The 230686-nt window shown below is 27.0% G+C and carries 228 protein-coding genes, 2 tRNA genes, 3 rRNA genes and 1 pseudogene (2 of these 234 cut by a window edge); 110 read left to right on the top strand and 124 right to left on the bottom strand.

Annotated elements, in window-relative coordinates:
• The 3 genes in view from CKV87_RS05160 to CKV87_RS05150 are tightly spaced (at most 16 nt apart) and all read right to left on the bottom strand, a layout consistent with a single transcriptional unit that may run on beyond the window.
• Positions 1-6435, bottom strand: the 5' portion of a protein-coding gene (locus CKV87_RS05160) for a DUF4347 domain-containing protein (protein WP_012012735.1). The gene continues 1119 nt to the left of window position 1, outside the view; the window shows 6435 of its 7554 coding nt (coding positions 1-6435); the start codon lies at positions 6433-6435; its stop codon lies off the left edge, out of view.
• 16 nt (positions 6436-6451) lie between these two features.
• On the bottom strand, positions 6452-7165 hold the full coding sequence (locus CKV87_RS05155) for an efflux RND transporter periplasmic adaptor subunit (protein WP_012012734.1): 714 nt from the start codon (positions 7163-7165) through the stop codon (positions 6452-6454).
• 9 nt (positions 7166-7174) lie between these two features.
• Positions 7175-8974: a TolC family protein gene (locus tag CKV87_RS05150; RefSeq protein ID WP_012012733.1), complete on the bottom strand. Its 1800-nt coding sequence runs from the start codon at positions 8972-8974 to the stop codon at positions 7175-7177.
• A gap of 178 nt (positions 8975-9152) precedes the next feature.
• Here CKV87_RS05150 and CKV87_RS05145 point away from each other — a divergent pair, with 178 nt between their 5' ends.
• From CKV87_RS05145 to CKV87_RS05135, 3 genes are read left to right on the top strand one after another with little or no spacing between them, the layout of a single operon-like run.
• Complete coding sequence (locus CKV87_RS05145; RefSeq protein ID WP_012012732.1) at positions 9153-9827, top strand: response regulator transcription factor; 675 nt, start codon at positions 9153-9155, stop codon at positions 9825-9827.
• 10 nt (positions 9828-9837) lie between these two features.
• Positions 9838-11412: a transporter substrate-binding domain-containing protein gene (locus CKV87_RS05140; protein ID WP_012012731.1), complete on the top strand. Its 1575-nt coding sequence runs from the start codon at positions 9838-9840 to the stop codon at positions 11410-11412.
• Positions 11413-11465: 53 nt separating this feature from the next.
• Positions 11466-11963: a type II toxin-antitoxin system antitoxin SocA domain-containing protein gene (locus CKV87_RS05135; RefSeq protein ID WP_012012730.1), complete on the top strand. Its 498-nt coding sequence runs from the start codon at positions 11466-11468 to the stop codon at positions 11961-11963.
• A 23-nt stretch (positions 11964-11986) separates the two neighbouring features.
• Here CKV87_RS05135 and CKV87_RS05130 read toward each other — a convergent pair whose 3' ends face one another.
• From CKV87_RS05130 to rpmJ, 9 genes are all read right to left on the bottom strand, one after another.
• Positions 11987-12439, bottom strand: a complete 453-nt coding sequence (locus CKV87_RS05130; protein WP_004509213.1) for a cupin domain-containing protein — start codon at positions 12437-12439, stop codon at positions 11987-11989.
• Positions 12440-12588: 149 nt separating this feature from the next.
• On the bottom strand, positions 12589-14034 hold the full coding sequence (gene guaB, locus CKV87_RS05125) for an IMP dehydrogenase (RefSeq protein ID WP_004509212.1): 1446 nt from the start codon (positions 14032-14034) through the stop codon (positions 12589-12591).
• Positions 14035-14053: 19 nt separating this feature from the next.
• Positions 14054-15415: an Asp-tRNA(Asn)/Glu-tRNA(Gln) amidotransferase subunit GatA gene (gene gatA / locus CKV87_RS05120; protein ID WP_012012729.1), complete on the bottom strand. Its 1362-nt coding sequence runs from the start codon at positions 15413-15415 to the stop codon at positions 14054-14056.
• 153 nt (positions 15416-15568) lie between these two features.
• Positions 15569-15919, bottom strand: coding sequence for a 50S ribosomal protein L17 (gene rplQ, locus CKV87_RS05115; RefSeq protein ID WP_004509210.1), 351 nt, complete (start codon positions 15917-15919; stop codon positions 15569-15571).
• Positions 15920-15933: 14 nt separating this feature from the next.
• On the bottom strand, positions 15934-16932 hold the full coding sequence (locus CKV87_RS05110; RefSeq protein ID WP_004509209.1) for a DNA-directed RNA polymerase subunit alpha: 999 nt from the start codon (positions 16930-16932) through the stop codon (positions 15934-15936).
• A 17-nt stretch (positions 16933-16949) separates the two neighbouring features.
• On the bottom strand, positions 16950-17576 hold the full coding sequence (gene rpsD, locus CKV87_RS05105; protein WP_004509208.1) for a 30S ribosomal protein S4: 627 nt from the start codon (positions 17574-17576) through the stop codon (positions 16950-16952).
• 10 nt (positions 17577-17586) lie between these two features.
• The gene (gene rpsK / locus CKV87_RS05100; protein ID WP_004509207.1) at positions 17587-17979 is read right to left on the bottom strand and encodes a 30S ribosomal protein S11; all 393 of its coding nucleotides are present in this window, start codon (positions 17977-17979) and stop codon (positions 17587-17589) included.
• 10 nt (positions 17980-17989) lie between these two features.
• Positions 17990-18358 (bottom strand): 30S ribosomal protein S13, encoded by a 369-nt coding sequence (gene rpsM / locus CKV87_RS05095; RefSeq protein WP_004509206.1) that lies wholly within the window; start codon positions 18356-18358, stop codon positions 17990-17992.
• A 5-nt stretch (positions 18359-18363) separates the two neighbouring features.
• A complete protein-coding gene (gene rpmJ / locus CKV87_RS05090) occupies positions 18364-18477 on the bottom strand; it encodes a 50S ribosomal protein L36 (RefSeq protein WP_004509205.1) in 114 nt (37 codons plus the stop codon).
• A 224-nt stretch (positions 18478-18701) separates the two neighbouring features.
• On the opposite strand from rpmJ, the gene CKV87_RS05085 reads away from it, so the two are divergent.
• Complete coding sequence (locus CKV87_RS05085; RefSeq protein ID WP_012012728.1) at positions 18702-19061, top strand: HIT family protein; 360 nt, start codon at positions 18702-18704, stop codon at positions 19059-19061.
• A 10-nt stretch (positions 19062-19071) separates the two neighbouring features.
• On the opposite strand, the gene CKV87_RS05080 is transcribed toward CKV87_RS05085, so the two are convergent.
• Genes CKV87_RS05080 through CKV87_RS05070 form a run of 3 tightly spaced genes read right to left on the bottom strand, consistent with a single transcriptional unit; the run spans position 19072 to position 21591 of the window.
• Complete coding sequence (locus CKV87_RS05080; protein ID WP_012012727.1) at positions 19072-20001, bottom strand: exopolyphosphatase; 930 nt, start codon at positions 19999-20001, stop codon at positions 19072-19074.
• 21 nt (positions 20002-20022) lie between these two features.
• On the bottom strand, positions 20023-21090 hold the full coding sequence (leuB, locus tag CKV87_RS05075) for a 3-isopropylmalate dehydrogenase (RefSeq protein WP_012012726.1): 1068 nt from the start codon (positions 21088-21090) through the stop codon (positions 20023-20025).
• Positions 21091-21591 (bottom strand): 3-isopropylmalate dehydratase small subunit, encoded by a 501-nt coding sequence (locus tag CKV87_RS05070; RefSeq protein WP_004509201.1) that lies wholly within the window; start codon positions 21589-21591, stop codon positions 21091-21093.
• A gap of 167 nt (positions 21592-21758) precedes the next feature.
• Between CKV87_RS05070 and rpoD the strand changes: the two genes are divergently transcribed.
• Positions 21759-23639, top strand: a complete 1881-nt coding sequence (gene rpoD / locus CKV87_RS05065) for an RNA polymerase sigma factor RpoD (protein WP_012012725.1) — start codon at positions 21759-21761, stop codon at positions 23637-23639.
• Between the two features lie 2 nt (positions 23640-23641).
• On the top strand, positions 23642-24328 hold the full coding sequence (locus CKV87_RS05060) for a hypothetical protein (protein ID WP_012012724.1): 687 nt from the start codon (positions 23642-23644) through the stop codon (positions 24326-24328).
• A gap of 8 nt (positions 24329-24336) precedes the next feature.
• Here CKV87_RS05060 and CKV87_RS05055 read toward each other — a convergent pair whose 3' ends face one another.
• Genes CKV87_RS05055 through hemL form a run of 4 tightly spaced genes read right to left on the bottom strand, consistent with a single transcriptional unit; the run spans position 24337 to position 26799 of the window.
• Positions 24337-24885: a hypothetical protein gene (locus tag CKV87_RS05055; RefSeq protein ID WP_041644924.1), complete on the bottom strand. Its 549-nt coding sequence runs from the start codon at positions 24883-24885 to the stop codon at positions 24337-24339.
• Positions 24872-25180, bottom strand: a complete 309-nt coding sequence (locus tag CKV87_RS05050) for an AtpZ/AtpI family protein (RefSeq protein ID WP_004509197.1) — start codon at positions 25178-25180, stop codon at positions 24872-24874. Before CKV87_RS05050 ends, CKV87_RS05055 begins: the two co-directional genes overlap by 14 nt.
• 10 nt (positions 25181-25190) lie before the next feature.
• The gene (gene ppnP / locus CKV87_RS05045; RefSeq protein WP_012012722.1) at positions 25191-25505 is read right to left on the bottom strand and encodes a pyrimidine/purine nucleoside phosphorylase; all 315 of its coding nucleotides are present in this window, start codon (positions 25503-25505) and stop codon (positions 25191-25193) included.
• A 13-nt stretch (positions 25506-25518) separates the two neighbouring features.
• Positions 25519-26799 (bottom strand): glutamate-1-semialdehyde 2,1-aminomutase, encoded by a 1281-nt coding sequence (hemL, locus tag CKV87_RS05040; protein ID WP_012012721.1) that lies wholly within the window; start codon positions 26797-26799, stop codon positions 25519-25521.
• Between the two features lie 104 nt (positions 26800-26903).
• Here hemL and CKV87_RS05035 point away from each other — a divergent pair, with 104 nt between their 5' ends.
• Complete coding sequence (locus tag CKV87_RS05035; RefSeq protein WP_169712279.1) at positions 26904-27611, top strand: energy transducer TonB; 708 nt, start codon at positions 26904-26906, stop codon at positions 27609-27611.
• A gap of 23 nt (positions 27612-27634) precedes the next feature.
• Here the strand turns inward: CKV87_RS05035 and CKV87_RS05030 are convergent, their stop codons facing one another.
• Complete coding sequence (locus CKV87_RS05030) at positions 27635-28744, bottom strand: FtsW/RodA/SpoVE family cell cycle protein (RefSeq protein WP_012012719.1); 1110 nt, start codon at positions 28742-28744, stop codon at positions 27635-27637.
• A 19-nt stretch (positions 28745-28763) separates the two neighbouring features.
• Between CKV87_RS05030 and CKV87_RS05025 the strand changes: the two genes are divergently transcribed.
• The 14 genes from CKV87_RS05025 to CKV87_RS11795 all read left to right on the top strand — a co-directional run bounded on the left by CKV87_RS05025 (position 28764) and on the right by CKV87_RS11795 (position 45278).
• Entirely contained in the window at positions 28764-29750 is a 987-nt protein-coding gene (locus CKV87_RS05025) for an RluA family pseudouridine synthase (RefSeq protein WP_012012718.1), read from the top strand.
• Complete coding sequence (locus CKV87_RS05020) at positions 29698-30960, top strand: fibronectin type III domain-containing protein (RefSeq protein ID WP_012012717.1); 1263 nt, start codon at positions 29698-29700, stop codon at positions 30958-30960. The genes CKV87_RS05025 and CKV87_RS05020 overlap by 53 nt, the downstream gene beginning before the upstream one ends.
• Positions 30961-30967: 7 nt before the next feature.
• Entirely contained in the window at positions 30968-32161 is a 1194-nt protein-coding gene (gene trmB / locus CKV87_RS05015) for a tRNA (guanosine(46)-N7)-methyltransferase TrmB (RefSeq protein WP_012012716.1), read from the top strand.
• Positions 32158-32820, top strand: a complete 663-nt coding sequence (locus CKV87_RS05010; RefSeq protein WP_004509187.1) for a cell division ATP-binding protein FtsE — start codon at positions 32158-32160, stop codon at positions 32818-32820. The genes trmB and CKV87_RS05010 overlap by 4 nt, the downstream gene beginning before the upstream one ends.
• A complete protein-coding gene (locus CKV87_RS05005; RefSeq protein ID WP_012012715.1) occupies positions 32807-33619 on the top strand; it encodes a hypothetical protein in 813 nt (270 codons plus the stop codon). Before CKV87_RS05010 ends, CKV87_RS05005 begins: the two co-directional genes overlap by 14 nt.
• Entirely contained in the window at positions 33612-34886 is a 1275-nt protein-coding gene (locus CKV87_RS05000; protein ID WP_012012714.1) for a murein hydrolase activator EnvC family protein, read from the top strand. Before CKV87_RS05005 ends, CKV87_RS05000 begins: the two co-directional genes overlap by 8 nt.
• Before the next feature lie 8 nt (positions 34887-34894).
• The gene (locus CKV87_RS04995) at positions 34895-35323 is read left to right on the top strand and encodes a hypothetical protein (protein ID WP_012012713.1); all 429 of its coding nucleotides are present in this window, start codon (positions 34895-34897) and stop codon (positions 35321-35323) included.
• Positions 35320-37101 (top strand): penicillin-binding protein 2, encoded by a 1782-nt coding sequence (gene mrdA / locus CKV87_RS04990; RefSeq protein ID WP_012012712.1) that lies wholly within the window; start codon positions 35320-35322, stop codon positions 37099-37101. Before CKV87_RS04995 ends, mrdA begins: the two co-directional genes overlap by 4 nt.
• 75 nt (positions 37102-37176) lie before the next feature.
• Entirely contained in the window at positions 37177-37902 is a 726-nt protein-coding gene (fliP, locus tag CKV87_RS04985) for a flagellar type III secretion system pore protein FliP (protein WP_012012711.1), read from the top strand.
• A gap of 28 nt (positions 37903-37930) precedes the next feature.
• Positions 37931-39874 (top strand): HD domain-containing phosphohydrolase, encoded by a 1944-nt coding sequence (locus tag CKV87_RS04980; protein WP_012012710.1) that lies wholly within the window; start codon positions 37931-37933, stop codon positions 39872-39874.
• A 128-nt stretch (positions 39875-40002) separates the two neighbouring features.
• Entirely contained in the window at positions 40003-41355 is a 1353-nt protein-coding gene (locus CKV87_RS04975; protein WP_012012709.1) for a TolC family protein, read from the top strand.
• Positions 41352-42077, top strand: coding sequence for an efflux RND transporter periplasmic adaptor subunit (locus tag CKV87_RS04970; RefSeq protein WP_012012708.1), 726 nt, complete (start codon positions 41352-41354; stop codon positions 42075-42077). Before CKV87_RS04975 ends, CKV87_RS04970 begins: the two co-directional genes overlap by 4 nt.
• Complete coding sequence (locus tag CKV87_RS11800) at positions 42064-43626, top strand: efflux RND transporter permease subunit (RefSeq protein ID WP_012012707.1); 1563 nt, start codon at positions 42064-42066, stop codon at positions 43624-43626. The genes CKV87_RS04970 and CKV87_RS11800 overlap by 14 nt, the downstream gene beginning before the upstream one ends.
• Positions 43623-45278, top strand: a complete 1656-nt coding sequence (locus tag CKV87_RS11795) for an efflux RND transporter permease subunit (protein WP_012012706.1) — start codon at positions 43623-43625, stop codon at positions 45276-45278. Before CKV87_RS11800 ends, CKV87_RS11795 begins: the two co-directional genes overlap by 4 nt.
• Positions 45279-45285: 7 nt before the next feature.
• Here the strand turns inward: CKV87_RS11795 and CKV87_RS04955 are convergent, their stop codons facing one another.
• Together CKV87_RS04955 and CKV87_RS04950 are read right to left on the bottom strand one after the other, a co-directional pair.
• Positions 45286-45885: a pyridoxamine 5'-phosphate oxidase family protein gene (locus CKV87_RS04955; protein ID WP_012012705.1), complete on the bottom strand. Its 600-nt coding sequence runs from the start codon at positions 45883-45885 to the stop codon at positions 45286-45288.
• A 12-nt stretch (positions 45886-45897) separates the two neighbouring features.
• A complete protein-coding gene (locus CKV87_RS04950; protein ID WP_012012704.1) occupies positions 45898-46263 on the bottom strand; it encodes a hypothetical protein in 366 nt (121 codons plus the stop codon).
• A 90-nt stretch (positions 46264-46353) separates the two neighbouring features.
• Between CKV87_RS04950 and pdxR the strand changes: the two genes are divergently transcribed.
• A complete protein-coding gene (gene pdxR, locus CKV87_RS04945) occupies positions 46354-47718 on the top strand; it encodes a MocR-like pyridoxine biosynthesis transcription factor PdxR (RefSeq protein ID WP_012012703.1) in 1365 nt (454 codons plus the stop codon).
• 55 nt (positions 47719-47773) lie between these two features.
• The gene (gene argC / locus CKV87_RS04940) at positions 47774-48730 is read left to right on the top strand and encodes an N-acetyl-gamma-glutamyl-phosphate reductase (protein WP_012012702.1); all 957 of its coding nucleotides are present in this window, start codon (positions 47774-47776) and stop codon (positions 48728-48730) included.
• 44 nt (positions 48731-48774) lie between these two features.
• Here argC and CKV87_RS04935 read toward each other — a convergent pair whose 3' ends face one another.
• The 17 genes from CKV87_RS04935 to CKV87_RS04855 form a co-directional block, all read right to left on the bottom strand.
• Positions 48775-51132: a TonB-dependent siderophore receptor gene (locus tag CKV87_RS04935; protein ID WP_012012701.1), complete on the bottom strand. Its 2358-nt coding sequence runs from the start codon at positions 51130-51132 to the stop codon at positions 48775-48777.
• Between the two features lie 138 nt (positions 51133-51270).
• Entirely contained in the window at positions 51271-52239 is a 969-nt protein-coding gene (locus CKV87_RS04930; RefSeq protein ID WP_012012700.1) for a FecR family protein, read from the bottom strand.
• The gene (locus CKV87_RS04925; protein ID WP_012012699.1) at positions 52240-52716 is read right to left on the bottom strand and encodes an RNA polymerase sigma factor; all 477 of its coding nucleotides are present in this window, start codon (positions 52714-52716) and stop codon (positions 52240-52242) included. It lies immediately after the preceding gene.
• A 65-nt stretch (positions 52717-52781) separates the two neighbouring features.
• Positions 52782-53243 (bottom strand): N-acetyltransferase, encoded by a 462-nt coding sequence (locus CKV87_RS04920; RefSeq protein ID WP_004509169.1) that lies wholly within the window; start codon positions 53241-53243, stop codon positions 52782-52784.
• Positions 53233-53835, bottom strand: coding sequence for a ribosome biogenesis GTP-binding protein YihA/YsxC (gene yihA / locus CKV87_RS04915; protein ID WP_012012698.1), 603 nt, complete (start codon positions 53833-53835; stop codon positions 53233-53235). Before yihA ends, CKV87_RS04920 begins: the two co-directional genes overlap by 11 nt.
• Positions 53835-54329 carry a lipopolysaccharide transport periplasmic protein LptA gene (lptA, locus tag CKV87_RS04910; RefSeq protein WP_012012697.1) on the bottom strand — a complete coding sequence of 165 codons (495 nt, stop codon included), beginning with the start codon at positions 54327-54329 and terminating at the stop codon, positions 53835-53837. Before lptA ends, yihA begins: the two co-directional genes overlap by 1 nt.
• The gene (gene lptC, locus CKV87_RS04905; protein ID WP_004509166.1) at positions 54329-54871 is read right to left on the bottom strand and encodes an LPS export ABC transporter periplasmic protein LptC; all 543 of its coding nucleotides are present in this window, start codon (positions 54869-54871) and stop codon (positions 54329-54331) included. Before lptC ends, lptA begins: the two co-directional genes overlap by 1 nt.
• Positions 54862-55359: a KdsC family phosphatase gene (locus CKV87_RS04900; RefSeq protein WP_004509165.1), complete on the bottom strand. Its 498-nt coding sequence runs from the start codon at positions 55357-55359 to the stop codon at positions 54862-54864. The genes lptC and CKV87_RS04900 overlap by 10 nt, the downstream gene beginning before the upstream one ends.
• Entirely contained in the window at positions 55356-55928 is a 573-nt protein-coding gene (gene hisB, locus CKV87_RS04895; protein ID WP_004509164.1) for an imidazoleglycerol-phosphate dehydratase HisB, read from the bottom strand. The genes CKV87_RS04900 and hisB overlap by 4 nt, the downstream gene beginning before the upstream one ends.
• 9 nt (positions 55929-55937) lie before the next feature.
• A complete protein-coding gene (locus tag CKV87_RS04890; RefSeq protein ID WP_012012696.1) occupies positions 55938-56882 on the bottom strand; it encodes a septal ring lytic transglycosylase RlpA family protein in 945 nt (314 codons plus the stop codon).
• Positions 56866-58125: a lytic transglycosylase domain-containing protein gene (locus tag CKV87_RS04885; RefSeq protein ID WP_012012695.1), complete on the bottom strand. Its 1260-nt coding sequence runs from the start codon at positions 58123-58125 to the stop codon at positions 56866-56868. The genes CKV87_RS04890 and CKV87_RS04885 overlap by 17 nt, the downstream gene beginning before the upstream one ends.
• A gap of 35 nt (positions 58126-58160) precedes the next feature.
• The gene (locus CKV87_RS04880) at positions 58161-58949 is read right to left on the bottom strand and encodes a TatD family hydrolase (protein WP_041644921.1); all 789 of its coding nucleotides are present in this window, start codon (positions 58947-58949) and stop codon (positions 58161-58163) included.
• 13 nt (positions 58950-58962) lie between these two features.
• Positions 58963-59268, bottom strand: coding sequence for a hypothetical protein (locus CKV87_RS04875; RefSeq protein ID WP_004509159.1), 306 nt, complete (start codon positions 59266-59268; stop codon positions 58963-58965).
• Between the two features lie 52 nt (positions 59269-59320).
• Positions 59321-60649: an ATP-dependent protease ATPase subunit HslU gene (gene hslU / locus CKV87_RS04870; RefSeq protein ID WP_012012693.1), complete on the bottom strand. Its 1329-nt coding sequence runs from the start codon at positions 60647-60649 to the stop codon at positions 59321-59323.
• 7 nt (positions 60650-60656) lie between these two features.
• Positions 60657-61193 (bottom strand): ATP-dependent protease subunit HslV, encoded by a 537-nt coding sequence (gene hslV / locus CKV87_RS04865; protein ID WP_004509157.1) that lies wholly within the window; start codon positions 61191-61193, stop codon positions 60657-60659.
• 5 nt (positions 61194-61198) lie between these two features.
• Positions 61199-61645 (bottom strand): 50S ribosomal protein L9, encoded by a 447-nt coding sequence (gene rplI / locus CKV87_RS04860; protein ID WP_012012692.1) that lies wholly within the window; start codon positions 61643-61645, stop codon positions 61199-61201.
• A 73-nt stretch (positions 61646-61718) separates the two neighbouring features.
• Positions 61719-62345 (bottom strand): recombinase family protein, encoded by a 627-nt coding sequence (locus tag CKV87_RS04855; protein WP_012012691.1) that lies wholly within the window; start codon positions 62343-62345, stop codon positions 61719-61721.
• Between the two features lie 210 nt (positions 62346-62555).
• On the opposite strand from CKV87_RS04855, the gene CKV87_RS04850 reads away from it, so the two are divergent.
• From CKV87_RS04850 to ggt, 8 genes are all read left to right on the top strand, one after another.
• Complete coding sequence (locus CKV87_RS04850; RefSeq protein ID WP_012012690.1) at positions 62556-63110, top strand: UbiX family flavin prenyltransferase; 555 nt, start codon at positions 62556-62558, stop codon at positions 63108-63110.
• A 4-nt stretch (positions 63111-63114) separates the two neighbouring features.
• Positions 63115-63609, top strand: a complete 495-nt coding sequence (gene coaD, locus CKV87_RS04845; RefSeq protein ID WP_012012689.1) for a pantetheine-phosphate adenylyltransferase — start codon at positions 63115-63117, stop codon at positions 63607-63609.
• Positions 63600-64169, top strand: coding sequence for a dTMP kinase (gene tmk / locus CKV87_RS04840; RefSeq protein ID WP_012012688.1), 570 nt, complete (start codon positions 63600-63602; stop codon positions 64167-64169). Before coaD ends, tmk begins: the two co-directional genes overlap by 10 nt.
• The gene (hisS, locus tag CKV87_RS04835; RefSeq protein ID WP_012012687.1) at positions 64159-65400 is read left to right on the top strand and encodes a histidine--tRNA ligase; all 1242 of its coding nucleotides are present in this window, start codon (positions 64159-64161) and stop codon (positions 65398-65400) included. Before tmk ends, hisS begins: the two co-directional genes overlap by 11 nt.
• Positions 65401-67212 carry a biosynthetic arginine decarboxylase gene (speA, locus tag CKV87_RS04830; protein ID WP_012012686.1) on the top strand — a complete coding sequence of 604 codons (1812 nt, stop codon included), beginning with the start codon at positions 65401-65403 and terminating at the stop codon, positions 67210-67212.
• Positions 67202-67936 carry a serine O-acetyltransferase gene (gene cysE, locus CKV87_RS04825; protein WP_004509148.1) on the top strand — a complete coding sequence of 245 codons (735 nt, stop codon included), beginning with the start codon at positions 67202-67204 and terminating at the stop codon, positions 67934-67936. The genes speA and cysE overlap by 11 nt, the downstream gene beginning before the upstream one ends.
• A gap of 2 nt (positions 67937-67938) precedes the next feature.
• Entirely contained in the window at positions 67939-68676 is a 738-nt protein-coding gene (locus tag CKV87_RS04820; protein ID WP_004509147.1) for a sulfite exporter TauE/SafE family protein, read from the top strand.
• Positions 68677-68859: 183 nt separating this feature from the next.
• The gene (gene ggt / locus CKV87_RS04815; protein WP_012012684.1) at positions 68860-70617 is read left to right on the top strand and encodes a gamma-glutamyltransferase; all 1758 of its coding nucleotides are present in this window, start codon (positions 68860-68862) and stop codon (positions 70615-70617) included.
• 48 nt (positions 70618-70665) lie between these two features.
• Here the strand turns inward: ggt and CKV87_RS04810 are convergent, their stop codons facing one another.
• Positions 70666-71076 (bottom strand): PAS domain-containing protein, encoded by a 411-nt coding sequence (locus CKV87_RS04810; RefSeq protein WP_012012683.1) that lies wholly within the window; start codon positions 71074-71076, stop codon positions 70666-70668.
• Positions 71077-71586: 510 nt separating this feature from the next.
• Between CKV87_RS04810 and CKV87_RS04805 the strand changes: the two genes are divergently transcribed.
• Both CKV87_RS04805 and uvrA read left to right on the top strand, forming a co-directional pair.
• Positions 71587-71907: a hypothetical protein gene (locus CKV87_RS04805; RefSeq protein ID WP_228126929.1), complete on the top strand. Its 321-nt coding sequence runs from the start codon at positions 71587-71589 to the stop codon at positions 71905-71907.
• 101 nt (positions 71908-72008) lie between these two features.
• Positions 72009-74822, top strand: a complete 2814-nt coding sequence (gene uvrA, locus CKV87_RS04800) for an excinuclease ABC subunit UvrA (RefSeq protein ID WP_012012681.1) — start codon at positions 72009-72011, stop codon at positions 74820-74822.
• A 47-nt stretch (positions 74823-74869) separates the two neighbouring features.
• On the opposite strand, the gene CKV87_RS04795 is transcribed toward uvrA, so the two are convergent.
• A complete protein-coding gene (locus CKV87_RS04795; protein WP_228126928.1) occupies positions 74870-75214 on the bottom strand; it encodes a hypothetical protein in 345 nt (114 codons plus the stop codon).
• A gap of 141 nt (positions 75215-75355) precedes the next feature.
• On the opposite strand from CKV87_RS04795, the gene CKV87_RS04790 reads away from it, so the two are divergent.
• Positions 75356-77719, top strand: a complete 2364-nt coding sequence (locus CKV87_RS04790) for an ATP-binding protein (RefSeq protein WP_012012679.1) — start codon at positions 75356-75358, stop codon at positions 77717-77719.
• 15 nt (positions 77720-77734) lie between these two features.
• Here CKV87_RS04790 and CKV87_RS04785 read toward each other — a convergent pair whose 3' ends face one another.
• From CKV87_RS04785 to CKV87_RS04770, 4 genes are read right to left on the bottom strand one after another with little or no spacing between them, the layout of a single operon-like run.
• Positions 77735-78139, bottom strand: a complete 405-nt coding sequence (locus tag CKV87_RS04785) for a DUF4878 domain-containing protein (RefSeq protein ID WP_012012678.1) — start codon at positions 78137-78139, stop codon at positions 77735-77737.
• A gap of 8 nt (positions 78140-78147) precedes the next feature.
• Complete coding sequence (locus tag CKV87_RS04780) at positions 78148-78711, bottom strand: YiiX/YebB-like N1pC/P60 family cysteine hydrolase (protein ID WP_012012677.1); 564 nt, start codon at positions 78709-78711, stop codon at positions 78148-78150.
• A 30-nt stretch (positions 78712-78741) separates the two neighbouring features.
• The gene (locus CKV87_RS04775) at positions 78742-79827 is read right to left on the bottom strand and encodes an AI-2E family transporter (RefSeq protein ID WP_012012676.1); all 1086 of its coding nucleotides are present in this window, start codon (positions 79825-79827) and stop codon (positions 78742-78744) included.
• Between the two features lie 34 nt (positions 79828-79861).
• Positions 79862-80992, bottom strand: a complete 1131-nt coding sequence (locus CKV87_RS04770; protein ID WP_012012675.1) for a hypothetical protein — start codon at positions 80990-80992, stop codon at positions 79862-79864.
• Between the two features lie 165 nt (positions 80993-81157).
• Here CKV87_RS04770 and CKV87_RS04765 point away from each other — a divergent pair, with 165 nt between their 5' ends.
• Positions 81158-81910, top strand: a complete 753-nt coding sequence (locus tag CKV87_RS04765) for a DUF4272 domain-containing protein (protein WP_012012674.1) — start codon at positions 81158-81160, stop codon at positions 81908-81910.
• 34 nt (positions 81911-81944) lie between these two features.
• Here CKV87_RS04765 and CKV87_RS11695 read toward each other — a convergent pair whose 3' ends face one another.
• Positions 81945-82097: a hypothetical protein gene (locus CKV87_RS11695; RefSeq protein ID WP_014468592.1), complete on the bottom strand. Its 153-nt coding sequence runs from the start codon at positions 82095-82097 to the stop codon at positions 81945-81947.
• A gap of 32 nt (positions 82098-82129) precedes the next feature.
• On the opposite strand from CKV87_RS11695, the gene CKV87_RS04760 reads away from it, so the two are divergent.
• Positions 82130-82948: a hypothetical protein gene (locus tag CKV87_RS04760; RefSeq protein ID WP_012012673.1), complete on the top strand. Its 819-nt coding sequence runs from the start codon at positions 82130-82132 to the stop codon at positions 82946-82948.
• A 10-nt stretch (positions 82949-82958) separates the two neighbouring features.
• Positions 82959-83345 (top strand): phenolic acid decarboxylase, encoded by a 387-nt coding sequence (locus CKV87_RS04755; protein WP_012012672.1) that lies wholly within the window; start codon positions 82959-82961, stop codon positions 83343-83345.
• Positions 83346-83403: 58 nt separating this feature from the next.
• On the opposite strand, the gene CKV87_RS04750 is transcribed toward CKV87_RS04755, so the two are convergent.
• From CKV87_RS04750 to CKV87_RS04665, 18 genes are all read right to left on the bottom strand, one after another.
• Positions 83404-83964, bottom strand: a complete 561-nt coding sequence (locus tag CKV87_RS04750; protein WP_012012671.1) for a hypothetical protein — start codon at positions 83962-83964, stop codon at positions 83404-83406.
• A gap of 75 nt (positions 83965-84039) precedes the next feature.
• Positions 84040-84696: a hypothetical protein gene (locus CKV87_RS04745; RefSeq protein WP_012012670.1), complete on the bottom strand. Its 657-nt coding sequence runs from the start codon at positions 84694-84696 to the stop codon at positions 84040-84042.
• Positions 84697-84714: 18 nt separating this feature from the next.
• Complete coding sequence (locus CKV87_RS04740) at positions 84715-85431, bottom strand: hypothetical protein (protein ID WP_012012669.1); 717 nt, start codon at positions 85429-85431, stop codon at positions 84715-84717.
• 2 nt (positions 85432-85433) lie between these two features.
• Positions 85434-85682: a hypothetical protein gene (locus tag CKV87_RS04735; protein ID WP_012012668.1), complete on the bottom strand. Its 249-nt coding sequence runs from the start codon at positions 85680-85682 to the stop codon at positions 85434-85436.
• Positions 85683-85717: 35 nt separating this feature from the next.
• A complete protein-coding gene (locus CKV87_RS04730; RefSeq protein WP_012012667.1) occupies positions 85718-86446 on the bottom strand; it encodes a hypothetical protein in 729 nt (242 codons plus the stop codon).
• Position 86447: 1 nt separating this feature from the next.
• Positions 86448-88826 carry a hemagglutinin repeat-containing protein gene (locus CKV87_RS04725; RefSeq protein ID WP_012012666.1) on the bottom strand — a complete coding sequence of 793 codons (2379 nt, stop codon included), beginning with the start codon at positions 88824-88826 and terminating at the stop codon, positions 86448-86450.
• Between the two features lies 1 nt (position 88827).
• On the bottom strand, positions 88828-89610 hold the full coding sequence (locus tag CKV87_RS04720) for a hypothetical protein (protein ID WP_012012665.1): 783 nt from the start codon (positions 89608-89610) through the stop codon (positions 88828-88830).
• 21 nt (positions 89611-89631) lie between these two features.
• Entirely contained in the window at positions 89632-90516 is an 885-nt protein-coding gene (locus CKV87_RS04715) for a hypothetical protein (RefSeq protein WP_041644916.1), read from the bottom strand.
• The gene (locus tag CKV87_RS04710; protein WP_012012663.1) at positions 90513-99614 is read right to left on the bottom strand and encodes a two-partner secretion domain-containing protein; all 9102 of its coding nucleotides are present in this window, start codon (positions 99612-99614) and stop codon (positions 90513-90515) included. The genes CKV87_RS04715 and CKV87_RS04710 overlap by 4 nt, the downstream gene beginning before the upstream one ends.
• Positions 99615-99625: 11 nt before the next feature.
• Positions 99626-101254, bottom strand: coding sequence for a ShlB/FhaC/HecB family hemolysin secretion/activation protein (locus CKV87_RS04705; RefSeq protein ID WP_012012662.1), 1629 nt, complete (start codon positions 101252-101254; stop codon positions 99626-99628).
• 100 nt (positions 101255-101354) lie between these two features.
• The gene (locus CKV87_RS04700) at positions 101355-102005 is read right to left on the bottom strand and encodes an energy-coupling factor ABC transporter ATP-binding protein (protein WP_012012661.1); all 651 of its coding nucleotides are present in this window, start codon (positions 102003-102005) and stop codon (positions 101355-101357) included.
• Positions 102002-102646 carry an energy-coupling factor transporter transmembrane component T family protein gene (locus tag CKV87_RS04695; RefSeq protein WP_012012660.1) on the bottom strand — a complete coding sequence of 215 codons (645 nt, stop codon included), beginning with the start codon at positions 102644-102646 and terminating at the stop codon, positions 102002-102004. The genes CKV87_RS04700 and CKV87_RS04695 overlap by 4 nt, the downstream gene beginning before the upstream one ends.
• Entirely contained in the window at positions 102643-103119 is a 477-nt protein-coding gene (locus CKV87_RS04690; protein WP_012012659.1) for a hypothetical protein, read from the bottom strand. The genes CKV87_RS04695 and CKV87_RS04690 overlap by 4 nt, the downstream gene beginning before the upstream one ends.
• Positions 103116-103718 carry a cobalt transporter CbiM gene (gene cbiM, locus CKV87_RS04685; RefSeq protein WP_012012658.1) on the bottom strand — a complete coding sequence of 201 codons (603 nt, stop codon included), beginning with the start codon at positions 103716-103718 and terminating at the stop codon, positions 103116-103118. The genes CKV87_RS04690 and cbiM overlap by 4 nt, the downstream gene beginning before the upstream one ends.
• 1 nt (position 103719) lies before the next feature.
• Positions 103720-104445, bottom strand: coding sequence for a DUF4198 domain-containing protein (locus CKV87_RS04680; protein ID WP_012012657.1), 726 nt, complete (start codon positions 104443-104445; stop codon positions 103720-103722).
• Positions 104446-104542: 97 nt separating this feature from the next.
• A complete protein-coding gene (locus tag CKV87_RS04675) occupies positions 104543-105790 on the bottom strand; it encodes an L-lactate MFS transporter (protein WP_012012656.1) in 1248 nt (415 codons plus the stop codon).
• 39 nt (positions 105791-105829) lie between these two features.
• Positions 105830-106744, bottom strand: a complete 915-nt coding sequence (locus CKV87_RS04670) for a class I SAM-dependent methyltransferase (RefSeq protein ID WP_012012655.1) — start codon at positions 106742-106744, stop codon at positions 105830-105832.
• Between the two features lie 46 nt (positions 106745-106790).
• A complete protein-coding gene (locus tag CKV87_RS04665) occupies positions 106791-107978 on the bottom strand; it encodes an acyltransferase family protein (protein WP_004509116.1) in 1188 nt (395 codons plus the stop codon).
• Between the two features lie 184 nt (positions 107979-108162).
• Here CKV87_RS04665 and CKV87_RS04660 point away from each other — a divergent pair, with 184 nt between their 5' ends.
• Complete coding sequence (locus tag CKV87_RS04660) at positions 108163-109353, top strand: FecR family protein (protein WP_012012654.1); 1191 nt, start codon at positions 108163-108165, stop codon at positions 109351-109353.
• An 8-nt stretch (positions 109354-109361) separates the two neighbouring features.
• Positions 109362-110675, top strand: coding sequence for a tetratricopeptide repeat protein (locus CKV87_RS04655; RefSeq protein ID WP_012012653.1), 1314 nt, complete (start codon positions 109362-109364; stop codon positions 110673-110675).
• Here the strand turns inward: CKV87_RS04655 and CKV87_RS04650 are convergent.
• The 4 genes from CKV87_RS04650 to CKV87_RS04635 are packed head-to-tail and all read right to left on the bottom strand — an operon-like array spanning position 110672 to position 117285.
• Positions 110672-112843 carry a CHASE2 domain-containing protein gene (locus tag CKV87_RS04650; protein ID WP_012012652.1) on the bottom strand — a complete coding sequence of 724 codons (2172 nt, stop codon included), beginning with the start codon at positions 112841-112843 and terminating at the stop codon, positions 110672-110674. The two genes, CKV87_RS04655 and CKV87_RS04650, sit on opposite strands and share 4 nt — an antisense overlap.
• Positions 112830-115163, bottom strand: a complete 2334-nt coding sequence (locus CKV87_RS04645) for an HD domain-containing phosphohydrolase (RefSeq protein ID WP_012012651.1) — start codon at positions 115161-115163, stop codon at positions 112830-112832. The genes CKV87_RS04650 and CKV87_RS04645 overlap by 14 nt, the downstream gene beginning before the upstream one ends.
• 58 nt (positions 115164-115221) lie before the next feature.
• Positions 115222-116118: a cation diffusion facilitator family transporter gene (locus CKV87_RS04640; protein ID WP_080504832.1), complete on the bottom strand. Its 897-nt coding sequence runs from the start codon at positions 116116-116118 to the stop codon at positions 115222-115224.
• Positions 116119-117285: a pyridoxal phosphate-dependent aminotransferase gene (locus tag CKV87_RS04635; protein WP_012012649.1), complete on the bottom strand. Its 1167-nt coding sequence runs from the start codon at positions 117283-117285 to the stop codon at positions 116119-116121. It lies immediately after the preceding gene.
• Between the two features lie 81 nt (positions 117286-117366).
• On the opposite strand from CKV87_RS04635, the gene CKV87_RS04630 reads away from it, so the two are divergent.
• Positions 117367-117960 carry a M48 family metallopeptidase gene (locus CKV87_RS04630; RefSeq protein WP_012012648.1) on the top strand — a complete coding sequence of 198 codons (594 nt, stop codon included), beginning with the start codon at positions 117367-117369 and terminating at the stop codon, positions 117958-117960.
• On the opposite strand, the gene CKV87_RS04625 is transcribed toward CKV87_RS04630, so the two are convergent.
• Positions 117944-118360, bottom strand: a complete 417-nt coding sequence (locus tag CKV87_RS04625) for a DUF721 domain-containing protein (RefSeq protein ID WP_012012647.1) — start codon at positions 118358-118360, stop codon at positions 117944-117946. The genes CKV87_RS04630 and CKV87_RS04625 overlap by 17 nt on opposite strands.
• A gap of 98 nt (positions 118361-118458) precedes the next feature.
• Between CKV87_RS04625 and CKV87_RS04620 the strand changes: the two genes are divergently transcribed.
• The 6 genes from CKV87_RS04620 to CKV87_RS04595 all read left to right on the top strand — a co-directional run bounded on the left by CKV87_RS04620 (position 118459) and on the right by CKV87_RS04595 (position 124068).
• The gene (locus tag CKV87_RS04620; protein ID WP_012012646.1) at positions 118459-119910 is read left to right on the top strand and encodes an L-aspartate oxidase; all 1452 of its coding nucleotides are present in this window, start codon (positions 118459-118461) and stop codon (positions 119908-119910) included.
• A gap of 64 nt (positions 119911-119974) precedes the next feature.
• Positions 119975-121510 carry a glutamine-hydrolyzing GMP synthase gene (gene guaA, locus CKV87_RS04615; protein ID WP_012012645.1) on the top strand — a complete coding sequence of 512 codons (1536 nt, stop codon included), beginning with the start codon at positions 119975-119977 and terminating at the stop codon, positions 121508-121510.
• Positions 121511-121631: 121 nt separating this feature from the next.
• Positions 121632-122138, top strand: a complete 507-nt coding sequence (locus CKV87_RS04610) for a hypothetical protein (protein ID WP_144033639.1) — start codon at positions 121632-121634, stop codon at positions 122136-122138.
• A gap of 347 nt (positions 122139-122485) precedes the next feature.
• On the top strand, positions 122486-123271 hold the full coding sequence (locus tag CKV87_RS04605) for a hypothetical protein (RefSeq protein ID WP_012012643.1): 786 nt from the start codon (positions 122486-122488) through the stop codon (positions 123269-123271).
• A 33-nt stretch (positions 123272-123304) separates the two neighbouring features.
• On the top strand, positions 123305-123649 hold the full coding sequence (locus CKV87_RS04600) for an RNA polymerase sigma factor sigma-70 region 4 domain-containing protein (protein WP_041644912.1): 345 nt from the start codon (positions 123305-123307) through the stop codon (positions 123647-123649).
• A 77-nt stretch (positions 123650-123726) separates the two neighbouring features.
• Complete coding sequence (locus tag CKV87_RS04595) at positions 123727-124068, top strand: cupin domain-containing protein (RefSeq protein WP_012012641.1); 342 nt, start codon at positions 123727-123729, stop codon at positions 124066-124068.
• A gap of 212 nt (positions 124069-124280) precedes the next feature.
• Here CKV87_RS04595 and CKV87_RS04590 read toward each other — a convergent pair whose 3' ends face one another.
• Entirely contained in the window at positions 124281-125984 is a 1704-nt protein-coding gene (locus CKV87_RS04590) for a protein adenylyltransferase SelO family protein (RefSeq protein WP_012012640.1), read from the bottom strand.
• Positions 125985-126071: 87 nt separating this feature from the next.
• Here CKV87_RS04590 and CKV87_RS04585 point away from each other — a divergent pair, with 87 nt between their 5' ends.
• The 3 genes from CKV87_RS04585 (at position 126072) to CKV87_RS04575 (ending at position 128326) form a co-directional block, all read left to right on the top strand.
• Positions 126072-126581, top strand: a complete 510-nt coding sequence (locus CKV87_RS04585; RefSeq protein WP_012012639.1) for a hypothetical protein — start codon at positions 126072-126074, stop codon at positions 126579-126581.
• Between the two features lie 8 nt (positions 126582-126589).
• Complete coding sequence (locus CKV87_RS04580) at positions 126590-126937, top strand: hypothetical protein (RefSeq protein ID WP_012012638.1); 348 nt, start codon at positions 126590-126592, stop codon at positions 126935-126937.
• 87 nt (positions 126938-127024) lie between these two features.
• Positions 127025-128326 carry a M99 family carboxypeptidase catalytic domain-containing protein gene (locus tag CKV87_RS04575; RefSeq protein WP_012012637.1) on the top strand — a complete coding sequence of 434 codons (1302 nt, stop codon included), beginning with the start codon at positions 127025-127027 and terminating at the stop codon, positions 128324-128326.
• Between the two features lie 30 nt (positions 128327-128356).
• Here the strand turns inward: CKV87_RS04575 and CKV87_RS04570 are convergent, their stop codons facing one another.
• The gene (locus tag CKV87_RS04570; protein ID WP_004509094.1) at positions 128357-128551 is read right to left on the bottom strand and encodes a YgaP family membrane protein; all 195 of its coding nucleotides are present in this window, start codon (positions 128549-128551) and stop codon (positions 128357-128359) included.
• A gap of 156 nt (positions 128552-128707) precedes the next feature.
• On the opposite strand from CKV87_RS04570, the gene CKV87_RS04565 reads away from it, so the two are divergent.
• Positions 128708-129409 (top strand): alpha/beta fold hydrolase, encoded by a 702-nt coding sequence (locus CKV87_RS04565; protein ID WP_012012636.1) that lies wholly within the window; start codon positions 128708-128710, stop codon positions 129407-129409.
• Positions 129410-129490: 81 nt separating this feature from the next.
• Complete coding sequence (locus CKV87_RS04560) at positions 129491-130084, top strand: FAD-dependent oxidoreductase (RefSeq protein WP_004509092.1); 594 nt, start codon at positions 129491-129493, stop codon at positions 130082-130084.
• A 14-nt stretch (positions 130085-130098) separates the two neighbouring features.
• Here the strand turns inward: CKV87_RS04560 and CKV87_RS04555 are convergent, their stop codons facing one another.
• Entirely contained in the window at positions 130099-130707 is a 609-nt protein-coding gene (locus tag CKV87_RS04555) for a hypothetical protein (RefSeq protein ID WP_012012635.1), read from the bottom strand.
• A gap of 157 nt (positions 130708-130864) precedes the next feature.
• On the opposite strand from CKV87_RS04555, the gene abc-f reads away from it, so the two are divergent.
• The 3 genes from abc-f to CKV87_RS04540 are packed head-to-tail and all read left to right on the top strand — an operon-like array spanning position 130865 to position 134433.
• The gene (gene abc-f / locus CKV87_RS04550; RefSeq protein ID WP_012012634.1) at positions 130865-132814 is read left to right on the top strand and encodes a ribosomal protection-like ABC-F family protein; all 1950 of its coding nucleotides are present in this window, start codon (positions 130865-130867) and stop codon (positions 132812-132814) included.
• 38 nt (positions 132815-132852) lie between these two features.
• The gene (locus CKV87_RS04545) at positions 132853-133296 is read left to right on the top strand and encodes a GatB/YqeY domain-containing protein (RefSeq protein WP_012012633.1); all 444 of its coding nucleotides are present in this window, start codon (positions 132853-132855) and stop codon (positions 133294-133296) included.
• A 21-nt stretch (positions 133297-133317) separates the two neighbouring features.
• On the top strand, positions 133318-134433 hold the full coding sequence (locus CKV87_RS04540; protein WP_012012632.1) for a GGDEF domain-containing protein: 1116 nt from the start codon (positions 133318-133320) through the stop codon (positions 134431-134433).
• A gap of 13 nt (positions 134434-134446) precedes the next feature.
• Here the strand turns inward: CKV87_RS04540 and modD are convergent, their stop codons facing one another.
• From modD to CKV87_RS04505, 7 genes are all read right to left on the bottom strand, one after another.
• Positions 134447-135292 carry a ModD protein gene (gene modD / locus CKV87_RS04535; protein WP_012012631.1) on the bottom strand — a complete coding sequence of 282 codons (846 nt, stop codon included), beginning with the start codon at positions 135290-135292 and terminating at the stop codon, positions 134447-134449.
• Positions 135293-135349: 57 nt separating this feature from the next.
• Positions 135350-136498, bottom strand: coding sequence for a sensor histidine kinase (locus tag CKV87_RS04530; RefSeq protein WP_012012630.1), 1149 nt, complete (start codon positions 136496-136498; stop codon positions 135350-135352).
• A complete protein-coding gene (locus CKV87_RS04525; protein WP_012012629.1) occupies positions 136485-137147 on the bottom strand; it encodes a response regulator transcription factor in 663 nt (220 codons plus the stop codon). Before CKV87_RS04525 ends, CKV87_RS04530 begins: the two co-directional genes overlap by 14 nt.
• Positions 137144-138088: a cache domain-containing protein gene (locus tag CKV87_RS04520; RefSeq protein ID WP_012012628.1), complete on the bottom strand. Its 945-nt coding sequence runs from the start codon at positions 138086-138088 to the stop codon at positions 137144-137146. Before CKV87_RS04520 ends, CKV87_RS04525 begins: the two co-directional genes overlap by 4 nt.
• A 15-nt stretch (positions 138089-138103) precedes the next feature.
• A complete protein-coding gene (locus CKV87_RS04515) occupies positions 138104-139102 on the bottom strand; it encodes a c-type cytochrome (RefSeq protein ID WP_041644909.1) in 999 nt (332 codons plus the stop codon).
• A gap of 95 nt (positions 139103-139197) precedes the next feature.
• Positions 139198-140508, bottom strand: coding sequence for a DUF2971 domain-containing protein (locus CKV87_RS04510; protein ID WP_012012626.1), 1311 nt, complete (start codon positions 140506-140508; stop codon positions 139198-139200).
• Positions 140509-140531: 23 nt separating this feature from the next.
• Positions 140532-141314, bottom strand: coding sequence for a TIGR02757 family protein (locus CKV87_RS04505; RefSeq protein WP_012012625.1), 783 nt, complete (start codon positions 141312-141314; stop codon positions 140532-140534).
• Positions 141315-141385: 71 nt separating this feature from the next.
• Between CKV87_RS04505 and CKV87_RS04500 the strand changes: the two genes are divergently transcribed.
• Positions 141386-142207: an SDR family NAD(P)-dependent oxidoreductase gene (locus tag CKV87_RS04500; RefSeq protein ID WP_012012624.1), complete on the top strand. Its 822-nt coding sequence runs from the start codon at positions 141386-141388 to the stop codon at positions 142205-142207.
• A gap of 94 nt (positions 142208-142301) precedes the next feature.
• Here the strand turns inward: CKV87_RS04500 and CKV87_RS04495 are convergent, their stop codons facing one another.
• Together CKV87_RS04495 and CKV87_RS04490 are read right to left on the bottom strand one after the other, a co-directional pair.
• Entirely contained in the window at positions 142302-142529 is a 228-nt protein-coding gene (locus tag CKV87_RS04495) for a type II toxin-antitoxin system HicA family toxin (RefSeq protein ID WP_012012623.1), read from the bottom strand.
• Positions 142529-142669, bottom strand: coding sequence for a hypothetical protein (locus CKV87_RS04490; RefSeq protein ID WP_012012622.1), 141 nt, complete (start codon positions 142667-142669; stop codon positions 142529-142531). The genes CKV87_RS04495 and CKV87_RS04490 overlap by 1 nt, the downstream gene beginning before the upstream one ends.
• A gap of 77 nt (positions 142670-142746) precedes the next feature.
• Here CKV87_RS04490 and CKV87_RS04485 point away from each other — a divergent pair, with 77 nt between their 5' ends.
• The gene (locus CKV87_RS04485) at positions 142747-143082 is read left to right on the top strand and encodes a hypothetical protein (RefSeq protein ID WP_012012621.1); all 336 of its coding nucleotides are present in this window, start codon (positions 142747-142749) and stop codon (positions 143080-143082) included.
• On the opposite strand, the gene CKV87_RS04480 is transcribed toward CKV87_RS04485, so the two are convergent.
• From CKV87_RS04480 to CKV87_RS04460, 5 genes are read right to left on the bottom strand one after another with little or no spacing between them, the layout of a single operon-like run.
• On the bottom strand, positions 143079-143510 hold the full coding sequence (locus tag CKV87_RS04480; RefSeq protein WP_012012620.1) for a hypothetical protein: 432 nt from the start codon (positions 143508-143510) through the stop codon (positions 143079-143081). The two genes, CKV87_RS04485 and CKV87_RS04480, sit on opposite strands and share 4 nt — an antisense overlap.
• A gap of 39 nt (positions 143511-143549) precedes the next feature.
• On the bottom strand, positions 143550-144350 hold the full coding sequence (locus CKV87_RS04475) for an ABC transporter permease (RefSeq protein ID WP_041645052.1): 801 nt from the start codon (positions 144348-144350) through the stop codon (positions 143550-143552).
• Positions 144351-144354: 4 nt separating this feature from the next.
• A complete protein-coding gene (gene rsmD / locus CKV87_RS04470) occupies positions 144355-144948 on the bottom strand; it encodes a 16S rRNA (guanine(966)-N(2))-methyltransferase RsmD (protein ID WP_012012618.1) in 594 nt (197 codons plus the stop codon).
• 18 nt (positions 144949-144966) lie between these two features.
• Entirely contained in the window at positions 144967-146511 is a 1545-nt protein-coding gene (gene rny, locus CKV87_RS04465; protein ID WP_004509074.1) for a ribonuclease Y, read from the bottom strand.
• 12 nt (positions 146512-146523) lie between these two features.
• Positions 146524-147060 (bottom strand): 5-formyltetrahydrofolate cyclo-ligase, encoded by a 537-nt coding sequence (locus CKV87_RS04460; protein WP_012012617.1) that lies wholly within the window; start codon positions 147058-147060, stop codon positions 146524-146526.
• Between the two features lie 61 nt (positions 147061-147121).
• Here CKV87_RS04460 and CKV87_RS04455 point away from each other — a divergent pair, with 61 nt between their 5' ends.
• The 3 genes from CKV87_RS04455 to CKV87_RS04445 are packed head-to-tail and all read left to right on the top strand — an operon-like array spanning position 147122 to position 149475.
• Entirely contained in the window at positions 147122-147673 is a 552-nt protein-coding gene (locus CKV87_RS04455; RefSeq protein ID WP_012012616.1) for a TlpA family protein disulfide reductase, read from the top strand.
• Between the two features lie 12 nt (positions 147674-147685).
• A complete protein-coding gene (gene ftsY / locus CKV87_RS04450) occupies positions 147686-148615 on the top strand; it encodes a signal recognition particle-docking protein FtsY (protein WP_004509071.1) in 930 nt (309 codons plus the stop codon).
• A gap of 17 nt (positions 148616-148632) precedes the next feature.
• The gene (locus CKV87_RS04445; RefSeq protein ID WP_012012615.1) at positions 148633-149475 is read left to right on the top strand and encodes a hypothetical protein; all 843 of its coding nucleotides are present in this window, start codon (positions 148633-148635) and stop codon (positions 149473-149475) included.
• A 1-nt stretch (position 149476) separates the two neighbouring features.
• Here CKV87_RS04445 and CKV87_RS04440 read toward each other — a convergent pair whose 3' ends face one another.
• The 3 genes from CKV87_RS04440 to CKV87_RS04430 form a co-directional block, all read right to left on the bottom strand.
• Complete coding sequence (locus CKV87_RS04440; RefSeq protein WP_012012614.1) at positions 149477-151957, bottom strand: EAL domain-containing protein; 2481 nt, start codon at positions 151955-151957, stop codon at positions 149477-149479.
• The gene (locus tag CKV87_RS04435) at positions 151935-152852 is read right to left on the bottom strand and encodes a cytochrome-c peroxidase (RefSeq protein ID WP_012012613.1); all 918 of its coding nucleotides are present in this window, start codon (positions 152850-152852) and stop codon (positions 151935-151937) included. Before CKV87_RS04435 ends, CKV87_RS04440 begins: the two co-directional genes overlap by 23 nt.
• 99 nt (positions 152853-152951) lie before the next feature.
• A complete protein-coding gene (locus CKV87_RS04430) occupies positions 152952-153515 on the bottom strand; it encodes a YqiA/YcfP family alpha/beta fold hydrolase (RefSeq protein WP_012012612.1) in 564 nt (187 codons plus the stop codon).
• A gap of 117 nt (positions 153516-153632) precedes the next feature.
• On the opposite strand from CKV87_RS04430, the gene radA reads away from it, so the two are divergent.
• Positions 153633-154982: a DNA repair protein RadA gene (radA, locus tag CKV87_RS04425; RefSeq protein WP_004509068.1), complete on the top strand. Its 1350-nt coding sequence runs from the start codon at positions 153633-153635 to the stop codon at positions 154980-154982.
• A gap of 15 nt (positions 154983-154997) precedes the next feature.
• Positions 154998-155624 carry a peptidase E gene (locus tag CKV87_RS04420; protein ID WP_012012611.1) on the top strand — a complete coding sequence of 209 codons (627 nt, stop codon included), beginning with the start codon at positions 154998-155000 and terminating at the stop codon, positions 155622-155624.
• A gap of 5 nt (positions 155625-155629) precedes the next feature.
• On the opposite strand, the gene CKV87_RS04415 is transcribed toward CKV87_RS04420, so the two are convergent.
• Positions 155630-156034, bottom strand: coding sequence for a thioesterase family protein (locus CKV87_RS04415; protein WP_012012610.1), 405 nt, complete (start codon positions 156032-156034; stop codon positions 155630-155632).
• Between the two features lie 90 nt (positions 156035-156124).
• On the opposite strand from CKV87_RS04415, the gene ybeY reads away from it, so the two are divergent.
• A complete protein-coding gene (ybeY, locus tag CKV87_RS04410; protein WP_012012609.1) occupies positions 156125-156547 on the top strand; it encodes an rRNA maturation RNase YbeY in 423 nt (140 codons plus the stop codon).
• Between the two features lie 24 nt (positions 156548-156571).
• Here ybeY and CKV87_RS04405 read toward each other — a convergent pair whose 3' ends face one another.
• Entirely contained in the window at positions 156572-156976 is a 405-nt protein-coding gene (locus tag CKV87_RS04405; RefSeq protein WP_004509064.1) for a Fur family transcriptional regulator, read from the bottom strand.
• A 195-nt stretch (positions 156977-157171) separates the two neighbouring features.
• Here CKV87_RS04405 and CKV87_RS04400 point away from each other — a divergent pair, with 195 nt between their 5' ends.
• Genes CKV87_RS04400 through CKV87_RS04350 form a run of 11 tightly spaced genes read left to right on the top strand, consistent with a single transcriptional unit; the run spans position 157172 to position 168443 of the window.
• The gene (locus CKV87_RS04400; RefSeq protein ID WP_228126927.1) at positions 157172-158740 is read left to right on the top strand and encodes an endonuclease/exonuclease/phosphatase family protein; all 1569 of its coding nucleotides are present in this window, start codon (positions 157172-157174) and stop codon (positions 158738-158740) included.
• Positions 158740-160041 carry a murein biosynthesis integral membrane protein MurJ gene (gene murJ, locus CKV87_RS04395; RefSeq protein WP_012012607.1) on the top strand — a complete coding sequence of 434 codons (1302 nt, stop codon included), beginning with the start codon at positions 158740-158742 and terminating at the stop codon, positions 160039-160041. The genes CKV87_RS04400 and murJ overlap by 1 nt, the downstream gene beginning before the upstream one ends.
• A 57-nt stretch (positions 160042-160098) precedes the next feature.
• The gene (locus tag CKV87_RS04390) at positions 160099-161808 is read left to right on the top strand and encodes an ABC transporter ATP-binding protein (protein WP_012012606.1); all 1710 of its coding nucleotides are present in this window, start codon (positions 160099-160101) and stop codon (positions 161806-161808) included.
• 43 nt (positions 161809-161851) lie between these two features.
• Positions 161852-162910: a quinone-dependent dihydroorotate dehydrogenase gene (locus tag CKV87_RS04385; RefSeq protein ID WP_012012605.1), complete on the top strand. Its 1059-nt coding sequence runs from the start codon at positions 161852-161854 to the stop codon at positions 162908-162910.
• Positions 162910-164244: a M16 family metallopeptidase gene (locus CKV87_RS04380; RefSeq protein WP_012012604.1), complete on the top strand. Its 1335-nt coding sequence runs from the start codon at positions 162910-162912 to the stop codon at positions 164242-164244. The genes CKV87_RS04385 and CKV87_RS04380 overlap by 1 nt, the downstream gene beginning before the upstream one ends.
• Before the next feature lie 23 nt (positions 164245-164267).
• Entirely contained in the window at positions 164268-165155 is an 888-nt protein-coding gene (dapA, locus tag CKV87_RS04375) for a 4-hydroxy-tetrahydrodipicolinate synthase (RefSeq protein WP_012012603.1), read from the top strand.
• Positions 165155-165934 (top strand): enoyl-ACP reductase, encoded by a 780-nt coding sequence (locus CKV87_RS04370; RefSeq protein ID WP_004509057.1) that lies wholly within the window; start codon positions 165155-165157, stop codon positions 165932-165934. Before dapA ends, CKV87_RS04370 begins: the two co-directional genes overlap by 1 nt.
• Complete coding sequence (pgsA, locus tag CKV87_RS04365; protein ID WP_012012602.1) at positions 165934-166479, top strand: CDP-diacylglycerol--glycerol-3-phosphate 3-phosphatidyltransferase; 546 nt, start codon at positions 165934-165936, stop codon at positions 166477-166479. Before CKV87_RS04370 ends, pgsA begins: the two co-directional genes overlap by 1 nt.
• Before the next feature lie 9 nt (positions 166480-166488).
• Positions 166489-167547 carry an RIP metalloprotease RseP gene (gene rseP, locus CKV87_RS04360; RefSeq protein ID WP_012012601.1) on the top strand — a complete coding sequence of 353 codons (1059 nt, stop codon included), beginning with the start codon at positions 166489-166491 and terminating at the stop codon, positions 167545-167547.
• Between the two features lie 11 nt (positions 167548-167558).
• Entirely contained in the window at positions 167559-168239 is a 681-nt protein-coding gene (locus tag CKV87_RS04355; RefSeq protein ID WP_012012600.1) for a YggS family pyridoxal phosphate-dependent enzyme, read from the top strand.
• 3 nt (positions 168240-168242) lie between these two features.
• A complete protein-coding gene (locus CKV87_RS04350) occupies positions 168243-168443 on the top strand; it encodes a hypothetical protein (protein ID WP_012012599.1) in 201 nt (66 codons plus the stop codon).
• Positions 168444-168445: 2 nt separating this feature from the next.
• Here CKV87_RS04350 and CKV87_RS04345 read toward each other — a convergent pair whose 3' ends face one another.
• Complete coding sequence (locus tag CKV87_RS04345; protein WP_012012598.1) at positions 168446-169090, bottom strand: beta-carotene 15,15'-monooxygenase; 645 nt, start codon at positions 169088-169090, stop codon at positions 168446-168448.
• Between the two features lie 114 nt (positions 169091-169204).
• Between CKV87_RS04345 and CKV87_RS04340 the strand changes: the two genes are divergently transcribed.
• The 6 genes from CKV87_RS04340 to CKV87_RS04315 are packed head-to-tail and all read left to right on the top strand — an operon-like array spanning position 169205 to position 172371.
• Positions 169205-169651, top strand: a complete 447-nt coding sequence (locus tag CKV87_RS04340; RefSeq protein ID WP_012012597.1) for a phosphoribosyltransferase — start codon at positions 169205-169207, stop codon at positions 169649-169651.
• Between the two features lie 12 nt (positions 169652-169663).
• The gene (locus CKV87_RS04335) at positions 169664-170047 is read left to right on the top strand and encodes a DUF423 domain-containing protein (RefSeq protein WP_012012596.1); all 384 of its coding nucleotides are present in this window, start codon (positions 169664-169666) and stop codon (positions 170045-170047) included.
• The gene (locus tag CKV87_RS04330; protein WP_012012595.1) at positions 170048-170803 is read left to right on the top strand and encodes a Rossmann-fold NAD(P)-binding domain-containing protein; all 756 of its coding nucleotides are present in this window, start codon (positions 170048-170050) and stop codon (positions 170801-170803) included.
• A gap of 49 nt (positions 170804-170852) precedes the next feature.
• Positions 170853-171353: a YajQ family cyclic di-GMP-binding protein gene (locus tag CKV87_RS04325; RefSeq protein ID WP_012012594.1), complete on the top strand. Its 501-nt coding sequence runs from the start codon at positions 170853-170855 to the stop codon at positions 171351-171353.
• Between the two features lie 11 nt (positions 171354-171364).
• On the top strand, positions 171365-171946 hold the full coding sequence (locus CKV87_RS04320; protein ID WP_012012593.1) for an NUDIX domain-containing protein: 582 nt from the start codon (positions 171365-171367) through the stop codon (positions 171944-171946).
• Positions 171947-171948: 2 nt separating this feature from the next.
• Positions 171949-172371 carry a c-type cytochrome gene (locus CKV87_RS04315; RefSeq protein ID WP_012012592.1) on the top strand — a complete coding sequence of 141 codons (423 nt, stop codon included), beginning with the start codon at positions 171949-171951 and terminating at the stop codon, positions 172369-172371.
• A gap of 9 nt (positions 172372-172380) precedes the next feature.
• Here the strand turns inward: CKV87_RS04315 and CKV87_RS04310 are convergent, their stop codons facing one another.
• Positions 172381-173391: a phospholipase A gene (locus tag CKV87_RS04310; protein ID WP_012012591.1), complete on the bottom strand. Its 1011-nt coding sequence runs from the start codon at positions 173389-173391 to the stop codon at positions 172381-172383.
• Positions 173392-173498: 107 nt separating this feature from the next.
• Here CKV87_RS04310 and rpe point away from each other — a divergent pair, with 107 nt between their 5' ends.
• The 3 genes from rpe to CKV87_RS04295 are packed head-to-tail and all read left to right on the top strand — an operon-like array spanning position 173499 to position 175535.
• Entirely contained in the window at positions 173499-174140 is a 642-nt protein-coding gene (gene rpe, locus CKV87_RS04305) for a ribulose-phosphate 3-epimerase (protein WP_012012590.1), read from the top strand.
• Entirely contained in the window at positions 174137-174730 is a 594-nt protein-coding gene (locus tag CKV87_RS04300; protein WP_012012589.1) for a phosphoribosylanthranilate isomerase, read from the top strand. Before rpe ends, CKV87_RS04300 begins: the two co-directional genes overlap by 4 nt.
• Complete coding sequence (locus CKV87_RS04295) at positions 174717-175535, top strand: 3'-5' exonuclease (RefSeq protein ID WP_012012588.1); 819 nt, start codon at positions 174717-174719, stop codon at positions 175533-175535. Before CKV87_RS04300 ends, CKV87_RS04295 begins: the two co-directional genes overlap by 14 nt.
• Positions 175536-175558: 23 nt before the next feature.
• Here the strand turns inward: CKV87_RS04295 and CKV87_RS04290 are convergent, their stop codons facing one another.
• From CKV87_RS04290 to CKV87_RS04275, 4 genes are read right to left on the bottom strand one after another with little or no spacing between them, the layout of a single operon-like run.
• Complete coding sequence (locus CKV87_RS04290; protein ID WP_034226501.1) at positions 175559-176140, bottom strand: 2-oxoacid:acceptor oxidoreductase family protein; 582 nt, start codon at positions 176138-176140, stop codon at positions 175559-175561.
• Between the two features lie 10 nt (positions 176141-176150).
• Positions 176151-176984, bottom strand: a complete 834-nt coding sequence (locus tag CKV87_RS04285; RefSeq protein WP_004509012.1) for a 2-oxoglutarate ferredoxin oxidoreductase subunit beta — start codon at positions 176982-176984, stop codon at positions 176151-176153.
• A gap of 1 nt (position 176985) precedes the next feature.
• Positions 176986-178116 (bottom strand): 2-oxoglutarate synthase subunit alpha, encoded by a 1131-nt coding sequence (locus CKV87_RS04280; protein WP_004509011.1) that lies wholly within the window; start codon positions 178114-178116, stop codon positions 176986-176988.
• 8 nt (positions 178117-178124) lie between these two features.
• On the bottom strand, positions 178125-178448 hold the full coding sequence (locus CKV87_RS04275) for a 4Fe-4S dicluster domain-containing protein (RefSeq protein WP_012012586.1): 324 nt from the start codon (positions 178446-178448) through the stop codon (positions 178125-178127).
• A gap of 229 nt (positions 178449-178677) precedes the next feature.
• Between CKV87_RS04275 and CKV87_RS04270 the strand changes: the two genes are divergently transcribed.
• The 4 genes from CKV87_RS04270 to trpC are packed head-to-tail and all read left to right on the top strand — an operon-like array spanning position 178678 to position 181841.
• Positions 178678-179394, top strand: coding sequence for a tRNA1(Val) (adenine(37)-N6)-methyltransferase (locus CKV87_RS04270; protein ID WP_004509009.1), 717 nt, complete (start codon positions 178678-178680; stop codon positions 179392-179394).
• The gene (locus CKV87_RS04265; RefSeq protein ID WP_012012585.1) at positions 179387-179770 is read left to right on the top strand and encodes a YkgJ family cysteine cluster protein; all 384 of its coding nucleotides are present in this window, start codon (positions 179387-179389) and stop codon (positions 179768-179770) included. The genes CKV87_RS04270 and CKV87_RS04265 overlap by 8 nt, the downstream gene beginning before the upstream one ends.
• Entirely contained in the window at positions 179746-181053 is a 1308-nt protein-coding gene (locus tag CKV87_RS04260) for a tetratricopeptide repeat protein (RefSeq protein WP_012012584.1), read from the top strand. Before CKV87_RS04265 ends, CKV87_RS04260 begins: the two co-directional genes overlap by 25 nt.
• The gene (gene trpC, locus CKV87_RS04255; RefSeq protein ID WP_012012583.1) at positions 181050-181841 is read left to right on the top strand and encodes an indole-3-glycerol phosphate synthase TrpC; all 792 of its coding nucleotides are present in this window, start codon (positions 181050-181052) and stop codon (positions 181839-181841) included. Before CKV87_RS04260 ends, trpC begins: the two co-directional genes overlap by 4 nt.
• Here trpC and CKV87_RS04250 read toward each other — a convergent pair.
• Positions 181838-182665 carry a LysR family transcriptional regulator gene (locus CKV87_RS04250; protein ID WP_041644905.1) on the bottom strand — a complete coding sequence of 276 codons (828 nt, stop codon included), beginning with the start codon at positions 182663-182665 and terminating at the stop codon, positions 181838-181840. The genes trpC and CKV87_RS04250 overlap by 4 nt on opposite strands.
• 93 nt (positions 182666-182758) lie before the next feature.
• On the opposite strand from CKV87_RS04250, the gene CKV87_RS04245 reads away from it, so the two are divergent.
• On the top strand, positions 182759-182971 hold the full coding sequence (locus CKV87_RS04245) for a tautomerase family protein (protein WP_004509003.1): 213 nt from the start codon (positions 182759-182761) through the stop codon (positions 182969-182971).
• 23 nt (positions 182972-182994) lie between these two features.
• Here CKV87_RS04245 and CKV87_RS04240 read toward each other — a convergent pair whose 3' ends face one another.
• From CKV87_RS04240 to CKV87_RS04210, 7 genes and pseudogenes are all read right to left on the bottom strand, one after another.
• Positions 182995-183399, bottom strand: coding sequence for a PAS domain-containing protein (locus CKV87_RS04240; protein WP_012012581.1), 405 nt, complete (start codon positions 183397-183399; stop codon positions 182995-182997).
• A 9-nt stretch (positions 183400-183408) separates the two neighbouring features.
• Positions 183409-184158: pseudogene (locus tag CKV87_RS11835) on the bottom strand (methyl-accepting chemotaxis protein); the annotation flags it as partial.
• A 1078-nt stretch (positions 184159-185236) separates the two neighbouring features.
• Positions 185237-185352, bottom strand: a 5S ribosomal RNA gene (gene rrf / locus CKV87_RS04230).
• Between the two features lie 151 nt (positions 185353-185503).
• Positions 185504-188417, bottom strand: a 23S ribosomal RNA gene (locus CKV87_RS04225).
• A gap of 386 nt (positions 188418-188803) precedes the next feature.
• A tRNA-Ala gene (locus tag CKV87_RS04220) sits at positions 188804-188879 on the bottom strand.
• 54 nt (positions 188880-188933) lie between these two features.
• Positions 188934-189010, bottom strand: a tRNA-Ile gene (locus tag CKV87_RS04215).
• 107 nt (positions 189011-189117) lie between these two features.
• A 16S ribosomal RNA gene (locus CKV87_RS04210) occupies positions 189118-190634 on the bottom strand.
• Together the 16S, 23S and 5S rRNA genes with 2 tRNA genes alongside form the textbook arrangement of a ribosomal RNA operon.
• Before the next feature lie 411 nt (positions 190635-191045).
• On the opposite strand from CKV87_RS04210, the gene CKV87_RS04205 reads away from it, so the two are divergent.
• The 13 genes from CKV87_RS04205 to CKV87_RS04145 all read left to right on the top strand — a co-directional run bounded on the left by CKV87_RS04205 (position 191046) and on the right by CKV87_RS04145 (position 204445).
• Positions 191046-192422, top strand: a complete 1377-nt coding sequence (locus CKV87_RS04205) for a phosphomannomutase/phosphoglucomutase (protein WP_012012579.1) — start codon at positions 191046-191048, stop codon at positions 192420-192422.
• A 1-nt stretch (position 192423) separates the two neighbouring features.
• The gene (gene galU, locus CKV87_RS04200) at positions 192424-193281 is read left to right on the top strand and encodes a UTP--glucose-1-phosphate uridylyltransferase GalU (protein WP_004510886.1); all 858 of its coding nucleotides are present in this window, start codon (positions 192424-192426) and stop codon (positions 193279-193281) included.
• On the top strand, positions 193281-194513 hold the full coding sequence (locus CKV87_RS04195) for a glucose-6-phosphate isomerase (protein ID WP_012012578.1): 1233 nt from the start codon (positions 193281-193283) through the stop codon (positions 194511-194513). The genes galU and CKV87_RS04195 overlap by 1 nt, the downstream gene beginning before the upstream one ends.
• Positions 194514-194521: 8 nt before the next feature.
• Positions 194522-195010: a YhcH/YjgK/YiaL family protein gene (locus CKV87_RS04190; protein WP_012012577.1), complete on the top strand. Its 489-nt coding sequence runs from the start codon at positions 194522-194524 to the stop codon at positions 195008-195010.
• A gap of 1 nt (position 195011) precedes the next feature.
• The gene (locus tag CKV87_RS04185) at positions 195012-195923 is read left to right on the top strand and encodes an AEC family transporter (protein ID WP_004510883.1); all 912 of its coding nucleotides are present in this window, start codon (positions 195012-195014) and stop codon (positions 195921-195923) included.
• Between the two features lie 125 nt (positions 195924-196048).
• Entirely contained in the window at positions 196049-197002 is a 954-nt protein-coding gene (locus CKV87_RS04180) for a YbgA family protein (protein ID WP_012012576.1), read from the top strand.
• Positions 196999-198351 carry a cryptochrome/photolyase family protein gene (locus tag CKV87_RS04175; protein ID WP_012012575.1) on the top strand — a complete coding sequence of 451 codons (1353 nt, stop codon included), beginning with the start codon at positions 196999-197001 and terminating at the stop codon, positions 198349-198351. The genes CKV87_RS04180 and CKV87_RS04175 overlap by 4 nt, the downstream gene beginning before the upstream one ends.
• The gene (locus CKV87_RS04170) at positions 198338-199753 is read left to right on the top strand and encodes a phytoene desaturase family protein (protein ID WP_012012574.1); all 1416 of its coding nucleotides are present in this window, start codon (positions 198338-198340) and stop codon (positions 199751-199753) included. Before CKV87_RS04175 ends, CKV87_RS04170 begins: the two co-directional genes overlap by 14 nt.
• A gap of 27 nt (positions 199754-199780) precedes the next feature.
• Positions 199781-200776 carry a sensor histidine kinase gene (locus tag CKV87_RS04165; RefSeq protein WP_012012573.1) on the top strand — a complete coding sequence of 332 codons (996 nt, stop codon included), beginning with the start codon at positions 199781-199783 and terminating at the stop codon, positions 200774-200776.
• Positions 200773-201480: a LytR/AlgR family response regulator transcription factor gene (locus CKV87_RS04160; protein ID WP_012012572.1), complete on the top strand. Its 708-nt coding sequence runs from the start codon at positions 200773-200775 to the stop codon at positions 201478-201480. Before CKV87_RS04165 ends, CKV87_RS04160 begins: the two co-directional genes overlap by 4 nt.
• 64 nt (positions 201481-201544) lie before the next feature.
• Positions 201545-202615, top strand: coding sequence for an EAL domain-containing protein (locus CKV87_RS04155; protein ID WP_012012571.1), 1071 nt, complete (start codon positions 201545-201547; stop codon positions 202613-202615).
• A gap of 10 nt (positions 202616-202625) precedes the next feature.
• Positions 202626-202889: a hypothetical protein gene (locus CKV87_RS04150; RefSeq protein ID WP_004510875.1), complete on the top strand. Its 264-nt coding sequence runs from the start codon at positions 202626-202628 to the stop codon at positions 202887-202889.
• 224 nt (positions 202890-203113) lie between these two features.
• Entirely contained in the window at positions 203114-204445 is a 1332-nt protein-coding gene (locus CKV87_RS04145) for an ABC1 kinase family protein (RefSeq protein WP_012012569.1), read from the top strand.
• Here CKV87_RS04145 and CKV87_RS04140 read toward each other — a convergent pair.
• Both CKV87_RS04140 and CKV87_RS04135 read right to left on the bottom strand, forming a co-directional pair.
• Entirely contained in the window at positions 204435-205166 is a 732-nt protein-coding gene (locus CKV87_RS04140; RefSeq protein WP_012012568.1) for a TIGR03915 family putative DNA repair protein, read from the bottom strand. The two genes, CKV87_RS04145 and CKV87_RS04140, sit on opposite strands and share 11 nt — an antisense overlap.
• Positions 205163-206398, bottom strand: a complete 1236-nt coding sequence (locus tag CKV87_RS04135) for a putative DNA modification/repair radical SAM protein (protein WP_012012567.1) — start codon at positions 206396-206398, stop codon at positions 205163-205165. Before CKV87_RS04135 ends, CKV87_RS04140 begins: the two co-directional genes overlap by 4 nt.
• Positions 206399-206560: 162 nt before the next feature.
• Between CKV87_RS04135 and CKV87_RS04130 the strand changes: the two genes are divergently transcribed.
• Positions 206561-207085 (top strand): lipocalin family protein, encoded by a 525-nt coding sequence (locus tag CKV87_RS04130; protein WP_012012566.1) that lies wholly within the window; start codon positions 206561-206563, stop codon positions 207083-207085.
• A 3-nt stretch (positions 207086-207088) separates the two neighbouring features.
• Positions 207089-207385 (top strand): TIGR03643 family protein, encoded by a 297-nt coding sequence (locus tag CKV87_RS04125; RefSeq protein WP_012012565.1) that lies wholly within the window; start codon positions 207089-207091, stop codon positions 207383-207385.
• Positions 207386-207425: 40 nt separating this feature from the next.
• Here the strand turns inward: CKV87_RS04125 and CKV87_RS04120 are convergent, their stop codons facing one another.
• On the bottom strand, positions 207426-208148 hold the full coding sequence (locus tag CKV87_RS04120; RefSeq protein ID WP_012012564.1) for a sulfite exporter TauE/SafE family protein: 723 nt from the start codon (positions 208146-208148) through the stop codon (positions 207426-207428).
• A 98-nt stretch (positions 208149-208246) separates the two neighbouring features.
• On the opposite strand from CKV87_RS04120, the gene CKV87_RS04115 reads away from it, so the two are divergent.
• The gene (locus CKV87_RS04115) at positions 208247-208495 is read left to right on the top strand and encodes a hypothetical protein (protein ID WP_012012563.1); all 249 of its coding nucleotides are present in this window, start codon (positions 208247-208249) and stop codon (positions 208493-208495) included.
• Positions 208495-209283, top strand: coding sequence for an exodeoxyribonuclease III (xth, locus tag CKV87_RS04110; RefSeq protein WP_012012562.1), 789 nt, complete (start codon positions 208495-208497; stop codon positions 209281-209283). The genes CKV87_RS04115 and xth overlap by 1 nt, the downstream gene beginning before the upstream one ends.
• On the opposite strand, the gene CKV87_RS04105 is transcribed toward xth, so the two are convergent.
• Complete coding sequence (locus CKV87_RS04105) at positions 209280-210935, bottom strand: sensor domain-containing diguanylate cyclase (protein ID WP_012012561.1); 1656 nt, start codon at positions 210933-210935, stop codon at positions 209280-209282. The genes xth and CKV87_RS04105 overlap by 4 nt on opposite strands.
• Before the next feature lie 215 nt (positions 210936-211150).
• On the opposite strand from CKV87_RS04105, the gene CKV87_RS04100 reads away from it, so the two are divergent.
• The gene (locus tag CKV87_RS04100) at positions 211151-211339 is read left to right on the top strand and encodes a helix-turn-helix domain-containing protein (RefSeq protein WP_012012559.1); all 189 of its coding nucleotides are present in this window, start codon (positions 211151-211153) and stop codon (positions 211337-211339) included.
• Positions 211340-211356: 17 nt separating this feature from the next.
• Here CKV87_RS04100 and CKV87_RS04095 read toward each other — a convergent pair whose 3' ends face one another.
• Complete coding sequence (locus CKV87_RS04095) at positions 211357-211575, bottom strand: hypothetical protein (protein ID WP_004510865.1); 219 nt, start codon at positions 211573-211575, stop codon at positions 211357-211359.
• 80 nt (positions 211576-211655) lie between these two features.
• Positions 211656-212159 carry a MarR family winged helix-turn-helix transcriptional regulator gene (locus CKV87_RS04090; RefSeq protein WP_012012558.1) on the bottom strand — a complete coding sequence of 168 codons (504 nt, stop codon included), beginning with the start codon at positions 212157-212159 and terminating at the stop codon, positions 211656-211658.
• A gap of 81 nt (positions 212160-212240) precedes the next feature.
• On the opposite strand from CKV87_RS04090, the gene CKV87_RS04085 reads away from it, so the two are divergent.
• Genes CKV87_RS04085 through CKV87_RS04075 form a run of 3 tightly spaced genes read left to right on the top strand, consistent with a single transcriptional unit; the run spans position 212241 to position 217662 of the window.
• A complete protein-coding gene (locus tag CKV87_RS04085) occupies positions 212241-213476 on the top strand; it encodes a TolC family protein (protein WP_012012557.1) in 1236 nt (411 codons plus the stop codon).
• Positions 213473-214531: an efflux RND transporter periplasmic adaptor subunit gene (locus tag CKV87_RS04080; protein ID WP_012012556.1), complete on the top strand. Its 1059-nt coding sequence runs from the start codon at positions 213473-213475 to the stop codon at positions 214529-214531. The genes CKV87_RS04085 and CKV87_RS04080 overlap by 4 nt, the downstream gene beginning before the upstream one ends.
• A gap of 2 nt (positions 214532-214533) precedes the next feature.
• Complete coding sequence (locus CKV87_RS04075) at positions 214534-217662, top strand: efflux RND transporter permease subunit (protein WP_012012555.1); 3129 nt, start codon at positions 214534-214536, stop codon at positions 217660-217662.
• A 9-nt stretch (positions 217663-217671) separates the two neighbouring features.
• Here CKV87_RS04075 and CKV87_RS04070 read toward each other — a convergent pair whose 3' ends face one another.
• Positions 217672-218265, bottom strand: a complete 594-nt coding sequence (locus CKV87_RS04070) for a TetR/AcrR family transcriptional regulator (RefSeq protein WP_012012554.1) — start codon at positions 218263-218265, stop codon at positions 217672-217674.
• A gap of 111 nt (positions 218266-218376) precedes the next feature.
• On the opposite strand from CKV87_RS04070, the gene CKV87_RS04065 reads away from it, so the two are divergent.
• Complete coding sequence (locus CKV87_RS04065) at positions 218377-218940, top strand: hypothetical protein (protein WP_012012553.1); 564 nt, start codon at positions 218377-218379, stop codon at positions 218938-218940.
• A complete protein-coding gene (locus CKV87_RS04060; RefSeq protein ID WP_041644902.1) occupies positions 218937-219140 on the top strand; it encodes a hypothetical protein in 204 nt (67 codons plus the stop codon). Before CKV87_RS04065 ends, CKV87_RS04060 begins: the two co-directional genes overlap by 4 nt.
• Here the strand turns inward: CKV87_RS04060 and ureG are convergent.
• From ureG to urtA, 12 genes are all read right to left on the bottom strand, one after another.
• Complete coding sequence (ureG, locus tag CKV87_RS04055; RefSeq protein ID WP_012012552.1) at positions 219137-219724, bottom strand: urease accessory protein UreG; 588 nt, start codon at positions 219722-219724, stop codon at positions 219137-219139. The genes CKV87_RS04060 and ureG overlap by 4 nt on opposite strands.
• A 135-nt stretch (positions 219725-219859) precedes the next feature.
• On the bottom strand, positions 219860-220546 hold the full coding sequence (locus tag CKV87_RS04050; RefSeq protein ID WP_228126926.1) for an urease accessory protein UreF: 687 nt from the start codon (positions 220544-220546) through the stop codon (positions 219860-219862).
• 1 nt (position 220547) lies between these two features.
• Entirely contained in the window at positions 220548-220994 is a 447-nt protein-coding gene (locus CKV87_RS04045) for an urease accessory protein UreE (protein ID WP_012012550.1), read from the bottom strand.
• Between the two features lie 9 nt (positions 220995-221003).
• Positions 221004-222704: an urease subunit alpha gene (ureC, locus tag CKV87_RS04040; RefSeq protein WP_012012549.1), complete on the bottom strand. Its 1701-nt coding sequence runs from the start codon at positions 222702-222704 to the stop codon at positions 221004-221006.
• Position 222705: 1 nt separating this feature from the next.
• Positions 222706-223383 (bottom strand): urease subunit gamma, encoded by a 678-nt coding sequence (locus CKV87_RS04035; protein WP_012012548.1) that lies wholly within the window; start codon positions 223381-223383, stop codon positions 222706-222708.
• Positions 223384-223392: 9 nt separating this feature from the next.
• Positions 223393-224145: an urease accessory protein UreD gene (locus CKV87_RS04030; protein ID WP_012012547.1), complete on the bottom strand. Its 753-nt coding sequence runs from the start codon at positions 224143-224145 to the stop codon at positions 223393-223395.
• Between the two features lie 171 nt (positions 224146-224316).
• Complete coding sequence (locus CKV87_RS04025) at positions 224317-225306, bottom strand: gluzincin family metallopeptidase (RefSeq protein WP_012012546.1); 990 nt, start codon at positions 225304-225306, stop codon at positions 224317-224319.
• 126 nt (positions 225307-225432) lie between these two features.
• Positions 225433-226128 carry an urea ABC transporter ATP-binding subunit UrtE gene (gene urtE / locus CKV87_RS04020; protein ID WP_012012545.1) on the bottom strand — a complete coding sequence of 232 codons (696 nt, stop codon included), beginning with the start codon at positions 226126-226128 and terminating at the stop codon, positions 225433-225435.
• A 129-nt stretch (positions 226129-226257) separates the two neighbouring features.
• Complete coding sequence (gene urtD, locus CKV87_RS04015; RefSeq protein ID WP_012012544.1) at positions 226258-227046, bottom strand: urea ABC transporter ATP-binding protein UrtD; 789 nt, start codon at positions 227044-227046, stop codon at positions 226258-226260.
• Between the two features lies 1 nt (position 227047).
• Positions 227048-228154: an urea ABC transporter permease subunit UrtC gene (urtC, locus tag CKV87_RS04010; protein WP_012012543.1), complete on the bottom strand. Its 1107-nt coding sequence runs from the start codon at positions 228152-228154 to the stop codon at positions 227048-227050.
• A gap of 3 nt (positions 228155-228157) precedes the next feature.
• Positions 228158-229762: an urea ABC transporter permease subunit UrtB gene (gene urtB / locus CKV87_RS04005; RefSeq protein ID WP_012012542.1), complete on the bottom strand. Its 1605-nt coding sequence runs from the start codon at positions 229760-229762 to the stop codon at positions 228158-228160.
• Between the two features lie 56 nt (positions 229763-229818).
• Positions 229819-230686, bottom strand: the 3' portion of a protein-coding gene (gene urtA, locus CKV87_RS04000; protein WP_012012541.1) for an urea ABC transporter substrate-binding protein. The gene runs 407 nt beyond the window's last position; the window shows 868 of its 1275 coding nt (coding positions 408-1275); the start codon falls outside the window, past its right edge — the gene reads right to left on this strand; it ends in the stop codon at positions 229819-229821.

Below are 230686 nucleotides of genomic sequence, written 5' to 3'. Positions count from 1 at the left end.
CCTTCCAATATAATCATAACTTGAAGAATCAAAACTATAAGAACCATCATTATGTAATATAAATCCTGCAGGAGCATTTCCATTTATACTAAATGTGATTGAACTACTATCAATATCACTTGCTGGTAAAATACCAGAGATTTGCTCACCTTCTGTTACACTATCTGTTTGGTCTGTAAATTCAGGAGCATCATTTACAGGATTGATTACAAAATTGATAGTTTTTATATCTTCTAGACTATTTCCTTCTCCAATATTTGTATTATCATTTAATTTTATTGATAAAGTATCGCTACCATTATAATCTTGATTTGGAGTATATTTCAATCCTGAAATTGCATTTTGTAAACTAGCTAAACTTCCTCTAATTTTAATAATAGATGAATTATTTGCTCCTTCTAAAACTGTTAAATCTGTCATTTGAGATAGTTCTAATTTACCATTAGTTACATTTAACGTTAAATCTAATATTTGAGTATTATCAATAACATCTAAATCTAATAGTGTTATTAAATTGCTATTTTCAAATACAAAAGGATTATCTTCATCTATTGTAATATTATTATTTACAATACTAATAACAGGAGCATCATTTACAGGAGTTACAAATATTGCAATTTGTGCAATATTACTTACTTCACCATCATTTGAAGTAAATTGATATAAGAATGTTTGTACACCATACCAATTTTCATTAGGAATAAATGTAAATTTAGCAAAATCTGTATTATCTACCCTATTTTTACCTTCATTTAATATTATTTTTCCATGTTCTAACTGATATCCTATAACTTTTCCTGAATTGTCATAAATATATGTACTATTATCAAATGGTGTTAAACTTCCATTTGTTGTTATATTTCCACTTGAGTTAGTTATATCAGGAGTTCCTGTACCAAATACATAAGTTCCTCCATTATCATTTATATCAGTAACTAGATTATTTATGTTTACAATTATATTTGAAACATCATCTTCTTTACCAACGACATTATCACTAAAGATATTTGGAATTGCAGGTAATACCATAACTAATTTTTGAGAAGAAGATTCTCCATTTAATGTATCTTTTGCTGTAATTTTAAGATAATCAGCACCAGGAGTTATATAATCATTTCCAAATCCAGCAACATAAGTTATACCATTAGAAGCATTTAATGTATTATTAATTTGTTCAATTGTACCAGTTATTGTTACAGTTCTTGAACCATTTCCTATAATTTGACTAGAATTAACTCCATTTAAAATTGAACTATTTATTGTAATTAGTCCATAATTAGTTGTTTGAATTGTTACAGTCAAAGAATTGTTATCTAAATCTGCTACACTTAAAATATTACCTAATGATAAAGTTCCATTATCATTTTGTCCAATTATTTTTTCAACTAAGAATGTAGAATTACCTAAATTTATAGTTGGTAAATCATTTACAGATTGAAGATTAACTGTAACAGTTTTTATACTATATCTAGCAGATGTTTCTCCACCGTTTCCTCCATCATTTACTTTAATATCTATGCTTCTTGCACTATCATTAAAATTATCAGATGGATTACTAAAAGTTATTGCTCTAGCTAATGCTTGAACTTGTAAAGAGTATGCATTATCATTTAAATGAATTCTTAACTCTTTTCCATTTTGACCATTTAAAATAGAATCTACCGTTCCAATTACAGTATTTCCATATTTTACATTTGCTCCATCAAGTGAAATTCCACCAATAGAAGAGATTGATAAATTATCCAATGCTCCTTTATTTGTTTTTATATCAAATGATACATAACCTTCGTCATAACTAGTACCTTCTAAATCTGTTACTGTAATATTTGAATCAACTTGTACAGCACTTCCATTTTCTACAAAAGTATTTGGTGATGAATTCCCACCTAATAATGGCGCATCATTTACTGATTCTATTTGAATTACTAAACTTTTGGTATCAATAGAACCATTTCCATCATTTACTGTAACAGTAAATGTTTCTGAACTATTTGATGTTAAAGCATTTATAGCATTAGAATTTGGTGTGTATGTATATACTCCAGTTGCTGTATTTAAAGTTAAAACTCCATAAGTTCCAGTTTTTGTAACTGTTGTTCCAGATATACTTCCATTATCTATTCCATAAGTAAATGTTGTATTTTTATCAGCATCACTTGCAGTTAATTGTGAAGTAGTAGAACTAAATACATCATTACCATCTGTATCTGTATAATATATTGTTGCAGGAGTATTTAAAGAAACAGTATCGTTAGTTCCTGTTATGTTAATAGTAATTGTTTTATTTGTAACTGCATTACTTGAATCTGAAACTGCAATCGTATAAGTTATAGTTAATGTTTCTCCTACAGATAAATAATTAAAATATTGATTCCCAGAGTTGAATGCCCAATTGATATCAAAATTTTGTGTATTTACTGTTAGCATATTTAATAATGCTGCTGTATTTGCAGTTAATCCATTTGTCATACCAGAAACAACTACACTTGATTTACTTACTGAAAAATTCGTATCAATCATATCTGGATCAGTTATACTTAAAGTACCACTTGTAGAAATAGTAGAATTTGTTTCACTAATAGTTGCAACATCACTATCTAGAGAATCAACTACTACTGTTGGAGCATCATTAGCTCCATCAATTGAGATTGTAACAACTGTTGTAGCTGTTGCACCATGGCTATCTGTTGCAGTTAAAGTATATAATAAAGTTAATGTTTGTCCTCTACCTAAAAAATTAAATGTATAATCACTTCCTGAATTAAAATTCCAAGATACTGTTCCTGTTGTTGAACCACTAGTTATAACTGGATTAGATGTTATTTGTAACATATTTTTTATTACATCATCAGTATAATTTGCTGGTAATGTTAATCCAGTTGGTGTATTGATTTGAACAGAACTCACTGTTACATTTACACTATCAGTTGAATCTAAATCTGTTATTGTGTAGTCATCTGCTAAAACTAAAGAAGAGCTATTTTCTTGAAGATTTGTTGATGTTGCTTGTTCTAAACTTGAAGTAATATCTGATAATTCAGATACTGCTCCAGCTGCATAATACCAGTCAAACATAACTGTTTGACCAGTTGCAACATTATTTAAGTTTGTAAACATTGCATATCCACCATCATCAAAAGATTGATCATAAACCGAATTTAAAGGATCAATTCCTGGTGCATATTGATTTGATGTAGTCCATCCATATCCTGGAGCAATAACTGTATTTACATTTGAATTAGTTGAATAAAATAATACAGCTGTTGCATTTGCTCCTGCACCTGTATATATTTTAATAGCTTTTGCTTGTTCAGATGAATTTGAAATCATCTGGAATTCACCATCTACAATATTACCTTTTTGTTTAGCTGGACTATCACTTCCTGCTACATAATCATCTCTTGTTCCTACCCAGAATCTTAAATTCTCAGTTGAAGTAGAACCAATATTTTCAATATATGTATTTGCTTTAATATATTTAGCACCTGCTTCTAAAGTATAAACATTAGTAACTTTTAAGTGTGCACTTCCAACTACTATTTCTCCCGTCCAAACAATAGTTCCTGTACCAGTTGATGAATTAAATCCTGAATTATTAACAGTTGTATTTGTAAATGTTGGAGTAAGATTAACTGTACCTTCTAAATTCCAATCTACATCTGTTTTAGCACTTCCATTGTTATAATCAGCAGCAATCGCCATATTTAATTGATATGTACTAAATGTTAATTGATACCAATTCCCATCTTTGTAATAAAAAGGTTGTTCTAACATACCTGTACTTGCATTAACTGAATCGATTGAACCATTTCCAAATCTAAGTAATCCATTATTAAAAGTTTCTATTCCTGCATTTGGATTTGTTGTCCCAGCAGTTGGAGCTGTTATAGTAGTAGAGCCAGTTGTAACTGTTCCAAATACTGGAGCATCATTTGTTCCTGTTATTGTAAAAGTAATTGTAGTCATAGCAGTAGCACCTGCAATATCAGTAGCAATTACATTATAACTAAGAGTGATTGTTTCTCCTGCTGCTAAGAAATTTAAATCAACATTATTTACGTTGTAACTCCATGATGTACTACCAGAAGATACATTTGTTGCACTTGTATTAAAACCAGCAATTAATGCAGATGAAAGAGTAGAATTAAGTGTACCACCACTCCATGAAATATCATTATTGTAGCTATAAGTTATATTAACATTATTATCAACATCACTAAATGTTACTGTTCCATTTTGTGATAGTGTTTGTTTGTCCATAGTAGTAGTCTCTGTAAATCCAGAAGGAGTTGAAACCGAAATTGTTGGAGCATCATTAACTCCCGTTACTTTCAATGTAGAAGTATCAACTGTACTTTCTAAGTTTCCATCACTTACTTTCCAAGAAATAGTTCTTGTCATTTGTGTCAAACTTAATGTTTCACTAGTTGAATGATAAGAAATACTTCTTAATGCACTTTGCCATTGAGCAAGTGTTGCTGTTGCACCTGAAGATGTTAAAGTAAGAACTCCATTTGCACTATCGTAAGAAGCTACGATATTTCCCATCGTAGAGCCATCATTTACAAAATTCAAAATATCTCCACCACTTATAAATCCAGAACTAATACTTATTTGTGCACTTGCTAAAGTTGAAGTTTCTCCCTTGTCTATAGTAAGAGAAGGAGAAAGAACAACAGGAGAACCATTTTCTGTATAATTTGAAATATTACTTGATTCTATAATAGGTGGCTCATTTACATTAGCAATAGAAATAGTAATCATTTTACTTGCTGACAATCCCGTACCATTAGTTTCAAGAGCAGTAATCATCAAACTATATGATGTTTTTGTTTCATAATCAGGGCTATTTTTAAATGTTATTTGACCAGTAGTAGAGTTTATATTAAAATATTGAGAATCAGTTCCTGAAATACTATATGTTAAAGTATTATTTTCAGCATCAGTTGCTGTAATTGTATATGCTGCTACATTTGTAGCTGTATTTTCTTGGAAACTAACAGAGTTTGATGATGTTATAACTGGCGCATCATTTGTTGCTGATGTTATATTTATAGTAAATGTTTGATTAGTAATATTAATCCCATCACTAACTAAAACATTATAAGAAGTAGTAGCATTAGAAGTAAGAGAATTTATATAAGCATTGTTTGGTGCCCAAGTCCAAGAACCATTTGCTGAAACAGATAAAGTACCAAAACTATTTGTACCTCCACCACTAAAATTTAAAGCATCATTTTCCGCATCTGTTGCCGTAAGTAAACCTGAACTACTAGGTATACTATTATCATCTGGTGTATCTGAAATATTTAAGGTTACAGGACTTGAAGTAAATGTTGGAGCTGTATCTGGTTTTATAACTAATGTTCCCGTATCAGTATAGATAGTATATGTACCCACAGCACCAGTATTGTATGTAGTTGCTCTAATAGTATAATTATTATTCCAAGTAAATTTTACGTATGCATCGTATCCATTTGCAGTACCACTATCACCAGAATCATCATCTTGTACAATTACAGTTCCATTACTATCTGTTACTTGAATATAAGGGTCACTTAATGTTCCTTGTGCAATATAAAGTTTTACTTGAGTTCCATTTGCAACACCACTTAAGGTATATAAATCATTATAAAAAGAACCAGGACCCCTTGCAAAATTTATTTTATCAGTAGTAGCAATTGAACCACTTATTTCAGAACTAGAAGTAAACCCACCATCGTTATCTGTTGTAAGATTAGCCAAACTATGGTTATACTCATTAACAACAATTGCTGTTGTCTCAATAGTTCCACTTTTAGCTTCTAAATCCCAATCTCCACCTAAATTATTTGAACCCGTTATATCATCAGATGCTGCAATATCTGCTTGAGTTTCACTTGCTAATAAATCTATAAACTCTTGACCTTTTCCATCATTTCCTACATTACAACCATAAAGTAAAATATCACCATCTTGAGTTAAAGAAGATTTCATACTTTCTAAAACTTCATCAAAGTTTTGTAGTGTATTTTTATTTAAGATATCATTTCCTACTGTTATTTCACCAGTTTTTCCATGAGATAAAATATGGATTGAATCAACGTTAGTTTGATTTTGTAAAATAGATTTTATTTCATCCATAGAACTTACTAGATATGTTTCAACACCTTGTCCAACTCCATCAACTAAAGTTTGGTAATCTTTTACTGTTATATCTACAAAAGCAACTTCTCTTCTATCTTTTTCAAATCCTTGAACTGCTTGTGCTTTATGAACACTATTTTCAGCACTATTATTTGTAACATCATTTACTGTTGTTGAATCTTTTGTAGTTGATGAAGAAAAACTACTATTATCAAGAACATCAACAGCAGTTGCAACTGCCGCACCATCAAAAAGAACTCTTTGCTCTAACACACTAATTACTGGTTTTTTTAAATTTCTTCTTTTCATAGTTTAATCCTTGATATTAATTTTCGTAAAAATTTGCTGTTGCACTCATACCTGGCGTTATATTGTCAAATGGTTTTAAAAGTTTTGCTCTAACTGTTATAGATTGACTAGTTGGATCAACTATTGAATCCATTTGAACAACTTGAGCTTTAACTGTTGTTCCTGTCTCATCAATATTTAAATCAAGTTGTATTCCTTTTTTTAACCAAATAAGCCAAGAAGAAGGTACTACTACTTTTGCTTCAAGATTATCTGTTCCTATAATCTCTAAAAGTTCATCTTGAGGTTTAATGCTTTGATATTTTGACACTTTTTTAGAAGCTATTCTTCCATCAAATGGAGCTTTAATATCACATCTTTCTACATTGATTGAAGCAATATCACTTTCTGCTTTTTGTTTATTAAAATTTTCTTGTGAAATTTGTATTTCAAAAGTACCAATAGAACCATAAGTATCTAGTTTTTTATTTTTTTCTAGTTCTAATCTTGCTATCTCTTTTTCAACTTCAATTTTTCTCTTTTGTGCTTTATAAATAGAACAATCTAATCGTATTAAAGTTTCACCTTTTTTAAAAGAATCACCTTCATATTTAGAAAGTTCTATTATCTCTCCTGCTATTTCACTAGATAAAACTGTTTTATCCAATGAAATGATAACTGCTCTAGCTGTTAAATTTTCATTTGAATATAAAGTTGAAATCAACAAAACAAGACCTAGAAACTTTTTCATAAAAACTCCTTATTTAAACTTTACTCTATTCTTTTCAATCAACCAAAAATTCTCAATAACAATAGATTTTAAAGAAACTCCATGTTTTTTTGCAATTTTAAAAATATCATCAGATTTTTTAACGATATAATCTTCTCCATTTATAGAAAGTTTTTCACCTTGATAAATTGAAATTTCTGAATTGTAAAAATTTTTATTATAAAAACTATCTGCTACTTTAATCTCTTTTTTAGTTGGATTATTAATGATTGTAGGTTCTTTTTTTATCTCTTTTTTTACTTCTACTTGTGTAGTTGGAACAATTACAGTTTTTTCTGCATTAGGTTTTTCTTGATTTTCATTTGAAATTAATCCTATTTTTTCTTCTGCTTTTTCTAAATCTTTTTCTTCAACACCTAAAGAAGCAAATATTGTCCCATAACTATTTTGTACATTTGCGTAAGCATATGAATATCTTAAAGTTGCAAGAATATTATTCAATTTCTCTTTGATTAAAATCAATCTACTATTTATATTTAAATTGTTTTCTACTTCTGTTAAATTATAAATATCACTTGCTACATTTAAATAATCTTTTGCAAGAAAATACTCTTTTTTAGCTTGGTTAAATTTAACTATTGATAAATGAACTTGAGATAAAACTGCCATTGAAAGAGCTAATTTTTGTTCTTTTGCTACTTCAACTTGAGTTTTTGCTAACTTGTTCATCTCACTTCCTTTAAATACATTTAAAAGATTCCATGAAACGTTTGCACCATAAGAATGCCAATCATTATTTAATAAATAATCGCTATTTTCATAAGATAAAGAAGTATTTAGATTAATTCCTGGTAGCATTTTAAGTTTTGCAGCAGTTATCTCTTTATCAGAGATTCTTTCTTGATATCTAGTTTCTGTAACTTCAGGTCTGTTTTCTAAAGCAATTTTTTCCATTTCATCAAGATTCATACTAAATTGTGGAATTTCATAATCTTTTTCAACTTTATCAGCTAATTCAAAATTTATTCCAGGTTTTAATCCCATTAATTCAGCTAGTTCAACTTTTGCAGAGATTAAACTACTTTCTAAAGTATGTAATGATCTTAAAATATCAAGTAACTCTCTTTGATAAGATAAAGATTCCATTGGAGATTTTGCAACTCTTTGACTTTGTACCTCTTTAGAATCAGCTAAAGCCTTATTTACTTCAACCATCATAGGTTGAATTCTTTTTAGTAAATCTTGAGCTGATACTGCTTGATAATAAGCTCTTCTAATCTCTTGAGTTAAATTGTGTTCAACTTTTTTCTCTTTTTCTTTTGCTATTAAGAATTTATCAGCTTGTTGTTGAGCTCTAACATAAGATAAACCAAAATCTAAAATATTCCAACTAAAACCAATATCTGCTGTTGTTCTCTCTTTTTCTTGAGAAACTGAATAAGATGGATTACTTCCTAAAGGTTGTGGATTTCCATTTAAAAAAGAAGTACTTGCACTTGCTGCATAGTTATTTCTTTCAGAATATCCAGCACTTGCTGTTAAACTTGGTAACATATCATAATAAACTAAATCAAGTTGTTGTTGAGAAAGTGCTGTTTCTAAAACTTTTACTTTTTTTTGTAGATTATATTTTAAACCTCTTTGTATTGCTTCATCCAAAGTTATAGGTTTTGTAACAGGTAAAACAACTTCATTTAATACATTTAAATCATTTTTTACTTGTTCTTTTATCTCTTCTTTTAATATCGGTTCAGGTTTTATTGAACAAGCTGTAATTACGAAAGAAGTCATAATTGACAAGGCAATTACTTTCGAAGTTTTTTTTACCATATTTTAATCCTTTTATTTATTTATTTTGAGTCATTATTTAATTATTTTAACATTCTAAATTCTCAGAAAAGTCACAATTTTTATCTATTTCAATCTTTTTTTGAGAGGTATTTGAGATTTTGGTATAATAATATTGATTATTTTATAATTAAAATCTACAAAATAATAAAGGTTATTAATGGAATTTTTAAGTGATAAAAATCTTTTACTATTAGAAGATAGTGATGAATTTATTGAAAATGCAGTTTCACTATTTAATATGTTTGTAAAAAAAACTTTTGTCGCAAAAAATATAAAAGAAGCTTTTAAAATATTGGATGAAGAAAAAATAAATTTAATAATTTCAGATATAAATTTAAAAAATGAAAATGGTTTAGATTTTGTAGAGATATTTAGAAGTAAAAATAATGAAATACCAATTTTAGTATTATCAGGTTATAAAGATGAAGATTTGTTATTTAGAGCAATGACTTTAAACTTGAGTGGCTATTTGATAAAACCTATAAATTTCAAAGCTTTATTGGATGCTTTTGAAAAATGCGAATCAAAAATAAGATTTAATAATCAAACAGTCATAGAACTAAAAGATGGCTTTAAATATGACAAAAACTTAAAAAGAGTTATAAAAGATAATGAAATTTTTGAATTAAATAAAAAAGAGATTTTGTTTTTTGAAATGTTATGTGAAAACAAAAAAAAGGTTGTTACAAAAGATATGTTCATAAAATTTGTTTATGAAGATGAGTTTATGAGTGATAGTGCTTTAAATAATTTTATTCTAAGAATCAGAAAAAGATTTGGAAAAAACTTTTTGCATACTATTCCTGATATTGGTTACAAAATGATAGTTTAAAGAAAAATATATGCAAAAAGTTGTAATACTATTAATAATATTATTAAATATACTAATAGCTAATGAAAATGAAATCAATTTAACACCAGAAGAAAAAGATTACTTAAAAAATAAAAATATTACAATGTGTGTTGATCCTGATTGGGAACCATTTGAAAAAATAAATGAAGATGGTGAACATGAAGGAATAGCAGCTGACATCATATCATTAATAGCAACAAAATTAGGAATAAAAATAAAATTAATTCCAACAAAGAATTGGGATGAAAGTATAAAATATTCAAAAGAAAAGAAATGTGATATTTTAAGCTTCTTAAATGAAACTCCTCAAAGAAAAGAGTGGTTAATTTTCACTCAAGCAATTTTTGAAGACCCAAATGTTATTATAGGTAGAATTGAAAATGATGAAATCAAAGATTTTTCAAAACTTAAAGGCAATACAATCGCTATTCCTAAAAATACAGCAATGTTAGAATTTTTTAATAAAGATTTTCCTAATTTAAAAATTATTCCTGTTGAAACAGAAAATGAAGCTTTTAAATTAGTAGAACAAAAAAAAGTTGATTTTACAATTCGTTCTTTAATAATCGCAGCATATACAATAAAAAAAGATACTTTTTTTAATTTAAAAATACTTTCGCAGCCTATAAAATATAAAAACGTACTTAAAATTGGTGTTTTAAAAGAAGAAACACTTTTACATACTATCTTAAATAAAGCAATAAAAACTATATCAAAAAAAGAACAAGATAAAATACTTAATGAACATATTTCTATAAAAATTCCTTCAGAATCTCAATATTTATCTTATTTAATTTATATCATAATTTTTATTATTCTAGTAGCTACAATCATTATATTATGGAATTATCAATTAAGAAAAAGAATAACAGAAGAAATTGCAAAAAACTCTTTACAACAAGAATTGATGTTTAAGCAAAATAAGCAAGCAGAACTTGGAAATTTAATCGGAAATATCTCTCATCAATGGAGAGATTCTTTAACGAAAATTGGTTATATAAACTTAAATTTAAGAGCTAGAATCTTGCAAAATAAAGAGATATCAAAAGAGTTTCTTGATAAAAGTACTTTAGAAATTGAAGAAAGTTTGGATTTTATGTCTGAAACTATGCAAAATTTCTTGGATTACTATAAACCTTCTTCAAATATTTTACAATTTGAAGTATATGACTCAATGAAAAGTGCTTTAAGTATCATTGATACAAAAATAAAATATAGCAATTTGGAGATAATCTTCAGTGGTGATTTTAATGTAAAAATAGAAGGTATAAGAAATGAATGGATGCAAGTTTGGATAAATCTAATAATAAATACTATTAACATATCAAAAATAAGAGAGATTAAAAATCCCCAAATTTTAATTAACATAAAAGAAGAAGAGATAGAATTTAAAGATAACTGTGGAAAAATAGAAGAACTAATATTAAAAGAGATAAAAGAAGAAAAATATAGAGGAATTGGTATAAAAATGGCTAAAGAAATAGCTATTAAAAATAGTAAAAAGATGATAGTATCAAATAGTGATGAAGGTGCAATTTTCAAATTTATAAAAAATCAAGTCTAAAATAAACTATTTATTTTTTATATTATATACTTCACAAAAAATAAAGGATTTTTTTGAACATAGATATGACAAAAGTAGCAAATATTATTTTATACATGCTACATAAACAAGTAAAACAACTTAATGATAAAAAAATATTAATTATGCTTTTTTTGATAGATTATAATCACTTAAATTTTTGTGGTAAAAAGATTACAAAGGACAAATATAAAAAAAGTGCAAGATACCCTGAAGCAGTTATTTTAAGTGAGCTTTTTGATATTATTGCAAATAGTGAAGATTTAGAAGAAGATGATGAAAGAATCTATTTAATTCAAGAATTATTTGATTATTTAGATATTGAAATTAAAGAAAAAGAGAATTTTATAGAATTAAACTTTATAAAACTTCCAGATGAAGATTTTGATGAATCGACATTTTCTAAAGATGAGATGAAAACTATTCATAAAATCGTTTCTTTATATAAAGATTTTAGTAGTAGAAATCTAGCAAATGAATGTTTTAAAATAGAAGAAGTAAGAAAAACACCAAAAGATGAAATAATAATATAAGAAAGAGTTAACTTTCTTATATATTACCATTTTGGCTCAAAAGTCACTCTCTCTCCATCATCAGTAGTATGTTCTTCTAATGAATTTTCTTTTGATTGAATAACTATATAAATCATTGTTTCATCAGAGTTATTCTTAATGCCTCTAATTCCAGAAGGTGCTACACGAATAACAGAACCCTCTTTTATTTCAAAACAGTTTCCATCTACTTGAAAATATCCATAACCTTTTAAAATAATATATGTTTCTTCATTTTTTTTATGAATATGAAAATATGGCTGTTCAGCTTTTGGAGCTAAAGAATTAAAAGAGATTTCAGTGCCTGTAGCATCTGTTGCATCTTTTATAAAAACTTTTCCTTCAATTTTTTGTTTATTAATTTTATGTATTAAAGAATATTCCATTAATTCATCTAAATTTCCTAAATCAATAGCTGTATAATTTTTATCTTTAACAATTTCTTTAACTGTTTTCATTTTATTTCCTTATTTTTATTTGACTGATTAGTCAAGTATAATTGTAACAAAAAACAATTAAAATAAAATGAATTTTAGAATATTTTTATATAGTCAGAAATTTGAATTATTTAAGAATAAAAAGAGATAAAAATCTCTTTTTATATTATTTAGATATGATAGTTAGGAGCTTCGTTTGTGATTGTTACATCATGAACATGAGATTCTTTTAATCCTGCACTTGTAATTTCTACAAATTCTGCTCTTTCTTGAAATGTTGGAATATCTTTTGAACCTAAATATCCCATAGAACTTCTAAGTCCTCCAACCATTTGGTGAATAATATCTGCGATGCTTCCTCTATAAGCAACTCTTCCTTCAATTCCTTCTGGTACAAGTTTATCAGCTGCTGTTCCTTCTTGGAAATATCTATCTGTACTTCCTTTTGTCATAGCTCCAATTGAACCCATTCCTCTATAAGTTTTAAATTTTCTTCCTTGATATAAAACAACTTCCCCTGGACTTTCGTCAGTTCCTGCAAGAGCGCTTCCCATCATAACTGCACTTGCTCCAACAGCTAATGCTTTTGCAACATCACCAGAATATTTAATTCCACCATCTGCAATAATCGGTGTACCAGTTTTTGCACCTTCAGCTGCACATTCATCAATAGCAGAAATTTGTGGAACACCAACACCTGCTACAATTCTAGTTGTACAAATACTTCCAGGTCCTATTCCAACTTTAACTGCATCAGCACCAGCTTTTATTAAATCAGCAGTTGCTTCAGCTGTTGCAACATTTCCAGCTATTAGTTGAACATTCATTTCAGCTTTAATTGCCTTTACCGTATCTAAAATACCTTTTGAATGTCCATGAGCTGAATCTAAAACTAAAACATCAACTCCAACAGCAACTAAAGCTCTTGCTCTATCAAGTTGATTTACACCAATAGCTGCTCCAACTCTAAGTCTTCCAAATTCATCTTTACATGCATTTGGATATTCTCTTTTTTTATTTATATCTTTAATTGTAATAAGACCAATTAATTTATTATTATCATTAACTATTGGTAATTTTTCAATTTTATTTTGGTGCATAACTTCAGCAGCTTCATCTAAAGTTGTTCCTTCTTTTGCTGTTACTAAAGGCATTTTAGTCATTTTTTCACTAGCTTTAAATCTATAATCTTTTGTAAATCTCATATCTCTATTTGTTAAAATACCAACTAAAATACCATTATCATCAACTACAGGAACACCTGAAATTTTATATGTAGCCATAATATCTTCTGCATCTTGTAATGTTTGTTCAGGTTTAATTGTAATTGGGTCAATAATCATACCAGATTCAGATTTTTTTACTTTTTGACATTGTAATACTTGAGATTCAATATCCATATTTTTATGAATTATTCCAATTCCTCCAAGTCTAGCCATTGCAATAGCAGCTTGATATTCAGTTACAGTATCCATAGCAGCACTTATAAATGGTACATTTAACTCTATTTTTTTTGTTAATTTTGTTTTAATACAAACTTCTTTTGGTAAAACTTCTGATTTTGCAGGTACCAAAAGCACATCATCGAAAGTTAACGCTCTTTTTTTAATTCTCATTTTAAATCCTAGTTAATATTTATTTTTTATAATTTATAGCTTTTTCTAAAGATAAAGCACCATCAAATAAAGTTTGTTCTTCGTATGCATTTGCAATAAACTGTAATCCTATTGGCATTCCATCTTCATCTTTATCAACAGGTAAAGAGATAGCTGGAAGTCCTGCAAGGTTTACAGAAATTGTATAAATATCACTTAAATACATCTCTAAAGAAGTTTTAAATGAACCAAATTTTGGAGCTGTTGTTGGAGCAACTGGAGATAAAATCAAATCAGCTTCACTGAAAATTTTAGAATATTCATCTTTTATTAAATGTCTTACTTTTTGAGCTTTAATATAATAAGCATCATAATATCCAGAACTTAAAACAAATGAACCTAACATAATTCTTTTTTGTACTTCATGTCCAAAACCTTGCGATTTAGTCTGAACATACATATCTTTTAATCCACTCTCACCTTTTCTATTTCCAAATCTAACACCATCAAATCTAGCCAAGTTTGCACTAGCTTCTGCCGTTGCAACTATATAATAAGTTGAAACAATTTTTTGAGTATCAAGCATATTTTTATGAATGATTTTATGCCCTCCTTCTTCTAAAGCATTAACTGCTTTTTGAAAACCTTTTTGTATTGCAGGACTTGCTTGTGATACAAAGTTATCAATAACAGCAATTGTTAGTTTTTTATCACTATTAAGTTTTGGAGTAACTGCTTCATAATTGATATTTGCTGAAGTTGAATCCATTGGATCATATCCAGAAATAATATCATATAAAATAGCAGCATCTTCAACATTTTGAGTAATTGGTCCACATTGATCAAGTGAAGATGAATAAGCTGTAATTCCATATCTTGAAACTCTTCCATAAGTTGGTTTCATTCCAACACAACCACAATAAGCTGCAGGTTGTCTAATACTACCACCAGTATCTGTTCCAAGTGCTGCTATTGCAATACCACCAGCAACAGCTGCAGCACTTCCTCCACTACTTCCACCTGGAACTTTTTCATTATCTATTGGATTTAAAGTTTTTCCATAACAAGAAGATTCAGTTGAACTTCCCATCGCAAATTCATCCATATTTGTTCTACCAAATGGACTTAAACCTGCTTTTTCTAATTTTTCAATAACTGTTGCATTATAAGGTGAAATATAGCCTTTTAAAATATTACTAGAACAAGTTATTTCCCAATTTTTAACATTTATATTATCTTTTATTGCTATTGGAATACCTACGCCTGATTGCGAAATATCTGTTGAAGTTAATTGTTCAACATAAGCACCTATTTTGCTCTCTTTTATTTTTAAAGTTAAATCATCTCTTAATTTTTTTATATCATCACTAGCTAAACTTAGTGCTTCTTTTAAAGTCATCAATCGGTTCTCCTATGATTTTTAGGTTGTAGTATTCGCCGAATTTTATCGAATATTTGATTAAAAAAAAGTTAGTTTTTGGAAAAATGTTAAGATTTTAGAAATAAAAAAAGGAATAGAAACAAATTCTATTCCTTAAGAAAATAGTCAGAACTATTAGATGAAAGAGATGAATGCCATAGGCGTAGCATCACCTTTTCTAATTCTTGTTTTAACTATAGAAGTATATCCACCATTTCTACCTTCGTATTTTGGTGCGATTTCATTAATAAGTTTTTTTGTAGCTTCTTTTGACTGTAATGCAGCAAATACTTGTCTATGAGTATTAAAATCTGCATTTCTAGCAACAGTTACTAATCTTTCAATATATCTTTTTAGCTCTTTTGCTTTTGGTACAGTTGTCTCAATTTTTTCTCTTTCGATAATTGCAATTGCTAGATTTTTTAACAATGCTTTTCTATGAGAAGAAGTTCTACTTAACTTTCTATATCCATGCTTATGTCTCATATTAAACCCTTAAATTATGCTTTTAGTTGCTCTAATTTTCTTCTTAATGCAGAAGCAACATTTTCTGGAAGTGTATTTTCAACTGGGTATCCTAATGATTCTAACTTTTCAGCTATTTCATCATAAGATTTTTTCCCAAGATTTTTAATATTTTTTACTTCAACTTCACTCATAAGTACTAATTCACCTAAGTATTTTAGTCCAGCTCTATCTAAAGAGTTGAAACTTCTAGCACTTAAATTTAAATCATCAATTCTTATAACTAATTCTTTCAATTCAACTGGTTCTTCACCAGAATCACTTACTGCTACTTCAGATAAATCAAAAACTTTGTTAAACACTGACATTTGAGAATACATAACAGAAACTGCTTCTTTAAATGCAGTCACTGGAGAAATTTGTCCATTTGTTTGTACTCTAAATACAGCTTTTTCATAGTTAGGATTATCTTCAACTAACATTTTTTCTATATCATAAACTACTTTTTTAACAGGTGTAAAAAAAGCGTCAATTGGAATATAATCAGCTCCAACAATATCTCTAATGTCTTCGCTTGGCATATATCCTATACCTTTTTGAAGAATTACAGAAAATGTTAAATTACAATCACTATTAATTGTTGCTAAATGTGCATCTTTTGAAACAACATCAACTTCAGAGTTAATTAAATCTTCACCTTTAATATCTCTTGGTCCATTAAATGAATATTCAACAACAACTTGTTCTTTGTCACCATTTATTTTAAATTTAATGTTTTTTAAATTTATAACAAAAATAGCTACATCTTCTAACATACCTCTTAATGAGTCAAACTCATGAGAAGCACCCTCAATTTTTACAGCAATTGGCGCACAACCAACTGATGAACTTAGAAGTAATCTTCTCAAAGGGTGGGCTAAAGTAATTGCAAAACCATCCTCAAATGGATATGCTGATATTTTAGCCTCATTATCACTGATAGCTTCTATTTCAACTTCTGTTGGTAAAAACGGAGTTTCTGCAAACTTTTTCATTAGCTACCTTTTATTTATTATTTAGAATATAACTCTACGATTAATCTCTCTTCAACAGGAATAACAACTTCTTCTCTAGCTGGGATTCTTGTGAAAATTCCAAATACTTTATCTTTATCTACATTAACCCAATCAACCATTCCAGTTTGATTTGTTAATTCTAATGCTCTAACAACTTGAGGATTAGATTTAGATTTTTCTTTAATTTCGATTTTTTGTCCAGGTTTTACTAAGTAAGAAGGAATATCAACTTTTTTACCATCTACTAAAACGTGTCCATGAGTTGTAAATTGTCTAGCATTTGCTCTAGTTGTAGCAAATCCCATTCTAAACACAACATTGTCTAATCTTTGTTCAATTAAACTAATAAGAATTGCTCCAGTGTTACCTTCTCTTCTTACTGCTTCTTTGAAATAATTTCTGAATTGTTTTTCAGAAATACCATACATAAATTTAACTTTTTGCTTTTCTCTTAATTGTAATCCGTACTCAGAAATCTTAGCTCTTCTTTGTCCGTGTTGTCCTGGAGCAAATGGTCTTTTTTCTAAAGCACTTTTACCTGATAGTCTTCTCTCACCTTTTAGTCCAAGGTCTGCATCAAGTCTTCTTTCGATTTTTTCTACTGGTCCTCTATATCTTGCCATTATTTACCCCTTACACTCTTCTTCTTTTAGGAGGTCTACAACCATTGTGTGCTAATGGTGTAACATCTTTTAACCAAGTAACTCTAACTCCGTCCATAGAACCTACTGCTTTAACTGCTGTATCTCTTCCTGAACCTGGTCCTTGAATTTTAATTCCAACATTTTTAATACCATGTTCCATTGCTTTATTCATCGCATCTTCAACAGCAGCTTGCGCAGCAAATGGAGTTGATTTTTTAGAACCTTTAAATCCTAAATTTCCAGCACTTGACCATGCAATTGCATTTCCTGCATTGTCTGTAACTGTAACCATTGTATTATTGAAACTTGCAGCAATATGTACGATACCATCAGCAATATTTTTTCTTACAATTTTTTTTCTAGTAACTTTTCTTTTTGCCATTTACAATCCCTTATTTAGTTGCTGCACCAACAGTTTTCTTTTTACCTTTTCTTGTTCTTGCATTAGTTTTAGTCTTTTGCCCTCTACAAGGTAAACCTTTTCTATGTCTTAACCCTCTATATGAACCTAAATCCATTAAAGATTTAATATCCATAGCAACTTTTTTTCTTAAGTCCCCTTCAACCATATAGTTTTCTTGGATCTCTTTTCTGATTGCTGCTGCTTCATCTTCTGTTAATTCAAAGGCTCTTTTGTTGAAATCAATTCCAACTGCATTTAAAATTAATCTTGAATTATGTAAACCTATACCATAAATATACGTTAATGCATATTCCATTCTTTTTTTATTTGGTAAATCAACACCCGCGATTCTTGCCATGTGTCTTATCCTTGTCTTTGTTTATGTTTTTTGTTTTCGCAGATTACTCTTACGATACCTCTTCTTTTGATAACTTTGCATTTATCACACATTTTTTTTACTGAAGCTCTTACTTTCATAAGTCTTATCCTTCTTATTTGTGTTTTTTTCCCATTTCCAACAGGAAAAAGTCAAAAAAAACTTTTACCAACTCTTTATAAAATACGAATATTTTACAAAAACTTCTTCAATGGTTGGAAAAATGGAATTTGGATTATATTTAATTTATGCTTAAAGCTAGTTGAATATTAGTTTTAATAGCAATTGTAGTATTATTCATAAAATTTTATAAAAAAGGTCAATAATGTTACTTTTTAAAAATAAATTAATCAAAATTGAAGTTGAAAATAGCGAAATTCCTTGGCTAAAAATATTTACTAATGAACCAATAAAAGAGTTTTCTTTTTGTGATACTAAAACAAAAGAAGAAATTTGGAAATATTTGGACTTAATTGAAAAAGAGATGTTAGAATATTTTAAACCAGATAAAATAAACATAGCTTCATTTGGAAACTATGTTCCTCATGTTCATTTTCATATTATGGCAAGATTTAAAGAAGACTCATTTTTTCCAGAACCAATGTGGGGGAAAAAACAAAGAGATGCAAATCTAAAGCTACCTTCTTTTGAAGAATTTTATGAAATATTAAAAAAGAAGTTTTAAAACTTCTTTTTTATCCATCTTCATTTATTTTTTTTATTAATTCTTCTAAAACAGTTTGTGCTTTTTGTGTCTCAATTTGACAACCACCAGCAGCAACGTGTCCGCCACCACCATATTTAAGCATTAATTCACCAATATTTGTTTTTGAAGTTTTATTAATAATTGATTTTCCTGGACTAAATACGATATTTTGTTTATCTCTACCCCAAACTACATGAATAGATATATTTTGCTCAGGGAATAAAGCATAAACCATAAATCTATTTCCTGGATAAATTACCTCTTCTTCTCTATAATCTACAATTAAAAGATTGTTTATAACTTTTGTACATCTTTTTAATTGTTCTTTAAACTCATTTTCATATTTGAAGTATAATTCAACTCTTTCTTTAACATCTGGTAATTCTAAAATTTCATCAATATTATGTCTTGCACAGTAATTAATTAAATCCATCATTAATTGATAATTCGAAATTCTAAAATTTCTAAATCGCCCAAGTCCAGTTCTACTATCCATTAAAAAACTAAGTAATGCCCAAGCTCTTGGTTCTAAAATATCTTCTATTGTAAAATCTGCACTATCAGCTTTATTTGCACCAATCATCATTGATGTGAAATATCCAGGGAAAACTTCATCTCCATTATAATATTCATAAACAACTTGTGCTGCACTTGGAGCATCAGGATTAATAATATGATTCTCTTTTTTCTCATTTCTTAGTGTTTCAGAAAAATGGTGATCAAAAGCTAAATATACACCTTCTACATAAGGAAGGTTTGTTGTTATATCATTTTGTGTTATTTCAATTTTTCCATCTTGCATATCTTTTGGATGCACAAAAGTAATTTCATCAATGATATCTAGATACTTAAGCAAAGTACCACAAACTAAGCCATCCATATCACTTCTTGTAACTAATCTATATTTTTTACCACTCATATTTAATCCTAGTAAATTAAATCATGCATTTATGTATTTAACAATAATATCACCCATTGAAGATGTATTTAACACCTCTTTTGCATCATATGCTGCTAAATCTTTAGTTCTATAACCATCTTTTAATACCGCTTTTATTGCATCTTCTATTATATCAGCTGCTTTAATTTCATTTAAAGAGTATCTTAACATCATAGCTGCACTTACTATTGTTGCTAACGGATTTGCTATTCCTTGTCCAGCAATATCAGGAGCACTTCCATGAATTGGTTCATAAATTGCTGTTTTATCACCTGTCGAAGCTGACGGTAATAATCCAATAGAACCAACAACCATTGAAGCTGTATCACTTAAAATATCTCCAAAAATATTTCCAGTTACAATAACATCAAATTGTTTTGGATTTCTTACTAATTGCATTGCAGCATTATCTACATACATATGACTTAAAGTTACTTCTGGATAATCTTTTGATAATTCATTCATAGTATCTCTCCAAAGTTGAGAAACTTCTAAAACATTTGCTTTATCAACTGAACAAACTCTTTTGTCTCTTTTCATTGCAAGTTCAAATGCTGTTTTACCAATTCTAATTATTTCTGGTTTTGTATAAACCATTGTATTAAATGCTTTAAATCCATCATTTTCTCTTGGTTTTCCAAAGTAAATACCACCAATTAATTCTCTTACAATCATAATATCAACACCTTTAATTACTTCAGGTTTTAAAGTAGAGGCATTAACTAATTCATCATAAATAATTGCAGGTCTTAAGTTTGCATAAACACCCATCTCTTCTCTGAATTTTAATAATCCAGTTTCAGGTCTTAACTCTCTTGGTAATGTATCCCATTTTTCTCCACCAATTGCGCCAAATAAACAAGCATCACTAGCTAAAACACCATCTATTGTTTCTTGAGGAAGAGGAACACCAGTTGTATCAATAGCGATACCACCCATTAAGTATTCTTTATAATCTAATTTAAATCCACATTTTTTAGAAGCAGCATCTAATACTTTTATTGCTTCATCAACAATCTCTGGACCTATTCCATCACCTTTTATTATCGAAATATTATAATTTTTCATTTATATTGCCTTTTTCATTTCTGCTTTTGCATAATTTATTAATCCACCAGTTGCAATTAATTCTTGCATAAATGGTGGAATTGGAATAAATTTATAAGTTTTTTTAGTTGTATTATTTGTAATTTCACCTTTATCTAAATTAATAGATATCTCTTCACCCTCTTTTATCTCTAAAGACTCTGGTAATTCAAATATTGGTAATCCCATATTAAAAGCATTTCTATAGAAAATTCTTGCAAAAGAAGGTGCAACAACTGCAGCAATTCCAGCAGCTTTTAGTGCAATTGGAGCATGTTCTCTACTTGAACCACATCCAAAATTCTCACCAGCAACAATAATATCACCTTTTTTTAGTTTTTTTGGAAACTCTGGATCCGCATCTTCCATAACATATTTTGCTAAATGTTCAGGATCTGAACTATTTAAATAACGAGCTGCAATTATAACATCAGTATCAATATTTGCCCCAAAATTCCAAACTTTCCCTGTAATAGTATTCATACTTTTTATCCTTGATATTTAATAAACTAATTTTTTTATTAATTAAAAATGAGACATTCTAACTAATTTTTTAGTAATTTTTCTTTAAATAAATTATTCTTAATCAGATATTCAATTAATTTGGGTATAATCCTCTCTTATCATAAAAAAGGAGATTTCCTAGCAAAATGAGCGTGAAAGATATAAATAAAACTATTGAACTTCTTGTAAAAGAGTATAAAGACTCAGTTTTAACTTATGAAAAAATTATTAAAATTTTTCCAAAAGCACCATCTGGTCCAACTATTAAAAAACTTTTAGCACTAATTCAATTATATAACGTAACAGTTATTAGTTCGCAAGAACAAGCAAAAAGAATGAATGATGAAGAAGCTAAAAAGAAAAAAGAGTTAAGAGAAAAACTTATTGAAAATGAAGATGATGTTTTTGACTTATTAAAAAATAAAGAGCTACTTGAATGGTCAAGATCTGATTCTCCTGTTAGAATGTATTTAAGAGAAATGGGACAAATCCCACTTTTAACAAAAGAAGAAGAAGTTGAAATATCAAAAAAAATCGAGACTGGTGAAGATATTATTCTTGATGCTATTTGTTATGTACCATATCTAATTGATTTCATTTTAGAATATAGAGAACCTTTAGTTAATAGAGAAAGAAAAGTAAAAGAATTATTCAAAAACTTTGATGATGATACAGAAGAGGAAGAAGATGATTTTGATAGTGAAGATTTAGAGGAAGAAGATTCTGAAGAAGAAAGTTTCGAAGATGATGAAGAAAAAGTTTCTGGTAAAAAACAAAAAAAACTAGATAAAAGAGCTCAAACAATCATCGAAGCATTTAAAAATCTTGAAAAAGCAAAAAAAGAGTGGTTGAAATTTCAAGCAAAAGAGACTTCAAAATCTGATGAAGAATCTGATTTAATGACTTTTAATCTTGCAACTGCTTTCAAAAAAAGACTTTTAAAAGAAGCTTTACTTGATTTAGGTCCAACATCTAAACTTATTACAGAAATTGTAAAAGCTATGGAAACAGCGCTTAAATCAGATACTGGTTTTGATAGTGAATTAAAAAGATTAGAGTATAAATTACCACTATTTAATGAAACTTTACAAAAAAACCACCAAAAGATTTTAGATAATATTGTAAATTTATCTAAAGCACAAATAACTGCAATGGTTCCTGAAGCTACGATGGTTTCTACATATATGGAAATAAAAAAATTATTTCAAACAGCAGAAGCTTCTAAAGATGGTTTTGATTTAACTCCTGAAGAGTTAAAAGCAGTTCTTGAACAAATAAAAAGAGGTAAACAAATTACGGATACTTCAAAAACAAGAATGGCAAAATCAAATTTAAGACTTGTTGTTTCTATTGCAAAAAGATATACAAATAGAGGTTTACCATTCCTTGACTTGATTCAAGAAGGTAATATTGGACTAATGAAAGCTGTTGATAAGTTTGAATATAAAAAAGGTTATAAATTCTCAACTTATGCAACTTGGTGGATTAGACAAGCTATAAGTAGAGCAATTGCAGATCAAGCAAGAACTATTAGAATTCCAATTCACATGATTGAAACTATTAATAGAATTAATAAAATCATCAGAAAAGGTGTTCAAGAAAATGGTAAAGAGCCTGATATTGAAGAAATCGCAAAAGAAGTTGGATTACCAGTTGATAAAGTAAAACAAGTTATTAAAATCACAAAAGAACCTGTTTCACTTGAAGCTCCTATTGGAAGTGATGAAGATGGTAAATTTGGAGATTTTGTTCCTGATGAAAAAGCTCCAACACCAATTGATAATATCATGAAAGAAGATTTACAAGGACAAATTGACCAAATTTTAAGTCAATTAAATGAAAGAGAACAAGCAGTTATTAGAATGAGATTTGGTCTTATGGAAGATGCAAGTGATAGAACATTAGAAGAAATTGGTAAAGAACTAAACGTAACAAGAGAAAGAGTTAGACAAATTGAATCTAGTGCTATAAAAAAACTAAAACATCCAAAAGTTGGTAAAAATCTTAAAAATTACGTAGAAAGTTAAATATGAATTTTTTTGAAAACTGGGTAGAAATGGATTTAAATCCTATTTTATCTTTTTCATCTAACGCTAAAATATTGTATTCTAATTCAGAAGCACAATTTTTATTAAATAGAATAAAACCTAAAGAGATTTTCGATTTAGCACTTACTTATGCTCCAAAAACTTTTGGAGCATTAACTTCATATATTGATTTAACAATGCAAAATTATACTTTTTATGCTATTACAGTTATGTATGAAAATGATGAAGAAATCCATGTAAAACTTTATAAAAGTGCAATGGTAAAAAAAGAGACTAACCTGAATATAAAAAATATTAATACTACTAATATTTTCACTTTAGTTGATTTAGCTATTTCAACAAGCAAAATCAAATCAAATATTAATTTTACAAAAAAATATGACCCTTCAATTCCTGAATTTAAACTTGACGCAAACTCTTTTATAAAAACATTAAATCAAGTTTTTGAAGCATTTAGTAATGAAACAAAAAATGTATCTTGTTCTATTTTGTTAAAAGTTGGAGAACATATAAAAATAGATGAAAAGAAATACTCTTTGATAAGTGTAAACATCTCTTCTTATGATAAAAATAGTAATTTTTCTAAAATAAATATAAAAGATAGTAACTCTTTTATAATAACTTGTGATAGAAATCAAGTAGTTATTGATTTACCTTTAGTTTTATAATTTCAAAGTTATTTTTTAATTAACTTTGAAATTAAAACTCCAAATGGAACTATTCCTAAACCTATAATAAAAGCTATTGGCATAAAGATTTTATTGTTATTTAAAACAAAAAAACCAAAAATCAGTATAATATATCCAAAAATCCTATAAATAGACAAAAATCCACTTGCAGAAAAGATTGTATTTTTTATAGAATTTCTTTTAACTTTTGATTTCTCATCATTTATTATTTCTTTGATTTTTTCAGCTGTTAATTCATTTTCGGGAATTTCTTCATATTCAGTATATAAATCGTAAGGATCATCTATTTCATCAATTTTATCTCTATCTTCACCTTTTGATATTTTTGAATAATCAAAGTTTGACAATCTATTTTGAATATTCTTTTTATAAGAGATAAAAGAAGCAATTGTTATAAGTAAAGATGAAATAAAAGCTATTTGAGTATTTAAAAGCCATAATTTATTTTGAAAAACTAAAGCATAAATAAAAATGCAAAGGTCTAAAAAAATAAAAACCTTTGCAAATTTAATAATCTCGGGATTAATCTTCGTCATCAAAAGATTTATCTCCATATTTTGCTCTATGAGCATATCTTGGATCATTTTCTAAGCCTTCAAACTCTTTTTGAGCTCTTTTATAAGCTTTATAGATATTTAATCCAGCTGCTAATATTCCCCAAATAATTCCAAGCCATAAAGTCCAAGTATAACCTGTTAGATGTTTTAATCCATAACCAATACCAAAACCAATTAATATCGCTGCAACAATAGAAATACCTAAAGATAAATTATCTAAAGCGACAATCTTATCTTGATGTTTAGGTTTTTCATATTTTTCTTCATTTTGCATAAAATACCAACTATTTAATGTAAGAACAACAATAATCAGTTATTGTTTTAACTTTTATATCAAAACTTGAGTTTGCTGGAACACTAAAAGATGTATTAGCACCGTATATTTTCCACTCATTTGTATCTTTTAGTTTAACTTCAACTTCTCCAGCAATAATTTCCATAAGCTCAGCTTCATTTGTACCAAAAGTATATTCACCAATCATCATAATACCTAAAGTTTTTTTCTCACCATTTGATTCAATAAAAGTTCTACTTGTAACTTTCCCATCAAAATAAATATTTGCCTTTTTTACCAATTCAACATTTTTAAAACTTTCCATTTTTTTCCTTTTTTTATAAATTTTTCATAACTTCATTTGCTGCTTTTAAACAAGCATCAATATCTTTATTTGTAATTTTTGTACAAATAAAACCTGTTTCATATTGAGAACAAGCAAAATAGAAACCTTTTTTTAACATCTCGTGATGAAATGTTGCAAATCTTTTAAAATCACAAAGTCCAACATCTTTGAAATTTTTTGGTTCTTTTTCACAAAAGAAGAAACCAAACATACTTCCTCTTGTATCAACTTGAAATGGGATTTCATATTTATTAGCAATTTTTTTCAAACCATTTACTAATCGTAAGGCTTTTTTATTTAATTCATCGTAAATATCAGGATTTGCTTTTAATTTTCTTAAGCTTTTTAAACCTGCAGCCATAGCAACAGGATTTCCACTTAAAGTTCCAGCTTGATATATTTTTCCTTCAGGTGATAAATTACTCATAATCTCTTTTGATGCAGCAAAAGCACCAACAGGCATTCCAGCTCCTATTACTTTTCCAAAAGTAATAATATCTGCTTTTGTTTTTACAATTCCACTAGCTCCTGTTAAACTAGCTCTAAATCCACTCATAACTTCATCAAAAATCAATAAAGCACCATGTTTATCACAAAGTTCTCTACAAGCTTTTAAAAACTCTTCACTTGCAGGAACTAATCCCATATTTCCTGCAATTGGTTCAATAATGATACAAGCAATGTCACTTGAATCAGCAAAGCATTTTTCTAAATTTTTTATATTGTTATATTCACAAAGTAAAGTATGTTTTGTCAAATCAGAAGGAACTCCAGGACTACTAGGACTTCCAAAAGTTGCCAATCCAGAGCCAGCTTGAACTAATAATGAATCAGAATGTCCATGATAACAACCTTCAAATTTAACAATATCATTTTTCCCTGTAACACCACGTGCCAATCTAATAGCACTCATTGTTGCTTCTGTTCCAGAACTAACAAATCTAACTTTATCAATATTATCGTACATTTCAACAATTTCTGAAGCTAATTTTGTTTCAAGTTTTGTTGGAGCACCAAAAGATAAACCTTTTTTTGCAGTTTTAATTACAACTTTTTCTATATCTTTATCACAATGTCCAAAAATTAGTGGTCCCCAACTTTGTACAAAATCTACATATTTATTTCCATCAACATCATATAAATATGCACCTTTTCCTTTTTTTATAAATGGCGGTGTTCCTCCTACACTTTTAAATGCACGAACAGGCGAATCAACCCCACCAGGAATTACTTCACAAGCCTTAGTATAGGCTTCTATTGATTTTCCAAACATTTATATTCCTAATTAATTAATTATTAGCTCAATTGTACTATAATCCCGCTATGAAAAATATTATCTTCGCATTTATAATCTCTGTAATACTCCATTTATTACTATTGATAAGTTATAATAAAAGTTTAAATGAAACAAAACAAGAGAATAAACAAGAACAAAATGAAAAAATAGTTGAAAAAAAGTCTGATGTAAAATTTGTAAAAATTCAACAAGAAATTATTTCACAAGAAAAAAAAATCGAGCCAAAACCTGAACCAAAAGTTAGCGAAAAGATTATTGAAAAACAGATAAAAGTTCCAAAAAACGAATCTGAAAATAAAATTTCTCAAAATACAAAAAAAAGTGCAGATATAAAACAAGCAAAAGAGATGCAAAAAAATATTTTAAAAGAGACAAATGCTTTACAAGAAAAAACTTTAGAAAATTTTTTATCTCAAAAAGAACCTATAAATAAAAATATTTTAAATGAACTTGAAAAACTTTATGGAGAAGAGTATAAAAATTTTACAAAAGTTCAAAAAGCTTATTTAGAAAAAAATCTAAATAATTTTCAAGTTATAACACAAAGAGTTCTTGATAGAATGGGTTATCCAGAACTTGCAGCAAAACAAAAAATTGGTGGAATCAATACTGTAGAATTTATCTTTTATCCAAATGGAGATATTAGTGATTTAAGGATTATTAACTCATCAGGATATTCTGTTTTAGATAAACATTCTATTGAATTGATTGAAATTGCATACAAAGATTATCCTAAACCAACGGAACCAATAAAAATTAGATTTAGAGTATTTTATAGAGCATACTAAAAATAGAGTAAGAACTCTATTTTTTATAATTTTCTTTCATAATTATACATATCCATATATCTAAATGCTATCAAATTCTCTAAAATAGCGAATGTGACAATAAAATTAACAAAAGAACTTCCACCATAAGAAAATAAAGGTAAAGGAATTCCAACAACTGGGGCAAAACCTATAACCATCAAAACATTAACACTCATATTGAAAAATATGAGTAATCCTAACCCTGAGGCAAAAACCTTTATGACGTAGTCATCTTTGAAAAAATAATTTACTGTAAGTAAATGTAAAATAATTAATACATATAAAACAATTAATCCAATTGCTCCTAAAAAACCATATCTTTCAACTAAATATGCAAAAATAAAGTCACTTGTTGCAATAGGTAAAAATCTTAATTGTGTTTGAGTTGCTTCATCACTTTGTTTTCCTGTTAATCCACCTGAACCAATAGCTATTATGGATTGCTGAACGTGATAACTTGGTTTTTCTGCAACTATAAAATCATGAATTCTCTTTTTTTGATAATCTTTAATTAAATATGTATACATAAAAGGAGAAGAGACCCCTATTACAATAAAAATTGTGAACCAAATTTTCCAATTAACCCCTACTAAAAACAAAATACCATAACCTACAAACAACATTACCATTGCTGTTCCTAAATCTGGCTCTTTTGCAATTAGTACAAATGGCAATAAAATATAAAATGAAAAATAGGCAAAATCTTTTAAATTGTATCCACTTAAAGGTGGAGGTCTTCTACTTATTAAATATCCTAACATTAGAATATAAACAGGTTTTATTAACTCTGAGGGTTGAATTGTTGTGTCAAGTAAAGGAATATGAATCCATCTTTTTGCACCTAATTTTGCAATACCAATAAATTCAACTAAAATAAGTAAAATAATTCCTAACCAATATAAAGTTGGTATAAAATATAATTTTTTTCTAATTGGTAGCATAAATACTATGATGAATGCAAATATAGAAATTGTATAATAAAATAGTTGTTTATATGCTAATAGTTCGTTTGTTTCACTAATTAAATGGTATGATAAAAATATCAAAGGTAAAACAAATATTATTAACAAATAGTCAAAATGTAAAATAATTCTTTTATCAAATAATCGCATAACGAAAGAGTATCAAAATATGAATAAAAACTTTATTGTTTTAGAGACAAATAGATTAGATAAATTTTTAGCACAAAATATAGATGCTTCAAGAAACCAAATAGAGCAACTAATAAAAAAAGAATTCGTCAAAGTTGATGGAAAAATTACAAATAAAACTGGCCTTAAATTAAAAGAAAATCAAAATGTTGAAGTTTTTTTTCCTGAAACTCAATTAAATAAACGAAAAGATGAAGAGTTTTTAAAAAATTCTTTAGAAGATAAAGAAGTAGAAATTATTTATGAAGATGACTATATTTTGGTTTTAAATAAACCTTACAACTTAACAGTTCACGATGCACCAAGTGTTAAAGATGCAACTCTAGTTGATTGGTTGAAATTGAAAAATATCTCACTTTCTACAATAAGTGGAGAAGAAAGACATGGAATAGTTCATAGACTTGACAAAGGAACAAGTGGTGTAATGGTTATTGCAAAAACAAATGAAGCCCACCTTAACTTATCAAAACAACTTGAAGACAAATCAATGGGAAGATACTATCTTGCCATTCTTGACCTTGCATTAAAAGAAAATGTGATTATTGAAAAACCAATACGCAGAAATCCAAATAACAGACTTAAAATGTCAATTGAAGAGAATGGAAGATATGCAAAATCAGCTTTTTCTAAAATTGCTTTAAGTGATAATGAAAAATTTGAATTAATAGCCTGTAAACTTTATACAGGTAGAACTCATCAAATAAGAGTTCATTTAAGTTCGATAAATAGGCATATACTTGGTGATAATTTATATGGATTTAAGGGCGAATTAAATAAAATAAATAGATTTCTTTTACATGCTTATTATCTGTATTTAACTCATCCAGTTACAAATAAGCAGATGTGTTTCAAAGCAAATCTACCAGAAGATATGAAAAATTTCCTAAATACCAATTTCCAAAAGGAGAATATAAATGATAAAATTGATGAAAAACATATTATTAATAGCTTTAGTTTTACTATTTAGTGCTTGTAGTGATGTTTTTGATAGTATTACATCACCATCAACACCAAAAATAAACAATACGGTTCCAACTGTAAATTATAGTTCTATAAAATCTATTTCAGATATAACGTCTATTGGTTTTGAATGGCAAAGAGTAGATGATCCAAGAGTTGTAGGTTATAACTTTTATAGAACAGATTTACAAAGTGGAGAAAAAACTTTAAAACTTATTAGAGCTATTGAAAGTAGATATACAACTCACTATGTTGATAAAGAGTTAGAACCAAAAACAAAATACGCTTATCAAATCTCTTCAAGATTAAATGATGGAAGTGAATCTGTTACAACTGACGCTTATGTAGCTGAAACTTTACCTAGAATAGTTCCTGTTAATGGTGCACAAGCTATTTCAAACTTACCTAAAAAAATAAAATTACTTTGGCAACCACACCCAGACCAAAGAATTCAATATTACAGAGTTGAAAAATATAATACAACATTAAATGAGTGGATTCATTTAGCAACTGTAAATCAAAGATTGTCTGCTGAATATCTTGATACTGGTTTAGAGAATAATACAACTTATCAGTATAGAATCAAAGCTTTTACTTTTGAAGATGTAGAATCAGCACCTACAAAAACATTAAGTGCAAAAACAAAACCTGCTCCAAAATCGCCAACAAATGTTAAAGCATCAAACAATATTCCTAAAAAAATATTTTTAACTTGGTCTCCTTCACAAAACCAAGATATTATAGGTTATGATATTTATAGAAGTAGTTATAGTTCTTTTGGTTTTAGTAAAGTTACAAATGTAAATTCAACAACTACAGAATATACTGATTCTGTTGATGATGATGGAAGAACTTATTATTACAGAATAATTGCAGTTGATAAAGATAATTTAGAAAGTGCAGACAATATAACAGCAACTAAAGGAATGAGCTTACCAAAACCTATAAGACCAACTATAACATCTGCTCAAATTCAAGGAAGTGTAAACTTAAGTTGGCAAGCAGGTGATAATAGAGCAGTTTCATATAATGTAGTAAAAAAAATAAAACAAAATTTTTTCCAATATAAAACAGTTATATTCAATAATATTTCAGGTACAAGCTTTAATGATAGCGATATAGTAAGTGGCGTTGACTATAAATATTCTGTTCAAGCTGTTGATGAATTTGGGCTAGTTTCAGAAAATTCAGACGAAAAAACACTATCGAGAAAGTAAAAAATAGATGCCCCATATAGTTTTTGAAAAAAATGAGTTACTTAAAACTCCATCAATAAAAGATGGAGTTTCTTTTGAATTTATTGCTAAATCATATAATTTCACTTCAACACCAAGAAAAGATGAATATAAAATTGCAGTAAAAGACCAAGATAAAGATTTTTTATTATCAATAAAACCAAAAGATGATGATTTGATGATAAAGTCAGATAAAGTTACAAGATTATCTCCAGTTAGTTTAATAAAAAAAGCTTTGAATTATTATGTAGAACTAAATCATTCTAAAATATTATTTTCAAATACAAATAATCTACAAGTAAAAAAAGAGCTAAAAAACGAATATCTAAAAGACATAAACTACTTTGTTGATGATTTTAAAACAGACAAAGAGATTCAAATAGAGATTGGTTTTGGGAGTGGAAGACATCTTTTACATCAAGCAAAATCAAATCCAAATATCCAATTTATTGGGCTTGAGATTCACTATCCATCAATTGAACAGCTTTTAAAACAATTAGAAATTCAAAATATCACAAATGTATTAGTAGTAAATTATGATGCACGACTTTTTATGGAGTTTATTGAATCAAATAAAGTTGGAAGAATTTTTGTACATTTTCCTGTTCCTTGGGATAAAAAACCACATAGAAGAATCTATTCAAATGAGTTCGTAAATGAAGCTTTAAGAGTTTTAAAAATTGGCGGGACATTAGAACTTAGAACTGATAGTAGAAAATATTTTGATTTTTGTACAGAAGTTTTAACAAATCTTCCAAAAGGAAGAATTACAATAGATATAAATAAAGATTTAGCAGTTTCAAGTAAATATGAAGATAGATGGAAAAAACAAGGTAAAAATATCTATGATGTAGTTTTAGAAGCATGGAATGAAGATGAAAATATCAATTTAAATTACGATTTTTCATTTGATTTTGAGGCAAATTTTAATAAAATTATAAATTCAATTCCTAAAAAATCAATGATTGAAAAAAATTTCTTCGTTCATATAGAAGAAATTTATACTATCTTAGAGAAAGACAATTCAGGATTAATAAAAATTACAATGGGAAATTTCGATAGACCAGTGACAAAATATATACTTATTGAAAACAAAAAAATTTCTTATTATCAAGGAAATCCTCTTCCAACAAGTGCAAATATAGATGCACATAAAAAATTAATAGAGATTTTAAGTATATGATTGAAGCTAGAAATATTTACCTTACTTATGATGATAATAGATATATTATCAAAAAAGGTAATTTCACTATAAAACCAAAAGAATTTATATTTATTGGTGGAAATTCTGGAAGTGGTAAATCTACTTTATTAAAATCATTTTATGGTGATATTCCATTAAAACATGGTAGCTTGAAAATCGAAAATCAAGAAGTTTTTGGAATAAAAGGGAAAAAATTAAGACTTCTTAGAAAAGATATTGGTATTATTTTTCAAGATTATAAACTTATAAATGAATACACAATTGAAGAAAACATTATGATACCACTTAAAATAAATGGTTACTCTCATGAAGTTTCATTAGTTCAAGCAGATAATTTACTAAAACATGTAAGATTAAGCCATAGAAAAGGTTTTTATCCAAATCAATTAAGTGGTGGTGAGCAACAAAGAGTTGCAGTTGCAAGGGCACTTGCTCATAATCCAAAAATTATAATTGCAGATGAACCAACTGGAAATTTAGATGATTTTTCTGCTGAAGTTGTTTGGAATTTATTAAAAGGTGCAAATGAACAACTTGGAATTACTGTGGTTGTTGTAACACATAGAGTTCCTAAAAATCTAGGGATTAAATTTAGACAATTATCTATTGAAGATGGGATTATTTATGAAGTCTCTTAAAAATATCTTTGCATTTTTACTTCCCCTACTTTCTATGTTAATAACATTTACTATATATTTATTAATAAGTAACATAGTAGAAAATTATAAAAGTAAAATTTCAAGAGATTATTCTATTATCATTGTTGCTACAAATCCAATAAAAAATATTAGTGAACTTGCTGGAATAAAAGTAGAAAAAATTCAAACATTACCAAATGATAAAATTATTGAAAATATAAAATCAAATTTATCAAATAATTCTGTAGAATTATTGAAGCAAAAACTTCCAAATTTTTATCAAATATATTTAGAAATTTTTCCTACAAGTACAGAATTAGAAGTGATTAAAAATACTTTATTAGCAAATAAAGATATAAAAAAAGTGGAAGTTTTTTATAAAAATCACAACCAAATTTATCTATTGCTTCTTATTTTAAATAGTGTCTCTTTTATACTATTTTTCATAATAACTTTGTTTGCTATCATCATCATAGCAAAACAAATAAAACTTTGGTTCCATGAATATCGTGTTAAAATATCTATTTTAAGGCTACATGGTGCTTCAATTTTATATAGTGCATCATCTATACTAAATTACGCACTTCTAAGTTCTTTTTTGTCTTTTTTAATTGCAGGAATTTTTCTAGTATTTATTTCAAACAATTTAGATGTTTTATTTCCATTAGAACTACAAGAGATTGTTGATGTAAAAATAAATTTAGTAGTAGAACTAATAAAGCTATTTTTATTATCATTTTTTATCTCAATTTTTACAATTTTTGGTGTATTACTAAAATATAAGATAAGTAATGATTAAAATATATTTTGCTCTATTTTTGGTAATAAATTTTTTATTTGCTGCTTCAAATGTTGATAAAAAAATTCAACAAAATCAAAAAATTTTAGATACGAAAGAGAAAGAAAAAGAGACAGCAACTCTAAAAATCAAAGAATTAGCGGATAAAATAGAAGAACAAAATAAAAATATTACAGATTTAGAACAAGAAATAAAAGATATAAATGCTGATATTGATGAGCATCAAAAATTACTTGAAGATTCAAGAAGTAAATTAGAAGATTTAAAAACAAAATCGAGTGAATTATTAAAAGAAAAAAATAGTAATGAAACAGAAATTATAAATACTATTGTTGAAGAATTTTCTATTTCTATGGCTTTAAAACTAGCTTCTGAGGACTCTTTACAAGAATTAATTGATAGTGAAATTTTTACTTTATTATCAGAACATGCAAAAGAGAAAGTTATAAAGTTAAATGATAACTATAATATTGTTTCAGAAAATGCAAAAAATAATCAAAAAGATATTGAAAAAATATCTTCATATATCAATGATAGACAAAAAACTAAAACTAAATTAACATCATTAAAAGAAAAACATGCAAAATCTTTAGTTGATATAGAAGGTCAACATAAAGCTTATCAAGAAGAGTTAAATAAAGTTGTAAAAAAACAAACAGAATTAAATAAACTTCTTGGAGAGTTAAATATCTTAAAAGAAGCAGAAATAAAAAAAGCAACTGAAACAAAAAAGACTCAACAAGCATCTGCTACTGGTGATGATGACGACTATAGCCAAATGCAAACTACTGATGTAAGAAATCAAAAATTTGCAAAAGATTTAAACTTGGATGTAAAAAAAATTGGTTCTTCAACAGACGGTGTCCAAATTATAAAATATAAAGGCGCAAAAACTATTACTCCACTAAAATCTTTCAAAGTTGTAAAAAACTTTGGTACATATTACGATCCAATTTATAAAATAAAATTGTTTAACGAATCTATTGTATTAAAAGCAACAGACTCAGAATCAAAAGTAGTTTCTGTATTAAATGGTAAAGTAGTTTATGCTAAGAAAAATGCTGGAATGCTTGATAATGTTGTAATTATACAACATGAAGGTGGATTACATACAATTTACGCGCATTTAGATGAAATTGCTCCAACTTTAGTTGTAGGTAAATGGGTACAAAAAGGTTCAGTTGTTGGAAGAGTAAATGATTCTTTAAGTTTTCAAGTTACTAAAGACTCAGCTCATATAGATCCAAAAGATTTATTTAATATTTAGGCAAAGAGATGATAAAAAATAGTTTAGATAATCCAATTTTTTTATTAACAATATTAATTTTAGCTGTAATTTCAAATCTTATTGCTTCAGTACATTTTTTACTTGTTTTGTTTGGAGGCATAATATTTACTGCTTTTTATAGAACTTTAAAAAAAAGATATTATTATTTATTTTTTTTAGTTATTGTTGCTTTTTTATTTATAGAAATAAACAGTGGTTTAAAACCTTTTTCTTTATCTCTTTTATCATTTTTTATATATATTTTTATTATTCCAAGATACGAATCTAATTCATTAAGTAGTTTTGTTTATGTAATATTTTTCTATCTTGGATTAACAATAATGTGGTTTTTATCTTTTGGACTTGATGAAAGAATAATTTTTACACTTATTATAAATCTATTTATTGATTTATTATTTTTTGGAGTATTTCTTTGAATATAAGACTAAATATTGTTTATATAATCATTTTAGCTATTGCTTTTACTCTACTTTCAAGAGTATATTTTTTAAGTATAAAATCAAATACATATTATGATGAATTATCAAAAAATAACTATATAAAAAGAATGTACAAAGTTCCAGTTCGTGGAATTATAGAAGATAGAAATGGTGAACCATTAGCTTTAAATAAAATTGGTTTTTCTATTTCTATCAAACCTCATTTAAGAAGTTTAAAATATCAAGAAAAATTAGAAAGTATAGTTGATGTTATCGTAAAACATTTTCCTCAATATGATAAAAATAAACTTTTAAAAGAGTATAAAAGAAATGACTCAGCTTATAATCACGAATTTATAGAAATAATTGATTTTATTCCTTATGAAGAATTTTTTCCAAAATACACTATTTTAGCTTCCAATGAAGATTTAAAAATAGAACCATCATCAAAAAGATTTTATCCATATAATGAAACAGCAGCACATATTATAGGATATGTAGGTAGAGCTTCTAAATTAGAAATTCTAAATAATGAAATAGCTGTTCACAGTGGTATTGTTGGGAAAAATGGTTTAGAAAAATTTTATAACTCAAAACTTCAAGGAGAGTTAGGATACAAAGATGTAAAAGTAAATGCTTTAAATCAAGAGATAGAAGTTCTTGAAGAAAAAGATGCATCAACAAATAATAATATAGAAATTTCAATAGATATAAAACTTCAAAGGTATTTACAAGAGTTATTTGATGGGAAAAGTGGTTCTATTGTCGTTATGGATGCTAGAAATGGTGAAATCATAGCAGCAGCTTCTTTTCCTGAATATGATAGTAATATTTTTGCAAGAGGAATTTCACAAAATGAGTGGAATCAAATGAGAAATGATTTCAACCATCCATTTACAAACAAAATTATCAATGGTCTTTATCCTCCTGGTTCTGTTATAAAAATGGGAGTAGCACTCTCTTTTTTGGAAAACGGTATTCCAGAAAATTTTACAGTAAATTGTAGTGGTTCTCTTCCTATTGGAAATAGAAATTTTAGATGTTGGAAAACAACAGGACATGGAAATATCAACTTTAGAAGTGCGATTGCAGAAAGTTGTGATGACTTTTTTTATAAAGGAAGTTTAAAACTAGGAATTAATAAAATCTCACACACTCTTGATAAATTAGGATTTGGACAATTAACAGGAATTGACCAAATAAATGAATTTATGGGAGTTAATCCAAATAAAGAGTGGAAAGAGAAAAAATTTAATAAACCTTGGTATGTTGGAGAAACAGTAATCACATCTATTGGGCAAGGAAATATGCTTACAACTCCACTTCAAATTGCAAGATATACAGCTTTTATAGCAACAGGGAAACTTCCTAAACCACACCTTTATAAAGCAAATTATGAAGAACCAAAAGAGTTAGATATACCAGAAAAGCATATTGATTTAATGAGAAAAGGTATGTATGATGTTTCTTATGGAGATAGAGGAACAGCAAGAAGATATATAACATCAAAAGTTCCTATTGCTTCAAAAACTGGAACTGCACAAGTTGTTTCTATTCCGCAATCTGAAAAAGTTAGGATGAAAGAGAGTGAACTTGAATATTTTCAAAGATCTCACGCATGGATTACAACTTATGGACCATTTAAAAATCCTAAATATGTAGTTACAGTTGTACAAGAACACGGAGGTGGTGGAGGAAGTGCCACAGGAGGAGTTGCAAGTAAAATTTTTGATAAACTTTATGAATTGGGATATATAACTCAAGATGAACTATAAATCACTATATAGTCCTATTTTTAAAGATTTTTTAGATATTATCAACTTTCAATTCAGTTTTTTATAGGATTTTTTTTGAGAATTATTTTTACTGTACTACTTTTTTCTATTTTTGCAAATGCAGCAGATGCACCAATGATAAATCTATCGGTTGCTGCAATAGAACAACCAGTACAATTCGTAAGAACAATAAATATCGCAATTATTTTAGCACTATTAGTTTTAGCACCAACACTTTTACTGATGGTTACTTCTTTTACAAGACTTATTATTGTATTTTCACTTTTAAGACAAGCTATGGGATTACAACAAACTCCACCTTCTCAAATAATAATCTCTTTATCTCTTATTTTAACTATTTTTATCATGGAACCTTATGCAAAAAAAGCTTGGGATGATGCAATAGTTCCATATATGGATGAAAAAATTGGTTATGAAGTAGCTTTTGATAAAGGTGTTGCACCTTTCAAAGAATTTATGATTAAAAATACAAGAGAAGCTGATTTAGCACTATTTTATAGAATAAAAAAAGAGCCAAATCCTAAAAATATAGAAGCTGTTCCTCTTACTTTACTTATGCCAGCTTTTATTGTTAGTGAATTAAGAACTGCTTTTGAAATAGGTTTTTTAATCTTTTTACCATTTTTAGTTATTGATATTATCGTTGCTTCAATTTTAATGAGTTTAGGTATGATGATGTTACCACCTGTTATGATATCCTTGCCTATTAAAATAATTTTCTTTATAGTCGTAGATGGATGGCAACTCATAATTGGAAATCTTGCACAATCATTTAAATAATTAAATATTTAATCTCTTTAGGACTTATATGAAAAATATTTTATATTTCTGTTTTGCTTTTTTTATTCTGTTATTATTGTCGTATAAGTTATATTATGAACCAGAAATTAAAAATTTAACAAATCAAATTTATTTAAATAAAAGTTTAGAAATAAAAGAACTTTTAAAAGAAGAGATTAAAAATAAGAAAAAAAGAACTTTTGCACTTACATATTTAATAAGTCAAGACAAAAAAATAATTTCTGCTTTAGAAAATAAAGATAACAGCCTAATATCTTCATACAAAAATATTATAGATGAGATGGGTAATCACAATGAATTTAAGCATTTGTGGTTACACGTTATAGACAAAAATGGGCATAGTTTTTATAGAAGTTGGAGCAACAATGTTGGAGAAGATTTAACTTCTGCAAGAGTTGATGTTGTAAGTATGATTAAAAATCCTAGAACAATTGAAGAGATAAGTACAGGAAAATACGATATTTCATTTAAAACAATGATTCCTTTATATGATGCTAAAAAAGAGTTTATAGGAATAGTAGAACTTATATCAAAGTTTAACTCTGTTGCTCAAAATTTAAAAGAAAAAAACATAGAACCTCTAATAATCGTAGACAAAAATTATAGTAAAAATATAACTCATCCTTTTTCAAATCTATTTATAGATGATTATTATGTTGCAAATGAGAATGCCTCAAAAGATTTAATGGAAATGGTTAAAAAAGAAGGTATTGAAAAATTCTTAAGTTTAAAAGGTTATATGATATTTCATAAATATCTTGTAACTACTTATGAAATAAAAGATATTAATAATAATGATATGGGCTTTTTTATCTTTTTATTTAGTGAAAAGAATATCAATAAATCAGCTATTTCAGAATTTAAAAATGCTTATCTTTCAAAAGTAATTATTTTTATGGTAATTTCTGGTTTACTTTTTTTATATCTTCTAAATAAAGCTTATACTAAAACTTTAAAAGTTAGATTAAAAGAACAAACTTCTCAAATGTTGCTTCAAGAAGAAGAATTAAAATCTTTATATGAAATTTATGATAAAAATGTAATTTTTTCAGTTACTGATTTAAAAGGAGTAATTACTCATGCAAGTAGTGCTTTTTGTAAAATCAGTGGTTATGAAAAAAAAGAACTTATTGGAAAACCACATAATATAATAAGACATCCTGAAACATCAAAAGAGACTTTTAAAAAAATGTGGGAAGAGATTCAAAAAGAAAAGAAATTTACAACTGAATTAAAAAATCTACGAAAAGATGGTACTTATTATTGGGTTGTTGCAGAAATTGAACCAAAATATGATAAAAAAGGAAATCATATAGGTTATTTTGCCGTAAGAGAAGATATAACAGCAAATAAAGAGATAGAAGAGATTCAAAAAGAGATTATTTTCACAATGGGTTCTATTGCTGAATCAAGAAGTAAAGAGACATCAGAACATATTGAAAGAGTTGCAAAATATACTGAACTTATTGCTTTAGAATTAGGTTTAGAACCTAAAGAAGCAAAAATGCTAAAACTTGCAAGTCCAATGCACGATATAGGAAAAATTGCAATTCCTGATTATATATTAAACAAACCTGCAAAATTAACACCTGAAGAGTTTGAAATAGTAAAAACTCATACAATAAAAGGTTATGAAATGTTAAATCTTTCAGAAAGACCTCTTTTAAAAACAGCAGCAATAATTGCACTTACTCATCACGAAAAATATGATGGAACAGGTTATCCTAAAGGTTTAAAAGGTGAAGAAATTCCACTATATGGAAGAATAACAGCAATAGCTGATGTTTTTGATGCTTTAGCTCATGAAAGATGTTATAAAAAAGCTTGGAGAGTTGATAAAATAGTTGAATATATCAAAGAAGAAAGAGGAAAACATTTCGATCCTAAATTGGTTGATTTATTCTTTGAAAACTTTGATAAAATACTAGAAATCAAAAAAAACTACCAATAAATCTTAAATAAATAAAAATTATAATATTTAGAATTTTTTATTATATTATAACATTTTTTAATAATTCTCATATTGATTTCTCTTTTTTTTAAGCTATAATTCCTAAATTAGATTATTTAGGATTATTTATGATAAAAAAGATTTATTTATCTTTTCTAATTTCTACATTATGTTACTCACAAAGCATAAATTTTAATGAAGTTTTACAACAATCATTAGAAAACAGTAAAGATTTAAAAAAACAAGCATTAAATATTGATTCGATAAAACAAGATTATAATATTGTAGATGGAATAAATTATGGAAAATTATCTATTTCATCTGAAGTTAGCAGAACAAACCATGCTGGATATGTTTTTAATTCAAAATTATCTTCAAGAGAGGCAACATTTAGGGATTTTGGATTTTCTCAAATGAACGAAGGTATGGATATAATTCCAAAAGATTTAAACTACCCAAATGATAGAACAAACATCAACTCTTATGTAAGTTATGACATTCCAATTTTTATGGGATTTAAAATAGAAAATCAAAAAGATATTCTAAAACTTCAAGAAAAAGCAAACGAACTTTTATATAATCTTGACAAAAAGAATTTAGAGTTTGAAATACTAAAAGCTTATAATGGTGCAGTTGTAGCTAAAGATTTTGTAAAAGCTTTAGAAAAAGCAAAACAAACTGTTGAGTTTATTTATGAAGGGGCAAAAGAGTTTCATAAAAATGGGCTTGTAACAAAAATTGATGTAAATGAAGCAAAAGTTTATCAGTTAAATATCAATTCAATACTAACTGAAGCAAAAAACAATTTTAATTTAGCTCTTTCTTATTTAAAATATCTTACTTCAAATGAAAATATTACAGATGTTGAAAACCTTGAAAATATATATTTTGATTTAAAAAACTTTGATGAGTTATATAACAATGCACTTGAAACTAGAGATGAAATAAAAATGCAAAACATAACAATTGAAGCAAATAAAAAAAATATTGATATACAAAAAGGTTCATATTATCCAACTGTTTTTTCACACTTAGAATATGGTGTAAATGATGATAGATTCACTGCTTCAAAAGATAAAGATTATTATATTGCTTTAGTTGGTATATCACTAACTTTATTTGATTCTTCGCGAAGTGCTTATCTTGAAAAAAGTAAAATAGAACATCTAAAATCTACTTTAGATTACGAAAAATTAAAAGATGGAATAAAACTTGAACTTGAAAAAGCTATTTTAGATTATAAAGCTAAACAAGAAATTTTAAAAGAAAAAATTGAGGCAAAAAATCTAGCATTTGAAGTTTTAAATCAAGCAAATCTTCAATATAAAAATAGACTTATTTCTATGACAACCCTACTTTCACAAGAAGCAAATTTTAGAAAAAGTGAATCAATGCTTATAAATGCTAGATATGAAAACTCTTTAGCTTTAGCAAAACTAAATCTTGTTTTAGGACAAAACTTGAATAAGGATGAAAAATGAAAAAATTATTATTAATACAACTACTATTTATAAATCTTTTTGCAACAACTTTAGAACTTGATGGAATGGTTGAATCTGAAAATGAAAAAGTAATCTCAAGCAAAATGATGGGATATATCACAAAAATAAATGTAAATGAAGGTGATAAGGTAAAAAAAGGTGATATTTTATACGAAATTGATGCTTCAAATATTTCATACAATGCCGATATATTAAAAAATCAAGTAAAAAACCTTGAATTAAATCTAAAAAGATACAAAAATCTTTTAGATCAAGACTTAGTTTCAAAGTATGATTATGAACAGCTTGAGCTAAATTTGATAAGTGCAAAAGCAAAATTAAGTGAGTTAAATGCTCAATATGATTATCTAAAAATCAAAGCAACAAATAATGGACTTATAGTAAAAAAATCTATTAAAGAAGGTGAAATGGCTATGCCAGGTATGCCTCATATGATTTTAACAGATTTAGATTCTTTAATTATAAAAACAAATATTGCAGAATCTATGCTGAAAGATATAAAACTAAATCAAGAAGTAAAAATAACTATTCCTTCACAAAACTACGAAAGTATAGGAAAAATAGTAGCAATATTTCCAAATATTATTTCAAATACACACTCGTTTACACTCAAAATTTCATTTGACAAAAAAAATTTTAATATTTATCCAAATATGTATGCAAAGATATTTATGCAAATAGGTTCAAATGATGAACAATAATCTTAATATTGCTGGTCGTACTGCTAAAGTATTTATCAATCATCCTTTAACTTTTATTTTAGGAATTTTTATACTTATTTTAGGATATTTTTCACTTCTTATTATGCCAAAAGAAGAAAATCCACAAATCAAAGTAAGTGGTGGAGTTGTAATAGTAGCACTTCCAGATGCAAAAGCAAGTGAAATTCAAAAAGTGATTATAGAACCACTTGAAAAAAAAATAAAAGAGATAAAAGGAGTTGAACATATTTACTCTTTTGCAAAAGATTCAGTAGGAATTGTACAAGTTCAGTTTTATATAGGCGAAGATAAAGAGATTTCAAACTTGAAACTTTATGACCAAGTTATGAGAAATATGGATTTAATGCCTAAAAATGCTATGCAACCAATAATCAAAACTATGGACATAGATACAGAAATTCCAATAGCAACTATTGCATTTTATAGTTCTAAAGAGAATAAAAAAGAGTTAATTTCTCAAACAGAACTTTATAATGAAGTTAGTCGTTTATCAAAAGAGATAAATAAAATAAAAAATGTTGCACTTGTGGATTTAAAAGGCGAAAAAAAAGATCAATTTAATATTTTAGTTGATATAAACAAACTCTCATCTTATAATTTGGCTCTTGCTCAAGTTGCAAAACAAATTCAAGCGCTATCATATAATACTCCAAATATAAAAACTTCCACAAATAACAATGAATTAGTTGTATTTGGAATAAAACAAGCTATTGAAAATGTAAAAGATTTAGAAAATTTAATCATTGTGTATAACTATCAATCTCCAATATATTTAAAAGATATAGCAACAATAGAAGAATCTTATGATATTCAAAATAAAAAAGAAGCCTATATTTATTTAAAAGATGAAAATGGAAATTTTGAAGAAAATAATCAAATAACACTAAGTGCTTCAAAACTAAAAGGTTCAAATTCAGTTATTATAAATGAAGAGATTTTTGCTTTTATGGAATCACAAAAAGACAATTTATTAGCAAAAAATATAAAATATACTATTACAAGGGATGATGGTTATACAGCAAATAATGCTGTAAATTCTTTAGTAAAAGATTTAATTGTTTCTATTATAATCATCTGTATTTTACTTATTTTTACTTTAGGATTTAAAGAAGCTATGATAGTTTCTCTTACTGTTCCTATGATTTTGTCTCTTACCCTTTTTGTAGGTTTTATCTTAGGTGAGACAGTAAATAGAATCACACTTTTTGCTTTGATTGTTTCACTTGGAATGTTAGTTGATGCAGCTATTATAGTAATAGAAAATATCCATAGACATAAACATGAAACACCAAATTTGGATATAGAAACTTTGGCTATTACAGCAACAAATGAGATAGGAAATCCTACAAATATAGCAACTATTGCTATTATCATGGTATTTATTCCAATGTTTTTTGTTGGAGGTATGATGGGACAATTTATGCACCCTCTTCCAGTATTTGTACCTATTTCTTTAGCTATTTCACTTTTCGTAGCTTATGCTTTTACTCCATATTTTGTAAAAAAATTTTTGGGAGCTAAAAAATGAGACTAGAAAAATTTATTTTAGATATTTTAAATAATAAACAAAAATCTCTTTTTATTTATTTTATAACTCTAATCTTATTTATTTTAAGTATTTTGACTTTTCCACTTGAAATCACAAAAGCAAAAATGCTTCCAAGTAAAGATTCTGATACATTTTCAATTTATGTAGATTTAAAAGATGGTTCAAGCATAAAACAGACTAAAGAGGTTGTAAATTGTGTTGTTAACAATCTTCAAAATGAAGAAAATATCACAAATATATCAGCTTTTTTAGGAGTTGGTCAACCTTTAGATTTTGCGGCTTTAGTAAAACAAAGTGCTTTAAAAGATAAAGAATCTCAAGCTGAAATGGTTGTAAATATAAAAAAAGCAAAAGAACGAAACATTTCAAGCTACAATCTTGTGAGTAATCTAAGAAAAAATATTCAAGAAAAATGTTCTTTATATGAAGCAAATATCAAGTTTATCGAACTTCCAGCAGGTCCTCCCGTTCTTGCTTCAATTGTTGCAGAAATTTATGGTGGCAATAATTTTGAAAGTAGAAGAGATTTTTCTTTAAAAGTTGCAAAAATTTTCAAAAATCAAACTACTTTAGTTGATATAGATGTTTTAGCTGATGAAGATTTTATAACTTATGATTTACACATAAATAGTAATAAAACTATTATGAGTGGAGTTGATTTAGAACATTTGAAAGCAACTTTATTTTTAGCTTTTGAAGGAATGAAAATATCAGTTATAAATGATAGAAATGCCCAAAGTCAAATTCCTATTTTTATAAGACTTGATGATTCAAGAAATCTTGAAAAAAATAGTAAATTAGCACTAAATGCTAAACTTCAATCTCTAAAAATCATGAATAATTTAGGACAAATGATAAGTGTATCAGAACTTGTAAATATAAAAGAGTCAATAAAAGAGCCAACTCTAACTTCAAAAGATTTAAATTTGATGATAAATGTAGTAGCTGAAACTTCTAAAGATAGTCAAATTTATCCTTTACTTGATGCAAGAAATGAGATGTTAAACTCGTTATCAAATGATTATGAAGTCATAAAAACAAATATGTTAAATCTATCTTTTATAGATAAAAAAACTAATGAGAGATTTGATTTAGTTTTTGATGGAGAGTTAAAAGTAACAATTGATACATTTATTGATTTAGGAACAGCTTTTATTATCGCTTTAGTTTTGATTTTTTTACTTATGGTTATTTATTATAAAAGTTTTGCTCTTTCAGGAGTTATTGTTTTATCGAGTTTCATTTCAATCATTGGAGTAATTTTTGCCCATATTATTATGGATTTATTTACACATGATACTTTTTATTTAACTGCAACTTCACTTATAGGATTTATAGGGCTTATAGGAATAAATTCAAGAAATTCAACTTTGATTATAGATTTTGCAAAACAATTAATTCATGAAAAAAATCTAAATATAAATGAAGCCATAGCAAAAGCAGCGGCAACACGTTCAAAACCGATTATTTTAACTGTTTTAGTTTTAGTATTTGCAAGTAGTTTGATAGCAAATGATGCAGTATTTGGAGGACTTGGAGTTGCACTAATAGGAGGAACACTTATCTCTTATGTTGTTTCTATGTTTTTTGTACCAGTTATCATAAAAAATCAGTTAAAAAAGATTATTTAAATCTTTTTTAACTATGTATTTTCATCTGTTTTATAGTTTCATTATCTATTTGTGAATTTCTATTTTTTAATTTTTCTAAGAATTTATTTTTTCTCTCTTCATTTAAGTTTTGCCCTACTTTTATTTTACAACTTTGAGTTTCAATCTTTAACTCAATAATTGCCGTTTTATCAAGCATTTTTGTGTACATCGCTTTATTATAAGCAATTTCTTCAAAACTATCTTCGTTTTGAAATTTCTTCATCAAAGCATTTAAAATATCAGCTTTTTTATCTTTATCTTCTATAAAACTCAATTTTCCTTCAAGCAATACTGAAGCAAAAAACTGAGTTGCAGGACAAGCTGCCATTGTATCACTAAAATATGAAGGTATAAATGAGTAAGGTTTTACTACTAAAAAAGCTGCATTTGGATTTGATTTTATAGCTTCAATCTTTTTTCCTTCTTTTGCTCCATGAAAATATATTGCATTTTTATATTGTACAAAATTCAAAGCTACAACATAAGGTTTCCCCTCACTTATAAGACTTAAAGTTCCATATTCACACGCTTTTAATATTTCATCTATACTATTTTTATCATTTATATTAAATTCATCTCTTCTCAAAATTCTTCCCTTTTATGTTGTTTGATAAGCTTCCATAATTTCTATTTTCATAACTGCTCTTGCCCACTCATATTTATTTTTTATTATTTCACACTCTTTTGTATCTTGTGATATTATAGCTTTTCCAATTATTTTAATTCCAATTCCAGGTCCATGTAATCCCATAAGTTCTCTTGTTCCAATAACAACAATTACCCTATTATCTTTTTCCAATATCTCTTCCATTTTATTCATTCCTCCAACTGGAACAAATAAATTATTATCTTTAAAAATAACAAAAGTATTCCAAGTATTTACAATATGCGGGAAATCTTCATCTTTTGCTACTATACTAAAAATACCTTCGTGGTTTAAAATAGATTCTATTTTGCTGTTCATATTTTTCCTTTTTAAGTAATTCAAGCGTATAATAACAATATTCTGTACTTAATAAAAGATACATTTTTTATTTTTTTAACAAGGACACTTTTGTATAAATTTGATAATAATTCACCTCTTTATATGCAACTTTATAAACAATTAAAAAATGATATTGAAACTAAATTAAAAGCAGGAACAAAACTGCCTTCTATTAGAAAACTATCAAATGATTATAATTTAAGTAAAACAACTGTGCAAAATGCATATAATCAATTGTATGCAGAAGGTTATATCGAAAGCAAAAAAAATAGCGGTTATTATATTTGTGAAGATATTATCCAAAATTTCCAAATTAATTTAAATAGAAAAGAAAATATTACAAAAGAAAACAACAATTATAAAATAGACTTTTTTCCAGCAAGTCTTGATAAAAGCTCTTTTCCAAAACAAACTTGGTTAAAACTTTATAATAAAGTGGTAAAAGATGATATTCATTATGGAATTTATCATGATATTCAAGGAGAAGTAGAGTTAAGAGAAGAATTATCGAAATATCTTTTAGCTTCAAGAAATGTTATTTGTAAATCAGAACAAATCATTCTTACAAGTGGATTTACTGATAGTTTATTTGTTTTATCAATTATTTTAAAAAGTTTTACAAAAAAAGTTGCTATTGAATCTCCTTGTTATAAAACTGCAAGAAAAGTATTCGAATTAGCAAACTTTGAAATAGAAGATATTTTAATAAACCAAAATGGATTAGATTTATCACTTTTACAAAAAATATCTTCAAAAGCTTTATATCTTACTCCATCACATCAATTTCCAACTGGAGTTACTATACCAATTTCAAATAGAATAAAAATCTTAAATTGGGCAAAAGAAAATGATGTTTTTATTATAGAAGATGATTATGATAGTGAACTAAGTTACTATAATCGCCCTATTCCTTCGATGCAAGGATTAGATAATTTTGAAAATGTTATCTATCTTGGAACTTTTTCAAAGGCTTTATCTCCAGCTCTACGAATCTCTTATATAGTTTTACCTACAAAACTTCTTGAAATTTATAAAAAAACCTTTGACTTTAGATTTTCACAAATTTCTATTGATATTCAAAAAACTTTAACACTTTTTTTAAAAGAGGGACATTGGGAAAGACACTTAAGGAAAATAAGAAATATAAATAGAAAAAAACATAATCTTATGAAAGAGTTTTTAAAAAAGTTTTTAGGAGATGATGTAAAGATTTTAAGAGAAGGAAGTGGCTTGAATTTATTAATAAAACCACTTATTGATATTGATTTAGAAAAGCTTGAAAAAATTGCTCAACAAAAAAATGTCAAAATCTATTTTAAAGAGTTTTTCAATCTTGAAAAAGTAATAGCTTTAGGATTTGGTGGATTTGAAGAGTTTGAAATTGAAAATGCTATAAAAATTTTTAGTGAAATTTGGCTTGAAGCTAAAAAATAAAGAACCTTTTAGATAAACTAACAAAAAATTAATTATGATAAATTTTGAGGAAAAAATGAAATATAAAATATTTGTAGATGGACAACATGGAACAACAGGATTAAAAATCCATGAAATGTTAGAAGGACGAGAAGAAATAGAACTTTTATCTATAAAAGAAGAAGAAAAAAAAGATTTAAACAAAAGAAAAGAGCTTTTAAATAGTGCTGATTTAGTATTTTTATGTCTTCCTGATGCTGCTTCTATTGAATCAGTTAGTTTAATCACAAATGAAAATGTAAAAGTAATTGATGCAAGTACAGCTTTTAGAACAAATCCTTCTTGGACTTATGGAATTCCTGAAATTACACCAACTCAAAGAGAAAAAATCAAAAATTCTAAAAGAGTTTGTGTTCCAGGATGTCATGCAAGTGGACTTATAATAGCTATGAAACCTTTAATTGTAAATGGGATATTAGCAAATTCTCAAAAATTAATTTGCCATTCAATTACAGGATTTAGTGGTGGTGGGAAAAGTATGATTGATGATTATGAAAGTGGAAAATTTGAAGATATTGGAGGTCAAAGACCTTATGCCCTAACACTTCACCATAAACATCTTCCTGAAATGAAATATGTTTTAGAACTTGATGAAGCACCACTATTTACTCCAAGTGTTGGAAACTTCAAACAAGGTATGCTTGTGATGAGTTATTTAGTTAAAAAAGATTTCAAAAAAGCAGTTTCAAGAGAAGAGATTTTAGATTTATATAAAAACTATTATAAAGATGAACTTTTTATAAATATTGTTGAAAATAATGATTCATATCTTGATGCAGGACTTTTAAATCCTATGAAATGTAACAATACAAATAGTTTAGAGATTTCTGTTTATGAAAATGATACTGATATGGTTGTTATCTCAAGACTTGATAATCTAGGAAAAGGTGCAAGTGGAGCTGCTGTTCAATGTATGAATATAATGCTTGGACTTGAAGAATCTAAAGGATTAAAAGTAAGTAAAAATTTATAATTTAAATTTTATATCAAAATATAAAGAGAATTTTTCTCTTTATATTAAAACTTCATTTGAACAGAAGCATGTATAGTTCTTTTATCTCCTAGATAATTACTATTTATCCAATAATCTCTGTCAAAAGCATTATTTACATTAACTCTAAATGTTAAAGGATAAGTTGTAGCTTTTGTAGTATATCTAGCTCCAAAATCAACTAAAGTATAACTTGGTATTTTATCAGTATTAAGATTATCTCCATAAAAACTTCCTGTATAATTAATTCCACTATTAAAAGCCAAATCCATAGTGTCAAATGGACTATACTCTAAATATAATTTTGCAAATTTATCTGCAACATCTTGTGGTCTTTTACCTTCAAGTAGTGGATTATTTTTATTTTCTTTTGTTTTAGGGTCAAGTAGAGTTATTCCAGTAATAGCTGTCAAATTATCTGTTATTTTTCCAGTTGCTGTAAACTCAATTCCTTTATGAACTTGTCTTCCATCTTGTACATATGTTGGTTTTGTAATATCTGTTACATCATAATATTCTAAACCTTTATCAATTTCAAAAATAGCAACTGTTAAAAGAGTATCACCTAAAGTAAGTTTTGCTCCTACTTCTATTTGTTCACTCATAAGAGGATCCATTGCTTTTCTTGCATTTACTACATTATATCCTCCATAAGTATCTGCAGCTATTCCACCTAACTCTAAACCTTCCATATAACTTGTATATAAAGATAAATTTTCTATTGGTTTATATATAAGAGATACAGATGGTGTTAATTCACTTTTTTTATAATCAGTATCTTGATATTTTAATTGAACATGAGTTGCTCCTACTATTAATGCCCATTGAGGATTAAGTTGAATACTATCACCAATAGTAAAATTTTTACTTGTAGAATGAAGACTTTTAGTCGTTTTTGAAACAATAGGTGATACAACAGGAGAAGATACATATACTGGCGAGTCAAAATTTAGACCAGTTAGTGTTATTTTTGAGTTGGTATCATTAGTATTTAAAGTATTTCTATATGAATCACTAGTTTGCATTCCCATTGTAAGTTGGTGATTTATACTTGCTGTATCAAAATCAAAATCCACAAAAGCATAAGCCCCATAACCATAAAAATCTTGATCTGCACCAGCTGAATTTGTAGTAACTTGAGTATATGTTCCATCTGCTTGTATGGTATTAGATGAGAAAATACCATCCCTTGTTATTTTTTCATTCATATAAGCTGATCTAAAAGCTATATTATCATTAATATTCCATAAAACATTTGTACTATATCTTCTTACTTCACCATCATTATATGTCCATTTTTGTCCCCAAAGTTTGTTTGAATCTATACTTGATGCACTTGGTCTTTTTGCTCCTTTGGCTAAATACCAATAAGGTTGTCTTCCATCAAGTCTATAATCACTATCAGAAACAGTTCCTTGAATAAGTAAATTATCTGTTACTCTATAATCAAGAGCTAAATTTACTAATTTTCTTTCAACACTTTGGTGTTCTACATGAGTATCATTATCTTGACTTACCGCATTTAATCTATATCCTAATTTTCCATTTTCAGTTAATGGTCCACCTAAATCTACATGGCTATAATATCCATTTTTACCACCACCATTTCCAACTGTTATACTATGTTCTGGTTTTGAAGTAGGACGTTTTGGAATATAGTTCATAATTCCACCAATAGAAGCTGATCCATATAAAAAACCTGATAAACCAGTAATTGTTTCTAGTTTCTCATACTCTTCTGGATTTGTATTATGAGTAAATTGCCCTCTTTCTCTTTTTATACCATCAAATGCTGCTGTACTACTACTAAAACCTCTTAACATTGCATAACCATTATTATTTTGAGACTGATTTCTACCCATTTGAATCGTTGGATTAATATTATAAATTTGGTCGGTTGATGTGGCTTGTAAATTCTCAAATAATTCTGATGTCATTACATTTATTGCTAATGGTGTATCTTGAAGTGATTTACCTTTCCATGGTCCAATATCTGAAGTTTCTTCTACTAAATAACCACTTTCGACACTACCTCTTTTATAACTATCATTAACTGATATTGCTTCTAAAACTGTACCTTTACCTTCAACTTTTTCTTTTACTATTACAATAGCTTCATTTTGAATAACAGCTTTTAGTCCTGTTCCTTCTAATATTTTATCTAAAGCTTGTTGTGTACCTTCGATGTTTTCAATATTGTTTATATATTTTCTTTCTAATATTTCATCATTTGCAATATATGATAAATTTGATTTTTTTGAAATGATTTCTAATGCTTCTTTTAAAGTTTTATTTTGAATTGTATAAACTTCATCAGCGCATAAGTTCACACCAAAAACTAAAGCTAAACTTGAGGCAACTAATGCGTGTTTTGAAAACTTCATTTTTCTGTTCCTTTTAATATAAATTTTGAGAATTGCTATCTCTTACTTATTAAACGAACGAATTTGAAAAAACGGACATCATTTTTAAAAGAATTTTGAAATTTACCTATACTCTTTGAAAAATTAGGAAAAAATCTTTTATTTTTTACTAATTTTTATTATATTTCCATCTTTTATTATTTTAACTGGATAAATCATCTCTATTGATTTTAAAAAACTGTCATAGTGTAAAGTTGAAAATTTTCCTGATATTTTTAATTTAGAAGATTTTTCATCTTCAAATATCATTTTATTATTTGAGTATCTTTCAAACATAGAACTAGCATCTTCTAAACTTGTTTTATTAAACTTTATTAAATCATTTTTCCAAGTTGCTATTTCATTTGTATCTATTATTTCTTGAATATAAACTTTTTCTTCATTATCCAAAATAAGTGATTGTGATTTTTCAAGTTTTGCTAAAGTTTGAGTTTTAAAAATATTTGATAAATAACTCACTTGAACAACTCCTTCTAAAACATTTATTACTGTTTTATTATCAAAATTTATCACTTCAAATTTTGTTCCTAAAACTTCAATCAAAGTATTTTGAGTTTTTATTAAAAAAGGTTTAGCTTTATCTTTTGATACAGAAAACATAGCATTTCCATCTTCTAAATCTATGACTCTTTTTGTATCATAATAGCTTATTTTTATTTGTGATTTTTTATCTAAATCTATTATTGAGTTATCAGGAAGCACTATATTTAAGATTTTATCATCAACACTTACAAAACTTTGAGTAAAATTTGGAATAAAATATCTTTTTATTTCATAGCCACTAAAGGCGATAGTACAGAGTATTGCGATTGAAGCTGCGATATATTTAAAACTAAAATATGATTTTTGTTTTATATCTTTTAAAACTTCATCTTCAAGCTCTTTTATAAAATCATCATCTAAAGATAAACAATCATCTATTAAATTTCTATTTTCTTCGTATATTTTTTTGTGATGTTTATTTTCAAGCCAAAGTTCAAACTCTTTTTGTTCAAAAGAGGTTAAACCTTCTTTTTGTCTTATAAGCCAAGAATTTGCTTTTTTATTTATCTCATTTTTTAAATTCATTTAGTAATCTTTCTTCATTTCATCTTTGATTTTTAAAATAGCTCTTGAGATGTTTTTTTCAACTGCATTTGTGCTTATATCTAAAATTTGAGCAATTTCTTTTCTTGTATAACCTTTGTAATAATAAAAAACAAAAGCTTTTTTTTGCTGAGGAGGAAGAGATTTTATTGATTCTCTTAGTTTTTTCTTTCTAATTTCATCAAATATTAAATCTTCTGCATAATCATTTGTTTCAAAAAAGTGTTCATTTTCTTCAAAAGGAGTTTGTAATAAAAGTTTATCTTTTCTTATTTTGTCTATTACTAAGTTTTGAGCAGTTTTATATAAATATGCTTTTTGTATTTCAATATCAGAGTTTGTTTTAGTTATTTCTAAAACTTTAATGTAAGTTTCTTGTGTTAAATCTTTTGCTAAAGCTTTATCACCTGTTAGTTTAAAAATATAATGACTTATCTCTTTATAATATTGAAGAAGCAAAACGATTATAACCTTTATATAATTTTGAGAATTAATCTTATAATCTATTTTTGCTTTAAAGAAGTTTAAATATCTATTACCATTGCTATTTCGTTACAAATAGGGAAAAGTTTACATCGAATACAGTCAGCCCAAATCTTTTGTTCAGGAATATCTTCTTTTGCAATTTCTCTAAAACCACAACTTTCAAAAAAACCTTTTTCATAAGTTAAAGATAAAACTTGTTTTATTCCATACTCTTTTGCTTCGTTAATACAGGCCTCTACAAGCTTTTTACCCAATTTCAAACCACGAAATTTTTCACCTACAACTAAACTTCTTACTTCTGCAAGTCTTGGAGAATGAATATGAGTTGCTGTAAATCCAGCCATTTGTCCATCAACTTCAACAATAGTATAAGAACGAATTGTTGTAGCCATCTCATCTTCAGTTCTTAAAAGAATTTTTCCTTTTTCTACTTCTTCTTTTACTAACTCTTGCATAGCTTTAATATCAGCAACTGTTGGTTTATAAAATCTAATTTCCAAATAAATATCCTGTTATTTTATCTTGAAGGTCAATTATACCTCTTTTTTTAAGATTTGATAAAAAAATTCCATCAGGGTAATCTCGTTTTAGCTTTGATAACTCACTACTATTTAGTTTATCAATCTTTGTAAAAGCATTTACAATAATTTGATCACCTCTTTTTATCTCTTTTAAAAATTCATCAACATTTTTATCAATTTCAAGTTCTGGATGTCTTGAATCTATTAGATGAACAAAAATTTGTAAATTTGGTCTTAATTGTAAATATCCTGTTAAATTCTTATTCCATTCTGCTTTTAAACTTTTTGCTACTTTTGCATAACCAAAACCTGGTAAATCTACAAATCTAGCAAATAAATATGGCGTCTCTTCATTTTTTGTTTTAAACTTAATTTCAAAATAGTTTATAAGCTGAGTTTTTCCTGGAGTTGAAGATGATTTTGCTAAACCATTTCTAGAAGTCAAACTATTTAATATTGAAGATTTACCTACATTTGAACGTCCTAAAAAGGCAACTTCAGCAACATTTGGTGCAGGAGAATCATTTACACTTTGTGCTGATTGCAAGAATTTTGCATCAACAATAGTCATTATTTTGTTTCCTTATTACCACGGTCAACATTTATGATAAATTTAACTGGTTTATTTTCGCTACCTTTTACTTTAGCTTCACCACTTAATTGATTTACATAAATTGTATCTCCATAAATTTTTCTATCATCATTTTGTTCATGAATAAATCCATTTCCAATAATTGTATACTCTTCTTTTTGTGGAGAATAGATTATTTTATCACCATTTCCAACATAATGTTTATCTTTTGTAACAATTTCAAAATCAGCTTTACCCGTTGCTTCGTATCTTAATGGTGTTTTGTTATTTGTTTTTTTATCAGTTTCAAAAAATACATCAACTCTTTGTGCATTTAATTTATCTTCACCCATTTTTATTTTTACATTACCAGTAAAAATAGAAATTCCCTTTTTATCATCGGCTTGAAAATCTTGAGCATCAATTATTAAAGTTTCACTTTGTGCAAATAAAAGTGTAGAACAAAACAGAGTTCCTATTAGATATTTTTTCACTATTTTTCCTTTTTAGTTTTATTTAAATCAATTTCAAAATGTGCATCTTTAGATTTTATATTACTATTATTCAAATCTAAATATAAATTTATTCCTTTATAAAAATGTGAATTATATACACTTTCAAAAGGTTTATCATTTTTTGCAATTTTATTTATGTCATCATATATTAAGTGGTTTGTATTTATTTTTATAAAATCATCCCTTTTATATTTTACATTATCAGTTAAAGTATAAATTCCACCTCTTTTAACTATTTTATCAGCATTTAATCTTTCACTATTAAAATCTTGTGTTGGGTCTTGATTTTTTAATGTTATGTCTGCATTAAACATTTCATCTCTATTTTCGTATCTTACAGCATTTGAAGCAATTACAACTCTATTTACACTATTTTCATTTAATGTATACATAATTGGATTATCAAATATAAGTAAAGGGATATCTTTTGTATCTTGATTTTTATTTAAACTAGTTGCAGGAATGAAATATACAATAGATGCTACAACTAAAAGAGCTATTATAAAAGATTTTATTGCCATAAACTTAAAAATTCCTCTTCTAAATTATCTTCTTTTAAAATATATTCAATCATCTCTCTAACAGCTCCATCACCACCTTTATTTTGACAAACAACATTTACAAAACTTTTTATATAGTGACTTCCATTTGCTGGAGTAAAAGAAAGTCCCACTTTTTTTAACATTTTATAATCGTTTAAATCATCACCAATAGCTGCAACTTGATTCCAAGATAGATTTTCTTCTTTTAAAATATTTTCTAAAACTGCTTGTTTATTTTCAATACCTTGGTAAATATGCGTAATATGAAGTTCTTTTGCTCTTCTTTCTGTAATAGATGAATTTCTTCCAGTAATTATTGCAGCTTTTTTACCTAAATCTTTTGTCCAAGAAGCTATTGCTAAACCATCTGCAACACTAAAAGATTTTAGTTCTTCACCACTTGTTGAATATGTAATTTTACCATCTGTTAATGTTCCATCAACATCTAAAACAATCAATTCAATCATAAAACACCTTTTGTACTAGGAATTCCTAATTTTTCATTTTTTACTAAAGCTCGTCTAAGAGCAACAGCAAAAGCTTTAAAGCTGGCTTCTAAAATATGATGTTTATTTCTTCCTCTATCTTGAATAATATGAACTGTTAAACCAGCATTTCCTGCAACTGCATGAAAAAACTCTTCAACGAGCTCTACATCGAAATCACCAACTTTACCACTTACATTTACTTCGTAAACTAAAAAAGGTCTATTTGATAAATCTAATGCACATGTCGTTGCTGCTTCATCCATAACAACTGTTGCATTTCCATATCTTTCAACTGCAGAAATTGGAAATATTGCTTTTTTTAAAGCTTGTCCTAAAACTATTCCACAGTCTTCAACTGTATGATGTGCGTCAATATGTAAATCACCACTACAAGTTAAATCAATATCGATCCCACTATGTTTAGATAAAGCTTCTAGCATATGATCAAAAAAACCAACACCAGTATTAATGTTGATTTTTCCACAACCATCTAAATTAAGTTTACATTTTATATCTGTTTCTTTTGTTTTTCTATTTATTTCTACCATTTTTTTATCCTATTGAACAACCATTGCATTTGTTAAATTATTACTATTTTTAAAATTTTGTGCTTCATCATAAGAGCTAAACCCTCTTATGAAAACTCTATATATACCACCATTTTCTACATATTCAACTTTTTTAGAAGGAAATTTCTTTTGATAAGTACTTTGTGTTTGTTGAGCTCCTGAAACTAAACTAAATGCTCCAACTTGAACACTAAAATTACCTTTTACATTTGCCTTTTGTGTATTTTTTACAGTTGTTGGAACTTTACTAGATACACCAGTGTTAACTGCTTTTCCAATATTATTTGATACTTCTGTTGTTGTAATAATATCATCTTTTAAGTCTAAAGATTCTGTTCCCCCACTAAACGCTGTTGAAGAATTTATTGGTGACTTTTCTGTTAAAACATCTGGTGCTTCATTATTATTAATTTCACCATTATATCCAAGAACTGTTATTTGAACTTTTGCTGTACCTTTTCGTACCATATCAATTTCATGTGCAGCTTTATTAGATAAATCGATGATTCTTCCACTAACAAAAGGACCTCTATCATTTATTCTAACTATTGTTGATCTTCCATTATCTAAATTATCAACTCTTACAACTGTATTCATAGGTAAAGTTTTGTGAGCGGCTGTCATGGCATACATATTATAAATTTCACCATTTGATGTTTTTTTTGCATGAAAATCAGGTCCATACCAAGAAGCAATACCATTAAATCTTTCACCAACTTTTGCAATTTCAGGATAGTATTTTATACCAAAAACTGTATATGGTCTCATTGTTGCTCTATGCATAGCAAGTGAGTTATTTATATTTGCATTATGAGTATCTTTATAAAAACTTGAATAATCATAATTGCTACTTTTTGAAGAACATCCCGTAAATAAGAATATACTAAAAAGTACGAAAAATAGAATACTTTTGAAATTATTTATAAATTTCAATTTTTTCTCCTATTTTTAGAAAATTTGATTTTTTCTTATTGTCTTTTTTTAATTTTGCAACACTAGTTTTATATTTTTTTGATATAGATTCTAAAGTATCACCTTCTTTGACAATATGTTCTATTTTATTTGAAGTTGCTTTTTTATTTTCAACTGCTTTTTTTACAGGTTCATTTTTTACTTTTTGTGCCGGTTGTTTTTGAACTTCTACTGTACTTACTTCTTTTAAATTATTTATTACAGAATTATACAAATCTAATTTTGTATGAGGTACATAAAGATTATATAATTTTGCATTTTTAGGTAAAACATCTTTTTTAAAGTGCTTATTTATCTCTTTAAATTCAGCATAATTCATACCAATTGCATCAGAAATATCTTTTAATCTTAAACTCTTATCTACTTTTACTTTTTCTAAATTATATTTACTTTTTCTATCTAAATTTTTAAATAAATCCCTATTTGCAATCATAGATAAAGCTACAACTTTATGTAAGTATTCAACAGTTGTTTTTGGTAAATAATCTTTCTTTCCATTATTTCTTAATAAATAAGATAAATCAAAATAGTTCTCTTTTTCACCTATCCAACGATAAATATTGTATAAATTATCCATTCCTTTTTTATTTTTTTTGTAATCTTCTAAATAAATTTTATAAATTCTTATAACCTTATCATCTGTCATTGTAGGATGTTCTTCTAAATATTTATCTAAAGATGCTCTTGCAATACCATCTATTATTCTTCCTTCTCCTGCATTATAAGCCAAAATTGCTAGATACCATCTATCAAATTTTTTATAATATTTTCTTAAATACGTACTTGCAGCATCTGTTGATTTTATTAAATCCAATCTCTCATCTACAAAATCATCATTTCTTAGTTTAAGATTTTTTGCTGTTTGAGGCATAAATTGCCAAAGTCCAGAAGGTCCTTTTTTATTTATTTGATTTACGAAACTTGATTCAATCAAAGGAATAAAAATTGCTGAAAAAGGGATTTTTTCTTTTTCAATTTCATCTTTAACTATTTTACTATTTAAAGCAGATTTTTTGAATAAGCCATCGTAATGTGCAATATTTTTGCTTTGGGAATACTCTTTATAAGCTCTTTGTAAAGATGGTTCGTTTAAAAATGAACTATCAATGCCTAAATCTTTTAGCACTTGTAAATCTAATTCTGTAGGAGTTTCAGCAAAAAGATTATTGATTAAAAGGAGTAATATAAAAAGTAGCTTCTTCAAAAATACCTCTTTATTTTAAGATGTATAGATTATATCTAAGAAAGGCTAGAAAACTCTTTAAATAATTTTTTTGCATTGTTTGTAGTTAAATTTTGAACTTCCATATCACTTATATTTAATAATTCAGACATTTTAGAAGATACAAAAATTGTATAATAAGGTTCATTTCTTTCACCTCTATGAGGATGAGGAGTAAGATATGGAGCATCAGTTTCTATCAATAATTTATCTTTTGGAATTTTTGGCAAAATCTCAACCAATTTTTTTGCATTTTTAAATGTTAAAACTCCACCTATTCCAAAATAAAAATTATGTTCTGCTAAAAGCAATAAATGTTCACTAGCGTTAAAACAGTGTAAAACTCCACCAACTTCTTTTGCATTATAATCAATTAAGATTTGTCTTGAATCATTTGAAGCTTCTCTAATATGTATTATTAAAGGTTTTTTATACTTTTTTGCAAACTCTATTTGAGATATAAATACCTCTTTTTGTTTTTTAATATTTGCAAGTTTTTCTTCTTCATCTTCAGGAAGTCTATAATAATCCAAACCACATTCACCAATAGCTATACATTTTGGATGATTTACATATTTTTCCATAATATTTTCATCATACATATCTATATCATAAGGATGGATTCCAACAGCAAAATAGACTTCATTATATTTTTCAGCCAATTCTACTGCTTTTGGTAAATCATTAAAATCAGCACCAGGGATTAAAAATCCCTTTACGCCATGATTTACAGCATTTAAAATAATACTATGGATATCTTCACCATATTGCTTGTTGTCTAAGTGACAATGAGTATCTATAATTATAAGAGTTCCTCAATTAAGATAAGAATCTTTTATTTAGTAGGTTTATAAGATTATTTATCTGTGAAATATCTGACATTTTTATCCATGCATCAATTCCAAAATTTTTAAAAGCATCATAATCACTTTCATCTTCAATTATTGCTATTGAAACATATTTTTCTTTACAAACTTGATGTTTACTCTCTTCATATTCAAAAATAGTTTGAATATCCAAAATAACTACATCAGCTAATTCTCCTGTTTTAGAATGAGAACTTTCAACATTAAATTCAGGATTAAATAAAGATTCATCAATTTCACAAAATGTTATAACTTTCATAGAAAAACCCCTTTTTGTATTATAAAAATTATTGTATCTAAATATTATTAAATTACAATATATATCTTGCAGTATCTACATTATCAACAATATCATCTAATTTATCAGATACAAGTTCTTTAGTAACAACAACTTTTGTACCTTTTTTTTCATCAGCTTCAAAAGAGATATCTTCAATAACTTTTTCTATAACTGTATGAAGTCTTCTTGCTCCTATATCTTCAGTTTTTTCATTTGCTGTAACTGAATATTTAGCAAAAGCTCTTATTGCTTCATCATCAAACTCTAACTCAACACCTTCAACTTCTAAAAGTGCTTTATACTGTCTAAGAAGTGAATTTTTTGTATTTGTTAAAATCTTGTATAATGCTTCTTCATCAAGAGATTCTAACTCAACTCTTAAAGGAAATCTTCCTTGAAGTTCAGGAATTAAATCACTTGGTTTTGATACATGAAATGCACCAGCAGCTATAAATAAAATATGGTCAGTTTTGATTTGTCCAAATTTTGTTTGAACGCTACTTCCTTCAACTATTGGAAGTAAATCTCTTTGAACACCCTCTTTTGATGGATCTTGTCCATTATTTTTTTTACCAGAAGCGATTTTATCAATTTCATCTAAAAAGATAATTCCACCGTTTTCACATCTTTTTAAAGCTTCAATTTTTATTGCTTCTTGGTCAAGTAAACTTTCACTCGCAACACTTCTTAATAAAATTTTGGCGTCTTTGATTGTAACTTCTTTTTTGATTTTATCTTTATTCAAACTACCAAGCATTTTATTTAAACTCTCTTGCATAGAACTCATATCAAAAGGTAAACTTGAATCAATTATTTCAACATGTGCTTTTTTAGGAAGTTCTATCTCAATTTTTTTATCATCTAAAATACCTTCTAAAAGCTTTTTTTCCATAGTATTATATGTTTTAATAAAAGCTTCTTTCGCACTATCACTTGCACTTTCAGGAAGTGGTGGAACAAGTTTTTCTATAATTTTTTTATTTACTTCATCATCAATTTTATCTTTGATTTTTTCTTCAAATTCTCTTGTTACTAGATTAATTCCTTCATATACTAAATCTCTAATCATAGATTCAACATCACGACCTACAAATCCAACTTCAGTATATTTACTCGCTTCTACTTTTACAAAAGGTAATCCCATCATTTTAGCTAATCGTCTTGCTATTTCAGTTTTACCAACACCAGTATTTCCTATCATTAGAATATTTTTAGGCATTATTTCTTCTTGAAGTTTTGGCTCAACTCTCATTCTTCTATATCTATTTCTTAAAGCTAATGCTATTGTTTTTTTTGCATCTTTTTGCCCAATGATATAATCATCTAAATAAGCAACTATTTGCTTTGGTGTCATATCCATATTATTTTTAATCCTCTAACTTTAATATTTTTATATTTTGATTTGTATAAATACAAAGTTCTCCAGCAATCATAAGTGACTCTTTAACCAATTCTTCTTCGTCCAAACTTGAGTGTTTTGCTAAAGCTCGCGCTGCAGAAATAGCAAAGTTTCCACCACTTCCAATACTAGCAATCGCTCCATCTTCTGGTTCAACAACATCACCATTTCCACTTAAAATAAATATTTTTTCTTTATTTAAAACTATCATCATAGCTTCTAATCTTCTTAGAACTTTATCTTTTCGCCACTCTTTAGAAAAAGCAATAACTGATTTTAATAAATCACCTTTACAAGCTTCTAAATGTCCTTCGAACATATCAAAAAGATTAAAAGCATCAGCTGTACTTCCAGCAAATCCAGCCAAGATTTGGTCTTTATAAAGTGTTCTAATTTTTGTTGCATTTCCTTTTAAAACAGTATTTCCAAAAGTAACTTGACCGTCACCTCCAATTACTGCTTTATTTTTACCCTTATATGCAAGTATTGTTGTTGCATCAAACATATAAATTACTCCGCAATTACATCAATTTTTAATTTTGCATGAATTGAATGCCCTAATTTACAATCAACTTCATAAATTCCAATAGTTTTTATTTTATTATCTAATGCAATATTTTTTTTATCAATCATAATTGAAAATTGTTGCTCTAGGGCATCACTAACTTCTTTATTTGTTACACTTCCAATTAAATGCCCATTTGCTCCAACTTTATGTTTAATTGTTAATTTTGTAGCATTTAATTTTTCAGCTAATTCTTTAGCTTGTGCAATTTCTTGTTCTTCTTTAAGTGCTAATTTTTTTTGTTCAGCTTTATGTTTATTTAAAACATCAGTTGTTGCGTGTAATGCTAAACCTTTTCCTATTAAAAAATTTTTCCCATATCCGTCAGCTACTTCTTTTATTTCACCAGCTTTCCCTAAACTTTTTACATCTTTAATCAATAATACTTTCATAAATTCTCCATTTTTTATTAGTAAATTCAATTTTACTATATTTTTTTTAAATCATAATAAAGAGGTTTTAAACCTATTTATCATTTACTTTGTCTTTTATTTTTCTTTTTCTAACATAATTATTAAGTCCTATATGATTGTTATAACCTAATAATTTTGATATTTTTCTAACACTTAATCCAACAGCTAAAAGCTCTTCAATCTTATCTCTTTGTAAATCAAACTTAGATTTTTGGATTGTTCCTTTTGGTTTACCTAAAGCCATACCATTTAATTTTTTGGCTGTTAAAGCCTCTTTTGTTCTTAAACTCATCAACTCTTTTTCTAAAGTTACAGTCATAGAAATAACACCTAAAATCATCTGAGTTAACATATCTTTATCATCTAATAAATCAAGATTTTGTTCAACCACAATAATTCTAATTTTATTTGCTAATAAAAATTTTACTATCTCTAAAATAGTCTCTATTGTTCGTCCAAATACATTTAGATTTGCAACTACAATTATTGAGTTTTTTTCACAATTTTCTAACAATTGCAAAATATTTTTTTCTTCAGCAGGTGTGCTTATATTTATCTCAATATTTTTATAAACTTGCAAATTATGTTTAACAATATACCCTTGAATTGCTTCTTTTTGTTCTTGTGTATATTTATCGTTATTCTGATTATTTCTAATGTAAGTGAAGATTTTTGACATAATAAATCCTTTCATAATGAAGTAAACTTAAAATATTTTTTATTAAACAATATGTTTAATTTTTATCAAAAATTTATACAAGATGTTAGCACTTATAATATTAATTCAAACTTACAATAATTACTTTTATAATTAAAAATATTTAATCGATTGAATTCAAAGTTGTTTTTTGATATTATCAATTTTCATATATAAAATCAAAGGTTTTCATTGAAAATAACAGTGGCAATTTCAGGCGCTAGTGGAGTTAGTCTGGCTTTAAACTTTATAAAACAAATACCAAAAGATTTTGAGGTTTTTGTAGTATTTTCTAAAAGTTCAAAAAGAGCTTTAAAGCTTGAAAATAATATATCAACGAAAGAATTATTTAAGGATGAAAAAAATATAACTATTTTTAAAGATTCTGATATTGGTGCAAGTATTGCATCTGGTTCTTTTAAAGTTGATAAGATGATTATTCTTCCATGTAGCCAAAATACTTTAGCAAAATGTGCTGTTGGAATAGCAGATAGTTTAATAACTAGAGCTTTTACAGTAATGCTAAAGGAAAAAAGAGAGATTGTTATTGCTCCTAGAGAGATGCCATTTAATACAATTTCACTAAAAAACATGTTGATATTATCAAAATTAGGAGTTACAATTGCACCTCCAATTTTAGGATATTATAGTAATCAACAAAGTTTAGAAGATATGGAAAATTTTTTGGTTGGAAAATGGTTTGATTTATTAAAAATAGATAATACCTTATACAAAAGATGGAAATAAAATTATGTCAAAAGAGATAAATACAAATATTGGCTCATATAAAAAAGCTATTTATAGTGGTACTTTTGATCCAATTACAAATGGTCATTTAGATATTATAAAAAGAGCAACAAATATTTTTGATGAAGTAGTTATTGCTGTTGCAAAAAGTGAATTAAAAAAACCTATGTTTTCACATGAACAAAGAGTAGAATTTGTAGAAGCTGCAACTTCTCATTTAGAAGGTGTTAAAGTTTTAGGTTTTGATACTTTACTTGTTGATTTGGCAGCTTCTTTAGAAATTAATACAATTATTAGAGGATTAAGAGCTGTTTCTGATTTTGAATTTGAGTTACAAATGGGATATGCAAATTCATCAATAAACAAAAAATTGGAAACTTTATATCTTATGCCAACATTAGAAAATGCCTTTGTAAGTTCAACAATAGTAAGAGAAATCATAAGATTTAATGGTAAATTTGAGCATTTGGTTCCTGCAAGAGTTGTGCAATGTATGTAAGTATCGAGGGAATTGATACTGCTGGAAAATCAACTCAATTAAATATCTTAGAAAAGACGTTTCCAAATGCAATTTTTACAAAAGAGCCAGGGGGAACAGCTTTAGGTATAAAATTAAGAGCGATGGCACTTGGTGGTGAAGCAAAATCAAGTATTGCAGAAATGTTTTTATTTTTAGCTGATCGAGCTGAACATATTGAAGAAGTTATAAAACCAAATAAAAATAGTTTGGTTATTTCTGATAGATCGGTGGTTTCTGGAATTGCTTATGCAAATCAATTTGAAATAGATAAATTAATAGAATTAAATTTAATAGCAACTTCAAATATTTTACCAACACATATAATTTTACTTGAATTAACACCTGAAGAGCTTAAATTTAGACTTTCGCAAAAAGCAAATGATTCAATAGAATTAAGAGGAATTGATTATTTAATAAATATTCAAAATAGAATGAAAGAAACAATAAAAAAATTAAATGTTAATCATATTTTTATAGATGCAAGTTTAAAAATAGAAGATATAGCAAAAACAATAGAGGATTTTTTAAATGTCAAATAGTGAACAAAAGAGTACAAAAACTATTCAAAGTTTAAGAGGTATGAAAGATATAGTAAATGAAGAGAGCACTTTATTTACTTATTTTATTGAAAATGCTTCAAAAATTGCTAAAAATTATGGATTTTCATATCTTGAAACTCCACTTTTAGAAGAGACAGCTTTATTTAAAAGAAGTGTAGGAGAAAGTAGCGATATCGTAAATAAAGAGATGTATCAATTCATAGATAAAGGTGAAAATGATGTTTGTTTACGACCAGAAGGAACAGCAGGAGTTGTAAGACACTTTGTAGAAAAAAAACTTGATCGTGCTGGTGGAAACTATAAATGGTACTATTATGGTCCAATGTTCAGATATGAAAGACCACAAAAAGGAAGATTAAGAGAGTTTCACCAATTTGGTTGTGAAGTATTTGGAATAGATTCAGTTTACGAAGATGCAAATATAATTATTATGATAAAAGAGATTTTAGACTTCTTTGGTATAGGTTTTATTTTAAAATTAAACTCACTTGGTTGTAAAGAGTGTATGCCTCCATATAAAGAGAACCTAGTAAAACATTTAACATCTTTTAAAGATGAACTTTGTGAAGACTGTAATAGAAGAATTTTGACAAATCCAATCAGAGTTTTAGACTGTAAAAATGAAAAATGTCAATCATTATTAGTAAATGCTCCAAAAATTACAAATAATTTATGTAATTCTTGTAATGATGATTTTGAGAAATTAAAAGAGATTTTAGATTTTAATAATATTTCTTATGAAATTGATTCAAATTTAGTAAGAGGACTTGACTACTATAATAAAACGGCTTTTGAGTTTGTAAGTAATGAAATTGGTGCTCAAAGCGCAATAGCTGGTGGTGGAAGATATGATAGATTGGTTGAGTTTTTAGGTGGAAAATCAACAGCTGGAATTGGATTTGCTATTGGTATTGAAAGATTATTAGAATTAATAAAAATGCCAAAAGTAGAAGAAGATATAGTTTATCTTGGTGCACTTGATGAAAAATCTTTAAATACAGTAATAAAAACTGCAATAAAAAAGAGAAAAACAACAAAAACTTTAGTAGAATACGCGCCACGAAGCTTTGGAAAACATTTTGGAATAGCTGAAAAGCTAGGAGCAAATATTGTTGCACTAATTGGGGAAAATGAGCTTAATAGTGGAACAATTTATATAAAAAATATAAAAACTCAAGAGCAAATAAACAAAAAGTTAGAGGAATTTTAAGTGAATAGTAAATATGGTATAGATATCTGGAGTGATGGTAACTTTTTTATTGAAGATGGTGTTGCAAAAATAAATCATGATTGCAAACCTTCAATTATTTCAATTGTGAAAAAAATAAGAAAACAAGGATTTAAAGGTCCTTTACTTCTTAGATTTCCACATATTACAAAAAAGCAGATAAAGACACTTTATACCACATTTAATTCAAGTATCAAAGAGTATGATTATAAAGGAAAATTTAATGCTGTTTTTCCTCTAAAAGTTAATCAATTACCAAACTTTGTTCATCCACTTACAAGTGCTGGTAAAAAATACAATTATGGATTAGAAGCTGGAAGTAAAGCTGAATTAATCATAGCTATGACTTACAATAATTTAGGAAGTCCAATTACAATAAATGGATTTAAAGATAAAGAGATGATTCATTTATGTTTTATTGCAAAAAGTATGGGACATAATATCACTATTATTATTGAAGGTTTAAATGAACTAGAGATGATAATTGAAGTTTTAAATGAATCAAAACTAGAATCTCCAAATATTGGATTAAGAGTAAGACTTCATAGTGGAGGAAGTGGTTTATGGGCAAAAAGTGGAGGAATAAATTCTAAATTTGGATTAACTTCTACTGAAATTTTAGAAGCTTATGAACTTATGGAAGAGAATGATTTAGTTGACTATTTAACTATGATTCATTTCCATATTGGTTCAGCTATGAACTCTATTAAACCACTAAAAAAAGCTTTAAGAGAATCTGGTCATATTTATGCAGAACTTAAAAACTTAGGAGCGATTAATCTATCATCAATAAACATTGGTGGAGGATTAGCAGTAGAATATAGTGCTTATGAAAGAACAAGATTCTACTCTCTTTCGGAGTTTGCAAATGATGTTGTCTTTACTTTAAAAGAGATTGCTAAACAAAAAGGTGTTGATGAACCAAATATATTTACAGAATCTGGAAGATTTATAAGTGCAGCTTCGACTGTACTTATAACTCCTGTTCTTGAACTATTTTCAGCAGAATATGAATTAAGTCATTTAAAATTTAAAGATAAAAATCCTCCTTTAATTCAAGAATTACATGATTTATTTAAAGATATGACTAAAAAAACAGCTTATGAGTTTATGCACGATAGTATTGATCACATGGAATCACTTTTAACTCTATTTGATTTAGGTTATATTGATTTACAAGATAGGTCAAACGCTGAAATTTTAACTCATCAAATTATAAAAAAAGCTATTTCATTACTTCAAATTGATGATTATGAAGAACTTAAAAAATTTGATAAAAATATTCAAGAAAAATATCTATTAAACTTTTCATTATTCCAATCATTGCCTGATTATTGGGGAATAAATCAAGAGTTTCCTATCATGCCAATAACTCATTTGGACAAAAAACCAACAAGAAGTGCTTCATTATGGGATATTACTTGTGATAGTGATGGAGAAATTCCTTTTGATATGAAAAAACCTCTATATTTACATGATGTAAATCTAAATAAAGAGGATTATTTCTTAGGATTTTTCAATGTTGGAGCATATCAAGATACTTTAGGAATGAAACATAATCTTTTCTCACATCCAACAGAAGTAAATGTTGTATTTAAAGATGGAGAAGTTCATCTTGAAAAGATTTTAGAATCACAAAAGATTATCGATATTCTTGAAGATATAGATTATGATACAGATGAAATAAAGGCGATTTTAAACAAAAATTTGGCGCCTAAGATATATACAGAATTAGAAAAATATTTAAATCAAAATAGTTATTTAAAAACTATTTGGAGCTATTATGACGAATAAAAAAGAATTAACTTTATGGCAACAAATAAAAGAAGATTTTAATGTTCCAAAACTAAATGACCCTGCATTTGATTCAAACTTTGAGATATTTTTTAACTATCCTGGAGTTTGGGCAATAATAAATCATAGAATTGCAAATAGATTATATAAAAAAGGGTTCAAAAAACTAGCAAGAATGCTAACTGGTATTTGCTCTATTTGTACAAAAACAGATATTCATCCAGCAGCAACTATTGGAAGAAGAGTTTTTATTGACCATGCTATTGGTGTTGTTATAGGATCTACTACTATTGTTGAAGATGATGTTTTGATTTATCAAGGTGTAACTTTAGGTGGAGTAAGTCTTGATAAAGGTAAACGACACCCTACTATTAAATCAAATGTAGTTATTGGAAGTGGTGCAAAAATCTTAGGAAATATCACAATTGGGCAAAACTCAAAAATTGGGGCAAACTCTGTTGTTGTTGTTGATGTTCCTGATAACTCAACTGCAGTTGGAGTTCCTGCAAGAATTATTAGAAAAGATAAAAAGATTTGTAAACTTGCACATAATGAACTACCAGATATCAATAAAGAGATGTTTAAATATCTAATAGAAAGAATCTCTATTCTTGAAGTAGCACTAAAAGAACAAGATGGGATCGATGTAAGTGAAAAAGATGCAAAACTTGAAAAAGAGTACAACTCTTTTATAGAGACTTTAAACTCTACTAAAAAGGCCTGATTTTGGATTATACATTAGTTATTTTAGGGTTAATTACTGGATTTACTTCTGGTTTTTTTGGAATTGGAGGTGGAAGCATCTTAATTCCCATGCTTTTAGTTTATGGATTTATGATGAAAGAAGCTGTTGCAATTTCTATTATGCAAATGGTTTTCTCATCAATTTACGGTTCAATCATAAATGCAAAAAAAACTAAAGGTCTTTTAAGAGATGGAACTATTTTAGGAGTTGGAGCAAGTATTGGAGGGATGGTAAGTGGATACTTTCTACCTGCTGTTCCAGATATATATTTACAATATCTTTTTATAGCTTCTTTACTTTATACAGTTTATACAATATTTAAAGCCCCTGCTTCACAAACTATCGAACAAGATGACAAAAGCTTTTTAGTTTTACTTCTTATTGGTATGTTTGTTGGAGTTATGGCTATGAGTATTGGGATTGGTGGTTCTTTATTACTTCTTCCTATTTTAGTTGGATTTTTAAAATATGACTTAAAAGTTGCAACGGCTTTAGGACTATTTTTTGTAATTTTCTCATCTATTGGTGGATTTATTTCAACTTCAATTTTTGGAAATATGCTTTATTTAGAAGGAGCAATGGTTGGTGTTGGGTCACTTATTGGAGTTTATTTTGGAATCAAAGTAAAAGACAGAGTAAAATCAACTTCATATAAAAAATATGTTTTACTTCTAAACCTTCTAGTTTTAACTGTAACAATTTATAAAACATTCTTTTAATTTAAAAGAATGTTTTTTATACATAATATTTATCATTTTTTGTTTAATAATTTTTCTTATAATATTAAAAAAATTGTATATTGAATAAACAATATTTTATAATTTGCATTTATATTTTTTGTTACCATTATTTATTAAATTAAAATGTTATTTAATTTAAAATAACTATAAAAAGAAGTTAAAATGAAACTAGAAAAAAAAGAATTGTTTTCAAAATTAGCACTTTCAACATTACTATTAGGTAGTTTTGTTACATCAATTTATGCTGAAACACCTCCAGGCAAATATTGTAACACGGCATCAGCTTGTCTTGATCCAATGGTTACTCATGCCGCTGTAACTACTCCAAACTATTTAGCAACACAAGCTGCAATAGAAACTTTGCAAAAAGGTGGAAATGCTGTTGATGCCGCGATTTCTGCAGCATCAACGTTAGCTGTTGTTTATCCTCAAATGAACACAATAGGTGGTGATAATTTTTGGTTAATTTATAATGCAAAAACTAAAGAAGTAAAAGCACTAAATGCAAGTGGTAGAGCAGGAGAAAATGTTAGTATTGATTTTTATAAATCAAAAGGTTATGACAAAATTCCAAATCGTGGTTATCTATCTGCTAATACTGTACCAGGAATTGTATCTGGTTGGGATGAAGCGTATAAATATGCATCAAAATCTATGACAAATAAAGGTTTACCTTGGAAAGAACTATTTAATAAATCTATCTTATATGCATCAGAAGGTTTTGCTGTTACACCTTCTTTAGCTAGATGGCAAGCAATTAATACAGATACTAAAGATTCTATTACTCGAAATTTACAACGTTTTGATGAGTTTAAACACGTTTATCTTAAAGAAGATGGTTCACCTTATCAAGTTGGCGAGATATTAAAACAACCTGATTTATCTAAAACTTTAAAACTTATTGCAAACAAAGGAGCTAAAGAATTTTATGAAGGTTCGATAGCTAAAGCAATTGTTAAAGATTTAAAAGAAAATGGAGGAGTATTAACTTTAAATGATTTTAAACAACATACTGCAGACTGGGTTGACCCTCTTTCAATTAAATATCGTCAATATACAGCTTATAATTTACCACCTAATACTCAAGGTATGGCTTCACTTGAAATTCTAAATATATTAAATAATTTTGATTTAAGTTCAATTCCTGAGGGTTCTGCTGATTATTATCATTTAATGACAGAAGCAACAAAAGAAGCTTTTATCGATAGAGATAAATATTTAACTGATCCCACTTTTTCACCAATTCCATTGGATTTTTTACTTTCTGAACAGCATGGTAAAGATCAATCAGAAAGAATTGATATGAATAAAACAGCAGGAAAAAATCCTCCACTTGAACCAAAAGGTGATACTATTTGGCTTGGAGTAATAGACAAAGATGGTAATGCAGTATCTCTTATTCAAAGTATTTATTGGGATTTTGGTTCTGCAATTGTAGCAAAAGGAACAGGTGTTCTTTTACAAAACCGTGGAAGTTTTTTCTCTCTTAATCCTAATAATATTAATCACTTAGAACCTAAGAAACGAACTTTCCACACTTTAAATGCGGCAATGATGTTAGACAAAAATAATCAACCAATATTAATTTATGGAACAATGGGAGGAGAAGGTCAACCACAAACACAAGCAGCAATTGCAACACGTGTAATTGACTATGGAATGAGTGTTCAAGATGCAGTTGCAGCACCTCGTTGGTTATATGGTCGTACTTGGGGTTCAGAGTCTAATTCATTAAAATTAGAAGGACGTATTTCACAAGATGTTGTACAAACATTAAAAGACAAAGGACAGCCTATTGAAGTCCTAGATGAATATACAGATACAATGGGTCATGCAGGAGCTATATCAATTAATCAAGATACTGGTGTCATAAGTGCAGCAACTGATCCTCGTAGTGATGGTTTAGCCGCTGGTTATTAATAATTTTAAAACTCTAGGAATTTCTAGAGTTTTAAGTTATATTACACTTTAACTAACTCTCTTTTCCTCTTCCATCCAAGTTTTATATAACTCTTCTGCTTTAGCAATTTCTTGATTTGAAGCTTTTCTTCTACAAGATAAGTAACCACTTTCTCCATTTTGAGTAACAAAAGGATAAACTGTTGCAAAAACCCAATAAAATCCACCAGATTTTGTAGCATTTTTTACATATCCTGTCCATACTTTACCACTTTTTACAGTATCCCATAAATCTTGAAAAGCAACTTTTGGCATATCTGGATGCCTTACAATACTGTGTGGTTGTCCTATTAACTCATTTATATTATATTCTGCGATTTTACAAAAATCACTATTTGCAAATAATATAACACCATTCCTATCTGTTTCACTAACTAAAAATGCATAATCATCTAATACTGTTTCTTTTTGTGCAACCATTCCAAACTCCTTAGAATTTTCTTATTTTAAATTAATAAAATTACAAATTAGTTACTTTATAAATTATTAAATGATTATATAAAAAAATATTCAGAATTTAGTATAAAATTGTATAAAATTTCAACATTTTATGAATGTTCATTCATATTTTTATTTATTTTATGATTTACTCTCTTTTTTAAAAAATTAATTTCACTAAAAAATTTACTTTTTTTCTCCTAAATTTTAGTCTCTATACTATATAATTCCAAAAAAATTCAACCTAAAAAAGGTGCTCAAATAGAAAATTCAAAAGTAAAAACAAGCCTTATTTTAATTCTTTCACTTATTGTAAGTGTAGTTATTTTATTCTTTATTCCTCAAACACAAGAGTATGTAGTTTATTCATTTGTAGTAATTTACACTAGTACTATTTGGATTTATGATGTATTATTGACTTCATATCCACTTCCTATATGGTTGTTATTAATTATCTGCATCTTAGCTTTTATTAGTGTAATAAAATTTTTATTGTTATTTACAAATAATAAAAAAGAAGAATATACGAAATATGTAAAAGATTCTATCTATGATGCAACTTGGAGATGGAAATGGAGAAAAGATGATATAGTTGATCTACAATGTTATTGTCCAAAATGTGACTCAATCCTGATATATGATGATAGTTCTTGTAATATAACATATAATGATCTTGCAAAAACAGATTTTATTTGTGAAAAATGTGACTCACAAATAATAACAAGTATTCATGGTGGAAATAAAAAATATGCTGCAAACACTATAAAAAGAGAAATTCAAAGACGAATTAGAACACAAGAATACAAAATCTAAGACATTTTAGATTTTGTTTTTTTATAATTTAAAATAGTTATTAATAGACAATTATATATATCTATCTTATAATATCAGCTTCAAAATTTTAAAGGCAAAATATGAACGATACAATAAAAATTTTTAATGCTAAAGAGAATAATTTAAAAAATATAAATCTTGAAATTCCAAAAAATCAACTTATAGTTTTTACAGGACTTAGTGGAAGTGGAAAATCAACACTAGCTTTTGATACACTTTATGCAGAAGGACAAAGAAGATATATCGAGTCTTTATCATCTTATGCGAGACAATTTTTAGATAAGGTTGGAAAACCTGATGTTGAAAGAATAGAAGGTTTAACTCCTGCAATTGCCATTGATCAAAAAACAACATCAAAAAATCCTCGTTCAACAGTTGGAACAATAACTGAAGTTTACGACTATTTTAGACTTTTATTTGCAAGAATTGGAAAACAACATTGCCATCAATGTGGAAAACCTATCTCTCAAATGAGTGCTAGTGATGTTATAAATCAAGTTCTAACACTTCCTGAAGAGTCAAAAATAGTAATTCTTGCTCCTTTAGTAAATAGAAAAAAAGGAACATTTGCTGACCTTTTAGAAAGCCTTAGAAATAAAGGTTATGTAAGAGCAATGATTGATGGTGTTATGGTTAGACTTGATGAAGATATTGAACTAGCAAAAACACAAATGCACACAATCAAAGTAGTAATAGATAGAGTTACAGTAAAAGAAGAAAACAAAGATAGAATTGCTCAAGATGTTGAAAAAGGTCTAAAAGAGAGTTTTGGAGAACTTGAAGTTGAAATAGCAAACTTTGAAGAAGTTGGAACTGAAAAATTAATCCACTACTCTGAACATATGGCTTGTTTTGACTGTAAAATCTCTTTTGAACCTCTTGAACCTTTATCATTTTCATTTAACTCGCCAAAAGGTGCTTGTCCTGCGTGTGATGGATTAGGTATTCGATATACACTTGATATGAAAAAAGTAATAGATGAAGATTTAACTATCGAAGATGGAGCTATCAAAATCATCTATGGATTTAACAAAGGCTTTTATTTTAAAATGCTGATTGCCTTTTGTGAACAAAATGATATAAATATAAAAATTCCTTTTGGTGACTTAGAAGAACATCAAAAAAAAGCTATTTTACATGGAACTGTTGATGAAGTTACATTCTTTTGGAAAAAACATAAATTATCAAGAAAATGGGATGGTATTATAAAACTTGCATACGATATGATAAAAGATGAAAAAGAGATGAGTGAATACATGACTGAAAAGAGATGTGATACTTGTAATGGAAATCGTCTTAAACCATCATCTTTGAGCGTTTTTGTAGCAAATAGAACAATTCCTGATATTTTAAATATTCCTATTGAAGATGCACACGCATTTTTCCAAGATGAGAAAAACTTTGCATATTTAAACGAACAAAATAGGATGATTGCAACACCTATTTTAAAAGAAATTCGTGAAAGAATCTACTTTTTATATGATGTAGGACTTGGATATATAACTTTAGGAAGAGATGCACGAACTATAAGTGGTGGAGAAGCTCAAAGAATAAGAGTTGCTTCGCAAATTGGTTCAGGTCTAACTGGAGTTATGTATGTCCTTGATGAACCATCTATTGGACTTCACGAAAGAGATACAAACAAACTAATCAAAACTTTAAGAGCCTTACAAGAAAAAGGAAACACTGTAATAGTTGTTGAACACGATAAAGAGACTATTCAAGCAGCAGATTTTATTGTTGATATTGGACCAAAAGCAGGTAAATTTGGAGGGGAAATTGTATTTGCTGGAACATTAAAACAGATGAATAAAGCAAAAACTTTAACAGCTCAATATGTAACTGGAGCAAAAAAAATCGATTATGTTCACAACAGACCTCAAGAAGAATTTATAGAGATAAAAAATGTAAACATAAATAATATAAAAAATCTTGATGTTCAAATTCCACTTAAAAATCTTGTTTCAATAACAGGAGTTAGTGGAAGTGGAAAGTCATCTTTAATTTTACAAACTCTACTTCCAGTTGCAAAAGAGCTTTTAAATAGAGCTAAAAAAGTAAAAAAAGTAGATGGTGTTGAGATTGAAGGTTTAGAAAAACTTGATAAAGTAATCTATCTTGACCAAAGCCCAATAGGAAGAACTCCACGAAGTAATCCAGCAACTTATACTGGACTTATGGATGATATTAGAGATCTGTTTGCTAAAACAAAAGAAGCAATGCTTAGAGGTTATAAAATTGGAAGATTCTCTTTTAACGTAAAAGGCGGACGTTGTGAAAAATGTCAAGGAGAAGGTGAAATAAAAATTGAAATGCACTTCTTACCTGATATTATGGTGAAATGTGATGCTTGTCAAGGGCATAGATATAATGCTCAAACTTTAGAGATAATGTATCGAGGTAAAAATATCTCTGATGTTTTAAATATGAGTGTGGATGAAGCTTTAGAATTTTTTGCAAAAGTTCCTAAACTTTATGCAAAGCTACAAACTTTAAGTGATGTTGGACTTGGATATATCACTTTAGGACAAAATGCTATTACACTTTCAGGTGGTGAAGCACAAAGAATAAAACTAAGTAAAGAATTAAGTAAAAAAGATACAGGAAATACTTTATATGTTTTAGATGAACCTACAACTGGACTTCACTTTGCTGATGTTGATAGATTGACAAAAGTTTTACATCATTTAGTTGAACTTGGAAATTCTGTACTTGTGATTGAACATAACCTTGATGTTATCAAAAATTCTGATTGGGTTATTGATATTGGACCTGAAGGTGGAAGTAAAGGTGGAAAAGTTGTTGATATTGGAACACCTGAGTTTTTAGCAAAAAATCACAAAAAATCTGGTTCTTACACTGGATACTATTTGGATAAAGAGATAAATAATTAAAATAAAAAAAGGTTGAAATATATAAATTTCAACCTTTTTTACTACACTCAGCTTTGTTGTAGATTTTGTATATAAGCCTTAATCTTCATCATCTGCTCTGTTGGATACTGATTTTCAACTTTTCCTCTTTCAACTTTTACAAAAAAATCTCTTGAGTTTACGTTATATCCAAAATTAGTATTTGTTAAGAGAACTTCATACTTTTGTGATGTCGCTGATTTTTGATTTTGTACTTGGCTGGCATTTGAACTTTCTTTTGATTTTTCTATCGATTTTTCTTGAATGCTTTCCAAATTTTGTCTATTTTTTATCTCGGCTGACTGAGATGACGTTTGCACTTTTTGAACTTCTAAAGCCTTATTGTCAGTAAACTGACTTAGTTTAGACACCATTCCATATTCCATAATTAAGCTCTCCTTTCTTAATATTAGATTATTTGAGGAATTATACTACAAAAAAATAATTTTTACAAATAAAATTTATTATTAACAAATATATATTATAATAAGCCCATCAAATAATAAAGGTTTGTTATGAATAGTACTTTTGATTATGAAAAATTAAAACTTTTTTATATCGGAAAAGAGAAAATTGATGATAATTTTGTTCCTTTAGTTTATAAAAACAAAGATTTATTAACTCATGCGGCAATTATAGGAATGACTGGAAGTGGAAAAACTGGTCTTGGAATTTCACTACTTGAAGAAGCAGCAATTGATAATATTCCATCAATTATAATTGACCCAAAAGGTGATATGACAAACCTACTTTTAACATTTCCTTCTTTACAAGGAAGTGATTTTGAGCCTTGGATAGAAGAACAAGATGCTTCAAATAATGGTTTATCAGTAAAAGAGTTTGCACAAAATACTGCAAATTTATGGAAAAATGGATTAGAACGTGATTTTCAAAATGCAAGTAGAATAGAAAAACTAAAAAATTGCGCTGATTTTACTATTTATACACCAGGAAGTGATGCGGGAGTTCAAATATCAATTTTATCATCATTTAAAGCTCCAAATAAAGAAGTTATTGAAGATAATGATTTACTAGTTTCTTTGGTAAACTCGACTGTTTCTTCAATCTTATCTTTGATTGAAGAAAAAAGTGATACTACTTCAAAAGAGTCTATTTTAATCTCTTCAATTTTTATGAACTATTTTAAAGAAAACAAAGATTTAACTTTAGAAGAGTTAATTACATTGATTGTTACTCCTCCTTTTTCAAAAATTGGAGTTTTTGATTTAGAAACATTTTTTGCTCAAAGTGAAAGACTCAAACTTGCTTTAAAATTAAATAATATTATTGCAAATCCATCTTTTAAAACTTGGATTGAAGGTGAAACTTTAGATATTTCAAATCTACTTTATGATGAAACAGGAAAAGCAAAAGTTTCTATTTTCTCAATAGCTCATCTAAATGATTCTCAACGAATGTTTTTTGTTTCACTATTATTAAATCAAATGGTTTCTTGGATGAGAAGACAAGAGGGAACAACTTCACTAAAAGCCCTACTTTATATGGATGAGATTTTTGGATATTTTCCACCAAACTCAAATCCACCATCAAAACAACCGATGTTAACACTTTTAAAACAAGCTAGAAGTTTTGGAATTGGGATTATTTTATCTACTCAAAATCCAGTTGATATAGACTACAAAGGTTTAGCAAATATTGGAACTTGGTTTATAGGAAGACTTCAAACAAAACAAGATAAAGAAAAAGTAATAGATGGTTTAAGTAGTGCAAATGAAGGAAATCTAAATAAAGATGAAGTTATGAATCTAATATCAAATTTAGAAAAAAGAAACTTTATTCTTAAAAATATAAATGAAGATGGAATTAAAATATTTGAGACAAGATGGGCTTTATCTTATCTAAAAGGTCCAATTTCAAAAGATGGCATAAAAAAACTTATGAGTGAAAAGAAAAAACAAAATATTCCAACTCAAAAAATAGAAAATGAAAACCAAACAACACAAATAAATATAGAAAAAGGTATTCCAAAACCTATAATAACTTCTAATTTAACTGAAAAATACCTATATAGTTCACAAAATAGTGCTTATTATTTACAACCTTATTTGATTTGTTCTTGTGATGTTCATTATATTGATGCACCAAAAAATATTGATTTTGAAGAAAAAATATCATATAAAATATATTTAGATGAAAATATGAAAAATATCGATTTTGAAGAAAAAGAAGAACTAGGAAATAACTCTTTTGAAGAAAAAGAGAAACCAAATTCTTTTTATTATGAGCTACCTAGTTTTGTACAAAAAGAGAAAGATTTAAAAGTAATAGAAAAAGATTTTATGGATTATATTTATAGAAGTTCAAAATTAACTCTATACAAAAATGAATTTTTGAAAATAACTTCAAAACAAACTGAGAGTTTAAATGACTTTAAAATCAGACTTCAAGATAGACTAAATGAAAAAATAGACTTTGAAGTAGAAAAACTAAAAATAAAATTTGTAAAAGAAAATGATTCTATTGAAGCTAAACTTTCAAAACTTTATGAAAAATTGCAAAAGGAAGAAATTCAAGCAACATCGACTACAACAGATACGATTATTTCAATAGGAACTTCTCTTTTAGGAGCTTTTTTTGGAAACTCAGTTATCAATAAAACAAACATTGGAAAAGTTGCAACTAGTGCAAAAGGTGCTTCAAAAATACTAAAAGAAAGAAATGATGTAAAACAAGTTGAAAATGAAATATTAGAACTTCAACAACAAAAAGAGGCTTTAAAAACACTACTTGAAAATGAAATTGAAAAAATCAACTTAGCAAATCAAAGTTCAAATTTTCCTATTGAAGAGATATTTATAAAACCAAAAAGAAGTGATATTTATAATACAAAACTTGCACTTTTATGGCAGGAGCAATAAAAAGAGATTCTCTTTTTATCTGCTATAAAAAGACTTTAGACTTAAATTTACTTTCCATTGCTCTTCTATTTTACTTACATGAATTTTTTCTCTTATAATCTTTCCATCGGTAGTGTATTCTTCTACTGTTACAACTGTTGTTGTTGGATCAATTTCTAAACTATCTACAACTTTAAATTTTGTAAACTTTTGAAAACTATCTTTCATACAATCTGATAAATCTTTAGTACATTTTGCAAAAGATATATTCATAATATCTTGAGTTGATTCTGTAGAATATTTATGATAATCCTCTACATTACCCTCTTTTACAGAATAAAAAAAGTTTTCAGTTGCATCAGCTGCTGTTTCTTCAAAACAACCGCTAAAAAGAATTAAACTTACTAGACTTAAAAAAGTTATTTTTATAAAATTTTTCATATTTTTCCTTAAAAATTGATCTCATATCTTTTTTTCAATTTAATATTTTTGACTATACTATCTACTGTAATAATCTCTTTATTATCTATATTTTGTAAATCTGTATATAAATTTTCACCATGTAGTTTAAAAAAAACTTCATTAATAAATTCTGTATTATATAGCTTATCATGGTTATTTTTATAAAATTCAAGAATAGCCAAAATAAGATTTTTATCAACATCAGTAAAGTATTTATAAACAGCTATTTTTTTTGAAGACTTTACAAAATCTTCGACTTTTTGAGCTTGAAGAAAACTATGATTTTCATCACTTTTTAGATAAAAAACAACGGCATTATCACCACTTGTTACAACTATTCCTACTTGAGAATAACCTAAATTATCAACACTAAAAGATTTATCAAGAACATCATCATCTTTTTTTCTAAAGATAATATCACCACTTTGAAGCTTTGCTGATACTTTTGCATATTCATCTAAATATTTGTATTTATCTGAATTCATAAACTTATCCAACTGATAAATTGCTACAAAAATTATAACTACTAATGCGAAAAGTCTAATTACCATTATTTTGTTTCCCTATAATATTACGATATTTTATAATAACTTTTTTAAAATATCTTCTTTTTTATCAAATATTTTTCCATCTTCTGATAGTAAAATAGCCAAAGTTTTTGTACTTTCAAATTGAGAAAGAATAATTAGTAAAATCATCATTATTGGAACAGCTAAGAACATACCAATTGTTCCCCACATTGCTCCCCAAATAACTAAAGATAAAATCACTACAAATTGAGATATATTTAATTTATTTCCCATAAGTTTTGGATAAATTATATTTCCTACTACAAATTGGATAATAACTAAAGCTGTAAATAATCCTACTATATCAGAATAATCTGTAAATTGAATTAAAGCAAATATTGTAGGGATTAAAACTGCAATTATACTTCCAATAGTTGGAATAAAATTTAAAATAAAAGCAATAAACCCCCATAATATAGCACCTTGCAAAGAGAAATATTGACAAATTATAAAAGTTAAAAATCCTGTTACTAAACTCACTATTGTTGTAATTAAAATATAAGTTCTAACACCTTTTGAAACAGAAGTTAAGATATGTTCTGCTTTTTGTCTATTTTCCTCTTTACTAAAAAGTGCATTTAGTTTTTGATTAAAAAACTGTTGGTCAATAAGTAAAAATAACACATATAAAAATATTTGTACTAAGTTACTAAAAATCGAACTAAAAGCTGTAAAAATTTTATTTAAAGCACTTGATAAATTAAACTCTTGAAAAAACTTTTCTAATGGATCTTTTAAATCAATAGAAGTCATTATTGATATTTTTTCAATAACTATATTTATTTTTGAATCAAGTTGAGAAACAATAGAACTCAACTCTATCATACTTGAAGTTATAAATGCTCCAACTTTAATCATAAAATAGATGATTATAAATAAAGACAAAGGAATTGCAATTATATTTAATATCTTTTGTTTTATAAAAGGAATCTTTTTTATCTCATTTGCTAAAGCATTTATCAAAAACCAAATAAAAAACGCTATTGCAATAGGAGTTAAAATACTACTTAAACTGTTAAAAGAGTAAATCACCAAAAACATAAAAGCAAAAAAGTAGAATGCTTTTGCGAAATTTGTATCATTTTTTAAGTTTTCCAAAATAACTCCTTTATCTTAAAATAAATACACTATTTTATTTAATAAGAGAAATATGCTTTAATATATGTTTTATATTATCAACTGTTAAATGATGTTTTTCTTCTAAAATTTTCATAAAAAATCTAACTTCTGCATTTGTAAATCCATCAAGTTCTTTATCTTTTATAGAAACTTCATTTTCTTGAAGTCTTACTCTTTTTAATTTATCATTTGTCTCTTTTACATAATAAACTATATCAATTTGTGTTTGATTTACTTTTTCTAAAGTCACAATAATCCTATTTGACCTTGCTTCTAAATCAAACTCTTCATATAAAACTTTGAACTCTTCACTTGTTGTATATCCAATATATAATTTTGTGTATATATCAAAATATAAAGACATTTTTGCTGATGAAAAGAATCTCAAATCAACCACAAATCTGGGATTTTGTCTTGAAGTATTTAATATCCATTCTAAAGTAGGAAAATATGGGAATTTTTTATATTTTATTTTATAAGCTTCAATATATTTATCATTTTTTGGAACTTCTAAAGTTTGAACATCATTTTTTACTTTTTTTGCAAAAATGATTTTTTCTATTAGTTCTTTATCTTCCAAATCTTTTGTAACCCAAATAGTTGCATAAGGTGGAAAGTTTTTAAGTCCAACTGAACCTTGTGTTACAACTATCAAAGCTTTAATATTTAAAGTTGGAAAAATCATCTTAAGCAAAGCATACTTTTTAACTAATCTTTTATTTAAACTTGCTGTTTTTTTCGATGTGCTCATCTCTACAAAATATAAACTATCTTTTGTAAAAAACAGTGCGTCAAATTCGCTTATATCTTTGTACGCTGATTTATATACTATTTGTGAACTACTATCTATTAAAAGTCCACTTTTTATAAAGTGGTTTTCTTTAGCTTGATATGGTCCTTTTAATACAAACCTTGTAATTTCATCTTGAGTTAAAACATACTTTAGTAATAACTCATAAATGATATTTTCATAAATCTCTCCAATAAAACTGCTATATGCAGTTATATATGAAATATCATCTTTTGAAGTGTTGTTTTTTACTAAAGCTTTTAAACTTTTATTATCATAAGAGTAATGAAAAAGATTTTCTTTTATATCTTCTATTTCTAGTTGTTTTATTTTATCTGTAATTTCTAATTTCAAGTTTTCTCTTCTAAAATCTATATTTAAGTGTTTTTGATTATATCTAAAAAAACTTATTTTGTCATTTGTTTATTGTAATCTATCATTTAGTGTTAATTTAATTTAAATTGCTTCAAAATAATTATTTGGTACAATAGAGAACTTACTATTTAACAGAGGTTATCAATGGATAATAAAAATTTTAATGAAGAAAATAACTTAAAAATACATCGTGGAGAATCTAAACAAAAAGATAATATTGAAGCTATTATGGAAAGTGAAAATAGAAAACAACAATCTATTGATATACTAAAAAAATCAAATATTCCTTATATTGAACACTTACCACGAATTGAAAGCTCATTTGATATTAAACCAAGAACTATAGAAGAGATTGCCCGTCGAGCACTTGCTTGTCTAATGGCAATACAAGTTGCTTGTGATATAAACACAAATAGTGAAGTTGAACATTCACGTCAAGCTTTCAAAGAAAGATTAAAGATATACAGTGTAGAAAATGAACTAACTGAAGCTGAAAAAGTAATTTTCGATGGAGTACCAACACAACAAGAAGCGATAAATATGGCTTGGAAATATGAAGCTTATTGGGTACTTATTTGGGCATTAGGATTTGTAGATGAACTAGAATATCCATCTGATATTTGTGATTGTCAATATGCAATTAATGTTGTAATTTCTTGCAAAGATTTAAACGAATTTCTACAAGAAGCAAAATTAAGAAATATCCACGAAATTCTAGACGAAGCCGATTTGATTTATAGATATAATTGGGCTTGTGTAAATGCACGATTAAAAAATGAAGAAGCACCTGAAGATTTAAATTCTAGCGTAGTTTATGAAAGACATTGGGCATTGAATTGGCTAATTGGAAAAGAGACTCACAATGATGAATGGGACTTTGTTTCAACTGATACATAATTAGAATTTTATTTATTTTCAAAAAAGATGGAATCTAATCAAACCTTTTAAAATCATCATCTTCACTTCCATCTTTTTTTCTATTTTTAAATTTCCACATAGTAATAAAATACTTCACACTAGAAAAGCTTAAGAATAAAGCTATCAAAAAAAGAACAACATACATCAATATCACAACCGTTTGCATATTTTTTCCTTTTATTTTGTATAATCTATTTTATGAAAACATTTATTTTAAACAACATAAACAAGCTTATTTTACTACTTTTTTCTTTGATTATTTTATTTCTTGCTAGTTCTTTTACTATCGATGAAAGTGCGAAAAAGATGGTTGATGAGTCATTTAAACAAGCTGTTATTGTATTTGGAAGTGCAAAAGCTTTAAATGGTGTGATTTCTCTAGCTCAAGGAACGGAAATAAATCTGCCTTTTGTGGTTGTAGCTATTGGGCAAATACTTGACCCAATAAATGACTTAGTAGAGCAATTTTCTCTTATAATGCTTGCTAGTTTGGTTTCTCTTGGTATTCAAAAAATTTTACTAAATTTTGTAACAAATGAGATATTTAACTACATATTATTTGCTTTTATTATCATTTTTAATATTTGGCTTTTCAAACGATTTACAAATGATGATAAACTAAGAACTCTTTTTTTCAAAATTACATTTATTTTTATCTTTTTGAGATTTTCTATTCCTATGATTAGTTATGTAAATGATTTTACATACAACTATTTTATAAAACCAGAATACAACATAGAAGTTTTAAATGATAATATTTTAAAAGTAACAGATGATGTAAGTAAAATCAATCAAAATACAATAGAACAAAAAGAAGAGAGTTCATTTTTTGGAAAAATAACTGAAAAATTTGATTTAAGCTTTTATGAAAAGAAAATTGATGAGTATAAAAATGCAGTTGATAACTCAAGTGAATATATGATAGATTTGATTATAGTTTTTATATTTCAAACTATTTTATTGCCAATAGTTTTTTTATATATTTTGTATGTTTTCATAAAAAGAATTGTTTTATAAAGGAGTTAAAATGAAATGGTCGATAGGTATTATCACAATTATGGTTATGTTTTTAGGGTTTAGTGGATGCAACAATACAGCAAATACAAAAGATGAAGTAAGTTTAGTAGGTAAAATCTTTGAATATGATTATGGAACAGCAGGTTATCGTGTAGAGTATAAATCAGATGATGTACTTCACTGGAAAGCTATCAAAGGTGAAGAAACAGGTAGAGAATCTGATGAAGCATATAAAATGCAAAAGCTTGGTGAAAATGTGTATTTTGTATCTTGGGTTGAAGCAGATGGGCTTGGTGCAAATGTTGTTTTAAATCTTAAAGATAAAAAAGTTAATGCTTTTTTGAAAATTGATAGAGAGATTATTCCTCTAAGTGGAACAGTAACTATTATAAAATAGTTAAAATTTATTTTATATATTATTTCATTCCCAACAAAACGATGGGAATGAATAAATGTTATTTTCCAACTTCTGATAATTCTCTTACTATTACAAAAGCTATCATATCAATATCGATTGGTTCATCTTCTGCATCCCATTGAAATGCTGCAATTTCTAAATTTACAGCAATATCTTTTGCATAACTATATTTTGTTGTTGATAAAGGTACACTATAAGATACTAATAATTTTTGATTACTATCCAAAATATCAATAGAATAATAAAAATAAGGTTTATTTAGAGCATTTCCTCCATAATTATATCTTCTTTCATAATTCATATTTATCTTTACTTTATAACTATTTTCAGCACTACCTAACAGATTTTTCTCTTTTAATTTTTGATTAATAAACTGAACAAAAGAGCTTTTTAATTCTTCTTCATTTTTAAAAGTTTTATTTTCTATATTATATCCATGCCCATGAGTCAATTTTAGATTAAACTCTTCTATTACAAACTTTGATTCACCTTTTTTTATTGGAGTTGGTTCAACTTTATAGTTATAAATAGAGCCACACCCTACAAAAAATGTTACTAAAAAAGCAACAACAATATAACTTAAAACTTTCATTTTCATATTCTTTCCTTTAAATTTTGATTTCTGAGTATATTACCTCATCAGATAGATTTTTATTTAGTATTTGATTTATACTTAAATTTTGCATCCTTTTGCATTTCCAAAAATATTACTCGATAAACATAAAACTACAAATGCAGTAACCAAAATTGCTACTCCACCAGCAAATACAATGGTGTCTCCCGTAACTGTTAAAGGAGTTAAAGCTATTTTTGAAGCTGTTGAGTATTCATCTTCTTTTACAATAACATCTATTTTAATATTATGTTTCATTGACAATTTCTCTACTACTTGATTAACTTTTAAATCAGATAAATATCTTGTCCCTTCTAATGTTATACTCATTTTTATTTTCTCATTATTTTCAACATATTTTCCATTATTCTTTAAAGCCCAATCGATAATTTCTTGTTTCATATTTTTTGTATAAATATAAATTGAGAAATAAGCATAAATTTTATTATCTCTTATTTCATACACTCTATTATTACTATCAAAAATTATATTTTCATTTTTATTATCATATAAATATACAAATTTCTCATTTGGTTCAAAAATATAATGATATTTTTCTCCTATAAATATTAATGATTTATTCTGTGGATTCATCATAAAAGCATCTATTGTCTCAGAATAAGATACTCTTTTCACATCTTTTGAATTCCATAGCTTACTTGTACATCCAGATAAGATTAATATCATTGATAATATTAAAGTAATTGTTTTTTTCATTTTCTTTCCTTTTTAAATTTATTCATCCCAACCGTCTTTTATATACAAACTATCAAGCATTCTTTTTGCTCTTTCTTGCAAATCTTCATAGGTATAATCTTTTATTAAATCTAATGTCTCTTTGGAAAAGTTTGGAGAGTCACTATATGGTGATTTGCTATATGTTAAAGTAATTACTACACCTTTAGCCATTGTTCTTTTTCTATTAAACTGATGACAATCATAAGTTTTAGATATTTCATTCTTTCTATTATCTTTTGTTTCTTTTACGATACAAATATAATTTTCTTTACCTTGTGTTTCATAATGAACATTAATATTTCCTTCTATATCATATTTTTTATTTATTCTATTTTTCATATTAGCTTTAAGATATGATTCATCTTTATACTCTACTGCTCTCTCTTTATATTTATAAATAAATGTTGATACATAAATATGATACAAAACACCATAATTATCTAGATATATTCCCATATTTTTATTATAAGAAGTTGCACCTTCCCAACCATTCATTAAAGTAAAATCTTTTTCTTTTGCACTTGGCAAAGCAATTGTATAATCTGGCATATCAAACACATAATCTCTCATTGTCTCTACATTTGCTATTTTAAAAAAGCTTGGTGGTTTATTTCCACTTGAGGCTACAAATAGATTTTCTACACTGTTTTCTAAACTTTTTGGTGAACATCCATTTAAAATAAAAGCTATTATAAATAAAAATATATATTTCATTGTTATTTTCCTTTTGTATTTATTAATGTTTGGTTATTTGATATTTGAGATGATGGTAATAAATTTTGATTAACATGAGGTAGTTGTGTACTATAATAATTTGTAAGTTTAGTTTCTCCTCTTGCATCATTTTTATTAGAATAATAATACATAGTAGGCGTGCTATTACTATTTCCACAACCAATAACACATACATATCCTGAGTGTGGTGATGAGTTTTTTAAATCTTCTGGATTTTTTCCTTTAAACATTGTTTTTGCTCCTCTTTTTTCCTCGTATAATAAATTTATTGATATTTTGGAGCATCCTCTGGAAAATCTTCATCACTAGCTACAAAGCTATCTAAACTTCTTTGACTTCTTTTTAGCATATCTTCAAATGAGTATTCAACTAACAATTCTGGATTATCTGCATTTGCTTTATCTATATCTACCGAGATTATTATCTCATAATATTTTAACTTACCTGTTTTTGAATAACTATATAATTTATATTCTCTTAAATATTTATCTACATCCATATATTTTGTTTTAGTAGTTATTTCTATTGCTAAATATTTATTTACATTTGAATATTTTGCAGAAATTATTCCTTTTTTCTTCCAATATTCATTATTTAAATATCTATTTTCTAAATACTCTTTATTTCTCTTTTCCATAGCTTCTTTTTCAACTAATATTTGCTCTTTATATCCTGCCGTTATAGTCTTTCCAAATATTAAACTATCTTTAAATGTATAATTCTCTCCTGAACGTGTTTGTATTTCGAGGCTATAATTTATCCACACACTTCTATCTTTTTTGTGATCCAGTCCTGTATATATAGAAACTAAATTATCATAATAATTCATTCTTGTCCACTTCTCATCTTTTATTGGAGTTGGTTGCATAATTGTAAAATGTTCATGTTTTACTATTGGATTATTAGCATCTATTTTTTCAAAAGTATGTGAAACTCTTGGGGCACACCCCACAAATAAAAAAACTATTCCAAATATTAATACTATTCTTTTCATCTTATTTCCCTTTTTGTGGATATTTTGCAAAGTCTTTATTTAGGTTTCTTTCTATATAAAAGTTTTCTAGTTTTATTTCTTTACCATCCAAATTTATATAATACTTAGTATCTGGCGTAACCATACTATCCCCACAACCTATTACACAAACATATCCTGAGTGTGGTGATGAGTTTTTTAAATCTTCTGGATTTTTTCCTTTAAACATTGTTTTTGCTCCTCTTTCAAACCAAACATAAAAACTCTCTCCTTCACTCTTACTTGAGCTATTTATCCCTGCTCCATTTCCACCTAAAAAAATACTAATTGAACCTACTGGATCTCCTGGATTTACTGATGAACGGAAGTAATCTGATACTTTTATATCAGTATTTGTGTACACAGATGAATTTAAATATAGTTGTCTAACTAAACTTGATGAATCATCACTATTTACAGGAGAACCATAAAACCCTACTTTTAATGTTGTATCTTTTTTATCTTTTAATATATTTTGTAAATCAGATTTTGCATTTAACATTGCTGCATAAGTTAGTAATGAACCTTGTGAATGCGCATCTACTATTAGATTACCATTTGTTGCTTGTGCCAAATTTACCAAATAATCTGATGTTTGTCTTGCACTTCCTGTTAACAAATAACTTTGTCCTAATGTATTTACAAAAATTTTATCTTGTCCACTTTCCATTAAATCTCCTAAGAGTCCATGAGTTTGATTATAATTTATAAATATTACACTTGTATTTCCTGTCTGTTCTTTTGAGTTTTCAAATGAATCTTTTGTATCATTCATTATCCCATTTGTAAACATATGAGTTATTTTACTAGCTTGTTCTTGAGTTAAGTATATTTTACTATCATTAAAATCACTTAATTTTTGTTCTTTCTTTATTGCTTCTTCATCTTTTAGAATAACAACTGTTTTATTCGGATCTGTTACATATTTTCCATCTTCGGTTGGGTATATATCTTCTGGATTTATTCCCATATTTAATAAATCTTGTTTATTTGCTGTTTTTATTATTCCTCTATTATCACCAAAAAATTGAGTAGCTATTTGTGTTACATATCCACCAGCATTTCCAACTGTTGGTATTATTCCCAACCCATAATCTGTTGTTGCATCTAAAGCTTTACCTATTGTTTTATCAAATATATTTCCATTTCCATCTTTATCTAGTTTCATTGATGATGGAAGATTTTGTATTATTTCATTTCTTACATTCAATCCTAAATCTTTTGCATCTTGTGTCCATTTAGCTATTGTTTGGTTTGGGTCTAATGCTTTATTTATTGAGGTATTACTTAGGTATATATCTATATTTTTACTCTCATCTTTTGTGATAACTTGTGATTTATTTACATCTCTATTTACATCTTTTATATCACTATTTGTAGTTATAGTTCCTTCTCCTATTGTTGCATAATTTATTTGCTCTTTATTTGAGCTATTTAATCCAAGTTCCATTTTCCCTTGTGCCTCTTTTTTTGAATTATCAACACCTACACTTAGGTTAAAAGATTTATTTTTATCTTTATCATAGATATTTTCACTTGTCAATGTTTTTGTTGTTAGGTTTAGATTTTTATTATCTACAAAGTTTCCATTCTTATCATAGTCTCCACTTGCTATTACTGAACCTTTTAAGTGCGTATTATTTCCTACATTTACATTTACCTTATCTCCTGTTATGGAGCTTAAAACTGTTTGTTTATTTTGAGTAACACCATTATTTACTGAAAATCCTGCGTTTGTCGAAGATTGTTTTCCTACATCAAGGCTTGGTGTTCTATGTCCTTCTTTTCCTCCACTTCCAAATCCTATTCCAGCGTTTACATTAAACCCTTTTGAGTTTGAAGAGTATTCATCTCTTAAAGATTCTAATACTAGGTTATTTCCTACATTTAAGTTCAATGTATCATTTGCTCTTACATTTGCTCCTTGGAACACTGCATCATTTTTTACATTTATATTTACATTATTTCCACTTAATTGAGAGTTATTATTTAAAAAGCTATCACTTGAAGAGTTACTTTTTCCATATCCTAATCCTGCGGTTCCACCTCCGCCTCCATACATTGTAAATGCTATACTTCCATTTATACTTTCGCTATCATTTTTACTTGTATAGTTATCTTGGCTTGCTTTTACATTTAGGTTATTTGTATTTATATACAAATTCTCATCTGCTATTACATTTGAACCTACTACATTTGTATTTGTACTCAATTTCTCATCTGTATTTATATAGATATTTTTTCCGTTTAGGTTTGATGCGTTTGATTTATTAGAAAAGTAAAAACCATTTATTAAATTACCAAATACCAAAGTATTTGATAATAAAAATATGACTATTGGTTTATATAGGTTTTTACTCAAATTATTTATTATTAGATTTAATTTTTTCTATAAAATATTTTATTTTATTATATAAAAAGCTATTCTTAAGTTTAAAAATATTTTCGTGAATAATCAATATTTCTTTGATATTAATATCATCAAATTTTCTACTTTCTTTTAAAGCTTTTTCAAGTCGTTGTTCTCTTTTTTTCCAATTTCTATTTGAATCATAATCAAGTAGTAACATAAATATAAATACCATAACAATAATAAATAATAAAAATATTCCTATTGCAAAAAATATTTCTTTAATATTAGAGAACTCTACTATATCTAAATTACTATTATTTGGTGTACTAAAACTTATTTCTGGTATTTCATTTCCTTCAAATATAAATCTAGCTAGATAATATTTATCATCTCCTGTTTGCTTAAAGACTTTAATATTTACCTTATATATCCTATCATTTACTTTTTCAATTTCTGAAATACCTACACTTGATGGTAAATTTGAAGGATTAAAAAACTCTTTATTTATAATATTTGGAATAGCTTTTTTAAATTCAAAAAATATCTCAACATTTTCAATCTCTCTCTTTGTTCTATTAAAAAATCCAACTTGATACATACTAATCTGTTCTATCTTATTATCTTTATAAAGTAAAGTAAAATCTTTAAATACTTCATTGGATATATTCAAATATTGCTCTTTTTTACTATCTTTATATTCTAATTCATTACTATTAGATTTATCACTTATATATAAAGAAAATATCATTGAAATTATCGTTACAATTACACCAGTTATTATTTGCTTGAACATAATCTTTTCTCCCTTTTAATTTTATTTACATTCCCACTTTTCATTTTTAACATTTTTTTTACTACATTTTCTATTAATCTCTTTTCCTTCACATAGTATATAACCATTTGTATATTTACAATTAAATGTTAAATCTTTTGCTTTTGATTCTGCTTCAATATCATATTTTTTATCATATAAAAGTTCATCTTTTTGCATTCGTTCTATATCAATATCATAAATCTCTAAGGAGTCAAGAACTTCTTTCATATCCATTTTAAACTGTTTTTCTATATCTAACAGTTTGTATTTTGCTAAACTTGGATTATCAGAACCATCAAACTTTGTACCATCAAATGTAATATTCATACTTGCAGTAATATGAATATATTTCTTATTCCCTTGTTTATCATAATATGGACATCTTACATTATAATTTTTTCTACCTACCCCATCTGCAATATTATTAGACATTACACTTTCCATACATTTTAATTTACCTACAAAATTTATATATTTTTTTGAGTAATTTACTCTTCTTTCTAAATGATTTGACATCTCCCCATCATCTAAATATCTATTTGTAAACTCTTTATCAAAAATTTTATTTTTATCCTTATCTAAAAGGATCTTTAAATCCTTTACATAACTATATTTCTCTTCATCACCATCAATTATTCTAACAACAGATAAAGTAATATTTTCTTTCATCATATTTGGAATTGTTCTAAAAAGAAAAATAGTATAATCACTAAAAATTCTTTCTTTATAAGTTTCAAATGGAGTTTTAGGATATGAACTAGGAGCTAATATATATATATATGGAAAAGGTACTTTTGCATTTGGTTGTAAAAGTATAGTATCTGCTTTTCTTATACAACCAACAAATAAAAAACTTATTAAAATTATCATTACTATATTTTTCATTTTTTGTACCCACACTTTACATTAGTTCCAAAATCTTGGCAAATATATGTGCTATGTGGAGAACTATTTGTAAATAGTTTACCTGCATTTAATATATTTAATCTATCTAAAATATCTGCTTGTCCATTATTTCCTTTATTTCCACCCAAAGATTCTCCTACAAAATCTCCACTTTTCGTATAAGCACCTGAATATTCATATCCCATTTTATTTATTAATTTTTCCATATCTTTTCCATTCATTGGTGAACCAAATGATACAAATGTTTTAGTATCATCTATTTCATTACCCATAGGCTTCAACCCTGTTGTTGTTTGTATATAAATTATACCATTGTACACTATTGCATTTGCTTGTGAGTGCATTGCAAAGTTACTTCCATCACTTCCTCTTGCTGATATTGTATCATATACAAATCCTCCTGTTTGTTTTGCTATTCCTGTTGTACCTATTCCACTTTTATCCACAAATGACTCAAATACATCTCCTAAAAATCCATAAGATGGATTATAATTTACATTTAATTCTACTGGTGAACTATTAGTATTTATTTGTCCAGTTTGTTGCAGTCCATTTTTTATAGCTTCTCCTACATTATTCATCATTCCATTTATTGAATTTTGATAAGTTACTGTATCTTTTGTAACAATAATTGGCTCTTTCGAAACATATAAATTCTGTTTATCAAAAAGCTTTTTATCTTCATCAGATAAAGATTTATAATAACTACTATCTTCAAATCTTATATAATCTTGTTCGTTATATTTAGTTGATTCTTTATTTACTACTTGTAAAATTTTATGTTGAGAATCATCTACACCAGTTAATACTGGTATTTGAGCTAAAATACCACCGTTATTTTCATTTGAAGGAACAATCCCTAAAGTTAGATATTTTGTTAAACCATTCCAGATTTCACCCACTGTTGCTTCAATAGGATTATCACTATTTGCATCAGGTAAAGTTCCAGCAATAATATACATATTTTTATTCATATCCTCATACTCTTTTTTAATCTGCTCTCTTCCCTCAACAGTTAGCAATCTTGTATCCAAAGTTGCATCTACTTTTGTTCCTGTTGAACTTGAGTATAAATCTTTATTTACAGCTGTTGTATCTCTATTTAATCTATCTAATTCATCTGAATTCTCTACATCTTTTACTGTTACATTTCCTTGCCCTAAAGTTGCTAAAGTTTTACTTGCATTTGCACTTAAAGAGTTTTCAGCTTGATATCCTACACTTGAAATACCTTTTTGTTGTGGTTTCTCTTTTTGATTCTCTACTTTTTTATTTTCAAGGTTATAGTTTACATTTGCTCCTAAAGATTTACTTGAAGAGTAATTTGAGTTTGATAGGTTTCCAAATGTTAGGGTATTTGTAATAAAGTTTAGGTTTTTATCATCTTGGAATACACCATTTTCATCATAGTTTCCACTTGCAAGAAGTGAACCTTTTAGGTGTGTATTATTTCCTACATTTACATTTACCTTATCTCCTGTTATGGAGCTTAAAACTGTTTGTTTATTTTGAGTAACACCATTATTTACTGAAAATCCTGCATTTGTCGAAGATTGTTTTCCAACATCAAGGCTTGGTGTTCTATGTCCTTCTTTTCCTCCACTTCCAAATCCTATTCCAGCGTTTACATTAAACCCTTTTGAGTTTGAAGAGTATTCATCTCTTAAAGATTCTAATACTAGGTTATTTCCTACATTTAAGTTCAATGTATCATTTGCTCTTACATTTGCTCCTTGGAACACTGCATCATTTTTTACATTTATATTTACATTATTTCCACTTAATTGAGAGTTATTATTTAAAAAGCTATCACTTGAAGAGTTACTTTTTCCATATCCTAATCCTGCGGTTCCACCTCCGCCTCCATACATTGTAAATGCTATACTTCCATTTATACTTTCGCTATCATTTTTACTTGTATAGTTATCTTGGCTTGCTTTTACATTTAGGTTATTTGTATTTATATACAAATTCTCATCTGCTATTACATTTGAACCTACTACATTTGTATTTGTACTCAATTTCTCATCTGTATTTATATAGATATTTTTTCCGTTTAGGTTTGATGCATTTGAGGTTTGGTTATTTATATTTTGTTTTGATTTTTCGCCATTTACATCTAAAGATATTCCAGCACTAAAACCTAAAGTTCCACTTGAAGCATAAGCTGTTCCTGCTTGAGTTGCTATTGCTGCTGTTTTACTAGCTAAATCTGCCGTTGCTGCTGCAATAGCTGCTACATAGTATTTTTCTTGTGATTTTAGATTATCTATAAAATCACTCAAATCTTCTATATCTTCATAATCAATCCCTACTTCTTTAGCTTTATATCTTTGTTTTAAATCACTTAGAGTACTTTCTAGTTTTTTTACTTCACCTTTGTATTTACTATAATCATCTTTTGTCTGTTTTAGTTGCTCTGCACTCTTTACTGCACTTTTTACAGCTTGTGCTGTTTCTACATATTCATTTTGTACTGTTACATTTACACTTGCTTTTGCATGTTTTTCTTTTATATCTTCGTTATAAGTATCTGTTGTATTTAAGATATTTATATCTCCAACTTTTGAGTTTAGTACTAGGTTTTCACCTGCTTTTAGATTACTTCCTTGGACATTTATATCTGTTAAGCTATCTAAAACTAGGTTTTCTTTTGCTTTTAGATTTGATGAGTTATTTTTTGTAGTTTGTGAAGCTTTATCTACCTCATCATAAGTTAAACTTCCAACTTCAAATTTTACTTTTGTTTCTCCTGAGAACATATTTTTTGTATTTTGAACTATACCTTTTATAGGGTCTGATAATCCTAGTTTTATCTCTTTATCTAAAGAAGTTGCATTTTGTACATCTTGACTTGAAAGGATATTTATCTCTCCTGTATCTGCTTTTATACCTATATTATTTGCTTCGAGATTTGAGCCTGCTATCGTTGTACTTCCACTATCTATGAGGATATCTTTATTTGCATTTAGCTTACTTGCAACACTAGAAGAGCTTAGTTTATCATTTTTATGGATTTCACTTGAGTAAATAGTTGTATCTACTGGTACTACTAAAGATGTTAATCCTGCTAAATTAAAACTAGATTTTTTATGTACTTCTTGTGTTTTTAGATATTCACTTTGAGATGCTATTAACACATCATTTAGTGCTTTTAGTTGTATATCTGCCCCACTATTTATCTCACTAGCAAGAATATTTATATCTTTTCCAGAAGTTAATACTACATTTGAAGCTTCAGTTTTAATTAGTGCACTATTTAGTTTTAAAGCATCCGTTGAACTTATATCTAAGCTTTTTTTCAATCCTCCCCAAGATGATTTACTTTTTTCATGAAGTTCACCTTCTCTATACTCTTTTGCTACTATGTTAAGATTTCCATCTTTTGCATTTACGATGATGTTATCTTGTGCTTTTAGTTTGGCTGCTTGTAGATTTACATCATTGTTTGCATTTATTAGTATATCATTTGCATTTAGTTCTGCTGAATTTACACTCTCTTTATATACCATATCTCTTTTTGTTGTTTTACTAAATGTCCCTTTTTTTGTACTTTGTTTATCTCTATAATATACATTATTTAAAGCTTCTATATTTATATCATTTTGGGCATTTAGGTTTATTTGATTTGTTGCATTTAGTTTACTTGCTTCTAGGTTTATATCCTTTCCACTTTGCATAATGATATTGTTTGCATCTATATTTGATGTTTGATATTTTATATCTTGTGCTTTTTCAAACCCTCCACTAAGTTTTGCATTATAAGCATGCTCTTCTTTTATTGCATTTAAGTTTATGTCACCTACTTGTGTTTGTAATAAGATACTTTCTTTCGCTCCTAAATTTGCTCCTATATTAGTTATATCATTCTTTGCTTGGATTACTAGATTTCCATTTGTTGCTTCTATAGAGCTTGTTTTTCCTACATTTGTATATGTTGTACTATCACCTTTTGAACCTATTGTTTTTGTTTTAAAATATGTCTCATTTATAACACTTCCATTTAAAGATGCTATTTGAATATCACTTGCTTTTATCAATCCTCCATTTTTATTTATAAAATCATCATTTGATATAAGTGTTGCTTTTCCACCAGAAAGTATTACACCAGAATTATTTGTAATACTATTTGCATTTAGATTTAAATAATCATTTGTTTTTATAGTTCCACTATTTACTAAATTATCTTTTATTTCTAAATCTATATTTTTTGCAGATATTACTGCTCCTTGAGATTTATTATAATCTTTTGCTAAATATACTACTGGTACAAGCACAGTTTGTCCATTTACAACTTTTTCTTCCATCCATACTATATCTTCTGTAAGATTCACTAATTGTTGTTTTGAAAGTGGCTTTCCAAGTTCTAACCCCAAAACTCCACTAAGATTTACCGCATTTTCCATAAGTGATACAAACTGCGTATTTTCACTTGTATAATCTTGACTTAAAAATCTTTGTCCAGTTTGTTTAAATATAGCATCACTTACAAGTTTTGTTTCATAAGCTGCATCACCTAACCTTTTCATAGTTTTATCACCTTGAAAACTCATCTTTTCTAAAAAATATGAACTTCCTATAAAGTTTGAATAGTTTGTATATAAGGGATTTGATTCTACTAGATAATCTAAGTTTTTATTTGGATTTACTGTTGTGAATGTAGAATATTTATTTGTTGGTAAAATATAGTTTTCATCTATTGAATTTAAGACTATTTTATCTAGTACTTTATTTTCTATTTTTATAGTTGATTCTTCTATTTTTTCACTATCTTTTATTTTTATTTCATCAGAATTTAATACTTTATTTTCTACTTTTATAGTTGAAGTATTTTTTTCTTCTATATTTTTACTCTCTACTGTTTTTTTATCTGTTTGAATATTTGCTGTTTTTAAGCTTGTATTTGTTGTTGGAGAATAGATATTTACAAGAGGAATTTCACTTTCAACAACTGTTCCATTTATTAAATTTTTTGTCACTCCTTTTATACTTCCACCTGCTAAAATTGTTCCTCCGAGTTCAACTTTTTGAGTAGTTGTATAAGTACCATAATCATAATCACCTAGTACTTTTCCTCCTGTACTTTTTAATATCGTATTTCCTCTTCTTAAAGTACCCTTTTGTTTAGAACCATAAATACAAATTCCTGAATCAGAACATTCTATTAAATAAGCTTGAGAAGATTCATAATCTCTAAAAGCTTCTTTTTCATGGTAAGTTTTAAAAGAGATATTTGTAGTATATGTACTACCATAATAGTTAGTTATATTGTCTGTGTTAAAATTGATATCTTTTACTGCACTAATTGTACTTATTTGATTATTTATATTTTTAGCATTTAGATTTAAATTTTGACCAGAATTTATCAAAGATGCTTTATAAAGTGGATTATCATATTGTATTTTTTTATCCATTGAAACTTCAACTGTAGCATAATGAAAAGAAAATGGTTCTCTTGCTAAGTCTATTAATAGTGAAAATTCTGAATCAAGTGCATAAAGGTTGATGTCCTGTCCACGTGTTATAAAGAAGTTATTGATAATACCATTTGCTCCTTTATTTGGATAAGATTTCCCTTCTTCAAAGTATATACTATCCGTAACTTTTGATGATTTCAAAAATGCATCATCAGTATAGTCTAAAATTCTTCTATTTGTAAGAGTATCTGCCCAAATATTTATATCACCATTTTGAGTTTCAATAATAGCTGATTTATTTGTAATATTATTAGTATAATTATGATTAATGTCTTTTGCTATAGCAATATTATTTTTTGCATAAATTCTTGCATAGTCTAATCCAGTTACATAACTATTATTTGTTTCATTTAATAGGCTATTTTTGACATATAGATTTATATTATCATTTGAATAAATAGTATTGTAGTTTGTAAGATTATTTGCTTCTATATTCATATTTGAAGTTTTATTTTCACTATTTGCAGATGCAATTCCAGCATAATTTATCAAATCGTCTACTTTTATATTCATATCATATAAAGAAGTGATAAATCCATAGTTTGTTAAAAGTTTTGTATTTAAGTTTGTGATTGCTCCTCTTATGCCAAATATTGGTTCATTTGAATCATTATTTAATATATAATTTGTAGCATTTAAACTTAAAATATTTTTTGAAGATAATAAAGCATTATTTACTATAAAATCATTTGTATTAATAGTAAGTTTTCCATTTGAAATAATCTGAGCATTATTTACTAAAGATTTTGTATTCAAACTAAAATTATTATTTGCTAAAAAACTATTTGATTTATCTAAAGTTAGATTTTCATCTATAGTTAGACTTAAGTTATTAGCACTAAAGTTATTGTTCAAAAATACTATACTTTTATCTGTAGTTAATAATAAATCATTTAGAGCAGAAAACAGTGATTTTTTTGCATTTAAAGTTGTTGTTGATACATCTATATTGTTATTTACATCCAAAGATGAGTTTTCTACTGCTAAAGTTTGAAGTTTTTGATTAGTTCCTTTTTTAATATTTATATCTTTAGAAGCTAAAGTTGTATTGTATAAATTTAAATTCGATGTAGTTAAGTTTATATCTCCTTGTTTATATCCATTTTGATATATAGAATCTATAAATACCACACTTTGAAACTTACTATTTTTTAAATCAATATTTGAAGAGTCTATATTTATATTATTATTTGCTTGAGTAAAAAAATAATTTGAGATAAGTTTTTTTGTATTTATTAAAATATCATTAGTTGAATATAAAATATTTTTATTTTGGCTTGTTCCATCAAAATATATTTCATCTGCACTTATATTTAAGTTATTTCCAACTATTGTATTATCTTTTAAGTTTAAACTATTTTTTGAGTTTAAACTTAGATTATTTTTAATATTTAAATATGAATCTTCCAAAATAAAATTATCTGTTTCTATGTCCGAATTTCCATTTGTTGCTACTATATTTGAATTTTTTGCTTCAAAATTATTCGCTTTTATATCTATATTTGAAGCTTGAATATTTGAATTATCTCCTTGGAAATTAAATATATCCAATACTAGTTTTTTACCTGATTGCAATTTCCCTTTTATGTTATTGAAAAATCCATCTTTTGAAGAATTTATTGTTAGATTTTCATTTGTTGTTATTACACCATTTTCATTATCTATATCTTTTGATGCAATATTTATATCTTTTACTGCTTGGATATTTCCGTCTTTATTCTTTAAATTACTTGATTGTATATTTATGTTACTTGAAGCATTTACTATTGATTTATTTAATTCCAAAGAGTTTGTATCAAAAGATATATTTCCATCTTGACTTAATATTTTTGAGTTGTTCAATTTTGCTTGATTTGAAGTAATATTTATATCTTTTAAACTTGCTATTTGTAAAGAATTATCCAAATTTAAAATATTTGAGTTTATGTCTAAATTTCCATTTATTGCCACTATATTTAAACTTTTTGCTTCAAAATTATTTGCTTTTATATCTATATTTGAAGCTTGTAATTTCGAGTTATCACCTTGGAAATTAGAACTATTTAATAGTAAGTTTTTATTTGTTGCTATCTTACCATCTTGATTATCTATATCTTTTGATGTGATATTTATATCTTCTAAAGCTTGAATATTACCTTGTGTATTTTTCAAATAAGTTGTATTTATATCTAAATATTTTGAAGCACTTAGTATTGATTTTTCTAATTCTAAAGAATTTGTATCAAAAGACATATTACCTTTTTGACTTACTATCTTTGTATTATTTAATTTCGCTTCATTTGATTTTATATTTACATTATCTAAGGCACCAATTTGCAAAGAATTATCTAAATCTAAATTGTTTACTTTTATATCTAAGTTTCCATTAGTTGCTACAATATTTGAACTATTGGCTTCAAAATCATTTGCTTTTATATCTATATTTGAAGCTTGAATAGTTGAGTTATTTCCTTTAAAATCAAATACATCTAATTCTAAATTGTTATTTGAAGATATTGTTCCCTTTGAATTATCTATAATTTTTGAAGTAATAGTTATATCTTTTACTGCTTGAATATTTGCATCTTTGTTTTCTATGTTATTTGCTTTTAAATCTATATTTGTTTTTGAAGCGATAACATCTTCATTTTTTATACTATTTTTAGCCTCTATATTTACATTATTTCCATAAATTGTTTTAGTATTTATATCACTTGAATCTGATTTTATATCTATACTTTTTTCAGAGATTACTTTATCTAAAACTATTTTCCCATCGGCACTTAGTTTAAAATCATCTTGAGCAGATATTTCAATAGGAAGATTTACTCCTACACCTTTTTGTGTTCCAACTAAACTTATTTTATTTGCATAAATCCCACCTAAAGCAGAAGAATCTATCGATAAAGTTGGTTTTTCATCAACTGAATTTTCTATATTTGTTATAGTTCCATCTTTTGAAATACTATTTTGTCCAGTAACTACATCTAAATCTTGTGCATGAATTTTGGCATTTAGTTTTACAGTTTGAGCATATAGTTCAGCTTTATTTACATTTGATAAGTTTAATCCTTCACCATCAACATCTATTTGTCCTTGTCTTACATCAAAACTATCTATTTCGCCATTTTTTATATTTGGATTTCCTGTTGTAATAGTTGCTCTTGAAGTATTGATAAATCCTGCACCATTTATATATATACCATTTGGATTTGCTACAACTACATTTGCCCTATCTCCTGCAACTTCAGTAAAGCCTTTTAGTTCACTTTTATTTTTACTTGTAACTTCATTTAAAATTGTTTTTGCTGTACCATTTTTTAGATTTTGATTTCCATAGATATAACCTGAAAGTTGAGTATTTACTTCTCTTTTATTTGAGTTATTTAAAATTAAGCCTTCTTTATTTACATTATAATCGCTAAATTTATTATGAGAAAGACCTTTTTGATTTGGTGCTACTATATTTACTATTGGAACTCCATTTCTAGCACTTTCTAAATTTGCTTGATTTGAGCTTGGAGCAGTTTTATCAACAGTTAAACCACCTGCTATTAAAGATTGTTGAGCTACTAATAAACAACTTATTTTAATTGAGATTATTCTTTTTATAATTTTCATTTTATTTCCTATTAATAGTTATATACAAGATTTGCACCAAAGAATTTTGAGTTCTCATCTTCAATAATCTTTGCTTCTCTTAAAGGCATCATATAAAATAGTTCTAAATTGAAGTTTTTCCAATAAAACTTACTTCCTACAGAAGAACCAACTATTTTCCCACTAATATTATTTTCATCTTTTACTACATATCCATAATCTAAACCAATATATGGTGCAAGTGTGATATCTTCTATTTGATATTTTACAGAGACATCATTTCTTACATAAAATCCTCTATTACCAGATAATCCTTCATCTTCAAAACCTCTAACACTATAAACTCCTCCCATATAAAGTTCATCACTTCCTGATAATCTATCTTTTGAGTGTTGACCTCTAAGATATAGATTATATTTTAAGTCATTTTCAGTATCGAAGTATTTTGTAAATCCTAAATCTATTAAGTATTTTGTATAATACTTTTTTTGATTAGCCATATCATCTTGCTCTGCTGCAACTCCTTTTTGAGCTAAAAATTTACTATAGTATTCAAAACTGTTATTTATAAAACTGTGTTTAAATCCAAAATCTAAAGATGAAGAAGAATAACTTTGTAAATCAAGTCTTGTGTCATTTAAAAAGTTTCTTGTCTCTTTTTTTTCATAATTTAAAAGTAAATCAAAACTATGATTTAAAGATTGAAATAAGTTATAAGAACTATTTACGCCAAAAGATTCATTTGCTCCATTTGAACGAAAGTCATTTGAGAATTCATCAAAATTTATCTGTTTATAGTTTGAATAGTTGTAATAAAAGTCAAATAAAAATCTCTCAAGTGGTAAAGAGTAGTTTATAGATGTTCCTAAAGTTCTATCATTATTTTTTAAAGCACGATTTGTAGAGTTTAGATTTAGACTTAAAATATCATTTATACCTAAAAGATTTTCATAATTGAAGTTATTATATATCTGATATTTTCCAGTTTTTTCTCTACCAAAATTATTTATTCCTACATTTCCATAATAGGGTTTATACTCACTTTTATTTGTGATTTTAACTATTGTATAACCTACTTGTGAAGCTGGAAGTAACTGAATATCTAAGTTTTGAGATTGTAGTCTTTGTGCTTGTTTTACAATAACTTCTATATCTTTTATATTTAATATCTTATTTTTATAGTTTGGATATAAATTTAAAACATTTATATCTTCACTTTCAATATCTTCAATTTTTCCTTCAAGTACAAAAATATCAATCTTTCCAGCACTTAAATCTTGGACTTTAAAGTATGCTCTACTTGTAACATAACCTTTGTCTATATATCTATTTGAGATTTTATCTCTTAAATTTGATAAATTTTTCATACCATTACATTTATTTAGATATGGTTGTATCAAATCTTGAAAATCATCCTCTTTAAAAACAGTTGCATCTAAAATATTTATAGCAGAGATATTTATACAAGTTTCCTCTTTTATATCTTCATCTATATTTAAAAGATTTGTTTCAAAACTTTTATTATTTATCTGTTTATCACTCTTTTGCTGTTCAAATATCTGTTTTTCTTGTAAATCTTTGATTTGTCTATTTATAATCTCATTTGGATTAGCTGCAAATAAGTAATTTATAAATATTATTAATAAAAATAAATTTTTCATGTTCCCCACTACTAATATAAATTTATTTAATGATTTTTTGTATTATAAAGTTAAGAAAAAATAATACTAGTATTATTGTTAATTTAAAGTTAGAAGTAGCTTATAAATGATTTAAATTATTATTTTCAAGTTTATAAATAGTAGGAGCAAGTTTTTCTATAAAAGATTTATGATGAGAGATGATAATCATAGATTTTTTTTGTGAGTTTAAAATATCTATTATTTTATTTTGAGTTTGTTCATCTAAAGCATTTGTAGGTTCATCTAAAAGCAAGATTTTTGGATTTTTTATAAGTATTCCAGCAAGTGCAACTATCTTTTGCTCACCTCCACTTAACTCGTAAATAACCCTATTTTCTAAGTGTAAAATATCTAGATTTTTTAATATTTCTAAAGCTTTTGTTCTTGCTTCATCTTTGCAAGTTCCTAAAGTTCTTAAGCTAAACATCACATCCTCAATAACAGTTGGACATAAAAAAAAGCTACTAATATCTTGAGGTAAATAGCCAACTTCAAAACGAAACTTTTTATAATCATTTTTTGATTTTATAGGATTGTGAAAAAGTTCTAAAGTTCCATCAAAACAGTTTTCAATTCCTGCGATGATTTTTAAAAGTGTACTTTTGCCAACTCCATTTGAGCCTATGATTGCTATTTTTTCTTCGTGTCCTACATTTAGATTTATATTTTCAAATAAAATAGTATTTTCATTTTTATATGAAACATTTTTAAGTGTGATTGAACAACTCATAAAAAAACCTTTAAAATCAAAGTAAATATTGTAATAAATAGTAAAACATAGTCATATTTTGACAAAGAAAAATCACTATTTAGATAAATCTCTCCATTAAAACCTCTTAAATCAAAACTATCTTTTAGATTTTGTGCTTTTTGCATAGATTTTATAAAAAGTAAGCCCAAAATATTACCATAAGTTTGATAGGTAAAAAGGCTAGTTTTATTACTAAAATTTCTCGAAACCAAAGATATTTTGATATTTTTGAACTCATTTTGAAGTTCTATTATCATCTTCCAAGTAAAATAAAATGCTGAAATAAATCTTTTTGGAAATTTAAGAAAAAAGAATCCTCTTATAATATCCAAACCTTTTGAGTCAAAAAACAGCAATAAGTTAAAAAAAATGATGATATTTGTTCGTAAATAGATATTTATAGCTTCATAAAAATCAGCTTGAAACCAAACAAAAATAAAAATTGTAAAAATAAATAGATTTAAAAATAGTAGCTTTTTTAAAACCTCTAAAGAGTTAGAAAAATTAACAGCTACTAAAAAAATTATAGGTAATAAAAAATATATATTAAAGTTAGAAAAACTAGCACCTAAAGTAAAAATAAAAGCACAAATAAGTGAAATAGCAGGATTAAATCTCAACGTTTAACTCTTTTTAGAAAAATAAAAATTAATGCTATTAAAATAAGCCCAAAAATAACTTTAAAAATCTCAAAATAGTTTAATTGTTCTTCTAAAACTTTAATATGATTTTTTAGTTGTCTATTCTCTTCTTGAAGTTTATTCATTTCATCATTGCTATTAACTTCAACTTTTTCATCTTTTATAGTCTCTTTTACCTCTTTTGAGACAATATGCCCTGCTCCTGCATCAACTACAACAGTAAGTTCTTCAATATTTGTTTTGTAATTGTACTCACCGTTTTCATTTAAAACATCAGAAAAAACAAGATTTCCATCTTTATCTTTTATCTCAAACTTACAGTTTATACAACCTTTTGCATTTGCAAAATATGAATTGATAAATAGATTTCCATTTTCATAATCTAAAAATAGATTTATTTTATGTGCAAATAGAAAAATAGGAATGATTGATATTAATAAAAACTTCTTCATAAACTTGTTTCCTTTAAAAGTTTTGGCATACTTTTTTTAATATAAAGTAGTAAAAACATAGTAACTAAACCTTCTAAAATCATAGTAGGAATATTTACTGCAATTATAGAATAAGCAACAGCTAGATATTCATCTTTTGAAAAAACTAAAACAGTAAATAAAAGTAAACTTGAGATAAAAACTCCTAAAAATCCAACTAAAAAGAATTTAACTTTTTCATTTAATTTTTTTAAAATTTCTAGTTTAAATATCAAATATACTAAATACGCTGGAAGTGCCATAACTAAAATATTTGCTCCAAGAGAGCTAATTCCTCCAAAACCTAAAAGTAAAGCTTGAAGTATCAAAGCAATAGCAATACTAATAAAAGCTAAACTTCCTAAAAAAATACCAATAAAACCTATAAGCATAAGATGTATTTGAGTGACTCCAAAAGGAATATGAATAAATGAAGTTACGAAAAACAAAGCACTCATTGAAGCAACTAAAGCTATTTTTTCATTTGTTAAGTTTTTAAATGAGTAAACGCAAAAAGCTAAAGTAACAACTGCACTAACAGTTGCTACTTCAATACTGATTATTCCATCGCTTATATGCATTTTAGTATGCTTTTATCCAAAGTAATGCACCATTTTCAATTGGATATTTTTTACCTTCAAAATCTTTTTCACCCTCTTCAATTAGTGCTGCAAATCCCCACCAACCTTTATGATTCATAACAAATGAAAAAACTCCATTATCATCAGTTTTTACAACTTGTGTTATATGAGCTTCGCTTGGAGCTTTTAGTCCAAATTCATTATATAATTCAACTTCCACTTCTACATTTGATGCAGGTTTTCCATCATGTAAAACTTTTCCTTGAAAAAGATTTCCAGAATATAAAGCAAAAGGTTTTACCATAGGAATAATCTCATATTTTAAACCTAATGGTTCATCCCAACCATCTTCAACTCCAAAAGCACTAACTATTATTTTTGGAACATGAGAAATATATTTTTCCTCTGCTGGTTCAAAATATGGTTGTGGTTGAACAAAGAACTTATAAACACCTGGTTTTTTAATCTCATAATTTGTAGCCCAAGCTTTATGATCAAACTTTTTTGTTTGTGTTAATGGTAAAGCATTTTTTGTTGATTCTAAATAAATACCAACTGGTTTTTCCATAGTCATACCAGTTTGTTCAAATGGATGAATAAACATAGCATCTATTTTGATATTTGCATCTTTTTTATCATTTACATTATCTGTACTTGAAATTGTTGTTAAAAAGTGTGCATTTGCAATAGCAGCAGCAACAAAAAAAGAAAATATTGTCTTTTTCATAGTGTTATCCTTATATAAAAATTGCTTCAGATTATATTTATAAGGCTTTTATATAAATATAAAAATTGACAATTCTTATATACTTTTGGAACAACTTTTAGTGTTTATTTGCTTTTTTTCTTTTTATTGACTTAATATTTATAATCATTGCTATTGAAACAATAAATGCAATTATAAAAAATCCTGCAAAAACATAAAGCGTTTCAGAATAACTTCCAGTTCTATCTTTTACTATTGAAATAATAAGTGGTCCAACAAGACCAGCTGCCGCCCAAGCTGTTAAAATATAACCATGAATTGCTCCAAGCTCTTTTGTACCAAAAATATCACCAATATATGCAGGAATTGAAGCAAATCCTCCACCATAACAAGTCATTATAAAATATAAAACAACTTGAAATACTACGATTTCAGTAATCGATGGTAACATATAAAAAGCTACTATTTGAGTAGCAAAAAATACTACATAAACAACAGGACGAGTTATATAATCACTTATTGCTGCCCAAACAAGTCTTCCTGCACCGTTAAAAATTCCCATTAAACCAACAGCTGCAGCTGCTGCAATAGCAGATATTCCTAAAACTTCTTGTAAAAGTGGAGAGGCAACCCCAATAATAGCAATACCACAAGTAATATTTATAAATAGCATCACCCAAAGACCATAAAATCTTGGTGTTTTAATAGCTTGTGCTAAAGATAGATTTTCTAAATCCTCTTTTAGTTTTTTCTTACCCTCTTTGATTTTTTGTTCAAATCTTTTAGGTAAATACTCATCATGTGGTTTTTCTAAATAAAGTGCCGATGAAAACATAACTACAAAATAAATAGCACCTAAAATAAAAAATGTTCCAGCTATTCCAACTGCTTCAATTAAGATTTTGATTGCTGGTCCCCAAACAGCAGAAGCAAATCCAAATCCCATAATAGCAAGTCCAGTTGCCATACCTCTTTTATCTGGAAACCATTTTACAAGTGTTGAAACTGGTGAAATATATCCAATTCCTAAACCACAACCACCCAATACTCCATAAAAGAAGTATAAAAGCATTTTTGATTCCATCATTATTGCAAGTCCAGAACCCATAGTTCCTAAACCAAAAAGTGAAGCTGCGATGATTGCTGAAACTCTTGGACCATTTTTTTCAACAAATTTTCCCATAAGTGCAGCACTAAGTCCTAAAAAGAAAATAGCAATACTAAATGCAATAGTAACATCTGTTAAATCCCATTGCATTTGAGTTTGGATTGGTTTTACATAAACGCTCCAAGCATAAACAGAACCTATACAAATATGAACACCTACAGCACTTAATGCCATAAGCCAACGATTTTTTTCTATCATTTTGTCTCCCTAAAATAAAGCTAAGATTTTAACTAAAAATTAATTAGAGTTCTGTTTTTTAAATATAAGATTCTTTAATGATTTTTCTTCATTATTTGTAATAAACTCGTTTAAGTTTTCTAGTCTTTTTTCAAATTTAAAAGTAGGAGCAAACTCTTCAAATTTCTGTTTTATAAAATCACTATCAAGTTCAGGAGCATTTAAACACGATAAAACTATACAATTTTCGCTTGCAAGTTCAAGAAGTTTTTTTATGATTTTTTCATAATCTTTTGTTGCTGCAAAACTTCCTTTTTGAAAAGATGGAGGATCAATTATGATAATATCATAAGGTCCTTCTTTTTTTATTCTATTCCATGATTTTAAGATATCATAAGGCATAAATTTTACTTTTTTAGTATCAAGATTATTTATGTGATGATTTTCTCTTCCAGTTGTTAAAGCACCTTTTGCCATATCTACATTTACAACTTGTTTTGCTTTTGCATTTATTGCAACAACAGAAAAAGCACAAGTATAAGAAAAAAGATTTAGAACATTTTTATCATTACAAATAGAACTTATATATTCGCGCCCTATTTTCATATCTAAAAAGATTCCGATGTTTTTATTGAAAAAGTTAATTTTATATTTTAATCCATTTTCAACCACAATATAAAAAGGAGGAATTTCTCCAATAATAGCTTCATTTAATTCATCTTTTTTATATTTTTTTTGCACAATAAATGTTTTATAGTTATAAGCATTTGCAATATCTTTTAAAGCTTTTATTATTTCATTTTCATCGCTACTTTCTTCAAAAAAAGTAGCAAATAAAATCTCATTTAAACTATCAACTGTTAAATAATTAAAATCTTCGTAGAAATTGCCACGTCCGTGAAAAACTCTTTTGATTTCAAATGTTTTATTTTCAAGATTATTTTGTATAAGTTTTTTTAAGTTTTCTATTTTCATATCTTATAAGAAAAAAAGCAAGCTATAAAAGCTTACTTTTTAAAATTTATTTTGCTATTTTATCAACCCAAGCACTAATTGGTTTAACAATTTTATTTAATAACATACTTACTAAAATAAATGCAACTAACCAACAAATTACAGCAGCCCAAGATGGTAAATAATCAAAGAAGAAATCATATCTTCCAATTAAAGGCCAGTGGATTAAATATACTTCGTAAGAATAAACTCCATAAATTGCTAAAAATTTATTATCAACTTTTTTAAGTACAAAAATCACAATAAATGCCATCATAATAACTAATGACATTAATTGTTCAACATAGAAACCTTTTACAAAAATTGCAGTTAATGTTGGCCAAGAATTTGCAGTTGTATTTTGAGATACATAATAAACAACTACAAACATTAAAGCGATGATTAAATATCTTACTAATCCAACTTTTTTTAGTCTAAACTCTTTTATAAAAGTAACAAACTTGTTTTCTTCACCCTCTTTTACTTGAAGTAACCAAGCAGCGATTATTCCCATAGGAAACGCTAAAGTGTGTAATCTATGAAGCCAATTATCTCCTAAATCTCCTGGATTAAATGTTCCAATAATTGTAGCAATAACAGCTAATATAAGAGCTGTTAACCATGGTTTATCTTTGAAAAATACAATTGGGAATAATAAATAAAACATTATCATCCATGTAATATACCAAAATGGTGAGTTAACATCTCCAAAACCTAATGCAGTTGGGAAAAAACCTAACATTGATCTAAATATATAAAGAGCAATTGAACCACCTTCACCTGTTGTAGTTAAAGATGTAGCCATATAATACTCTTTTAAGAATATTGCATCTGCTGCAAAAATGATGATTAAAGCTACCCAAAATGGAATAAAGATTTTTATTACTCTTTTTTTATAAAAATCAAGAGTTTTCATAGGTCTTTTAAGCATTCCAACACTCAGTCCATATCCTGACATAAATAAGAATAAATCAACACCAACCCCAGCTATAATCGACAGAGGGAATAAAAAATCTGCATTTGTAACTTTCATATATGCAAAGTGTGCAAATACAACTGTTAATATTCCTAAACCTTTTAACTCATTTGTAACTGATATTGGAAAAACATCTGTATGTTGAGATTTCTTAAAAGTAAGAAATAAAACTAGTAATACAACTGCAATAACTATATTTGTAGATAATATCGTATCATCCGTAAGAGTAATTGGACCCATTAGTTACGCAACCTCCCTATTATTTTTTTTTAAATCGGGCGGATTATAGCCTAAAATCGATTACAATTTAATAAGAAAAATAATTTTTATATATTTAATAATATCTTAAGATTATTAAAAAATTATTTTGATATTATTTTAAGTAATTTTTATTATTATAATAATAAAACAAGGGGATAAAATTATGTTAAAAATATTTACATTACTACTTTTATTTGCTTCTTTTTTGTTTGCAAATATAGGAATAGTTTCTTTAGTAGAAGGTAAAGCTACCATTTTAAGAAATGGGCAAACTCTTGGTGCAAACATCGGAGATAAAGTAGAGAATAAAGATGTTATTTCTACACAAGTAAACTCAAAAATAAAAATTACTTTTATAGATAATACTATTGTTACAATAGGTAAAGAATCTAGTTTAAATATTGAAGAATATATTTTTAATACCTCAACAAAAGAAGCTAAAACAGAATTAAATGTTCTAAAAGGAGCTTTTCATACAATAACTGGAGAAATTGGAAAAGTTAATCCAGATAAGTTTAAACTAAAAACAAAATCAGCATCTATTGGTATTAGAGGAACTGAATTTTATGGTGATGAAAATAGGATAGTTTGTACACAAGGAAGAATTATAGTATTATCAAATAGTGTTTCTGTAGATGTTCCTTCAGGAAACTATATAAACATTTTTGCAAACCAAAGACCTTCTGTGCCATTACCTCTTGAAAATAGTACTTTAGACAATATAATTGAAAGATTAAATACAAATAACCAAAGTAGTAATAACGGTGTTGATAACTTCAATAATGTTCCAAGTTCTCCTTTAGCTTTAGAAGGCTCAACTTTAAGAACTTTAGACAACCTTGATAATCAAAATTCTTGGGGAAACTGGAATGAAAACTTACAATCATTACAAGATGATAAAAATAATGCAATTTTGAATAATTCAATACAAAATGGAATTAATTCAACTGATAATAATCCTGCTGTTGCAATAACAGATTCTTCTTATGTTCAAAGTTTAATGGATTCAGCAAATTCTATTCAACTATCTTTTTCAGGTACTATTTCTTCTACGGAGTTAAATCCTGGTGAAACTATTGATCCTAGTAGCTTTATTTCTCTTGATATTTATTTAGGAGGAGGTAGTAATTCTGTAGCTGGAAATTATAACTTTAGTACAAATCAATTAAGGAATTATAGTGGTACTTTTGTAAACAGCACTGTCGATAAAGATGGATTTTTTGCTTCAGATTCTAGTGATTCTTTTATAGAAGGAAAGTATTATGGGCAAAATATTAGTAGTGTTGGAGGTATAATAAAAATGCAATACCCAGGAGGAATAACAACAAATGGTACATTCTCTGCAACAAGGTAATCAAAACTATGAATAAAAAATTATTATCAGCTTTCATTTTAAGTACAGTTTCTTTAACTTCAGTTTTAGCAAATGAGAATTACTCAAATGAGCATTTTCAAAAAGCTATTGAGAGTTATCAAAATAGATTATTTCAAGATAGTTATATTCTTCTTCAACAATATACAAAAGAGAACAAACTATCATCTGATACTACTTTTATACTTGCAAGAAGTGCTTATGAAATAGGTAAATTTTCGGAAGCTTTAAATTTATACAAAAGTATGTTAAAAGAGAATCCAAATAACAATAGAGTAAAACTAGAACTTGCTCAAACATATTTTCAACTAAAACAATACGATGAAGCAAAAGCTTTATATGAAGAGGTTTTAAAAGAAACAGGATTACCAGAAAATGTTAGAAAAAATATCGAATTTACTTTAAATTCACTTGATAAAAAATCTCAAAAGAATTTTATAAAAACAACTTTAGGTTTTGGATATGGATTTGACTCAAATGTAGATAATAATTCAAGTGACAACCTTGTATATTGGGGAAATATTCCTTTAAGTATGGAAGATAAAAAAAGTGACCATGTTGCAGAGTATATCCTTGCTTTAAATCATACATACAAACTAAAAGATGATTTAACTATTGATAATAGGTTTGTTGGTTATATTCAAAAATATAACAATGAATATGATAACGATTTAAGTCTTACTGTTTTTGGAACTGGATTATCTTACTATACACAAAAATCAAAACTATCATTAGCATTTGATTATAATTATGTTTGGTTAGACAATAGCACTTATTTGAATAATTATATTCTAACTCCATCATTTGACTATCAAATTGATGCAAATTTGATGTATAAAACTAAACTAAAATTAATCAAAAAAGATTTTAAACAAACGCAATATGAATTTAGAGATTCAACATATTATGAATTACAAAATAGTCTTGCATTCTTAACACAAGATTTTGGAATAAATACATTTAGTTTTACATTTGGAACAGATAATAAAGATAAAGGAAGCCACTATAATGTAGATTATGACTTTGCAAGTTTAAGATATGAAAATATGTATCCACTCACAAAAAGTACAATCTTAACAAATGGTATTGAACTATATAAAGATATTTATAAAGAAAATGAAGAGTTCTTATATGGAAACAAAAGAAAAAATGACAAAGTTATTTATGATTTAGGAGTTATTCAATCTATAAATAAAAATCTCTCTTTAGGAGCAACTTTTAGATATATAAATAATGACTCTAATCAAAATATCTATGAATACGATAAATATGTAGTAAAATCAAATATTTACTACTCTTTCTAAGCTTTTGTTGTATGCTCATAAACACCATCAAAATTCTTTGGTGGTGTTTTTATAAACTCTTTACATCTAGTTATATAAATCTTATAAATGTTTTTATTTGTTTTATTTTCATTGTTTTCTAAACTCTCAAATATTTCTAATGCATTTATAAAATCACTATTTTTGTAAAACTCTATTGCTTTATGATATAAATCTAACTCTTCTTTTAAACTTTCGTTTGCTTCACCTTTTCCTAAAACTTGCCAGATTTCAACTGGTTCATTTTTTCCTTTTACTTTTACCAAATCTAAAAATCTAAATATATATTTTTCTTGTAATTTATCTTTCGTAAAGTTTGAAATATTTAACTTAGAATCATAATATTTACATAAAGATTCAACTCTTGAACCAAGATTTATTGTATCTCCTATAACTGTATAATCACTTCTTAAACTACTTCCCATTTCACCAACGATAACAGTTCCTGTATTTAGACCTATTCCAATATCTATTTTTGGTAAATTCTCTTTTTCAAGTTCAACATTTAACTTTTCTAATACTTCTAGTTGTTCAAGACTTGCTTTTAAAGCTAAATCACAATGATTTTTTATATCAATTGGAGCGTTCCAATAAGCCATAATAGCATCACCAATAAATTTATCAATAGTTCCTTGATATTTGATAATAATTTCACTCATAGGTTGCATATATCTATTTAAAAAACTTATTAAATCTTTTGCATCAAGTTTTTCTGAAATATTTGTAAATCCTCTAATATCACTAAAAAATATTGTTACTTCTTTACTTTTTGCACTAAACTCATTTTTATCAATATTTTTTAAAATATCATCCATAACATTTTTTGAAACCTTTGAAGCAAATTTTGCTTTTATAGCTTCTTCTTTTTTAATATTGTAAAAATAATCAAATAAAGTAGTCATAATAGATGCAATTAAAACTGTAGCTATTGGAAAAAGTATATTTAAAACAATTCCATAATCAAATAATAAGTTATAAACTAAAAAAAGATAACTAATCGAAAAAGAGAGAAAGATTATAGGATTTGCCCAAAAAGTAGTATAAGTTGTAAGCATTACTACTATAATTGACAAAACAAATATTATTAAGATATTTGCACCATCAAGCCAAGATGCTTTATATATAAAATCTTGCATCAAAATATTATCTATAATATTTGCATGAACTTCAACTCCAGGAAAAATAGAATCAAACGGAGTTGCTCTTAAATCAAAAAGTCCAGCAGCACTTGTTCCTATAAGTACAATTTTTCCATCTATTTCACTTTTATCAAAACTATTGTTGTAAATATCAATTGCACTAATATATTTAAAACTTCTTTCTGGACCTCTAAAGTTTATTAACATTCTTCCATATCTATCAGTTGGAATTGAAATATCATCTAAAACAATATTTGATATTCCGTTTTCATCATATTGAACTACAACTTTTTGTGTATCATTTATAACTCGAATAACTTCCAAAGCCAAAGATGGATAAATAGTATCATCATAGGAAATAATCAAAGGAACACTTCTTATAATTCCTGTATCATCTGGAATGTTATTAAAAAAACCACTTGAATATGCTTTATCTTGAATCTGAGGTATATTTAAAATAGTATTATATGCTTCTATTAAATAGCTTTTATCTTGAGGTTTATCTTTTTCTATAAATATTGCTGGAATTTGAGGAACTTTTGCATTTGCATTATCTTTTTTTACTAAATCAAACTGATATCCTAAAATCACTGGTGAATTTTCAACTACATTTGCAAACTCTAAATCATAATTTGAAACATCTTTTTTATAAATCTTTAAATCTTGTAAAATTTTATGTGGTGAAGTTCTATCTTCTTCTGCAAAAACAATATCAAGCCCAACTATTCCAACATTAGCTAAAGTTAGATTTTCTAAGATTTTAGCTAATTTATCCCTACTCCAAGGCCATTGTCCTAAACTTTTAATCGAAGTTTCATCAATATCTACTATAACTACATTTTGATTATGAGGAAGTTCTCCTCTTATTGTAAATAAATAATCTCTTAGTCTATTATCTAAAGAGTCAGGTAAACTAGGAAAAAATATATAAATAACTGAAAGAAATATAGATAAAGATAAAGAAAGAACAAAATAGATTGAGAATTTTTTTATTTTTTTATTTAAAATCATCTATTTGCTCTTTTAATAACTCTTCATTTATATAAGTTTTTAAAGCTTCACTATTTTTAAAAAACTCCAGTAATTTTCCATCAATTTCTCCATCTTTTACCATAAAATCTAGGATTTTAAATACCTCTGAGAGTTTCTTTGTCTGTTTATATGGTCTATCATTTGAAGTTAAAGCTTCAAAAATATCTGCTAAAATCATAATTCTATCTTCTAAAACTAAATCATTTTCGTTTAATCCTCTAGGATAACCTTTTCCATTTAATTTTTCATGATGATTTACTGCAATATGCATCACATTTTCATATTTTTTAGGGAAAGGTAAAACTGATAACATTTCATAAGATAATTGTGCATGAGAATTCATCTTATCTTTTTCTTCATTTGTTAAAGTACCTTTTTGAATTAATAAATTGTATTTTTCTTTATCATTTATAAAATCTACTAATTTATTATCTTTATAATATTTATATGAAGAAATTTTTTCAATTCGCTCACAATCCTCTTTTTTCATAAATTCTGAACCAATATTTGCTTTTTCAATAAATTTAAAATCATCTTCTAAATTAGAAATCTTAACTTCATATTCTTCTTTTGTAATAATATTTTTTAAATATTCTATTTCAAAGTCTCTTTTTAAAATCTCTACTCTCTCTTTGATTACTTCTATTCCATCAACCATATGTTGTAGTTTTGTAGCTTTATCAATAATCCATTCTGGCATCGAGATTTTACCAATATCATGAAGTTTTGCCGCTAATTCTATCTCTTTTAAATTATTCTTTGAGTATTTTACATCTTTATAAATAGTTTCATCTAAAGAGATTGATTGAGCAATTAATGGTGCTAGTTTTGCCATTTTTGTAATATGATTTAAAGTATGTTTTGATTTTGCATCTATTGCACTTGCTATTGTAGAAACAAAAGATTCCAAAAATTTTTCTAAACTTATTATTAGTTGACTATTTGTTAAAGCCATCGCAGCTTGTGAAGATAATGCCTTTATGATTCTTTCATCATATTCATTATATGAAATTGTCTCTGTTTGATTTATGTTTTTATTTATTAATTGTATTACTCCAATTACATCTTTTTCGTGATTTATTAAAGGGATAACTAACATTGATTTTGAGCGATAACCTGTTGATTTATCAAAAATTTTTGTACCTTCAAAGTTATAGTTTTCACATTCATAAACATCTGGAATATTAATAATTCTATTTTCCAAAGCAGAAACAACAGCAACCATAGATTTATTCTCTTCTCCATTTTCCAAATATAAAGGTAAAGAGTTCCAAGAAATTTTCTCTTTTCCTCCTAAATGAATATTTAAACTATCATTTTGAACTATTTTAAAATCTAAATATTTTTTATCATCAGATTTTATATATAAAGTTCCTCCATCACTATGAGTTAGTTCTCTAGTTAAAGTTAAAATCATCTCATATAATTTATCTTTATCTAGCTGACTTGATAATTCCAAATTTATATTCATAACCCTTTCAAATACGGTATGATCAAGTAATTCATAATCAATCTTTCCACTATTTATATGAATAATATCTCCATCTTCTAAAATCTTTCCTCCATTTTTAAAAACAGCTATTTCTTCCAATTGAGTTTTTATCTCTTCTAAATATAAATGTTTAATATGATAAATAAATATTTGAATATCTCTATTTATTTTATTTAACATCTCTTTTAATATTTTTGGAGTTAAATGTTTACTATCAAAGGCAAGTTTTTCCATTTTATTTGGAAAAGAGCACTCTATAATCAACAATTTTATTTTTTGATTTAAATTTATCTCTTGGATTATTTTTTCATTTATATATGTGTCACCACTTATAATATAAGCCTCTTTTTCATCTTTTGTAATAACAAATCCAAAAGAACCTTCAATATGTGTTGCACTTATAGCTTTTATTTTGTAGTTATCAATAATAGTTTCTTCATTTTCTTTTATTTCTTTAAAAGCTAAAGATTTCTTTTCACTTCCAATTAAATTTATTTTAGAAAAATCAGGCCAAACTTTATCATTAAAAGTATGCTCTTTTAAAACTTCAATCGTTTCTTTTGAAGCATAAATAATAAGGGTTTCTCTTCTATTTTCAAAAAAACTATCTAATAAAAAAGGTAAATCAGCTATATGGTCAGAGTGAGAATGAGTCAAAAATATATGATTTATTAGTGAAGATTTATCGCCTAAAATATTAATAACATTTCCAGTATCAATAATAATATCTCTTGATATTTGAAATGATGTTGTTCCTAAGTTCTTTGATTTACTTCCACTTGAGCCTAATATTTTTACATAGTTCATCTATATTATTTCCTTAATTCATTCATAATATAAGATTATAACAAAAATAATTTATTTTTTAGTTATTAATAATAAATTTATCTACTTTTAAATCATCATAAGGATCAAGATGGATAATAATATTCCAATCTCTTTTTTTATCTAGTTCTTTTATTTTTGATTCTATTGAATCACTTACTTTATGAGCTTCTACTAAAGAGATTAAATTATCAAAAACTAAATGCACTTCAACAAAAGTTTGATTTGCAGCTTCTCTTGTTTTTAGTAAATGAAAACTATGAATTCTTTTATTTTCTTTTATTATAGTTACTATTTCTTGGACAAGTTTTTCATCAACTGCTCTATCAAGTAAAACCATAATTCCATCATAGATTAATTTATAAGCAGAAAATATAATATATATAGCAATTCCCCCACCAATAAGTGAATCAATGATTTCATAACCTGTAAAATAAACAAGTAAAAGAGAGATTAAAACAGCTAAAGTACTAAAAACATCAGTTTTATAATGTAATGCATCAGCTTTTATAACCATACTATTTGTCTTTTTAGCAATATAATTTAGATATAAAACTAAAACAATTGTAATAGACAAAGAGATAATCATCACTAAAATAGAAATACCTAAATAAGAAGAAGTTTCCCCAATATATGCTTTTAAAAATGCTTGATAAAGAAGAAACAATCCTGAAATAGAGATAATCGTTCCTTCAATTACAGAAGCTAAAGCTTCAATTTTTCCTCTTCCATAATTAAATCGTTCATCAGCAGGCTTTTCAGATTTTGAGATAGCAAAATAGTTAAAAATAGATACAAACATATCTAAAACAGAATCTATCGCTGAAGCTAAAACAGCAACAGATCCACTTACAATTCCAAGTATAAGTTTTAGTAGAGTAAGAACTGCTGCAACACTAGATGAAACAGCAGTAGCTTTTTTTTGTGGAGACATCATTTACTTTTGAGTAAACTCTTTGATTCTTTTTACACCTTCTTTGATTACTTCTAAACTTGTAGCAAATGAGAATCTTGCGTAACCTTCCATACCAAATGCAAGTCCAGGAACTAATGCAACACCTTTTTGTTCTAGTAAATCTGCACAAAATTTCATCGAATCATTGCTTATTTTTTTGATATTGATGAAAACATAAAATGCTCCATCAGGTTCATAACAAGATAAACCATCTATTTCATTTATTGCTTTTACAATATAATCTTTTCTTTTTTCAAATTCAGCTCTCATCATTTCGATGTCTTTATCTGCTTCACCTTCAAGTGCTGGAATAGCAGCATATTGAGTCATAGTATTAATATTTGATGTTACTTGACCTTGAAGTTTTGTCATAGCTTTTGCTAATGCAACATTTGGTGTTGCAACATAACCAAATCTCCATCCAGTCATCGCAACAGCTTTACTTAAACCATTTATTGTAACTGTTCTGTTGTACATATCAGCACTAACTTCAGCTGCAGCAGTAAATTTTTTCCCATTGAAGATGATTTTTTCATACATTTCATCAGAGAAAACTATAATATCTGTTCCTTCTAAAACTTTTCCAATAGCTGTTAGTTCTTCTTTAGAATAAATTGAACCTGTTGGATTTGAAGGAGTATTTAACATCAAAATTTTTGTTTTTGGTGTAATAGCTTTTTTTAATTGCTCTGGTGTAATTTTAAAGTTTGTTGATTCATCTGTTTCAATAAATACAGGAACTCCACCAGAATATTTAACTTGTTCAGGATATGTAACCCAATAAGGACTTGGAATAATCACTTCATCACCATTTTCAATTAACACTTGACAAAGATTAAATAATGAGTGTTTTGCTCCATTACTTATTACAATCCCTTCTAATTTATAATCTAAATTGTGGTCTTTTTTTAATTTGTTAATAATTGCTTGCTTAGTTTTGATAATACCTTCTACTGCCGTGTATTTAGTTTGTCCTTCATTAATAGCTTTAATTGCTGCATCTTTTACAATTTGTGGCGTATCAAAGTCAGGTTCACCTGCACTAAAACTTAGTATATCTTTACCTTGAGCTTTTAGCTCTCTTCCTAAGGCTGTAATTGCCAAAGTAAGTGATGGAGATAGTTGCTCCATTCTGTTTGCAATTTTCATTATTTTTCCTCAAATCAAATTATCATTATATTTTGTATATAATAGTGCTGGATTTTATCTAATCATTCCTTAAGGATAAACTTGAGTTTTCAAATAGAACTAAACGAAAAACAAGTAACAGTCAAACTTGTAAATAAAAAAAATGTAAAACATTGTTATATCAAAGTTTTAAAAGATGATTTAATAGAAATAAAATCAAACATCTATTTTTCGCTATATGATGCAAAAATTTTAGTAGAAAAAAGAAAAAATTGGCTTGAAAATGCTATAAAAAAAGTTTCAAAAAATGCACTTTTAGAAGATGAATTTTTATATTTAGGTGAAGTAAAAAAATTACAAGATTACAATATAAAAAATTTAGATAAATTTTATAAAAATGAGATAGAAAAGATTTTGCCAAACATAGTTGAGATATTTTCTAAAAAAATGGATTTATATCCAACTTCAATTAGTTATAGAAAAAATAAAAGAACTTGGGGTTCATGTAACTTCAAAAATGGTCTAAATTTTAATATTTTGCTTATGAAATTTCCACTTGAAACTATGCAATATGTCGTAATTCACGAGCTTTCTCATATAAAACACAAAAATCACTCAAAAAACTTTTGGAATTTAGTAGAAAAGTATTGTCCAAACTACAAACAAATAGAAAAAGAGTTTAAGAATTTTTTATAATATCTCTGATATTTTCAAATTTTTTAAAAATCTTTTCATCTTTTGCTTTATTTTCAAAAATCCCATAACTTCTCTCTTCATAAAAAGGTTTTTGTGCAAGCTCTTTTTCTTTTTTTTCTACTACATTCGTGACAAAGAAAGCTATCTCTTCAACATTTGCAATTTTAAAATTTTTTAATAATGATTTTATATCTGCTTTGTTATACTCAAACTCCATTTTATAAACAGGATGAGTTAATACAAAATATAAAGTTTGATTTTTAACATAAGCAAACTTTACACCTTTTTTTAGTTTTAAAGGAAGTACATCAATAAACTTTACAATTAAAGAATATGTATTAAACTTCTTGAATTCAGGATAATTTTTAAGATGACTAAGTATTTCACTAATTTTTTTCATACGCTAATTATAGCGAGTTTTATATTATCATTTAGTGGTTGTGGTTATAAAGCTGACCCAATTTATGTTTCTTCTGATAAACAAGAACAAACAAACAAATGATTTACGATTATATAATAGTTGGAACTGGAGTTGCAGGACTAAATGCAGCTAGACTAATTCCTAAAGATAAAAGAGTTTTAATTCTTTGTAAAATGTCTACTTGGAATTGTAATACTTTTTGGGCTCAAGGTGGAATAGCAAGTGCAGTTGATGAAAGTGATATTCCAACTCACATAAAAGATACTTTAGAAGCTGGTGTAAACTACAATGACAAAGAAGCTGTTGAGCTTTTAAGTCATAAATCTATTTCTACAATCAAAAATTTAATCCATGATGGAATGAAATTTGATTTAAACAATGAAGGAAAACTAGCTTATACAAAAGAAGCTGCTCATAGTAGAAATCGTATTTTACATGCTGATGGTGATGCAACTGGAAGAATGATTCATATCTTTTTACTTGAACATTGCAAACATGAGATTGTAACTCAAGCTGTTGTTTGTGATTTACTAATAAAAGATGACATTTGTTATGGTGTTCAATATTTTGTAAGTGAAACTGAACAAAAAGTTGCTTTCGCACATACAACAATACTTGCAAGTGGTGGAGTTGGTTCTATCTACAAATATCATACAAATTCAACAGCAAATGCAGGTGAAGTACAAGGAATTATTTCTGAAAAAAATCTTCCATTAAAAGATATGGAGATGATGCAATTTCACCCAACAGTTGTAAAAGGAACATCTTTTGCACGAAAACCTCTTTTAAGTGAAGCTTTAAGAGGTGAAGGCGCGCATATTGTAGATGAAAACGGATATAGATTTTTATTTGATTATCATAAAGATGGTGAACTTGCTCCTAGAGATGTAGTTAGCCGTTCTATTTTTGATTATCATAAAAAAACTGGATTAAAAATATTTTTATCTTTTGGAACTTTTGAGAAAAAAGCATTTAAACAAAGATTTCCAAATATTTATGCAAACTTAAAAGATTTAGGTTATGAACTTCCTTTTGAAAGAGTTCCTATAAGTCCAGCTTTCCACTACTCTATGGGTGGAGTTGAAACAGAACTAAATGCAAAAATAAAAGGAATGAAAAATCTTTATGCAATAGGTGAACTTGCTTGTACAGGAGTTCATGGAGCAAATAGATTGGCTTCAAATTCACTTTTAGAAGGTTTAGTTTTTTCTGAAATTGCTGTTGAAACTTCAATGAAAGAAAACTTTAAAATCAATCCTTCAAATTATGATAAACCTATCATAAACTTTGTTAGAAATAAAGAAATAGACAAAGATATAAAAGATGATTTAAGAAAAATCATGTGGGTAAATGCAGGAATTGTAAGAATTCCTAGTGAACTTAAAAAATCTTTAGAAAAAATTGAAGAGTATCTAAAAAAAGATGTTGGACGGCTATTATATCTTAGACTTTTAACAGCAAAATCTATTTTAAAAGCTGCTTTGAATAGAAAAAAATCGCTTGGCGCTCACTTTATAAAAGAAGATTAAAACGAGTTTAGATAAAATTTACGATTAAAAATTAAGAGTTAAACACAAAAAAGGAAAATATCATATGAAACATGTACCAATAGTAGTTTTAGATTTCGGTAGTCAATATACTCAAATCATTGCTAGAAAACTTAGAGAAGCAGGTGTTTACTCTGAAATAGTTCCTTATAATGAACCTATTGGAGATATAGTAGCTAGAACTCCAAAAGGAATTATTCTATCAGGTGGACCAGCATCTGTTTATGCTGTTGATGCTTATCATCCAGATACTACAATATTTGAATTGGGTCTTCCAATTTTAGGTATTTGTTATGGAATGCAACTAATCTCTCAACATTTTGGTGGAAGTGTAATTCCAGCAAGTCATCACGAATATGGAAAAGCTAAATTACAATTTGAAGTTGAAAATCCAATTTTCAAAGATACACAAGATGGTCAAATTGTTTGGATGAGCCACGGAGATAGAGTTGAAAATATCCCTGCTGGATTTGAAAAAATCGCAACAAGTGAAAATTCTCCATTTGCAGCTATTGCAGATATAAATAGAAATATTTATGCATTTCAATTTCACCCAGAAGTTTATCACTCACAAGAAGGAAGCAAACTTCTTAAAAACTTTGCTAAACATATTTGTGGTTGTGAATCTACTTGGAATATGGGAAGTTTTGCAAAAGAGCAAATAAAACAAATCCAAGATAAAGTTGGAAATAAAAAAGTATTATGTGCAGTTTCAGGTGGAGTTGATAGCTCAGTTGTAGCAACTTTATTAGCTGAAGCTATTGGAGAACAAGTAATTCCTGTATTTGTAGATAATGGACTTTTAAGAGCAAATGAAAGAGAACAAGTTGAAACTATGTTCAAAAGCAGAGGTGTAAATCTAATCACAGTTGATGCAAGTGAAACTTTCTTATCAAAACTAGCTGGTGTTACAGACCCAGAGAAAAAAAGAAAAATCATTGGTGAAACATTTATCGAAGTATTTGATGTAGAAGCAAAAAAACACTCTGGAATTGAGTTTTTAGCACAAGGAACTTTATATACAGATGTTATCGAATCAGTTTCTGTAAAAGGTCCAAGTAAAACTATCAAATCTCACCATAATGTTGGTGGTCTTCCTGATTGGATGAAATTTGAACTAATTGAACCTCTAAGAGAAATCTTCAAAGATGAAGTTAGAGCTTTAGGATTAGAACTTGGTCTTCCAAAAAGTATGATAAGCAGACATCCATTCCCTGGTCCTGGTCTTGCTATTAGAATTATGGGTGAAGTAAATAAACCTGATTTAGAACTTTTAAGAAAAGCTGATGTTATCATGCTTGATGTATTACATTCAACTGGATATTATGATAAAACTTGGCAAGCATTTACAGTATTATTAAATGTAAAATCTGTTGGTGTTATGGGTGATAATAGAACTTATGATAATACAGTTTGTGTAAGAATAGTAGATGCAACAGATGGTATGACAGCAACTTTTGCACATATTCCACATGAAATACTTGAAACTATCTCAAGAAGAATCATCAACGAAGTTGATGGAATCAACAGAGTAGTGTATGATATTTCATCAAAACCACCAGCAACTATCGAGTGGGAATAATTTCTAACACTTTCCACGCATCTTTCACCAAAGTTTGGCTCGATGTACTTGGAGCACACCTTTGCCAAACTTTGATAAAATCTACATAAAACTTGTTAGAAATTTTATCAAAGGTTATTTAATGTCTTTAGATTTATTTAGTAGTATTGTTTTAGAAATAGTAAGAAGTATTAATGGAAAACTTTATACTGATGAAGAAATAAAAAATATTACAAAAGGTGCAACTGGTAAGTATTTAAAAGAATTCTTTCCTTCTAGCCAAGATGAATTAGCCGCTAAAAATAGAGTTGAAGCTGCAAAGAAACATATTGAAGCAGCTTCAAATATAATTCGAGATATACAAGATGATCTTTATTCTCAAGATAAACAATTAAATGATTTAATAGATACTATTTCAGAAAAAAAGAAGTTAGCGGATAGATATCAAACATTAGCTAATACAAATAAAGAAGCCTTTGAAGCATTTAAGGTTGAAATGGAAGAAGCATTAAAACATGAGTTAATTGAACAAGAAAATAAAGGTAAAAGATTAAGGCAACTAGTTTCCTTAGGAACATGGCTAGTAACTCTTATTTTAGGTGCGGCACTGGGGACTTATTTTAAAGATATTATAGAATTTATAAAATAAAATATAAGTTTTTTTCATTCCCAAGCTTTAGCTTGGGAATGTATGAGTTAAATCTCCTCTACGACGAACAACTTACATGAGAAATTCCAGCTACTCCAAAAAAATCTGTTGTTTTTTAGTATAATATTTCTTACTTCATCTATCGTAAGACCTACTGAAATATATTTTTTTGTTTATCTCTTAAAGCTTGTATATTTTAATGATATATTTAAGAATTCTCTTATTTAAAGTGTTTATCGTTGTCTTAATATACCGACACTTTTAATGTATGTTATTTATTGATTTTCAGACTATCTTGTATATAATATAGTTAGATATAGAATAAAATAATACAAAGGATTACGATAATGTCTTTAGAAGAAAGAAACTATACAACTACTCTTGCAAGTACATTAGACGCTTATTTAGAAAATACTTTTGAACGAGCATATACTCCAAATGAGCGGAAACAAGCATTTAATAAATTAGATACTAGTAAGTGCTTTGATTTAATTAAAAGAATTAATGAGTCTTCATTATTAATTTTAGAAATAAAAGTTACTGATGATAATAAAATATTTAGAAGTTATAATCAACGACAACATATTATTAATATGATATTAAGAAAATGTAATATACCAATTGAATATTGTTATAATTTGGTTGATGATTACAGTAAATTAAGGAATGAACAAGTATTAGTAAATTCAAATACATCTGAACCAAGTATAGTATGTGATGAAAATGGAAATATTACAAATTACAACAAACATATAAATTTAAAAAATCTTATTGATAGTATGATAAAAGCTGGTGGTACAAATGGAGATTCATTTAATAGTTTATTATCAGAAGATTTTATTAAAAATCTACAGGACACAAATATACAATTATTGTTTTTTGTATATAATGCTAATAATAGAGAAATATTGACTTTTAATACCAAAGAACTTACTGAATTATATTCTATATTTTCTAAAGAAATAACGAATCAAAGTAAAATTGATTTTAAAACAGCAAATACAGATGAGATAGAAAAGTTCTTTTTAAATACGAAAAATAACATTTCAAGAGTATTGAATGATTATATTTTGAATAAATTTATCAAAGATATAGAACAAGAACAAACAAATTTTCAAATGCTCTATATGTAAATATCTAACAAAACATTGGAGAGAAATATCAAAATGAAAAATGAAATTATAAAAGGTGAAATTGTTGAATCTAATATAGGTAATGAATTAACAATTCATAATCCAGAAATTAAAAAAATTGTACAAATAAAAGAAGAAAATAAAATTAAAACTACAATCGTAACAACAAATAATACATTATTACAACAAACCAACTATACTAATGGAGTTAAAACCCAAAGAAATATCTCTGTTCCAATTTTTAGCAATAATCAAGAACGAGATAGTGCAATTGTCGAACTATGTAAAGATAGCCATACACAACAAGAAGTGGCAGATGCGACTAATTTAAGTCAATCAAGAATAAGTCAAATCGTAAATAAAAATAAAAAAGTATAACAATCAGTAGAGCCAATAAATTACCCTGAGAAGAATTCATTGGCTAATTTTAAATGTTATACCTTCAGGAGGGTTAAGTGGCATTAGTATCTATCAAAAATGCAGAACACTATTTTTGGGGCGAAAAGTGCGATGGTTGGCATTTAGCTAAAAGCTCTAGTCTTAGTGTAATACAAGAAAGAGTTCCGCATGGTTGCTCTGAGGTTAGACATTATCATGAACGTTCGGAACAGTTTTTTTATGTGCTTTCTGGTATAGCGACAATGGAAGTTGATGGTAATATATATCAAATGACAGCGGGAAGTGGTATTCATGTACCAGCAGGAATACCACATCAATTAAGTAATCATCAGACTGAAGACTTAGTATTTCTTGTTGTATCAACACCACCCAGTCACGGAGATCGAGTAATTGCATAACAATCACCATAAAAAAACTATTTACGTGACAGGTATTAGATGAGAAAGAATATTATTAACAGCTGAAAGAAATACAACCAATTATTAAAAAAGCTATAAGTCAACAATTTGAAAATTATTGGCTTTATTTACTATTATCCATCTAAACTAAAAGGGAACAAACAATCGTTTGTGGATTGTCCCCTGAATGGTTATTTAAAATCTATATTTCCCTACGACGAACAACTAACATGAGAAATTCCAGCTATTCCAAAAAAATCTGTTGGTTTTTTAGTATAGTATTTCTCTTCTATCTCTTTTGTTTGCTCTTCATATGGTTTTGTCATTATCTCTTGTAGTTCATTTACTGGTTCATAGTTTCCATTCTCTGCTTCTTGATATGCCCAAACAAGATGCCATTCTCTTAAAGTATATTTTGGATTAGTTAGTTTCATTTGCTTTGATAGTTTTTGTTTTGATTCTTCATCATTTACATTTATAAGTAATTTCCACTTTTCTAGCCAACTATTCCATCTTAGTTTGATATTTTCATCTTTCAAATTTCCATAAAAACTTTTTTCAAGGTTACTCAAATTATGGGGAATATTTGATAACTCTCTAAAAAATATTGTATAGTCAACTTTTGTATCTATCATAAGATTTATTAGTTCTTCAAATAGTTCAACATCAAACTTATCAAGTCCAAGTTTTTTAATCCACATATTTTGCATCTTTTCTTGCATAACTTTGCTAAAGTTATTTTCGATTTTTTCAAGTTCTTCTAAAGTTTCTTTATTTGAACTAAGTAGTGGTTTTAAAGCACTACAAAATGATTTGAAGTTTTTAAAAGCTGCAACTGGTTGATTAAAAAATGAAAAGTGCATTCCTCCACCAGTCCAAGATTGATATTTTGGCTCAAACATCTCTATAAATCCAAATGGTCCATAATCAAGTGTAAAACCACCAGCTGCACAGTTATCACTGTTGAAATTTCCTTGACAATATCCAACTCTTATCCAATCTGCTACTAAAGATGTGAGACGATTTTGAAACTCATTTGCTAGTAATATTATCTTTTTTTCTAAAGTTAAATCTTGATTGATTACTTCACTATATTCTCTATCAATTAAGTGTAAAACAATCATTTCTAACTCTTTTAAAGCATTTTTATGTTCATTTTTTCTAGCTCGTCTTCCAAAAAGTTCTATTTGTCCAACTCTTAAAAAAGAAGAGGCAACCCTTGTTGTAATCGCAACATCTTCTTCTATCATAACTTCAGGGTCTTTTGAGTAAGAATTCTCATTGAACCAAGGTCTAGTCACCTGCTCTTTTTTAGAAGTAAATAGAGTTAAAGATCTTGAAGTAGGAATTCCAAGTACGTTTATATGTTCTTGAGCCAAAAATTCTCTTACACTTGATCTTAAAACAGCTCTTCCATCTGCACCTCTACAATATGGCGTTCTTCCTGCACCTTTTAGTTGAAATTCCCATCTTTTACCATTTATTACTGCTTCTAAAACTGAGATTGCTCTACCATCTCCATAGCCATTTCCAGTTTGAAAAGGACATTGAGCATAATATTCTGTTCCATAAATAGAAAGCGCATATCCTGTTGCCCAACCTATATTTTGCTTTAAATTAGAAATATTTGACATATCTCCTGAAAAGAGTTTGATAAAATCATCTGATTTTAGTAAGTTCTCACTAAAGCCTAACTCTTTAAAAAAGTTAATGCTATGAGAAATATATATTGGCTCTTTAATAGCAGTTGGACTTACAGGAACATAATGTCCACTAAAAACCTCTCTTGGAAATTTGTTATCTCCATTGTGTTTTGCATCAGGGTCGCTATTTAGGTTTTCTATAAAAGAGTAATCACTTAAATTAGTAAGTTCATCAAAAGTTTCTATATTTTTTTTATTGTTTTCATTTATCATAATATTTTCCATAAATTTTTTTATTTATCAAAATTTTAACAAAACTTATTATAATCTGCCTAAGTTATTATTTTATAGGAAACATAAATGCAAGAAAATGAACTAAAAGCCTTTATAAAAGAAAATTCACCTTTGATATATGAATACATTAATAGTGAACTATTAAAAGATATTGGAGTGATGTCATCTGATTTTTTCGTAAGACTAGTTGATGAGTTTTTAAAAAAAGAAAATAAAATTTATGGAAAAAATATAACAGCTGATACTTTAGGATATTATCTAATTTGTGAAGTTTTAGGAGAAGCAAAACAAGCTTTTCCATTTTTTAGAAAAGATACTTTGAATTTAGATAAGATTTTTAAAGAAGTAAAGGTTTATTTTAATCATGTGAAATTTTCTATAAAAGATGATATTTTTACTATTTCTTTAGTTCAAACAAAAGCTGGTGTTTCTACTTTAGATGAAGAAATTATCAAATTTTCAAAAGATTTTCCAATGAAAATTTCAGGTTTAGATGAATTTATCTCAAAAAATGACAAGTTAGCATTGACACAAAGTTCTTTAAAAATAAAAGAAGATATAAAAAATATTTTTTAAGGAAACAAATGAAAATCTCTTATCATCGAAGACGCAAAATAAAAACAAGAAGAATAGCCATAAGAGATTTGATTTTAAGAGGTATTGAAAATCCAATAGATTTAGCCGAAAAGTTAAAAGTTACAGTCCAAACAATAAAAAAAGATTTAGAAGCCATTAAAACTATGGATGAAGAAGATTTCAAGTTTCAAACAAGACAAACATCACAAGAGATACTTGAAAAAAAAGATTTGATATTAAAAATGTTAGATGATGAAAATTATTATAATGAAAATGGTGAATTAAATATATCAAAAATCACAAATGAACTAAAAACAAGTAGAGCAACTGTTATGTCGGTTTTAAATGGAGAATAAAAATATGACCTTAAACCACATCTAAATAGCCTTTTGCTATTATACAAGCCAATTTTTGGTAATTTTTATTAGAAACTTAGGAGAAATATGAAGTTTATTGTTGTTTTTTTACTTTTAGTAATCAACCTTTTTGCTGTAACAAATAGAGATTTCAGCATCTACAAAAAAGAATCTCAAACACCAAGTCACACTTTGCTTATAATTGGTGGAATTCATGGAGATGAACCTGGAGCATATTTTGCACCTGCTTTTTTTGAAAAGTATTATAAAATCACAAAAGGAAGCGTTTGGGTTATACCAAATATAAACGGGGATAGTATCATTGCAAATCAAAGAGGAATTTATAATGATATGAATAGAAAATTTAGCGTTATTGAAAAAGATGACCCTGATTATTTCATAATAGAAAGAGTAAAAAAGATTATATTAGATAAAAAAGTTGATTTGATTTTAAACCTACACGATGGACATGGTTTTTATAGAGAAACTCATGAAAATGCAATCTTCAATCCAAAAGCTTGGGGACAAGCTACGATAATAGACCAAGACAAGATAAATGGACTTGATAAATTTGGTGATTTAGACAAAATTGCGACTCAAGTAAAAAACAATCTAAATAAAGATAAATTGTTCCAAGAATTTCACTCTTTTGGTGTAAAAAATACTCAAACAAAGTTCAAAGATGAACAAATGCAACTTTCACTTACATATTTTGCCATAACAAACAATAAACCAGCATTTGCAATAGAAACAAGCAAAAATATCACTGATTTAACAGAAAAAGTTATCTATCAATTAAAATCTATAGAAGAGTTTATGAAAATCATGGATATTGAGTTTCAAAGAGATTTTGATATAAATAATTATGAAGAAGTTAAAAAAAGACTTTTTGATTTTGGTGAAGTAAAAATAAATGAAAATATTGCTTTCGATTTAAGTGACACTAGAAAAATATTAAGATTTATACCTTTAAAAAAAGAGAACAATGAATTTAAATTTGAAAACTCTTTGGGTGCTACAAAAATAGTTGATAATAAATACGAAATATATATTGGAAACATAAATGTAACAAATCTTTTTCCTCAAATTTTTGACGTAAAAGAGTACAAAGATAGTATAAAAATTGAAGTTGATGGAAAGGTTATAAATACAAAACTTGGTGAAGTAATAGATGTAAAAAATAGTTTTAAAATAGTAAAAAATGACTTTTTCAGGGTAAATGTTATTGGATTTAGTAAAACTGGTGTAGATAGTGAAGATGACATATTACTTAAAAAATCTGATATGGTTGATAGCTTTTCAATAGATACAAACAATAAACAATATAGAGTAGAATTCTATAAAGACAATAACTTTTATGGGATGATTACAATAAACTTCATAGATTAAAAAAGAGGATAAAAAAATCCTCTTCTCTTTTTAAGACTTCATTCTTGGTGTACACTTTTTACTTATAATACAAACTGGACAAAAACCAACTAATCCTATAACTAATGGAATAATTCCTAAATAAAACCACACAATTCCTGTAAAATATCCAATAGCTATTAAAACTAATCCAATAATAATTCTAAATGGTCTGCAAAATGCTCTTATTTTCTCATATATATTCATTTTATTCTCCTATTAATAAATTTTTGTAAATTATTATATAACTATTCTTAATTTATTATAAATAAGTAAAACTTATTTTATTAAGACGAGAATATATTAGTTAAGCCTATTTTTTGTACAATTTTTAGAATTTAAACTTAATATTTAGGCTTTATTGTGAAAGAAAAAATATATTTTATTCCTGGACTTATGACTGATAATAGACTTTGGAAGAGAGTTTTACCACTACTTGATGATAAATATGAGATAGTTCATATTTCTATACCTCAAAGTACATATTTTGATGAAATAAATAAAATTCTTTTTGAAGAATTTAAAAATGAAGAAAAAATAAATCTTTTAGGATTTTCTTTAGGTGGTTATATTGCTTCATATTTTGCAATAACTTATCCACAAAAAATAAAAAGACTTTTTATGGTTGCCGCAACTGCAAGTTCAACTCCAATTGATGAATATGAAAAAAGAAAAGAGTACTTAAAGAAAGTGCAAAAAGGTAAATTAAAACTAAGTTATAAAAAAGCTTTATCTTTAGTTGAAGAAAAAAATCAAAATGATGAAGATTTGATAAAAACGATAATTGATATGTTTGATGAACTAGGAAAAGAGACTTTTATATCTCAATTAACATCTACACTTAATAGAAAAGATATTTTTGAAAAACTAATAAATTTAGATTTTCCTATTTGGATATTTTATAGTAAAAATGACCGACTTTTAAATAAAGAAGCACTAGAAAAAATAAATCTTTTAGAAGATAAAATAAAAATAATCTCACTTGAAAGTACAAGCCATATTATACCTTTGGAATATCCTAAAGAATTAGCAAATAATATAAAACTTTGGATGAATGCTTTTTGAAAACTATTATCATAAAATTTAAGAAGCTTATTATTAGACAAGTATTATACTAATGACTCAAAATTTTCTAAAGGATTTGATATGAAATATGATGTAATTATAGTTGGAGCAGGAGCTGCTGGATTTGGTTGTGCATTAACACTTGCTAGTGCAAATGACAAATTTGACTGGGCAAAAGATAAAAAATACCTAATTTTAGACAACAACAAAAGTGATTTAAATGTTGGAAAATACTGCAATGTTGCAGGTGTTGAATTTGGAATAAATGGAGTTGATTTACTAGAGAAAATGAAAAAACAACTTACAAATTATAAAGATTGTGAACTAAAAAATACAACTGTTTCAAAAATAGTAAAAAATAGTGATACTTTTACAGTAACAACAGAAAATGAGACTTTTGAAGCAAATATTGTTGTACTTGCAACAGGTTTACATAAATTTGAAATTGAGTGTGCAGGAGTTGAAGTAAAAGATAATAACTTTGTTCCAAAACCAAACTTAATTTATTTAGCAAATAAAAACAATATTATTTCTGAAAATCTATATGTTGCTGGACTTGCTAGTGGTGTTCCTACAATGTTTGCTTGCGCAAGTGGAGATGGAACAAAAGTTGCTTGTGATATTTTTGAAAAATGGGCAGGAAAAGTAGCTGTTGTTCACGATGTAAAAGCTTAAAAAAAAGAAGAAGATTATTCTTCTCCTTTTAATGATTTTATTTTTTCATCGATTAGAGCTAAAGTTCTTTCTTGAGTTTTATATGAAATCTCAGGAAGTTGTCCTCCAAATAGTTTTTCAGCTTCTTCAAAACCTTTTACTATTCCTTCTCTTCCTTTTTGTAAAAGTTCCAAATCATCACCTGCAAAACTCAATACAAAACCTGCAACTCTATCAGAAGTTTGAGTTACACCAAAAAATCCATCTTCACTTACAAGTTGTGTTGCTTCGTCTTGAGATAACTGTAAAATTGGTTTTCCTTGATAACCTAAATCACTAAGAGTTAAACCATCACTTGTTCCACCATTCAAAAAACTTAAAACATCATTTTGTTGATCTGTTAGTCCTGTTAAACCAAATTGAGCAAGACTATTTGTTTTTGTTACATTTGAAGCATTCATCTCAAATAAAATATATTGAGCATTCATTGATATTGTAACTTTTGTTGCTGAATCATTTACTATTTCTTCTAAAGATTTCTCTTTAGTTTCTGGTTGTTTTGTAGTTGTTGAACTATTTACACCACTATTCGAGTTTTGTTTAAACGCATTTAGAGCTTGACTTGTACTATTTGAAACTTGCATAAAAACTCCTTTTAATTTTCTAAATTATACATTTCTTAAAGTTAATTTAAACTTATAATTATTTTTTTATTATTTGATAAAAAATATTAACCATAAAAAGCCACATATAACACTTTTTTTGATAAAATCACACTTCAAAATTAAAGGGTTTTTATATATGGCACTAATCGACATTCAGAATATTTCAAAACAATACGATACTAAAGTTATTTTAAAAGATGTAAATTTCACTTTAAACAGTGGACAAAGAATTGCAGTTATTGGGCAAAATGGTCAAGGAAAATCTACACTTTTTAAAATAATTATGAGAACAGTAGAACCTGATAGTGGTGAAATGGCTATCGATAAATCAATAAAAATCGAGATGCTTGACCAGCAACCAAAATTCAAAGCAAACTTAACAGTAAGAGAAGCAATTGAAAATCAATTAACTGAGTTAAAAACTGCAAAAGTAGAATATGAAAAAATCACAAATGAGCTTATGACAAACTATGAAGATGAAAATCTTTTAAGAAAACAAAGTGAGTTAGCTTCATTTTTAGAGTTTCATAATGCTTGGGATTTAGATAATATGATTGAAAGAGTTTTGATTGAATTTCAGTTAAAACAATATGAACTTAAAGATGTAAACTTGCTTAGTGGTGGAGAACAACGTCGAGTTAGTCTTGCAGGGCTTATTTTGAAAAAGCCCGATGTTTTACTTTTAGATGAGCCTACAAACCACCTTGATGTTTATATGGTTGAGTTTTTAGAACAACTTTTATTAAAAAACAATTTTACTTTACTTTTCATCTCTCACGATAGATATTTTATTGATAATATAGCAACAAGCGTTGTTGAAGTTGATGGTGGAACATTAAGAAAGTTCAATGGCGGATACTCTTCATATTTAGAACAAAAAGCTCAGATTTTAGAAAATATGCAAAAAGAGCATGAAAATCTTTTACGAATGGTAAAACGTGAAGCTCACTGGATGCAACATGGAGTAACGGCTAGAAGAAAAAGAAACGAAAGAAGAAAATCTGAATATTTTGATTTAAAACAAAAAGCAAGATCTAATCCTGCTATGATTAGAAAGATGTCTTTAGAACTTCAAAGAGAACAAAAATCTTTTAATGGTGAAGAGAAACAACAAAATAGAAAAAAAATGCTTTATGAATTGGACAATGTTTATAAATCTTTAGGTGAAAAAGAGTTAATCAAAGACTTTACAACTAGAATTTTACAAAAAGATACTATTGCAATAGTTGGACCAAATGGAAGTGGGAAATCAACTTTATTAAAAATTTTTATGGAAAAACTAAAAATTGATAAAGGAACTTTTAAAAAAGGTGATTTCAATATAGGATATTTCGACCAACAAAGAGATATGCTTGATGACAATAAAAATCTAATGGAAACTTTCTGTCCAAATGGTGGAGATAGAGTAATCCTTGATGATGGAAGAAATATGCATGTTTTTGGATATTTGAAAAACTTCTTATTTCCAAGAGAATACCTTGATAAAAAAGTGGGTGTTTTAAGTGGTGGAGAAAAAAATAGAGTTGCTCTTGCCCTACTTTTTACAAAAAAAGTTGATTGTTTGATACTTGATGAACCAACAAATGACTTAGATATTCCTACAATAAATATTTTAGAAGAGTATTTACAGAATTTTCAAGGTGCTTTGATATTTGTATCACATGATAGATATTTTGTAGATAAAATAGCAAAAAAACTCTTTGTATTCCAAGGAAATGGTCATATTATGGAAAGTTTCCAACCTTATAGTGAATACTTAGAGATTGAAAAAGAATTAAAAGAACTTGATTCTTTAGAGTTTGATATAGAAAAAGAAAAAACATCTGTTCAAGTTCCTCAACAAGCTAAAAAACAGACAAAACTATCATACAAAGACCAAAGAGAGTATGATTTATTGCCAAAAGAGTTAGAAGAGTTAGAATCAAAACTAGAAGAAATAAATAACTGTTTAGCAAATCCAAAATGTTATGAACAAAAAGGAATTGTTGCTATTTCAAAAGAGTTAGAAGAGACAAAAGAACTATATGAATTAAAAGTTGAAAGGTTTTTAGAACTTGAAGAGCTAGTTGAGAGCTTTAATTCATAAAAAGATATAATAAAAAATAATTTAATAAGGGAGTTTAAATGAGTTTAAAAGAACAATTAAATGAAGATTTAAAAACAGCAATGAGAGAAAAAAATGTTGTTAAAAGAGACTCTATAAGAGCAATAAACACAATGATAAAACAAATTGAAGTTGATGAAAGAAGAGTTTTAGATGATGCTGAAGTAATCAAACTGATTCAAAGAGGAATAAAACAAAGAGAAGAAGCAATAGCACAATATAGCGCTGCTTCAAGAGATGATTTAGTACAAAAAGAGCAAGAACAAGTTGATGTTTTTATGCTTTATTTGCCAAAACAATTAACAAATGAAGAATTAGAAGTAGGAATGAAAGAAGTAATCAGTGAAGTTGGAGCAACAACGATAAAAGATATGGGAAAAGTTATGGGAGTTGCTTCTAAAAAATTTGCTGGTGTTGCAGATGGAAAAAGAATAAACGAAATGGTGAAGAAGCTTTTAGCATAAAATATTTTTAGGAATGAAATAGTGAAGAGATTTTTAAGTCATCTAAATGAAGTAGAAATAAAAGAAGTAGCAGAAAAAAAAGTTGATAGCTTAGAGAAGCTTATCATTCTTTTACTAAAACGTGTTCATCCACAAAATGTAGAGATTTTGGTATCTATTTTAAAACAGGCATTAATTCCTTCTATCTGCGTTGAAGTTGATGATGAAATAGAAAAGTTATTTGTAGAAATTGAAAAAAATCCAAATCTTTTATTTAATAAAGCTATTCAAATTCATATTGAAAAACTAATTTTAAAAAGATTTGAAAAAGATAAGTTAGTCGTTGTTCAAAAAACTTCTGATATTTCAAAACTTGTTTTGATGATGGAAGAGTACTTCAATGAAGCTATTTCAAGTAATGGTTCTGGAACAAAAAATATTTTAAATATCAGAGAAAAAATCGAATCTATAAATATAGCTCAAGATGGAATAGAAGCTCTTACAAAATTACAAGATGAACTTGTAAATGCAGCTTCTATGATAGAAAAAGAGATGAGTTCAGTTACAAATAAACTAGAATCAGGGAAAAGTCAAATTTTAGCTTTGGAAGAAAAGATAAAAAGTTTAGAAGATGAACTTACAAAAACAAAAACTGAAAATATGACAGACCACTTAACTGGTGTTTTAACTAGAAGAGCTTTTAGTGATGAAATAAAAAGAATAGAAAGTTCATACAATAGAATAAATACTCAATATGCTGTAATATTTTTCGATTTAGACCACTTCAAAATTTTAAACGATAGTTATGGTCACGAATGTGGAGATGTTGTATTATCTACATTTGGAAAGATTTTAAATAAAACTGTAAGAGAGCATGATTTAGTTGGTCGTTATGGTGGAGAAGAGTTTATTGCTATTATTCATTTTAACTTAAATAGAGAGCTTTTACAGTTTTTAAAACGAATAAAAACAATAGTTACAGAAAACAGCTTTTTATATCAAGACAAAAAAATCAGAATCACTTTTTCAGCAGGAGTTGCGATAAGAAATAGCTATCCAACTTACGAAAATGCTTTGCAAAAAGCTGATGCGTTATTATATAAAGCAAAAGAATCAGGAAGAAATAAAATATTACTTGAAAATGGAATGGAAATCTAATTTCTATTCCTTCTTATATCAAAGAAATTTTACTTCCTAAATTTGCCATTCCACACGAATACATAGAACTCGTTACAATTGCATCTACTTGAGTTTTTGCATACTCTTCTACATTATTTAAATTTATACCACCTGTTGCGAGAAGTTTAACATCTGCAAAGTTTTCATTTTTATAATCTACAATTTTTTTTATAGTTTCTATATCTAGTTTATCAAGCTGTAAAACATCAGCTTTAGCTTCAAGAACTGCTTTTGCATCTTCAAAAGTAGTAACTTCCACGACTATTTTTTTCTCAGGTGCTTTTTGTTTAAATACTTTTAACTCTTTGTAAAATTCTTCATCATTTTTATAAACAATTCTATGATGAGCAAAAAATAAAATAGTTTCACTCAAATTTAATCTATGAGGGAAAGCTTGACCTACTAAAATAGATTTTATACAAAATTTTTTAGAAAATGGATAAGTTTTTCTAGTTGTTAAAAGTTCACAACTACTATTTACTTTTTCTATTTTTTCTTTCATATTATTTGTGTAAGTTGCTATTTTACAACTATATTCAAGTAAAAGTTGTACTGTTCTCCAAATTTTATGAACAGTATTATAATCTCCACTAAAAGCTAAGATTTTATCTCCTGCTTTTAATTTTTGCTTTGAAGGGATAAGATATTCTATTTTACAATTTTGAAGTATTGCTATTCTTGAAGCTTCTTCACTACAAGATACTATAATATCTTCTCTTGTAAAAATCTCTAATTTTGCTTTTTTATCATTTATATTTTGAAGATATGTAGTCAAATCCAAGTAAGGAATATCATCATTTAGATATTCTAAAAGTTCATTGTCACTAAAGTTTATCATTTCACATAACCATATTTTAAAGTTCAAACATTATATACAGAATAATATAATGAAAAACTAAAAGATTTTACCAAAACTATAAATAAAAGTAGTTCCTTCTTGTACCTTTGATATAACTTCTATTTTTATATCATTTTTGTCACAAATATTTTTTACAATACTAAGCCCTATTCCAAAACCACCAGTTATTTTATCACCTCTATAATATCTTTTAAAAATACTAGAAGTATCTTTTATACCAACACCTTCATCTTTAAATGTTAGCTTCAAATCTTCATTTACAGTTTCTAAAATTACAGTTATATTAGAGTTTTCTTTTGAGTATTTTATAGCATTTGAAAGGTTATTATCTATTATTCTATAAAGTTCTATTTCATTGAAATTTATTTTGATATTTTTTTCTATAAATTTAGTAAAACTAATATTTTTTGAAATAGCTAAGTCATTGAAAAACTCTACTCGTTTTTCTAAAAATATTGATAGATTTATAGCTCTTTTTTCATCTTTTACAGCATTTTGTTGCATATAATATTCTAAATCTTCATAAATAACTGTCATATTTTTTAGTGCTGATTTTATTCTTAAAATATTTTTATCGTTTTTTAACCGTATTGATAGAATATCAATATTTATTCTTGCAACTCCAATAGGAGTTTTGAGTTCATGCATTGCATCTTTTAAAAATTCATCTAAATAGATATTTAACTTTTTATATGGTTCAATGCTTTGTTTTATTACAAAAAATGAGAGTAAAAAGATGAAAAAACTCACTATTAAAAGAAGAATTAAAGCATTATAAATAACTTCACTATAATCAATATTTTTACAAACAATCAGAAAAGAAGCACTCAAAATATTTGAAGACAGATACTCTTTATAACAAAACTTATCATTAAAAGTTTGGAAATCTTCATCAAAAAGTTCTAAAGGAGTATTTGAGTGAAAAATTTCTTTTTTATTTTCATCAAAGATACTAGAAAAAAATATATTTGAGCGTGGATAATAAAAGATATCCTTGTTTTGTTTCTCGAAATTTTCTATTATTAAAACAACTTGATTTGCATAATTTTGTAAATCAAGTTTATCTTTTATATTTTGATTTTTTATTGTTGCATCTATATAAAAATATATAGGAATAAAAGCTATAAGAAGACTAATTGTAACTTGTATTACAACATATTTTAACTCAAGTTTATTGTTTATCAATCTTATATCCTAAAAATCTCTTAGTCTTTATAAAATCTTTATTTGTCTTTTCTCTAACTCTCTTAATGCACATTCTTATATCTGCATACGAAATATCTTTCTTTTCCCAAACATTTTCATGTAAACTCTCAATAGATACAAAAAAACCACGATTTTGTACTAAAAAAGCTACAAGTTCAAGCTCTTTTGAACTAAGTTCTATAATAATATTATCCTTATACAAAAGAGATTTTTTTATACTATATTTAAAACCAAAATCAAGCACAATTGCATCATCACTTGTTTGAAAATAATTCTTTATTTGTTGCTCTATTCTATGTTTTAACTCTATCATATCAAATGGCTTTCTTATATAATCATTACACCCTAACTCATATCCTTTACTTAAATTCTTTATATCTGTAAGTGAAGTTAAAATAATAATTGGAGTATCAATAAAAGCCTCTCTAACATATTTTACAAGTTCAAAACCATCCATTTTAGGGACTCTAATATCAAGTAAAAGTAAATCATATTTTTTATCAAAGATTGCATTTAAGGCATCTTCACCATTATCAAAGTCATCAACTATAAAATCTAACTCCTCTAAAAACTCTTTTATAGAAATTTTATATAAATAGTCATCTTCCAGTAACAATATCTTTATCATCTAATTATTATCTCTTTTTTTGAAATATCTTTGTCATCTCTCTTTTCGCTTTTGATATTTATCTGTCCAAAATAGTCATAATTTGGTAAATATCTAAAATTATTTATATTTTTGTCAAAACAGATAAGTAAAATTCCAACACTACCATTTTCAAATCTTCCTAAAGGAAGTTGAGTAAATACTCTATCTTTTGTTTCATAATAAAAACTCTCTTTTTTAAGATAGTTTGGATTTTTTAATAAAATATCAAATAAATTTTTACTAAAACTATTTTCTAAAATCACATGATTTTCTAACTCCATACTATTTTTATGGTATGTTGCTATATTCAAATAGTTTTTCTCAAGTAAAACTATGGAGTCAATTCCCAAAACTTTTAACCTACTTACAAGTGGGTTAAAATCAACTATTACTTCAATAGAACCGATAAAAGAGTTTTCACTATTAAAAACTGGTGCGATAGCTTTAATATTAAATCTTTTTCCTAACTCACTTGAAACATAAGGTTTATTTGTATTTTTTACTTTTACAAGCCCTTCTCTAAAACTTTGAAGTTTTAAGCCAAAATCTTTATCTTCCCAACTTCTTGTAAAAACTTCTAAATCTTTTGTATGAATTTGTATATCAATACTATTTTTTGTATATGTTTTTATAATATTCAAAAGTTTTAAAAGCTCTTTTTTTAGCTCTATATGGTTATTCTCTTCTAAATTTTTGATAATATCTTGATTTTTTGAGAACATTAAAGCTAAAGATAAAGCTTGATTTTTCTGATTTTCTAACTCATTTTGTACAATTTGCACTTGATTTGATACAAAAATATCAAGATACTTTTTGTCTAAAATATTGTTATATTTATATAAAAAATATAAAATAATAGTTATTATAATAATGAATAGAATAAATATCTTTTTGTAAGTTTTTATAAAAGGGAGTATCATAAAGATACTCCTACTTTATTTGTTAGTTTTAATAAACTGTCCAAATGGTCCAACTTGTTTTTCAATAGGATCTTTTCCTTCAATATATGTATCAGGAGCTTTTACAGATGCATCTGGAAAATCTTTTTCTCTATTTGCTTTTTCTGGTCTTTTATGCTCATTCATATTCATAAAAGCTGCAACGTTATAAGCTTCTTCATCTGTTAAAATAGGATTTTCATGTGTTGCACCTAAAGGCATATTTGCTTTAATAAAATCCATAGCTTTTAAAGTTCTGTACATTCCAGCACCTTTGTTATAGCTATCTTTTCCCCAAAGTGGCGGATACATATATCCATTTGCCTTACCTTCATTTTTAACACCTTCACCGTTTGCACCATGACAAGCTGCACATTGTGTATCATACACAACTTTTCCTTTATCTGTATCGGCTTTAGTTGTTTGTATCATTTTTCTATTAACTTCAGCTAAACTTGAACCTTCTACTTTAGCACCTATTGGAATACCTTGACTTAACCAATACATATAAGCTTCAAAAGCTTTCATCTCTTTGCTACCAAGTGGAAGAGCTTTTCCGTTCATACTTCTTTCCATACAACCATTTATTCTATCTGCTAAAGTTCCAATAGTATTTTCTCTTGGTCTATATTGTGGAAAGTTTGCAAATACTCCAATAAACCCAGCTGAGTAAGCTTTTGTCCCAGCATCTAAATGACAGCTTTGACATGAAAGATTATTTCCAGCAAATCTCATCTTTTTATCTTCGACTTCAGGTCCTATGTATTTGTACGTATGAGTTACTAACTCTTTTCCATATTTGATTAAATCACCAAATTGATTATTTGGAATAGTACTCTCATCTGGAGCTTTCCACTCTATTTTTGGTCCTTCGTATTTGTATCCAATGTTGTTTCTTTCTTTGATAAGATTTTTATCAAATTTAACAACTTCATCTGCAAATAATGAACTTACAGCTAATGCACCAAATAATGCAACAGTTACAATCTTTTTCATAAATAATTTCCTCCTACTATTTATCTTAAAAAGACTATAACATTTGTATGTAACACGAATATAACAATATGATATCAAAAATATATTTCTATTGTTTATGTATTCTTAATATTATTTATTTCCTCCAATTTACTTATTCGTTTTTCCACTTCTCCATTTTCATTATCTATCTCTTCTTTTCGTTTATTTAAAGTTAAAAATTCTATATTTAAATCTAATTTATTTTGTTTAGCTTTTTTTATTAAATCATTTATGATATTTACATCCAATTTTTTATGCTGTATATTTTTTGATTCTTTACAATAAAAAGCTTGATAAAACTCAAAATCTAAAATATTATTTTCATGACATTTATTTATTATAATCTCTATTATCTCATCTTTTTTATTTTGAGGAGTTTTTATACCAAAAATTACACCTTTTAAACAATTAAAGTCATATTTTAGTTTTCTATCTTCTTCTTTAATTTCATAATCCATCAATCTATTTAAAACTATTCTATACTCTTTTTCATACGTCCAATCTTTAGTTTTTGTCAATTTATTCTTTTCATATTTATCCCAAAAAAGTTTTCTCCATTCTTCTTGATTATTTAAAACTTTATCAAATAAAATACTTTTATTTTTATTCTCATCTATATAAAAACTTTCTACCAATGGTTGGGGTATTTTTCCCAATGACTCAAAAAAATTTATTTCTTCGAAATTACCATTATAATTTACTTCTTTTAACTTTAATCCTGTGTAAACATTTAAAAATGGTATTTCTCCTTCATTATTTGTTTCAAAAATCAAACAAACTCCGCTATGACCTTGTCCATAATGTCCCCAAACAGATGAATTGTAAGATTCTTTTAAAAAACTAGCTATATAATATTTAGGATAAGTAAATTGTTCTATAACTTCTAAATAATGAGAATAAAAATTTAAAAGGAATTGAAGATTTTGTAAATTATCATTTTCAAAAATTTTACTTTCTAAGAATGAAATATCTCCAATAAAACTAAGATTTATATCTTTTAAAAAACTTTCTAATTCACTTCTTGAAATACTATCTTTGTTTATAAATTCATAAAATTTATTTTTGTTACTATCACCTAATAAATCAAAATAATATTGTTTTTTTTGTAAATCAATTTTTTCAAATATAGGAATAATTTTATTATCAAGTTTAATTTTTTCTCCAATTACTTGGTAAATCAAATTAACTTTACTAAAACAAAATATAAAATGAATAATTAAATTCTTCCAAACAACTTCATCACCTTTAAAAATAAAATCCATAAACCCTTCCATTGGGTCATTTAGTTTATCTGTTGATTGAAAAAATATTTCTTGATTTTCTAATTCTTTATATTTGTCTAATAAACTATCAAGGTTTCTAATTCTATAAAATCTTTTTTTCATTTTATTTTCCATACAAATATTTTTTATAATACAATTTTCTCCTGCCCTATTCTATATAAACTAAAATCATATTTTATAGGGTCAAGCTTATCAAACTCTTTTAGTTTATCAGTTATCATCAAGGCTGATTTTAAATCATAGTTTTTTCGTGTCAATAATCCAAGTTTTTGACTCACTTTAAAAGTGTGAGTATCAAGAGGAAGTATCAAATCTTTTTTATCTATATTTTTCCAAAGTCCTAAATCAAGATTATCATCTCTTATCATCCATCTAAGATACATATTCCATCTTTTATATGGAGCATTTCCATTCTCTTTTATAATTCCTTGTTTATCTCTTTTTAGTGGACTTGAAACTAAAAAAGTAAAACCTTGTGAGTTATGATTTGCTACTTTAAAAATCTTTTGGATTAAAGTATCAATACCTTCTAAAATTGAGTTCTCTTTTTTGTAAGATTCATAAAATAAGTTTTGTAAACTATTTTCTTGTTTCATTCGTCTAAAAGTTTTAAATATAGCTATTACATCAGCACTATTTTGAAATCTATAATAGTGATTTTTAAGTTCTTTTTCTATTTTCTCTTCACTTTCATTTAAAAGTGAAAAGTCCAAACTATCCAAAAATTTAACTATCAACTTTGCATTTCCATAAGCAAACAAAGCACATAAAAGTATGATAAACTCATCATCGTATCTTCTTGCAACCAAAAGTGGGTCTGGTTTATCATAACTTATTTCAAGGCTACTATTTCTACTATTTACTTCTATATCTAAAAGCTCTTTTATCTCTTTATCTTTTTTTGTCATAAAATCCCTAAAATTTATCAAAAATATATTTGGTTATAATACCATTTCAAAAAAAAATATGGATTAAAAATATGCAAAATATACTAATTACGGGTTGTTCAAGTGGAATTGGACTTGAAACTGCGCTTATTTTAAAAAACAATGGAATAAAAGTTTATGCAAGTGCAAGAAAAGACAAAGATATACAAATGTTAAAAGATTTAGGATTTATTACTTTTAAAATTGATGTTAGAAATAAAAAAGAGATAGAATTTGCACTTAAAACTATTTTAGAAAATGATTTAAAACTTGATTGTGTTTTTAATAATGCTGGTTTTGGACAACCAGGAGCTGTTGAAGATTTGAGTGTAAAAACTTTAAAAAAACAGTTTAATACAAACTTTTTTGGACTTCATGAAGTAACTATTCAAGCTATGAAAATATTTAGAACTCAAGGTTATGGAAAAATTATACAACATAGCTCTGTTTTAGGAATTATTGCTTTAAAATTTCGAGGTGCTTATAATGCTAGTAAATATGCTATTGAAGGAATAAATGACACTTTAAGACAAGAAGTTATGGGTTCAAATATTTTTATAAGTACTATAAACACAGGTCCTGTTACTTCAAACTTTAGAGAAAATGCTCTAAAAAATTTTAATAAAAATATAAAAATGAAAGGAAGTTTTTGGGAAGAAACTTATAATTTAGAACTTAAAAAAAGACTTGAATCAAAAGAAGACAAAGCACCTTTTAACCTTCCAGCTTCAAGTGTAGCAAATGTAGTTTTAAAGATAATGAATAGTAAAAAACCAAAACCAAGATATTATGTAACAAAAGCTACTCATATTTTAGGTTTCTTCAAAAGAGTTCTAAGTACCTCTTTACTTGATAAACTGTTAAATAAAATTTAATTTCATACTTCTAATTTGATAATTAGAAGTATTTTGCATTATTTATATTCTTATATAAAATTACGTTCTCTTGAGATTTTAATTTTATTCTAACTTACATGATTAAATCTATAAACTCATTTTTTGAAATACCAATATCTCTTAATATTCCACCTAATAAACCAATTTTAACTATTTTCTTTTTATATACAGGAATTGTAAGGGTTTTCTTTTCTTCATGAACAAAAATTCTATGATTTCCTTTTTGCCTGTCAAATCTATACCCTATAGATTTGACAAACTTTATCAACTCTTTACCTGTTATATTAGATAAAGAAGCCATTATTTACCTTTTGAACCTTTAGTGTTGTTAGAGTTCATTTGAGCACCTCTATTTCCATTCACTTTTGCATTAGCACTATTTGTACCACTTGTACCTTTGTTTGAATTAGCTTGATTTGCTTTATGATTATTGTTTGACATAATCTTCTCCTAAAATGAATTCTGATAGTATTTAATCTATCAGTAAAATAATTATTACATATGATTTGGAGACAAAAATGAGGACAAAATCTGAAATTTCTGTAAAATTTATAAACTTGTTTGAGAAATTTAGAAATGAAATAAAAACTTCAAAAAAGCTTGATAGAAATTCATTTTATGGATTTGCTAAATACTATATTAAAAATAATACTATTTGTGATGAAAATAATACAAAAGGTAATCCTATAAAAAATTTAGAAAGAAAACTAAAAAGATGGGAAGAAAGGCTAAATAACAATATATTTCAAGAAAAAACTTTTGAAGAGTTACTCAAATATTATAAAAGTCTAAATGAAAACTATTGTTATCAAGAATTACTTCCTGATGAATATCCACAACATTGGTTTGACTAGTTTATACAACTTTCATATCTTTCTATTAAAATATCACCCCAGTAGTCTCCTTTATGTAATCTAGCTTTTTTAGCATCAATAATTCCTGCCATATACTCAACTGCACAAGCACAATTATCTCTAACTATTTCAGTTTTACCATATTTTTCTGTACACCAACTCATCATTTTATACTCAGTTTTTACAGAGGGTCTTTGAATATTCACATAACTATCAGCTACTGCACCTATTCCTACACCAATTAAAATTGTTGTAAATCCAGAGATAATATACTCTTTATATTTACTCCCAATCAAACTTTTATCACATTTTTTACATTTAATATCTTTTGACAATAAAATTTTATTTTCCGCAGAACATTTATCACAAATAATTAATATTGAATTTTCAATATTCTTTTTTTTAATATCATTATCTTCCTCTTTCACCTTTATTCCTCCAATAGTAATATATTAAATATATAAAATTTAGTAGTTTATTATCTCTTTTCTATTTGCTAAGTTTTGTAGATAATCACTTATTTGGATTAAACAAAAAGTTATTACAAATATCATAAAACCAGGGAAGAAACTAACCCACCAAGCTATATCAATAACAGCTTTTCCATCACTAAGCAAACTTCCCCAACTCATATTTGGAGGATTGATACCAAGTCCTAAAAATGACAATCCAGATTCAGCTAAAATAGCTCCACCAACTCCAAAAGTGAAAGATATAAGAAAGATAGGAGCAAGAAGTGGAGCAAAGTATTTAAAAACTATTTTAAAGTTTGAAATATTTGATATTTTTAAAATCTTGATATATGGTTTATTACTTATAGCAAAACTCTCACTTCTTATCATTCTTGACATTCCCATCCAACCAGTTATTGATATCACAATAATCAAAATAATTGAAGAAGCTTGAATATAAGATACCAATGCTAAAAGTAAAAAGAATGTTGGAAATGTCAAAAACAAATCAATTATTATTGTTATAGCTCTATCAACATTTCCTTTTAAAAATCCTGCAGTTATCCCAATAAACAATCCAACAAGTGAAGAAATAGATGCAGCTAAAAAGCCAATGATTAAAGATGTTTGTCCACCTTCAAGAACTCTTGCTAAAACATCACGTCCAAGTCTATCTGTACCAAATAGATGTTCAAAAGATGGTGCTTGTAAAATCTTAGTTGGATTTAATTCAAAAGGAGAAATAGTATAAAAAATAGGAAGGAAAAAGATAGTTAAAACAACTACTATTAAAATTCCTAAAGCTATTTTAAACATATTTTTACTTCGTATAAGTAAAATAAGAAAGTGAACTTTTACCAAATTTTCTTGTTTTATCTAAAGAAAATTTTCCTAAAGTTTGAGGAACTTCTAGTTTTGATACGTGTTCAATTATAATCATAAAAATATTATCAGCTTCAATATTTTCTATCATATGAAAAGATTTTTCATAAATATCATCCATTCCTTCTCTATAATCAAATGGTGGATCAACATATAAGATGATTTCATCTTTTGAATTTCTCATAAAGTCTAAAATCAAAGGAGTTTGAACAAAAGCATTTCCTTGAATAGTTTGACATTTTTCTATATCAATAGATTTACAGTTTCTTACTAAAATAGAGTAAGAGTTTTTATCAAGTTCTATAAAATAAGATCTTTTAGCTCCTCTACTGATTGCTTCAAGTCCAATAGAACCACTTCCTGCAAAAGATTCAATAAATATTTTATCTATGATATCAAATTGTAAAACATTAAAAACTGACTCTTTTAATGCAGATTTTGAACTTCTAGTAACATCTAAAGATGGTAATTCTAAAACTTTTCCTTTATAAACACCAGCAATTATTTTTGTAGTTGGTTTATTATTTCCCATTATTTCCCCTTTATGAGATTATCTTGCGTAACTTTCTGCTCTAGTTTCTCTAATTACATTTACTTTTATTTCACCAGGATATTGAACTTTTTCTTCTATCTCTTTTGCTATTTCAGTTGCTAATAAAACTGCTTCATCATCATTTACAAGTTCTGCTTTTACTATAACTCTTACTTCTCGTCCTGCATTTATTGCATAAGCATTTAAAACACCAAGTTTACTTGTAGAGATATTTTCTACCTCTTCCACTCTTTTTAAGAAGCTTTCTAAAACTTCTCTTCTAGCTCCTGGTCTTGCAGCACTTAGTGCATCAGCCGCACAAACAGCTGCACTTTCTACATTTATAGGTTCTTCATGTCCATGATGAGCATAAATTGCATTTATAACTGTATCACATTCATCATATCTTTTACATATTTCTGCACCTAAATCAACATGACTTCCAGGAGCTTCATGAGTTAAAGCTTTTCCTATATCATGTAAAAGCCCTGCTCGTCTAGCAAGTATTGCATCTCCACCCATTTGAGAAGCCAAAAGTCCTGATAAATGAGCAACTTCTAAAGTATGAGCAAGTGCATTTTGTCCATAAGATGCTCTATATCTTAGTCTTCCCACAAGTTTGATAAGTTCTGGATGCATAGTTTTTATTCCTAGCTCCATCACAACATCTTCACCCTCTTTTTGAATATTTTTATCAAATTCTGATTTAACTTTTTTATAAATTTCTTCTATTCTAGCAGGTTGGATTCTTCCATCTTCAAGTAGTTCTCTTATTGTTTTTGTAGCAACTGCTCTTCTATATAAGTTAAATGATGAAACAGTTATTGTATTTGGTGTATCATCAATGATAATATCAACACCTAAAAGCATCTCTAATGCTTTTATATTTCTTCCTTCTTTTCCTATGATTTTCCCTTTTGTTTCTTCATCATTTAAAGGAATATTATTTATAAGTCTTTCAGCTGCAAATTCTCCTGCATATCGAGTTACAGCTTGTGATAGCATATTGTTTATTTCATTTTTTGTATTTTGTTCTGCAATTTTATATCTTTTTCTAAATATTGATGAAATTTCCGCTCTTGAATCTTCTTTAACTTTTTTTAACATCAACTCTTTTGCTTCACTTTGAGTTAATCCACAGGCATTTTCAAGAATTTTTATAGCTTCTAAAGTCTTTTCTTCATAAGTTTTCTTTTGTTCTTCAAGTCCATCTTTTAAAGTAGTAATCTTTCTATTTTTTTCAACTATTTGTTCTTTTTCAAGTTTTATGGCTTTTAATTCAGATTCTAAATGTTCATTTAATTCTCTTTCTTTCCTTTCGATTTTTAGAAGCATTGCTTCATATTCTCTTTTTGCACTTTTAAATTCCCTATCACATTCTATTTTTGCTTTTAATTGTGCATCTTTTAAAGCCATTTCAGCCTCATGTTCAATTACTTTCGCTTTCGCTTTTGCTTGCTCAATAAAAACCTCAAACTTCGCCCTATCTAATTTTCTCACAACAAAAATACTAATCGCCGAGCTGAAGGCTCCGACAACTATCGCTACTATCAAATCTTCCATTTTATTTAAACCTTAATTTGTAATAATATAATCTGCTTTTATATCGTAATTATCACTTAAAATACTATTACTTTTACAAAGTACTAATTGTGTAAAAACTATTGTTGGTTTATAATTCAATTTGTCAAAAAATCTATCATACATACCTTTTCCATAACCTATTCTTTTGTTTAAAGCATCAACTCCAACAATTGGAACAATGGCAACATCAATTTTTTTAGGTTTTAAAAAAGAGTTATTTGGTTCTTTTATTCCAAATCTCTTTTTATGCAAAGGAAGTCTATACTTTACTATTTTAAAGCTCTCCAGATGCATAAATGGTACATAAACATTTTTTCTATATTTTCTTAAGTTATTTATTAAAGGTTTAACATCTACTTCCATACCCAAAGGTATGTATAATAAAATATTTCTCGCTTTACTATTTTTTATAAACTTATCAATTTTTTTTACAATAATTTTGTTTTTATAATACTTTGTACAAAAAGAAATAGATTCCATTTTTTTTATACACGATTTTCTAAAATCACTTTTGTGATTCTTCTCCATATTTAAGCCTCACTTAGGTAAAATCTCTACCTAATAAATAATTTTACCTAAAGGAATTGAAATGAAGTTTAAAACTTTAGCATTTTTATCTATTTTAACTATTTTATTTTTTACAGGTTGTGATTCAAAAGATAATAGTCAAAATAAAGCACAAACACAACAAGCAGATAGAGTAACTGAATTTCAACTAGAAACAGCTGATAAACAAACAATTAATATCACTTTATTAAATGATAAAATTTTATTCAAAGATTATCCAAATAAAATAGTTTTATTAAACTTTTTTGCAACATGGTGTCCACCTTGTAAAGCTGAAATTCCAAATTTAATACAACTTCAAAATGATTATAAAAATGACTTTGTAATTGTATCTATCTTACTTGAAGATATGAAAACACACGAAGAACTACAAAAATTCATTACAACTTTTAATATAAATTATCCTATTACTAATGCTTCTGAAAACTTTGATTTAGCAAAAAGTTTAGGTGGAATAAAATCTATTCCAACAATGTTCTTAGTGGATAAAGATGGAAATATTTTCCAAAAATATGTAGGATTAGTTCCTAGTGAAATGATGGAAATCGATATTAAAAAAGTATTAGCTAAATAGGAGTCAAAATTAATGTTTAGTTTCTTTAAAAAAGATGAAACTTTAGAAGTTGAGAAAAAAATAGAAGAAGATAAATCTTTTTTTTCAAAAGCTTTAGAAAAAACTTTTTCAAGCATAAAAAGTGTTGTTCCCCAAAAAAAGGAAAAAATATCTTTTGATGAAGTAGAAGAGTTACTAATAGAAGCTGATATGGAATATGAAATCATAGAAAAAGCTATGAATGGACTTCCTGATATGATTACAAGAAAACAACTTCGACATAGACTTGTAATGCTTTTTGAACATGCTCCTGAAGTTAATTTAGCAAACACAAAACCATTTGTAAGATTAATAATTGGTGTAAATGGAGCAGGTAAAACTACAACTATTGCAAAATTAGCAAATAAACTAAAAAAAGAAGGAAAATCTGTAATTCTAGGAGCTGGTGATACATTTAGAGCAGCAGCGATAGAACAACTTTCTACTTGGGCAAATAAGCTAGAGATTCCTATTATAAAAACACAACAAGGACACGACGCAAGTGCAGTTGCATTTGATACGATTAGTGCGGCGATTGCAAGAAATATTGATGATGTTATTATAGATACAGCAGGAAGATTACAAACACAAACAAATTTAAATAATGAACTAAAAAAGATTGTTAAAGTTTGTTCAAAAGCTATGAGTGATGCGCCTCATCAAAAATTACTTATTTTAGATGGAACACAAGGAAATAGCGCTATTGCACAAGCTCGTGCATTTCACGAAATAGTTGGAATTGATGGTATAATAGTTACAAAACTTGATGGAACTGCAAAAGGTGGGGCACTATTTTCTATTTCAAATCAATTAGAACTTCCTATTTTTTATGTAGGAATTGGCGAAAAACAAGATGATTTAGTTGAGTTTTCTCCTGATAATTTTGTAGATAGTCTACTTGATCAAATCTATATTTCAGAATAAATAAAGAAGGAAAATTAATGAGAACAAAAACAAAGAACTTTTTTGAAGATTTATTTGTACTTTTAATAATTGGAGTTATTATATTTTTTGTATATATTTTCTTTTTCTCAGATGATGAAAAAAGTGAAACTTTACTAACAAATAATGTAGTTCAAGAAAAAATTGAAGAAACAACAAAACCAATTATCAATGAAATAAAAGGGCAAATTGAAAATAGAGTTGAAAAAATCGTTTCTGTAACAAAACAACAAGAACAAAAAGTTGAAGAACCATCACAAAATGTTGAAGAAAATCCTATCCATAAACATGAAGTAATAAACAATGAGATAAAAGAAGAAGAGAAAAAAATAGAAGAAACTTCTTTAAATCATACAAATCACCAAGAAAATATGGCTCAAACTGTTGCTCCAATTGAAGAAACAAAAACAGAAGTTAGTGCTCAAACTTCAAATCCAATTGAAATTTCAAAAAATAATGAAATTGTGATTAGTGAAGAAGCTGGAAAAATCGAAACTAAAACTCCTGATTCTCAAATACAAGATATTCAAACAAATGAAAATGAAAATAGAGATACAAACGATAAAACAAATGTTGATCAATTTTTCAAAAATTTTGAAAGAAAAGTTTATGATAACATAAATAAGAATGTTGATAAATCAGCTTTAAGAAGTGGTCAATTCGTAAATATTAGAGTTACATTTTTAAAAGATGGTGGTTATGAACAATTAACTTATGTAAGTGGAAATATGGGTTATTTTAATTTAATAAAATCTTCAATTGAAGAGTCATTCCCTGTTGTTATTGAAGATTCTATAAAAGCACATTTCCCAAGATATTACAGAATGAAAATAGAGTTTTAATTTAAAACTCTATTAATAATTTTGGTTTAGAAAATAAATATCCTTGTCCAAAATCAACTCCTAATTCAATAAGTTTATCTTCTTGCTCTTTTGTTTCTATTCCTTCTGCAACTGTTGTATAATTAAAACTTTTAGAAAGAGCTACTATGGCTCTTATGATACTATCATTATTGTCATCTAAAGAAGAAACAAATGATTTATCTATTTTTATAATATCAATTGGTAATTTTTGCAAATACTGTAAAGATGAATAACCTGTACCAAAATCATCAATAAGTATTTTAAAACCTAAATTTTGTAATTCATTTAAACTCTTTTCTGTATCTTTCATATTTTCAATAAAATAAGTTTCAGTTATTTCTATTCCTATGTTTATAGTATCAATATTAGTTTGAATTAATATTTTTTTGATTTCATCAATAAAATTTGATCTTACAAGTTGTAAAGTTGATACATTTATAGTTATCATTTGAATATTTATTTTATTTTGTAGTTTAACAAAATCTTCACAAGCTTTTTTAAATACAAAAAAACCTAATTCATGAATAAGCCCAATCTCTTCAGCAATATAAATAAATTCATCAGGGCTAACATTTCCTAAAATAGGATTTTTCCACCTTAAAAGTGTTTCTACACTAAAAATTTCTTTTGTTTTAAGATTGTATTTTGGTTGATAAACAAGATAAAATTCTTCATTTTCTAAAGCTTTACTCAAAGCTTGCTCAATTTTTAATCTAGAACTAACTGTTTTAGTTAAATCCTCAGTATAAAATTCATATCGATTTTTAGATTTTTGTTTTGCTTTGTACATTGCTGTATCAGAATATTTAAGTAAACTAACTAAATCATCTCCATCTAAAGGATACCGTGCAATTCCTATACTACAACCAATATGCAAAGAATTATTACCAATAACTATTGTTTCATTCAAATTTTTAATAATATATTGAGCATTTAATATTATCAAATCATCATTTTCATATTCAAAGATAATAGCAAACTCATCTCCACCTATTCTAAAAACTAAACTATTGCCATCAAAAATATTTTTAAATCTAAGGCTTACCTCTTTTAATAGTTTATCTCCAGTATCATGTCCTAGAACATCATTTATAACTTTAAAGCCATCCAAATCAATAAATAAAAGTGCAAATTTTTTATTATTTTTAAAACTATCTTCTATAATTTTTTCTACTTTTATTTGTAAACTTCTTCTATTTGGAAGCATTGTTAAACTATCATGATATGCTAAAAATTCAACTTTTTCTTTCTCTTTTATATAATCAGTTACATCTAGCTTTATCGCTAAATAACCTTTTATATTTTCATTTAAAATAATAGGCGTAATTGAAGCTGTTTCATAATATATCTCTCCATTTTTCTTTTTATTTTTAAATTCGCCTATCCATTTTTCTCCTCTATCTAAAATAGCATTTATATTCTTATAAAATTCAGCTGGAAGAAGTCCTGATTTCAATATTCTTGGATTTTGACCTATCATCTCATCCTTTGTGTATCCAGTTGCTTTTTCAAAAGCTTCATTCACATATAAAATATTTCTATTTTCATCTGTAATCACTATTGAATTATCACTATTTGCGACAGCATATTTAAAAGCATTTAATTCATTTTTTGTTTTTAATGATTTTTGATATGTATATATAAAAGAACACAATAAAAATATAGAAGCAACAAATAAGATAAAAGATAAATTTTTTTGTCTTTTTAAATTTATATAGTTTATATTATTTAATTCAGTTTCTATCTTATTTAAAAAATTTTTATATTCAAGTTTAGAATATTCTATTTTAGTATTATTTATTTTTTCTAAATCAGAAGATAAAGATTTCAATCTTTTAGTTAAAAACTTGATTTCAGAAACATTATATTTTTCAACTAAACTATCTAAGTTATTGATATTTATTTGAGCTATTTCAAAATTATTCCCTTCATTATTCACAAAAAGTTTTGTAGATGAATTTAATGCATTATCTAAAATAATAATATCTTTAATCGAATTCATTAAATATTTAGTTCTTAAACTTTGACTAAGTTCTAAAATATAATTTAATGAGCCAACAACAGAAGAATTTAAAGATTTGAATCTTTCGATATAGGTAATCTCTTTTTGCCATTCATGTGATAAATTCTTTATTAAATTTTCAAAGTTATAGCCATAGTTTTTATAAAAATTTTCTGTGTCAAAACTACTTATTAAGATTTCAGTTTCAGATATCTTCTTGTTTAGATTATCATAATTTATGAATGTTGCTTTATTGTTTATAAAATTATTAAATTCATTATGTAGAATTTTTAAGTTTATTACATTGCTATAATATATGTTGAAATTCTCTATTTTTTCATTTATCTTATTTAAATTATATATAAAAAAAGAAGTAATAATTACAAACAATAAAAGAATAAAGCTCACCTTATCAAAATATTTAAGAAAATTTATTCTATTGTTCTTCTTGATAATCATACAATTCTCCAGTTAAAGATTTTAAAAATGAAACTATGCTATCAATATCTTCTTCACTTAAAGATTTACCTAATTGATAATTTGCCATAAATTTTACAGTGTCAGATAAATTATCAAATCTTCCATCGTGCAAATATGGTGATGTAAATTGAACATTTCTTAAACTTGCTACTTTAAAATAATATAAATCATCTTCATTCTTTGTTACTTCAAATCTTCCTTTAGAAATAGAATTGACTTTATCTACAACGCCAAATCTAGCATATAAATTTCCACCCACATTTGTACCATGATGACAGGCAATACAACCTTGTTCTTTAAATATAATATATCCTCGTTTTTCTTCCTGTGTTATAGCATCTTTTTCTCCTTTTAAATATCTATCAAAACGAGAATTTGGAGTAATCAAAGTCTTTTCATATTCAACAATTGCATCTATTAAATTATTTTGAGTAATACCATCTTCGTAAATCTTTTTAAATTTATTTTTATATTCCGTATTATTTAGTTTAATAACTAACTCTTGAAGATTCATTCCCATTTCATTATCTTTTGTAATAGGTCCAATAGCTTGTTCATAAAGGTTTTTTGATCTTCCATTCCAAAATTGTGCAAAATTAAATACACTATTAAATACTGTAGGAGTATTTATATCTCCAACTTTCTTTTCAATTCCCAAAGAAAATTTTTTATCATCAGCCCCTCCATGGCTAAACGAATGACAAGAATGACAAGAAATAGTTTCATCTTTAGATAATCTTTTATCAAAAAAAAGTTCTTTCCCTAAATTAACTTTATTTTTATCAACATTAATTTTTGTAGGAATTGCCGTAATTGGTTCTTGTGAATACAAAAAAGAAAATCCAATAGTTAAAAATATAATAGATTTTATCAAAAAGAACTCCAAAAAATAATATTTTTAATTATATTATAATCTCTTTTAGGTTCTTGTTAATTTTCGATATAAGGTGATAGGATAAAGTATATATGAAGTTTAAAAGCTAAAAAAGCTATTAATTTTTCTAAAATATCTTTCAATTCCATCAAAAGAGTGGCTTCCGCCCTCTTCTACAATAAGTTCAGTATCCTCTAATTTTATCGCTGCTTCATTAAAATCTAAAACTTCATCTTCTTCTTGTAATAAAGTTATAAAATTTTGTGGATTTTTTAGATCTTCAACCTTATAATTTTTTAATGAATTTATATGACTTTGAGTAAATTCGAATCGAGAATTATCATAATAATTTGTCACAAATTCAACTCCTTCATATCTATGCAAAGTATTCCAAGGATTAACAGCAGGATTTATTAAAACTGCTTTTAAATCATATTTATTTGCCAAATATAAACCATAAAAACCACCTAAAGAAGAACCAATCAAATATACATTTTCATCTTTATTTAAAGAAAATTCTATTATTTGTTCTAAAGTATCAATAGCTAAATTTGGAATTGTAGGAAGAGAAATAGTAATTATCTCCTCTTCAAAATACTCTTTAAATTTTTGTGCTTTTGAACCAAATCCACAACTAGCAAAACCATGAATATAAATTATCATTTTATTTTTCCTAAATTTTTAAATAATAATACTCAAAAAAGTATTACATATTGAAATATTTCATAAGATACAAAAGAATTTTAGATAAAATCAACAAAATTTTTAAAGGTTTTTTAGATGGCAAAGAAAAAAATTTCACTTTTTGAGTGTCAGCATTGTGGAGAACAATCATCAAAATGGCTTGGTAAATGTCCAAATTGTGACTCTTGGGATAGTTTTATTGAATTAAATCAAGAACAACAAGAAGTATTAAAACAAACTATAAAAGTTTCAAATTCAACTTCTAAAGCAAAACCAATTACAGAAATTTTACAAGATGATGTTTCAAGATTTTCTTCTTTTAATTATGAATTTGATTTAGTTTTAGGAGGTGGAATAGTTCCTGGAAGTTTAACTTTAATTGGAGGAAGTCCAGGTGTTGGGAAATCTACACTTTTGCTTAAAGTTGCAGGAAGTATTGCAAAAAGTAATAAAAAAGTTTTATATGTTTCAGGAGAAGAAAGTGCTGGACAGATAAAACTAAGAGCAAATAGACTTGAAGCAAATAGCGATAATCTATTTTTATTAAGTGAAATTAAACTTGAAGAGATTATGGATGAACTTTTAAGAGAAGATTATGAAGTTTGTATTATTGACTCAATTCAAACAATTTATTCTTCAAGTTTAACTAGTGCACCAGGAAGTGTTTCACAAGTAAGAGAAATCACTTTTGAACTAATGCGTAAAGCAAAAGAGTCAAATATTGCCATGTTTATAATTGGACACATAACAAAAGATGGAAGTATTGCAGGTCCTAGAGTTTTGGAACATATGGTTGATACAGTTTTATATTTTGAAGGTGAAGCTAGTAGAGAATTACGAATGTTAAGAGGTTTCAAAAATCGATTTGGTTCAACTTCTGAAATTGGTATATTTGAGATGACAGCAGAAGGACTTATAAGTGCAAAAGATATAGCTTCAAAATTCTTCGATAAAAACAAATCACAAAGTGGTTCAGCATTAACAGTATCAATGGAAGGAAGTCGAGCAATAATTTTAGAAGTTCAAGCACTTGTTTGTGAAAGCACTTATCCAAATCCTAAAAGAAGTGCTACAGGATTTGATACAAATAGACTTACAATGCTTTTAGCTTTACTTGAAAAAAAGATTGATTTGCCTCTAAATAATTATGATGTTTTTATAAATATTAGTGGAGGAATTAGAATAAAAGAGAGTTCAGCTGATTTAGCTGTAATTGCTGCAATAATTTCAAGTTTTAGAGATAGACCAATTTCAAAAGAGTCTGTATTTATTGGTGAAGTTTCACTAACTGGCGAAATAAAAGATGTTTATTCTATTGATATTAGGCTAAAAGAAGCTCAAGCACAAGGAATAAAAAAAGCTGTAATTGCACAAAAAACAAATCTAAAATTAGATATTAAAACTTTTGCAGTTGATGAAGTATCTAAAATGATTGAATTATTTTAACAAAAAGGAAAACTAATGAAAAAACTATTTTTAGCTTCATCATTCAAAGATGTTGCAAATATTTTTGCAGATTTTGAAAAAGATCTAAAAGGGAAAACAGTAACTTTTATACCAACAGCAAGTAAAGTAGAAAAGGTTGTATTTTATGTAAATTCGGGAAAAAAAGCACTTCAAAAATTAGGATTAATTATCGATGAATTAGATATATCTACTGCATCAAATGATGAAATAAATAGCAAACTAAGAAATAATGATTTTATTTATATTACAGGTGGAAATACATTCTTTTTATTACAAGAGCTTAAAAAAACAGGTTCAGATAAAATAATTATTGATGAAATAAATAAAGGTAAACTTTATATAGGAGAATCAGCAGGTGCAATTGTTACATCAGCAAATGTAGAATATGCAAAAAGAATGGATGATGTAAAAAAAGCTCCAAATTTAACAGAGTTTAGTGGATTAAATCTAGTAGATTTTTATGTAATTCCACATTATACTAATTTTCCATTTGAAAAAACCGTAGAAAAAATAATAGAAGATTACTCTTCAAAATTAAATTTATCTCCTATTAGTAACAAAGATGCTATTTTAGTTGTTGATAATAAAATTGATTTTATTCAAATTAAAGAGGAGAAATAGAAATTCTATTTCTCTACTCTTTTTTTTGCACCATTCATTAATCTTTCGTTAGAAACTATTGCTCTTGTGTGAGTACCATTTCCAATAACTCCACCACTATCAACAACCTCTATTTCAAATTTAAAAAGTTTTCCTTCCATTCCTACAAAAGTTGCAGTTGAAATAGCAGTATCTCCTTCTAAAGTTGGAGCAAGATGTTTTATATTAACTTCTACACCAACACTTAACTCACCATCTTTTAATAAAGGTAACATCATTTTTGCAGCGCTGCACTCCATTAAAGCAACCATTCTTGCAGTTGCAAAAACTTCTGGAAATGCATCATCTTTTGATATTTGTAAATTTGCAGCTAAATCTTTATTTAAAACTTTATAATCAATTGTAGCTTTTGTTCCAATCTCTAAACTCATTTTCTCTCCTTAATGTTTTAGGTAAATTAATATTACACTCTAACTTATTAATTTTTAGTTATAATTTTTGAAAAATTTTATGGATATTAAATGATTGATTTAGAAAATAGTACAGAATTTGAAATAGACACTCTTAATTTAGAAAATATAGCAAATACTCTTACAACAAAAGATATTGAATTGATTGTTGTAAAAAATGATGAAATTCAAGAATTAAATAAAGAGTATAGAAATATAGATAAACCAACTGATGTTTTAAGTTTTCCTATGAATTTTGAAGTGATTGATATGCCATTATTAGGTTCTATTGTAATTTCAACAGATTTTGTTCAAGAAAAAGCGAAAGAGTTTAAACATAGTTTTAATGAAGAATTTACACTTTTATTCATTCATGGACTTTTACACCTTTTAGGATTTGACCATGAAATTGATAATGGAGAACACAGATTAAAAGAAGAAGAGTTGATTGAAAAATTTAAACTTCCAAGTAGTTTAATAGTTAGAAATTCTTAAAATACAAAATAGTCTAAAATTAGACTATTTTGAACATTTTGAACAAATTCCACTTATAACGATATTTGTAGAATTTACTTTAAAAGAGCTGATTTTTGAAACTTGTTCTGCAATATCTGAAGAATCAAGCATAATATCTTCGATGTATCCACAACAAGAACAAGCTAAATGAGCATGTTCAGCTTTTACCAATTCATAAACAGATTTTGTTTCTGGAATTTTCACTTCTGAAAGAAAAACTTTCTCTACCATTGCATTGATATTTTTATAAATAGTAGCTAAAGAGATAGATGGGAACTTAGCTAATAATTTTTTATATAAATCATCAATATTCATATGTCCATTTTTATAAAGTTCTTCAACAATTGCAACTCTTTGTGGAGTAACTTTTAAGTCATATTCTTTTAATAAATTTGTATAATTTGTCATAATTTTTTTCCTTTGCTGGAATAATATCCTAAAAAATGTTAATCTTTTTTAACGTTATTATACCATAATTTTTTTCATAAGATAATATTTTTCTTCTAAAATATTTTGCATAGCGTTTATTATACAAAATTTTTTTAACTTTTACCTCTTAAAAATTTTATCTTTGGTAATATTTCAAAAATTTTGGAGAATATTTTGTTAAAACTTTTAATAATTTTTATTTTTTCTATCTCTTTATATGGTTCAAACCTAAAAATTGCCTCGTATAATGTAGAAAACTTTTTTGATTTAAGTTATGATAAAAGTGAATATAATGAATTTATTCCAAATAATAACTCTTTATGGAATCAAAAAAATTTTAATGTAAAACTAAATAACTTGATAAAAGTTATTGATGATATAGATGCAGATATAATCGGTTTACAAGAGATTGAAAACAAAGACTTGATGCAACTTTTACAAAAAAAACTACCAAAATATAAATATTTTTCTTTTATAAAATATCCAGATTCAGCTGTTGGTTTAGGATTTTTATCAAAAGTTGAGATAAAAAACTCTTCAAGCATTGATGTAAAATTTATTGATAAACTTTTTAGACCAATTTTAGAAACAACCTTTATTTATGAAAATGTTGAATTTAAAATATTTAATAATCATTGGCCATCAAAAGCTGCTGCAGAAAATTATAGAATAAAATATGCAAAAACTTTGCAAGATAGATTATTAAAACTTCCAAAAGATTATGATTATATTCTTTTAGGTGATTTTAACTCTAATTACAATGAATTTGAAACTTTTAAAAAAGATTTAAAACTAAATTTAACTTCAGGAGTTACGGGAATAAATCATGTTTTAAATACTACAATAGACGATCACTTTATAACTTATGATGATATTTTAAAAGAAGAGAAAAAAGTTCACTATAATCTTTGGTTAGATATAAAAACAAGTGAAAGGTTTTCTACAAAATTTAAAAATCAAAACAACACTCCTGATAATATAATCCTTTCATCATCACTTTTTGATAATAAAAATCTTACTTATATTAAAAAATCATTTGAAGTTTTTAAACCTAACTATTTATATGAAAATGGTGAAGTTAAAAGATGGAAAATGACTCAAGATAGAAATATTAAAATTCATAAAGGAGAAGGTTTTTCTGATCATCTTCCAATTTTTGCAAAATTTTCTATAAATGATAATATAACAAAAAATAATCTACAAGTCGAAGAAAATTTAAGTACAATATCATCTTTATATAAAAAAGAGAAATTAATTGAACAAATTTTTTTAAATGATGTTATTGTAATTTACAAAGATGATGAAAAAGCAATAATAAAAAAAGAAAATGATAGAGCAATTTATATCTATCAAAATGCAAAAGATTTAAAATTAGGATACTCATATAATCTTCAGATAAATCAAATTTATGATTTTTTTGGATTAAAAGAGATAAAAGATTTTTTTATTTCTAAAGAAAATAAAGAGATAAAAAATTATAAAGATTTATATTTAGATGCGTCAAATATAGATATTTTTGATTTCAAATATGAAAATGAAGTTATTACAAATTTAACTGGAATAGTAAAAAATGGAAAACTTTATATAAATGAAAGCAAGTTTATTAAACTTTTTGCAAAAGATAAAAATATTTTGCCTAAAGATAATGAAAAAATCAGAATTTTAAATGCACAATTAGGTTCATACAAGGGAAATATGCAAATCATTTTACATCAATTATCAGATTATAAAGTAGAAAAATAATGTTATTAAAATCAATTTTCACAAATAGTTCAGGTATTTTAGTTTCAAGAGTTACAGGATTTGTAAGAGATTTATTAACTGCTTCAATTTTAGGAGCAAATGTATATTCTGATATATTTTTTATAGCATTTAAACTTCCAAATCTGTTTAGAAGTATTTTTGCTGATGGAGCTTTTACGCAAGCTTTTATTCCTTCTTATGCAAAATCTAAACATAAAATTAGATTTTCATCAATAATATTTTTACAATTGATTGGTTTTTTACTAATTTTATCTTTAATTGTTACTATGTTTTCACATCTTGTTGCAAAAGCTTTTGCTATTGGATTTAGTCAAGAAACTATTGATTTAGCTGCACCACTTTTTGCTATAAATTTTTACTATTTGCCTATTATTTTTACAGTTACTTTTATGGCTGCACTTTTACAATATAAACACCGTTTTGCAACAAGTGCATATTCAACTGCTTTATTAAATCTTGCAATGATATGTGCTTTATTAATATCAAAAAATATGGATAAATATGAAATTACTTTTTATCTTTCTTATGGCGTTATTTTTGGAGGAATTTTACAAATAATAGTTCATGTATATTCGATAAAAAAAGCTAATTTATGTAAAATATTTCATTTAAAAAAATATAAGAAAAAAGAAGAAACAAAATTTTATAAAAACTTTTTTTCAGCAACACTTGGTTCTTCAACTATGCATATTTCAGCGTTTATTGATACTTGGTTAGCTTCTCTTTTAGTAAGTGGTTCAATATCTTATTTATATTATGCAAATAGGATTTTCCAACTTCCTCTTGCTATTTTTGCAATTGCAACTTCAATAGCTTTATTTCCAATGATAGCAAAATCAATAAAAAATAAAAATGAAGAAAAAGCTCTAAGTTTAATGAAAAAATCTTCTCTGATTTTATTTGTACTTCTAAGTATTGCTACAATAATTGGAATTGTTTTTGATAATTTTATAATAAAAATACTTTTTGAAAGAGGTGCTTTTACTAAAGAAGATACTATAAATACGGCACTAATTTTAACTATGTATTTAATAGGTTTACTTCCTTTTGGTTTGGCAAAAATATTTTCTCTTTGGCTGTATGCAAAAGAACAACAATTACTAACAGCAAAAATATCAATGCAAAGTTTAGCTTGTAATATTGTTTTCTCACTATTATTGATAAAACCATTTGAAGCAGCAGGTCTTGCTTTTGCAAGTACTTTAAGTGGTTTTATTTTATTTTTTCTTACAATTAAAGCATTTGGATTTAATAACTTTATAAAAATGTTTAAAAATTAAATTTAGTAAGATTAAGTTATAATCTAAGCCTTATATACAAAATTTGTTAGGATAACTATGCGAAAATTTTTTAAACAATATATCCCTTATTATAAAAATTATAAATTAGAATTTTTTTATGCTGCTATAGGTATTGTTCTTGTTGCTTCTGCAACTGCAGGAACAGCTTATGCAATTCAACCATTATTAGATGATATTTTTATAAAAAAAGATGCTGAAATGCTTTATATCATGCCTATTTTTGTTATTATTCTTTATACAGCGAAAGGTTTTGGTAGTTATATTCAAGCTTATTTTATTTCCTTTATTGGTCAAGATATTACAAGAATTGTAAGAGACAAACTTTTTTCTCATATTCTAACTTTGGATATGGATTTTTTCCAAAAAATTCATGGTGGAGAACTTGTAAGTAGAATCGTAAATGATATAAATAGAATTCAAAGAGCCATTTCAAATAATCTTGCAGAAATAATTAGAGAATCATTAACTATTGTTGGACTTGTAGGACTTGTTATTTATCATTCACCTGAGCTTGCATTTTATGGTTTAATTGTTTTACCACTTGCTATTTATCCTCTTTCTCGACTAGCAAAAAGAATGAAAAAACTATCTTTTAAATCTCAAGAAAGTAACTCTGATATTACTTCAAGTTTAAATGAATCTTTTAATAATATAGAAATAATAAAAGCAAATTCAACTGAAAAAGTTGAAGTTACAAAGTTTTCTGTTCACAATATGTTATTTTTCAAATACAATATGAAAGCAGTAAAAACAAATCAATTAACTTCACCTCTTATGGAAATTATTGGTGCTTTTGCTTTTGCAGCAGTTATTATTGTTGGTGGTTCAAAAGTAATTTCAGGAGAACTTACAACGGGAGAATTTAGTTCATTCATAGCTGCCCTTTTTATGCTTTATACTCCAATTAAAAAAATTTCTAATCTTTATAATAGTATGCAAGATGCAATTGCTGCAAATGAAAGAATCAATGATATGTTTTCAAAAAAACCTTCAATTATTTCTGGAGATATAAAAGAGATTGTAGATATAAAAGAGATTCATTTTAAAAATGTTGAACTAAAATATGATGATTTTGTAGCACTAAAAAATATAAATTTAGATGCAAAAAAAGGTGAAACAGTAGCTCTTGTAGGTGATAGTGGAGGAGGAAAATCTTCTTTAATAAATCTAATTGTAAGATTTTATGATACTACAAATGGTGAGATTTTGATAAATAATGATTCTATAAAAGATTTAGATTTGAAATCTCTAAGAGAAAATATTTCAATAGTAACTCAAAGAGTTTATATTTTTAATGACACAATAGCTGCAAATATTGCTTATGGTTACGAAATTGATGAAATAAAAGTTATTGAAGTTTTAAAACAAGCTCATGCTTATGATTTTGTAATGCAAATGAAAAAGGGAATTCATACAATCTTAGATGAATTTGGTACAAATTTAAGTGGTGGGCAACGACAAAGAATAGCAATAGCAAGAGCTTTATATAAAAATCCAAAAATTTTAATTTTAGATGAAGCAACATCAGCACTTGATAATAAAAGTGAATCTATAATAAGTGAAGTTATTAATGAAGTTAGTCGTGATAAAATAACTTTTATTATTGCTCATAGACTAAGTACAATAAAAAATGCTTCAAAAATTGCAGTATTTAAAAGTGGAGAAATCGTTTCTATTGGAACAGAACAAGAGTTAAAAAGCAATTGCGAAGAGTATCAAAGACTATCTAGTTCAGCTAATATTTGATGATATTTAGATAAAATATTCAACTTTTTAAAAAGGATAAATTTTGATTAGTTATGAAACAGTAAAAAAAGTACTATTTAAATTTCAACCAGAAACTGCTCACAATATAGCGGAATTTGGTCTAAAAACATTAGGTAAATGTTTTATTCTAAAAAATATAATGGAAAAAGAGAATTATATTTTTCATCCAAGATTAAATCAAAAAATTTTTGACCTAAATTTTTCAAATCCTGTTGGACTTGCCGCTGGTTTTGACAAAAATGCAACTATGATAAAAGCTATGAAATCTTTAGGTTTTGGTTTTACAGAGATTGGAACTGTAACTTTACTTCCTCAAGATGGAAATCCAAAACCTAGAATGTTTAGATATGCTGAGGCTAAATCTGTTCAAAATGCTATGGGATTTAACAATCTTGGTGCGCATGCTGTTTTAAAAAATCTAAAAAAAGTTTATCCTTTTGAGATACCAGTTGGTGTAAATATTGGAAAAAATAAAATAACTCCTGAAGAGTTTGCTTTAAGTGATTATAAAAACTTAATTAAAAAATTCCATAAAATAAGTGATTATTTAGTAATAAATATCTCTAGTCCAAATACTCCAAATTTAAGAGATTTACAAAATGAAAAGTTTATTACAGAATTATTTACTATGGCAAAAACTTTAACAACAAAACCAATTTTACTAAAAATTGCACCTGATATGGAAGTGCAAACAGCGATAAATTTATGTAAAACTGCTGTTGAAGCAGGTGCAAGTGGAATAATTGCAACAAATACAACAATTGATTATAGTTTAGTACCAAATTGTCAAAACTTTGGTGGTTTAAGTGGATCTTGTCTAACGCAAAAATCTTCACAACTTTTTAAAGAAATAGCACGGGAATTATTTGGAAAAACTATTTTAATTTCAGCTGGTGGTATTTCAAATGGTGCTCAAGCTTATGAAAGAATAAAAAATGGTGCAACTTTAGTTCAAGCATATTCAGGACTTATTTTTGAAGGACCTGCAATGGTTAGAAAAATAAACCAAGAGATTTTAGAACTACTTGATAAAGATGGTTTTGAAAATATTCAAGAAGCTATTGGAGCTAATTTAAAATAATGAATTATATAAAAAATCTATTCAAAATATTTTTTGTTCAACTTTTTTTATTAATAATAATATCGGGAGAATCAATGGGTAGTAACTTACCAAAATATTATACAAAAACTTTAGAAAATGGTCTTGAAATAGTAGCAATCCCTATGAAAAATGGTTCAGATGTAGTATCTACTGATGTTTTTTATAAAGTTGGAAGTAGAAATGAAAAAATGGGTAAAAGTGGAATTGCTCATATGTTAGAACACTTAAATTTCAAATCTACAAAAAATTTAAAAGCTGGTGAATTTGATGAAATTGTAAAAGGATTTGGAGGAGTAAACAATGCTTCTACATCTTTTGATTACACTCATTACTTTATAAAATCAAGTTCAAAAAACATGGATAAATCTTTAGAATTATTTGCAGATTTAATGGAAAATCTTACACTTAAAGATGAAGAATTCCAGCCAGAAAGAGATGTAGTTGCAGAAGAAAGAAGATGGCGAACAGATAATAATCCAATGGGATATTTGCAATTTAGATTATTTAACAATGCTTATATTTATCATCCATATCATTGGACTCCAATTGGATTTATGAACGACATTAAAAATTGGACAATTGAAGATATAAAAGATTTTCATAGTACTTATTATCAACCAAAAAATGCAATAGTAGTAGTTGCAGGGGATATAGATAAAGATGAAATTTTTAAATCAGTTGAAAAACATTTTAAAAATATCAAAAACAGTAAAGAAATCCCATCATCTATCCATACAACAGAACCAGAACAAGATGGTGCAAAAAGAGTAACTATTCATAAAGAATCAGCTGTACAAATGATAGCAATCACTTATCATATTCCAAATTTTGAACATGAAGATCAAGTTGCACTTTCAGCATTAAGTGAACTTTTAAGCAATGGTAAAAGCTCAATTTTACAAAAAAAATTAGTTGATGAAAAAAGATTAGTTAATACTATTTATGCTTATAATATGGATTTAAAAGACCCTGGATTATTTATGTTTATGGCTGTAGCAAATGAAGGTGTTGATGCTTTAAAAATAGAAAAAGAAATTTTAGATACAATTGCGCAAATTAAACAAGGACAATTTGAAGAAAAAGATATAAACAAAATAAAAATCAATACAAAAGCTGATTTTATTTTTTCACTTGAAAGTTCAAGCGAAGTAGCTTCTTTATATGGTTCTTATTTAGTAAGAGGAAATATAACTCCTCTTTTAAATTATGAAAAAAATGTAGAAAAATTGACTAAAAAAGATTTAATTGATGTTGCAAATAAATATTTAATTGAAAAAAACTCAACAACAGTTATTTTAAAAGAAGAAAAATAATCTACTAGTAAAAAAGGATAAGTATGGATATTATTACCGGTTCTATGACCGCACTAATTACACCATTTAAAAATGGAAAAGTTGATTTACAAAAATATGAATCTTTAATAAAAAGACAAATAGCTCAAGGGATAAATGCTGTTTCACCAGTTGGAACAACAGGAGAAAGTGCTACTTTATCACATAAAGAACATAAAGAATGTATTGAAGTTGCCGTTGCAACTTGTAAAAACAGTGGTGTAAAAGTTCTTGCTGGTGCTGGTTCAAATGCAACTCATGAAGCTTGCGATATCGCTAAATTTGCTCAAGAAGTAGGAGCAGATGGGATTTTATCAATTGCTCCATATTATAATAAACCAACTCAAGAGGGATTATATCAACACTATAAAGCAATAGCAAACTCTGTTGAACTTCCTTTAATGTTATATAATGTTCCAGGTCGTACAGGAGTTGATTTACTTCCAGAAACAGCAATAAGACTGTTTGATGATGTAAAAAATATCTATGGAATAAAAGAAGCGACAGGAAGTTTAGAAAGAGCAACTTCATTAATGTCAGCAAGAAAAGATTTTGTAGTAGTTTCAGGAGATGATAGTGTTGATTTTCCTATGCTTGCAAGTGGTGCAAGAGGAATTATCTCTGTTACTTCAAATCTTTTACCAAACTTGAAATCAAAATTAGTAAGTAGTGTACTAGAAGGTGATTATAAAACTTCCTTAAGTATTCATAATGATCTTTATGAATTAAATAAAACTTTATTCTGTGAAAGTAACCCTATTCCAATTAAAGCTGCTATGTATTTATCTGGATTATTAGATAGTTTAGAATTTAGACTACCATTGACTAATCCAAGTGCAGAAACAATGCAAAAATTAGAAAAAATTTTAATAAAATATGAGGTAATAAAATAATGAATAACAACATGCAAGGGAAAACTTTAGTAATTTCAGGTGGAACAAAAGGTATTGGTAAAGAGTGTGTTTATAAATTCGCAAGTAATGGTGTAAACGTAGCATTTACTTACAACTCAAATGGTGAAGTAGCTCAAGAAATCTGTAAAGATGTTGAGAAAAAATTTGGTGTGAAATGTCGTGCATATCCATTTAATATTTTAGAGCCTGAAAAATATTCTGAGCTATTTGAAGAAATAGATAAAGACTTTGATAGAGTAGATTTCTTTATTTCAAATGCAATGATTTATGGAAGAGCAGTTGTTGGTGGTTATGGTAAATTTATGAAATTAAAACCAAGAGGATTAAACAATATTTATACTGCAACAGTAAATGCCTTTGTATGTGGAGCACAACAAGCAGCAAAAAGAATGCAAAAAATTGGTGGTGGAGCAATAGTTAGTTTAAGTTCTACTGGAAATTTAGTGTATATTGAAAATTATGCAGGTCATGGAACAAATAAAGCTGCAGTTGAAGCAATGGTTAGATATGCTGCAAATGAATTAGGTGAATTTAATATTAGAGTAAATGCAGTTTCAGGAGGTCCTATCGATACTGATGCTCTTAAAGCATTTACAAATTATGAAGAAGTAAAAGCAAAAACTGCTGAATACTCTCCATTAAATAGAATTGGTCAACCAGAAGATTTAGCACAATCTTGTTATTTCTTGTGTACAAATGATGCTTCTTGGATTACAGGTCACACATTAATTGTTGATGGTGGGACAACTTTTAGATAATGACAAAAGCATCGTTAAATCTTCCAAATCTTTTAGCACTTTTTAGAATAGCATTAGCACCGCTAATGCTATGGTTTTTTATTGACAGACACAATCCTATTTTTTCATCTTGGCATCCGTCTTGGTTCGATTATTTTGCAGGACTTATTTTTGTAATTGCTTCAGTTACTGATTTTTTTGATGGATTTATCGCAAGAAATTGGGATCAGATGACAAAACTAGGTGGAATTTTAGACCCCCTTGCAGATAAAATGCTTGTACTTGCAGGTTTTTTAGGGCTTATGGCAATTGATAGAGCAAGTGTTTGGGCTATATTTTTAATCCTTTCAAGAGAATTTTTTATTACTGGACTAAGAGTCGTTGCTGTAAGTGAAGGGAAAAATGTCTCTTCAACAATGGCTGGAAAAATAAAAACTGTTGTACAAATGATTGCTATTGGTTTTTTAACTATGAATTGGCCATTTGCAATAGAATTTTTATGGTTAGCAGTTATTTTGACTATTTATTCAGGATATGAATATACAAGAGATTATTTCAAACTCTAAAGGTTTTTTGTGGGTACTATTACTTTTTTATTAGTTTTATCATTTTTAGTATTTTTTCATGAACTTGGTCACTTTTTAGCTGCTAAGTTTTTTGGTGTAAAAGTGCATACATTTTCTATTGGGTTTGGAAAACAAATCTATTCAAAATATTGGAAAGGTACAACTTGGCAGATTGCTCTAATTCCACTTGGTGGATATGTAAAAATGAAAGGTCAAGATGATTCAAATCCAGCTTTAATTGAAGATGGAGAAGATTCATATAATGCAAAAAAACCTTGGCAAAGAATTATAATTTTGTTTGCAGGTCCATTTGCTAACTTTATTCTTGCTGCAATTTTATACTTTATAATAGCTCTATCAGGAGCAAATACTTGGGCTGCACAAGTTGGTAGTGTTCAAGAAAATTCTCCTGCATTTATTGCTGACATAAAAGCTAATGATGAAATTATTAGAATAAATGACATAGACATAAAATCTTGGGAAGAAATAGGTAAAGTTATTACAACAACACAAGGTGCTTTACAATTTTTTATAAAAAGAGATAATCAAGTTCTAATAAAAACTATAAATCCAGAGATTTCAGATAGTCAAAATATGTTTAGAGAAAATATCAAAAAAAGAATGATTGGAATTAGTCCAAGTGGAAAAATTATAACTTTAGATTTGTCTTTTTCTCAATCTTTAGTTTTTGCTTATGAAAAAACTATCTTTGCTTCAACTGTGATTTTTCAAGGTGTTCAAAAACTAATTTCAGGAATAGTTCCTACAAGTGAAATAGGTGGTGTTATTAGCATAGGAAAAGTTATTTCAGATGCAAGTGAAAGTTCTATCATCGCACTACTTACAATTACGGCTTTGATTTCCGTAAATCTTGGTGTTTTAAATCTTCTTCCTATACCAGCACTTGATGGTGGACATATTATGTTTAACTTATATGAAATGATAGTAAGAAAAAAACCAAGTGATAGAGTGTTTGTATTTTTGACTATAATGGGATGGATGATTTTGGGAAGTTTGATGCTTCTTGGAATTTATAATGATATTAATAGAATATTTTTAAATAATTAAAAGAGTACAAAATGGATAAAAAAACAGCAACAAAAAATCTAGATAATCTAATAACAAAAGTTGAAGGTGCCAGATTAAAAATCTCAGAACATCATATTGTAAAAGTCATTGGTATTTCAAAATACTCTACAACACAAGATATAAAAACTCTTTATGAAGCAGGTCAAAGGGCTTTTGGAGAAAATAAAGTTCAAGATTTAAAACAAAAAAGTGAGGAATTGGATGAACTTCCTATTGAATGGCATTTTGTAGGAACTTTACAAAAAAATAAAATCAATAATCTAATAGATTTAAATCCAACATTAATACACTCTTTAGACTCTTTAGATTTAGCGCAAGAATTAAATAAGAAGTTAGAAGCTAAAAACAAAAAACTATCTTGTTTACTTCAAATAAACTCTGCAAACGAAGATACAAAATCTGGAGTTGAAGCAAAAGATGCTGTGAAAATTTATAAAGAGATTTTAGAAACTTGTCCAAATATCATATTAAAAGGTGTTATGTGTATTGGAGCAAATTCAACTGATATAAAACTGATTAAAGAATCATTTAAAATTACAAAAAATATTTTTGATGAATTAGTTCCTTTTGGAGCAAAATATTGTTCTATGGGAATGAGTAGTGATTTTGAATTAGCAATTGCGTGTGGTTCAAATATGATTAGAGTTGGCTCTACTTTATTTAAAGAGTAAATTATGAAACCAACTGTATACCTAACTTTTTTAGCATTTTTTATATTTATTGGGATTATTATTTATAATAAAGGTATTGAAAAACAAGAAGAAAAAGTAGTTATTGCCCCTTGTGAAGATGCAAAAGTATTTCAAGAAGTAAAAGAAAATCCGAACAAACTCGATGAATTAATCATAGAAAAATGTACGGATAATCAAAAATAGTTCTAAATGTTTTCGTTTACAAGATATTTGTAAATTAAATACGCTGAGTAAAGTATTAAACCATAAGCTAAAAGTTCTGTTCCTTCTTCAATCATTGCTTTTACTTCATATACAAAATTATCTTGCATTACTTGTCGCCAAAAACTTCCCATTCCAAACAATCTTGAAAAAACAAATAAAAACATAACAGAAAATATCATTAATTTCATATGTGGTATTTTTAAATAAGTTGCTAATTCTAAAACACCTTTTTTCCAATCTTTAAATGCATAAACTATTGCAATTAAAGCAACTAAAAAAGCCCAAGGAGCCCAAAACCCATGATAAACAAGATCAAAAATATCATCATTTTCTCTAATAAAAAGTACAAGATAAAAAGCTGCTATTAACATACTAGCTCTTTTTAAATTTGGTATTATAAATGACAACCTAGTAAATATTGTTATTGTTAAAAACAAACAAAGTAACTGAAACCACTCTAATAATGAACTTTCATGATTAAAAGTTCCAAAAAATTTTATATCTATTCTTAAAATTAAAGGAACAATAGCACAAATACTAGCCACAACAAAAAGATATTTTAAACTATCTACAATAATATTTTTTGCTTCTTTTAAATCGATTTGATTAAAATTATTATTTGACATAACTAACCTTATAAAAAAAAATTAAACGCGAAGTATACAACAATTACATTTTGGTTACAATTAATCAAATTTTTAATAAAATAAGCGTTTGATTCGAATTTTAAAGGTCTAATATTGGAAAAATTATATTATAGTTATGAAATATTTAAAGATGATACACAAACTTTAGTGGACAAATGTAGAGATTTTAACCCAGAAGTTTTATTAGCAGTTGCAAGAGGAGGATTAACACTTTCTCACTTAATGGCTCAAGCTTTAGATATTAGAAATTTATTTAGTATAAATTGTGTCTCTTATGACAAAGATAAACAAATATCAGCTCCAAATATTTTTAATATACCAGATTTAACAGATGCAAAAAAGGTTTTAATAATTGATGATATAGTGGATTCTGGAAAAACTATGAAAGAAATAATAAAAATATTAAAAGAAAAGTTTCCAAAAGTAGAATTTAAACTTGCAACAATTTTTTATAAAAAAACAGCTGTTATAAAACCTGATTATTATGTAAAAAATGCAGATGTTTGGATTGACTTTTTTTGGGAAGTTGATGTTAAATAAAAAGGAAAAAAAATGACAATAAATAAACAAGCAAAACTATTTTTAGCAATTTGTGCTTTTATGATGGCTTTAGCTATAGCTTTAGGTGCTTTTGGAGCTCATGGATTAAAATCAGTTTTAGATGAGCAAATGTTAAAAGTTTATAATACAGGTGTTCAATACCATTTTTATAACACTTTAGGACTTTTTACAGCAACATTTATTTATATATTAACTTCAAAGAAAAAAGTATTTGTATCGATGATTTTAATTTTAATTGGAATGAGTATTTTTTCTTTTTCTTTATACTTATTAACTATTTTAAACATGCCAATTTTAGGAGCAATTACACCAATTGGTGGAACACTTTTAATTATTGCTTGGTTAATCTTAGCTTATGGTATTTTAAAAGATTAAATGAAACTTACTATCTTAGGTGCAGGTTGGTTAGGCTTTGAATTAGCAAAAAGTTTGAAAAATGAGTATAAAATAGTAGTTTCATCAAGAGATGAAGAAAAATTAAAAATATATGAAGATGAAGGTTTTTCTTCATATATTTTAAATGAACAAAATTTTGATTATATAGAAGAACTTCTAAATACAGATTTTTTGTTTATAAATTTTCCACCTTCAAAGTTTGAAAATTATTTATTATTTTTAGAAAAAATCTACTCTTCTAAAAATATATCAAATATAAAAAAAATTATATTTATTAGTTCAACTTCAATTTATCCAAATATAAATGGAATTTTTACTGAAATTAGTGAAATCAATAATCCAAGTTCTCAAATAGTTTTTGAAGCAGAAAATTTAATAAAAGAAAGAAGTAATATTATTTTTAGAGTTTCAGGTCTTGTTGGTGATAATAGATATTTTGGAAAAAGAAGTGCAAATAAAGAGGTTGAATTTCCATTAACTCCTATTAATTTTGTACATAGAGAAGATGTAATAAGAGCCACAAAATTTGTTTTAGAAAACAATATATCTGGTATTTTCAATCTTTGCTCAAATGAACATCCAACAAAAAAAGAGATTTATAGTTTTAATGCTAAAAAATATAGATTTAAAATGCCAATTTTTAATTCAAATCAAACTTTTGTTAATAGAATTATAGATGGTTCAAAAATAGAAAAATTAGGCTTTGTTTATAAATACAAAAGTCCTTATTTTTAAATTTTTACCAAAATGATGTTAAAATCTACACAAAAATAAAGGATTATTCGTGGCAGTAAAAGAACACCAATTTGATATTTCAGCAAAACTAGATATGCAAGAGATGAAAAATGCAGTAATTCAAGCTCAAAAAGAGATAGATAATAGATATGATTTTAAGGGAATCACAAAAGAAATTGATTTAAATATTGGAGCTAAAACTTTAGTTTTAATCTCGACTAGTGATAATAAAGTAGATGCAATGTTAGATATCTTAATTTCAAAAATGAATAAAAGAGGAATTTCTATAAACTCTCTTGAAGAGATAAGAAAAGAAGATTCAAGTGGAGCAAATAGAAAATATAGTTATAAAATAGTTGATAGTATAGAAAAAGATGAAGCAAAAAAGATTCAAACAGAAATTAAAAGCTTAAAACTAAAAGTAACAGCGGTGAATCAAGGTGATGAAATAAGAGTTACAGGAAAAAACATAGATGATTTACAAGCTGTAATGAAACACTTAAAAAGCTTAGATTTTAAAGCACCTTTGGTTTTTGATAACTTTAGATAGAAGAAGAGTTAATGACAAACATAATAGAAAATTTAGAAATTAGTACATTAGAAGATACAAAATTTATAAAACCTTTAAAGGTTACATTTAATCTAAATGGTAAAAGAAAAACTTGGGAAGCAGTTAGAAGCCATGATAGTGTATCTATACTTTTATATCATACGCAAAAAAATGCTATCTTACTTGTAAAACAATTTCGTGTACCTGTTTATTTAAATGATAAATCTCAAACTTTTACTTATGAGTTATGTGCTGGTTTAGTTGATAAAGAAAAATCTCTTGAAGAAATAGCTATAGAAGAAATAGATGAAGAGTGTGGATATGAAGTAAATAAAAAAGATATACAAAAAGTTACTTCTTTTTTTACAAATGTTGGAATTAGTGGAGCAAAACAACATCTTTATTTTGCAAAAATAGATGAAAATATGAAAATTCATGATGGTGGTGGAGTAAATGATGAACAAATAGAGTTATACTTTCTTCCTATAAATTCAATAGATGAGTTTATTTTTGATGAATCAAAAGCAAAAACTCCAGGTCTTATCTTTAGTCTTTACTGGTTTTTAAAAAATAAAAATGAATTAGGTTTATAAAAATGAGGATTTTAATTTTTTTATCTGTTTTTCTTTTATCAAATGCTTTTAGTGAAGATGAATTACTAGACATAAATAACTCATTTATTACAAAATATGAATACGGAAAAATGCTTTTTAATAATCCAAGGGGAATTGGTTGTAGCAAATGCCATGGAGATGATGCAAGAGGAAGAAGAATTGTAGATTTCAAACAAGAACATGATAAACAGATATTTAATTGTACTTTAATTGCTCCAGATATAAAGTATGTTGATTATGAAACTTTTTCAAAAAAAGTAAACTCAAAAAAGAATGAAAATTTAAAATTTCCTAAAGAACAAGTTTGTGATAAGTTAATATATTATGCAAATGTTATGCCAACATATTTTTTGGTTGAAGAAGAAATAGAAGCTATTTATTATTATATTCAAAATATGAAATAATAAGATAGCTTATCTTGATAAAGCTATTCCTAATCCTACATTATTTATTTCTCTATCATAATCAATTAAACTATTTCCATATCCATAAAAATATTGAAACATCCCATAAACATTTTTAGCATGTAAAAACTCTGGAAGAGGAAAAGTCCAAGTAAATTCAACTGCACCTTTATTATTTTCATTAAATTTTAAATTATCTCTTAAAAGTAATTCAAAAGTGTGTTGTTTATATGCATAAAGTAAAGTTAAATCACCATATCCATAATAATCTTCAAAATCTGGATTATCGTCTTTATCTTTGCTTTCAGGGATTCTATACCAAACTCTAGGAATTACAAAAATATCTGAGAATTGGAAATATCCTTCTAAATATAATCTATTTAAAGAACGAGATTCTTCTGCATCTTTTCCATTTGAAGAGTGCATAGCAGATATTTTATAAGCTTTTAAAGAACTCTCTTTATCATAAGGAATTTGGACAAAAAGTTCTGGTTCATAATTTGATTCTCTAAAAGGAGCAGAACTTTTTGCTACTTGCCAAAAAGATTTTTGAGTGTAAGCTGCACTTATTGTCTCGTCAAAACCAAACAAATTATGATAAATTGGTTTTTCAAAACTTACTTGAAAAGTTGTTTCTATATTTTCTCTATCTTCAATGTTATTAAAAGTATAAGTTGCTGGCAGTAAATAATTCTTTTTATATGGGTGAATATCAAACTCTTTTGTCACTATTTGTTTTATATTTTCATTTGTACTTTTATCTTCTGTTTTATCAATCTCTTTTTGGTAAAAATCTCTTTTTAAAGTCGTAAAACTTTCAAATTCTAAGTTTTGTTTTTCATTTAAATCATTTACATATTTATCTTCTTTTGAAACTTTTAAATTAGCTACTTTTTTATATAAAATCATAGCTTCTTTATATTTTCCTTGATTTTCTAAAGCTTGCGCTTCTTCATAAATATTATCCACTTCAACTGCAAAACCAAAAGAACAAAGAGCTAAAAATAGGAGTTTTTTCATAGATATTTTACCAATAATAATTTTTTACTGAATTTTACATCATTATACTTTATAAAAGAGTTTAAATGGTATAATCTGCCAATTTTTAGAAAAAAAGGTTTATAAAAATGCTTGTTGCACCTTCGATATTGTCAGCTAATTTTGGAAATTTAGCAAATGAAATAAAAGCTATTTGTGATGCTGGTTGTGATTTAGTTCATGTTGATGTAATGGATGGACATTTTGTTCCAAATATGACTATTGGTCCAGTTGTTGTTGAACCAGTTGCAAAAGTAGCTTCTAAACCTCTTGATATTCACTTAATGGTTGAAAACAATACATTTTTTGTAGATTTATTTGCTCCATGTAAACCTCTTTATATATCTTTTCATATTGAAAGTGAAAAACATCCTCATAGACTTATTCAAAAGATTAGAAGTTATGGAATAAAACCTGCAATAGTTTTAAATCCACACTCAAGACCGCAAGAGATTGAATATTTACTTGAAGATTTAGATATGGTTTTATTAATGTCAGTTAATCCAGGATTTGGTGGACAAAAATTTATCCCAAGCGTAGTTGAAAAAGCTAAAGAATTAAAAGAGCTTATAAATAAAAGAAACCCAAACTGCTTGATAGAAGTTGATGGTGGAGTAAATGATAAAAATATAGAAATACTAAAAAATGCTGGTGTTGATATAGTTGTTGCAGGAAGTTATGTATTTGGAAGCGATGATTATGAAAAAGCTATAAAGAGCTTAAAAATATGAGAATAAAAATTTGTGGAATTACAAATCTAAGTGATGCAATAAATGCAATAAATGCTGGTGCAGATGCATTAGGATTTGTATTTTATAAAAAATCTCCAAGATATATAGAACCTTTAAAAGCAAAAGAAATAGTAGAAGAAATTGCTCCATTTGTACAAACAGTTGGTCTTTTTGTAAATGAAAGCCTTGAATTTATAAATGAAACTTGTAAAAACTCTAAAATGCAGTTAGCTCAAATAATAGATGATGAAAATACTTTAGATTATTCAAAACTAACAGTAAAATATATAAAAGTTTTAAGAGTAAAAGAGAAAAAAGATTTACAAAATTTAGAAAATCAATACTATTTAATTGATGCTTTTGTTGATGCTTTTGGAGGAGCAGGAAAAAGAGTTGCTTTAGAATTTTTCAAAGACTTAGATTGTTCTAAATTTATTCTTGCTGGTGGATTAGATGCTCAAAATTTAAAAGAACTTAATGGTTTTGGTTTTTATGGCGTAGATGTAAGTAGTGCAGTAGAGATTGAAAAAGGAAAAAAAGATAAACAAAAAATGATTGATTTTGTAAAAGAAGCAAATGAAATCTCTTAAAAAAAAATATATACTAAAACCAAAAACTATTTTTTTAGATATTTTAAAAAGATTATTAAAAGAACCAATAGCTTATGATGAATTTTTAAATCTTCTTGAAATTTCAGCTGATAGATTTTATGATAATAGTAATTTGGAGTTTGAACTTTTACTAATAAATGGTTTACCTCTTGATATAAAAGATGATTTTGTATTTTTAAAAACCACACAAACTTTAATTTCTGAACAAACTTTTTGTTTTGTTGATATAGAAACAAATGGTGGTACTCCAAAAAAAGGTTTTCAAATTATAGAATTGGGAGCTGTGAAATACAAAAATGGTGAAGTTTTAGATAGCTTTAACTCTTTAGTTTTTGCAAAAGAGATTCCTCCATATATTCAAGAAGTTACAAAAATAACTCCTGCTATGTTAGAAACAGCTCCTAGAATAGAAAAAGTTTTAAAAGATTTCAAAGAGTTTTTAGGTGATGATGTTTTTATAGCACATGATATAAAGTTTGATTACAACTTTATTTCAGACTCTTTTGAAAAATATAGTTTAGGAAAACTTTTAAATAGAAAACTTTGTACAATTGATTTAGCTAAAAGAACTATAAAATCAGAAAAATATGGATTGAGTTCTTTAAAAGAACTTTTAAATATCGATATAGAAAACCATCATAGAGCATATTATGATGCATTAACAACGCAAATAGTTTTTGAAAAATGTTTAAAAAATATAGATACAAATAAAATAAAAACAGTAGAAGATTTAATAAATTTTTCTAAAAGTGATAGTATTATAAAAAATGAGATTAAAAGATAGAATCTTATCTATCTTTTAAAATTTTATGCAGATTTTTTCTTTGCTTCATCAGCTTCTTTAGCGTATTTTAAACCCAAATCAAAAGCTTTGTTATTTGTTTCATGCAATTTTTCTGGAACTTTTGAAAGCATTGTTTGTCTTAAAACTTCATTTGGAATTGTTTCACCTGTAAAATAGTTTGCTATTGATAAAGCTAAAACTGACTGAGTAATTACATTTCCAACTTCATCTTTTGCAATAGTAATGATTGGAATTTCAACGATATTCCATCTTTTTTTATCTTCTTCTGAAGGTTTAACTAAATTTGGTTCAATTACAATTGTTGCTCCATCTTTTACACCTTTTTTAAATTGATCATAAGAAATTTGAGCAACAGATAACATAAAATCTATTTCACCATCATTTGCATAAGGATATAAAATCTCTTCATCTTGTAAAGTAATATCAACAACTGTTGGTCCACCTCTTACTTGAGATGTATAAGTTGCTGTTTTCAAACCATATCCACCATTGTTTATTTTTGCAGCTGCAAAAATTGCTCCTGCAAGAAGTACACCTTGTCCACCAACACCAGTAAATCTCATTAAAGTTCTATTTGCTGACATCATATACTCCTTATAACTCAACCATAGTTTTATTTTTATGCGCTTCTTTTACTTTTTCATAAGCTTCACAATATTCAAGAGCATTTTCATCATGTTTTAATACTCCAGTTGGAAATTTACCAATTTTTTCACTCTCATCAAGCATATCAAATTTAGTTTTTGAAATAGAAATCTCATCAATCCATTCTAAGTTAGCCATAGCAGTAGCCATTTTATTTTTTCTTCCTAAATTGATGTGACAATTTGAGAATACTTCAACAAATGAAAAACCTTTATGTTCAAAAGCTTTTACAAGTGATCTTTCCAATCTTTTTGGATCAATCATTGTTTCTCTTGCTACAAATGAAGCACCTGCTGCTTCAACTAATTTACAAGCATCAAATGTTGGATCAATATTTCCTCTACTCATAGTAACAGTCCACATTCCTTGTGGAGTTGTTGGACTTGTTTGAGAATTTGTTAATCCATAAATAAAGTTATTTATAATTATGTATGTTAAATCTATATTTCTTCTACTTGCATGAATTGTATGATTTCCTCCAATAGCAAGTCCATCTCCATCTCCACCAACAACAATTACTTTTTTATCAGGATTTGCTAATTTTATTCCTGTTGCATAAGCTAATGTTCTTCCATGAGTTGTATGAACAGTATTACAATTTATGTATGAAGAAAATCTTCCAGAACATCCAATTCCAGAAACAACACAAACATCGTCCATATTCCAACCCATTTTTTCAATAGCCCTAATTACAGCTTTTAAAATAACTCCGTCTCCACAACCCCAACACCATAAAGTTGGCATTTTATCAGTTCTTAAATATTCATCATAGTTAAAAGCCATCTTACATTCCTTTCACTTTTTCAATAATTTCTAGTGGAGATAATGGTCTACCATTTGCTTTAAATAAAGTATCAAAGTCATCTCTTCCAGATACTCTTTGTACCTCTTGTGCAAATTGTCCCATATTTAACTCTGCTACTAAAACTTTTTTAAATTTATTCATCAACTCTTTTATTCTTTTAGCTGGGCTTGGCCAAATTGTTTTTGGTCTAAACATACCAACTTTAATTCCCTCTTTTCTTAATCTATTAATAGCTTCAGTAACACCAAGAGAAACAGAACCATAAGCAATAATCATAATATCTGCATCATCTAACATATACTCTTCATTTAATTCTATTTCATCTAAATGTGCATCAACTTTTTTAAATAATCGTTTCATTAAAGCATCACAAACTACTGCATCTTCAGTTGGATGTCCTGTTGGTCCATGATGAAGACCAGTAAAGTGATATCTATAACCTTCAAACATTGGATTTAAAATTGCAGGTTCATCTTCACCAACACCATAAGGTTTATAATCCTTTTTATCTCCATCAAATCTTCTTCTATAAACTCTATTTTTTTCAACTTCTTCCAAATCAGGAATTACTGCTTTTCCACTCATATGTCCTATTGTTTCATCCAATAAAACAAAAACTGGTTGCATAAATCTATCTGCTAAATCAAATGCTCTTACAACTTCTGTATAGCACTCTTTTAAGTTTCCAGGAACTAAAGTAATAGATTTTACATCACCATGAGTTGGATTTCTTGCTTGTAAAACATCTCCTTGAGAAACTCTAGTAGGAAGTCCAGTTGAAGGACCTCCTCTCATAACATTTATAACAACTAAAGGAACTTCAGAGATATACCCTACTCCTAAATTTTCAGCTTTTAGTGAAATTCCAGGTCCACTTGATGCAGTTAATGCTCTTTTTCCTGACATTGCAGCACCTAATGCTGCACAAATTCCAGAAATTTCATCTTCCATTTGAATTGAAACTCCTCCACGAGCAGGAAGTGCTGAAGATAAAACATGCATTATTTCACTTGATGGAGTAATTGGATAACCCCCAAAAAACTCACATTTTGAATCTATTGCAGCTTTTGCTGCAAGTTCATTTCCTGTTGTAATTAATTCTCTTGCCATAATTTTCCTTACTTATCTTCATCTAATATTCTATATTTATTTTCAATTATTTTTTCTCTTCTTATTTTTGCGTCTTCTGATAACTTAGCAAATTTAAATTCTTTTCTATCGGCAACAAAAATAGCAAAATCTGGACAAGCTAATTCACAGTCACTACAACCAATACATGATTCAGGATGAACAACAGTTATCATTGAACCTAAAGTAGAGTGAACTTCTTGTCTCATAGCTAAAACTCCAGCTGGGCAAACAGAAACACATTTATCACATGCTTTACATCTATTTTCATCAACCCAAACAGGAGTATTAGCGGGAGCTTCTATATTAGACATAATATATCCTTAAATATTTTTTTTAATAATAAAGCGAATAATACAATAAACAATCAAAAAAGGGGTTAAATTTTGAGCTTTTTTTTCAATTTTTTCGAAATTTAGTACCCTTTTTAAGGTAATTTAAATTATTACTTATTAGAAAAATTAATATAAAAAATTAAACTGAATTAAAAGTTTTATTTGAATAACTTAGATATAATTGCGCGAATTTAATTAAGGATTTTTTTTGGTTTTATATCAACCTGCAAATGGATATTGTTATAATAGCGACACACACTTTTTATTTAATTTTATTTGTGAAAATTTAAAAAAATATAAAAATATAAAAGGTGAATTCTTAGATATTGGAAGTGGCAGCGGGATTTTAGGTTTATTAGTTGCAAAAGAGTATGAAAAACTAAATTTAAATCAATGTGAAATTCAAACTCAATTTCAGTTTTTTTCATCAAAAAATGCACAAACAAATAAAATAAATGCAACTTTGTATAAAGGTTCTTATAAAGATTTTGATTTTGATAAAAAATTTGATATTTGCATATCAAATCCACCTTTTTATCATTGTGATGTAATAAAAAGTGAAAATGAATCTTTAAAAATAGCAAGGTATAATGATTCTTTACCTCTAGATATTTTTATTGAAAAAACTTCTAAGATTTTAAAAAATGACGGAAAGTTTTTTTTCTGCTATGATTGCAAACAATTAGGCGAAATTTTACTTTTATTAAATAAACATAAGTTTAATCTTGAAGCTTTACAATTTGTTCATCCAAAAATATCTAAAGATGCAACTTTAGTTTTAGTATATGCGAAAAAAGATTCAAAATCTTTAACAAAAATATTTAATCCTTTGATTGTTTTTGATGAAGATAATTTATTTACAAAAAATGTTGAAAATATTTACAAAAAATCTTCAACATATAGTATAAAGGTTGATTTTGAGTGATTTAATAAAAAAAGATGGATATAATTTTGCGTTTTCGCCAAGTGGTTGTAATAGTTGTAATGGAAACTGCTGTATTGGAGAAAGTGGCTACATTTGGATTAACCCAAAAGAGATAGAAACATTAGCTTTGCTTTTAAATATCTCAAGTGAAAATTTAAAAAATAGATTTTTAAATAAAATTGGATATAAATATAGTATAAAAGAGATAAAATTAGCTTCTAATAACTTTGCATGTTGTTTTTTTAATTTAGAAAAAAGACAGTGTTCAATTTATGAAGCAAGACCTATGCAATGTAGGACTTTCCCTTTTTGGGAATATTTTAAAGAAAATGAACAAGAGGTATACAAAGAGTGCCCAGCTATAAAAAAATTATAATATTTTGCTTATTTTTAACAACTATATTTATTGGTTGTAGTATAAAAGATAGTAATCTAGAAAATAAAGAGCATACTAATAATTTTAGAAAAGTAGAAATCAAAAATTTTGATTTAGAAAATTATTATATCATGTATGCTTTAGAACTAGAAGAACAAAAAATGTATATAAATGCAAGAGATATGTATATTAAACTATTTGAAAATACAAATAACTATGAATACTTTGTAAAATATTTAGCAATTACAACTCAATTAGGTGAATATGATTTAGTAAAACAACAAGTTTCAAAATATCTATTAGAAAATATAAAAGAAGAAGAGATTATTTTAAGACTATATTCTTACTCTTTATTTAAATTAAATGAAATAGACAAAGCTACTCAAAATGCAAAAATATTAGCAAAAAAATATGAAAATGCAATGAACTATGAACTTTTAGCAACTATATATTTAGCTAATAAAGATTTTAGAAATGCTCATGATAGTTTTGAAAATGCTTTAAAATTTGAAGATTCAAGTGGGATAGTAGTTACATTAGCAAGCCTTGAATTTTTCCAACTCAATGAAAAAGAAGAAGCAATAGAAAGATTAAAAAAGTATATTCCAAAAAGTGAATATGATTTTAATTTATCACTACAACTTTTAGCTTTTTATGAAGATTTAAATCAAAAAGATAAAATAGTTGAATTTTTAAAAGAAATGTTTGTTTACTACAAAAAAAGTGATAATGAATTATTGTTAAATAAAACAAAAGCACTATTTTGGAAATATGTAGATAAAAATATAGCAATATCTTTTTGGGAAGAACAAAAAGAAGAAGACGAATTTTTATTAAATTTTTATAGAACAACAAATCAAATAGATAAAGCTTATGATTTATTGACAAAATTATATAAAAATACAAATAATATTGATTTTTTAGCACAACAAGCAATTATAGAATTTGAAACAGCAAAAGACAAAAAAAGTGTTTTAAAAGATGTAGTTTCAAAGTTTGATATAGTTATTAAAAATTCAAGTTATCATATCTATCAAAACTACTTTGCTTATATTTTAATAGACTATGATATAAATATTTCAAGAGGTCTTGATTTAGTAAAAAAAGCACTAGAACAAGAACCATCAAATATCGCTTATCTTGATACTTTAGCTTGGGGTGAATATAAAGCAAAAAATTGTAAAGAAGCTTATTATTGGATGAAACAAATCGTTGATGAAGTTGGATTAGAAGATAGTGAAATAAAACTTCACTGGGAAAAAATACAGGAGTGCAAAAAATGATTTTAGATGAAATTATAGAAAAAACAAAAGAAGATTTAATTTTAAGAAAAGAAAAACTAAATTTTGAAGAATTAGAAAAAAAATTAAAAACTATTAACTCAAAACCAAAAGATGTAAAAACATTTTTAAAAAGTACAAAAGAAGAGCCAATAAGAATTATTGCTGAAGTAAAAAAAGCAAGTCCAAGTAAAGGAATTATAAAAGAAGATTTTAACCCATTAGAAATTGCTTTAGAATATAGTCAAAATGGAGCAAATGCAATTTCTGTTTTAACAGAACCACACTATTTTAAAGGTAATTTAGAATATTTATCTACTATTAAAAATAGTGTTTCAACTCCTCTTTTAAGAAAAGATTTTATTGTAGATAAATATCAAATAGCTGAAGCTTTACTTTATGGAGCAGATTTTATTTTACTTATTGCAAAAGCTTTAAATGAAAAAGAGTTAAAAGAGTTATATGAATATGCAAGAAGTTTAGATTTAGAAGTTTTAGTTGAAATTCATGATAATGAAGATTTAACAAAAGCTCTAAATTCAAATGCAACGATTATAGGAATTAATCATAGAAATCTTGGTACTTTCGAAATGGATATGGCTTTATGTGATAAGTTAATTCCTCTTATTCCAAAAGATAAAATTATAGTTGCAGAATCAGGAGTAAGCGATACTGAAGTTATAAAAAGACTTCATAATGTTGGAGCTGATGCATTTTTAATTGGTGAGCATTTTATGAGAGTTCCTTCAATTAAAGATGAACTAACAAAATTTAAAAATACTCTAAACTAAAACTGATAATCTTCCAAATATTCTTTTATTTTTGGAAGATTATCGAGTCTACAAATCATACAAGTAGGAAGATTCGCTACATCTTTTGAAAGCTTAGTTATATGTAAATCTTTTTCATAATTTAACTTTTCTATTATGCTAAGTGGTAAAATACTTTTACCCATACCAATTTTTATACAACCTAATATTGTTTCATAATTACCAAACTCTAATACTTTATAATTTTCATTCGAAAACTGTTTAAAGTAATTTTGTCCAAATTCATTATAAGCACAACCATTTTTAAAAGATAAAAAAACATTTGGAGATAAATTATCTTTTGATTCAACAAGTGTTATTATTTCATCGATTTTATTTAAAACAATAAAATCATCATTTTGAGGTTCACCACTAATAAAAGCAATATCTATTTTATATTCCAAAAGTTTTTTTGTAATCTCTTTAGTTGTATCTGTTATTAATTCTAAACTTATATTTGGAAAATCTTTATGAAGTTGAGATAAAAAAGGAATTATTCTAACTGAAGCATTTGATTCTGTTGAACCAATAATCAAATGTGTTTGTTGATTTATATTTTTCATCTCATTATTTGCAAGTTCAATCTTTTTTACTATTTCAATAGCATAAGGATAAAGTTTTTCACCTTCTTTTGTCAAAACAACACCTTTTGGAACACGATGAAATAAAACTGTTCCAATCGATTTTTCAAGTTGTTTTATTCTTGAAGTTATGTTTGATTGAGCAAAATTTAAATTTATGGCTGCTTTTGTAATACTTTTTTCTTTTACTACTTCAACAAAAACTTTTAATAAATTAGAATCCATCACTTTTCCTTATATCATTAATCAATATTTTATATTTGACATAGCATCACTTTTAGTGATATTATATCCAAGTTAAAAAAAAAGGAGATAAAAATGCCAGTAATAAATATAAAAATGACAAAAGAAGATGGTGGAGCAACAAAAGAACAAAAAGAGAAATTATCAAAAGGTATAACAGAACTATTTGCACAAACATTCAATGGAAGAGGAGCTTCAACAGCGGTTGTAATTATAGAAGAAGTAAGCACTGATAATTATTCAATAGGAGGCAAAACCATTAGCCAAATAAGAGAAGAAGCAAAGTAAAAGCTTTTCTCTTATTTTAGGAATTATTTAGTAATTTTTTCTTTTTCGATCAATTCTTTATATAATCTAATATGCTGTTCAATCTCTTCTCTTGAAGCTTTTCTTCTACAAGATAAAAATCCTTTTTTACCATCAGCAATAGTAGTAGGAAAAACTGTTGCATAAACCCAATAGTAGTTTCCTGATTTAGTCGAATTCTTTACGTAACCAGTCCAAACATTTCCACTTTTTACAGTTTCCCATAAACTTTTAAATGCTGCTTTTGGCATATCTGGATGTCTTACTACATTATGTGGTTTACCAATTAATTCATCAACACTATACTCTGCAATTTTACAAAAATCATCATTTGCAAATATGATATGCCCTTTTTCATCAGTCTCGCTAACTAAAAAAGAGAAATCATCTAGTAATATTTCTTTTTCCATAATTATTCCTTAGCTCACTTTCTTAGTTTTTGCATTTTGTACTAATACTTGAGCCATTTGTAATGTTTCATTTGCAATATTTGCAACTTTTGTAGCTTCATGTGCATTTTCTTGTGTTACTCTATCAAGCATTGAAATTGCATCATTAATTTGTTCAATACCTTGTAATTGCTCGTTTGAAGCAACACTTACATCTTTAATAATATCAATTGTTTCTGAAATAAGTTTATTTAAATTATCATATCCTTTACTCATTTCATCAGAAATTCTTTTTCCTTGATTTGCTTTACTTGTTGCATTTTCTACTAAGTCTTTAATCTCACGTGCAGCTTCTGCACTTCTACTTGCTAGATTTCTCACCTCTTGTGCAACAACAGCAAATCCTTTTCCAGCTTCTCCAGCAGTTGCTGCTTCAACAGCAGCATTAAGAGAAAGAATATTCGTTTGAAATGCTATTTGATCAATTACAGAAATTGCCTCATTTATAGCTGTTACTTGAGTGTTTATTTCATCCATTGATAAATTTGTTTGATTTGCTAATTTCTCACCTAAAATTACAGAATTTTTTACGTCATTACTTAAATTTGCCATTTTTGAAGCATTTTGAGTATTGTTTTTTGTAATAGAAGTTATCTCTTCAAGTGCAGCTGCAGTTTGTTCTAAAGAAGCTGCTTGTTCATTTGCTTTTGCAGCTAAACTTTCAACACTTTTATTCATTGTTGTAGAATTCTTTTCTAAAAGATTTCCATTTTGTAAATTATTTTTTGCATTTTCATTTAATTCTTTACCTAAATGATTGATTCTTTGCATAGTAAGTAACATTTTACCTTTTAAAATAGGATCTATATCCATTTGTGAACGATAATCATCTTGTGCATATTCTCCAACTATTTTAACTAATTCTTCCATGTTTTTATTAGTTGTTGCTAGCATCTGATTTACTACTCTTTTTAATGTGTGAATCATAAAATTATTAGAATCAGCATGTATTTGAGAAGTATAAATACCTTGAGAAACTTTATCAAGTGCAATCACAACTTCACCCAAAACATGCATATCATCTTTTCTCATAACATCAAATTTTTCAACATATTTATTTAGTTCTCTTAAGATTTGACCAATATCATCATTTTTTATATATTCAGCTCTTCTAATATGATTTGTTCTAAAAAATACAAAATCCATTAAATCATCAATATATATTTTGATTCTATCAATTCCTCCAACTACTCTTTTTTGAGAGTAATAACTAAAATAAAACAAAGCAATTGCAAAAATAATATTTACTACAATGATTGCCATTATTTCATGTTCACTCAAAATAGCAACTGTACTAAGTATTATAAATCCTAATTGACCTATAAGCATATTTAAGAAAATTCTCATTTTTGTAGGCAGATTTAGAAGCATCAAGGTTCCTTTTATTTTTAAAAATCTGGCAATTATATAATAATTATTCTAAAAAATATATTTTAATATTATTTATACTAATATTAAAATAGAAAATAATAAATAATCCAAAGAAAATAACCAAATATAAATAAAAAACAAGAAATAATGAAATAAAATATGCTTAAAAAGATAAAAGGGAAGGAAGGCATAATAAAAATAAAACTTAGCACTAGATAGTAGAGAGAAGGAATTTTTAATAGTGTGTCAATGTAAGATATGCTGAAACATAAAGGGATAAAAAATCTAAAAAAGAGTACATAACACAATATACTACTTGGAATAAATACAAAGAGAGTAAATAAAGGAAGGAAGTGCTAAAAAAAAGCCTCACCAAAGGTAGTAAGGAAGTACTAACTTAGGAAAGGCTTTGAGAAAAAACTTAAAGAGCTGGCGATGACCTACGTTTCCACAAGGGGACCCTGCAGTATTATCGGCGATGAAGAGCTTGACTTCCAGGTTCGGAATGGAGCTGGGTATTTCCTCTTCTCTAGTACCACCAGCAAGTTAAGTAATAAAAGCAAATAAAGAAGTAATTGATCTTATTACTTAACTCGAAGATTAAGTGTGAATAAAAGATAATGTTAAAGTCTAAAAAATTTCAAACACATATTAAGTAAAAATACTTAATAAGATAGTAAACCAAAGAAATGTATAAAATAAGCCAAACGTTCTATTAGTACTGGTCAGCTAAACGTCTTACAACGCTTACACATCCAGCCTATCAACCAGCTAGTCTTGCTGGGAACTTCAGGGAAAGTTAATCTTAGAGTTGGCTTCGAGCTTAGATGCTTTCAGCTCTTATCACATCCGTACGTAGCTACCCAACGATGCTCTTGGCAGAACAATTGGTACACCAGTGGTACGTTCATCCCGGTCCTCTCGTACTAGGGACAAATCTCTTCAACTTTCCTACGCCCACGGAAGATAGGGACCGAACTGTCTCACGACGTTCTGAACCCAGCTCGCGTACCGCTTTAAATGGCGAACAGCCATACCCTTGGGACCGACTACAGCCCCAGGATGCGATGAGCCGACATCGAGGTGCCAAACCTCCCCGTCGATGTGAGCTCTTGGGGGAGATCAGCCTGTTATCCCCGGCGTACCTTTTATCCTTTGAGCGATGGCCCTTCCACACAGAACCACCGGATCACTATGACCGACTTTCGTCTCTGTTCGACTTGTATGTCTCACAGTCAAGCTAGTTTATGCCATTATACTCAACAAGCGATTTCCATCCGCTTTGAACTAACCTTTGTAAGCCTCCGTTACTTTTTAGGAGGCGACCGCCCCAGTCAAACTACCCACCAGACATTGTCCTGATACAAGATAATTGTACGCAGTTAGTAACTCAAATATTCAAGGGTGGTATCTCAAGGATGGCTCCGACTCTACTGGCGTCTAGTCATCATAGCCTCCCACCTATCCTGCACATGAATATCCAAGCTACAGTGTCAAGCTGTAGTAAAGGTGCACGGGGTCTTTCCGTCTTTCCGCGGGTAGGAGGAATTTTCACCTCCACTACAATTTCACTGGATCCCTGGTTGAGACAGCTCCCATCTCGTTACGCCATTCATGCAGGTCGGTATTTAACCGACAAGGAATTTCGCTACCTTAGGACCGTTATAGTTACGGCCGCCGTTTACTCGGGCTTCAATCAAATGCTTCGCTTGCGCTGACATCATCAGTTAACCTTCGAGCACCGGGCAGGCGTCACACCTTATACATCCACTTACGTGTTAGCAAAGTGCTGTGTTTTTGGTAAACAGTCGGGAGGGACTCTTTGTTGCAACCTCTTTCGCTTTTTGAAGCAAGTTCATATACAAAAGTAGGCACACCTTATACCGAAGATACGGTGCTAGTTTGCAGAGTTCCTTAACCAGGGTTCTTCCACGCGCCTTAGAATACTCATCCCACCCACCTGTGTCGGTTTACGGTACGGGCAACATATAATAAACTTAGTGGCTTTTCTTGGCACGACAGTATCATCGATTCTCCATCTCCTCCGAAGAGTGTCAAGAGCCTGTAAGATCTCGGCCTAATGTTAAGCGGATTTGCCTACTTAACAGCCTACGTCCTTCGAGCCACTATTCCATCAGTGACCTCGATTAACTCTATGCGTCCCCACATCGCGCTTATATGTTGGTATTGAAATATTAATCAATTTGCCATCGTCTACCCCTTTCGGACTCGACTTAGGTCCCGACTAACCCTACGATGACGAGCATCGCGTAGGAAACCTTGGGTTTTCGGCGTTGAGGATTCTCACCTCAATTATCGCTACTCATGCCTGCATGCTCACTTCTATCCGCTCCAACGCTCCTTACCGGTACATCTTCTACGCTGAATAGAACGCTCTCCTACCACTCAATTAAAAATTGAATCTAAAGCTTCGGTGTACATCTTAGCCCCGTTATATTTTCCGCGCAGAATCACTAGACCAGTGAGCTGTTACGCTTTCTTTAAAGGATGGCTGCTTCTAAGCCAACCTCCTGGTTGTCACAGTAACTCCACATCGTTTTCCACTTAGATGTAACTTAGGGACCTTAGCTGTTAGTCTGGGTTGTTCCCCTCTCGACGATTGATTTTATCACCCACCGCCTGACTCCTGTGATTCCACATATAGTATTCATAGTTTGATAGGGTTTGGTACCGCGGTAAGCAGCCCTAGCCCATTCAGTGCTCTACCCCCATATGCTACAACACAAGGCTATACCTAAATATATTTCGGAGAGAACCAGCTATCACGAAGTTTGATTGGCCTTTCACCCCTATCCACAAGTCATCCCAAGACTTTTCAACGCCTGCGGGTTCGGTCCTCCACTGGCTCTTACACCAGCTTCAACCTGCTCATGGATAGATCACTTCGTTTCGGGTCTGCAGCATCTGACTAATTCGCCCTATTAAGACTCGCTTTCGCTACGGCTTCGTACTTGACTTAACCTTGCCAGATACCACAACTCGCAGGCTCATTATGCAAAAGGCAGTCCATCACCCTGATAAATCATAGGGCTCTGAATGATTGTAAGCTAATGGTTTCAGGTTCTATTTCACTCTCCTCGCTGGAGTACTTTTCACCTTTCCCTCACGGTACTTGTTCACTATCGATCTGTAAGTAGTATTTAGGATTGGAGGGTGGTCCCCCCGGCTTCAGTCAAAATATCACGTGTTCCGACCTACTCAGGATACCATTAGAGCTATTGAGAATTTTAATTACAGGAGTTTCACCTTCTATGCTACACTTTTCCAAGTATTTCATCTATCCTCTTTAGTCTCATATCATGGTCCTACAACCCCCAATGCAAGCATTGGGTTTGTCCTAATCCCATTTCGCTCGCCGCTACTTTGGGAATCTCGTTTGATTTCTCTTCCTCTAGCTACTGAGATGTTTCACTTCACTAGGTTCGCTCCCCGTAGGGTAATATAATTCTCATTATATTGGGTTGCCCCATTCAGAAATCCCCGGATCAAAGCTCTTTGGCAGCTCCCCGAGGCTTATCGCAGCCTAATACGTCTTTCATCGCCTCTTACAGTCTAGGCATCCACCATTAGCCCTTAATAGCTTATTAATAAATAACTCGAAAGAGTTATTTGCCTTTTAAAAGTAAATTAATACTTTTAGTTTGATAATATTCTTTGGCTACTATCTTATTAAGTACATTTTTCAATATATCTAATAATTTAGTTGTGTTCTATCTATGTTATATCTATTATTTTCATAATAAACATTTTTAAGATATGAAATTTTTTTTGTTTTAATTATTTAATATTTATAAAAAATCTCTTCTTTATATCTATTATTTAATCTTTACGAAAAAATTAAAGACTTTAACATTATGTTTTTAAATATCATTAGAAACTTACTTTTTATAAGTTCTAATATAAATCTTATATATCTCTATATAAAACTTATATTAGAATTTATTCTTCTTCTATAGTTTATCTATTAATAAGATGGTGGAGAATAGCGGGATCGAACCGCTGACCTCCTGCGTGCAAAGCAGGCGCTCTCCCAGCTGAGCTAATTCCCCAAAATCACCCAAAAAAATATTCATTCTTTTAGGACCCGATTCTAAGATTATTCATGGTGGGCCTATCAGGACTTGAACCTGAGACCTCACGATTATCAGTCGAGCGCTCTAGCCAGCTGAGCTATAGGCCCCTTCACCTATTCATTTCTTATTAGTTCTAAATAATCTTTATAAACTAAATATGTAATCAATCTTTTTTTTTCATACTTTAAGAAACAAATCTTAAAGTATTTCTCTGAAAGGAGGTGATCCAACCGCAGGTTCTCCTACGGTTACCTTGTTACGACTTCACCCCAGTCGCTGAATCCACTGTGGAAGGTAGCTACTTTAGCATCCCCGCTTCGAATGAGTTCAACTCCCATGGTGTGACGGGCGGTGAGTACAAGACCCGGGAACGTATTCACCGTAGCATAGCTGATCTACGATTACTAGCGATTCCAACTTCATGTAGTCGAGTTGCAGACTACAATCCGAACTGGGAGGCATTTTTGAGATTTGCTCCACGTCACCGTATTGCTGCTCTTTGTATACCCCATTGTAGCACGTGTGTAGCCCTGGACGTAAGGGCCATGATGACTTGACGTCATCCTCACCTTCCTCCTACTTGCGTAGGCAGTCTCCTTAGAGTTCTCAGCCGAACTGTTAGCAACTAAGGACGAGGGTTGCGCTCGTTGCGGGACTTAACCCAACATCTCACGACACGAGCTGACGACAGCCGTGCAGCACCTGTATGCAAGTTTCTGCAAGCAGACACTAATCTATCTCTAAATCATTCTTACTATGTCAAGTCCAGGTAAGGTTCTTCGTGTATCGTCGAATTAAACCACATGCTCCACCGCTTGTGCGGGTCCCCGTCTATTCCTTTGAGTTTTAATCTTGCGACCGTACTCCCCAGGCGGTACACTTAATGTGTTAACTGCATTACTGCAAGGTCGAGCCTCACAACAACTAGTGTACATCGTTTAGGGCGTGGACTACCAGGGTATCTAATCCTGTTTGCTCCCCACGCTTTCGCGTCTCAGCGTCAATATTGTTCCAGTAGATCGCCTTCGCAATCGGTATTCCTTCTGATCTCTACGGATTTTACCCCTACACCAGAAATTCCATCTACCTCTCCCACATTCTAGATTAACAGTTTTCAAAGCAGTTCTATAGTTAAGCTATAGGATTTCACTTCAAACTTATCAATCCGCCTACACGCTCTTTACGCCCAGTGATTCCGAGTAACGCTTGCACCCTCCGTATTACCGCGGCTGCTGGCACGGAGTTAGCCGGTGCTTATTCATATAATACCGTCATTATCTTCTTATATAAAAGGAGTTTACGCACCGAAATGTGTCATCCTCCACGCGGCGTTGCTGCATCAGACTTTCGTCCATTGTGCAATATTCCCCACTGCTGCCTCCCGTAGGAGTCTGGACCGTGTCTCAGTTCCAGTGTGACTGATCATCCTCTCAAACCAGTTATGCGTCATCGTCTTGGTAGGCCATTACCCCACCAACTAACTGATACAATACAGGCTAATCTCTTACCAATAAATCTTTCCCTTTTTATCTTTTGATAAAAAGGAATATAAGGTATTAGCAATCGTTTCCAATTGTTATCCCTTAGTAAGAGGCATATTACCTATACATTACTCACCCGTGCGCCACTTAGCTGACAATTATAGCAAGCTATAATCCGTTCTCGTTCGACTTGCATGTGTTAAGCACGCCGCCAGCGTTCACTCTGAGCCAGGATCAAACTCTCCATAAATTTTTTGATTAAATCTCTTTAATCTTTATGTAGTTTTGAAACTGACATATTTTATAATTACTTAAATTACAAAATTATCACTCATGTTTTTTTGAATAGACAAGAGTTTTACTTCTTGTTTTTTTTCTCTTTGTTTGTTTGATTAACATATTTAGTTTACAAAGATTACTTCTTCTTAAACTTCTTCTTTTAAAGATCATAACTTGATTTTGAACTTCGTCTTGTCAAATTGGACGGGAATTATAATACCTTTTTCTTCTCTTGTCAAGAGTACTTTGCTAAAATGTAGCTTAAATTTTTGAATTTGTCTATTTTTTATTCATTACACATTTATTTAACAATTTATTAGATAAAATCTCATTCACAAAAAGATAAATTTTATATCTTTTAAATTTAGGAGATTTATATACAATGAGTGCATCTATTTTTAGGGAATATGATATTAGAGGAATATTCGAAAAAGAGTTAAATGAAGATGTAGTAAAGAAAATTGGTTATTATTTAGCTAAAGCTTTACAAAAAAAAGTTCCAAATGCTGTTTATATGGCTGTTGGCTATGATGCAAGACTTCATTCTCCAACTTTGAAAAACTGGTTAAGTTCAGGAATAAACAAAGCCGGATTAAAAGTTTTAGATATGGGATTAGTTCCAACTCCTGCAAATTATTTTGCAAACTTTACCGATTTTGATGGTTTAAAATGTGATGGTTCAGTAATGATAACAGGTAGTCATAATCCACCAGAATATAATGGATTTAAAATTACTTTAGACAAAGATCCATTTTTTGGTGAAGATATTTATGCATTAGGAAGAGAAATTCTTGCAGATAATACAACAATAGAAGATAATGAAAAAACTATTTTGATTGATTCTAAGAATAGATATATAGATTATATAGTAAAAAGCTTTTCACACTTGAAACTCGAAAATAAAAAATTTGTTTTTGACTGTGGAAATGGTGTTGCTGGTGTTGTTTTAAGAGAAATTCTTGATAGATTAAATATTAAATATAAAATTTTATTTGAAGAACCAGATGGTAATTTCCCAAATCACCATCCAGATCCAAGTGATGAACACACTTTAGAAGACATAAAAAAAGAGTTAGCAAGTGGTGAATTTGATTTTGGATTTGCTTACGATGGTGATGCAGATAGAATTGCCCTACTTTCTCCAAAATATAATTTTAAAGGAGATATATTAGCGATATTTTTCTCTCGATTCATCAAAAACCCTACGGTAATCGGTGAAGTAAAATGTACTCAAGTTATGTATGATACTATTAATTCTTATGGAAAAGCTATCATGTACAAAACAGGTCATTCAAATTTAAAAGTAAAAATAAAAGAGACAAAAGCAGATTTTGCAGCTGAAGTTTCTGGACATTTATTCTTCAATGACAGATATTTTGGTTATGATGATGCTATTTATGCAACATTTAGAGCTTTAGAATTAATTGACCAAAATTTTGATTTTGACAAAGAGTATGAAGCTTTACCAAAAGTTTATTCAACTCCAGAAATAAATATAACTGTAACAGAAGAAACAAAATTTAAAATAATTGAAGATTTAAAAAATGCTTTAACAAATCCACCTGCTGATTTTCCGAAAATCAAGGATATCATCACAGTTGATGGAATCAGAGTTATTTTTGAAAAAGGTTGGGGATTAGTAAGAGCTAGTAACACAACTCCAAAATTAGTGACAAGATTTGAAGCAGATACAAAAGAAAATGCAAAAATCTATGAAGAAGTTTTAATAAATCTATTTAATAAATTACAAGGAAAATAATATGAAAAATCCAATCAAAAAATGTCTATTCCCAGCTGCAGGTTATGGAACAAGATTCTTACCAGCAACAAAAGCAACACCAAAAGAGATGCTACCAGTACTTACAAAACCACTTATTCAATATGGAGTAGAAGAAGCAATTGCTGCTGGCATGGATACAATGGCAATTGTAACAGGTAGAGGAAAAAGAGCAATTGAAGATCACTTTGATATCTCTTATGAGTTAGAACATCAAATTAAAGGTACAAATAAAGAACATTATTTAACTGAAATTAGATCAGTTATTACAAAATGTACATTTTCATATACTAGACAAATAGAGATGAAAGGTTTAGGACATGCAATTTTATGTGGTGAAACTTTAATTGGAGATCAACCTTTTGCTGTACTTTTAGCAGATGACTTATGTGATGCACCAACAAACGGAGTTTTATCTCAAATGGTTGAGTTATATAAAAAATATCATTGTTCAATTGTAGCTATTGAAGAAGTTCCAAAAGAAGAAACAAATAAATATGGTGTTATTGCTGGTAATGAAATTGAACCAGGAATTTATATGATTAAAGACATGGTTGAAAAACCTGAACCAGAAGTTGCTCCTTCAAACTTAGCAATTATTGGAAGATATATTTTAACTCCTGATATTTTTGATATTATAAAAGAGACAAAACCAGGAAAAGGTGGAGAAATTCAAATTACGGATGCACTTTTAACTCAAGCTAAAAAAGGAATGGTTTTAGCTTATAAATTTGAAGGTCAAAGATTTGATTGTGGAAGCGTAGATGGTTATGTAAAAGCAACAAATTACTTTTACGATAAATCAACAAAAAAAGAAAAGAAAGAAGCTGGTAAGAAATAATGAAAAATAGCCTATATTATCCTCAAGTATCATTAAGTGATGAGCAAATTTTTACAGAAATAAAAAAAGAGAGAGATGATATTGGGTACTACTCTCTTCCTTATGTTGATACAACAAACTTAAAAGCTAGACTTGATAGCCTATGCTTTTCTCAAAAACAAATAGCAGTTATTGGAATTGGTGGAAGCACTTTAGGGACTTATGCTATTTATAATTTTATGAAATATAATAAACAGCATAATAAAACTCTAAAAAAAGAACTTTATTTCTTTGAAAGTACGGATCCTGTAAATTTAAATGGAACAATTGCTCAATTAAATTTAGAAGATACTTTATTTATTGTTATTTCAAAATCAGGAACAACAATAGAAACTATCTCTATTTTTAAATATCTTATGTCGATTACTAAAATTGATAAATCAAATTTATTAGTAATTACAGAAGATGATAGTAAATTAAATACTTTTGCTAAAGCAAATGAAATAAACTCTTTTGAAATTCCAAAAAATGTTGGTGGAAGATTTTCAGTTTTATCAAATGTTGGATTAGTTCCTTTATATCTTGCTGGTTTTGATATTGATGAACTTTTAAATGGTGCAAGAAAAATTTCAACATCATTTTTTGAACAAAATGAACTTTATAACCAATTACTAAAAAAAGCAAGAACATATTACGAATATAAAGATATTTATAATGTAAATGCAATTTTTTCATATTCACAACTTCTTGAAGGTTTTAACAAATGGTATATTCAACTTTGGGGAGAAAGTCTTGGTAAAATCGATGTAAATAATACAAATCAAGGTTTAACTCCAATTGGACTTTTAGGACCAGTTGATCAACACTCATTTTTACAACTAATTGTTGAAGGTAAACGTGACAAAACTGTAACATTTATAAAAATTAAAGATTTTAAAGATGCTACAAAAATCGCTCCAATTACATTACAAGGTTTAGAAGATTTAGATTATATAAATAATCTTGATTTTAAAGAACTTATCAATCTTCAAGCAGATGCAACTATTGCGTCAGTTAAAGAGTATAAAAAAGATATTCCAATAGATTTAATTGAAATTGAAGAAATAAGCGAATATGAAATAGGAAAACTTCTATTTTATTATGAATTATTAACTTCTATTGTTGGAAAATTTTTAAGAATTAATACTTATGACCAACCAGGTGTTGAAGGTGGAAAAATCATCTTAAAAGAGATGTTAAAAAATAAAAACTAGGGAAAATCATGGCAATTTTTGGAAAATATGAAGATATAAAAAATCAAATAAACAATCCTAAATTTGAAAAAGCATTTTCATATATTCAAAAATTGCAAGATAAATCTTCAAAAGAGTATAAAAGCCTAGAAAATATAAAAATTGGTGACTGTAACAAAATAGTTCTTGATGAGAGCTGTTTTGTTCTTGAACAAGCTTATGTTTCAAAAGATAAAAAAGATTGCTTTTTTGAGTCTCATAAAAAGTATATAGATATTCAATATATTTTTTATGGAACTGAGATAATGGAAGTTGAGAATATAAATAATCTTGAAATAATACAAGAGTACAATGAGTCTTTGGATTATGCTAAACATGCGCAATTTATTAACTCTTCATCTTTATTAATTAGAGAAAATGAATTAGCTATTTTTTATCCAAGTGATGCTCATATGCCTTGTTTAAAAGTTGATAAAAATGAAAAAATTATCAAAGCTGTTTTTAAAGTAGCAATTTAAAATGGAACAGATATTTTCAAGTTTAATTCCAATTTTTTCTCTTATTGTAATTGGATATTTATTTAAAAAAATAAGCTTTCCATCTCACGAATTTTGGCCAATGGCTGATAAACTAACTTATTATATTTTAATGCCAGCTCTTTTAGTTTTGACTTTATCTAAAGCAAAATTTGATGCAAATAGTATAACTTTTATTTTAGTTTCTATTCTTGCTATATTTATTACAATGATTATTTTGATGATATTTAATAAATTTAGTCCAACAACAAATGATTCATTTACTTCAATTGTTCAAGGTGGAATTCGATTTAATACTTATGTATTTTTAGCATTAAGTGGCTCTATTTTTGGACAAAATGGTTTAATCTTATCAGCTATTATAATAACTTTTGCCATTCCTATTTTAAATATTTTTTGTATTACAATTTTTGCATTATATTCACAAAACAATAAAATTGATTTTATGTACCTTTTAAAATCTATTTTTAAAAATCCATTGATAATCTCTTGTGTTATTGGTGCTTTGATAAATTTTTCAACTTTACAAATTCCAATTAGTATAGAAAATTTACTTAAAATTTTAAGTAGTGCAGCACTTCCAATGGGACTTTTATCTATTGGTTATGCTTTAGTTTTAAAAGAGATAAAAAGTACAAAAAAAGATTTGAGTGTAAGTTGTATAGCTAAATTTGTAGTTTTACCTATAATCATCTATTTTTTAGGAAAAGCTTTTCAATTAGATGAAATAATGATTTCTATTTTAGTTTTATTTGCTATCATGCCAACAGCACCAAGCTCATTTATATTAGCTCGTCAACTTAATGGTGATTTATCACTAATGACAACAATTATAACAGTACAAACTATTTTAGCTGGACTATTTTTAATAATCTTTGTAAAATATTTTGCTTAAATAAGTATATAAATCCTCTACTCTTTCTCTTATCTATTTTTGATATCAAACGCTATAAAGTTATAAAATAAGTCTACAAAAAAGCTTTTTTATATTATAAAATGCAAATAAAAAAAGGCTTTATCATGATTTTAGGAGTTTCATCTTGTTTATTGGGAAATATGTGTAGATACGATGGTCATGGTGCAAAAGATGAATTTGTATTTAATAGTTTAAAAGAGTATTTTGAACTTTTACCTTATTGCCCTGAAAATTCTATTTGGTCAGCACCAAGAGATGCAATTAGACAAGTCTTGATAAATGATGAAATAAAAATATTTACATCAACAAAAGAACCAAAAGATGTAACACTTATGCTCGAAGAAGCCTGTGAAAAGATGGCTTTAAAAGCAACACAAGATGATTTATGTGGTTTTGTTTTAAAATCAGCATCTCCATCTTGTGGAATGGAAAGAGTAAAAGTTTATAAACCAGAAAATGCTCCTTCTGTTAAAAATGGAGTTGGAATTTTTGCAAAAAAGTTAAAAGAAAAATTACCAAATTTTCCAATTGAAGAAGAAGGAAGATTAAATGATCCTTGGCTTAGAGAAAACTTTTTAATGCAAGTTTACTCTTATGTAGATTTAAAAAATCTACTAAAAAATGATAAAAAAATATCTACTTTAATTGAATTTCACACTTCATATAAATATTTAATATATTCAAAATCACAAAATTCATATAAAATTTTAGGAAAAATTGTTGCAAATAGTGAAAAAAAAGATGTTGAAGAACTATACAAAGAATATGAGACTGAATTTTTAAAAGCAATAAATACAAAATCAACTTTAAATAAAACTTACAATATTTTACTTCATATTTTTGGATATTTTAAAAAACATATTACAAAAGAAGAAAAAGCTGATATTTTAGAAAGTATGTATGACTTTAAAAATAGAATTATTCCATTAATAAGTGTTATAAAAATATTTAATATCTATATAAATAGATTTAACATCTCATATTTGAAAACTCAAAAGTTTTTAAATCCATATCCATTAAAACTTGCATTAAGAAGCGATTTAAAGGCATATAAATGAAACAAATTTTATGGTTTAGAAGAGATTTAAGAATAATCGACAATGAAATATTAGCAAATGCAAAAGGTGAAGTTTTACCAATATTTATTTTTGACAAAAACATTTTGCAAAACTTACCAAAAGACGATAAAAGAGTAACTTTTATTTATAAAAGTGTTTATAAACTAAAAGAAGATTTAAAAAGTATTGGTTTAGATTTAGCAATATTTTTTGATACTCCAAAAAATGTTTTTACAAAATTAAAAAAAGAGAACTTTGATGAAATCTTAGTATCAGTCGATTTTGATAATTATGCAAAAAAAAGAGATGAAGAAGTTGAAAAAATAATACCTCTTAGAAGATTTTTAGATTCATATTTAATTGACCCAAAAATTATTTTAAAAAGTGACCAAAAACCTTATAAAGTTTTTACTCCTTTTTATAACTATTTAGAACCACTTCATCAATCAAATCATATAGAAGAGTTTAAAACTGCTACAAATATAAAAAAAATAAATTTTGATTACGATTTTTTTCCAACTTTACAAGATTTAGGTTTTATAGAGCAAAAACTACCTGATTTTTTATATAAAAGTGCTGATGAATTGATAACTATATTTTCAAAAAAGATAAATAATTATCAAAAAAATAGAGATTTTTTTCATCTTGATGCTGGTTCAAATCTATCTGTTCATTTAAGGTTTGGACTTATATCTGCTAAAATGGTTTTTAATAAAATAAAAAAACTACAAGCACCTAAAAAAGAGATAGATTTTTTCATAAGAGAACTTATTTGGAGAGAATTTTACAACTATATCTTATTTCATTTTCCAAAATCACAATTTGAAAATCTAAATGGTATAGAAGTAAATTGGAATGAAAATGAAGAGGATTTTAAAAAATGGTGTGAAGGAAATACTGGTGTTCCAATAATTGATGCAAGTATGAAACACTTAAATAATACTGGGCTTATGCATAATCGTTTAAGAATGATAGTTGCTTCATATTTAGTAAAAAATTTATTAATTGATTGGAAAAAAGGAGAAGAGTATTTTGCCCTTAAACTTTTAGATTACGAAGCTAGTTCAAATATTGGTTCGTGGCAATGGGCTGCTAGTACAGGAGTTGATGCAGTTCCTTATTTTAGAGTCTTTAATCCTTATTTACAATCAAAAAAATTTGATAGTGAAGCAATATTTATAAAAAGTGTTTTAAAAGATTTAAAAGATATTCCAACAAAACAAATTCATACAGAAAACGGTATTCAAGAAAATATATTTTTAGATTATCCAAAACAAATTGTTGGAATTAATTATTCAAGAGATAGAGCAATTTTAGAATTTAAAAGGGCTAATTGTGCAAAAAATTGATTTAACAGTTATTGGAAGTGGAATTGGTGGAAGTTTAATATCTATTTTGAATAAAGATAAAAATCTTGTTTTATTTGAAAAAGATAAAAACTTAGGAGGAACTGCATCTACATTTAAAAGATTTGGAAATTATTTCAATAGTGGAGCTACAACTTTTGTAGGATATGAAGATAATCATATAATAAAAGAGATATTTGATAGTGCAAATTTTATACCTGATTTAAAAAAATCTTCTTACGCTTATAGAACTATTATACATGGAAAATCTATCGATAGAATAACAGATTTTGAAGAGTTTATCGAGAGTTTAAATAGTGTTTTTTTTCATAAAAACAATAGATATTTTTGGCAAACTTTAAAAGATATTGATGAAAGATTTTGGAAATTAAAAGATATTTATTTTGCAAAATATAGTTTAAATTCTTATCTAAAAAGTTTAAAAACAATTGATATTTTATTTAAAGAATATAAATTTTTACTATTTAAAAGTGCAAAAAGTTTTATAAAAGAAGTTTTAGGAGATATTTCAAAAGAGTACCAAGATTTTATAGATGCACAACTTCAAATTACTTTACAATCAACTTCAAAAGATATTCCTCTTTTATCTTTTGCTATTGCACTATCTTATCCTTTTCACAAAATCTTTTATGCAAATGGTGGAATGGGAAAACTTTTTGATGATATGTTAAAAGATATAAATGTAAAAAAAAATGAACAGATAATGCAAATAAAAAAAGAGAATAATTTTTATAGATTAATCTCTTCAAAAGATGAATATTTAACTTCGAAACTTGTTTTAAATATTCCAGTTTTTGAGTGCAAAAATCTTTTTTTAGATGAAGATTTACAAAATTACTATAAAAAATTTGAATTTTATGATCAAAGTGCTTTTGTCATTTATTTAAAAATTGATTCAAAAAAAGAGTTTTTAAATCATTATCAAATCATTTTAAAAGAGAGTATTCCAAATGCAGTTTCAAAAAGTTTTTTTGTATCTTTTAGTCATAAAGATGATGAAAAACTATCAAAAAATGGTTATTCTGTTACAATCTCTTGTCATACAAAAGCTCTTTTTTGGAATGAATTATCAAAAGAGGAATATGAAAAAAATAAAGAGTTTACAAAAAATTTTATATTAGATGAGTTACTAAAAAATATTCCAGATATTAAAAAAGAGGATATTAAAATAGAATTTTGTGCTACAAGTAAAACTTTTAAAAGATACATAAATAGATTTAATTGTGGAGCAACACCTTTAAATCTTAAAAATATTTTTAAAATACCAAGTTCTTTAACTCCTTTTAAAAATCTTTATAATATCGGTGATTCTGTTTTTGCAGGACAAGGATGGCCTGGAGTTGCTTTGGGAGTCAAAGTTTTAAACTCAAACTTATTTAGATAAAATGATTAAAATACTTAAAGGTTTTAGATGTTAAATAATGAATTAAAAATATCTTTAAAAGATTGGACAAATATTTTAATAATTGGAATATTATTTGGTTTTTTTCAATCTTTAATTTTTTATTTTTTAAATCAAAATCTACAAACTTTTTCAACAATTATCTTTAGTATAAGTACAGCTTTTTTTATAACTATTTTTGCAATTATTCTAATAACTCTTTCAAATAGTTTTATTCTTCCAAAAATAAAAAAGAGTTTTTGGACGATACTTAGCTTTTTTTTCTCTTTTTTATCTGGATTTTTAGGTTTTATTTTAACATATTTTATTTTTTCTAAATTTGATATAGAAGTAATAATTTTTATAAGCGATTTTTGGTTAAATATCTCAATTGTTGTTGGTTTTTTAACTCTTTTAATAGCATTAATTCTACATCAATTTGTATTTTTGAAAAACAAAAATAATCAAATACAAAAAGAGATTTTAGAATCAAAATTAAAATCTTTGGAAAATGAGCTAAATCCACATTTTTTATTTAATGCTTTAAATTCAGTTTCTCAATTAATATATATTGATAAGAAAAAAGCAGAAGATGCCGTTTTACAACTATCTAAGTTTCTAAGAAATGCGATAAATAAAGAGAGTTTAGTTTATCTTGAAAATGAGATTTTTATGGTACAAACTTATGTAAATATAGAAAATATAAGGTTTGATAATAAAATTGTTTTACATATTGATGATTACAATGATTTTAAACTTGTAAAAATACCAAAATTTTCTATTCAGCTTTTAGTTGAAAATAGTATAAAACATGGTTATTTAGGAAAAGAGTTAAATATTTTTATTACATTTGAAAAGAATCTGATAAAAGTTTCAAATGATGGTAAAAAAAATTCAAATATAAAATTTAAAACAGGATTATCAAACTTAGAAAATAGATTAAGGTTATTAAATATTGGTGAACTTCATTTTTTAATAGAAAATGAGAATATGACTTTTTGTATTATTTTAAAGGATAAGAAATGAAAGTATTAATTGTAGATGATGAAAATTTAGCATTAGGAAGACTAAAAAGAGTTCTAAATGATAACAATGTTTTTGATATTGTAGAGTTTAATGATCCACTTGAAGCTATAAAAGAGATATCAAAAACTAAATTTGATGTAGCATTTTTGGATATTTCTATGCCAAATTTTAGTGGATTAGAGTTAGCGGAACTTATATTAAAACTTGAACCAAAAACATTTATCGTATTCCAAACTGCTTATGAAGAGTATGCTTTAGATGCTTTTAAAAAAGGTGGAATGGGATATTTGCTAAAACCTGTTGAAGATAGTGAACTAAAAAAGATTTTACAAAGAATTTCAATTTATAAAGAAGAAAAAAATATTTCAAAAAAGATTTTAGGAAAGGTTTCTGATAAAATATATTTAGTTGAAACAGATGAAATCTTTTATATAAAAGCTGATTTAGACGAGATTATCATAAGAACAAAAGATAATTTTGTTTATGCAAAAAAGAAAATTGGTGATATTGAAGAGATATTAAAAGATAAAAACTTTTTTAGAGTTCACAGATCATATATAGTAAATGTTGATAAGATAAAGTCTATAAAAAGCATTGAACAATCAAAATTAGAGATATTTTTTAATGGAATTGATGAATTCATAGTTAGTTCAAAAGATGGAGCAAAAGATTTTAGAGAATACTTGGATAAAAAAAGTATATAAATTGGCATAAAAATAGTACCAAAAATTTTAAATTCTACTAAAATTTTAAAAAAGAGGAGTAAATATGCCTACATCATCTTGCATAAAATGCCAGACTTTACCAATATTAAAAGATAGTGAATCAAATCTAATTTTTGGTTTTGAAGTTATTGAATTATGCACAAAATTTAAAAATTTTTTAGATGACAATAATATTAATTATTTTAAAGAGGATAGTTTAACTATTGTTATTAAAACTTCTTCTTTTATTGATTTTTTAAGCAATCTTCTTTCAAAAAATATTTTTAAAAAACATGAAAGAGAAGCTATTTATATACTTAGTTTAAATGAAAATGAAAAACTTGATTACTCAAAAATTAAAAATGTAAAAAGTTTAGAAAAATATAAAAACCAAATTTCTGCACAAGAACTTTCATCTTTACTTTCAAAAGGTGGATTAACTACACATTTTCAACCAATTTTAGATGTTAAAACTAATACAATTTATGGTTATGAAACTCTTGCTAGAGGTGTAAATGAAGATGGGACTTTAGTTTCACCAAACAAACTTTTTACTTGGGCAAAAGATGGAGATATGCTTTTTTATTTAGATAGAGCTTGTAGAGAGAATTCTTTAAAAACAGCTGCCATTAAAAATATTAGAGCAAAAGTTTTTATAAATTTCATTCCAACAGCAATTTATGACCCAAATCACTGTTTACAATCAACTGTGAAATGGGCGAATTCTTTAGAGTTTGATCCTAAAAATGTAATATTTGAAGTTGTTGAAAGTGAAAACATAGAAGATATTGAACATTTGAAGAATATTTTAAACTTTTATAAGTCAAAAGGTTTTATGATTGCTTTAGATGATGTTGGAAGTGGTTATTCTTCTTTAAATATGATAGTTCAACTTTTACCTGATATTGTAAAAGTAGATAGAGAAATAATTAAAGATATTTATAAAAATAAAGCAAATCAATCTGTTTTTACAGCAATTGTAAATATTGCGAAAGAGAACAATATTGTTGTTTTAGCTGAAGGTATAGAGACTAAAGAGGAGTATTTATACTTAAAAGAAAATGGTGCTTCATTGGCTCAAGGTTATTACTTTGCAAAGCCATCTGCGGAGCCAATTAGAAAAATCAAATTTTAAGGAGCAAAAAATGTTAAAAGAAATATTATTTACAAGTCTTGGTGGAGCTTTACTTTTAAAAGAGCGTGTTGAAGAAGAGTTAAAAACTCTTGAAGAAAAAGGAAAAATCAAAACAGATGATGCAAAGAGTTTCTTAGAGTCTTTAGAAAAAAAAGGAAAAGATGAAGATGAAAGAATCAAAACGAAAATAAAAGATATGTTTAAAGAAGTTTTAGATGAACTAGGAGTTGCTACAAAAGCAGATTTAGAGAAGTTAAAACAGGATTTAAAATAAAAACTTTTTTTATATATCTAAAACTTTTTTCACCTTTTAGAATCTATTTAATTTTTAGATTTTTATTATCTCTTTTTTTACTTATTAAAAAAAGGGATAGTTTTTTATTTATTAAACCTTTAAAACCAAAAAAATTAAAAGAGACAATATTTTATTTAGGAGCAAGTTTTATAAAACTCGCCCAAGTATTAGCAACAAGGTCAGATTTTTTTTCAAAAGAGTATTTGGATGAACTAAAAGAGTTACATGATAAACTTCCAAAAATGTCTAAAGCTGATTTTGAAGAGGTTTTTAAAGAGTCTTTCAAGCAAGATTCTTTTAAAAAATTTGACAATGAACCAATTGCAAGTGCTTCAATAGGACAAGTTCATATTGCATATCTAAATGATGATACAAAAGTTGCAGTAAAACTTAGACGCAAAAATATAGAAAAACAAGTAAGAGTTGATATAAAAATATTAAACTTTTTTAATAAACTTTTTAGACCACTTTTTTCATATTACACAAAAAATTCAATTGATGCGGTTATAAATGAATTTTCAAGTATGATAAAAGATGAAACAAATCTTACGATTGAACTTGAAAACTTAAAAAAATTCTCAAAAATCTATGAAAATAGTGGTGTTTTATTTCCAAAGCCATATGAAGAGTTTTGTAGTTGTAGTGCGCTTGTTATGAGTTTTATGGAAGGTTTTAGATTTGATGATAAAAATTCTTTAATGAAACATAATATTGATTTTAAAGAGATTATTTCAAAACTTGTAAACTTTTATACACAACAAATGCTAATGAATGGATATTTTCATGCAGACCCACATCCTGGAAATTTGCTTATAAATTGCAATGGAGATTTGGTTTTACTTGACTTTGGAATGGTTAAAAATATTTCTAATGATACAAGAGTTGCTATTATTGAACTAATTGATGGTGCAAATAAAGGTGATTTTGATACTTTTGTAAGAGCAAATAAGAAATTAGGAACTATTAGCTATGAAGCTCCTCAAAGTTTGATGGTTGAATTTAGTCAAAAAATGTTTGATATTTTTTCAAATGATAATTTATCTAGTGAATCTATGCAAAAACTAGCTTTTGAAGTTTTAGAAAGCACAAGAAATTTACCATTTAAATTACCAAGTGATGCAGTATATATTTTAAGAGTAAGTGCAATAATAGAAGGTTTAGGAACAACTTACATAGAAAATTTCAATGGAGTAAAAGATATATTACCCATTCTAAAAGATAATCTTCCCGAAGCTTTAGGAATAAAAACTACTATTACAGAAATAGTTTTAGATGAAATAGAATCTTTGCCTAAATTTTTAAAAAGTCTTAAACAGATGATTTCAAAAAGTTCAAAAGGTGAACTTGAAGTATTAATAAATAAAGATCAACTAGAATTTATAAAAAAAGATTTAAAAGAGTATTTTGGTTCATATTTAAAATCTTTATCATTTGTTTTATTTGGACTATTTTTGATTTTTTATGATGAAAATCTAAAAAACATTGCTTTGATTTTAGTATCAATCGGTTTTTTAAAAATTCTATTTATAAAGTAAACTCACTCATATAAGTTCTATAAAGTAAAGGAACCAACTGTCTTTGTAGCTTTGGTTTTAACCTTTCTTTTATAGTAACTGCATTAAAAAAACTTTTCCAAAGTTTTTGAAATTTTTGTTCATTTGATGAATAATTTGGTTCATCAAAAAAAGCAACTTCTTGAACTGAAAAATCGTTTTGCATTTTTACAAAAGCTAGTTTTCTATTTAAGTCGTGGATTATGAAATTTTGGTTGTTAAAGCCTTTTAAAAAATGTTTTCCTAAAAAATAAACAACATTAAATTTTGATTCAACTTTTGCATATAAAGTTGCATCTTCAAGTTCTTCAAATCTTATAAATCCAGTTAATTTATGCACATTTCTAAATAACTCTTTTTCAAGATTATTTAGATAAAAAACGCAAGAATTATTGATGTTGTATAGTTGTTTTACTTCTTTGAAACCAATAATAATATACTCCAATAAATAGAGTTCAAACTCTTTTGAATCACACATAAAAATATTTAAAATTCTTTGGATTAACTCTTTTGGAAATTTTGTTTTTATGGCAGTTAAAACTTTTATAGCATTATCTTTTAAAGTATTTATTTCTAAAATTTCTTCAAAAATCATCTCATTTGGAAGAGTTTTATAGATTTTTATAGGTTTTAATTTTTTATAATAAACCTCATAAACCAAAGATAAAAATCCCTCAAAAGTTCCATCATAAACTAAAATCATAATTCACCCGTTAATGAACTAATATCAAAAAGTGAGGGTTGTATTAGTTTTTTTGGGTCTGGTTTAGTAAGTGCAAGTTTTAGACTTTCTCTATAAAATGGAACTTCTCTTTGAAAATCTTTGTTGCAAGTGATAAAATATTTTGCTTTTTTGATTGAAATTTTTAATTTTTTCAAATCATCAAAAGTGAGTCTTTTAAATCTTCTAGCACTTAAAATCTTCATTACACCCCTTGCTCCAATTCCTGGAATTCTTAATAATTCTTCTTTTGAAGCTGTGTTTATTTCCATAGGAAAATATTTTAGATTATTCAATGCCCAAAATGTTTTTGGGTCAAGTTCTTCATCTAAATTTGGAAACTCATCAGTAACTATCTCATCCCAAGAAAAATCATAAAATCTAAGTAACCAATCAGCTTGATAAAGTCTATGTTCCCTTAAAAGTGGAGGTTTGGTGATAATTGAAGGAAGATTTTTATCATTGTTTACTGGAATATAAGCACTATAATAAACCCTTTTTAACAAAGCTTTATCGTATAAAGCAGAGCTAAGTTTAAGTATATCTCTATCACTTTCAGGTGTTGCTCCAACGATTAGTTGAGTACTCATTCCTATTGGTTTTTGATTCTTTACTAAGCTTAAATCTCGCGCAAATTTTAGAGGTTGTAAAACTTTCTCTTTTGTTTTATTTGGTGCTAAAAGTTTTAAAGATTTATCACTTGGAAGTTCGATATTTGAACTTACTCTATTTGCTAGTTTTACGATTTGCTCAACTAGTTCCATACTGCTTCCAGGGATTAGTTTTACATGAATATAACCATTAAATCTATATTCATATCGTAAAATTTTTAAAGCTTTTAAAATCAAAGTCATAGTGTGGTCTTCATTTTTTACAATACCAGAACTTAAAAAAAGACCTTCAATATAGTTCCTTTTATAAAAATTGATTGTAATGTCTGCTAGTTCTCTAGGACTAAAAACAGCTCTTGGAATATCATTTGAAACACGGTTTATACAATACGCACAATCATAAATACAAATATTTGTAAGTAATACTTTAAGCAAAGATACACATCTTCCATCAGGCGTAAAAGTGTGGCAAATCCCACTTGTGTGAGTTGCTCCTAATTCTCCTTTTTTGTATGAAGTTTCAACTCCACTTGAACTACAAGAAACATCATATTTTGCACTATTGCTAAGAATTTCCATTTTTTGATAAATATCTGTTTTCATATTTGTATTTTATAAAAATTAAAAAATTTCATTTAAAAATATTTCAATTTGTAATAAAAAATGATTTAATAAAACTAAGTTCAAATACATCAACTAACAAAAAAATGATACAAAAAATCATATAATTATTATAAATTTACAAAAGATAAAAAAGGAGAAATTATGAAAAAAATGTTTAACTTTTTTGGAGTTATTTTATTGTCACTCTTTTTTGTAGCTTGTAGTACAAAACAAGAAAGAGATTTAAAAACAGTACAAAAAGTTGATTTACAAAAATATCTTGGTGATTGGTACGAAATAGCAAGATATGAACATCCTTTTCAAAAAGATTGTAAAAATGTAAAGGCAAATTACTCTTTAAGAGATGATGAAAAAATTCAAGTTGTTAATAGTTGTACAAAGATGTCTACAAATGAATTTAAAGATGCAAAAGCAGTTGCATATAGTGTAGATGAAACAAATAGTAAACTAAAAGTAAGCTTTTTTAGACCATTTTATGGAGACTATTGGATTTTAGATTTAGATAAAGATTATAAATATGCTATTGTTGGAACACCATCAAAAGAGTATTTGTGGATACTTTCAAGAGAAAAAACTATGAGTAATGAGGTTTTAAATAAATTATTAGAAAAAATTACTAGTATGGGATTTGATAAATCTAAACTTACATATACAATACAGGAATAGTTTATGTATTTTCAAAAAGATTGTGCTAGAAATTTTAATTTAAATAAAAAAAAGAAAAACAAACAAAGCGATTTATCTTTTAGTGAAACTGACCAAAATAGACTTGTAGAAATGGCGTGGCAAGATAGAGTATCTTTTGATACTATAAAAGAACTTTATGGTTTCACTGAAAATGAATTAAAAAAAATGATGAGAAATCTTCTAAAAAAAAGCAGTTTTAAAATGTGGAGAAAAAGAGTTCAAGGAAGAACTACAAAGCATAAGTTAAAAGTTAGTTATAAAACAACAAGATTTCAGTAAACAGTGTGGATTTTTATTACTTTAAAAGTAATAAAAATCTCTAAAAACTTTTTAGTAATATTCCTATGATTAAGTTTAATGCCAAAATAGTAAGTAAAATTTTTAATATAATAGTAAATCTTTTACCATCTATTATATTTCTTAGTTTAGTTCCAACAAAACTTCCAACAACTGCTCCAATAATCATAGATATAATAATCCATATATAATCAAAAAATACAAATCCAAAATATATAAATACAACTACCTTTAAAAAATGAGTTATACTCATCAAAGCAGCTCCAGTTGCTACAACTTTATCTTTATCATTATAATCTTTAAATAAAAGTGTCATTGTAAGCGGTCCAGTAGCTCCAACAACCATCGAAAGTCCTGTTTGAAAAAAACCTGCTAAATAGTAGTTTTCATATCTTTTTATCTTTTCATTGAACTTTTGACTCCAAAGAGAAAGTAATATATAAACTCCAATAAATAGTGGTACATATTCAAGTGAAATAAAATTTAATATTCCTACAAAAAAAGCAATTCCTAAAATAGAACCAATTAAAAATTTAGGTACTACTTCATATTGCACATCTTTATATCCAAAAATTGCTCGACTAAGATTACTTGAAACTTGTGTTAATCCATGAACTGGAATAAGTGCATTTACAGGTAAAAATGAAGGCAAAATAGCAATAAGCATCATTCCACCACCAATTCCAACAACTGCTGCAATAACAGAAGTCAAAAAAGTGATAACTCCTAAACCTAACTCCAACATAAAAAAAATCCTATCTTAAAAATAATGCATAAAATACCAAATAAAGCCTTTATTATTGAAAAATAGTTATAATTATTTTTTTTAAATAGGAGCTTTTTATGAAAATATTACTAATAGTTACTACACTTTTTGCAAATATTTTATTTGCAAATTATAATTATATGATTCAAGATAATGGAAAAATAGATATGCATGGTGGAAAAAGTGAAAATCTAATAGATGAAAAAAATAGTTTATCAAATAAAGATTTCAAAAATATTGGTATAAATAAACCAACAACACCTAAAGCACCACAAAATCTAATTAAAGAAGATAAAAAAGAAGAGAAAAAGGAAAATTCTAAATAATGGCAAAAAGATATAAATTTATTTCATGGAATGTAAATGGAATACGAGCAGTTGATAAAAAAGATGCGTTAAAATGGATAGATGAAATTGAAGTTGATTTACTTGGTGTTCAAGAAACAAAATCAATGAAAGACCAAATTCCAAAAACTATCTTTTCAAAAGAGTTCAAAACTCTATTTGCAAGTGCATCAGCAATCAAAGGAAGAAGTGGAACTGCCCTATTTTCTGATATTGAACCTACTTTTCAAAGTATTTGTGAAAGTGTAGATATTTTAGATGAAGGAAGAATCAACGAAGTTCATTTCAATTTAGCAGATAAAAATATCGCATTTTTTAATGTATATTTCCCAAATGGACAAAGTAGTCAAGAAAGACTTGATTATAAAATGGAATTTTATGATAGGTTTTTAAATCATTGCGAAAATCTAAAAAAAGATGGAAAATCAATCATTGTTTGTGGCGATGTTAATACAGCTCATACGGAAATTGATATTGCAAGACCAAAAGCCAATGAAAATACAAGTGGATTTTTACAAATGGAGAGAGATTGGATAACAAAATTCTTATCTCATGGTTATATCGATACTTTTAGACTTATAAATGGCGATATAAAAGATAAATACTCTTGGTGGAGTTATAGAGCAAATGCCAGAGCAAATAATGTTGGCTGGAGAATTGATTACTTTTATGTTAGTTCTGATTTAAAAGATTATGTAAAAGATGCTTATATTTTAGATAATATAGAAGGAAGTGACCATTGTCCAATCGGTCTTGAAATGGAGCTTTAAACTTCCATTTCTACTCTATTTTTTCCGTTTGTTTTAGCTTTATACATTGCATCATCAGCTCTTGTTAAAAGTTCTGTAATTGTATCATTATCTTTAAAAGTAGATACACCAAAACTTGCTGTTTTATTTCCAACTTTATCAAACTTATGTAATGAAACTTTTTCTTTCAAATTTAAAGCAACGACTAAAGCCTCTTGTAAATTTGTTTTTAGACAAATTATAATAAACTCTTCGCCTCCCCATCTTCCTATAATGTCAGATTCTCTTGTATATTTTCGCAATAAATCTGCTATTTCAATAATAATTTTATCTCCAACTAAATGACCATAAGTATCATTAACTTTTTTAAAATCATCTAAATCAAATAAAATTACAGAAAAAGGTTCTTTATATCTTTTATATAAATTTTCATTCATTTTTAAAGCTAAATCTATATTTTTACGATTATTCAATTTAGTTAAATAATCAGTTGATGATAAAATAGTTAATTCCTCTTTTGCATCTTCTAACTCTTGTGTGTAATTTAATTTATTTACCATAGAATAAGATAAAAGTAACAAACAAATAAATACTGCAACATCACTTGGATACTCCTCCCAAGGCACAAGAGCAGCTGCAATTAAAGAAGAGTAAAGCCAATAAATAGAGATTATAAAAAAACTAAAGGTAATAATTTTTGTCTCTTTATTACCTTTAAAAAAGAAATAAATCATAAAAAAAGTCAAAATAGGAAGAGTTATAAAATTGTAAAAAATATCAAAATATTCATAAGTAGAAGGAAGAGAAAAAAATCCTAAAAGTGAACCAAAAATTGCACCAATTAGATATATTAAATGTATTTGCCAAATTTTTTTTATAAGATTAAAAGGAACATTTCGATTTATAGTTTTATCGATAAAAAGAGCCATTCCAATAGGGAAAAAGAAAAATGCAATTGCTAAAATATATTGTTTAAAAAGAGGATAATGAAAATAGATTTCAAGTATTTTTGCTGAAAAAAGTACATTTAATCCTTGAGTTAAAAACATTAACCCTAAAATTGATAACTCTAATCTTTTAAATTTTGATAAAAAAGTTAATAAAAATAGAACTGAAACAAAAATAGAAACAGAACCAACCATAATTTTTGGAATATCAAACTGTAACATTTGTTCATATAAATCACCTTTTGAAGATATTTTTATCTCTCCAAAAAACCCAATATCTGCATAATCTGAAAATATTCTAAAATAGAGATATTTTCCTGCACTATCATTTGGAAGTTTTATTAAATGCCAAGGCCAACCTTTATATTTGCCCTTTCCTTCTTTATCAAATTCTCCAAAATGATATATTTGTCTATTTTCAAAATAAACTTGTGTAATTAAATCAATACTAACTATGTATAAATTAGGCTCATTTGGTAATACATCAGGAAGTTTTACTCTATACCAAACATTTGTTTGATTATTTCTATTTTCTGGATTACTAGGGAAATCTATTTTTTGCCAAGAAGAGTCATTTTCTTTATCATTTGTCCAAAGAGGAAAATTATTTTCAAAAGGAGAATCACCCCATTTATATTGCCATTCAAATTTAGTTAAATCTATACTTTTAATTTCATTAGCAAAGCAGAACAGTGTAAAAAGTAATAAAAATAAAATTTTTTTCACAAATATACTTTATGTTGTTAGTTTTAATAGGCGAATTAAATCATATTAATTTATAATATCTTATAAAATGTAAAAGAATTTAAATGAAAAATAGTATTCTTGAAAAATATGATAAAAATTTAAATAATGAAATAATCATTAAAATATCTACCTCAAAAATTGAAAATTTATATGAAGAATATGATAAAAATCTACTTTTATAAAAAAAGATTTTTATGACTCAAAGAGATATGGCTGGATATATTGGTGTTACTCCTGTAACTCTTAGAAATTGGAGAAAAGAAAAGCCAAAACTTTATGAAATAGTTATGAAAGGTTTTGCTTTTGAAGAAGTAGTAAAAAAAATACAACAAAATGTTGATGAATTAAAAGCTTTAGAAGAGCAATTTAAAAGTAAAAAATAAATATTTATTTCTTACTTTTAACTTTTTATAGGAGTTACATACTCTTTTGTTAAAATTTTTTCTTCTACTTGCATTTGATTTGTTTTTCCACATCTAGGACAGGGATTTCCAGAATTTGAATAACACGCATAACAAAACATCGTAACACAAGTTTCACAACTAAGTTTACAATGTTTGCATACATAAGTTATTTTTCTTTTTGCTTTTTGTTTCTTTTTTATAAACCAACCAAACATATCAATCCTTTATAACATGAAAGAAAGTATAGTTTATTATTTTTATTTAAAACATGATTTATATCAAATAAAACAATATGTTAGTTTAAAGAATAAAGAACTTTCGAAAGGATACTTTTTAGATTTTCTTTTTCTTTTTTATCTAAAACTGAAAAAGTTTTTTCTATCATAGAAGCTTTATTATCCATAATTTCTTCTATCAACTCTGTTCCTTTTTGTGTTAAACAAACTAGATTCTTTCTTTTATCATTTTTTACTGAATCTCTTTTTATAAGTTCTCTATCTTGAAGTTTTTTTAAAACTTTTGTCATTCCACCTGAAGAAAATATCAAGGCATCATATAATTCTGTTGGAGATAAAGTATAATTTTCTCCTTTAAAATATAAAGATGCTAAAACATCAATATCTGTATGTAATAAATCATAATCTGTTTTTAAAAATTGTTCTGATTTTACTGTTAAATCTTTACTTATTAAAAATAAAGGTAATGATAATGCGAATATCGCACACTTTTTATCTGTAGTACATCTTTCATAAAAGTCATCTATATATTGTTTATTCATAGAAGGATTGTAGCAAAACAATTATTAAAAGTATCTTTCTAGCAAGATATATTTAAGTAAAAAATAGATAAAATTTCTCTTCATTAAAAAAAGGAGTTGTTTTTGAAAAAGATATTATTTATTTTTTTTGTACCACTTTTTTTATATTCACAAAGTTTAGAAGAGCTAGTAAATTTAGCTATTCAAAATAGATTAGTTGAATCATCTAAACAAAAATTAGATGCACTAAAAGATGAATATAGAAGTGTAAAAGGTGGTTATTTACCAAAATTAGACCTAGGTGCAGGATATTCAGTAACTGATGATGAAAGACCAAATGTTGCTCATAAATCAGGAAATGTATATGGAAGTGTAAATTATAATCTTTATGATGGTGGAAAAAAATACGATATTTATGATAGTTATGAATCATCTATAAAAAGTAACGAAAAATCTGTTGATGCTTTAAAAAACGATATTTCATTAACTGTTATAACTTACTATTTTAACTACTTATCATATATGGCACAAAAAGATGCTAAATTAAAAGAAATCGAGCAACTTGATGCTCAAATGGAAAGATTAAGTAGATACTTCAAAGCTGGAACTACAACAGAAGATGAAGTACAAAAAATCATTTCAAATGTCGAAGCTGCAAAAGTTGAACTGAAAGAAATTGATTTAAATATCATCACAATTTTACATAATTTAGAATATATAACTGGTACTAAAGTCGATATTACAGCAGGTTCAAATGTAAATGAACTTCAAGATGTAAAAGAAGAAAGTGCAAGATTTGATATTCAATCTTTAGAATATGATACTCAAACAAGTTTAAGTAATGCAAAAGCTGAAAAAAGTGGTTATTTACCAACAATCACTTTAGATAATACTTTTACATATTATGATAAAGAGTATAATCATGCTAATAATGATTTAGGAAATGATGTAGATCATCAAAATATCGCAAGTGCAAACTTAAAATGGAATATTTTTTCATTTGGAGAAACAAAATATAAATATGAAGCAAAATTCAAAGAGTATTTAGCTTCAAAATTAAATTTAGAATATGAAAAAAACAAAGCAAATGTAGATTTACAACTATCACTTAAAGCTTATGAAATAGCAAAAGCAAAAATAGCTTCAACTGAAGCTAGTTTAAAAGCAGCTGATAGTGCTTATACAATCATCAAATCAAAATATGAAAATGGTTTAGTTGATAATGTTGCCTTTTTACAAAGTTTAAGTGAAAAATTTGATGCTCTTAGCAGATATAGAGCTTCATTAAATGATATAGAAATAAAAAGAGCAAACGTGATTTACCAAAGTGGTGAAAAATTAGAGGAGTATATAAAATGATAAAAAAGTCGTTAGTTGCAATATCTTTCCTTTTTTTAGGATTTAATAGTTTAATTGCAGATGAAGCAAAAGCACCAAATGAAGCACCAGGATTACCTGTTCAAACATTTACAATTACAAAACAAAATAATACTACAAATAAGACTTATCCAACTATTTTGAAAGCTTATGAACAAGTTGATGTTATAGCAAGGGTTTCTGGAATATTAAAAGAGAAACATTTTAAAGAAGGTGATTTTGTAAAAAAAGGAACTTTACTTTATAAAATAGAGCCAGATACTTATTTAGCAAATTTAAATATGAAAAAAGCTGAATATACAAAAGCAAAAAAAGATTATGAAAGAGCTAAATCATTAATTGCTACAAAATCAATTAGTCCACAATCTTTTGATGATTATACATACCAATATGAAAGTTCAAAAGCAGCATTAGATGAAGCACAAATAAATCTAAACTATACAACTGTAACAGCTCCTATTGATGGAATTGTTGGTATAAAACAACATGATATTGGAGATTTAGTTGGAAGTAGTTCAAATAATTCTTTACTTGTAACTATTACAAATACAAATCCAATTCATGCTGAGTTTTCTTTACCAAAAGATGATATGAATAAATATCTTTCTCAAATAAAAGATAAAAGTGCAAAAATTAAACTTATCACAGATGGTAAAACTTATGAAAATGGAGAAATTGATTATATTGCTCCTGTAATAGATACAAATACTGATACTCTACTTTTAAGAGCAAAATTTGAAAATGCAAATAATGAATTAATAGTGGGTAACTTTACAAAAATAGAGATTTCAAATCTATCTTTAGGTGATGTTTTTGTTGTTCCTGAAAATGCTGTATTAAAAACTGTACAAGCAACTATTGTTTTTGTTGTTGATGAAAATAATATAGCAAAACCAAGACCAGTTGTAACTGGAGATTTAGTAAAAGAAGGAATGGTTATAAAAAGTGGTTTAAAACCAAATGAACAAATTGTAACTAGTAATTTTGCAAAATTAAGACCAGATACAAAAGTTCAAATTGTAAATAAAGAGAAATAATTATGATTTCTTCATTTTTTATTAAAAACCCAGTTTTTGCTGGTGTTTTATCGATTATAATATTTTTGACGGGAATAATTGCTATGTTCAATTTACCAATTGAACAATATCCAAGAGTTTTACCACCTCAAATTATTGTAAGTACTTCATATCCAGGAGCTAGTGCAGATACTATTGCAAAAACTGTTGCTGCTCCTCTTGAAGAGCAGATAAATGGTGCAAAAAATATGCTTTATATGAACTCTCTAGCAGAAGATAGTGGAAGATTAAGTATCAACGTATTTTTTGAAGTTGGAACAAATCCTGATGATGCAAAAATCGATGTAAACAATAGGGTACAAGCTGCCTTAGCAAAAATGCCTGAACAAGTACAAAGACAAGGTGTTGTTGTAGGTGAAAGAAGTCCAAGTATTTTGCAATTTATTATGCTTGAATCTCCAAACAAAACTTTTGATTCAATTTATTTATCAAACTATGCTTTATTAAACTTAGTTGAATCATTAAAAAGAGTTAAAGGAGTTGGTGATGCTATGATATTTGGAGCAAAAGATTACTCTATTAGAATCTGGATGGATCCATTAAAATTATCAAAATATTCACTTGCTACAACTGATGTTATAACAGCAATTAAAGAACAAAATAATCAATATGCAGCTGGAAAAATTGCAGCTGAACCAATTGCTCAAAAACAGATGTATACATATACAATTAGAACTCCACAAAGGTTTGAAAATCCTGAACAATTTGGAAATATTGTAATTAGAGCAAATGAAGATGGAAGTAGTTTAAGATTAAAAGATATCGCAACTATTGAACTTGGAGCTAATGATTATAGTGTTACAACAAGATTAAATAATGCACCTTCGATTCCTATTGGAATATTTTTACAAAGTGGTGCAAACTCACTTGAAACTGCTGATGCTATAAAAAAAGCCTTAGAAGAAGCAAGTAAAACTTTCCCTGAAGATATGACATATAGTATTCCTTATGATAGTACAGATTTTATTACAGCTTCAATTCATGAAGTTGTTAAAACTTTCGTTGAAGCTTTAATACTTGTAATTTTAATTATTTTCTTATTCTTACAAAGCTGGAGAGCAACTATTATTCCTTTTATTGCGGTTCCAGTATCAATAGTTGGTGCATTTGCAGGGATGTATGCTTTAGGATTTAGTATTAACTTACTAACTTTATTTGGTTTAGTTCTTGCTATTGGTATCGTTGTTGATGATGCTATTATCGTTATTGAAAATATTGAAAGACACATGGAAGAAGGAAAAACTCCTAAAGAAGCTGCATTTATTGCTATGAAAGAGGTAACTGGAGCTTTAATTGCTATTATTTTAGTTTTAGGTGCTGTATTTATTCCTGTTGCATTTATGGGTGGATTAAGTGGAGAAATGTATAGACAGTTTGCCATAACAATTGTTATTTCTGTTGTTATTTCTGGATTCGTTGCTTTAACTTTAACTCCAGCTCTTTGTGTAAAAGTATTAAAAAACAAAAAACATGAACCAAAAGGTTTTTTCAAATGGTTCAATGATTCTTTTGCAAAAGCTACACAAGGGTATTCAGTAATAGTTAAAAAAAGTATTAGATTTTCTTTAATCTCTGTTTTATTATATGCTGGATTATTGTTTATATCTTGGGATATGTTTAAGTCTATGAAAACTGGACTTCTTCCTGATGAAGATCAAGGAACAATCTTTGTATTTGGATTTAACCCTCCAGGATACTCTATGTCAAAATCTTTAGAGTTAAGTGAAGAGATAAATAAAATTATTGCAGAAGATCCAAGCGTAAATAATATAATTACTCTTGCTGGATATGACTTTACAACTTCGGCACAAAGAAGCCATACAGTTGCAACAATTATTAAATTAAAAGATTGGAGCAAAAGACCAAATCCTGAGCAAGAAGCACAAGCACTTTTAGCAAAATTTAGTAAACAACTAATGGGAACAAGTGAAGGGTTTTCATTTGCCGTTGTACCACCTCCTATTATGGGGATGAGTGTTACAGGTGGATTTGATATGTACGTTCAAGATAGAAAAGGTGGAACTATTGAAGATTTAGGAAAAATTGTAAATCAGATAGTTGAAAAAGCCAAAACTAGACCTGAATTAATGGGAGTTAGAACTGCATTAGCTGCTAATATTCCACAATTTCAAATTGATGTAGATACTGAAAAAGCAAAAGCAAAAGGTGTAAGTCTAAGTGATATTTATAGCACTATAAATGCAACTTTTGGAAGTTATTATGTAAATGATTTTTCTTTATATGGAAGAACTTATAAAGTTAATTTACAAGCTAAAGATGAATTTAGAAATAATGTTGATGATTTCCAATATGTTTATGTTAGATCAGATAAAGGTGAACTTTTACCAATTAATTCATTTATAAACTATAAAAAAGTTGTTGGAGCTGATATCGTAGAAAGATTTAACCTTTTCCAAGCAGCAAAAGTTTCAGGACAACCAGCAGCTGGATATAGTTCTGGAGATTCATTAAGAGCTATTGAAGAAGTTGCGAATGAAGTTTTACCAGAAGGTTATACAATCAGCTGGACAGGAACTGCTTATCAAGAAAAACAAATTGGTGGAAGTTCTGCACAAGCATTTATTTTTGGTATTGTTTTTCTGTTCTTAATTCTTTGTGCACTTTATGAAAGATGGTTATTACCACTTTCTGTTGTATTAGCAGTACCATTTGCAATTTTTGGAGCAATTCTTGCTACAAATATAAGAAGCTTAGACAATAATATCTATTTCCAAATTGGACTTCTTGTTCTTGCAGGACTTGCAGCTAAAAATGCAATTTTAATTGTAGAGTTTGCTATTCAAAAACAAAAAGAAGGTATAAAATTGGTTGATGCGGCACTTGAAGCTGCTAAAGTAAGACTTAGACCAATTATTATGACTTCATTAGCATTTACAGTTGGAGTTATGCCACTTGCTATTAGTAGTGGAGCGGGAGCTGCAAGTAAACACTCTATTGGAACTGGAGTTGTAGGAGGAATGTTAACTGCTACATTTATAGCAATTTTATTTATTCCACTATTCTTCGTTTTAATTTCAAGACTTAGTGGTCATAAAGATGACGAAGTTCTAACAAATAAAGAAGAGGAATAATCCTCTTTTTTATTTTAAAAAAGGATTTATATTTATTTTAAATATAACATCCTTTGCCTCTTTAAAAGACTCTTTTGTAATTACCTCATTTATAGAAATAAAATTTTGCCAATAAGTTGAAATAAACCAATTTAATTTTGCAGATAATAAAATCTCATCTTCACTCATTTGTTTAAAAATATCTTTTAAAATAAAATACTCTATCAACATTTTTATTTGCTCTATTCTAAGATTTTGTCTTTGAATAAAAATCTCTTTAAATTTAGGCAAAGTTGAGAGTAAAACAGATGAATCTCTCATAAGAAATCTATAATCCCAAAAAATATCTAAATATAAATCATACATTTTTGATAACTCTTCTAAAGGATTTTGGCTATTTAATATCTTTTCAAAGCTATTTAAATTCTCAAATTTTTCAATCATCTCTTCATAAATATCAATAATAATATCTTCTTTATTTTTATAGTGATAATACAAATTTCCCGTAGAAATCTTTGCACAAAGTGCAATATGATTTGTAGTAATTGAAAATGTATCTTTTTCATTAAACAAATCTAAGGCATATTTTTTTATCTTTTTTTTACTTACTGACTCTTTTTTCATACTTGATTATACTATTTTTAACTTTTCAATTTATTATTAGAGTAATTACTCTAATTTTAAGTTATAGTTAAATTATATAAATGTAAAATTTCTCATCACAAAGGAACAAATATGAAACTAAAACCTCCTGGCGCAGGCTTACCAAATTTTGAAAAACTTTTTATAAAAAATGTTTTAGTTCCATCAATTAGGATTTTAATAACTTGGGATATTGCTTTGTTTTTATTACAAAGAGAACTAAAAATTATTGATAAATTATTAAAACCTATTGATAAGAACTTACTAACACAAAAAACACTTATAAATAGAACTTTTGCAATAGAAGATGATACAAGACAATTTTCAATAAATATGGTTTTAGAACATTTAGAAATTGCAGGAAATAAAGTCAAAGATGTTATTGAAGCTTTAAGTTTAGAAAAAGAGTTTGAAGAAGAGATAAAAATAGAAAATGTAAAACCAAAACAGAATATTGAAAATCAATATGAAAGTTTTAAAAAGTTCTATGAAAAGTATATTTTGTTTATAAAATCTTTAGATAAAAAACAATCAAAAATGAAGAAAAAACACCCTTGGTTTATAGAATTTAATAATTATGATTGGAGTGTTTTTATGTTTATGCATACATTTATACATAGAAGACAAATACAAGCAATTATAAAGGAACTTAAATGAGTAAAAATTCGATAGGAACAGTATTTAGAATCATCTTAATATTTTTTTCATTAGTTAGTTTTTGGCTTTTAATTCTTGCTATATTTTATTTTTTGATTTCAACAGTATTTAATATAGAGCTTAGTTTAAAAACATACTTTATTCTATTTTTTTGTTTTATAATTTTTAGGATGTTTTATCCTAAAAATGTTTTTGTTTAAATAAGTGCTTCAATCCAAGAAACAACTTGATTTAAAGTTTGGGGCTCTTTTTTTGAAATAAATACATAAGGTTTATTTTTTCTATTTTCTTTTACATCGATTTGCATATCAACTAAATCAATTTCAACATAAGGTGCTAAATCTGTTTTATTTACAATTAAAAGGTCAGAAAAAAGTAGCCCTGCTCCTTTTTTTCTAGGAATATCAGCACCTTGTGCAACATCAATTACGTAAATATAATAATCAATTAACTCATAAGAAAAAGTAGCACTTAAGTTATCTCCACCACTTTCTACAAATACAATGTCTGGATTGAATTTTTCTTCAAGTTCAACTACTGCTTTTTGATTCATAGAAATATCATCTCTTATTGCAGTATGAGGACAACCACCCGTTTCAACACCAATAATTCTTTCATTATCCAAATCAAGTGTTTTTTTTAGATAATTTGCATCTTCTGTTGTATAAATATCATTTGTTACAATTCCTAAACTATATTTATCTTTTAATAAATTTGTTAAAGACTCAATAAGTGAAGTTTTTCCACTTCCAACTGGTCCTGCTATTCCTATTTTTAAACTCATTTTTTTCCTTTTTTTATTTCATATAAATTTATCAAAAGCAAATGAAAAAATACTCTGCAACTTTAGGGTCAAAATCTTTGATTTTGGGTACCCGAAGTGAAGCCTATTTTAGAGTTTGATAATTGATAAATTTTTCTAAGTTACAAACAATTTAGGTTCTAAATTTTTATGCGCAAATATAATCTCTTCAAAAAGTGGATTAAAATTTGTGATTTTATTTTTTATATTTTTATAATCAAACTTTTCTAAAATCTCATCTATTTCAAAAAGCATTTTTTGTATTTCACTTGGTTTTATTCTTGAGATTTTTAAAGTTGTAACAGCTATGTTTATAAGATTCTTTTTTGTCCACATAACAATAAAATCTTCCAAACAAATATCCATATCAAAAGCCATAACACTTAATACTATTATTTCATTTCCAATACAAAATTTATTTTCAATCAAAGAGAAATACTCTTTTACAATATCTTTTGAAGCTAGATTTTTGATTTGTGCAAAATAGTTTTGCCCAATATCACGTGAAGCTTTTGCAAACTCAAAAGTTAAGTAAGTTCCAAGCTCATTATCAAGTTTTTTTACTAAATTTAACTTCTCTTTTTCTAAAGCTTCATAAACTTTTTTAACATAAACAAACTCTATTTTAGAGTATTGGTCGATAATTAGATTTTCTAAATAGATTTTTAAACTATTTATATCTTTTACTTTTTCTTTTAAAATATGAGGCTCTAAACCAAAAGAGTGTACAAATACACCTGAGGGAAAACTCCCATCAAGTATTTGCATAAATCGGCTAAGGCTTTTTAGATTTGTTTTTTGCATTTTAGTGGCTATGGTGTGCTTTTCCATTTGGTTTGAAATAAGCTTTTGTTTTTTCAACTTTTATAGATTCATTGGCATAACAATCTTTGATAATATCAGCTATTGAGATATCATCTAAAACTATGATTTTAAACTCTTCAATCTGTAAGGGCTGATGTCTGTTTCCTATTTCATAAGCAGTTTTTGCAAAAGTTAAAGCATCACTAAACTCTAAAGAGAAAATCTCATCTTCACTTCTTTTAACTTTTATTCCTATTCCATCTTCGCAAACTAAAATATCATTTTCATGAAGATGAGTAAACTTAGCTTTTACTACTAGATTCACTCCTTTTTTAGTAACTGCTGTTAAATTTGGCTTTTGCATATCAAACCAAGAGAGTTCAACCTCATCACTAAATGGGATATCTTTTTTTATCTCTATTACTTTTTTTATTACGCTAAATGTCACTTTTTTTTCCTAAAACATAAAATATCGTCTAGCCATTGGCACTTTTTCTACATAATTTGACTCGATTGGTTCTCCATTGATTTTTACATCATATGTTTCGCTATCTATTTCTATATCACCTATAAAATCATTTAGTTTCATATTGGCTTTTCCAATATTTCTAGTATTTTTTACAGGCAATACATTCTTTGAAATTCCTAGTTTATCTTTTAGATTTGAACTTGCTACTTTTGAAGTAAAGATAACACTTGTAGCACCACTTGCACGTCCAAGACTTCCAAACATAAGTCTATACATATTTGGTTCTGGTGTTGGAATTGAAGCATTACTATCACCCATCATAGCAAGAGCGATAAATCCACCTTTTATGATGATTTCAGGTTTTACTCCAAAAAATGCCCTATTCCATAAGACTAAATCTGCCATTTTTCCAACTTCAACACTTCCAACATACTCATCAATTCCACAAGCAATTGCAGGATTTATAGTATATTTTGCAATATATCTTTTGATTCTATTATTATCACTTTTTTCATCATCACCTTCAAGTGTTCCTCTTTGTTGTTTCATACTATGGGCAACTTGCCAAGTTCGTATGATTACTTCTCCAACTCTTCCCATAGCTTGTGAATCGCTACTTGTTATACTAATAGCTCCTAAATCATGTAACACATCTTCAGCAGCTATTGTTTTTCCTCGAATTCTACTCTCTGCAAAACTTACATCTTCAGGAATTTTTGGACTTAAATGATGACAAACCATAAGCATATCAAGATGTTCTTCAATTGTATTTTTAGTATATGGCAAAGTTGGATTTGTACTTGAGGGAAGTACATTTGATAGACCTGCCACTTTCATAATATCAGGTGCATGACCACCACCTGCTCCTTCACTATGGAAAGTATGAATTGTTCTATTTTTAAAAGCTCCAACTGTTGCTTCAACAAATCCTGATTCATTTAAAGTATCAGTGTGAATTGCAACTTGTACATCAAAATCATCTGCAACACTTAAACAAGTATCAATAGCATTTGGTGTACTTCCCCAATCTTCATGAAGTTTTAATCCCATAGCTCCAGCTTCTATTTGTACCTTTAAAGCTTCGTAACTTGAACTATTTCCTTTTCCCATAAATCCAAAGTTTAAAGGTAAATCATCAACACTTTGTATCATCTTACTGATATTCCACTCTCCTGGAGTACAAGTTGTGGCATTTGTTCCAGTATTTGGCCCTGTTCCTCCACCAATCATAGTTGTAACTCCACTTGAAAGTGCTTCATTTATTTGACCTGGACTTATAAAGTGAATATGTGTATCTATTCCACCAGCAGTTATGATTTTTCCCTCAGCTGAAAGAATTTCAGTATTTGCTCCAATTTCTAAACCTTCTGTTATTCCATCACAAAGATTTGGATTTCCTGATTTTCCAATAGCTAAGATTTTTCCATCTTTGATTCCAATATCAGCTTTATAAATCCCCGTATAATCTATAATAATCGCATTTGTAATAATCAAATCAGCAACATCAACAGCCGTTGGACTTTGAGCCATACCATCTCTTACAGTTTTTCCACCACCAAACTTACTCTCTTCTCCATAAATAGTATAATCTTTCTCTATCTTAGCAATAAGCGTCGTATCAGCAAGTCTAAATCTATCACCAGTAGTTGGTCCATACATAGAAGCATATTTTTCTTTACTAATTTTCATCTTACTCTCCTAAAAACTTTGAAAGATTTTGCATAGCTTTAGCTTTAACATTTTCATCATCTAAAAAGCCTTCAACTAAACCATTGAATCCACTAACATATCTTCTACCACTAAAATCAATCAAGTTCACACTCTTTTTACTTCCTGGCTCAAATCTTACAGATGTTCCAGCTGGAATATCTATTCTTTTTCCATAAGCTTTAACTCTTTCAAAACTAAGTTCTTTATTTACTTCAAAAAAGTGATAGTGTGAACCCACTTGAACTGGTCTATCACCTTTGTTTTCTATTTCAATTGTAATAATATCTTTTGAAGCGTTTAGTTCTATTTCTCCCTCATCTACAAGATATTCTCCAGGGATTAATATGTTTTTATCATAAGGAATTGGATTATGAACAGTAACTAATTTTGTACCATCTTCAAATGTTGCTTCAACTTGAACCATATACATCATAGATGCAACACCATCAAGAACATCATCCTCTTTTAAAACTTTTGTAGCATCAACCATAAGTTGTGCAACACTTTTTCCATCTCTAGCACCCTCAATTATATATGAACTAATAATTGCCACAGCTTCTGGATAGTTTAGTTTTAAACCTCTATTTTTTCTTTCTAAGGCTAGTTTTGAAGCTGTATAAATCAATAACTTTTCTTGTTCTCTATTTGTTAAAAACATCTTTCCTCCTTATTGTTTACCTAAATTAAATTTACTTTTATTTAACTCTTTTCTATAAAGTTCCCAAATCTTAAAAATTTGATTTTTTAACTCAAACATATTATTTGAACTGATTACTCCAAGAATGATTTTTTTATTTTTAGTGTATGTAAAACTCTCAAACTTTTCCAAATAAATCCTATTTAAAAACTCTTCATTGTTATTTGTTTTTATATAAATCTTTGCAAAAATAAAATTGCTACTGCTTTTTCTATTAATATAATCTTTTAATTCAGCACCTTTTACATCAAATTTTTCCATATATTCCATACTTTTTTCACAAAAAAATGAGTTTTTTATAAGCATATTTGAAAAATCAAAATTCTCAAAACTTCTTCCACGACTTAAAATATCTGTATAAAAAAAAGTTGAGTTTTCATCACTTTTTAGATTAAAAAACTGAATATAACGTGAATCTTTGTACAAAATCAACTCATCATTTATAAACTCTAAATTTGAGTTGTTTTTCAAAACAATATCTATTTTTTGGATTCCATACTCTTTTTTTGATGGATAGATTTTTGTAGCTGATTCGGTTGTAAAGATTAAGTTTGAATTATCAAGGCTTAAAGATGTTCTTATTTTATCCTTTGGAAAAATACCCTCACCTATATTTAATAACTTTATATAGTTTTCATTATCGTTAAAATGGTAATGTCTTGAAGGAAGTTGTAATTTATCTAAAGAAAAAACCTCATCTTTAAAACTAAACTTTATACTCATTTTTATCCTAAAAATCGTTCTTAAATCTATAAATATTCTATCAAAAAAAGATAGATTACTTTTTTCTCACCTGTATAAATAATATATAGATTTTGCTTGTTGGATTTTGGAAAAACAACACAAAAGCAACACCATTATTTAAAAAATCGTGTCGCTCCCTTTTTTCCACATTTAAAATTGCTTCTCATTTTCACATAAAAAATTTAAAGAAGAATAATACTCTGCATTGTTATTTATATTCTTTTTCATATTATTTAATTCATTTAAGACTATTTCATTATCTTTGTATTTTTCAATATAAAAATCTATAGTAAAAATTTTATCTTTTTTGTAAAGTTGCTCTTCGTCATATATTTCTATTAAAGAGTAGTATTTAGTTTTATCTTCTTTTCCTGTTATTACAGATTTTAAAACTCTTTCATATTTTTCTAAACAATATGAATATCTTATGTGTTTTGTCCTATTTTGATAATAATATTTTAAACTCTCTTTTTCAAAAATATAACTTATACTTGATAATAACTCTTTATCAATTCTATCTATATATTCAAATTGATTTATTAATGGGATATTAAATACTTTCTCAATCGTTTTTTTATACTCTTTTATTTCTTTTTCAATTTTGTTTAGAATTTTGTCCAAATATTTATTTAAAAAGTTTTTATGATTTTCAATTATTTCATCAATACTATATTTTTTGAGTTCTGATTTTCTCATTGAATATTTTGCATAAGATATATAATTTTCATCTCTATTTCTTATATCAAAAAGAATAGAAGATTTTAATTTATTATTGTCTTTTTTATTTCTACTTATTGGATGTCCTATGAGTTCATTTCTGATATCTCTATTTGGATTTTTATCTTCATTTGTAGACTTTGCTAATTTAAATATATATAGTAATTCATCTATCAAATCTTGCTGAGTATAAATAACTTGCAATAAAACAATAATTTGAGAAATATAGTCTGCATCTGATTTTATTTTTTTAAATGATTTTACCAAAGATAATGTATCATGAAGATAGTTATTTAAATCTCCATAATAATTTGTTTTAACTTCATCAGTAAAATTTATTTTCTTTTGAAAAAACTCTTTTATAAAATAATATTCATTCCAATTCGAATTAATTTTTGTTAATTTTGATTTAATTATATTCATTTAAATTCTTACTCCAAAAGTCTAACTTTAATTTAAAATACAATAACTTTCATAACAAAATTATATATTAATATTAGAATTTATTTATTTATTTATTGAGAGATTCCCAACAAAAAAGTTATGAACTTAAACCGACATATACTTCCTAATAATCTCATCACTAAGTTGCCCTATTTCACCATTTGCAACTACACTTCCTCTGTCTATCACATAAAAATCATCACCATGACGTCTTGCAAAAGGTAGTTTTTGCTCAACTAACATAACAGTTATTTGCTCTTCTTTTGTAAGATAATCAATAACTTGTCCTATTTGAGCTACGATATTTGGTTGGATTCCTTCACTTGGTTCATCTAGTATTAAAAAATCAGGGTCAATACAAAGTGCTCTTGCGATTGCAAGTTGTTGTTGCTGACCTCCACTCAAATCTCCACCTTTTCTTTTTTGCATATCTTTTAAAACTGGAAATAAATCATAGATTTTACTAGGAACTTTTTTTATTTTATGTCTATTTGACATAACTCCTATTTGAAGATTTTCTAAAACTGTTAATTGTGAAAATATCTCTCTTCCTTGAGGAACATAACCTATTGCGATACTTGCTCGTTTATGGTCAGGAAATTTTGAAATATCTTGGTCATTGTAGATTAATCCTCCATCTTTTATTGGAAGTAAACCCATGATAACTTTACTCAAAGTAGTTTTTCCAACTCCATTTCTTCCCATAACACAAGTACATCTACCTTTTTTAAACTCTAAGTTTAAATCCCAAAGAGTGTGACTTTGTCCATAATATTGATTTACATTTTCTATTTTTAACATCACTATTTTCCTTTTAAATTGTCCCAATCTAAAAGGGACCTTACCATTTTTTACACTTTTTAACACAATTTATGAAAAATTGTTAAAAGTGAACAAAACCCTAAAGAGGCAAATTAATTTGCCTTAAAATCATTCACCAAGGTACACTCGTCTTACTTGTTCATTGTTTTGTATAGCATCCATACTTCCTTCTGCAAGTACAGAACCCTCATGTAAAACCGTCACTTTTTTTGCAATACTTCTAATAAACTCCATATCATGCTCAACTACAACTACAGCATTTTCTTTTGATAGAGTTGTCAAAATCTCTGCTGTTTTTTCTACTTCTTGTGGTGTCATTCCTGCAACTGGTTCATCTACAAGTAAAAGTTTTGGTTCTTGCATGATTAACATACCAATTTCTAACCATTGTTTTTGACCGTGAGATAAGATTCCAGCTTGGCTGTTATATAACTCTTTTAGACCTATTAGTTTCATAGTCTCTTCGATTTTATCTTTTTGTGTTGAACTAAGTCGTGAAAAAAGTGTTTTAAAAAATCTTTTATCATCTTTCATTGCAAGTTCAAGATTTTCAAAAACTGTATGATTAGCAAATACTGTTGGTTTTTGAAACTTTCTTCCTATTCCAATTTGTGCAATACTTGGTTCATCCATTGAGAGCAAATTTACAGCTTGCCCAAAAATAACTTCTCCACTATCAGGTTTTGTTTTTCCAGTTACTACATCCATCATAGTTGATTTTCCAGCTCCATTTGCTCCAATAATACATCTTAGTTCACCATAATTTATAGAAAAACTAAGATTATTCAAAGCTTTAAAACCATCAAAACTAACACTAACTCCATCAACCAGTAAAATCCTACTTCCTATTCTTAAATCGCCAATATTATCTTCATTTTTTAATTCTAATGGTTTCATTTTAAGCCTTTACTTTTGATTTCAATGTTGAAAATATTCCAACTACACCTTTTGGAAGATATAAAGTAACAATTACAAATAAAGCTCCCAAAGCATATAACCAAACTTCTGGAAGAACAGATGTAAAATAAGAACTAGCTAAACTTACAACTATTGCTCCAATTATTGCTCCATAAAGTGTTCCTCGTCCACCAATTGCAACCCAAATAACAAGCTCAATAGAAAATAAAGGTGAGAAAACTCCAGGATTTATGATTCCAACTTGTGGTACATAAAGTGCTCCTGCAATTCCTGCTAAAACTGCTGATACAACAAAGATAAAAAGTTTATATTGTTCAACTCTATATCCTAAAAATCTCACTCTACTTTCAGCATCTCGTATAGATATTACAACTCTTCCAAGCCTAGAATTAATTATAAATCTACAAAGCAAATATCCCAAAGCCAAAGCTATAAAAGTGATAATTAATAACCCTACTCTTGTGGTATCAGCTGATAAATCAAATCCTAAAATATCTTTAAAATCTGTCAAACCATTATTTCCACCAAATCCCATATCATTTCTAAAAAATGCAAGCATTAAAGCATAAGTTAAAGCTTGAGTGATAATAGAAAGATAAACTCCTGTAACCCTACTTTTAAATGCAAACCATCCAAAAATAAAAGCTAAAAAAGCAGGCACAAACATCACCATCAAAAAAGCAAATAATGGATTATCAAAACCTAACCAAAACCAAGGTAACTCTTTTAAGTTCATAAATACCATAAAATCTGGCATTTCTGCATTTCCATAAACTCCTCTATCTCCAATTTGACGCATTAAATACATAGCCCAAGCATAACCTCCAAGAGCAAAAAATGATCCATGCCCTAAACTTAAAACTCCTAAATATCCCCACACCAAATCAAGAGCAAGAGCTAAAAGTGCAAAAGCTAAATACTTTCCAAGAAGTGTTACTGTAAAAGTAGATATATGAAACACAGAATCACTTGGAATTACTAAATTACAAAATGAAACTACAAATACTACAACAGCAAGGATAGATAATACTATTTTCCCACCTTTGTCATTTTCTAAAACTTTTAAAATTAATGGTTGTTTTCTCATCTTCTACTCCTCAACATCTCTTCCCTTTTGTGGGAAAAGTCCTCTTGGTTTTTTCTGAATAAATAGTATTATGAATACTAAAATAATAACTTTTGCTAAAACTGCACCTGCAAATGGTTCGATAAATTTATTTATTTCTCCAAGTGAAAATGCTGCTATTAAAGTTCCCCATAAATTACCAACTCCACCAAAAACAACAACCATGAAACTATCTACAATATATGCTTGTCCAAGATTTGGTCCTACATTTGTTAACTGACTTAAAGCAACTCCTGCAACTCCTGCAATTCCAGAACCTATTCCAAAAGTAAGGGCATCAATGTAACTAGATTTTATTCCCATTGCTCTTGCAATTGGTCTGTTTTGAGAAACTGCTCTAACTTTTAAACCTAAACTTGTTTTTTTCATCACAAACAGAACTGCTAAAAACACAACTAATGCAAAAATCACAATATAAAGTCTATTATATGTCAAAGATAAAGCACTATTTATCTCTAAAGCTCCACTCATCCATGATGGAGTTTTCACCTCTTGATTAAGTGGTGAGAAAATAGTTCTAACTACTTGTTGTAAAATCAAACTAATTCCAAAAGTAGCAAGAAGTGTTTCAAGTGGTCTTCCATATAAGTGTCTTATAACTAATCTTTCAATTAAAATTCCAACTATTGCACTTACAATAAAAGCAGCAGGAATTGCGATGATAATCGAATATTCGATTAAATTTGGCATTAGCTGTTGGATTGTATATGTTGTATATGCTCCAATCATTATTAGTTCACCATGAGCCATATTTATTACTTTCATAACTCCAAATGTAATTGCTAAACCAATAGCTGCAAGTAATAAAACACTACCTTGTGAAAGTCCAAAAAATGCTGTTTCCAAAAATGAATAAAAAGTTCTAATATTTTCAACATCCGCAAGAGAACTATTTGCAACTTTTTTCAACTCTTCACTAGATTCATTTGATTGAGAAATCTCTTTTAAAGTAGCAAGTGAAGTTGAAGAGATAAAACTTCCTAAATTTTTTACTGCATTTAGTTGAGTTTCACCTGTATAATATTTTGCTTCTATGATATATTTAGCTTCAAATAAAATCTCTTTTACATCACTATCTTTCTCTTTTGATAAAGCTTTATTTATTATCTCTTCTTCATCTTTTGAAACATTTTGTAAAATATTTTTAGCTGAACTTAATCTTTTGTCAATATTTGAAGAAAAAAGGTCAATCTGTGAAAGTAGACTTTTTATAACACTTCTTAATTTATTGTTTGTTTTTACTTTTTCTAAACTTGATTCTTCTAAAGATTCTAAATCTTTTCCACTAATTAAAGATTTTGTAAATAAAGAATTTGTCTCTTTTTTTACTAAAACCAAAACATCTTTATCATCATTTTTGATATATAAATCTCCATCAAGCATTTTTGTTAAAAGTAACACCAATCTATCATCTTCACTATAATTTGTAGCTAGATTACTTACAATACTTTCTTTTTCATTGAAATTTTTTGTATCTAAAGCTTTTATATCTTCTTCAAATGTTGAAGAAAATAAAGATGATAGGAGTAATAAATTAAGAAAAATTATTTTAAAAATTGAAATTTTCATTTTGTTAATCCTATGTAGATTTTATAAAGAAGAGTTAACTCTTCTTTATATTTTTATTAGTAGTTTTGCCCTGAACATTTTTTAGTTTTTGTGTTGTAGTTTCCACAATTAATTGGAGCTGTCCAATCTGAAATTACATCTTTTGATGATGGTAAGAAATCAGACCAAGCATCACCTTCAATCTCTTTTGTAGAAAACACTGTTTCAAATTGCCCATCTTCTTGAATCTCACCTATGAAAACAGGTTTTGTTAGGTGGTGATTTTTAAGCATTTTAGCTGTTCCACCTGTTAAATTTGGAACTTCTAATCCAATAATTGCTTTTGAAACTGCATTAACATCTGTAGTTCCAGCTTTTTCAACAGCTTTTACCCAAAGATTAAATCCGATATATGTTGCTTCCATTGGGTCATTTGTAACTCTTTTATCATCTTTGATGAATTTTTTCCAGTTTGCGATAAATTTATCATTTTCTGGTGTTTTTACACTTTCAAAATAATTCCACGCAGCTAAATGTCCAACAAGTGGTTTTGTATCAATTCCTGAAAGTTCTTCTTCACCAACACTAAATGCAACAACTGGAATATCTTCAGCTTTTATACCTTGATTTCCTAACTCTTTATAAAACGGAACATTTGCATCACCATTGATAGTTGAAACTACTGCTGTTTTAACTCCAGTTGAACCAAACTTTTTAATATCAGATACAATTGATTGCCAATCAGAGTGACCAAATGGAGTATAATTAATCATAATATTCTCTTTTTTAACACCTTTTGACATCAAATAAGCCTCTAAGATTTTATTTGTAGTTCTTGGATAAACATAGTCAGTTCCTGCAAGAACAAATCTTTTTACACCCATTTCGTTGATTAAATAATCAACTGCTGGAATTGCTTGTTGGTTTGGCGCAGCACCTGTATAA

Origin of the sequence: Aliarcobacter butzleri (assembly GCF_900187115.1) — a bacterium.
Classification (GTDB): Bacteria; Campylobacterota; Campylobacteria; order Campylobacterales; family Arcobacteraceae; genus Aliarcobacter; species Aliarcobacter butzleri.
This window is presented reverse-complemented; position numbering and strand designations above follow the sequence as displayed.

Excerpts from the sequence above, each read along its gene's own strand:
- lptC (WP_004509166.1), bottom strand. The coding sequence starts at position 54,871 with ATGGCAATAAAATCTTTTATAATAGCTCTTTTAGTTGTAGCATCTATT.
- ureG (WP_012012552.1), bottom strand. The coding sequence starts at position 219,724 with ATGAGTTTAAAAATAGGAATAGCAGGACCAGTTGGAAGTGGAAAAACT.
- CKV87_RS05060 (WP_012012724.1), top strand. The coding sequence starts at position 23,642 with ATGAATTTTTTTGAAAACTGGGTAGAAATGGATTTAAATCCTATTTTA.
- ybeY (WP_012012609.1), top strand. The coding sequence starts at position 156,125 with ATGATTGATTTAGAAAATAGTACAGAATTTGAAATAGACACTCTTAAT.
- CKV87_RS04430 (WP_012012612.1), bottom strand. The coding sequence starts at position 153,515 with ATGATAATTTATATTCATGGTTTTGCTAGTTGTGGATTTGGTTCAAAA.
- CKV87_RS04490 (WP_012012622.1), bottom strand. The coding sequence starts at position 142,669 with ATGTCAAACAATAATCATAAAGCAAATCAAGCTAATTCAAACAAAGGT.
- CKV87_RS05070 (WP_004509201.1), bottom strand. The coding sequence starts at position 21,591 with ATGAATACTATTACAGGGAAAGTTTGGAATTTTGGGGCAAATATTGAT.
- rpsK (WP_004509207.1), bottom strand. The coding sequence starts at position 17,979 with ATGGCAAAAAGAAAAGTTACTAGAAAAAAAATTGTAAGAAAAAATATT.
- CKV87_RS04715 (WP_041644916.1), bottom strand. The coding sequence starts at position 90,516 with ATGAAAAATATAGTAATGATAATTTTAATAAGTTTTTTATTTGTTGGT.
- guaA (WP_012012645.1), top strand. The coding sequence starts at position 119,975 with ATGAAACATGTACCAATAGTAGTTTTAGATTTCGGTAGTCAATATACT.
- CKV87_RS04240 (WP_012012581.1), bottom strand. The coding sequence starts at position 183,399 with ATGGAAAAAGAAATATTACTAGATGATTTCTCTTTTTTAGTTAGCGAG.
- CKV87_RS04130 (WP_012012566.1), top strand. The coding sequence starts at position 206,561 with ATGAAAAAAATGTTTAACTTTTTTGGAGTTATTTTATTGTCACTCTTT.
- CKV87_RS04060 (WP_041644902.1), top strand. The coding sequence starts at position 218,937 with ATGAGTAAAAATTCGATAGGAACAGTATTTAGAATCATCTTAATATTT.
- CKV87_RS04525 (WP_012012629.1), bottom strand. The coding sequence starts at position 137,147 with ATGATAAAGATATTGTTACTGGAAGATGACTATTTATATAAAATTTCT.
- CKV87_RS04125 (WP_012012565.1), top strand. The coding sequence starts at position 207,089 with ATGTATTTTCAAAAAGATTGTGCTAGAAATTTTAATTTAAATAAAAAA.
- CKV87_RS04185 (WP_004510883.1), top strand. The coding sequence starts at position 195,012 with ATGGAACAGATATTTTCAAGTTTAATTCCAATTTTTTCTCTTATTGTA.
- CKV87_RS04665 (WP_004509116.1), bottom strand. The coding sequence starts at position 107,978 with ATGGGTCCAATTACTCTTACGGATGATACGATATTATCTACAAATATA.
- CKV87_RS04440 (WP_012012614.1), bottom strand. The coding sequence starts at position 151,957 with ATGATTATCAAGAAGAACAATAGAATAAATTTTCTTAAATATTTTGAT.
- hslV (WP_004509157.1), bottom strand. The coding sequence starts at position 61,193 with ATGTTTGATGCAACAACAATACTTGCATATAAGGGTAAAAATAAAGCA.
- CKV87_RS04050 (WP_228126926.1), bottom strand. The coding sequence starts at position 220,546 with ATGCAAAAAACAAATCTAAAAAGCCTTAGCCGATTTATGCAAATACTT.
- CKV87_RS04320 (WP_012012593.1), top strand. The coding sequence starts at position 171,365 with ATGACAAACATAATAGAAAATTTAGAAATTAGTACATTAGAAGATACA.
- CKV87_RS04635 (WP_012012649.1), bottom strand. The coding sequence starts at position 117,285 with ATGAAAATTGCAAACAGAATGGAGCAACTATCTCCATCACTTACTTTG.
- rplI (WP_012012692.1), bottom strand. The coding sequence starts at position 61,645 with ATGAAAGTATTATTGATTAAAGATGTAAAAAGTTTAGGGAAAGCTGGT.
- CKV87_RS04790 (WP_012012679.1), top strand. The coding sequence starts at position 75,356 with ATGAATAGTACTTTTGATTATGAAAAATTAAAACTTTTTTATATCGGA.
- CKV87_RS04250 (WP_041644905.1), bottom strand. The coding sequence starts at position 182,665 with ATGGATTCTAATTTATTAAAAGTTTTTGTTGAAGTAGTAAAAGAAAAA.
- CKV87_RS05000 (WP_012012714.1), top strand. The coding sequence starts at position 33,612 with ATGATTAAAATATATTTTGCTCTATTTTTGGTAATAAATTTTTTATTT.
- CKV87_RS04460 (WP_012012617.1), bottom strand. The coding sequence starts at position 147,060 with ATGGAGAAGAATCACAAAAGTGATTTTAGAAAATCGTGTATAAAAAAA.
- CKV87_RS04645 (WP_012012651.1), bottom strand. The coding sequence starts at position 115,163 with ATGAACTATGTAAAAATATTAGGCTCAAGTGGAAGTAAATCAAAGAAC.
- CKV87_RS04500 (WP_012012624.1), top strand. The coding sequence starts at position 141,386 with ATGCAAAATATACTAATTACGGGTTGTTCAAGTGGAATTGGACTTGAA.
- CKV87_RS04415 (WP_012012610.1), bottom strand. The coding sequence starts at position 156,034 with ATGAGTTTAGAGATTGGAACAAAAGCTACAATTGATTATAAAGTTTTA.
- yihA (WP_012012698.1), bottom strand. The coding sequence starts at position 53,835 with ATGACTATTGTTGATGCAAAATTCTTGCAATCAGCACAAAGTGTAAAT.
- CKV87_RS04285 (WP_004509012.1), bottom strand. The coding sequence starts at position 176,984 with ATGGCTTTTAACTATGATGAATATTTAAGAACTGATAAAATGCCAACT.
- CKV87_RS04735 (WP_012012668.1), bottom strand. The coding sequence starts at position 85,682 with ATGTTTAAAGGAAAAAATCCAGAAGATTTAAAAAACTCATCACCACAC.
- CKV87_RS04605 (WP_012012643.1), top strand. The coding sequence starts at position 122,486 with ATGTCTTTAGAAGAAAGAAACTATACAACTACTCTTGCAAGTACATTA.
- CKV87_RS04510 (WP_012012626.1), bottom strand. The coding sequence starts at position 140,508 with ATGAAAAAAAGATTTTATAGAATTAGAAACCTTGATAGTTTATTAGAC.
- CKV87_RS04585 (WP_012012639.1), top strand. The coding sequence starts at position 126,072 with ATGCAAGAAAATGAACTAAAAGCCTTTATAAAAGAAAATTCACCTTTG.
- CKV87_RS04445 (WP_012012615.1), top strand. The coding sequence starts at position 148,633 with ATGAGAACAAAAACAAAGAACTTTTTTGAAGATTTATTTGTACTTTTA.
- CKV87_RS04555 (WP_012012635.1), bottom strand. The coding sequence starts at position 130,707 with ATGCAAGTTTCAAATAGTACAAGTCAAGCTCTAAATGCGTTTAAACAA.
- CKV87_RS11800 (WP_012012707.1), top strand. The coding sequence starts at position 42,064 with ATGATGAACAATAATCTTAATATTGCTGGTCGTACTGCTAAAGTATTT.
- CKV87_RS04310 (WP_012012591.1), bottom strand. The coding sequence starts at position 173,391 with ATGAAAAAACTCCTATTTTTAGCTCTTTGTTCTTTTGGTTTTGCAGTT.
- CKV87_RS04660 (WP_012012654.1), top strand. The coding sequence starts at position 108,163 with ATGTTAAAAATATTTACATTACTACTTTTATTTGCTTCTTTTTTGTTT.
- CKV87_RS04590 (WP_012012640.1), bottom strand. The coding sequence starts at position 125,984 with ATGATAAATGAAAACAATAAAAAAAATATAGAAACTTTTGATGAACTT.
- CKV87_RS04175 (WP_012012575.1), top strand. The coding sequence starts at position 196,999 with ATGAAACAAATTTTATGGTTTAGAAGAGATTTAAGAATAATCGACAAT.
- CKV87_RS04795 (WP_228126928.1), bottom strand. The coding sequence starts at position 75,214 with ATGGTGTCTAAACTAAGTCAGTTTACTGACAATAAGGCTTTAGAAGTT.
- rpsM (WP_004509206.1), bottom strand. The coding sequence starts at position 18,358 with ATGGCAAGAATCGCGGGTGTTGATTTACCAAATAAAAAAAGAATGGAA.
- CKV87_RS04455 (WP_012012616.1), top strand. The coding sequence starts at position 147,122 with ATGAAGTTTAAAACTTTAGCATTTTTATCTATTTTAACTATTTTATTT.
- CKV87_RS04100 (WP_012012559.1), top strand. The coding sequence starts at position 211,151 with ATGACTCAAAGAGATATGGCTGGATATATTGGTGTTACTCCTGTAACT.
- murJ (WP_012012607.1), top strand. The coding sequence starts at position 158,740 with ATGTTATTAAAATCAATTTTCACAAATAGTTCAGGTATTTTAGTTTCA.
- guaB (WP_004509212.1), bottom strand. The coding sequence starts at position 14,034 with ATGAGAATTAAAAAAAGAGCGTTAACTTTCGATGATGTGCTTTTGGTA.
- CKV87_RS05025 (WP_012012718.1), top strand. The coding sequence starts at position 28,764 with ATGAATAAAAACTTTATTGTTTTAGAGACAAATAGATTAGATAAATTT.
- CKV87_RS04810 (WP_012012683.1), bottom strand. The coding sequence starts at position 71,076 with ATGGTTGCACAAAAAGAAACAGTATTAGATGATTATGCATTTTTAGTT.
- CKV87_RS05085 (WP_012012728.1), top strand. The coding sequence starts at position 18,702 with ATGTTACTTTTTAAAAATAAATTAATCAAAATTGAAGTTGAAAATAGC.
- CKV87_RS11795 (WP_012012706.1), top strand. The coding sequence starts at position 43,623 with ATGAGACTAGAAAAATTTATTTTAGATATTTTAAATAATAAACAAAAA.
- CKV87_RS04245 (WP_004509003.1), top strand. The coding sequence starts at position 182,759 with ATGCCAGTAATAAATATAAAAATGACAAAAGAAGATGGTGGAGCAACA.
- CKV87_RS04855 (WP_012012691.1), bottom strand. The coding sequence starts at position 62,345 with ATGTCAAAAATCTTCACTTACATTAGAAATAATCAGAATAACGATAAA.
- CKV87_RS04755 (WP_012012672.1), top strand. The coding sequence starts at position 82,959 with ATGAAATGGTCGATAGGTATTATCACAATTATGGTTATGTTTTTAGGG.
- tmk (WP_012012688.1), top strand. The coding sequence starts at position 63,600 with ATGTATGTAAGTATCGAGGGAATTGATACTGCTGGAAAATCAACTCAA.
- CKV87_RS04030 (WP_012012547.1), bottom strand. The coding sequence starts at position 224,145 with ATGAGTATAAAGTTTAGTTTTAAAGATGAGGTTTTTTCTTTAGATAAA.
- CKV87_RS04545 (WP_012012633.1), top strand. The coding sequence starts at position 132,853 with ATGAGTTTAAAAGAACAATTAAATGAAGATTTAAAAACAGCAATGAGA.
- ppnP (WP_012012722.1), bottom strand. The coding sequence starts at position 25,505 with ATGGAAAGTTTTAAAAATGTTGAATTGGTAAAAAAGGCAAATATTTAT.
- hslU (WP_012012693.1), bottom strand. The coding sequence starts at position 60,649 with ATGGATATGACACCAAAGCAAATAGTTGCTTATTTAGATGATTATATC.
- CKV87_RS04355 (WP_012012600.1), top strand. The coding sequence starts at position 167,559 with ATGGATAAAAAAACAGCAACAAAAAATCTAGATAATCTAATAACAAAA.
- CKV87_RS04900 (WP_004509165.1), bottom strand. The coding sequence starts at position 55,359 with ATGATTGAATTGATTGTTTTAGATGTTGATGGAACATTAACAGATGGT.
- CKV87_RS04345 (WP_012012598.1), bottom strand. The coding sequence starts at position 169,090 with ATGTCAAATAATAATTTTAATCAAATCGATTTAAAAGAAGCAAAAAAT.
- CKV87_RS04485 (WP_012012621.1), top strand. The coding sequence starts at position 142,747 with ATGAGGACAAAATCTGAAATTTCTGTAAAATTTATAAACTTGTTTGAG.
- CKV87_RS04980 (WP_012012710.1), top strand. The coding sequence starts at position 37,931 with ATGAAAAATATTTTATATTTCTGTTTTGCTTTTTTTATTCTGTTATTA.
- CKV87_RS04610 (WP_144033639.1), top strand. The coding sequence starts at position 121,632 with ATGTCTTTAGATTTATTTAGTAGTATTGTTTTAGAAATAGTAAGAAGT.
- CKV87_RS05050 (WP_004509197.1), bottom strand. The coding sequence starts at position 25,180 with ATGCAAAATGAAGAAAAATATGAAAAACCTAAACATCAAGATAAGATT.
- leuB (WP_012012726.1), bottom strand. The coding sequence starts at position 21,090 with ATGAAAAATTATAATATTTCGATAATAAAAGGTGATGGAATAGGTCCA.
- CKV87_RS04655 (WP_012012653.1), top strand. The coding sequence starts at position 109,362 with ATGAATAAAAAATTATTATCAGCTTTCATTTTAAGTACAGTTTCTTTA.
- urtB (WP_012012542.1), bottom strand. The coding sequence starts at position 229,762 with ATGAAAATTTCAATTTTTAAAATAATTTTTCTTAATTTATTACTCCTA.
- CKV87_RS04875 (WP_004509159.1), bottom strand. The coding sequence starts at position 59,268 with ATGAAAGTTATAACATTTTGTGAAATTGATGAATCTTTATTTAATCCT.
- rpmJ (WP_004509205.1), bottom strand. The coding sequence starts at position 18,477 with ATGAAAGTAAGAGCTTCAGTAAAAAAAATGTGTGATAAATGCAAAGTT.
- rpe (WP_012012590.1), top strand. The coding sequence starts at position 173,499 with ATGCTTGTTGCACCTTCGATATTGTCAGCTAATTTTGGAAATTTAGCA.
- CKV87_RS05150 (WP_012012733.1), bottom strand. The coding sequence starts at position 8,974 with ATGGTAAAAAAAACTTCGAAAGTAATTGCCTTGTCAATTATGACTTCT.
- CKV87_RS05010 (WP_004509187.1), top strand. The coding sequence starts at position 32,158 with ATGATTGAAGCTAGAAATATTTACCTTACTTATGATGATAATAGATAT.
- CKV87_RS04205 (WP_012012579.1), top strand. The coding sequence starts at position 191,046 with ATGAGTGCATCTATTTTTAGGGAATATGATATTAGAGGAATATTCGAA.
- CKV87_RS04750 (WP_012012671.1), bottom strand. The coding sequence starts at position 83,964 with ATGAAAATGAAAGTTTTAAGTTATATTGTTGTTGCTTTTTTAGTAACA.
- CKV87_RS04730 (WP_012012667.1), bottom strand. The coding sequence starts at position 86,446 with ATGAAAAGAATAGTATTAATATTTGGAATAGTTTTTTTATTTGTGGGG.
- ureC (WP_012012549.1), bottom strand. The coding sequence starts at position 222,704 with ATGAAAATTAGTAAAGAAAAATATGCTTCTATGTATGGACCAACTACT.
- pgsA (WP_012012602.1), top strand. The coding sequence starts at position 165,934 with ATGACAAAAGCATCGTTAAATCTTCCAAATCTTTTAGCACTTTTTAGA.
- CKV87_RS04700 (WP_012012661.1), bottom strand. The coding sequence starts at position 102,005 with ATGAGTTGTTCAATCACACTTAAAAATGTTTCATATAAAAATGAAAAT.
- CKV87_RS04690 (WP_012012659.1), bottom strand. The coding sequence starts at position 103,119 with ATGAAGAAGTTTTTATTAATATCAATCATTCCTATTTTTCTATTTGCA.
- CKV87_RS04290 (WP_034226501.1), bottom strand. The coding sequence starts at position 176,140 with ATGTCAGCAAATAGAACTTTAATGAGATTTACTGGTGTTGGTGGACAA.
- rny (WP_004509074.1), bottom strand. The coding sequence starts at position 146,511 with ATGGAAGATTTGATAGTAGCGATAGTTGTCGGAGCCTTCAGCTCGGCG.
- radA (WP_004509068.1), top strand. The coding sequence starts at position 153,633 with ATGGCAAAGAAAAAAATTTCACTTTTTGAGTGTCAGCATTGTGGAGAA.
- CKV87_RS04405 (WP_004509064.1), bottom strand. The coding sequence starts at position 156,976 with ATGACAAATTATACAAATTTATTAAAAGAATATGACTTAAAAGTTACT.
- CKV87_RS04995 (WP_012012713.1), top strand. The coding sequence starts at position 34,895 with ATGATAAAAAATAGTTTAGATAATCCAATTTTTTTATTAACAATATTA.
- CKV87_RS04680 (WP_012012657.1), bottom strand. The coding sequence starts at position 104,445 with ATGAAAAAGACAATATTTTCTTTTTTTGTTGCTGCTGCTATTGCAAAT.
- CKV87_RS04160 (WP_012012572.1), top strand. The coding sequence starts at position 200,773 with ATGAAAGTATTAATTGTAGATGATGAAAATTTAGCATTAGGAAGACTA.
- rsmD (WP_012012618.1), bottom strand. The coding sequence starts at position 144,948 with ATGGGAAATAATAAACCAACTACAAAAATAATTGCTGGTGTTTATAAA.
- CKV87_RS04140 (WP_012012568.1), bottom strand. The coding sequence starts at position 205,166 with ATGATTTTAGTTTATGATGGAACTTTTGAGGGATTTTTATCTTTGGTT.
- abc-f (WP_012012634.1), top strand. The coding sequence starts at position 130,865 with ATGGCACTAATCGACATTCAGAATATTTCAAAACAATACGATACTAAA.
- CKV87_RS04575 (WP_012012637.1), top strand. The coding sequence starts at position 127,025 with ATGAAGTTTATTGTTGTTTTTTTACTTTTAGTAATCAACCTTTTTGCT.
- CKV87_RS04600 (WP_041644912.1), top strand. The coding sequence starts at position 123,305 with ATGAAAAATGAAATTATAAAAGGTGAAATTGTTGAATCTAATATAGGT.
- CKV87_RS04330 (WP_012012595.1), top strand. The coding sequence starts at position 170,048 with ATGAAACTTACTATCTTAGGTGCAGGTTGGTTAGGCTTTGAATTAGCA.
- CKV87_RS04115 (WP_012012563.1), top strand. The coding sequence starts at position 208,247 with ATGAAAATATTACTAATAGTTACTACACTTTTTGCAAATATTTTATTT.
- CKV87_RS05110 (WP_004509209.1), bottom strand. The coding sequence starts at position 16,932 with ATGAAAAAGTTTGCAGAAACTCCGTTTTTACCAACAGAAGTTGAAATA.
- hisB (WP_004509164.1), bottom strand. The coding sequence starts at position 55,928 with ATGGTAGAAATAAATAGAAAAACAAAAGAAACAGATATAAAATGTAAA.
- rplQ (WP_004509210.1), bottom strand. The coding sequence starts at position 15,919 with ATGAGACATAAGCATGGATATAGAAAGTTAAGTAGAACTTCTTCTCAT.
- CKV87_RS05030 (WP_012012719.1), bottom strand. The coding sequence starts at position 28,744 with ATGCGATTATTTGATAAAAGAATTATTTTACATTTTGACTATTTGTTA.
- CKV87_RS04710 (WP_012012663.1), bottom strand. The coding sequence starts at position 99,614 with ATGAAAATTATAAAAAGAATAATCTCAATTAAAATAAGTTGTTTATTA.
- CKV87_RS04975 (WP_012012709.1), top strand. The coding sequence starts at position 40,003 with ATGATAAAAAAGATTTATTTATCTTTTCTAATTTCTACATTATGTTAC.
- hemL (WP_012012721.1), bottom strand. The coding sequence starts at position 26,799 with ATGTTTGGAAAATCAATAGAAGCCTATACTAAGGCTTGTGAAGTAATT.
- hisS (WP_012012687.1), top strand. The coding sequence starts at position 64,159 with ATGTCAAATAGTGAACAAAAGAGTACAAAAACTATTCAAAGTTTAAGA.
- CKV87_RS04570 (WP_004509094.1), bottom strand. The coding sequence starts at position 128,551 with ATGAATATATATGAGAAAATAAGAGCATTTTGCAGACCATTTAGAATT.
- CKV87_RS04280 (WP_004509011.1), bottom strand. The coding sequence starts at position 178,116 with ATGGCAAGAGAATTAATTACAACAGGAAATGAACTTGCAGCAAAAGCT.
- CKV87_RS11695 (WP_014468592.1), bottom strand. The coding sequence starts at position 82,097 with ATGCAAACGGTTGTGATATTGATGTATGTTGTTCTTTTTTTGATAGCT.
- CKV87_RS04150 (WP_004510875.1), top strand. The coding sequence starts at position 202,626 with ATGTTAAAAGAAATATTATTTACAAGTCTTGGTGGAGCTTTACTTTTA.
- CKV87_RS04640 (WP_080504832.1), bottom strand. The coding sequence starts at position 116,118 with ATGATGTCTCCACAAAAAAAAGCTACTGCTGTTTCATCTAGTGTTGCA.
- CKV87_RS04520 (WP_012012628.1), bottom strand. The coding sequence starts at position 138,088 with ATGATACTCCCTTTTATAAAAACTTACAAAAAGATATTTATTCTATTC.
- ggt (WP_012012684.1), top strand. The coding sequence starts at position 68,860 with ATGAAACTAGAAAAAAAAGAATTGTTTTCAAAATTAGCACTTTCAACA.
- ftsY (WP_004509071.1), top strand. The coding sequence starts at position 147,686 with ATGTTTAGTTTCTTTAAAAAAGATGAAACTTTAGAAGTTGAGAAAAAA.
- CKV87_RS05020 (WP_012012717.1), top strand. The coding sequence starts at position 29,698 with ATGATAAAATTGATGAAAAACATATTATTAATAGCTTTAGTTTTACTA.
- CKV87_RS05145 (WP_012012732.1), top strand. The coding sequence starts at position 9,153 with ATGGAATTTTTAAGTGATAAAAATCTTTTACTATTAGAAGATAGTGAT.
- CKV87_RS04335 (WP_012012596.1), top strand. The coding sequence starts at position 169,664 with ATGACAATAAATAAACAAGCAAAACTATTTTTAGCAATTTGTGCTTTT.
- CKV87_RS04195 (WP_012012578.1), top strand. The coding sequence starts at position 193,281 with ATGAAAAATAGCCTATATTATCCTCAAGTATCATTAAGTGATGAGCAA.
- CKV87_RS04120 (WP_012012564.1), bottom strand. The coding sequence starts at position 208,148 with ATGTTGGAGTTAGGTTTAGGAGTTATCACTTTTTTGACTTCTGTTATT.
- modD (WP_012012631.1), bottom strand. The coding sequence starts at position 135,292 with ATGATAAACTTTAGTGACAATGAACTTTTAGAATATCTAAATGATGAT.
- urtD (WP_012012544.1), bottom strand. The coding sequence starts at position 227,046 with ATGAAACCATTAGAATTAAAAAATGAAGATAATATTGGCGATTTAAGA.
- CKV87_RS04350 (WP_012012599.1), top strand. The coding sequence starts at position 168,243 with ATGAAACCAACTGTATACCTAACTTTTTTAGCATTTTTTATATTTATT.
- coaD (WP_012012689.1), top strand. The coding sequence starts at position 63,115 with ATGTCAAAAGAGATAAATACAAATATTGGCTCATATAAAAAAGCTATT.
- CKV87_RS04930 (WP_012012700.1), bottom strand. The coding sequence starts at position 52,239 with ATGAATTTAAAAAATGAGATAAATAAAAAAGCAAATTCTTGGCTTATA.
- CKV87_RS04025 (WP_012012546.1), bottom strand. The coding sequence starts at position 225,306 with ATGAATATAATTAAATCAAAATTAACAAAAATTAATTCGAATTGGAAT.
- CKV87_RS05155 (WP_012012734.1), bottom strand. The coding sequence starts at position 7,165 with ATGAAAAAGTTTCTAGGTCTTGTTTTGTTGATTTCAACTTTATATTCA.
- CKV87_RS04300 (WP_012012589.1), top strand. The coding sequence starts at position 174,137 with ATGAGAATAAAAATTTGTGGAATTACAAATCTAAGTGATGCAATAAAT.
- CKV87_RS04065 (WP_012012553.1), top strand. The coding sequence starts at position 218,377 with ATGAAACTAAAACCTCCTGGCGCAGGCTTACCAAATTTTGAAAAACTT.
- CKV87_RS04475 (WP_041645052.1), bottom strand. The coding sequence starts at position 144,350 with ATGTTTAAAATAGCTTTAGGAATTTTAATAGTAGTTGTTTTAACTATC.
- xth (WP_012012562.1), top strand. The coding sequence starts at position 208,495 with ATGGCAAAAAGATATAAATTTATTTCATGGAATGTAAATGGAATACGA.
- rpoD (WP_012012725.1), top strand. The coding sequence starts at position 21,759 with ATGAGCGTGAAAGATATAAATAAAACTATTGAACTTCTTGTAAAAGAG.
- CKV87_RS04380 (WP_012012604.1), top strand. The coding sequence starts at position 162,910 with ATGAATTATATAAAAAATCTATTCAAAATATTTTTTGTTCAACTTTTT.
- CKV87_RS04745 (WP_012012670.1), bottom strand. The coding sequence starts at position 84,696 with ATGAAAAAAACAATTACTTTAATATTATCAATGATATTAATCTTATCT.
- CKV87_RS04495 (WP_012012623.1), bottom strand. The coding sequence starts at position 142,529 with ATGGCTTCTTTATCTAATATAACAGGTAAAGAGTTGATAAAGTTTGTC.
- CKV87_RS04760 (WP_012012673.1), top strand. The coding sequence starts at position 82,130 with ATGAAAACATTTATTTTAAACAACATAAACAAGCTTATTTTACTACTT.
- CKV87_RS04190 (WP_012012577.1), top strand. The coding sequence starts at position 194,522 with ATGGCAATTTTTGGAAAATATGAAGATATAAAAAATCAAATAAACAAT.
- CKV87_RS04785 (WP_012012678.1), bottom strand. The coding sequence starts at position 78,139 with ATGAAAAATTTTATAAAAATAACTTTTTTAAGTCTAGTAAGTTTAATT.
- CKV87_RS04670 (WP_012012655.1), bottom strand. The coding sequence starts at position 106,744 with ATGAAAATAGAAAACTTAAAAAAACTTATACAAAATAATCTTGAAAAT.
- CKV87_RS04035 (WP_012012548.1), bottom strand. The coding sequence starts at position 223,383 with ATGTTTTTAACAAATAGAGAACAAGAAAAGTTATTGATTTATACAGCT.
- CKV87_RS04135 (WP_012012567.1), bottom strand. The coding sequence starts at position 206,398 with ATGAAAACAGATATTTATCAAAAAATGGAAATTCTTAGCAATAGTGCA.
- CKV87_RS04515 (WP_041644909.1), bottom strand. The coding sequence starts at position 139,102 with ATGAAAAAGATTGTAACTGTTGCATTATTTGGTGCATTAGCTGTAAGT.
- urtC (WP_012012543.1), bottom strand. The coding sequence starts at position 228,154 with ATGAGAAAACAACCATTAATTTTAAAAGTTTTAGAAAATGACAAAGGT.
- CKV87_RS04705 (WP_012012662.1), bottom strand. The coding sequence starts at position 101,254 with ATGAAAAATTTATTTTTATTAATAATATTTATAAATTACTTATTTGCA.
- CKV87_RS05005 (WP_012012715.1), top strand. The coding sequence starts at position 32,807 with ATGAAGTCTCTTAAAAATATCTTTGCATTTTTACTTCCCCTACTTTCT.
- uvrA (WP_012012681.1), top strand. The coding sequence starts at position 72,009 with ATGAACGATACAATAAAAATTTTTAATGCTAAAGAGAATAATTTAAAA.
- trmB (WP_012012716.1), top strand. The coding sequence starts at position 30,968 with ATGCCCCATATAGTTTTTGAAAAAAATGAGTTACTTAAAACTCCATCA.
- CKV87_RS04075 (WP_012012555.1), top strand. The coding sequence starts at position 214,534 with ATGATTTCTTCATTTTTTATTAAAAACCCAGTTTTTGCTGGTGTTTTA.
- CKV87_RS04620 (WP_012012646.1), top strand. The coding sequence starts at position 118,459 with ATGATTTACGATTATATAATAGTTGGAACTGGAGTTGCAGGACTAAAT.
- CKV87_RS04315 (WP_012012592.1), top strand. The coding sequence starts at position 171,949 with ATGAGGATTTTAATTTTTTTATCTGTTTTTCTTTTATCAAATGCTTTT.
- CKV87_RS04275 (WP_012012586.1), bottom strand. The coding sequence starts at position 178,448 with ATGTCTAATATAGAAGCTCCCGCTAATACTCCTGTTTGGGTTGATGAA.
- CKV87_RS04155 (WP_012012571.1), top strand. The coding sequence starts at position 201,545 with ATGCCTACATCATCTTGCATAAAATGCCAGACTTTACCAATATTAAAA.
- CKV87_RS04560 (WP_004509092.1), top strand. The coding sequence starts at position 129,491 with ATGAAATATGATGTAATTATAGTTGGAGCAGGAGCTGCTGGATTTGGT.
- CKV87_RS04950 (WP_012012704.1), bottom strand. The coding sequence starts at position 46,263 with ATGAACAGCAAAATAGAATCTATTTTAAACCACGAAGGTATTTTTAGT.
- CKV87_RS04580 (WP_012012638.1), top strand. The coding sequence starts at position 126,590 with ATGAAAATCTCTTATCATCGAAGACGCAAAATAAAAACAAGAAGAATA.
- CKV87_RS05140 (WP_012012731.1), top strand. The coding sequence starts at position 9,838 with ATGCAAAAAGTTGTAATACTATTAATAATATTATTAAATATACTAATA.
- CKV87_RS04765 (WP_012012674.1), top strand. The coding sequence starts at position 81,158 with ATGGATAATAAAAATTTTAATGAAGAAAATAACTTAAAAATACATCGT.
- CKV87_RS04295 (WP_012012588.1), top strand. The coding sequence starts at position 174,717 with ATGAAATCTCTTAAAAAAAAATATATACTAAAACCAAAAACTATTTTT.
- CKV87_RS04740 (WP_012012669.1), bottom strand. The coding sequence starts at position 85,431 with ATGAAATATATATTTTTATTTATAATAGCTTTTATTTTAAATGGATGT.
- cbiM (WP_012012658.1), bottom strand. The coding sequence starts at position 103,718 with ATGCATATAAGCGATGGAATAATCAGTATTGAAGTAGCAACTGTTAGT.
- CKV87_RS04080 (WP_012012556.1), top strand. The coding sequence starts at position 213,473 with ATGATAAAAAAGTCGTTAGTTGCAATATCTTTCCTTTTTTTAGGATTT.
- CKV87_RS04970 (WP_012012708.1), top strand. The coding sequence starts at position 41,352 with ATGAAAAAATTATTATTAATACAACTACTATTTATAAATCTTTTTGCA.
- CKV87_RS05080 (WP_012012727.1), bottom strand. The coding sequence starts at position 20,001 with ATGAGTGGTAAAAAATATAGATTAGTTACAAGAAGTGATATGGATGGC.
- urtE (WP_012012545.1), bottom strand. The coding sequence starts at position 226,128 with ATGTTAAAAATAGAAAATGTAAATCAATATTATGGACAAAGTCACACT.
- CKV87_RS04625 (WP_012012647.1), bottom strand. The coding sequence starts at position 118,360 with ATGAAAAAAATTAGTGAAATACTTAGTCATCTTAAAAATTATCCTGAA.
- CKV87_RS04420 (WP_012012611.1), top strand. The coding sequence starts at position 154,998 with ATGAAAAAACTATTTTTAGCTTCATCATTCAAAGATGTTGCAAATATT.
- rpsD (WP_004509208.1), bottom strand. The coding sequence starts at position 17,576 with ATGGCAAGATATAGAGGACCAGTAGAAAAAATCGAAAGAAGACTTGAT.
- CKV87_RS04720 (WP_012012665.1), bottom strand. The coding sequence starts at position 89,610 with ATGTTCAAGCAAATAATAACTGGTGTAATTGTAACGATAATTTCAATG.
- CKV87_RS04370 (WP_004509057.1), top strand. The coding sequence starts at position 165,155 with ATGAATAACAACATGCAAGGGAAAACTTTAGTAATTTCAGGTGGAACA.
- CKV87_RS04675 (WP_012012656.1), bottom strand. The coding sequence starts at position 105,790 with ATGATAGAAAAAAATCGTTGGCTTATGGCATTAAGTGCTGTAGGTGTT.
- CKV87_RS04650 (WP_012012652.1), bottom strand. The coding sequence starts at position 112,843 with ATGATTTTAAATAAAAAAATAAAAAAATTCTCAATCTATTTTGTTCTT.
- CKV87_RS04935 (WP_012012701.1), bottom strand. The coding sequence starts at position 51,132 with ATGAAGTTTTCAAAACACGCATTAGTTGCCTCAAGTTTAGCTTTAGTT.
- CKV87_RS05055 (WP_041644924.1), bottom strand. The coding sequence starts at position 24,885 with ATGACGAAGATTAATCCCGAGATTATTAAATTTGCAAAGGTTTTTATT.
- cysE (WP_004509148.1), top strand. The coding sequence starts at position 67,202 with ATGACGAATAAAAAAGAATTAACTTTATGGCAACAAATAAAAGAAGAT.
- CKV87_RS04390 (WP_012012606.1), top strand. The coding sequence starts at position 160,099 with ATGCGAAAATTTTTTAAACAATATATCCCTTATTATAAAAATTATAAA.
- CKV87_RS04070 (WP_012012554.1), bottom strand. The coding sequence starts at position 218,265 with ATGAAAAAAGAGTCAGTAAGTAAAAAAAAGATAAAAAAATATGCCTTA.
- galU (WP_004510886.1), top strand. The coding sequence starts at position 192,424 with ATGAAAAATCCAATCAAAAAATGTCTATTCCCAGCTGCAGGTTATGGA.
- argC (WP_012012702.1), top strand. The coding sequence starts at position 47,774 with ATGAAATATAAAATATTTGTAGATGGACAACATGGAACAACAGGATTA.
- CKV87_RS05130 (WP_004509213.1), bottom strand. The coding sequence starts at position 12,439 with ATGAAAACAGTTAAAGAAATTGTTAAAGATAAAAATTATACAGCTATT.
- CKV87_RS04505 (WP_012012625.1), bottom strand. The coding sequence starts at position 141,314 with ATGACAAAAAAAGATAAAGAGATAAAAGAGCTTTTAGATATAGAAGTA.
- CKV87_RS04780 (WP_012012677.1), bottom strand. The coding sequence starts at position 78,711 with ATGGTAATTAGACTTTTCGCATTAGTAGTTATAATTTTTGTAGCAATT.
- CKV87_RS04165 (WP_012012573.1), top strand. The coding sequence starts at position 199,781 with ATGTTAAATAATGAATTAAAAATATCTTTAAAAGATTGGACAAATATT.
- CKV87_RS04095 (WP_004510865.1), bottom strand. The coding sequence starts at position 211,575 with ATGTTTGGTTGGTTTATAAAAAAGAAACAAAAAGCAAAAAGAAAAATA.
- trpC (WP_012012583.1), top strand. The coding sequence starts at position 181,050 with ATGATTTTAGATGAAATTATAGAAAAAACAAAAGAAGATTTAATTTTA.
- dapA (WP_012012603.1), top strand. The coding sequence starts at position 164,268 with ATGGATATTATTACCGGTTCTATGACCGCACTAATTACACCATTTAAA.
- CKV87_RS04180 (WP_012012576.1), top strand. The coding sequence starts at position 196,049 with ATGATTTTAGGAGTTTCATCTTGTTTATTGGGAAATATGTGTAGATAC.